The sequence below is a fragment of the Bradyrhizobium sp. CCBAU 53415 genome (assembly GCF_028128735.1).
Lineage (GTDB): Bacteria > Pseudomonadota > Alphaproteobacteria > Rhizobiales > Xanthobacteraceae > Bradyrhizobium.
In genome coordinates, this window is sequence record NZ_LBJF01000002.1 from 226,227 (window position 1) to 443,860 (window position 217,634).

At 62.1% G+C, this 217,634-nt stretch carries 192 protein-coding genes, 1 tRNA gene, 3 pseudogenes and 1 riboswitch (1 of these 197 only partly in view); of the genes and pseudogenes, 91 read left to right on the forward strand and 105 right to left on the reverse strand.

All coding sequences use genetic code 11. The annotated features are described in order from the left end of the window. From XH87_RS07385 to XH87_RS07410, 6 genes are all read right to left on the reverse strand, one after another. Positions 1-216: the 5' portion of a cytochrome c biogenesis CcdA family protein gene (locus XH87_RS07385; protein ID WP_271586737.1), read on the reverse strand. It extends 483 nt beyond the left edge of the window; only the first 216 of its 699 coding nucleotides appear in the window; the start codon lies at positions 214-216; the stop codon falls past the left edge of the window. Between the two features lie 365 nt (positions 217-581). Beyond that, positions 582-1,193 (reverse strand): sigma-70 family RNA polymerase sigma factor, encoded by a 612-nt coding sequence (locus XH87_RS07390; protein ID WP_027574699.1) that lies wholly within the window; start codon positions 1,191-1,193, stop codon positions 582-584. A gap of 423 nt (positions 1,194-1,616) precedes the next feature. Then, positions 1,617-2,354 carry a response regulator gene (locus XH87_RS07395; protein WP_035703534.1) on the reverse strand — a complete coding sequence of 246 codons (738 nt, stop codon included), beginning with the start codon at positions 2,352-2,354 and terminating at the stop codon, positions 1,617-1,619. A 10-nt stretch (positions 2,355-2,364) separates the two neighbouring features. Further along, on the reverse strand, positions 2,365-4,110 hold the full coding sequence (locus XH87_RS07400; protein ID WP_271586738.1) for an ATP-binding response regulator: 1,746 nt from the start codon (positions 4,108-4,110) through the stop codon (positions 2,365-2,367). Beyond that, on the reverse strand, positions 4,080-6,158 hold the full coding sequence (locus tag XH87_RS07405; protein WP_271586739.1) for a sensor histidine kinase: 2,079 nt from the start codon (positions 6,156-6,158) through the stop codon (positions 4,080-4,082). Before XH87_RS07405 ends, XH87_RS07400 begins: the two co-directional genes overlap by 31 nt. A gap of 6 nt (positions 6,159-6,164) precedes the next feature. Beyond that, positions 6,165-7,160 carry a TRAP transporter substrate-binding protein gene (locus tag XH87_RS07410; protein ID WP_271586740.1) on the reverse strand — a complete coding sequence of 332 codons (996 nt, stop codon included), beginning with the start codon at positions 7,158-7,160 and terminating at the stop codon, positions 6,165-6,167. A gap of 279 nt (positions 7,161-7,439) precedes the next feature. On the opposite strand from XH87_RS07410, the gene ugpB reads away from it, so the two are divergent. After that, positions 7,440-8,780: a sn-glycerol-3-phosphate ABC transporter substrate-binding protein UgpB gene (ugpB, locus tag XH87_RS07415; protein WP_271586888.1), complete on the forward strand. Its 1,341-nt coding sequence runs from the start codon at positions 7,440-7,442 to the stop codon at positions 8,778-8,780. Between the two features lie 68 nt (positions 8,781-8,848). Beyond that, the gene (locus XH87_RS07420) at positions 8,849-9,796 is read left to right on the forward strand and encodes an aminoglycoside phosphotransferase family protein (protein ID WP_271586741.1); all 948 of its coding nucleotides are present in this window, start codon (positions 8,849-8,851) and stop codon (positions 9,794-9,796) included. Between the two features lie 85 nt (positions 9,797-9,881). Here XH87_RS07420 and XH87_RS07425 read toward each other — a convergent pair whose 3' ends face one another. The 3 genes from XH87_RS07425 to XH87_RS07435 are packed head-to-tail and all read right to left on the reverse strand — an operon-like array spanning position 9,882 to position 11,476. Continuing rightward, entirely contained in the window at positions 9,882-10,325 is a 444-nt protein-coding gene (locus XH87_RS07425) for a hypothetical protein (protein WP_271586742.1), read from the reverse strand. Between the two features lie 20 nt (positions 10,326-10,345). Then, positions 10,346-10,828, reverse strand: coding sequence for a hypothetical protein (locus XH87_RS07430; RefSeq protein ID WP_271586743.1), 483 nt, complete (start codon positions 10,826-10,828; stop codon positions 10,346-10,348). Between the two features lie 12 nt (positions 10,829-10,840). Next, the gene (locus tag XH87_RS07435; protein WP_271586744.1) at positions 10,841-11,476 is read right to left on the reverse strand and encodes a hypothetical protein; all 636 of its coding nucleotides are present in this window, start codon (positions 11,474-11,476) and stop codon (positions 10,841-10,843) included. Between the two features lie 242 nt (positions 11,477-11,718). On the opposite strand from XH87_RS07435, the gene XH87_RS07440 reads away from it, so the two are divergent. The 9 genes from XH87_RS07440 (at position 11,719) to XH87_RS07480 (ending at position 21,785) form a co-directional block, all read left to right on the forward strand. Beyond that, entirely contained in the window at positions 11,719-13,113 is a 1,395-nt protein-coding gene (locus tag XH87_RS07440; protein WP_271586745.1) for a caspase family protein, read from the forward strand. 216 nt (positions 13,114-13,329) lie between these two features. After that, complete coding sequence (locus XH87_RS07445; protein WP_271586746.1) at positions 13,330-14,952, forward strand: ABC transporter substrate-binding protein; 1,623 nt, start codon at positions 13,330-13,332, stop codon at positions 14,950-14,952. Positions 14,953-15,063: 111 nt separating this feature from the next. Further along, entirely contained in the window at positions 15,064-16,077 is a 1,014-nt protein-coding gene (locus XH87_RS07450; protein ID WP_035703503.1) for an ABC transporter permease, read from the forward strand. Positions 16,078-16,080: 3 nt separating this feature from the next. Then, positions 16,081-16,980, forward strand: a complete 900-nt coding sequence (locus XH87_RS07455; protein ID WP_271586747.1) for an ABC transporter permease — start codon at positions 16,081-16,083, stop codon at positions 16,978-16,980. Between the two features lie 274 nt (positions 16,981-17,254). Continuing rightward, the gene (locus XH87_RS07460) at positions 17,255-19,024 is read left to right on the forward strand and encodes a dipeptide ABC transporter ATP-binding protein (protein ID WP_271586748.1); all 1,770 of its coding nucleotides are present in this window, start codon (positions 17,255-17,257) and stop codon (positions 19,022-19,024) included. 27 nt (positions 19,025-19,051) lie between these two features. Beyond that, on the forward strand, positions 19,052-19,231 hold the full coding sequence (locus XH87_RS07465) for a DUF4089 domain-containing protein (protein ID WP_035703495.1): 180 nt from the start codon (positions 19,052-19,054) through the stop codon (positions 19,229-19,231). 7 nt (positions 19,232-19,238) lie between these two features. After that, positions 19,239-20,636 carry an AtzE family amidohydrolase gene (locus tag XH87_RS07470; RefSeq protein WP_271586749.1) on the forward strand — a complete coding sequence of 466 codons (1,398 nt, stop codon included), beginning with the start codon at positions 19,239-19,241 and terminating at the stop codon, positions 20,634-20,636. A gap of 34 nt (positions 20,637-20,670) precedes the next feature. After that, positions 20,671-21,066: an oxalurate catabolism protein HpxZ gene (gene hpxZ, locus XH87_RS07475; RefSeq protein ID WP_035703492.1), complete on the forward strand. Its 396-nt coding sequence runs from the start codon at positions 20,671-20,673 to the stop codon at positions 21,064-21,066. Then, the gene (locus XH87_RS07480; RefSeq protein WP_271586750.1) at positions 21,063-21,785 is read left to right on the forward strand and encodes a GntR family transcriptional regulator; all 723 of its coding nucleotides are present in this window, start codon (positions 21,063-21,065) and stop codon (positions 21,783-21,785) included. The genes hpxZ and XH87_RS07480 overlap by 4 nt, the downstream gene beginning before the upstream one ends. 144 nt (positions 21,786-21,929) lie before the next feature. Here the strand turns inward: XH87_RS07480 and atzF are convergent, their stop codons facing one another. Both atzF and XH87_RS07490 read right to left on the reverse strand, forming a co-directional pair. Beyond that, on the reverse strand, positions 21,930-23,735 hold the full coding sequence (gene atzF / locus XH87_RS07485; RefSeq protein ID WP_271586751.1) for an allophanate hydrolase: 1,806 nt from the start codon (positions 23,733-23,735) through the stop codon (positions 21,930-21,932). 191 nt (positions 23,736-23,926) lie between these two features. Next, positions 23,927-24,421 carry a MarR family winged helix-turn-helix transcriptional regulator gene (locus tag XH87_RS07490; protein WP_271586752.1) on the reverse strand — a complete coding sequence of 165 codons (495 nt, stop codon included), beginning with the start codon at positions 24,419-24,421 and terminating at the stop codon, positions 23,927-23,929. Between the two features lie 150 nt (positions 24,422-24,571). Here XH87_RS07490 and XH87_RS07495 point away from each other — a divergent pair, with 150 nt between their 5' ends. Beyond that, on the forward strand, positions 24,572-26,428 hold the full coding sequence (locus XH87_RS07495; protein WP_271586753.1) for a feruloyl-CoA synthase: 1,857 nt from the start codon (positions 24,572-24,574) through the stop codon (positions 26,426-26,428). Positions 26,429-26,790: 362 nt separating this feature from the next. Here the strand turns inward: XH87_RS07495 and XH87_RS07500 are convergent, their stop codons facing one another. Further along, on the reverse strand, positions 26,791-27,297 hold the full coding sequence (locus XH87_RS07500) for a MarR family winged helix-turn-helix transcriptional regulator (protein WP_271586754.1): 507 nt from the start codon (positions 27,295-27,297) through the stop codon (positions 26,791-26,793). An 83-nt stretch (positions 27,298-27,380) separates the two neighbouring features. On the opposite strand from XH87_RS07500, the gene XH87_RS07505 reads away from it, so the two are divergent. From XH87_RS07505 to XH87_RS07515, 3 genes are all read left to right on the forward strand, one after another. Further along, complete coding sequence (locus tag XH87_RS07505) at positions 27,381-28,589, forward strand: cytochrome P450 (RefSeq protein WP_271586755.1); 1,209 nt, start codon at positions 27,381-27,383, stop codon at positions 28,587-28,589. A gap of 12 nt (positions 28,590-28,601) precedes the next feature. Further along, positions 28,602-28,925, forward strand: coding sequence for a 2Fe-2S iron-sulfur cluster-binding protein (locus tag XH87_RS07510; protein ID WP_271586756.1), 324 nt, complete (start codon positions 28,602-28,604; stop codon positions 28,923-28,925). Positions 28,926-29,017: 92 nt separating this feature from the next. Beyond that, positions 29,018-30,229, forward strand: coding sequence for an ABC transporter substrate-binding protein (locus tag XH87_RS07515; protein ID WP_271586757.1), 1,212 nt, complete (start codon positions 29,018-29,020; stop codon positions 30,227-30,229). A 209-nt stretch (positions 30,230-30,438) separates the two neighbouring features. On the opposite strand, the gene XH87_RS07520 is transcribed toward XH87_RS07515, so the two are convergent. Continuing rightward, positions 30,439-31,701, reverse strand: coding sequence for an NAD(P)/FAD-dependent oxidoreductase (locus tag XH87_RS07520; RefSeq protein WP_158668765.1), 1,263 nt, complete (start codon positions 31,699-31,701; stop codon positions 30,439-30,441). A 319-nt stretch (positions 31,702-32,020) separates the two neighbouring features. Here XH87_RS07520 and XH87_RS07525 point away from each other — a divergent pair, with 319 nt between their 5' ends. After that, on the forward strand, positions 32,021-33,193 hold the full coding sequence (locus XH87_RS07525; protein ID WP_035703477.1) for an ABC transporter substrate-binding protein: 1,173 nt from the start codon (positions 32,021-32,023) through the stop codon (positions 33,191-33,193). A gap of 149 nt (positions 33,194-33,342) precedes the next feature. On the opposite strand, the gene XH87_RS07530 is transcribed toward XH87_RS07525, so the two are convergent. The 9 genes from XH87_RS07530 to XH87_RS07570 all read right to left on the reverse strand — a co-directional run bounded on the left by XH87_RS07530 (position 33,343) and on the right by XH87_RS07570 (position 42,280). Beyond that, positions 33,343-35,214 carry a bifunctional sugar phosphate isomerase/epimerase/4-hydroxyphenylpyruvate dioxygenase family protein gene (locus XH87_RS07530; RefSeq protein WP_271586758.1) on the reverse strand — a complete coding sequence of 624 codons (1,872 nt, stop codon included), beginning with the start codon at positions 35,212-35,214 and terminating at the stop codon, positions 33,343-33,345. Next, positions 35,211-35,948 (reverse strand): ABC transporter ATP-binding protein, encoded by a 738-nt coding sequence (locus XH87_RS07535; RefSeq protein ID WP_271586759.1) that lies wholly within the window; start codon positions 35,946-35,948, stop codon positions 35,211-35,213. The genes XH87_RS07530 and XH87_RS07535 overlap by 4 nt, the downstream gene beginning before the upstream one ends. Positions 35,949-35,958: 10 nt before the next feature. Continuing rightward, the gene (locus XH87_RS07540; RefSeq protein ID WP_271586760.1) at positions 35,959-36,702 is read right to left on the reverse strand and encodes an ABC transporter ATP-binding protein; all 744 of its coding nucleotides are present in this window, start codon (positions 36,700-36,702) and stop codon (positions 35,959-35,961) included. Beyond that, positions 36,699-37,697, reverse strand: coding sequence for a branched-chain amino acid ABC transporter permease (locus XH87_RS07545; RefSeq protein ID WP_271586761.1), 999 nt, complete (start codon positions 37,695-37,697; stop codon positions 36,699-36,701). Before XH87_RS07545 ends, XH87_RS07540 begins: the two co-directional genes overlap by 4 nt. Next, entirely contained in the window at positions 37,694-38,569 is an 876-nt protein-coding gene (locus XH87_RS07550; RefSeq protein ID WP_271586762.1) for a branched-chain amino acid ABC transporter permease, read from the reverse strand. Before XH87_RS07550 ends, XH87_RS07545 begins: the two co-directional genes overlap by 4 nt. Positions 38,570-38,653: 84 nt before the next feature. Further along, entirely contained in the window at positions 38,654-39,784 is a 1,131-nt protein-coding gene (locus XH87_RS07555) for an ABC transporter substrate-binding protein (protein ID WP_271586763.1), read from the reverse strand. 56 nt (positions 39,785-39,840) lie between these two features. Further along, entirely contained in the window at positions 39,841-40,719 is an 879-nt protein-coding gene (locus tag XH87_RS07560) for a shikimate dehydrogenase (RefSeq protein ID WP_271586764.1), read from the reverse strand. Between the two features lie 132 nt (positions 40,720-40,851). After that, on the reverse strand, positions 40,852-41,790 hold the full coding sequence (locus tag XH87_RS07565; protein ID WP_271586765.1) for a LysR family transcriptional regulator: 939 nt from the start codon (positions 41,788-41,790) through the stop codon (positions 40,852-40,854). Positions 41,791-42,103: 313 nt separating this feature from the next. Next, positions 42,104-42,280 carry a hypothetical protein gene (locus XH87_RS07570; RefSeq protein WP_035703460.1) on the reverse strand — a complete coding sequence of 59 codons (177 nt, stop codon included), beginning with the start codon at positions 42,278-42,280 and terminating at the stop codon, positions 42,104-42,106. 167 nt (positions 42,281-42,447) lie between these two features. Between XH87_RS07570 and XH87_RS07575 the strand changes: the two genes are divergently transcribed. The 7 genes from XH87_RS07575 to XH87_RS07605 all read left to right on the forward strand — a co-directional run bounded on the left by XH87_RS07575 (position 42,448) and on the right by XH87_RS07605 (position 47,881). Continuing rightward, positions 42,448-43,176 (forward strand): helix-turn-helix transcriptional regulator, encoded by a 729-nt coding sequence (locus XH87_RS07575; protein WP_158668758.1) that lies wholly within the window; start codon positions 42,448-42,450, stop codon positions 43,174-43,176. An 82-nt stretch (positions 43,177-43,258) separates the two neighbouring features. Continuing rightward, on the forward strand, positions 43,259-43,915 hold the full coding sequence (locus XH87_RS07580; protein ID WP_271586766.1) for an acyl-homoserine-lactone synthase: 657 nt from the start codon (positions 43,259-43,261) through the stop codon (positions 43,913-43,915). A gap of 1 nt (position 43,916) precedes the next feature. After that, positions 43,917-44,135, forward strand: a complete 219-nt coding sequence (locus XH87_RS07585) for a hypothetical protein (RefSeq protein ID WP_035703453.1) — start codon at positions 43,917-43,919, stop codon at positions 44,133-44,135. Positions 44,136-44,556: 421 nt separating this feature from the next. Then, positions 44,557-45,474 carry a branched-chain amino acid ABC transporter permease gene (locus XH87_RS07590; RefSeq protein WP_035703451.1) on the forward strand — a complete coding sequence of 306 codons (918 nt, stop codon included), beginning with the start codon at positions 44,557-44,559 and terminating at the stop codon, positions 45,472-45,474. After that, entirely contained in the window at positions 45,471-46,415 is a 945-nt protein-coding gene (locus tag XH87_RS07595; RefSeq protein WP_271586767.1) for a branched-chain amino acid ABC transporter permease, read from the forward strand. Before XH87_RS07590 ends, XH87_RS07595 begins: the two co-directional genes overlap by 4 nt. Further along, positions 46,408-47,175, forward strand: a complete 768-nt coding sequence (locus tag XH87_RS07600; RefSeq protein ID WP_271586768.1) for an ABC transporter ATP-binding protein — start codon at positions 46,408-46,410, stop codon at positions 47,173-47,175. The genes XH87_RS07595 and XH87_RS07600 overlap by 8 nt, the downstream gene beginning before the upstream one ends. Continuing rightward, positions 47,168-47,881: an ABC transporter ATP-binding protein gene (locus tag XH87_RS07605; RefSeq protein WP_035703446.1), complete on the forward strand. Its 714-nt coding sequence runs from the start codon at positions 47,168-47,170 to the stop codon at positions 47,879-47,881. The genes XH87_RS07600 and XH87_RS07605 overlap by 8 nt, the downstream gene beginning before the upstream one ends. Positions 47,882-47,889: 8 nt before the next feature. Here XH87_RS07605 and XH87_RS07610 read toward each other — a convergent pair whose 3' ends face one another. The 3 genes from XH87_RS07610 to XH87_RS07620 all read right to left on the reverse strand — a co-directional run bounded on the left by XH87_RS07610 (position 47,890) and on the right by XH87_RS07620 (position 51,750). Continuing rightward, a complete protein-coding gene (locus tag XH87_RS07610) occupies positions 47,890-48,270 on the reverse strand; it encodes a hypothetical protein (protein WP_442868241.1) in 381 nt (126 codons plus the stop codon). Positions 48,271-48,840: 570 nt separating this feature from the next. Beyond that, positions 48,841-50,277, reverse strand: coding sequence for a glutamine synthetase family protein (locus XH87_RS07615; RefSeq protein WP_271586769.1), 1,437 nt, complete (start codon positions 50,275-50,277; stop codon positions 48,841-48,843). 114 nt (positions 50,278-50,391) lie between these two features. Beyond that, positions 50,392-51,750: an aromatic ring-hydroxylating dioxygenase subunit alpha gene (locus XH87_RS07620; RefSeq protein WP_035703440.1), complete on the reverse strand. Its 1,359-nt coding sequence runs from the start codon at positions 51,748-51,750 to the stop codon at positions 50,392-50,394. A gap of 111 nt (positions 51,751-51,861) precedes the next feature. Here XH87_RS07620 and XH87_RS07625 point away from each other — a divergent pair, with 111 nt between their 5' ends. Together XH87_RS07625 and XH87_RS07630 are read left to right on the forward strand one after the other, a co-directional pair. Next, a complete protein-coding gene (locus tag XH87_RS07625; protein WP_271586770.1) occupies positions 51,862-52,650 on the forward strand; it encodes an IclR family transcriptional regulator domain-containing protein in 789 nt (262 codons plus the stop codon). Positions 52,651-52,717: 67 nt separating this feature from the next. Next, a complete protein-coding gene (locus XH87_RS07630) occupies positions 52,718-53,050 on the forward strand; it encodes a PRC-barrel domain-containing protein (protein ID WP_035703433.1) in 333 nt (110 codons plus the stop codon). A gap of 90 nt (positions 53,051-53,140) precedes the next feature. Here XH87_RS07630 and XH87_RS07635 read toward each other — a convergent pair whose 3' ends face one another. From XH87_RS07635 to XH87_RS07655, 5 genes are all read right to left on the reverse strand, one after another. Next, on the reverse strand, positions 53,141-53,575 hold the full coding sequence (locus tag XH87_RS07635; protein WP_271586771.1) for a VOC family protein: 435 nt from the start codon (positions 53,573-53,575) through the stop codon (positions 53,141-53,143). Positions 53,576-53,705: 130 nt separating this feature from the next. Further along, the gene (locus tag XH87_RS07640; protein WP_271586772.1) at positions 53,706-54,533 is read right to left on the reverse strand and encodes a helix-turn-helix domain-containing protein; all 828 of its coding nucleotides are present in this window, start codon (positions 54,531-54,533) and stop codon (positions 53,706-53,708) included. Between the two features lie 61 nt (positions 54,534-54,594). Then, positions 54,595-55,290 (reverse strand): transglutaminase-like domain-containing protein, encoded by a 696-nt coding sequence (locus XH87_RS07645; RefSeq protein ID WP_271586773.1) that lies wholly within the window; start codon positions 55,288-55,290, stop codon positions 54,595-54,597. Between the two features lie 106 nt (positions 55,291-55,396). Next, on the reverse strand, positions 55,397-55,792 hold the full coding sequence (locus XH87_RS07650; RefSeq protein WP_271586774.1) for a group II truncated hemoglobin: 396 nt from the start codon (positions 55,790-55,792) through the stop codon (positions 55,397-55,399). A 13-nt stretch (positions 55,793-55,805) separates the two neighbouring features. Then, entirely contained in the window at positions 55,806-56,714 is a 909-nt protein-coding gene (locus XH87_RS07655; protein WP_271586775.1) for a helix-turn-helix transcriptional regulator, read from the reverse strand. 136 nt (positions 56,715-56,850) lie between these two features. Between XH87_RS07655 and XH87_RS07660 the strand changes: the two genes are divergently transcribed. From XH87_RS07660 to boxB, 4 genes are all read left to right on the forward strand, one after another. Next, positions 56,851-58,392 carry a benzoate-CoA ligase family protein gene (locus XH87_RS07660; protein ID WP_271586776.1) on the forward strand — a complete coding sequence of 514 codons (1,542 nt, stop codon included), beginning with the start codon at positions 56,851-56,853 and terminating at the stop codon, positions 58,390-58,392. Positions 58,393-58,639: 247 nt separating this feature from the next. Continuing rightward, a complete protein-coding gene (locus XH87_RS07665) occupies positions 58,640-59,458 on the forward strand; it encodes an alpha/beta fold hydrolase (RefSeq protein ID WP_271586777.1) in 819 nt (272 codons plus the stop codon). 185 nt (positions 59,459-59,643) lie between these two features. Next, positions 59,644-61,332: a 2,3-epoxybenzoyl-CoA dihydrolase gene (gene boxC, locus XH87_RS07670; protein WP_271586778.1), complete on the forward strand. Its 1,689-nt coding sequence runs from the start codon at positions 59,644-59,646 to the stop codon at positions 61,330-61,332. 100 nt (positions 61,333-61,432) lie between these two features. After that, complete coding sequence (gene boxB / locus XH87_RS07675) at positions 61,433-62,884, forward strand: benzoyl-CoA 2,3-epoxidase subunit BoxB (protein WP_158668523.1); 1,452 nt, start codon at positions 61,433-61,435, stop codon at positions 62,882-62,884. 159 nt (positions 62,885-63,043) lie between these two features. Here boxB and XH87_RS07680 read toward each other — a convergent pair whose 3' ends face one another. Continuing rightward, positions 63,044-63,844: an SDR family oxidoreductase gene (locus XH87_RS07680; RefSeq protein ID WP_271586779.1), complete on the reverse strand. Its 801-nt coding sequence runs from the start codon at positions 63,842-63,844 to the stop codon at positions 63,044-63,046. A gap of 250 nt (positions 63,845-64,094) precedes the next feature. Then, positions 64,095-65,153: a polysaccharide deacetylase family protein gene (locus XH87_RS07685; protein ID WP_158668521.1), complete on the reverse strand. Its 1,059-nt coding sequence runs from the start codon at positions 65,151-65,153 to the stop codon at positions 64,095-64,097. A 165-nt stretch (positions 65,154-65,318) separates the two neighbouring features. Here XH87_RS07685 and XH87_RS07690 point away from each other — a divergent pair, with 165 nt between their 5' ends. The 10 genes from XH87_RS07690 (at position 65,319) to phoB (ending at position 75,307) form a co-directional block, all read left to right on the forward strand. Further along, positions 65,319-66,713 carry an OmpA family protein gene (locus XH87_RS07690; RefSeq protein ID WP_271586780.1) on the forward strand — a complete coding sequence of 465 codons (1,395 nt, stop codon included), beginning with the start codon at positions 65,319-65,321 and terminating at the stop codon, positions 66,711-66,713. A 2-nt stretch (positions 66,714-66,715) separates the two neighbouring features. After that, the gene (locus XH87_RS07695; RefSeq protein WP_271586781.1) at positions 66,716-67,018 is read left to right on the forward strand and encodes a hypothetical protein; all 303 of its coding nucleotides are present in this window, start codon (positions 66,716-66,718) and stop codon (positions 67,016-67,018) included. 451 nt (positions 67,019-67,469) lie between these two features. Beyond that, positions 67,470-68,525: a lysylphosphatidylglycerol synthase domain-containing protein gene (locus XH87_RS07700; protein WP_035703380.1), complete on the forward strand. Its 1,056-nt coding sequence runs from the start codon at positions 67,470-67,472 to the stop codon at positions 68,523-68,525. Between the two features lie 24 nt (positions 68,526-68,549). Further along, a complete protein-coding gene (locus tag XH87_RS07705; protein WP_271586782.1) occupies positions 68,550-69,848 on the forward strand; it encodes an ATP-binding protein in 1,299 nt (432 codons plus the stop codon). Positions 69,849-69,992: 144 nt separating this feature from the next. After that, positions 69,993-71,006 carry a phosphate ABC transporter substrate-binding protein PstS gene (pstS, locus tag XH87_RS07710; protein ID WP_271586783.1) on the forward strand — a complete coding sequence of 338 codons (1,014 nt, stop codon included), beginning with the start codon at positions 69,993-69,995 and terminating at the stop codon, positions 71,004-71,006. A gap of 185 nt (positions 71,007-71,191) precedes the next feature. Then, on the forward strand, positions 71,192-72,181 hold the full coding sequence (pstC, locus tag XH87_RS07715) for a phosphate ABC transporter permease subunit PstC (protein ID WP_271586890.1): 990 nt from the start codon (positions 71,192-71,194) through the stop codon (positions 72,179-72,181). A 4-nt stretch (positions 72,182-72,185) separates the two neighbouring features. Continuing rightward, positions 72,186-73,031, forward strand: coding sequence for a phosphate ABC transporter permease PstA (gene pstA / locus XH87_RS07720; protein ID WP_158668516.1), 846 nt, complete (start codon positions 72,186-72,188; stop codon positions 73,029-73,031). Then, positions 73,028-73,849, forward strand: a complete 822-nt coding sequence (gene pstB, locus XH87_RS07725) for a phosphate ABC transporter ATP-binding protein PstB (protein ID WP_158668515.1) — start codon at positions 73,028-73,030, stop codon at positions 73,847-73,849. Before pstA ends, pstB begins: the two co-directional genes overlap by 4 nt. Before the next feature lie 11 nt (positions 73,850-73,860). Then, positions 73,861-74,577 carry a phosphate signaling complex protein PhoU gene (phoU, locus tag XH87_RS07730; protein ID WP_158668514.1) on the forward strand — a complete coding sequence of 239 codons (717 nt, stop codon included), beginning with the start codon at positions 73,861-73,863 and terminating at the stop codon, positions 74,575-74,577. 22 nt (positions 74,578-74,599) lie between these two features. After that, positions 74,600-75,307, forward strand: coding sequence for a phosphate regulon transcriptional regulator PhoB (phoB, locus tag XH87_RS07735; RefSeq protein ID WP_035703370.1), 708 nt, complete (start codon positions 74,600-74,602; stop codon positions 75,305-75,307). A 344-nt stretch (positions 75,308-75,651) separates the two neighbouring features. On the opposite strand, the gene XH87_RS07740 is transcribed toward phoB, so the two are convergent. Then, on the reverse strand, positions 75,652-76,164 hold the full coding sequence (locus tag XH87_RS07740; protein WP_024337097.1) for a GcrA family cell cycle regulator: 513 nt from the start codon (positions 76,162-76,164) through the stop codon (positions 75,652-75,654). A gap of 456 nt (positions 76,165-76,620) precedes the next feature. Between XH87_RS07740 and XH87_RS07745 the strand changes: the two genes are divergently transcribed. From XH87_RS07745 to XH87_RS07755, 3 genes are all read left to right on the forward strand, one after another. Then, positions 76,621-77,829, forward strand: coding sequence for an aspartate aminotransferase family protein (locus XH87_RS07745; protein ID WP_271586784.1), 1,209 nt, complete (start codon positions 76,621-76,623; stop codon positions 77,827-77,829). Continuing rightward, on the forward strand, positions 77,829-78,764 hold the full coding sequence (gene argF / locus XH87_RS07750; protein WP_035703367.1) for an ornithine carbamoyltransferase: 936 nt from the start codon (positions 77,829-77,831) through the stop codon (positions 78,762-78,764). The genes XH87_RS07745 and argF overlap by 1 nt, the downstream gene beginning before the upstream one ends. 299 nt (positions 78,765-79,063) lie before the next feature. Beyond that, positions 79,064-80,107 carry an Hsp33 family molecular chaperone gene (locus XH87_RS07755; protein WP_271586785.1) on the forward strand — a complete coding sequence of 348 codons (1,044 nt, stop codon included), beginning with the start codon at positions 79,064-79,066 and terminating at the stop codon, positions 80,105-80,107. A gap of 165 nt (positions 80,108-80,272) precedes the next feature. On the opposite strand, the gene apaG is transcribed toward XH87_RS07755, so the two are convergent. After that, a complete protein-coding gene (apaG, locus tag XH87_RS07760) occupies positions 80,273-80,665 on the reverse strand; it encodes a Co2+/Mg2+ efflux protein ApaG (RefSeq protein ID WP_035703363.1) in 393 nt (130 codons plus the stop codon). A 196-nt stretch (positions 80,666-80,861) separates the two neighbouring features. On the opposite strand from apaG, the gene XH87_RS07765 reads away from it, so the two are divergent. From XH87_RS07765 to XH87_RS07775, 3 genes are read left to right on the forward strand one after another with little or no spacing between them, the layout of a single operon-like run. Continuing rightward, positions 80,862-82,118 (forward strand): OpgC domain-containing protein, encoded by a 1,257-nt coding sequence (locus XH87_RS07765; RefSeq protein WP_271586786.1) that lies wholly within the window; start codon positions 80,862-80,864, stop codon positions 82,116-82,118. Beyond that, entirely contained in the window at positions 82,118-82,897 is a 780-nt protein-coding gene (locus tag XH87_RS07770) for an SGNH/GDSL hydrolase family protein (RefSeq protein ID WP_158668509.1), read from the forward strand. Before XH87_RS07765 ends, XH87_RS07770 begins: the two co-directional genes overlap by 1 nt. A 12-nt stretch (positions 82,898-82,909) precedes the next feature. Beyond that, positions 82,910-83,902, forward strand: a complete 993-nt coding sequence (locus tag XH87_RS07775) for an SGNH/GDSL hydrolase family protein (RefSeq protein WP_271586787.1) — start codon at positions 82,910-82,912, stop codon at positions 83,900-83,902. 180 nt (positions 83,903-84,082) lie between these two features. Here the strand turns inward: XH87_RS07775 and XH87_RS07780 are convergent, their stop codons facing one another. Continuing rightward, a complete protein-coding gene (locus XH87_RS07780) occupies positions 84,083-85,270 on the reverse strand; it encodes an O-succinylhomoserine sulfhydrylase (RefSeq protein WP_035703355.1) in 1,188 nt (395 codons plus the stop codon). A gap of 73 nt (positions 85,271-85,343) precedes the next feature. Next, a riboswitch (SAM riboswitch) is annotated at positions 85,344-85,423 on the reverse strand. Positions 85,424-85,503: 80 nt separating this feature from the next. On the opposite strand from XH87_RS07780, the gene XH87_RS07785 reads away from it, so the two are divergent. The 4 genes from XH87_RS07785 to XH87_RS07800 all read left to right on the forward strand — a co-directional run bounded on the left by XH87_RS07785 (position 85,504) and on the right by XH87_RS07800 (position 89,998). Next, positions 85,504-86,640 carry a 2'-deoxycytidine 5'-triphosphate deaminase gene (locus tag XH87_RS07785; protein WP_442868242.1) on the forward strand — a complete coding sequence of 379 codons (1,137 nt, stop codon included), beginning with the start codon at positions 85,504-85,506 and terminating at the stop codon, positions 86,638-86,640. Positions 86,641-86,810: 170 nt separating this feature from the next. Then, the gene (locus XH87_RS07790; protein WP_271586789.1) at positions 86,811-87,227 is read left to right on the forward strand and encodes a PAS domain S-box protein; all 417 of its coding nucleotides are present in this window, start codon (positions 86,811-86,813) and stop codon (positions 87,225-87,227) included. A gap of 104 nt (positions 87,228-87,331) precedes the next feature. Then, a complete protein-coding gene (locus tag XH87_RS07795; protein ID WP_271586790.1) occupies positions 87,332-88,384 on the forward strand; it encodes a hypothetical protein in 1,053 nt (350 codons plus the stop codon). Positions 88,385-88,552: 168 nt separating this feature from the next. Continuing rightward, a complete protein-coding gene (locus XH87_RS07800) occupies positions 88,553-89,998 on the forward strand; it encodes an MATE family efflux transporter (protein ID WP_271586791.1) in 1,446 nt (481 codons plus the stop codon). Here the strand turns inward: XH87_RS07800 and XH87_RS07805 are convergent. The 5 genes from XH87_RS07805 to XH87_RS07825 form a co-directional block, all read right to left on the reverse strand. Then, positions 89,995-90,471: a hypothetical protein gene (locus tag XH87_RS07805; RefSeq protein ID WP_271586792.1), complete on the reverse strand. Its 477-nt coding sequence runs from the start codon at positions 90,469-90,471 to the stop codon at positions 89,995-89,997. The two genes, XH87_RS07800 and XH87_RS07805, sit on opposite strands and share 4 nt — an antisense overlap. 113 nt (positions 90,472-90,584) lie before the next feature. Beyond that, positions 90,585-90,986, reverse strand: a complete 402-nt coding sequence (locus XH87_RS07810; RefSeq protein ID WP_271586793.1) for an SRPBCC family protein — start codon at positions 90,984-90,986, stop codon at positions 90,585-90,587. A gap of 132 nt (positions 90,987-91,118) precedes the next feature. Further along, on the reverse strand, positions 91,119-91,478 hold the full coding sequence (locus XH87_RS07815; RefSeq protein ID WP_063203758.1) for a VOC family protein: 360 nt from the start codon (positions 91,476-91,478) through the stop codon (positions 91,119-91,121). 55 nt (positions 91,479-91,533) lie between these two features. Further along, a complete protein-coding gene (locus XH87_RS07820; protein ID WP_271586794.1) occupies positions 91,534-92,373 on the reverse strand; it encodes a helix-turn-helix transcriptional regulator in 840 nt (279 codons plus the stop codon). A 10-nt stretch (positions 92,374-92,383) separates the two neighbouring features. After that, positions 92,384-92,962, reverse strand: coding sequence for a methylated-DNA--[protein]-cysteine S-methyltransferase (locus XH87_RS07825; protein ID WP_271586795.1), 579 nt, complete (start codon positions 92,960-92,962; stop codon positions 92,384-92,386). 344 nt (positions 92,963-93,306) lie between these two features. Between XH87_RS07825 and XH87_RS07830 the strand changes: the two genes are divergently transcribed. Together XH87_RS07830 and XH87_RS07835 are read left to right on the forward strand one after the other, a co-directional pair. Continuing rightward, the gene (locus XH87_RS07830) at positions 93,307-94,425 is read left to right on the forward strand and encodes a site-specific integrase (protein WP_271586796.1); all 1,119 of its coding nucleotides are present in this window, start codon (positions 93,307-93,309) and stop codon (positions 94,423-94,425) included. Positions 94,426-94,559: 134 nt separating this feature from the next. Then, positions 94,560-94,991 carry a hypothetical protein gene (locus XH87_RS07835; RefSeq protein ID WP_271586797.1) on the forward strand — a complete coding sequence of 144 codons (432 nt, stop codon included), beginning with the start codon at positions 94,560-94,562 and terminating at the stop codon, positions 94,989-94,991. 217 nt (positions 94,992-95,208) lie between these two features. On the opposite strand, the gene XH87_RS07840 is transcribed toward XH87_RS07835, so the two are convergent. Next, positions 95,209-96,846 (reverse strand): S53 family peptidase, encoded by a 1,638-nt coding sequence (locus XH87_RS07840; protein ID WP_271586798.1) that lies wholly within the window; start codon positions 96,844-96,846, stop codon positions 95,209-95,211. A gap of 1,189 nt (positions 96,847-98,035) precedes the next feature. Between XH87_RS07840 and XH87_RS07845 the strand changes: the two genes are divergently transcribed. The 5 genes and pseudogenes from XH87_RS07845 (at position 98,036) to XH87_RS07865 (ending at position 107,130) form a co-directional block, all read left to right on the forward strand. Next, the gene (locus XH87_RS07845; protein ID WP_271586799.1) at positions 98,036-99,241 is read left to right on the forward strand and encodes a hypothetical protein; all 1,206 of its coding nucleotides are present in this window, start codon (positions 98,036-98,038) and stop codon (positions 99,239-99,241) included. A 25-nt stretch (positions 99,242-99,266) separates the two neighbouring features. Continuing rightward, positions 99,267-101,351, forward strand: coding sequence for an ATP-binding protein (locus tag XH87_RS07850; protein WP_271586800.1), 2,085 nt, complete (start codon positions 99,267-99,269; stop codon positions 101,349-101,351). Positions 101,352-101,864: 513 nt separating this feature from the next. Beyond that, the gene (locus tag XH87_RS07855; RefSeq protein WP_271586801.1) at positions 101,865-102,722 is read left to right on the forward strand and encodes a replication-relaxation family protein; all 858 of its coding nucleotides are present in this window, start codon (positions 101,865-101,867) and stop codon (positions 102,720-102,722) included. A 349-nt stretch (positions 102,723-103,071) separates the two neighbouring features. Further along, positions 103,072-103,704 (forward strand): annotated as a pseudogene (locus XH87_RS07860) (LabA-like NYN domain-containing protein). Between the two features lie 2,496 nt (positions 103,705-106,200). Beyond that, positions 106,201-107,130: a response regulator receiver protein gene (locus XH87_RS07865; RefSeq protein WP_271586802.1), complete on the forward strand. Its 930-nt coding sequence runs from the start codon at positions 106,201-106,203 to the stop codon at positions 107,128-107,130. 591 nt (positions 107,131-107,721) lie between these two features. On the opposite strand, the gene XH87_RS07875 is transcribed toward XH87_RS07865, so the two are convergent. The 6 genes from XH87_RS07875 to XH87_RS07900 form a co-directional block, all read right to left on the reverse strand. Continuing rightward, positions 107,722-108,513 (reverse strand): hypothetical protein, encoded by a 792-nt coding sequence (locus XH87_RS07875; RefSeq protein WP_271586804.1) that lies wholly within the window; start codon positions 108,511-108,513, stop codon positions 107,722-107,724. A 5-nt stretch (positions 108,514-108,518) separates the two neighbouring features. Continuing rightward, a complete protein-coding gene (locus XH87_RS07880; RefSeq protein WP_271586805.1) occupies positions 108,519-109,607 on the reverse strand; it encodes an ABC transporter substrate-binding protein in 1,089 nt (362 codons plus the stop codon). Positions 109,608-109,871: 264 nt separating this feature from the next. Continuing rightward, positions 109,872-111,512, reverse strand: coding sequence for an esterase/lipase family protein (locus XH87_RS07885; protein ID WP_271586806.1), 1,641 nt, complete (start codon positions 111,510-111,512; stop codon positions 109,872-109,874). A 338-nt stretch (positions 111,513-111,850) separates the two neighbouring features. Further along, a complete protein-coding gene (locus XH87_RS07890; RefSeq protein WP_271586807.1) occupies positions 111,851-112,030 on the reverse strand; it encodes a hypothetical protein in 180 nt (59 codons plus the stop codon). Positions 112,031-112,544: 514 nt separating this feature from the next. Then, positions 112,545-115,031 carry a hypothetical protein gene (locus XH87_RS07895; RefSeq protein ID WP_271586808.1) on the reverse strand — a complete coding sequence of 829 codons (2,487 nt, stop codon included), beginning with the start codon at positions 115,029-115,031 and terminating at the stop codon, positions 112,545-112,547. Between the two features lie 257 nt (positions 115,032-115,288). Continuing rightward, complete coding sequence (locus XH87_RS07900; protein WP_271586809.1) at positions 115,289-116,020, reverse strand: helix-turn-helix transcriptional regulator; 732 nt, start codon at positions 116,018-116,020, stop codon at positions 115,289-115,291. A 662-nt stretch (positions 116,021-116,682) separates the two neighbouring features. Between XH87_RS07900 and XH87_RS07905 the strand changes: the two genes are divergently transcribed. Then, positions 116,683-122,532, forward strand: coding sequence for an Ig-like domain-containing protein (locus XH87_RS07905; RefSeq protein WP_271586810.1), 5,850 nt, complete (start codon positions 116,683-116,685; stop codon positions 122,530-122,532). A 698-nt stretch (positions 122,533-123,230) separates the two neighbouring features. Here XH87_RS07905 and XH87_RS07910 read toward each other — a convergent pair. From XH87_RS07910 to XH87_RS07925, 3 genes are all read right to left on the reverse strand, one after another. After that, on the reverse strand, positions 123,231-123,407 hold the full coding sequence (locus tag XH87_RS07910; RefSeq protein ID WP_271586811.1) for a hypothetical protein: 177 nt from the start codon (positions 123,405-123,407) through the stop codon (positions 123,231-123,233). Positions 123,408-123,695: 288 nt separating this feature from the next. Further along, the gene (locus XH87_RS07920; protein ID WP_271586813.1) at positions 123,696-124,007 is read right to left on the reverse strand and encodes a PilZ domain-containing protein; all 312 of its coding nucleotides are present in this window, start codon (positions 124,005-124,007) and stop codon (positions 123,696-123,698) included. Beyond that, positions 123,970-124,344 carry a hypothetical protein gene (locus XH87_RS07925; protein ID WP_271586814.1) on the reverse strand — a complete coding sequence of 125 codons (375 nt, stop codon included), beginning with the start codon at positions 124,342-124,344 and terminating at the stop codon, positions 123,970-123,972. The genes XH87_RS07920 and XH87_RS07925 overlap by 38 nt, the downstream gene beginning before the upstream one ends. Positions 124,345-125,576: 1,232 nt before the next feature. Between XH87_RS07925 and XH87_RS07935 the strand changes: the two genes are divergently transcribed. Continuing rightward, positions 125,577-125,825, forward strand: a complete 249-nt coding sequence (locus tag XH87_RS07935; protein WP_271586891.1) for an H-NS histone family protein — start codon at positions 125,577-125,579, stop codon at positions 125,823-125,825. A gap of 54 nt (positions 125,826-125,879) precedes the next feature. Here the strand turns inward: XH87_RS07935 and XH87_RS07940 are convergent, their stop codons facing one another. From XH87_RS07940 to XH87_RS07950, 3 genes are all read right to left on the reverse strand, one after another. Further along, complete coding sequence (locus tag XH87_RS07940) at positions 125,880-126,392, reverse strand: hypothetical protein (protein ID WP_271586816.1); 513 nt, start codon at positions 126,390-126,392, stop codon at positions 125,880-125,882. Beyond that, positions 126,389-126,865, reverse strand: coding sequence for a helix-turn-helix transcriptional regulator (locus tag XH87_RS07945; RefSeq protein WP_271586817.1), 477 nt, complete (start codon positions 126,863-126,865; stop codon positions 126,389-126,391). Before XH87_RS07945 ends, XH87_RS07940 begins: the two co-directional genes overlap by 4 nt. Before the next feature lie 154 nt (positions 126,866-127,019). Next, on the reverse strand, positions 127,020-128,387 hold the full coding sequence (locus XH87_RS07950; RefSeq protein ID WP_271586818.1) for a hypothetical protein: 1,368 nt from the start codon (positions 128,385-128,387) through the stop codon (positions 127,020-127,022). Between the two features lie 109 nt (positions 128,388-128,496). Between XH87_RS07950 and XH87_RS07955 the strand changes: the two genes are divergently transcribed. Next, positions 128,497-128,739 (forward strand): hypothetical protein, encoded by a 243-nt coding sequence (locus tag XH87_RS07955; protein ID WP_271586819.1) that lies wholly within the window; start codon positions 128,497-128,499, stop codon positions 128,737-128,739. Positions 128,740-128,925: 186 nt separating this feature from the next. Further along, on the forward strand, positions 128,926-130,587 hold the full coding sequence (locus tag XH87_RS07960; RefSeq protein WP_271586820.1) for a recombinase family protein: 1,662 nt from the start codon (positions 128,926-128,928) through the stop codon (positions 130,585-130,587). Positions 130,588-130,917: 330 nt separating this feature from the next. Here XH87_RS07960 and XH87_RS07965 read toward each other — a convergent pair whose 3' ends face one another. The 18 genes and pseudogenes from XH87_RS07965 to murJ all read right to left on the reverse strand — a co-directional run bounded on the left by XH87_RS07965 (position 130,918) and on the right by murJ (position 149,934). Further along, entirely contained in the window at positions 130,918-132,069 is a 1,152-nt protein-coding gene (locus XH87_RS07965) for a Shedu immune nuclease family protein (RefSeq protein ID WP_271586821.1), read from the reverse strand. A gap of 167 nt (positions 132,070-132,236) precedes the next feature. Beyond that, positions 132,237-132,676, reverse strand: a pseudogene (locus tag XH87_RS07970) (M48 family metallopeptidase); the annotation flags it as partial. 304 nt (positions 132,677-132,980) lie between these two features. Next, on the reverse strand, positions 132,981-133,151 hold the full coding sequence (locus tag XH87_RS07975; protein ID WP_271586822.1) for a hypothetical protein: 171 nt from the start codon (positions 133,149-133,151) through the stop codon (positions 132,981-132,983). A 508-nt stretch (positions 133,152-133,659) separates the two neighbouring features. Continuing rightward, a complete protein-coding gene (locus XH87_RS07980) occupies positions 133,660-134,754 on the reverse strand; it encodes an acyltransferase family protein (protein WP_271586823.1) in 1,095 nt (364 codons plus the stop codon). Next, complete coding sequence (locus XH87_RS07985; protein WP_271586824.1) at positions 134,739-135,644, reverse strand: acyltransferase family protein; 906 nt, start codon at positions 135,642-135,644, stop codon at positions 134,739-134,741. The genes XH87_RS07980 and XH87_RS07985 overlap by 16 nt, the downstream gene beginning before the upstream one ends. 96 nt (positions 135,645-135,740) lie before the next feature. Next, a complete protein-coding gene (locus XH87_RS07990; protein ID WP_271586825.1) occupies positions 135,741-137,573 on the reverse strand; it encodes a carbamoyltransferase family protein in 1,833 nt (610 codons plus the stop codon). A gap of 11 nt (positions 137,574-137,584) precedes the next feature. Further along, a complete protein-coding gene (locus tag XH87_RS07995) occupies positions 137,585-137,734 on the reverse strand; it encodes a DUF5989 family protein (protein ID WP_271586826.1) in 150 nt (49 codons plus the stop codon). 21 nt (positions 137,735-137,755) lie between these two features. Then, positions 137,756-138,175, reverse strand: a complete 420-nt coding sequence (locus tag XH87_RS08000; protein WP_271586827.1) for an SxtJ family membrane protein — start codon at positions 138,173-138,175, stop codon at positions 137,756-137,758. Between the two features lie 301 nt (positions 138,176-138,476). Further along, positions 138,477-139,526: a hypothetical protein gene (locus XH87_RS08005; RefSeq protein ID WP_271586828.1), complete on the reverse strand. Its 1,050-nt coding sequence runs from the start codon at positions 139,524-139,526 to the stop codon at positions 138,477-138,479. Between the two features lie 60 nt (positions 139,527-139,586). After that, positions 139,587-140,216 (reverse strand): hypothetical protein, encoded by a 630-nt coding sequence (locus XH87_RS08010; RefSeq protein ID WP_271586829.1) that lies wholly within the window; start codon positions 140,214-140,216, stop codon positions 139,587-139,589. A 209-nt stretch (positions 140,217-140,425) separates the two neighbouring features. Beyond that, on the reverse strand, positions 140,426-141,622 hold the full coding sequence (locus XH87_RS08015) for an NAD-dependent epimerase/dehydratase family protein (RefSeq protein ID WP_271586830.1): 1,197 nt from the start codon (positions 141,620-141,622) through the stop codon (positions 140,426-140,428). Positions 141,623-141,832: 210 nt separating this feature from the next. Continuing rightward, positions 141,833-143,008, reverse strand: coding sequence for a glycosyltransferase (locus XH87_RS08020; RefSeq protein WP_271586831.1), 1,176 nt, complete (start codon positions 143,006-143,008; stop codon positions 141,833-141,835). A 26-nt stretch (positions 143,009-143,034) separates the two neighbouring features. Further along, positions 143,035-143,970 (reverse strand): NAD-dependent epimerase/dehydratase family protein, encoded by a 936-nt coding sequence (locus XH87_RS08025; protein ID WP_271586832.1) that lies wholly within the window; start codon positions 143,968-143,970, stop codon positions 143,035-143,037. A 122-nt stretch (positions 143,971-144,092) separates the two neighbouring features. Next, positions 144,093-145,808: an O-antigen ligase family protein gene (locus XH87_RS08030; protein ID WP_271586833.1), complete on the reverse strand. Its 1,716-nt coding sequence runs from the start codon at positions 145,806-145,808 to the stop codon at positions 144,093-144,095. Continuing rightward, positions 145,805-146,365 carry a hypothetical protein gene (locus XH87_RS08035; protein WP_271586834.1) on the reverse strand — a complete coding sequence of 187 codons (561 nt, stop codon included), beginning with the start codon at positions 146,363-146,365 and terminating at the stop codon, positions 145,805-145,807. The genes XH87_RS08030 and XH87_RS08035 overlap by 4 nt, the downstream gene beginning before the upstream one ends. Beyond that, positions 146,358-147,536 (reverse strand): hypothetical protein, encoded by a 1,179-nt coding sequence (locus tag XH87_RS08040; RefSeq protein ID WP_271586835.1) that lies wholly within the window; start codon positions 147,534-147,536, stop codon positions 146,358-146,360. The genes XH87_RS08035 and XH87_RS08040 overlap by 8 nt, the downstream gene beginning before the upstream one ends. Positions 147,537-147,757: 221 nt before the next feature. Then, positions 147,758-148,459, reverse strand: a complete 702-nt coding sequence (locus XH87_RS08045) for a class I SAM-dependent methyltransferase (RefSeq protein WP_271586836.1) — start codon at positions 148,457-148,459, stop codon at positions 147,758-147,760. Then, positions 148,456-149,934 carry a murein biosynthesis integral membrane protein MurJ gene (murJ, locus tag XH87_RS08050; RefSeq protein ID WP_271586837.1) on the reverse strand — a complete coding sequence of 493 codons (1,479 nt, stop codon included), beginning with the start codon at positions 149,932-149,934 and terminating at the stop codon, positions 148,456-148,458. Before murJ ends, XH87_RS08045 begins: the two co-directional genes overlap by 4 nt. A gap of 548 nt (positions 149,935-150,482) precedes the next feature. Between murJ and XH87_RS08055 the strand changes: the two genes are divergently transcribed. From XH87_RS08055 to XH87_RS08065, 4 genes are all read left to right on the forward strand, one after another. Beyond that, positions 150,483-151,703, forward strand: a complete 1,221-nt coding sequence (locus XH87_RS08055; RefSeq protein ID WP_271586838.1) for a DegT/DnrJ/EryC1/StrS family aminotransferase — start codon at positions 150,483-150,485, stop codon at positions 151,701-151,703. A 6-nt stretch (positions 151,704-151,709) separates the two neighbouring features. After that, complete coding sequence (locus tag XH87_RS36710) at positions 151,710-152,315, forward strand: sugar transferase (RefSeq protein WP_442868243.1); 606 nt, start codon at positions 151,710-151,712, stop codon at positions 152,313-152,315. A gap of 62 nt (positions 152,316-152,377) precedes the next feature. Then, positions 152,378-153,715 (forward strand): O-antigen ligase family protein, encoded by a 1,338-nt coding sequence (locus XH87_RS08060; RefSeq protein WP_271586839.1) that lies wholly within the window; start codon positions 152,378-152,380, stop codon positions 153,713-153,715. A gap of 337 nt (positions 153,716-154,052) precedes the next feature. After that, positions 154,053-156,002 carry an SDR family NAD(P)-dependent oxidoreductase gene (locus XH87_RS08065; protein ID WP_271586840.1) on the forward strand — a complete coding sequence of 650 codons (1,950 nt, stop codon included), beginning with the start codon at positions 154,053-154,055 and terminating at the stop codon, positions 156,000-156,002. Between the two features lie 1,108 nt (positions 156,003-157,110). Here XH87_RS08065 and XH87_RS08070 read toward each other — a convergent pair. From XH87_RS08070 to XH87_RS08095, 6 genes are all read right to left on the reverse strand, one after another. Continuing rightward, positions 157,111-157,926 carry an integrase core domain-containing protein gene (locus XH87_RS08070; RefSeq protein WP_271586841.1) on the reverse strand — a complete coding sequence of 272 codons (816 nt, stop codon included), beginning with the start codon at positions 157,924-157,926 and terminating at the stop codon, positions 157,111-157,113. Between the two features lie 233 nt (positions 157,927-158,159). Further along, positions 158,160-159,107: a plasmid partitioning protein RepB C-terminal domain-containing protein gene (locus XH87_RS08075; protein ID WP_271586842.1), complete on the reverse strand. Its 948-nt coding sequence runs from the start codon at positions 159,105-159,107 to the stop codon at positions 158,160-158,162. Beyond that, positions 159,104-159,961, reverse strand: coding sequence for a ParB/RepB/Spo0J family partition protein (locus tag XH87_RS08080; protein ID WP_271586843.1), 858 nt, complete (start codon positions 159,959-159,961; stop codon positions 159,104-159,106). Before XH87_RS08080 ends, XH87_RS08075 begins: the two co-directional genes overlap by 4 nt. Then, the gene (locus XH87_RS08085) at positions 159,958-161,523 is read right to left on the reverse strand and encodes a recombinase family protein (protein WP_271586844.1); all 1,566 of its coding nucleotides are present in this window, start codon (positions 161,521-161,523) and stop codon (positions 159,958-159,960) included. Before XH87_RS08085 ends, XH87_RS08080 begins: the two co-directional genes overlap by 4 nt. 489 nt (positions 161,524-162,012) lie before the next feature. Then, positions 162,013-162,330 (reverse strand): DUF3768 domain-containing protein, encoded by a 318-nt coding sequence (locus tag XH87_RS08090; RefSeq protein ID WP_271586845.1) that lies wholly within the window; start codon positions 162,328-162,330, stop codon positions 162,013-162,015. 664 nt (positions 162,331-162,994) lie between these two features. Further along, complete coding sequence (locus XH87_RS08095) at positions 162,995-163,381, reverse strand: hypothetical protein (RefSeq protein WP_271586846.1); 387 nt, start codon at positions 163,379-163,381, stop codon at positions 162,995-162,997. Between the two features lie 610 nt (positions 163,382-163,991). Here XH87_RS08095 and XH87_RS08100 point away from each other — a divergent pair. The 11 genes from XH87_RS08100 (at position 163,992) to XH87_RS08150 (ending at position 174,170) form a co-directional block, all read left to right on the forward strand. Beyond that, positions 163,992-164,065: transfer RNA gene (locus tag XH87_RS08100), tRNA-Gly, on the forward strand. 168 nt (positions 164,066-164,233) lie between these two features. Beyond that, entirely contained in the window at positions 164,234-164,815 is a 582-nt protein-coding gene (locus XH87_RS08105) for a helix-turn-helix domain-containing protein (RefSeq protein WP_271586847.1), read from the forward strand. Positions 164,816-164,839: 24 nt separating this feature from the next. After that, positions 164,840-165,304, forward strand: coding sequence for a GNAT family N-acetyltransferase (locus XH87_RS08110; protein ID WP_199763036.1), 465 nt, complete (start codon positions 164,840-164,842; stop codon positions 165,302-165,304). A gap of 136 nt (positions 165,305-165,440) precedes the next feature. Further along, positions 165,441-166,499: a LacI family DNA-binding transcriptional regulator gene (locus XH87_RS08115; RefSeq protein ID WP_271586848.1), complete on the forward strand. Its 1,059-nt coding sequence runs from the start codon at positions 165,441-165,443 to the stop codon at positions 166,497-166,499. 81 nt (positions 166,500-166,580) lie between these two features. Then, positions 166,581-168,038, forward strand: a complete 1,458-nt coding sequence (gene xylB / locus XH87_RS08120) for a xylulokinase (protein WP_271586849.1) — start codon at positions 166,581-166,583, stop codon at positions 168,036-168,038. Beyond that, positions 168,035-169,357: a xylose isomerase gene (gene xylA, locus XH87_RS08125; protein WP_271586850.1), complete on the forward strand. Its 1,323-nt coding sequence runs from the start codon at positions 168,035-168,037 to the stop codon at positions 169,355-169,357. Before xylB ends, xylA begins: the two co-directional genes overlap by 4 nt. A gap of 12 nt (positions 169,358-169,369) precedes the next feature. After that, on the forward strand, positions 169,370-170,128 hold the full coding sequence (locus XH87_RS08130; RefSeq protein WP_271586851.1) for an ATP-binding cassette domain-containing protein: 759 nt from the start codon (positions 169,370-169,372) through the stop codon (positions 170,126-170,128). Next, positions 170,128-171,210, forward strand: a complete 1,083-nt coding sequence (locus tag XH87_RS08135) for an ABC transporter permease (RefSeq protein ID WP_271586852.1) — start codon at positions 170,128-170,130, stop codon at positions 171,208-171,210. Before XH87_RS08130 ends, XH87_RS08135 begins: the two co-directional genes overlap by 1 nt. A gap of 88 nt (positions 171,211-171,298) precedes the next feature. Then, entirely contained in the window at positions 171,299-172,231 is a 933-nt protein-coding gene (locus XH87_RS08140; protein WP_199763183.1) for a sugar-binding protein, read from the forward strand. 106 nt (positions 172,232-172,337) lie between these two features. Further along, positions 172,338-173,315 (forward strand): aldo/keto reductase, encoded by a 978-nt coding sequence (locus XH87_RS08145; RefSeq protein ID WP_271586853.1) that lies wholly within the window; start codon positions 172,338-172,340, stop codon positions 173,313-173,315. 3 nt (positions 173,316-173,318) lie between these two features. Beyond that, positions 173,319-174,170, forward strand: a complete 852-nt coding sequence (locus XH87_RS08150; protein WP_271586854.1) for an amidohydrolase family protein — start codon at positions 173,319-173,321, stop codon at positions 174,168-174,170. A gap of 70 nt (positions 174,171-174,240) precedes the next feature. Here XH87_RS08150 and XH87_RS08155 read toward each other — a convergent pair whose 3' ends face one another. Then, a complete protein-coding gene (locus tag XH87_RS08155) occupies positions 174,241-175,470 on the reverse strand; it encodes an ABC transporter substrate-binding protein (RefSeq protein WP_271586855.1) in 1,230 nt (409 codons plus the stop codon). 116 nt (positions 175,471-175,586) lie between these two features. Next, positions 175,587-176,513 (reverse strand): class I SAM-dependent DNA methyltransferase, encoded by a 927-nt coding sequence (locus XH87_RS08160; protein ID WP_271586856.1) that lies wholly within the window; start codon positions 176,511-176,513, stop codon positions 175,587-175,589. A 62-nt stretch (positions 176,514-176,575) separates the two neighbouring features. On the opposite strand from XH87_RS08160, the gene XH87_RS08165 reads away from it, so the two are divergent. From XH87_RS08165 to XH87_RS08185, 5 genes are all read left to right on the forward strand, one after another. Next, on the forward strand, positions 176,576-177,613 hold the full coding sequence (locus XH87_RS08165) for a ligase-associated DNA damage response exonuclease (protein WP_271586893.1): 1,038 nt from the start codon (positions 176,576-176,578) through the stop codon (positions 177,611-177,613). Next, a complete protein-coding gene (locus XH87_RS08170) occupies positions 177,610-179,487 on the forward strand; it encodes a cisplatin damage response ATP-dependent DNA ligase (RefSeq protein WP_271586857.1) in 1,878 nt (625 codons plus the stop codon). Before XH87_RS08165 ends, XH87_RS08170 begins: the two co-directional genes overlap by 4 nt. 160 nt (positions 179,488-179,647) lie before the next feature. Next, entirely contained in the window at positions 179,648-179,953 is a 306-nt protein-coding gene (locus XH87_RS08175; protein ID WP_271586858.1) for a DUF6460 domain-containing protein, read from the forward strand. Positions 179,954-179,980: 27 nt separating this feature from the next. After that, positions 179,981-180,715 (forward strand): MBL fold metallo-hydrolase, encoded by a 735-nt coding sequence (locus XH87_RS08180; RefSeq protein ID WP_271586859.1) that lies wholly within the window; start codon positions 179,981-179,983, stop codon positions 180,713-180,715. A gap of 1 nt (position 180,716) precedes the next feature. Continuing rightward, complete coding sequence (locus XH87_RS08185) at positions 180,717-182,042, forward strand: MATE family efflux transporter (RefSeq protein WP_271586860.1); 1,326 nt, start codon at positions 180,717-180,719, stop codon at positions 182,040-182,042. A 125-nt stretch (positions 182,043-182,167) separates the two neighbouring features. On the opposite strand, the gene XH87_RS08190 is transcribed toward XH87_RS08185, so the two are convergent. Together XH87_RS08190 and XH87_RS08195 are read right to left on the reverse strand one after the other, a co-directional pair. Next, positions 182,168-183,265, reverse strand: a complete 1,098-nt coding sequence (locus XH87_RS08190) for a quinone-dependent dihydroorotate dehydrogenase (RefSeq protein WP_271586861.1) — start codon at positions 183,263-183,265, stop codon at positions 182,168-182,170. Further along, positions 183,262-183,606 (reverse strand): DUF952 domain-containing protein, encoded by a 345-nt coding sequence (locus XH87_RS08195; RefSeq protein WP_158670376.1) that lies wholly within the window; start codon positions 183,604-183,606, stop codon positions 183,262-183,264. The genes XH87_RS08190 and XH87_RS08195 overlap by 4 nt, the downstream gene beginning before the upstream one ends. 294 nt (positions 183,607-183,900) lie before the next feature. On the opposite strand from XH87_RS08195, the gene XH87_RS08200 reads away from it, so the two are divergent. Both XH87_RS08200 and XH87_RS08205 read left to right on the forward strand, forming a co-directional pair. Next, positions 183,901-184,557 (forward strand): S24 family peptidase, encoded by a 657-nt coding sequence (locus XH87_RS08200; protein ID WP_271586862.1) that lies wholly within the window; start codon positions 183,901-183,903, stop codon positions 184,555-184,557. Positions 184,558-184,694: 137 nt separating this feature from the next. Then, a complete protein-coding gene (locus XH87_RS08205; protein ID WP_271586863.1) occupies positions 184,695-185,447 on the forward strand; it encodes a carbonic anhydrase in 753 nt (250 codons plus the stop codon). Between the two features lie 189 nt (positions 185,448-185,636). Here the strand turns inward: XH87_RS08205 and XH87_RS08210 are convergent, their stop codons facing one another. The 5 genes from XH87_RS08210 to XH87_RS08230 all read right to left on the reverse strand — a co-directional run bounded on the left by XH87_RS08210 (position 185,637) and on the right by XH87_RS08230 (position 190,026). Then, positions 185,637-187,277, reverse strand: coding sequence for a lysine--tRNA ligase (locus XH87_RS08210; protein WP_271586864.1), 1,641 nt, complete (start codon positions 187,275-187,277; stop codon positions 185,637-185,639). A gap of 153 nt (positions 187,278-187,430) precedes the next feature. Continuing rightward, positions 187,431-188,366, reverse strand: coding sequence for a transporter substrate-binding domain-containing protein (locus XH87_RS08215; RefSeq protein ID WP_035708977.1), 936 nt, complete (start codon positions 188,364-188,366; stop codon positions 187,431-187,433). Between the two features lie 217 nt (positions 188,367-188,583). Then, positions 188,584-189,174 (reverse strand): SCO family protein, encoded by a 591-nt coding sequence (locus XH87_RS08220; RefSeq protein WP_035708976.1) that lies wholly within the window; start codon positions 189,172-189,174, stop codon positions 188,584-188,586. A 24-nt stretch (positions 189,175-189,198) separates the two neighbouring features. Then, positions 189,199-189,393 (reverse strand): hypothetical protein, encoded by a 195-nt coding sequence (locus tag XH87_RS08225; RefSeq protein ID WP_035708974.1) that lies wholly within the window; start codon positions 189,391-189,393, stop codon positions 189,199-189,201. 111 nt (positions 189,394-189,504) lie between these two features. Beyond that, complete coding sequence (locus XH87_RS08230) at positions 189,505-190,026, reverse strand: hypothetical protein (RefSeq protein WP_035708972.1); 522 nt, start codon at positions 190,024-190,026, stop codon at positions 189,505-189,507. 262 nt (positions 190,027-190,288) lie between these two features. Here XH87_RS08230 and XH87_RS08235 point away from each other — a divergent pair, with 262 nt between their 5' ends. The 7 genes from XH87_RS08235 (at position 190,289) to XH87_RS08265 (ending at position 198,076) form a co-directional block, all read left to right on the forward strand. Next, positions 190,289-191,947: an FAD-binding dehydrogenase gene (locus XH87_RS08235; protein WP_271586865.1), complete on the forward strand. Its 1,659-nt coding sequence runs from the start codon at positions 190,289-190,291 to the stop codon at positions 191,945-191,947. Between the two features lie 3 nt (positions 191,948-191,950). Then, a complete protein-coding gene (locus tag XH87_RS08240) occupies positions 191,951-192,868 on the forward strand; it encodes an alpha/beta hydrolase family esterase (protein ID WP_271586866.1) in 918 nt (305 codons plus the stop codon). Between the two features lie 124 nt (positions 192,869-192,992). Then, entirely contained in the window at positions 192,993-193,343 is a 351-nt protein-coding gene (locus tag XH87_RS08245) for a RidA family protein (protein ID WP_027575148.1), read from the forward strand. A 154-nt stretch (positions 193,344-193,497) separates the two neighbouring features. Beyond that, positions 193,498-193,866: a nuclear transport factor 2 family protein gene (locus XH87_RS08250; protein WP_271586867.1), complete on the forward strand. Its 369-nt coding sequence runs from the start codon at positions 193,498-193,500 to the stop codon at positions 193,864-193,866. Between the two features lie 78 nt (positions 193,867-193,944). Beyond that, positions 193,945-196,533, forward strand: a complete 2,589-nt coding sequence (locus XH87_RS08255; RefSeq protein WP_271586868.1) for a ligase-associated DNA damage response DEXH box helicase — start codon at positions 193,945-193,947, stop codon at positions 196,531-196,533. A gap of 104 nt (positions 196,534-196,637) precedes the next feature. Further along, complete coding sequence (gene pdeM, locus XH87_RS08260) at positions 196,638-197,336, forward strand: ligase-associated DNA damage response endonuclease PdeM (protein WP_271586869.1); 699 nt, start codon at positions 196,638-196,640, stop codon at positions 197,334-197,336. Between the two features lie 308 nt (positions 197,337-197,644). Beyond that, the gene (locus tag XH87_RS08265) at positions 197,645-198,076 is read left to right on the forward strand and encodes a hypothetical protein (RefSeq protein WP_035708948.1); all 432 of its coding nucleotides are present in this window, start codon (positions 197,645-197,647) and stop codon (positions 198,074-198,076) included. A 153-nt stretch (positions 198,077-198,229) separates the two neighbouring features. On the opposite strand, the gene XH87_RS08270 is transcribed toward XH87_RS08265, so the two are convergent. Beyond that, a complete protein-coding gene (locus XH87_RS08270) occupies positions 198,230-198,979 on the reverse strand; it encodes a DUF2865 domain-containing protein (RefSeq protein ID WP_035708946.1) in 750 nt (249 codons plus the stop codon). Positions 198,980-199,234: 255 nt separating this feature from the next. Next, entirely contained in the window at positions 199,235-199,798 is a 564-nt protein-coding gene (pyrE, locus tag XH87_RS08275) for an orotate phosphoribosyltransferase (protein ID WP_027575142.1), read from the reverse strand. A 172-nt stretch (positions 199,799-199,970) separates the two neighbouring features. On the opposite strand from pyrE, the gene XH87_RS08280 reads away from it, so the two are divergent. After that, positions 199,971-200,597: a glutathione S-transferase family protein gene (locus XH87_RS08280; protein WP_271586870.1), complete on the forward strand. Its 627-nt coding sequence runs from the start codon at positions 199,971-199,973 to the stop codon at positions 200,595-200,597. Here the strand turns inward: XH87_RS08280 and XH87_RS08285 are convergent. From XH87_RS08285 to rimP, 4 genes and pseudogenes are all read right to left on the reverse strand, one after another. After that, positions 200,545-201,142 (reverse strand): annotated as a pseudogene (locus XH87_RS08285) (translation initiation factor IF-2 associated domain-containing protein); the annotation flags it as partial. The gene XH87_RS08280 and the pseudogene XH87_RS08285 overlap by 53 nt on opposite strands. Positions 201,143-201,212: 70 nt before the next feature. After that, entirely contained in the window at positions 201,213-201,896 is a 684-nt protein-coding gene (locus XH87_RS08290; RefSeq protein ID WP_271586871.1) for an RNA-binding protein, read from the reverse strand. 77 nt (positions 201,897-201,973) lie between these two features. After that, a complete protein-coding gene (nusA, locus tag XH87_RS08295; RefSeq protein WP_271586872.1) occupies positions 201,974-203,584 on the reverse strand; it encodes a transcription termination factor NusA in 1,611 nt (536 codons plus the stop codon). A 2-nt stretch (positions 203,585-203,586) separates the two neighbouring features. Continuing rightward, positions 203,587-204,342, reverse strand: a complete 756-nt coding sequence (gene rimP, locus XH87_RS08300; protein WP_271586873.1) for a ribosome maturation factor RimP — start codon at positions 204,340-204,342, stop codon at positions 203,587-203,589. A gap of 371 nt (positions 204,343-204,713) precedes the next feature. Here rimP and XH87_RS08305 point away from each other — a divergent pair, with 371 nt between their 5' ends. Next, positions 204,714-205,796 (forward strand): DUF2336 domain-containing protein, encoded by a 1,083-nt coding sequence (locus tag XH87_RS08305; RefSeq protein WP_271586874.1) that lies wholly within the window; start codon positions 204,714-204,716, stop codon positions 205,794-205,796. On the opposite strand, the gene XH87_RS08310 is transcribed toward XH87_RS08305, so the two are convergent. From XH87_RS08310 to XH87_RS08370, 13 genes are all read right to left on the reverse strand, one after another. Continuing rightward, positions 205,797-206,510, reverse strand: coding sequence for a tRNA (guanine(46)-N(7))-methyltransferase TrmB (locus XH87_RS08310; RefSeq protein WP_271586875.1), 714 nt, complete (start codon positions 206,508-206,510; stop codon positions 205,797-205,799). Next, a complete protein-coding gene (locus XH87_RS08315) occupies positions 206,507-207,664 on the reverse strand; it encodes a M20 family metallopeptidase (protein WP_271586876.1) in 1,158 nt (385 codons plus the stop codon). The genes XH87_RS08310 and XH87_RS08315 overlap by 4 nt, the downstream gene beginning before the upstream one ends. An 86-nt stretch (positions 207,665-207,750) precedes the next feature. Next, a complete protein-coding gene (locus XH87_RS08320; RefSeq protein ID WP_018319423.1) occupies positions 207,751-208,164 on the reverse strand; it encodes a helix-turn-helix domain-containing protein in 414 nt (137 codons plus the stop codon). 219 nt (positions 208,165-208,383) lie between these two features. Beyond that, entirely contained in the window at positions 208,384-209,997 is a 1,614-nt protein-coding gene (lnt, locus tag XH87_RS08325; RefSeq protein WP_271586877.1) for an apolipoprotein N-acyltransferase, read from the reverse strand. Then, complete coding sequence (locus XH87_RS08330; RefSeq protein ID WP_271586878.1) at positions 209,994-211,112, reverse strand: hemolysin family protein; 1,119 nt, start codon at positions 211,110-211,112, stop codon at positions 209,994-209,996. The genes lnt and XH87_RS08330 overlap by 4 nt, the downstream gene beginning before the upstream one ends. Position 211,113: 1 nt before the next feature. After that, the gene (gene ybeY / locus XH87_RS08335; RefSeq protein ID WP_271586879.1) at positions 211,114-211,623 is read right to left on the reverse strand and encodes an rRNA maturation RNase YbeY; all 510 of its coding nucleotides are present in this window, start codon (positions 211,621-211,623) and stop codon (positions 211,114-211,116) included. Positions 211,624-211,681: 58 nt separating this feature from the next. Further along, positions 211,682-212,677, reverse strand: a complete 996-nt coding sequence (locus XH87_RS08340) for a PhoH family protein (protein WP_035704328.1) — start codon at positions 212,675-212,677, stop codon at positions 211,682-211,684. A 64-nt stretch (positions 212,678-212,741) separates the two neighbouring features. After that, positions 212,742-214,136 (reverse strand): tRNA (N6-isopentenyl adenosine(37)-C2)-methylthiotransferase MiaB, encoded by a 1,395-nt coding sequence (gene miaB, locus XH87_RS08345; RefSeq protein WP_271586880.1) that lies wholly within the window; start codon positions 214,134-214,136, stop codon positions 212,742-212,744. 194 nt (positions 214,137-214,330) lie between these two features. Further along, positions 214,331-215,011 carry an HAD family hydrolase gene (locus tag XH87_RS08350; protein ID WP_271586881.1) on the reverse strand — a complete coding sequence of 227 codons (681 nt, stop codon included), beginning with the start codon at positions 215,009-215,011 and terminating at the stop codon, positions 214,331-214,333. Between the two features lie 53 nt (positions 215,012-215,064). Then, on the reverse strand, positions 215,065-215,520 hold the full coding sequence (locus tag XH87_RS08355; protein ID WP_061879908.1) for a Fur family transcriptional regulator: 456 nt from the start codon (positions 215,518-215,520) through the stop codon (positions 215,065-215,067). 38 nt (positions 215,521-215,558) lie between these two features. Beyond that, entirely contained in the window at positions 215,559-216,044 is a 486-nt protein-coding gene (gene rimI, locus XH87_RS08360; protein ID WP_271586882.1) for a ribosomal protein S18-alanine N-acetyltransferase, read from the reverse strand. Next, a complete protein-coding gene (gene tsaB, locus XH87_RS08365; protein ID WP_271586883.1) occupies positions 216,041-216,736 on the reverse strand; it encodes a tRNA (adenosine(37)-N6)-threonylcarbamoyltransferase complex dimerization subunit type 1 TsaB in 696 nt (231 codons plus the stop codon). The genes rimI and tsaB overlap by 4 nt, the downstream gene beginning before the upstream one ends. A 187-nt stretch (positions 216,737-216,923) precedes the next feature. Further along, complete coding sequence (locus tag XH87_RS08370) at positions 216,924-217,493, reverse strand: NifU family protein (protein ID WP_035704340.1); 570 nt, start codon at positions 217,491-217,493, stop codon at positions 216,924-216,926. Positions 217,494-217,634 lie beyond the last annotated feature (141 nt).

The window sequence follows — 217,634 nt, forward strand, 5'->3', positions numbered from 1 at the left end:
CAGCACGTTCGGGTCGAAATCGAACAGCCGCGTGAGCGCGCCGAGCAGCAGCGCGACTGCGGAGAACGAGACGACGAAGCCGAGTGCGATCATCGCGGGACGCAAATGCCCCGCGCGCCCGATCGAGGCGCCGAGCAGGATCGGCAGCATCGGCAGCGTGCAGGGCGCAGCGATGGTGAGGATGCCGGCGAGGACGGCGAAGATCAGGTCGAGCATGGCGCACTCGTGGATGGAGTCACGAGGGCGGTTCGGAATGGATCGGGCGGTCGTTACGGGGCGTCACGCGTTCGTGACGGGCGATCTACGCGCCATGACGGCACTGCGCTTCCTCCCCGCAAACGGGAGAGGCGGGAGCCCGCGGCGGCCACCTCACTCTCAAACACAAAACGACCCGGAGGGGGGCATCCCGTCCGGGTCGTTGGAGGTCTTGGGAGGTTTAACGAAACCGTATGCGAACCTTGTAGGGGGGAAGTTTTTCCGCCTGATGTTGTCGTTTGTTTCAATTGTGTCGTCGGCGGTAACGCTTCCGTGTCTGGGGACAGGGCATGAGCTGTGGTCCTATCCCATTGAATTTATTTGCCTTAAGCGGCGAAACGGTCGACGCCGGCGCCCTTAAGTAAATCGGCCAATTGCTTGCGGGCGTAGAACATCCGCGTCTTCACGGTGCTCTGGGGGATGCCGATGATCTGGCCGACCTCCTCCACCGATTTCTCGTGGTAGTAGACGAGGTTGATGATCTCCCGATGCGCCGGCGACAGCTTCTGCACGCAGGCGCGCAGGATCGCGCTGGTGTCGCTGCGGTCGAGCGAGGTCTCCGGCGTGTCGCAATCGTCCGGAATCTGGCGCACGTCTTCCTGGTCGATGTCCTCGAAGCGGCGCTGGCGCATCGCGGTCAGCGCCTTGAAGCGGGCGATCGAGAGCAGCCAGGTCGAGACCTGCGAGCGGCCCTGGAATTGCCCGGCGGTCCGCCACACGTCCAGGAACACCTGGCTGACCAGGTCTTCCGCCGTGGTGGCGTCGCGCACGATGCGCAGGATGAAGCGATACACTCGCACATTGTGCCGGCAATAAAGGATGTGCATGGCCGTCCGGTTGCCGTCGGCAATACTTTCGAGGAGCATGTCGTCCGAGGTCGCCTGAGCGGCAATGATGCTCTGGCTGGCTTGGGCGTTGATGGCGATGACATTCCGCATGGACTTGGCTCCCCGTAGCGCCGCAACCGAGCGGCGTTTCCTTAAGCCGAAGTGTTAATGAGCCAACGTTTCGGGACGTCTGCACGAAAAGCGGAAAATGGTTTCGTGCGCCGCCAAATTGTTTCGTCGCAACGGCCGCGACGAAACATTCGCGGCCAAAAGCCGTGGAATTTCAATGCGCGGAAAATACGGGGGGTGGGGGTGGAGGACGGCGATGCGACGGAACGAACCCCGGCGACTTGCGTTCGGTCGCGCTAGAGCGTTTTCGAGCGAGGTGGGCACCGGTTCGCGTCAAGAAAACGCGTCAAGACAAGAGTCTAGAGCCCCGTTCCGATTCCATCGGAACGGAAAAGGCTCTAGACACACAGCTGTCGCCCGGGGCGCGAAGCGCGCCCCCGGGATGACGACGGTGTGCGAGGCTGGCTACGCCTTCTCGCCCGCCGGCGAGAACAGGTAGCCGCCGCCGCGGATGGTGCGGATCACGGCGGGCTTTGCCGGATCGGGCTCGATCTTGCGGCGGATGCGCATGATGCGGAGATCGACGGCGCGGTCGAAGGCTTCGGCGTCGCGCGCGTTGGCCAATTCCAACAGGCGCTCGCGCGACAGCACGCGCTTCGGATTGGCCGCGAACACCTTGAGCAGCCCGAATTCGGAGGCGGTCAGCGGATGCTCGTTGCCCTCGTCGTCGCGCAGGGCCTGGGCTTCGAGATCGAGCCATTTGGTGCCGAAGCGCACCAGCTGGTCCTTGTCCGATTTCGCCGCCGCCGCGTCGGACATTGCTGCCTTGGCGGGCACGCTCCGCCGCAGCACCGAGCGGATGCGCGCCATCAGCTCGCGCAGCTCGCAGGGCTTGGCCACGTAATCGTCGGCGCCGAGCTCGAGCCCGACGACGCGGTCGATCGGGCTCGCGGTCGCCGTCAGCATGATGACCGGCACGTTGATGCGGCTCTTGAGGTCGCGAATGATCGAGAGCCCGTCTTCCTCGGGCATGTTGAGATCGAGCACGACGAGATCGGGCATGCTGCCCTGGATCGCGGCGCGGAGCGACTTTCCGCCGTCGCACAGCGTCACGGTGAAGCCGTGCATCTTGAGGTAATCGCCGACCATCTCCCGGGCCGGGGCCTCGTCGTCGACGATCATGATGTGCTGGCTCTGGGTCATGGTCTTTGCATCATGGCATTTCAGTCGCGGGGAGGGTGATGGTGAAGGTCGATCCCTTGCCGGGGCCGTCGCTCGCGGCGGTTACCGCGCCGCCATGCATGTCGATGATACGCTTGACGATGGAGAGCCCAAGCCCCGTCGAACTTTCGCCGGCGGTCGGCTTGGCCGACAGCCGCTGGAACCGGCCGAACAGGCGGCCGAGATCCTCCGGCGACAGGCCGGCGCCCTCGTCGCTGACGCGGACGGTGGTGTCGCTGCCCTCATGGGTGACGGCCACGTCGATCTTGCCGCCGATCGGAGAGTATTTGATGGCGTTGCTGATGAGGTTGTCGATCGCCTCGCGAATGCGGTCGGTGTCGCACATGGTGACGATGTTGGGCGGCGCGGTGACGCCGATCGTCTGCTGCTTGTTGACCGCAAGCGGCTGGTTGGCCTCGGCAACCTCCTTGACCAGGGCCGCGACGTCGACCGGCTCGCGGCGGATGGTGATGTCGAAGGCATCGGCCATCGCGTCCGAGATCAGGTGGTCGACCATCGTGGTCAGCCGCTTGGTGGCGTCGCGGATGTGATCGACCTGGGCGACCACGCCGCTTTCCGATGCGCCGGTCGAGATCAGCTCCTTCAGCATCTCGGTGCGGCCGAGGATCACACCGAGCGGATTCTTCAGGTCGTGCGCGACGGTGCCCAGAATTTCGTTCTTGAAACCGTTGGCGCGCTGCAGCCGCAGCCATTGCGCCGAAAGCCGGCGGTTGGCCTGCATCAATGCGCGTGTGCGCTGGGCGACGCGGTCCTCGAGCTGGGTGTTGGCGTCCTGGAGCTGCTGGTAGAGGATCACGTTGTCGAAGGCGATCGAGAGGCGGCTGGAGAAGATCTCGACCAACGAACGGTCGGTCTCCGACAGCTCGCGCTCGGCCTGGAGCAGCACCACGACCTCGCGGCCGGATCCGGTGCGCAAGTAGATCACGCTGCGATGGTCGGCGAATTCGTTCTTGCGGCGCTGGAACGCGGCCTCCACCATCTCGCGCAGTTCGGGGTCGAGCGCCCTCGACGAGGTGGTGCCGATGAAGCGGCTGTAGCAGCCGCTGCCGGCGAGCACCGAGAGCTCGGGATCGACCCCGCCATTGTCGCGCAAGACCAGGATGCCGGCGCAATCGACGTTGAGCAGCGAGGCAAGCTGGGTCAGCACGCCTTCGGCGAGCCGCTGCATCGACTTGAAGTCGTACAGCGTCGAGGCGGCATCGATGATGATCTCGAGCCCGCGGCGCGTCTGCACCATGCGTTCGAGCTGCTGATAGGAGCGCAGCGCCGCAGTCAGCGAGGTGAACAGCTTGTCGGCGGTGAGCTCGGTCTTGGCCTTGTAGTCGTTGATGTCGTACTGCACGATCACGCGCCGTTCCGGCGCCTGGCCGGGCTGGCCGGTGCGCAGGATGATGCGCACGGTCTCGTTCCTGATCTCGTTGCGGATGTACTCGACCAGCTCGAGGCCGGCGACGTCGGTCTCCATGATGACGTCGAGCAGCACGGCGGCGATGTCGCCGTGCTCGGCCATCAGCTTGCGGCCTTCCGCCGCGGAATAGGCCGACAGGATCTCCAGGCTCTGGCCGTTCAAGCTGTAATCCGAGAGAGCAAAGCGCGTGCCGTCATGCACGGCCGGATCGTCGTCGATGACGGCGATCTTCCATTTCCGGGCGTTGCTATCCTCCGACGCGGTACCGGTATCGTCGATCAGGTGGAGGACATCGTCCTGTTCGGCCATTGAGAAGATCCGTCACTTTCGGTGCTTTGCGCGCCGCCCTTGGCGACCCGGGGCATGATAATGCGAAAAGTAGTGCCTTGTCCCAGCTTGGATTCCAGCATCATGCGGCCGCCGAGCTGCTGGGTGACGAGGTTATAGACGATATGCAGGCCAAGTCCCGTGCCGCCTTCATTGCGCCGGGTGGTAAAGAAAGGGTCAAAGGCCTGGCGCTGCACGTCGGGGGTCATGCCGGCCCCGTCATCGGTGAAGCTGATCTCGACGTCGTCGGTTCCGCGCGGCCGCGCCGAGATCGTGATCGTGCCGGCGCGCCCGTCGGCGAAGGCGTGGTTGGCGGCGTTGAGGAAGAGGTTGGTCAGGATCTGGCCATAGGAGCCAGGATAGCCGTCGAGCAGCAGCCCCTCGGGCACGTCGACCTCGAGCGTGATCGGCGAACGCTTCAGCACCGGGCGCAGGCTCGCGATGATCTGGTCGGTGGCTTCGCTGAGCGAGAATTGCCGTCGTTCGGCATGCGAGCGGTCGACCGCGACCTGCTTGAACGACTGGATCAGCTCGCCTGCGCGCTGGAGATTGGCGACGAGCTGCTGCGAGGCGTCGCGTGAGGACTGCACGAACTCCTCGAGCTGCGAGCGGCGCAAGCCGCCGTCGCCCTTGAGCTGGGCCTCGAAGATCTCGGTGCGCCGGGCAAGGCTGGAGGCGACCGTCAGGCTGATGCCGATCGGGTTGTTGACCTCGTGCGCGACGCCGGCGACGAGGCCGCCGAGCGCGGCGAGCCTCTCGGCGTCGATCAGATTCTGCTGCGCGGTGTTGAGCTCGAGCAGCGCGCTCTCGGCCTTCTCCTTGGACGCGCGCAGCTCATCCTCGGTCCGGCGCTTGGCGATGGCGTTCTCGCGGAACACCTCCACCGCGCGCGCCATGGCCCCGACCTCGTCGCGCGCACGCGTGCCCTGCACCTCGCGGTCGAGGTCGCCGAGCGTGATCGCGCGCATCGCCGCCATGATCTGCTGCAGCGGCAGGCGGATCGACAGCGCGATCAAGACGCCCGCGGTGAGGATGATGCCGAGGAAGATCACCGCGATCGACAGCACCCGGCGGGAAATATTGGCCAGCGTGCGGTCGAAGGTCTCCTGCGCCTTCTGCTCGCGCTGGCGCATCTTGGTCGAGAGGTCGTCGATGGCGCCGATCGCCTCGGCCTGGCTGGCATCGATGGTGTTGCGGAGCAGCTCGGTACGGCTCGCAAGCTGCTCGGAGAGCTTTGCAAAACCCTCGCGCAGCGCGGCGGTGCGGGCGCCGAGGCGTTGCAACGCCATTTTCTGCAGGTCGTTGTCGGCGAGATCGATCATCACGGGGATGGTCTTCTCGATCGTCTCGGTGTTGCGGCGCGCGTCGTCGGCCGCGCCTGACGACAGCGACAGGTAATAGGAATTGGCCGCCACCAGCATCGCGGTGAAGGCCTCGCGGGACTTGCCGAGCGAGGGCCAGATCAGCGCGTCGCGATGGCCGGTGGCGCCCTCGATGATGGAATAGAGACCGGCCATGTCCTTGGCCGGGCCCTGCACCTGCTCCTCATAGGTCTTGGCGATGGTCGCCTGCACGCTGCGCAGCTCGCCGAAGCCGTTGAGGAAGCGATCGGTGGTGCGCTCCAGCTCCTCGACCGAGCCCGACAGCATCGGGTCCTTGGCGGCACGGTTTGTCAGCGTGCCCAGCACCGCCTCGCGTAGCAAGAGGATCTCGGCGAACAGGTCCGGGCTCGGCTGGTTGATGTAGCGGTGGATCAGGTTCTGCAGGCGCCCGGTCTCGCTTTCGAGCAGCGCCAGGATGCGGTCGGATTCGCGCACCTGGCGCACGTCGTCCCAGGCCGAGCCCAGCACCTGAGCGCCGTTCCAGATCATCGCCACCAGCACCACCACCACGGCGGAGTTCAGCGCGGCGATCGACAGGATGCGCCAGCGGATCGGCACCGCCCGCAGCACGCCAACGACTCGCGCGCGCAGCTGCCCGAGCGGGCCGGGCGGCCTGTCCGCGTGTTCGCTATGTCCAGGCGCAGCCAACAGGCGTCACTCCACCTTGCGAATGCGTTCGATCAGCGCGGCTGCCGCGGGATCGCGTCCGGCCTTGGCGTAGATCGGGGCCATCGCCTCCTCGAACGGCTTGCGATCGATGTCCTTGATGATGGTCACGCCCGCTTCCTGCGCCTTGCGCTGCGACTGCTCCTCGAGGTCGCGCCATTTCTCGCGCATGAATCGGCTGGAGCGCTGCGCGGCTTCCCGGAAGATCGTCTGGTCGTCCGGCGACAGGCTCTGCCAGGCCTTCCGCGAGATCACCAGCACCTCCGGGCTCATCGTGTGTTCGGTGAGCGTGTAGTGGCCGGCATGCTTGTAATGGTCTGTCGTCACGAAGGATGGCCAGTTGTTTTCGGCGCCGTCGATCAGATGGTTCGCAAGCCCGGTGAGCACCTGTCCGTAAGGCAGCTCGACCGGCTCGGCACCGAGCGAGCGCATCATCTGGCTCATCAACTCCGACTGCTGCACCCGGATACGCAACCCCTTGAGGTCTGCAACACTCCTCACCGGGCGGACGCCATTGTAGATCGACCGCGCGCCCGAATCGTAAAAGCAGAGTCCGACGAAGCCGTAGGGCTCGAAACTATTCAGGATCTCGCTGCCGATTGGCCCGTCCAGCACCTTCTGCATGTGCTCGATGGACCGAAACAGGAACGGCATCGCGAGCACGTTCATGGCCGGGACGAAATTGCCGATCAGCGCCACGTTGGTCCGGTTGAGGTCGATCGCGCCAGCCCGGGTCTGCTCGATGGTCTCCTTTTCCTCTCCGAGCTGACGGGAGTGGAACACCTTGATCTCGTGCCGGCCCTTGGTGCGCTCGGCGATCAGTGCGCCCATGTAGCGCAGCGCCTGGACGGTCGGGTAATCCTCGGTCTGGGTATCGGCGGCGCGAAATTCGCGCGCAACGGCGCCCGTCGTCCAGACGGCAAGCAGAAGCACGACGAAAATCACCCCGGTCCGCGAGAGTTCGGCACGGCTCAGCACTGGCACACTCAACCCCTCAGTGGTGGAGTCTAAGGCGGGAAGGAAAAGGTTCAATGCAATCTAAAGCGTTTTCCAGCGAAGTGGATACCGGTTCGCGTGAAGAAAACGCGTCAAATTAAGAATCTGGGGCCCCGTTCCGATCCGAACGGGGCTCCAGCGGATGGTAAAGGCAAGGCCATCCCGCCCGGCTCCGCGGGCCGATTGTGCGGCGCGACTGGGTCTCATTCCCGGTTGAAACCGCAAATGCCGCGCCTTAAGCAGGGCAGCGGCCTCGTCGACCGCGGCATGGAAAGAGCCATCGTGACCTCAGCATTGCGCCTCTTGCAGCTCGCCGCCGCCTTCGCGGCGCTCTCATTGGCCGCCCCTGCGCGTGCCGCCACCGACATCGCGTGGTGGCACGCCATGTCCGGTGAGCTCGGCCGGCAATTGGAAAAGCTCGCCGCCGACTTCAACGCCTCGCAGCCGGATTACCGCATCGTCCCGACCTACAAGGGCAATTACACCGAGACGGTGACGGCAGCGATCTTCGCCTTCCGCTCGCGCAGCCAGCCCGCGATCGTCCAGGTCAACGAGGTCGCCACCGCGACCATGACCGCGGCCAAGGGCGCGATCTATCCGGTGTTCAGCCTGATGCGCGACCAGGGCGAGCCGTTTTCGCTGGGCGACTACCTGCCCGCGGTCTCCGGCTATTACACCGATGCGGCCGGAAACCTGTTGTCGTTCCCGTTCAATTCCTCGACCCCGATCCTCTATTACAACAAGACCATGTTCCGCGAGGCGGGCCTCGATCCGGAGGTGCCGCCGAAGACCTGGCCTGAATTGGCGGCGTCCGCGAAGCGCCTGCGCGACCGTGGCGCGGCCTGCGGCTTCACCACATCCTGGCCGTCCTGGATCCATGTCGAGAATTTCTCCGCCTTCCATAATCTGCCGCTGGCGACGCGCGGCAACGGCTTTGCCGGGCTGGATGCGAAATTGACCATCAACAACCCCGTTCTCGTGCGTCACGTCGCCCAGCTCGCCGAATGGCAGAAGACCAGGGTGTTCGACTATGGCGGACGCGGCCAGGCGGCCGAGCCGCGCTTCCAGAGCGGCGAATGCGGCATTTTCATCGGCTCCTCCGCGACGCGGGCCGACATCAAGGCGAATTCGAAGTTCGAGATCGGCTATGGCATGATGCCCTATTGGCCCGACGTGAAGCCCGCGCCGCAGAACTCGATCATCGGCGGCGCCACGCTATGGGTGCTGCGCGACCGTCCCCGCAAGGAATACAAGGGCGTGGCGCGGTTCTTCGCCTATCTGTCGCAGCCCGGCGTGCAGGCCGCCTGGCACCAGAACACCGGCTATCTGCCGGTCACCCGCGCCGCTTACGAGCTCACGCGCTCGCAGGGCTTCTACGAGCGCAACCCGGGTACGGCGATCTCGTTCGAGGAGATCACGCTGCATCCGCCGACGGAGAACTCCAAGGGGATCCGGCTCGGCTCCTTCGTCCTGATCCGCGGGGCCATCGAGGACGAGCTCGAGCAAGCCTTTGCCGGTCAGAAGAGCGCGCAAGCCGCGCTGGATTCCGCCGTCGAGCGCGGCAACAAGCTGCTGCGCCAGTTCGAGCGCGCCAGCCCGGACAGGTAGCGGGGAGCGGAGCGCGCGTCTCGAAGGATGGCCGCGGGCACACTGGTTTGAATGCGACGAAAGTGACGATGTCGAAGCCACTGCCTCACTTCACCGACGCCGAGAGCTTTCGCGCCTTCCGCTCCGATCCCTCGCGATGGTTGCCCATCGCGCTCGACATCGCGCGCGACCATGGTCTCGATGTCGGCGCACCACATGTCTTTGCGACGGGCACCAATCTCGTGATCGGGCTTGGCGACAGGCTGATCCTGAAGATCTTCCCGCCGCTCCTGCGCGCACAATTCGTCTCGGAGCGCGGCTCGCTGACGCAGCTTGCCGGCCGCTTGCATTTGCCGATCCCCGAGATCGTCGCGGAAGGGGTGCGGGACGGCTGGCCCTATCTCGTCATCACGCGCCTTGCCGGCACGCTCGGCTCGGAGGTCTGGCCGCGCCTGCCGGAAGAGCAGAAGGAGCGCGTGCTGCGCCAGACCGGCGAGACCATCGCGTCGGTGCAGCGCGCGCCGCTCGGTCCGCTCGCAAGCGTCGAGCCGCGCTGGGCCGACTTCATGCGTCGGCAGATGCAGGGCTGCAAGGCCCGGCATACGCGTCTTGGCCTTGCGCCGAAATTCCTGAGAGGCCTCGACGATTTCCTGCGCGATGCCGCAGAGCTCATTCCGATGGATGCGCCGCCGGTGATCCTGATTGGCGAATACATTCCGGAGAACTTCCTGCTCGCCTGCGATGACGGCCAGTGGTCGCTCGCCGGCCTGTTCGACTTCGGCGACGTGCTGGCGGGATGGCGCGATTACGACCTGCTCGGCCCCAGCGCCTTCATGGCGGCGGGCCGGCCGGGCCGGGTGAAGAGCCTGCTCGAAGGCTTTGGCTATGCGAGGGCGGACTTCGCACTCAAGCGTCGGCTGATGGCCCTGATGCTGCTGCACCGTGCCAGCGATCTCAACAGCCACATCTGTATCGAGGGCTGGCAGGAGCAGGCGAGTAATCTGGTCGAATTGCAGGAATTGATTTGGCCGGCGTGATTGCCCCCCGCTCCACGCTTCCCTTGTCATTCCGGGCTCGATGCTGCGGGTCGCCCTCCGAATGACGGCCGTCGCTTATCGCCTGCTAACCTTTAGACTGAATCAGTTGAATCGCTTTGCTCAAGACGCCGGCGATGGCGCTAAAGCCGGTGGTCGTTTTTCCCTCCGCCTTCCACCGCTGGATGATGCCCGCGAACACCGAACGGCATTGCGAGATGGCGGCGAGAGCCCGAGCCTTATTGGTCGCGGCACGCAACTGGGACGCTGCGCTCTGCAGCGCGCTTCGCGCTTCCGGTGGAGCTCTTTCGTCAAGGCTATTGCTCATCTTGTCGAGCACGTTCGCGACGCAGTCGTAAAGCGGCTTGCCTGCATTCGCGCTGCAGGCATTGAGGCCCGTCTGGCCGACCTCGGCGGCTGATCCCGCGTGCGCCGGGCCGATGCTCAATGGAGCTGCGGTGATGAGCAGCAAGGCCATGAGGATCCGCAGGCCCCTCCCGGTCGATCGAATTGATTTTTGTCCCGACATCATGAGGCAATCTCTCTCGGTGCTTACCCTTTGGCCTGGATCAGTCTCACGGCCTTCGCCAGCACGCGCGCGATCGACGAAAGCCCGTGGTCGCCCCATCCAGGCACCATCATGCCGTTCGCGGCCTTAACCTGCCGCAGCGCGCCGGCGATTGCTGCCTGGCATTGCGTGATCGCGGAGAGCGCCTGCGCCTTGCTATTGGCTGCACGGAGCTGACTGGCCGCCGTCAGCAGCGCCCGTTGCGTCTCTCCGACCCTGATCGAATTGACGTCATTGGCCATGCGCTCCAGGACGTCGGCGACGCAATTGTAGAGAGCCTTGCCCTGGCTTGTGTTGCACCCCGAGAGACCGGAATTGGCCGTGTTCGCCGCGGCGATCAGCACGGTGGAAGCAGATGCCTGCCGGTCAGTAGCCAGGGCGCCCAGCATTACCAGCAAGACAAACGCGAGCATGCGCAAGGCGGTGTGCCGGAAGCCTCTGCCGGCGCCGAGAATGAGTGTCGTCATGAAAAGTCCCCCTTATTGCGGTGTGCTTGGTGTCACCGCGTTGCCGACCGTGAATTCGCACGGCACCGTCGTCAGCCTCGGTTCACCCTTAAGCGCGAACAGATGCTCCCACTGTGATCTGCGGCACACCACGCCACTTGGCGCGTCCTCGACGATGACGACCGCATAAAGCCGGTCGCGCTTCTGGAACGCCTTGATGCTGGTGTCTTCAGGAAAGGTCTGGAGCAGCGTCAGGACGCCATGGCCGCTGTCGGAATCGGCGGCGATGCCGGCAATCCCGGAAATTGTGCGCCATTTGCCGCCCTGAATCGTCGCGCCGATGAAGGTGCCCTCGGTCACGGTGTTCTGGAGGATTTTCTGCTTGAGGAATTCCGGGCCGAGTTCGCCACTCTGGCGCAGCCGGTTCTTCAGGCTCGGCGAGTAGAAGATCTTGTCGGTCCCGCCCTGAAATACGATGGTTGTGCCTTCCGGGCCGCCGGCGATCAGGTTCTGGAATTCGCGGCCGCTTAGCACGCCGGCCGAGGCCGGCAGTGTTTGCAGGATGGCCAGAATGATAGCGATGGACATCGTCAGTCGGGGCAGGACGAATTGGATGAGACGGGGAGGCTGGCGGGGCATGGAAGGCGAAAATGATTCGTAAAAATTCAATCCTAGATAGATTTCGATGCGCCGTCGAGGGGAGCTATTTCGGTCGGACGCTACGACGTCGCCGCCTCTCTCCTGTAGGAAGGCCGTGGGGATCAGAAATTGTCGCTACTCGCTCGCCCTGCCTCCCGACAAAGAGTCCGGAAAGAGGAAATGGGCGAAAGTGGCGGCCCTCCACTTGCCTTCATTGACCGGGGAGACAGGTCGCCGGCATTTGCGTATCGTCTGCCGTGGATGATGGCACGATGGTGATGCAAGAAAGTCGTCTTTTGGTGGGGTTGGCGGTCGCGCTTGTGGCGCTGACCACAGGCCTCGCGCAAGCCGCAGCCGAGGCGCGCAAGCCTGTGGCCGATTCGGCGCCGCGGCTGGCGCTTGTGATCGGCAATTCGCATTACACAAAGCTTGGTACGCTCGCCAATCCGGGGCGCGATGCGGAGCTGATCGCGGACAGTCTCCGCCAGACAGGCTTCGAAGTGACCTCAGCGGCCGACCGTGATTTGAAAGGACTGTGGCAGGACGTTGACGAGTTCGCTCAGAAAGTGAAGATGCGCGGACCCGCGACCGTTGCTGTGCTCTATTACGCCGGCCATGGCGTCGAGAGCGACGGTGTCAACTACCTCGTGCCCGTCAACGCCGACATCCGGAAGCGCGCCGATATCGTGCCGCAATCCCTCAGCGTCAAACGCATCGCTGATCGCCTGTCCAGTGCAGGCAATGCGCTCAACATTCTCATCATCGATGCCTGCCGCGACAATCCGTTTCCTCCGGCCGTCGCGCTAGGTGCGGCCGGGCTGGTGCCGATGGGTGCCGTCTACGGCGTCTTTATCGCATCAGCCACCGGATCCGGAAAGCCGGCTCTCGACGGAGAGGATGGCCACAGCCCCTACACCAGGGCGCTCGCGGAGGCGATGATCGTGCCCGGCGAGCGGCTGGAGGACGTGTTCAAGAGCGTTCGCCGCCAGGTGCGGCTCGCCACCGGCGAACAGCAGATCCCCTGGGAATCCACCTCGCTCGAGCTCGACTTCTTTTTCGTGCCGCCACCGCCTCCGCCGAGCCAGGCCGCGCAATTACTCGCGGCGGCGAAGGAGACCGGCAATGTAGCGCTGTACGATCTCCTGATCGACCGTTTTCCTGCGAGCCCCGAAGCTGACGAGGCGCGCGCCGCGGCTGCCGAGCAGAGAAGGGGGGCGGCCAACAGCGGGCCCGGAGCCGCGTCATTGGTCCTCGATCGCGCCCGGCGAACTCGCACGCCCGAAGCCTATGATCTCGTCGCCGCGCTGTTTCCCGACACGCCCGAGGCGGATGAGGCGCAAGCTGCGGCCTCGCGCCTGCGCGAGATCACGGTGCTCGACAGCGCCGGGCCGACCTATGAGGGTCACGAGCTGGTGCTGCTGATCCAGGCACAGCTGGCGCGGCTCGAATGCTTGGGCGGTGAGCAAGCCGGGGTGTTCGATGCCGCCACAATCCAAGGCCTGCGCCGGGCCTCACAGCTCTCCGACGAACACTTCCTCTGGTACCGGCCGACCATGGCGGCGCTGCGTGCTCTCAAGAAGGTGGACAGCCAGGACGGCTGTAGCAGGCGGAGGACGCTTGCAGTGCCGCGCTGCCTGCGCGTGAACAACGAGGACTTCTGTCAGTAGCGCCCGCCTAGTGGGCAGCTGCTCCGTCCAGTCTATTTTATGAGCAAATTACCGCATTTGTATGCAATGCCGTACCCCAAGACTCCGACCATCGATTCGCCCCAAGAAATATCCTGCTGATTATTCAGTGGGTTAGACGGCAAGTAGAGTCCCCCAAGCTCTGGCATAAACCTTGCGAATCCGGCTCCAACCAAAAACTTGTGTTGGAGCGATTTCATGAAGCGCCGCGATTTCCTCAAGTCCGTTTCCGGGTTGGCCGCAGGCGCGGCGCTTCCGGCCATGCCATCATCGATCTCCACCGCCTATGCCGACGCCCGCTCGGAGACGCTGCTGATCGTCTCGGAGGGCGGCCCCAACAATCTCGACATCCACGGCGTCGGCACCAACGTGCCCGGCTATGAGGTGTCCTGGAATTGCTACGACCGCCTGATCAGCCACGAGATGAAGAGCGGTCCCGGCGGCGTGCCCTATTACGACCGCGACAAGTTCAAGGGCGAACTCGCCGAGGAGTTCAAGATCGACGACAAGTCGGTCACCTTCAAGCTGCGCAAGAACGCCAAATTCCACGACGGCGCGCCTGTCACCGCCAAGGACGTCAAGTGGTCGCTCGACCGCGCCGTCAGCGTCGGCGGCTTCCCCACCTTCCAGATGAGTGCGGGCTCGCTCACCAAGCCCGAGCAGTTCGTCGTGATCGACGATCATACGGTGCGCGTCGATTTCCTGAAGAAGGACAGGCTGACGATCCCCGATCTCGCCGTAATCGTGCCCTGCATCGTCAATTCGGAGCTGGTGAAGAAGCATGCCAGCGAGAAGGACCCGTGGGGCCTCGAATACACCAAGCAGCAGACCGCGGGCTCCGGCGCCTACAAGGTGACGAAGTGGACGGCCGGCACCGAAGTCATCATGGAGCGCAACGACGACTGGGTGTGCGGTCCGCTGCCGAAGATCAAGCGCGTGATCTGGCGCATGGTGCCGCAGGCCGGCAACCGACGCGCGCTCCTGGAGCGCGGCGATGCCGACATCTCCTACGAGCTGCCGAACAAGGACTTTCAGGAGATGAAGGCGAACGGCAAGCTCAACGTGGTGTCGCTGCCGTTCTCCAACGGCATTCAGTATATCGGCATGAACGTCACCAAGCCGCCCTTCGATAATCCGAAGGTGCGTCAGGCGGTGGCCTACGCGCTGCCCTATCAGAAGATCATGGATGCGGTGATGTTCGGCCTCGCCAACCCGATGTTCGGGGCACCCAAGGACAAGCCGACCGAGGTCGCCTGGCCGCAGCCGCACAAATACAACACCGACATGGACAAGGCGAAGGCGCTGCTGGCCGAGGCCGGCTACGCAGGCGGCTTCGAGACCACGATCTCGTTCGACCTCAACTTCGCCGGCGTCAATGAGCCGCTCTGCGTGCTGGTGCAGGAGTCTCTCGCTCAGATCGGCATCAAGACCACCATCAACAAGGTGCCGGGCGCCAACTGGCGAACCGAATTGAACAAGAAGGAGATGCCGCTCTTCACCAACGTGTTCTCGGGCTGGCTCGATTACCCCGAATACTTCTTCTACTGGTGCTATCACGGCAACAATTCCGTCTTCAACACCATGAGCTACAAGTCGGCGGAGATGGACAAGCTGATCGACGGCGCGCGCACGGCTGCGGCAGCGGGTGACAAGGCGGCCTACGATGCCGACGTAAAGGGCTTCGTCGATCTCGCCTTCACCGATATCCCGCGCATCCCGCTGTACCAGCCCTTCGTCAATGTCGCGATGCAGAAGAACGTCAGCGGCTACCAGTACTGGTTCCACCGCCGCCTGGATTATCGCGCGATGGCGAAGGGGTGAGAGGAGCGAGTGGGGATTGGCGAATAGCGAATAGGGGAACGTGATGACCGCCAAGTGCGAATATCCATTCGCCACTCGCCATTCGCCATTCGCGCAAGCGGAGCGCGCCCCATGCTGACCATGATCGGCAAGCGGTTGATGTTCGCGATCCCCTCGCTGATCGGCGTCGTCATCGTCACCTTCCTGCTGACGCGCGCGCTGCCCGGCGATCCCGCGGCCTATTTCGCCGGCCCGGCCGCGACGAAAGAAGCCGTCGAGCAGATCCGCAAGAAGCTCGGCCTCGACAAGCCGCTGATCGAGCAGTTCTTCCGCTACACCAACGACCTCGCCCATGGCGATTTCGGCAACTCGCTCACCACGGGCCAGCCGGTCGCGGCCGAGATCCGCAATCGCCTGCCGGCCTCGGCCGAGCTGACCCTGCTCGGCCTCATCGTCTCGGTCGTGATCGCCATTCCGCTCGGTGTGCTCGCTGCGACGCGGCCGGGATCATGGATCGATCATCTCTGCCGAGTGACGACCACGGCCGGCGTGTCGCTGCCGGTGTTCTTCACCGGCCTCGTGCTGGTCTATGTGTTCTATTTCCGCCTCGGCTGGTCGCCCGCGCCGCTCGGCCGTCTCGACGTGTTCTACAGTGCGCCGCCGACGGTGACCGGCTTCTATCTGATCGACACGCTGATCGCGCGCGACTTCGAGGCGTTTCGCTCGGCGCTGAGCCAGCTCATCTTGCCCGCGACCACGCTCGCGATCTTCTCGCTGGCGCCAATCGCGCGCATGACGCGGGCCTCGATGCTGGCGGTGCTCGCGTCCGAGTTCGTCCGCACCGCGCGTGCCAGCGGCCTGTCGCCGGCGACCGTCATCGTCACCTACGCGTTCCGCAACGCGATGCTGCCGGTCATCACCACGCTCAGCATGGTGTTCTCGTTCCTCCTCGGCGCCAACGTGTTGGTCGAGAAAGTGTTCGCCTGGCCCGGCATCGGCTCCTACGCGGTGGAGGCGCTGATCTCGTCGGACTTCGCGCCGGTGCAGGGCTTCGTGCTGACCATGGCGGTGATGTACGTGCTGCTCAATCTGATCATCGACATTCTCTACGGCGTGATTGATCCGCGCGTGCGGCTGGAGGGCTGAACCATGAGCTCCGTTGCGCCTGCCGTTGAGCCGGTCGGTCCCGCGCGAACCTCCGGCCTTGCCGCGATCCTCGAACAGACCCGCTATGTCCTCAGCGAGAACAAGGTCACGGGCTTTGCCTTCGCATTGCTGATCCTGATCCTCGCCGCGGCAATCTTCGGCCCGTATGTCGTTCCCTACGATCCGCTCGCCTCCGACACGGCCGCCGCGTTGAAGCCGCCGTCCGTGGCGCACTGGTTCGGCACCGACCAGCTCGGTCGCGACATCTTCAGCCGCGTCATCGTCGCGACCCGGCTCGACGTCTTCATCGCGGTCGCCTCGGTGGCGCTGGTGTTCCTGATGGGCGGGCTCGCCGGCATCGCCGCGGGTTACTTCGGTGGCTGGACCGACCGCATCGTCGGCCGCATCGCCGACACCATCATGGCGTTCCCGCTGTTCGTGCTGGCGATGGGCATCGTCGCAGCGCTCGGCAACACCGTGCAGAACATCATCCTGGCCACCGCCATCGTGAACTTCCCGCTCTATGCCCGTGTCGCGCGCGCCGAGGCCAATGTCCGCCGCAATGCCGGATTCGTGCAGGCGGCGCGGCTGTCGGGCAACGGCGAATTCCGCATCCTCCTGGTGCACATTCTCCCGAACATCATGCCGATCATGATCGTGCAGATGTCGCTGACCATGGGCTATGCCATCCTCAATGCCGCCGGCCTCTCCTTCATCGGCCTCGGCGTCCGTCCGCCCACCGCCGAATGGGGCATCATGGTCGCGGAGGGCGCGGGCTTCATGGTGTCAGGGGAATGGTGGATCGCGCTGTTCCCTGGCCTCGCGTTGATGATCGCCGTGTTCTGCTTCAATCTCCTCGGCGACGGCCTGCGCGACATCGTCGATCCCCAGCGGAGGACGTGATGGTTGGTTCCACAATCACCGCTGCGCTCCCTCCCCCCTTGCGGGGGAGGGCGGGGGAGAGGGGTAGCCACGAACTCCGACCTCTCCCGGGGCCACCCCTCTCCCCGACCTCGAGAGCGAGCTTCGCTCGCCTCAGACCCCGCAAGGGGGGAGGGAGCAAGAGGCCGGTGCCTTCCTCCCGCTCAAATTTCATGTCGAAATTCATCAATGATTTCAATGTCATTCTACTGTGCATGGGGTTGTTTTCGCACTTTTTGAGTGACCGGGGGCTCGCATGACCGCCCAGCCGCTGCTTGACGTCCAGGACCTCACCGTCGAATTCACCACCCGCCGCGGCATCGTCAAAGCCGTGCAGCACGTCGACATCTCCGTCGCCAAGGGCGAGACGCTCGCCATCGTCGGCGAATCCGGCTCCGGCAAGTCGGTGACCTCCTACGCGGTGATGCGCATCCTCGATCGCGCGGGGCGGATCGCCGAGGGCTCGGTGATGTTCTCCGGCATCGACGTCAAGGCCGCGACCGAAGACCAGATGCGCGACCTGCGCGGCCGCGAAGTCTCGATGATTTTCCAGAACCCGCGCGCGGCGCTGAATCCGATCCGCAAAGTGGGCGACCAGATCGAGGACGTGCTGCGCACCCATTTGCAGCAGGCCCAGGTGGCCGATCACGGCGAGAAGGCGATCGAGGCGCTGGAGCAGGTCAAGATCGCCCGCCCGCGTGAGCGCTACCACGCCTATCCGTTCGAGCTGTCGGGCGGCATGTGCCAGCGCGTCGTCATCGCGCTTGCGCTGGCCTGCAATCCGCAGCTCCTGATCGCGGACGAGCCGACCACCGGCCTCGACGTCACCACGCAGAAGGCGGTGATGGATCTGATCGTCGAGCTGACCAGGCGCCGCGCGATGTCGACCATCCTGATCACGCACGACCTGGGCCTCGCTGCCGCCTATTGCGACCGCGTCGTCGTGATGGAGAAGGGCCGCGTGGTCGAGACCGCGAAAGCCGCCGACATCTTCGCCAATCCGCAGCACCCCTACACCAGGAAGCTGATGCGCGCGACGCCGCGGCTGGGTGTGTCGTTGCGCGATCTGTTGCCGGAGGAGGAGGGCGCCACCGTCATGGCCGGGCTTGACCCGGCCTTCCATCCCGCTTCGCAAGACTCTTCTCCGTCGATGGACCCCCGGGTCAAGCCCGAGGGTGACGAGAGTACAAAGCCCCTTCTCCTCGTCGACAAGCTGGTCAAGGAATATCCCCGTCAGGGCGCGACCGCCGTGCTCGGAAAGCTGTTCGGCCGCAAGCCGCCGGTCGAGCCCGATGTGTTCCGCGCCGTCGACGGCATCAGCTTCTCGATTCGCGCTGGCGAGAGCGTCGGTCTCGTCGGCGAGTCCGGCTGCGGCAAATCGACGACGTCGATGATGGTGATGCGGCTCCTCGACCAGACCTCCGGCCTGATCCAGTTCGACGGCGAGGACATCTCCGGCATCGCACCATCAGCCTTTGCCCGGATGCCGCAGCGCAGCCGGATCCAGATGGTGTTCCAGGACCCCACCGACAGCCTCAATCCGCGCTTCACCGCCGCCCGCGCCATCGCCGATCCCATGATGCAGCTCGGCGACATCAGGGGACGCGACGCGCTCCGCGCCCGCTGCGAGGAGCTGGCGACCATGGTCGGCCTGCCGCACAATCTGCTCGACCGCTTCCCGCACCAGCTCTCCGGCGGCCAGAAGGCCCGCGTCGGCATCGCCCGGGCGATCGCGCTGCATCCCAAGCTCGTCATCCTGGACGAGCCGACCGCGGCGCTGGACGTCTCGGTGCAGGCCGTCGTCCTCAACCTGCTGCAGGATCTCAAGGCGCGGCTAGGTATGAGCTATCTGTTCGTCTCGCATGATTTGAATGTGGTGCGCTTGTTGTGCGATCGTGTCATTGTGATGCGGACGGGGCGGATCGTCGAGGAAGGCTCTTCCGAGCAGGTCCTGGGCGATCCCAAGGACGACTACACCAAGGAGCTGCTGACGGCGATCCCGCATCCGCCGTTGCAGGTGCACTAAGAGTGCATTGATTGTTTGGGACGCGTGATGGCCGAGCCGCTGGACGATTATATCGACGCCGTATCGAAAGCGCTGGCGCTGCCGATCGAGGAGGCCTGGAGGCCTGCGGTGCGCGCCAACCTCGAAGTCTCGCTGCGGCTTGGCCGCATGGTCGACGAATTCGCGCTGCCGGACGAGACCGAGCCGGCGCCGATCTTCACCGCCTGACGCCGCCATGACCAGCAAGCCAGAGATGACGGCCTCCGAGATCGCAAGCGCGGTTGCGGGCGGCAAGATGTCCGCGCTCGATGCGACCGAAGCAGCTCTCGCGCGCATCAGGCAGCACGACACCATTCTGAATTCCTTCACCGACGTCACCGCCGATCGGGCCCGCGCGAAAGCACGCGCGATCGACGCCGATATCGCGGCGGGAAAGAAAGTCGGCCCGCTCGCGGGCGTGCCGTTCGCGGTGAAGAACCTGTTCGATGTCGCAGGCCTTTCGACGCGTGCGGGCTCGAAGATCAACCGCGACCTTGCGCCCGCCAAGCGCGACGCAACCTTGATCGAGCGGATGGAAGCCGCCGGCGCAGTTCTGGTCGGCGCGCTCAACATGGGCGAATACGCCTACGACTTCACCGGCGAGAACGTCCATGACGGCCCCTCGCGCAATCCGCATGACACGACGCGGATGACCGGCGGCTCGTCGGGTGGTTCGGGCAGCGCCGTCGGCGGCGCGCTGGTGCCGATCGCGCTCGGTTCGGACACCAACGGCTCGATCCGCGTGCCGTCCTCTTTCTGCGGCATCTTTGGCCTGAAGCCGACCTATGGCCGGCTGTCGCGCGCGCGCTCGTTCCCGTTCGTCGCGAGCCTCGATCATCTCGGCCCGTTCGCGCGCTCCGTCACCGACCTCGCGCTCGCCTACGACGTGATGCAGGGACCGGATGCCGACGACAGCGCCTGCAGCACCATGCGCGGGCTGGAACCGACGCTGCCGCTGCTCGCCAATCCGGTCTCGGATCTACGCATCGCCGTCGCCGGCGGTCACTTCCAGAAAAACGTGTTCCCCGAAGCGGTCGAAGCCGTCGGCCGCGTCGCCAAGGCGCTTGGCGCAACACAAGTGGTCGACATCCCCGAAGCTTCGCGCGCCCGTGCCGCCGCCTACGTCATCACCACCACCGAAGGCGCTTCGCTGCATCTCGACCGCCTGCGCAAGCGCCCGAACGACTTTGATCCGGCCGTGCGCGACCGGCTGATCGCGGGCGCCATGATGCCGGCGCCGCTGGTCGATCGCGCGCAGAAATTCCGCCGCTGGTATCGCGGGCAGCTTGCCGAGATCTTCAAATCGGTCGACGTGCTGCTGGCGCCGGCGACGCCCTGCACCGCGCCGAAACTCGGCCAGGTGAATTTCAACCTCGACGGCGTCGAGCTTCCGGTCCGCGCCAATATCGGCATCCACACCCAGCCGATCTCTTTCGTCGGCCTGCCGGTCGTTGCGGTGCCGGTGCCGCTCGAGCCGCTGCCGATCGGCGTGCAGATCATCGCGGCGCCCTGGCGCGAGGACATTGCGCTCCGCGTTGCTCACACGCTGGAAAAGATGGGTGTGGCCGCCGCGCCCGCGCCAAGGGGACTGTGAGCGGACTTTGAGCGGACTTTAAGAGGAATTTGAGATGGAGATCGATCTCCCCGAGGTGATCGCGGAAGTCAAAGCCGCGTTCGAGCGCTATGAGCAGGCCCTCGTCGGCAACGACGTCGCCGTGCTCGGCGAGCTCTTTCGCAACGACCCCCGTACGCTGCGCTACGGCATCGGTGAAAACCTCTATGGCTATGAGGCGATCTCCGGCTTCCGCGCCGCCCGCTCGCCGGTCGGGTTGAACCGGCGCACCGCAAAGACGGTGATCACCAGCTATGGCCGCGACACGGCCGTGGCCTCCACCTTGTTCTATCGCGACACGGCGCCCGGCAAGGTCGGCCGGCAGATGCAGACGTGGATTCGCTTCCCGGAGGGCTGGCGCGTCGTCGCAGCTCATGTCAGCATCATCGACGAGCCGAAAGAGACCGTATGACGCTTGACGATCTTCCGCAGGGAACATTGCCGGCCGAGCCGGTGGTGCCGCGCGTCGACCGGGCGCAGCCCAGCGTGCACAAGGTCACGCGCGCCGAGGAGCTGCGGCTTCAACTCGCCGACGAGATCGTGCGCGGCGCCCTGGCCCCGGGTTCGCCGCTGGACGAGACCGACATCGCGCGGCGCTTCAACGTCTCGCGCACGCCGGTGCGCGAGGCGCTGCGCCAGCTGGCCGCAAGCGGGCTCGTCGAAGCGCGTGCCCACCGCGGCGCGGTCGTGGCGCAGCCATCCGTCGAGCGGCTGAAAGGCATGTTCGAGGCGATGGCGGAGCTCGAGGCGCTGTGCGCCGGCCTTGCCGCCGAGCGCATGTCCCCTGCGGAACGCCATGCGCTTGAGGCCGTCCACGAGGAGCTGCGGCTGCTGAGCTACGCCGGCAATCCCGAGCGCTTCCACGAGGTCAACGAGCGCTTCCACAACACGATCTATGCGGGCTCGCAGAACGGCTACATCGCCGAGATCACGCTGGCCACCCGCGTCCGCGTGCAGCCGTTCCGCCGCGCCCAGTTTCGCAATCTCGGCCGCCTCGCCAAGTCGCAGGCCGAGCACGACCGCGTCGTCGTCGCCATCATGCGCGGCGACAAGCAGGGCGCGGCCGCGGCGATGCGCGCGCATATCGAGCTGGTGCGCGGGGAATACGAGATCTACGCGGTGTCGGTGTAGGGTCCGCTCGTGTCCCGGACGCGGTGCAGCGCGTAGCGCTGCTCCGCAGAGCCGGGACCCATCTATCCATTTCGCACAGCGGCTCCATGTGCCCCGGTTCAGCAGCGCACCGCTGCGTGATGCGCTGCGCCCGGGACACGAGACCTACGCCGTCGCGGCTTCCGCCATGAACTTCCGCCATCCCCCATACGCCGTGATATCGCGGGCATCGCCCAACGCCTCCGGCTCGACGAGAAAGCCCTTCACGCTGCGGCCGTCCGCAAGCCGGATCGTGCCGATCGCCATCGGCGCTGGAATGGAATTGACGAACTTGCCGAATGCAGCCGCCGACAGCGACCAGAGCTCCAGCTCGATCGCGGCGCCCTTGCCGGTCTCGACGCGCAGCATGCCCGGCTTCGGCGGCGTGGTCCGAAGCGCATAGAGCTTGTAATCCGGCGCAGTCTTCGTTGCCTCGATCAGCTTTCCGTTCAGCGTCGTCAATTCGCCGTTCAGCGCCATGCCGGAGAGGTGCGCGCCGACCACCGCAATCGGAATCTCGTCGCTGCTGCTTGTGGCAAGCGCTGCGAGCGATGGCTGCGCCACACCCTTCGCGCCGACGGTCAGCTTGGTATCTGCATGGAAGACGCGGCCGATGCTCGCCAGCATTGCATCTCGTCCTGCGGGCGCCAGCAGCGTGATGCCGAACGGAATGCCGTCGCTGCGCATCGATGCCGGCACGGCGAGGCCGCAGAGGTCGAGCAGGTTGACGAAATTGGTGTAGGTGCCGAGGCGGCTGTTGAGCTCGATCGGGTGGGCGAGCACCTGCGCAGTCGTATAGGCCGTCGGCGCCGTCGGCAGCACCAGCGCGTCGATGCCTGCAAGGGTCCGCTCGGCGATCTTGCGCAGCCCTTGCAGGCGATAAAGTGCCGAGAAGGTCTCCGCCGCGGTCAGCCTCGCGCCGGCGACGGTGATCTCGCGCGTCACGGGGTGGATCGCATCGGGCGCGGAGGCGAGCAGGTCCTTGATCACGAGATAGCGCTCGGCGACCCAGGGACCCTCATAGAGCAGCCGCGCCGTCTCGTAGAACGGCTCGAGGTCGAACTCGACCAATGCAGCGCCAAGCGCAGTCCATCGCTTCAGTGCGTCGCCGTAAGCGGCTTCCGCCTTCTTGTCGCCGAAGAAGATCAGCTGCCCATCGCGCGGCACGCCCAGGCGCAGATTTGCGGGCAACGGCGTGATCGCGCCAAGCGGCCGGTCGCGCGAGAATGGATCGGCCTGGTCCGGCCCCGCCATCACCGATAGCGCGAGGGCGGCATCGTCCACGGTCAGCGCGAACACCGAGATGCAGTCGAGCGTGCGGCAGGCCGGCACCAGCCCCGCGGTCGAGATCATGCCGAGGCTCGGCTTCAGCCCGACGATGTTGTTGAGCATCGCCGGCACGCGGCCGGAGCCGGCGGTATCAGTGCCGAGCGACAGCGGCACCAGCCCGGCGCCGACCGCGGCGGCCGAGCCCGAGCTGGAGCCGCCGGGAACGAGATCGTCGCGGATCGAATTCCTGGGAATGCCGTAGGGCGAACGCACACCGACGAGACCGGTTGCGAACTGGTCGAGATTGGTCTTGCCGATGATGATGGCGCCGGCCGCGCGCAGCCGCTCCACCGCGGTCGAGTCGTGCGTCGGCGTGTAGGAGAAAGCCGGGCAGGCCGCCGTGGTCGGAAAGCTCAGCGCGTCGATATTGTCCTTCACCGCGACCGGCACGCCGTAGAGCGGCAGGCTGCCGGCATCTTTCGTCCCAAGCTTCTCGGCCTCCGCGATCGCGTCCTTCTCGTCGCGCAGGCTGATGAACACCGCGGGATCGTTGTGGTCGCGGATGCGTTGATAGGTCCGCGCGACCGTCTGCGCCGGCGTCATCGTGCCCGCGCGATGCGCGGCCACAATCGCGGCGATCGTTTCAGGCTGCTCAGCCCCCATGGCGACAAAACTCCGGCAATCTGGCTTCGCCCGGAGTGAAGCAAGCGATGTGCCATTGTGTACATTATCCGGGCGAAGCCATCGCTCAGGATATTATCGTGCGATCAGTGGCTTGTGGGATATCCTGCCGGGCGCGTGGGCTGTCGCATCAGGGCTTGCGACGTGCATTTGCTCAAGTTGTGGGCAGTCGATCAAGTGAAGCCGGCGAGGATCCGGAGCAGGTGCGCCCGGTTTTCCTTGCCGATTTTCGCCTCGACGTGCCGCTCGTGCTCGGCGGCGAGCCGCTTGAACTTCGCCAGCGCCGCCTCTCCCTGCGCGGTGAGGTGCAAGGCGTGGGAGCGCCGGTCCTCCTTCGACTTGATGCGCTTGACGAGCCTGCGCTGTTCGAGGCTGTCGAGCAGATGCACCAGCCGCGCGCGCTCGATGCCGAGGCGTTTTGCCACCGCCATCTGCGACAGGCCCGGATTGGCGCCGATCACCGTCAGCACCGAATATTGCGTCGGCCGGATGTCGACCTCGCCGAGCGTCTTGACGAAGTCCTGGAAGATCCAGATCTGGAAGCGCCGCACCGCATAGCCGGCGTGGCCGACCAGCGCGTCGAGGCCGATCTCGTCCGCGTCGGTCCGCCGCGCAGTGCCGTTGCCGGCGCGTTTGCGTGGGGCCGTCTGGATTGCGCTGGCTGTCACATCGTGTCTCCCGCCGGGCAACCCTAGCGCCTCGGCAGCGCGAGCGGAAGATTGTTGTTGACGACAACAATTGTTCTGCCCAACATTATGGCCAAAGCGGCCCGGAGCGAGGCTGCGTCCGATCCGGAACGTCGGGCGAGGAGGAAAACCATGACAGCCGCCGCACGCGGTGACGCCACAGGCCTGTTCGCAACGCCAAGGACCGTTGCCGAGCATCGCGCCGACGGCAGCATCTTGCTGCGCTCGCCCGAGCCGCTGGGCGACAGCGCGCGTTGCATCGGCGACTGGCTGGAGCAATGGGCGCGGCAAACGCCCGACACGATCTTCCTCGCCGAGCGTGACAGCGCCGATACGCCCTGGGCCACCATGACCTACGCGGGTGCCCTGCGGCGGGTCCGCGCGGCGGCGTCCTGGATATTGGCGCAAGAGCTCAGCGCCGAGCGCCCCGTCGTGATCCTCTCCGACAACAGCATCGATCACGCGTTGCTCGCACTGGCCGCCCAGCATGTCGGCGTTCCCTCGGCCGCGATCTCGCCGGCCTATTCGCTGATGTCGAAGGATTTCGACAAGCTCAAGAGCATGATCTCGCTGCTTCAGCCGGGCGCGATCTATGTCTCCGCGACAAAGTCGTTTGCCGCGGCGCTGGCTGCGATCAAGCCGCTGCACACAGCGCAGATCATCAGCGGCAATGCCGGCGATGCCGATGCGCTCGCCTTCCGTGATGTCGCGGCAATGCCTGAAACGGGCGATGTCGCAACGGCCTTCGCCGCGGTGAGCCCCGACACGATCGCAAAATTCCTGTTCACCTCGGGCTCGACCGGTACGCCCAAGGCCGTCATCAACACCCAGCGCATGCTGACCTCGAGCCAGCAAGCCAAGGCGCAGACCTGGACCTTCCTGCAGCCGGGGCGCGGCGATCTCGTCATTCTCGATTGGCTGCCCTGGAGCCACACCTTCGGCGCCAACCACAATTTCAACCTCGTGCTGCGCAACGGCGGCTCGCTTTATATCGACGGCGGCAAGCCCGCGCCCGGCCTGTTCGCGACGTCACTGGCGAACCTCAGAAGCGTCATGCCGACGGTCTATTTCAACGTGCCGCGCGGCTTCGACATGCTGATTGCGGCGCTGCGCAGCGACGAGGAACTGTGCCGCCGCTTCTTCAACGAGGTGAAGTTCGCCTTCTACGCCGGCGCCGCGCTGCCGCAGAATCTCTGGGAGGCCCTGGCAGAGCTTTCGACCAAGACCGTGGGTCGCACGCTGCCGCTGGTCTCTGCCTGGGGCTCGACGGAGACTTCCCCGCTCGCCACCGACTGCCATTTCCTCGCAGAACGCTCCGGCAACATTGGCGTGCCGATACCCGGGACCGAACTGAAGCTCGTCACCTCCGGCGACAAGCTTGAGGTGCGGGTGCGTGGCCCCAATGTCACGCCGGGCTATTGGAAGGCGCCGGAACTAACCAGGCAGGCGTTCGACGATGAGGGCTTCTATCTGATAGGCGACGCCGTGAAGCTTGCGGACGGCGCGCGGCCCGAGCGCGGCCTGTTCTTCGACGGCCGCGTCGCGGAAGACTTCAAGCTCAATTCCGGCACCTGGGTCAGCGTCGGCACGCTGCGCGTTGCCGGCATCGCTGCGCTGGCGCCGTTGGCGCAGGACATCGTCGTTGCGGGCCATGGCGGCGATGAGGTGCGCTTCCTCGTGTTCCCGAATATCGCGGCCTGCCGCGCCCATGCCGGGCTGCTGGAGACGGCCGGCGCAAGCGAGGTGCTTGCGCACGACACGGTCAGGGTTGCAATCGCGCAGGGTCTGGCGAGGCTGAAACGGCAGATCGGCAATTCCTCCGGCCACGCCACGCGCGCGCTGCTGCTCGCCGAGCCGCCTTCGGTCGACGGCGGCGAGATCACCGACAAGGGCTACATCAACCAGCGCGCCGTGCTGACGCGCCGCGCCGATGCGGTGGCGCGGCTGAACGACGATGCGTCGCCGGAATGGATCGGCTGCGCCGGCTAGCGCGCCGTTGCCGCGCGTACTGCTCTCGTGCCCCGGACGGAGCGCAGCACGTAAGTGATGCGCTGCTGCGCCGGGGCCCATTTGTCCTCGTCCGCGCGGCTGCTTGGGTTCCGGCTCTGCGCAGCAGCATTCACGCTGCAGCGCGTCCGGGACACACGATCTGATGGCCGAATGCGCCAGCCACCCTGCCGCAACATATTTCCGATTCTTTTGTTGCCTAAGCAACTAATTTGTGCGAACCGTTCCAGGCAGCGATGACGGCGGGGAAACTGCCGCGTCTGATCCTGGAGGAAACGATGCTCGGCCCGAACGGTGCCGTCGGCAAACGCCGGCGCATGCCTGGACGTGACGGAAGGCGGCCGTCAGGTCTCGGGGCTGCCGGTGACCGCGCCGAGGTTTTCGTGCAGCCGGCGCAGCAGATCGATCAGCACCTCGCGCTCGTCCTTGCCGAGGCAGGACAACAGGCGCCGTTCACGTTCGAACGCCGCGACAATCACCTTGTCGTGGATGGCGCGGCCCCTCGCCGTCAGCGAGATCGAATGGGTGCGGCCGTCGTTCGGATCGGTACGGATCGACACCAGCCCGCGCTTCTCCAGCCCCGCCAGTGTCCGGCTCACAGGCCCCTTGTCGAAGCCAATGACGTGGCAGATTCGCGAGGCGGGAATGCCGGGCTCGATCGCCAGCAGCGACATGATTCGCCATTCTGTGACGTTGACGCCGAACTGCTTCTGATAGAACGCGGTCGCGCTGTTCGAAAGCTTGTTGGCGATGAAGGTGATGAACGCCGGGACGTAACGGTCGAGATCGAGCGTCGGTCCCACATCCGTGGGCGCGGGCTTCTGGCGGACTCTGGTCGAAGACGGCGGCATATCGGGTTTCTGACTCGCGGCGGACCCGCCGACCTAAGGGCATGCGCCGTCCTTTCACAAGTTCAAAATCAGGGAGATCTCCCATGAGCGCATCCGGCTCCGCGGGATCGGGTGTCCCGCATCTCGACGTCGACCCTTTCGACATGAAGTTTTTTGCCGACCCTTATCCCACCCATGAGCAGCTGCGGGAAGCTGGCCCCGTGGTCTATCTCGACAAATGGAAGGTCTACGGCGTGGCGCGCTATGCCGAGGTCCATGCCGTCTTGAACGATCCCGCCACCTTCTGCTCCAGCCGTGGCGTCGGCCTATCCGACTTCAGGAAGGAGACGCCATGGCGGCCGCCGAGCCTGATCCTGGAGGCCGATCCGCCCGCGCATACCCGCACCCGCGCCGTGCTGTCGAAGGTGCTGTCGCCGACCGTGATGAAGCAGGTGCGCGACCGCTTTGCCGCCGCGGCGGAAGAGCGGGTGGATGCGCTGCTGGATAAGCGCAGCTTCGATGCGATCGCCGATCTTGCGGAAGCCTATCCGCTTTCGATCTTTCCGGATGCGCTGGGCCTGAAGTCCGAGGGCCGCGAGCATCTGATTCCCTATGCCAGCGTCGTGTTCAACGCGTTCGGTCCGCCCAACCAGTTGCGCCAGGAGGCGATCGAACGCTCGGCACCGCACCAGGCCTATGTTGCCGAGCAGTGCCAGCGCGAGAACCTGGCGCCGGGCGGCTTTGGGGCCTGCATTCATGCGCAGGTCGACGACGGCGCCATCACGGCGACCGAAGCGCCGCTCCTGGTGCGCTCACTGCTGTCGGCCGGCCTTGACACCACCGTCAATGGCATCGGCGCCGCGATCTATTGCCTCGCGCGCTTCCCGGATCAATGGCTGCGCCTGCGCGAGGATCTGACGCTGGCGCGCAACGCGTTCGAGGAGGCCGTGCGCTTCGAAAGCCCGGTGCAGACCTTCTTCCGTACCACGACGCGCGAGGTCGAGCTGTCGGGCGCGCGGATCGGCGAGGGCGAGAAGGTGCTGATGTTCCTCGCCGCCGCCAATCGCGATCCGCGGCGCTGGGACCAGCCCGACAGCTACGACATCACCCGCCGCACCTCCGGCCATGTCGGCTTCGGCTCGGGGATCCACATGTGCGTCGGCCAGCTCGTCGCCCGCCTCGAAGGCGAGGTGATGCTGACGGCGTTGGCACGTCGGATCGCGAAGATCGAGATCACGGGCGAGCCGAAACGCCGCTTCAACAACACGCTGCGCGGGCTCGACAGCCTGCCCGTCACCATCACCCCGGTCTGACGAGGAGTCCTGATGCCCGCCATTACCTTCATTCATCCCGACGGCAAGTCCGAGCGCGTCGAGACCTCAGGCGGCGAGAGCGCCATGCAGGCCGCGACCCGTCACGGCCTCGACGGCATTCTGGCCGAATGCGGCGGCAACGCCATGTGTGCGACCTGCCACGTCTACGTCGATGACAGCTGGCTCGCGCGCCTGCCTGACATGGCGGATGACGAAGACGCGCTGCTCGACGGCACCGCGAGCGAGCGGCTGCCGAACAGCCGGCTGTCCTGCCAGATCAAGATTACGCCCGCACTCGATGGGCTCGTGCTGAGACTGCCCGAGCGGCAGGTCTGATTCTTCAAAAGGTCTGATTCTTCAAAGGGTCTGATTCTTCAAACGCGCCGGCAAGGACCGACGCGGCAATCGACCAAACAGGGGAGGGAATGATGAAACATCTGAAGCGGATGCTGGTGCTGGCCGCGAGCCTGGTAACCGGCGCGGCAAGCGCCGAGATATCGGACAATGTCGTGCGCATAGGCGTGCTCAACGACATCTCGGGCATCTTTCAGGACACCAATGGCATGGGCTCGGTCGAGGCCGCGCGCATGGCGGCGGAAGACTTCAACGGCGGCGGCAAGAACATCAAGGTCGAGATCGTCTATGCCGATCACCAGAACAAGGCGGATGTCGGCAGCGCCATCGCGCGCAAATGGCTCGACGTCGAGGGCGTCGATGCCATCGTCGACGTGCCGAACTCGGCCGTCGGTCTCTCCATCAACACGCTCTTGCGCGACAGCCGCATGACCTTCCTGGCGTCCTCGACCGCGAGCTCGGATCTCACCGGCAAGGCCTGCTCGCCAAACACCATCCAATGGGTCAACGACGCCTGGGCGACCGGCAACACCACTGCGGCCGCGATGATGTCGCGTGGCGGCAAGGACTGGTACTTCCTCACGGTCGATTATGCGCTCGGCAAGGGGATCGAGGCGGAGGCGCAGAAATATATCGAGGGGCATGGCGGAAAGGTGCTTGGCTCGTCCAAGCACCCCCTCGGTACCTCCGATTTCGCGTCGTTCCTGTTGCAGGCGCAGAGCTCGAAAGCGCAGGTGATCGGGCTTGCCAATGCCGGCGGCGACACCATCAACGCGGTGAAGCAGGCCGCCGAGTTCGGCATCCAGCAGAGCGGGCAGAAGCTCGTCGCCTTCCTGCTCTTCATCAACGACGTCCACGGCATGGGCATCAAGGTCGCCCAGGGCCTTCAGCTCATGGAGGCCTTCTACTGGGACATGAACGACGACACTCGCGCATTTGCGAAACGCTTTGCCGCGCGTCCAGGCATGAACGGCAAGATGCCGAGCGGCAACCAGGCCGGCGTCTATGCCTCCACGCTCGCTTATCTCAACGCGGTCGCAGCCACCGGCAGCGACAACGCCAAGGACGCCGTGCCCGAGATGAAGAAGTTCAAGGGCAAGGACAAGCTGTTCGGCGACACCATGATCCGCCAGGACGGCCGCGTCGTGCATCCCATGTACCTGTTCGAGGTGAAGAAGCCGGAGGAATCGAAGTATCCGTACGATTACTACAAGCTGGTGTCGACGATCCCGGCCGACCAGGCGTTCCGCCCGCTGGCGGAGGGCGGGTGCGAGTTGGTGAAGTAGGAAGCTGCGAGTGCGGTTTCCTTCACCCTCCCCTGGAGGGGGAGGGTCGATCGCGCGTAGCGCGAGCGGGGTGGGGTGATCTCTCCACTCGGGCACTGTTGGAGGTGGAGAGACCGTCACCCCACCCCGCCTCACATTTCGCTGCGCTCCATGTGAGCCGACCCTCCCCTCCAGGGGAGGGTAAGAGGGTGGCGCGGCGTCAGCGTCCCCTACACCACCTTGCTCGACCCTTGCGTGATCAGCCGCGCCGCGCGCTGATCTCGCGCGTAGATCCAGAGCCAGCTCAGCGCGACGCTGAGGCGGTGGCGCAGGCCGATCAGGAAGTAGATGTGGGCGATGCCCCAGATCCACCACGCGATGGCGCCGCGCAGCTTGATGCGGCCGAAGTCGATCACGGCAAGCCGCTTGCCGATCTGGGCGAGGCTGCCGGCATGCTTGTAGCGGAACCGGCCCGTCGCGGCGCCGCGCAGGCGGGCTCTTATGGTATCGGCGACATGGCGGCCCTGCTGCTTGGCCGCCGGGGCGATGCCCGGCACCGGCTTGCCGTCCCAGGCGTTGATGCTCACGGTGTCGCCGATCGCAAAAATCTCGGGATGACCGGGAATGGTGAGGTCGGCCTCGACCTGCACGCGACCGGCGCGATCGCTCGGTGCGCCCAGCCATTCGGCCGCGGGCGAGGCGCGGACGCCGGCGGCCCAGATCCGCGTCTTTGCCTCAAGCAGCTTGCCGCCGAACACGACGCCCTCGCGATTGATCTCGGTGACGGCTTGGCCGAGCACAACCTCGACGCCGATCTTTTCCAGCGAGGCTTGTGCATAGGCCGAGAGCTCGTCGGGAAATCCCGCGAGCACGCGCGGACCCGCCTCGATCAGCACGACGCGCGCCTTGTGCGTGTCGATGTTGCGGAAATCGCCGGGCAGGGTGTGATGCGCCATCTCGGCGATGGTGCCGGCGAGCTCGACGCCGGTCGGGCCGGCCCCGACGATGACGAAGGTCAGCCGGGCCGCGCGCCTCTCCGGATCGGTCTCGCGCTCGGCGCGTTCGAACGCCACCAGGATGTGCCGGCGCAGCGTGGTCGCATCCTCCAGGGTCTTCAGGCCGGGCGCGAACTGCTCCCATTCGTCGTGACCGAAGTAGGCGTGCCGCGCACCGGTGGCGAGCACCAGCGTGTCGTAGGGCACCTCGCTGCCGTCGTCGATCAGCACGCAGCGACGCGCGGTGTCGACCCCGCTCACTGTGGCAAACAGCGTCGTCACCTCGCGTCGGTCGCGCATGAGATGACGAATTGGCCAGGCGATCTCGCTGGTGGCCAGCGAGGCGGTCGCGACCTGGTAGAGCAGCGGCTGGAAGAGATGATGATTGCGGCGGTCGATCAGCGTGATCTCGACCGGTGCGCCCGCAAGCCGGTAGGTCGCCTCCAGCCCGCCGAAGCCGGCGCCGACGATGACGACGCGATGGGGAGTTGCGGCCATGATGAACCTCGAATCTCGCTGCCTCTCGCCTTCATTTAAGTGCGGATTGGGCGCCGCGGTCCAATAGCCGTCATCAATTGACGCATAGGCCCGACGTATCGAGACCCGCGAAAAAGCGCCGCAGCCCCCGGATCCGCCCTGGGCTGGCCTCGGTCGAAGTAAGTAGAACTATATTTCTTGCCATCGCCGATTGAGACGAAATATGGTGCAGGGGCGGACGCTGAGCCATTGGCGGCTCGACAGATTTTGCGTTCAATAGAGACAGGCTTGGAGCGGCGATCACCCCGTTTCCGGGACCGATAATGAGGAGGGAGTGGTTATGAGGACGGCATTTTGGCTGGCAGGCGCAGCGGCGCTGGTGCTGGCAAATCAGGCATTCGCCGGCGACACCATCAAGATCGGTTTCGTCTCGACCTTCAGCGGCCCGACCGCCGTGATCGGCAACGACATGCGAAATTCCTTCGAGCTCGCGCTCGATCATCTCGGCCGCAAGATGGGCGGCAAGCCGGTCGAGGTGATCTACGAGGACGACGGCCAGAAGCCCGACGTCGGCAAGCAGAAGACCGAGAAGCTGGTGCAGTCCGACAAGGTCGATTTCATCGTCGGCTATATCTGGTCGAACGTCCTGCTGGCCTCGCTCAAGACCGCGGTGGATTCGAAGACCTTCCTGATCTCGGCCAACGCCGGCCCGTCGCAGCTCGCGGGCGAGCTGTGCTCGCCTTACGTGTTTTCGACCTCCTGGCAGAACGACCAGACCCCGCAGGCGGTCGGCACGTATATGAACCAGAAGGGCGTCAAGTCGGTGTTCCTGATTGGTCCGAACTACGCCGCCGGCAAGGACATGCTGGCCGGCGTCAAGAGCACCTTCAAGGGTCAGGTCGTGGGTGAGGAATACACGGTGTGGCCGAGCCAGCTCGACTTCTCCGCCGAGCTCTCCAAGGCGCGCGCCTCCGGCGCCGCGTCGATCTTCGTGTTCTACCCCGGTGCTGCGGGCGTGCAATTCCTCAATCAATATGCTCAGGCCGGGCTGAAGAGCACGATGCCGCTCTACACCGCCTTCACCATCGATGAGCTGTCGCTGCCGCTCCAGAAGGAGAACGCGCTCGGGGTGCCCGGCGCGCAGCAATGGGTCAACGACCTGCCCAACGAGCAGAACAAGCGCTTCGTCGCCGACTACCGCAAGAAGTATACCGGCCTGCGCCCGACCTTCTACGGCGCGCAGTCCTATGACGCCGCGAACCTGATCAACAGCGCCGTCGTCGCCGTGAAGGGCGACACCTCGAAGAAGGACGAGATGAAGGCCGAGATGGAGAAGGTGAACTTCAAATCGGTGCGCGGCCCGTTCAAGTACGGCAACAACCACATCCCGATCCAGAACTTCTACCTGCAGGACGTGGTCAAGGATTCCGAAGGCCAGCTCGCGCTGAAGACCGTCGCCACCATCGTCGAGAACGACCAGGACCGCTTCCACGACAAGTGCAAGATGAAGTGAGGCTTCCCTTCTCCCTCTCCCCGTTTTCGGGGAGAGGGCCTGGGGTGAGGGGGAGTCCCCCGCGAGGACGGAGTGAGTTGAAGTCCTCGATAGCCTCCTCCGTCATTGCTTCGTCGCTTCGCCCCTCGCAATGACGGGGAGTATGGAACTTACACCCGCGGCATGCTCGCGGGGCGCACTTCGCGGGCTTGCGCCGCGAGCCTGATGCCGGCGTTGGCTGCGCCAAAACCCTGATAATTCCTGCGCTCGACGATCTCGAAGAAGAATCGCTCGTCGAAAATGTGGGTGTAGACCTGGAAGAACTCGCCGTCGCCCTCGCGGTCGTAGAGGATGTGGTTGGCGCGCAGCTGCGCCATCAGCTCGGGGGCGAGGTCGTACTTGGCTTCGATATCGTCGTAGTAGTTCTCGGGGATATCCAGGAAGTCCGCGCCGCGGGCGCGCATCACGACAACGGTCGCAAAGATATCCCGGCACGCGAAGGCGACATGTTGCACGCCCGAACCGAAGAACTCAGAGATGAAACGCGCCGGCAGCGTGCGGTTGGCCGAGGAGCCATTGAGCACGAAGCGCAGGCTCTGGTCGCCGTTGATGATGGCCTGGCTCTGCACGAGTCCTCTGGGGTCGGCAATCTCCATCTGCGGCAGCCGCTTCAGATCGAGAATGCCGGTGTAGAACAGCAGCCAGGACAGCATCTCGTCATAGGGCATCGACTGTGCGATGTGGTCGACCGCGAGCAGGACGTCCTTGTCTGCATTGCTTGCAACCGGCTCGAAATCCGTATCCCAGTTCTTGCCGGCCTGATCCAGGAAATAGAGCAGGCTGCCGCCGACGCCGTGGATCGCGGGAATCTCCAGCTCGCCCGGCCCGACCGGTTGATAGAAGGTGCGCGCCTTCAGCGTCTCGGCGCGCTGCATGGCAAGGCCCGCATTGTCGACGTCGAGCGCAATCGCGCAGACGCCAGGGCCGTGCGTGATGTAGTGCGAATGCGCGAAGCCGTCGGTCTCGCTGTTGATGACGAGCTCGACCCTGCCCTGCGACCAGCGCTCCACCGCTTTGCTGCGGTGCTGGCCGGTCCTGCGGAAGCCGAGCTGCGAAAACAGCCGGGCGAGCTCGGCGGCCTTGGTCTCGTTGACGGCAAACTCGATGAAGCCGGTGCCGCGACTCCCGGCTTTCGGCGCCAGCGGCTCGCCGGCGAATTTCGGCCAGTCCGGTGCGAGCTGGTCCTCCAGCAGGATCAGCGAGCGCAGGCCGTCGATCGCGGTCTGCGCGGTCGAGCCGGCGCGGAACTGGTCGTTGAAGATCTCCAGCGACAGCGGCCCGGCATAGCCGGTTGCCGCGATCGCCGCCATGAACTCGCCGACCGGCAGGTCGCCCTGGCCGGGGAAAGAGCGGAAGTGCCGGCTCCACGACAGAATGTCGAGCTCGAGCTTCGGCGCGTCGGCGAGCTGCACCAGAAAGATCTTGTCGCCGGGGATCGAGGCCATCGCGCGGGTTGGAAAACCGGGCGCCAGCGCATGAAAGCTGTCGAGGATGACGCCGATCGCGAGATGGTCGGCGCGGCGCACGATCTCCCAGGCGCCGCGATAATCGTTGACATGGCGACCCCAGGCCAGCGCTTCGTAGCCGACGCGCAGGCCTCGCGCGGCCGCGCGTTCGCCAAGCTCGCGAAAATCGTCGGCGGCCCGGTCGATACCGCCGAGCGCGGCAGGCGACACGTTGGAGCAGACCAGCAACAGATCGGTGCCGAGCTCCTGCATCAGATCGAACTTGCGCATCGCGCGTGCAAAATTGCGCGAACGCTGCGGTTCCGGCATGCCCTCGAAATCGCGGAAGGGCTGGAACGCGCAGATCTCGAGATCGAGATCGCGGCAGAGCTTTGCGACGTCGCGTGGGCCTGCGCCGAACGACAGCAGATCGTTCTCGAAGATCTCGACCGCGTCGAAGCCGGCGGCCGCAATGGCGCGAAGTTTCTCGTCGAGGGCGCCAGAGAGGGAAACGGTGGCGATCGAGCGCTTGTTCATGCCGTACTCTCCTCCATGACGCCGCCGAGGAAGAGCTGGCCGATGCGGGGATCGTTCAGGATACACTTGGCATCGTCGATCATGCGGGTCTGGCCGAGCTCGAGCACGATGCCGATGTCGGAAATCTCCAGCGCCGAGCGCGCGTTCTGCTCGATCATCAGGATGGTCACGCCGTGGTCGCGCAGGGATCTCAGGATGTCGAAGGTCTGCTGCACCATCAGCGGCGACAGGCCGATCGAGGGCTCGTCGATCAGCACGAGCTTCGGTTCGAGCAGCAGCGAGCGCGCGATCTCGAGCTGCTTCTGCTCGCCACCCGACAGCGTGGAGGCCTGCTGCGCCGACTTGCGGCGCAACGCCGGGAAGAGGTCGAGCGCCGCCTCGATCCGCCTGGGCAGGTCGAGGCCCTTCTCGGCGGCGACGCCGCCCAGCTCGATGTTGTGGCGCACCGACAGCTCGGGGAAGATGTTGCGGCCCTGCGGCACGTAGCAGATACCGGCATTGAGCAGCGCGCGCTGGCTCAAATTGGTAACGTCGCGGCCGGCGAAGCTGATCCTGCCTTCGCGCAGTTTCAGCAGGCCGAAGATTGCCTTGAACACCGTGGACTTGCCGGCGCCGTTGGGACCGATGATGGTGGTGATGGTCGCCTGCGGGACGGCGAAGGTGGTGCCGTTCAGGATCGTCATCTTGCCGTAGCCGCCGACGAGATTGTGAACCGAGAGGATCGGGTCGCTCATCACGCCTCTCCTAATGTCCGAGATAGGCTTCGATCACGGCGGGGTTCTTGCGCACCTCGTCCGGGCGTCCCATCGCCAGCACCTTGCCTTCCGCCATCACCATCACGCGCGAGCACAGCGACATCACGAATTCCATGTTGTGCTCGATCACGACGAAGGTCGCGTTCTTCTCGCGGTTGATGGCAACCAGCCGGTCCTTGAGGTCCGCCAGCATCGACGGGTTGACGCCGCCGGCGGGCTCGTCGAGCAGCACCAGGCGTGGCCCGCCCATGAAGGCCATGGCGGCGTCGAGCAGCTTCTGCTGGCCGTAGGAGAGACCACCGGCAGGCTCGTCGGCGAGATGATCGAGCTTGAAGAAGCCGATCATCCGGTTGGCGGCCCCGGTCAGCCCGGCATCGGAGCGGCCGACAAGGCGGGAGGCCATGCTGCCCTGGTGCTCCTGTCCGGCGAGGATCAGGTTCTCGCGCACCGAGAGCTTCGGGAACACCTGCAAGAGCTGGAAGGTGCGGCTGACTCCGAGCTTGTTGAGCTCGGAGGGGCGCAGGCCGGTGACGACCTGCCCGTCGAGCTTCACTTCGCCGCCTGATGGCGTGAGCTGGCCGAGGATGCAGTTGAACAGGGTCGACTTGCCGCAGCCGTTAGGGCCGATCAGGCCGAGGATCTCGCCCTCGCGCACGTCGAAGCTGACGCCATCGACGGCGCTGATGCCGCCAAAATTCTTCCTGATATTGGTGACTTCGAGGACAGCCGTCATTGCACCGTCTCCAGCCGGGACTTCGCGACGGCGCGCAGCGCGGAAGCCGCCTTCGTGCGCCGCGCCGCCATGGTGCGATCGAGGATTCCCAGAATGCCGGTCGGCGACCAGATCAGCAGCAGCATCACCGCGACCGCGTACAGCATCAGATAGTAGCCTTCGGTGAAGCGCAGCCATTCCGGCAGCAGCACCGCGATCATGGCGCCGAGGAACGGGCCGAAATAGAAGCCGGCACCGCCGACGATCACCATCATCAGCAGGTCGAGCGAGAGCGACAGGTTGAAGGGAACAGGGTCGATATATTGCGTCAGCGGCGCATAGAGCGCGCCAGCGATGCCGCCGAGCGCCGAACCGATCGCGAACGCCATCAGCGTGTAGCGCCTTGTGTCGATGCCGAGCGATTGCGCGCGCAAGGGATTTTCGCGCAACGCCATGAAGGCGCGGCCCCAGGGCGAGCGGATCAGCCACCACACCGCGACCGAGACGATGGCGAGCGAGCCGAGGCAGACATAGTAGAACGGCAGCGGCTTGTTGGTGGCGAAGCCGAAGATGTGCGGACGCGGGATGTTGGAGATGCCGTAGATCCCGCCGGTGAGCCAGCTCTCGTTGCGGAACACCAGGAAGGCGAGGGTGGAGAAGGCGAGCGTGACGAAGGCAAGGTAATGGTGCTGCACGCGCAGCGCGGGATAGCCGAGCACCCAGCCGACGGCGAAGCTCAACACGATTGCGACCATGACCGCCGCCGGCAGCGGCCATCCATGGGTGGTCATGATCGCCGCCGCATAGGCGCCGATGCCGACGAATGCTCCTTGCGCCAGCGAGACCTGGCCGGCATAGCCGAGCGTGAGGTTGAGGCCCATCGCGGCGATGGTCATCACCGCCCATTGGCTGAGGATGAACAGGCCGTAGCGGTTGAAGTTCATGGGAACGACGATCAGCGCGGCGATCACGGCGAGGCCGAGCGCGATCTTCAGGGGTTTGGCGAAGCCGCTCATACGGTGCGCTCCTCGGCGCGGCCGAGCAAGCCCTGCGGCCGGAACAGGATGACGACGATCAGGAAGATCATCGGCACGGCGGCGCGATACTGGGTCGAAATATAGGAAGCCGCGAGATTGTCGAGCACGCCGATCAACAGGCCGCCGGCGATCGCGCCGCGCACCTGGTTGAAGCCGCCGACGATCGCGGCGATGAAGGCGGCCTGGCCCAGCACCTCGCCGGAGGAGAATTTTGCCAGGTAGATCGGCGTGATCAGCAGCGAAGCCAGCGCCACCAGGAAGGCGTTGATCAGGAAGGTCAGCAGGATCATGCGCTCCACCGGCACGCCGATGATGCGCGCCACTGTCGGGTTCTGCGCCGCGGCCTGCATCTGGTGGCCGAGCGAGGTGCGGTTGAGCAGCGTGGTCAGGCCGACCACGCCGAGGATGGCGACGATGAGCACGCCGATGCTTTGCAGCGAGACGGCGTGGCCGAGGATGGAGACATCACCAGTTGGCACGATCGACGGGAAGGGCGAGGCTTCGGCGCTGAAGAACTGCTTGACGGCTTCCTTGATGCCGATCGCGAGCGCCATCGTCGCGATCGCCAGCGGCAGCACGCCATGGCGCATCATCGGGTCGACCAGCAGCAGCTTGAAGGCAAGGCCGAGCAGGATCATCGACAAGAGTATGCCGAGGATGATCGCGAGCCAGAACGGCGCGCCGACATGCATCGCCGCCAGCATCAGGAAGGCCGGCAGCATCACGAACTCGCCTTGCGCGAAATTGATGGTCTGCGAGGTTTGCCACAGCAGCGTGAAGCCGACCGCGACCAGCGCGTAGATCGCGCCCGTGGCAAGTCCCGCGACCAGAAGATCGAATAGGTTGGACATGTTCCCCTCTATCTTCTCCCTATCCCCGCATCCGCCTTCGGGATAGCTTCGGCGAGACAAGTGCGGGGAGAGCCGAAGAGCGCCTCACTTCACCTTCGGCAGCACCTGCTTCACCACCTGCCTGCCTTCGACCACCTCGACCAGGAAGCTCTGGCGGTCGATGTCGCCGGTGTCGCTGAAAGTGACATCCATCAGAATGCCCGGCTCGTCCGCGGCCTTGATGGTGAGCCCGTGCAGCGTGTCGGCGAACTTCTTCGGGTCGACCTTGCCCATCTTTTCCGTGGTGGCCTTCACCATGTAGACGGCGAGATAGCCCTTCAGGCCGTTATGGTCGGGCACGTAGTTGTACTTCCTGGAAAACTTTTCGCGGAAGGCCTTGATCAGATCGACGGGCGCGTCGGTGGTGAGGCCGACATGGCCGCGCGCGCCGTTGGCGGCATCGCCGGCGAGCTCGATCACCTTCTGGCCGATCAGCGTGGTCTCGCCCATCAGCGGCGCGGTGACGCCCTGGCGCTTCAGCTCCTTCAGAATGCGCGCGCTCTCTTCCTCGTTCAGGTAGACGAAGACGGCGTCGGGGTTCGCAGCCTTGATCTTGCCGACGTCGGCGGCGAAATCGGCCTGGCCCGCTTCGGTCGAGAGGTCGGCCACCACCTTGGAGCCGAGCCGGTCGAGCTCCTTGACTATGACGTCGCGCCCGCCGCGGCCGAAATCGTTGTTGACCCAGACCACCGCGACCGTCTTCGCCTTCATCTCGTCGTGGATGTACTTTGCCACCTTCGGCATTGAGGATTGCTGGCCGAACGAGGTGCGGAACAGGAACTTGTTGCCGGCCTGCGTCAGCTCGGCGGCCTCGCCGCCCATGATCTGCGCGATGCCGGCTTCGGCGGCGAGCGGCGCCGTCACCTTCACCGAGCCGGAATAGCCGGGTCCGAGCAGCACGTAGGGCTCGGCGTCCAGCGCTTTCTGCACCTGCGCGCGGGCAACGCCGGGGTTGGACTGCGAGTCGGCGTGGGTGACCTCAAGCTTGCGCCCGAGCACGCCGCCCTTGGCGTTGATCTCCTCGATCGCGAGGTCGATGCCGTTCTTCCAGTTGGTCCCGACCGTGGCGCCGCCGCCCGACAGCTCGGCGACGTCGGCGAGCTTGATCGCCTGGGCAAGGGCGCTCGTAGCGGTCATGGCGGTGAGCAGTGCGCCCACCAATAGCGTTGATTTCATCGTCTTCTCCTCCCGTTTCAGATTTTGCAGGCGGCCTTGTGTCCGGCCGCTTCGTCTCAAGCTGCCTGATGGGCCGCGCTGCGCGCAGCCATCCCGGCATCAAAAGCCTCTCCCATGATCTCGGTCGATGGGGCAAGGCCGGTGAACAACTCGAAGGCGTCGGCAGCCTGGTAGATCGCGAGTTCGCGGCCGGTCATGATTCGGGCGCCTTTCTCTCGCGCCGCGGCAAGCAGCGGCGTGATCAGCGGCGAATAGACGGCGTCGGCGGCCCACAGGTCCGCCCTGAGCAGCGCCGCCGGTACCGGCGTGTCCCGGCTCGGCAGCATGCCGACCGGCGTGCCGTTGACGAGACCGGTGGCGCCATCGAGCGCGTCTTCGACGCTGGCGGCAGCGCGGGCGCCGCCGCGCGGGGCGAGCAGAGCGACCAGCTTTTCGGCGCGCGCCGGCTCGCTGTCGAAAACTCGGATGTCGGCCACGTTCAAGCTCGCCAGCGCAAATGCGATGGCCTTGCCGACGCCACCAGCGCCAATCACCGCGACGGCGTTGCCGGACGGCGCCAGCATTGGCGCCACCGCCCGCGCAAAACCGGTGGTATCGGTGTTGTGACCGATCAGCCGGCCGTCCCTGACGACGACGGTGTTGACCGCGCCCATGCCGGCTGCACCCGGCGCCAGCGCGTCGAGCAGCGGGACCACAGCCTCCTTGTAGGGATAGGTGACGTTGACGCCGGCAAAGCCGAGCCGCCGCACGCCTTCGAGCATCATGCGGAGCCCGGCCGCGTCGGCGCCGGCGACCTCGATGAGCTGGTAATGGCCGCGCAGGCCGAGCGCCTCGGCGGCGCGCTCATGCATGGCGGGGGAGGCGGAATGCGCGATCGGCGCGCCGATCAGGCCGGTGAGAAGCTTCCTGCTGGCGTCGCATCCGCGCTTCGACATGGTTCGTCATCGTCTCGTTGGGAACGTCCGGTCTCGGCTGCTAGCGGGGAAATCCGCGTAATTCCTGCTGTGACGATAGCCTTTCCCTCGCCTAACACAATTACCCATTTAATCGGCAAACCTAACATCATGTTATTTCTTCCGGACCCGTGCCGGAGCGGCCCTGCTGTTGCCGCGGGACGGCTCGACCGCGCGCATCTCGCTGCGCAGGGACTCGATGAAATACTCGGCGTGCAGCGACAGCGGCGTACCGCGCTTGACTGCGATGTAGGTGTCGAACCGCGTCGGCTCGGTGATCTTCAACAGCTCGATCCCGGGATAGCCGCCATGGGCGACCGTGAACTGGTCGATGACGGCGATGCCGAGCCCCGCCTTCACCAGCGCGCAGACCGTGGTGCCGAAGCGCGCGCGGATGGTGATGTCGAAGTCGAGCCGGTTGCGGGCAAAGATCCCGGCCATGATCCGCCCGTAGGGATCGTTGGGATCGATGCCGATCAGGGGATAACGGGTGATCTCGGCGGCCGAGACCTGCTTGCGGCCGGCGAGTTCGTGGCCCGGCGGCACGATGCAATAGAGCTCGCCCGAGGCGAGCGGCATGAAGTCGAGCCCGGAATGCTCCAGCCGGTAGCTCATCGCCACGCACTCGCCGCGGCCGAGCATCAGGTAGTCGATGGCCTCCTCGAGCTTGAGGATGTTGATGTCGATGCCGAGATCGGGATAGCGGCGGCGGACCCGCTCGATCGCGCGCGGCACCATCACCTGCGAGATGCTGGGCACGGAGCCGATGCGCAGCTCCGACAGGCCGCCGCGGCCGATCTTGGAGATGATCTCGGAGAGATCGTCGACCTTCTTGTAGACCCCGTTGATCTGTTCGAAGATGCTCTCGGCTTCCGGCGTCGGGAAGTAGCGGCCGTTCTGGCGCTGAAAGAAGCGGATGCCGAGCGAGCGCTCGGTGTATTTGACGAGGCGGCTGATCCCGGGCGCCGACACGTTGAGCAGCTTCGCAGCAGCGCCGATGGTGCCCGTCACCATCACGGCACGGATCACTTCAACCTGGCGCAGCGTCATCATGGCCTGAGCATCCGAAAGACGATCGTGGCGGTGATCATCTCACGAGAGCCGTGATGTCATCCAGCGGCAAGTGAGCGTTGATGTGGCGGGAGGAGGCCGGTCGCTCTCGTGTCCCGACTCTGCGGCGCATCGTCGAAGAGATGCTGCGCCGCGTCCGGGGCACGAGGGCGCGGCCGGGCGCTTCAATCTGTTCCAGCAGGAGAAGGCGAAGATCTTCCTGGTCAGAGTGTTTCGATTGGATCTGCGCGTTCAAACGGCAGGGCCGCGTCGTCGCGCGATCTGTTGCACCGGCGCCGTCTGTCGCAACTGCGTTCTAGCTCGCCGGACCCTCGGGCAATACGCTCTCGGCCAGTTCCGCACGCTCGCTTTGCAGCACCTCGCGCGCAAACTCGATGATCTTCTGCTTGTTTGCCGTTTCGCGGATGGCGAAAAACACGCGATTCAATTCCAGGCCGAGCACGCTGTTGAGGGCCATGTCCTCGTCTTCCATCGTGGCTTTCCCGCTTCGGACGTCTCAGGTGTATCGCGATGCCAATTCTGCCACAAGTAGCTTGAACCTTCCGAGTGGATGAGCACCGGGAAACTACGGCCGCAGCGAATTGAGGCCGTCCGCAATTACGTGCTATACGGGAGGGGCGAGGGTCAGGAAACGTACCGATGTCCGCCGTAGACTATGGCCGGGAGGCGCTCGACTTCATCGAAGGCCTGCAGGCCTACCGCAAGGTACCGGAAGCCATGAATGCGCTCGAGGTGGCCTTTGGTCGCTTCGGCTTCGAAACCATCATCGTGACGGGATTGCCCAATCCCGACCAGCGGTTTGCCCAGATGGTGCTCGCCAAGCGCTGGCCGGCGGGGTGGTTCAGCCTCTACACCGAGAACAATTACGATCGCGTCGACCCAGTGGTGCGCTTGTGCCGGCAATCGGTCAATCCGTTCGAGTGGTCGGAAGCACCCTATGATGCCGAACTCGAGCCGAACGCAGCCGAAGTGATGAATCGTGCCAGCGAGTTTCGGATGTCGCGCGGCTTCATCGTGCCGATCCACGGGCTGACCGGCTATGAGGCCGCGGTGTCGCTCGGCGGCGTCCATCTCGACCTCAATCCCCGCAGCAAGCCGGCGCTGCACCTGATGGCGATGTATGGCTTCGACCACATCCGACGTCTGCTCGAGCCGGTGCCGCATCCGTCGACGCGCCTCACCCCGCGCGAGCGGGAGGTGATCGCCTGGGCCTCGCAGGGGAAGTCGGCCTGGGAGATCGGCGAGATCCTGCACATCACGCAGCGCACCGCCGAAGAGCATCTTGCAACTGCCGCGCGCAAGCTCGGCGCCGTCAACCGTACGCATGCGGTGGCGCTGGCGATTCGGAACAAGATCATCAATCCCTGAGCGCCGTACTGGGAAATTTCCCAATACCGGATCTGCGCCTTTTCGCAGAGTCTGCCTCCATTGAGGATGAATGGGGGTTTTCATGATTCACGCAATTTCCGCGGTAAATCGTCACCTTTATGAAGACGTGATCGAGCAGCATTTCCGGTTGCGTCACGACATCTTCGTCGAGGAGCGTCACTGGGAACCGCTACGCAGGCCGGATAGCCGCGAGATCGATTCCTATGACGACGAGGACACCGTGTATCTGCTGGCGCTGGAAGGGCGCCGCGTCGTCGGTGGTCACCGGCTCTACCCGACGACCAAGCCTTCGATGATGAGCGAGGTCTTTCCGCATCTGGCGTCGGTGCGCGGATGCCCCGCCGATCCGCTGGTCTGGGAATGGTCGCGCTACTTCATCGTGCGTGACCGCCGCGACGGCGCGCTCAACCTGCAACTCATGGCGGCGGTGCAGGAGTTCTGTCTCAATCAGGGTATCGCGCAGGTCAGCGCGATCATGGAAACCTGGTGGTTGCCGCGCTTCCACGAAGCCGGCTTCGTCGTGACCCCGCTGGGCCTGCCGGCCCTGGTGGAGAACGCATGGACCATGGCGGCGACCATCGACATTCGTCGGCAGACGCTCGATGCCCTGCGTGATCGTATCGGCCTGGCTGCGGTCGTGCGCCAGGACGGTCCGCGTCTGGATGCGGTCGCCCGCGCCAACCTCTGCGGCCTCGCCGCGCAACGAAAGAGCGCCTGAGATGTCGAACATGATGCGGGACAGCCAGATCATGGCGCAAACGAAGGACGAGAATCTCGGCTACATGTCCGACATGGCGCTCGAGCTGGCGCAGATGGCGGACGATTCCGGATTGGCGACGCTCGCCTATCTGTTTCGGATGGCAGCGCTGGAAGCCTCGACGGCCAACAGCATGCTCGCCGATCCGGACGACTATCCCCGGCAGATGACGTCGCACTGAAGCATGATCCGGAAAAGTGCGCAGCAATTGTCCCTCGCGACAAACGCGGAACGCGTTTGCGCGGGGATCATGCTTGAGCGACAATCCAAAGCGCGATGACGATTCATCCTCATCGCATCGCGCTTTAGACTTCCCTGCATTCCGACGAGTTTCGCACCCTCTCTTCGGCCCGCCGGCGAGAGGGTGATCGTTCGGGTGCGGCAGGTTGCCCCACCCTGCACGGCAGCTTTCTTGCAAGGGCGATGTCGATCGCATGCATCGGCATGCAACAAAGTGCATGTTTGGTGTCGAATCGCTCTTGCCTCGGAACGATACTGCCATTACCCATTTTTCCGCCTTGAAGAGGCAGGGGGAGCTCTTTCACTGATGGCGACCGTGTTCGAACATCGGCGCGACACTGCGTGCGCCTGAAAGAGTCTTGATGCTGCTCGTCGTCGAACAGTTCCTGAACGGATTGCAGTTCGGTCTGCTGCTGTTTCTGCTCGCGGCCGGACTGACGCTGGTGTTCGGGATCATGGATCTCGTCAACCTTGCGCACGGCTCGCTCTACATGATGGGCGCCTATTTCGCCGCGACCTTCGCGGCCTGGACCGGCAGCTTCCTGCTCGGCGCGCTGATGGCGCTAGGGGCCACACTCGTGCTCGGCGTCGTGCTGGAGGTGACGGCGTTGCGGCACCTCTATGGCCGCGACCATCTCGACCATGTGCTCGCGACCTTCGGCCTGATCCTGTTCTTCAACGAAGCCGTGCGGCTGATCTGGGGGCCGGCCGGGCTTGCGCTGCCGCTGCCGGCCTGGCTCACCGTGCCGGTGCCGATCCTGCCCGGCATTCACTATCCCGCCTATCGCCTCGCCATCATCGTCGTGGCGCTGCTGGTCGCGCTCCTGCTCTATCTCGGCGTGATGCGCACCCGCATCGGCATGCTGATCCGGGCCGGCGCCTCCAACCGCGAGATGATCGGTGCGCTCGGCATCAACATCAAGCTGCTCTACACGCTGGTGTTCGGCCTGGGGGCGGCGCTCGCAGGCCTTGCCGGCCTGATGCAGGCGCCGATCCTCACCGTGCAGATCGGCATGGGCGAGAACATCCTGATCCTCGCCTTCGTCATCATCGTGATCGGCGGTATCGGCTCGATCCGCGGCGCATTCCTCGCCGCGATCTTCGTCGGCATGATCGACACGCTCGGCCGCGCCTTCCTGCCGAACCTGCTGCGGCAGGTGCTGAGCGGCGCCGCCGCCTCCACCGCCGCGCCGGCACTGTCGTCCATGCTGATCTACCTCCTGATGGCGATCGTGCTGGTGGTGCGGCCGGAGGGGCTGTTTCCGGCCAATCGTCGATGAAGGCTTTCACGGTGAGCAAGGCCGTCACGGTCCTTTTGCTGGCGGGCCTCGTGCTGCTGCCGCTCTATTCGCAGCTCTCCGGCGACATCTTCATCCTGACGCTGTTCACCCGCATCATCATCCTGGCGCTGGCGGCTGCGAGCCTCAACCTCATCATGGGTTTCGGCGGCATGATGAGCTTCGGCCATGCCGCCTATCTCGGCATCGGCGGCTACGCCGTCGGCATGCTCGCGCAGGAGGGCGTAGGTTCCGGCTTCATCCAGTTTCCGGTCGCGCTGGCGGCCTCCGCGATCTTCGCGCTCGTGATCGGTGCGCTCTCGCTTCGCACCCGCGGCGTTTATTTCATCATGATCACGCTCGCCTTCGCCCAGATGGCCTATTACGTCGCCTCGGGGCTGGCGCGTTACGGCGGCGACGACGGCCTGACCATCTACAAGCGCAGCGACTTCTCCGGCCTAATCGATCTCGGCAATCGCGTGGAGTTCTACTATCTCTGCCTCGCCTGCCTGTTCGGGGGCATCTTCCTGATCTGGCGCATCGTCAATTCGCGCTTCGGCCTCGTCGTGCAGGGCCTGCGTTCCAACGAGCAGCGCATGCAGGCGATCGGCTTCCCTGCCAAGCGCTACCAGCTGGTCTGCTTCGTCATATCGGGCACCATGTGCGGCCTTGCCGGCGCGCTGCTCGCCAACAACACCGATTTCGTCAGCCCGGCCGTGATGTACTGGACGCGTTCCGGCGACCTCATGGTGATGGTGATCCTCGGGGGCATGGGCACGCTGATCGGCCCGGTCATGGGCGCCGTGGTGTTCCTGCTGCTTGAAGAGTTCCTGTCGCAGATCACCGAATACTGGGCGCTGATCATGGGCCCGCTGTTGCTGCTGATCGTGCTGTTCGGCCGCGGCGGCATCATGGGCATGCTCGGGAGGGCTGGCCGTGGTTGAACCCCTGCTTCGTGTCAAAAAGCTGGTGCGCCGCTTCGGCGGCATCATTGCGACCGATAATGTCTCGCTCGACGTCGCGGCCAGCGAGCTGCACGCCATCATCGGCCCGAACGGCGCCGGCAAGACGACGCTGATCAGCCAGCTCACCGGGCATCTTTCCCCGCATTCCGGCAGCGTCTTGCTCGGTGGCCGCGACATCACCTATCTGCCGGCCTATCGCCGCTGTGCGCTCGGGCTCGCCCGTTCGTTCCAGATCACCTCGCTGCTGCTCGACTTCACCGCCGCCGACAACGTCGCGCTGGCGGCGCAGGCCCATGCCGGCACGTCGTTCCGCTTCTTCGCCAATGCGCGCAAGGAGAGAGGCCTGCGTGATGTCGCCCACGCCGCGCTCGACCGCGTCGGCCTCGGTCATCGCGCCGACGTCGTGGTGAACAGGCTCAGCCATGGCGAGCGTCGCGAGCTCGAGCTGGCGGTTGCGCTCGCGAGCAGGCCGAAATTGCTGCTGCTGGACGAGCCGATGGCCGGCCTCGGCGTCACCGAATCCCAGCGCATGGTGAAGCTGCTCCAGGAGCTGCGCAAGGAAGTGTCGATCGTGCTGGTCGAGCACGACATGCCGGCGGTGTTCGCGCTCGCCGACCGCATCTCGGTGCTGGTCTATGGCCGCGTCATCGCCTCCGGCGATCCGGCCGCGATCCGGCAGAACGAGGACGTCAAGCGGGCCTATCTCGGCGATCAGCATGTGGTGACGCATCATGGCTGACACGCTGCTCGACGTCGACGGCATCGAGACCTGCTACGGCCTGTCCCAGGTGCTGTTCGGCCTGTCGCTGTCGATCAAGCCGGGCGAGATGGTCTCGCTGATGGGCCGCAACGGCATGGGCAAGACCACCACCATCCGCTCCATCATGGGTCTGACGCCGGCACGCGCAGGCAGCATTCGCTTCGCCGGCGCCGAGGCGCGACAGCTTCCGTCCTACAGAATTGCAAAGCTCGGCGTCGGTCTCGTCCCCGAGGGCCGCCAGATCTTCCCGAACCTCACCGTGCGCGAAAACCTGGTTGCGGCCGCCGCCGACCGCTTCGGCAGCAGCAATCCCTGGACGCTCGCGGCAATCTACGTGCTGTTTCCGCGGCTCGCCGAGCGCGCGTCCAATATGGGCAATCAGCTCTCCGGCGGCGAGCAGCAGATGCTCGCCATCGGCCGCGCGTTGATGACCAACCCGAAGCTCCTGATCCTGGATGAAGCGACCGAGGGCCTCGCGCCGCTGATCCGCGAAGAGATCTGGAACTGCCTGTCGCTGCTCAAGAGCCGGGGACAGTCGATCCTGGTCGTCGACAAGAACGTCGACCATCTCGCCCGCATCTGCGACCGCCACTACATCATCGAGCGCGGCAAGACGGTGTGGAGCGGCACCTCCGACGAACTGATGGCCGGGCCCGATCTGCAGCATCGGTATCTGGGAATTTGAGCCCGCTCTCACCAATAAATTCCGTGCCGATGCAGCTCGCGGATCACCCGTGCCTCGGTGGATGGCTGCCGGCGCTTCGGCTTGGCGGCTTCGGTCGTGGTCGCCCCCGGCGAAGCGGCGGACCGGGCGGTCGTTGTGGCGGCCGGAGCTGCCGTGGCCGGCGCCGTCGAGGTCGCTGGCACGCTCGTCGCTGTTGACGTTGGCGCGGTCGTCGCCGTCTGCACATTCGTCGGCTGCGATGCCGGAGCCGTTGTGGCGGGCTGCTCGGCCTGCTGGCTGGCACTGCTGGCCGCAAGGCTCAAGCTCCGCGATCCTCCGGCATGGACTTGCGTCCCGAGCAGCGACATCGCGGCGATCAGGATCAGCTTGCGCATGACAATCCCCGTCATCTGGTCAATCCATCTTACCCAATTCGCGTGCCTCAGCGGCTAGCGCGCGAGGCGGTGGACACCGATCTCGATCAGAGTGGTCCGGCAGGACAGGCGATAGATCAGGCTGAAAAATTGACCCCACATGACCGAACTCCGCTGTTGATCATTGGCCGTGGTTGTAGACCGCGTGCCTTTCCGGCGTTTTTCGCGGCACGAGGAAAATGGCTTCGTCCCGGGATGGCACGATGTCGTCGGAACATTCCGGAAGAAGTCGCCTCACGGGAGCGTGAAGCCGTGCATCGCTGGCCCGGATTCCGATAGAGGCCGGTAGTTCTCCCGAGATGAAGCGCGTGCGGCGCAGCGGTATCGTGCGGCGTCCTCAGACTTGGTTATCGAATGAGTCCCGATCGCGAAGACGATCCGCCGATCCTCATCTGCTCGAAATGCAGGCGGCCCATGAAGTTCCTGGCGACACTGCCGGGAATAGTCACCTTGCCCCCGGAGCACGCCTATAATTGCGTTCCGTGCCGTCGCGTCGACACGATACGGCTGAAGTAAGTCACCGGTGCCGGAGTGGGCCGGACCTGCTCAAAACACCTCGAAATACTCGCGATGCTCCCAATCGGTCACCTCGGACAGGAAGCGGTCGATCTCGGCGTTCTTGATGTGGGTGTAGTAGTCGACGAATTCGGCCCCGAGCTTCTCGCGGAAGAACGGGTCGTCCTTCAGCGCGGCGACCGCATCGCGCAATGATTTCGGCAATGGCGGCGCCTTGGTCTCGTAGGGCGTGTCCGCCGAGGCACCGGGATCGAGCTTGCGGTCGATGCCGTCGAGGCCTGAGAGAATCTGCGAGGCCATGTAGAGATAGGGATTGGCGGCGGGCTCGCCGATGCGGTTCTCCAGGCGCGTGGCGGCATCATTGGCGCCACCAAGCACACGGATCATCACGCCGCGATTGTCGCGGCCCCAGATCGCGCGGTCCGGCGCCAGCGAATAGGAGCGGTAGCGCTTGTAGCCGTTGATGGTCGGGGTGCTGAACACGGTCGATGCGCGGGCGTGATCGAGCAGGCCGGCGAGATAGGCCTTGCCGAAGGTGCTGAGCGGCTCACCGCCGTCCTTCGTCATGAACAGGTTGTCGCCGCTCGCGCGCGAGACGATCGACTGATGCAGATGCCAGCCGCTGGCGAACACGTTCGGCAGTTTCGGCCGGCACATGAAGGTGGCGTGATAGCCGTGGCGTTGCGCGATCTGCTTCACCGCGGAGCGGAACAGCACCATGTTGTCGGCGGGCTCGAGCCCCTTCCGCGGCGCAAAAGTGAATTCGCATTGGCTCGGACCGAACTCGACCTCGACCGAGCGCAAGGGCAGTCCGAGCGCGACGATGTCGCGGCGGAGAATCTCCAGCATCGGCTCCATCTGATCGAAGCGCTGCTCGGTGAGATATTGATAGCCGTGGCTGAGCAGGCTCACCGACGGCGGCGTGCCGGGCTGGCCGGCATCCTCCGCGCGCATATGCGGATCGTCGAGCCTGAAGATGTGGAATTCGACCTCGAGGCCGGCGACGAAATCGTGGCCGCGGCCCGCGAGCTCGTCGAGCACCTTGCGGTAGAGCGAGCGCGTTGCGAACGGCACCGGGCGGCCGTCGTTGAAATAGAGGTCGCACAGCACCCAGCCCGTCGCCGGCGCCCACGGCAAGACGCGAAACGTTGCGGGATCTGCGACCATCAGCACGTCGGCCGCGCCCTCCATCTCCTTCATGCCGAAGCCGCCACCCGCAGTGAACACCGGAAACACCGTGCGGTGCGAGGTGTCCTTGGCGAGCATGGTGGTGGTGATGGAGCAGCCGCTCTCCAGCGAGGCGATCGCCTCGGAGGCGATGATGGTCTTGCCGCGCAGGATGCCGTGCTGGTCGGGGAAGGCGAGGCGGATGACTTCGAGATTCTTCTCCTCGACGAGGCGGCGCATGCGCGCCGCCGCGTCCTTCTGCTCATCCGACCACAGCGCATGACGCGCGACGAAAGTCACTCGACTACTCCCCGATAGCTGTCGTTCCGGGATGGTCCGAAGGACCAGACCCGGAACCTCGAGATTCCGGGCTCGATGCTATCGCATCGCCCCGGAATGACGATGCCCCAAAAATCACTCCGCCGCCGTCAGCCGATGCACCTTGCCTTCAATTTCCTTCGGCACCGGTGCCGTCCACGGCGCGCCGCGGCGGCGCTTGACGTCGACTTCCATCCAGTAGGTCTCCCAGCCCCGGGTCGGCCCGATGCCGTCCATTGTCGCCGGGCCCTGGATGCTGCGTGCGTTGGCCTCGTCCAGGAACAGCATCGGCTTCGCGCCGCCGGAGACCTTCTCGATCTCCTGCCGCAGCAGGCGGCGGTATTGCACGATCGCCTTGTCGGATTGTCCGAGATGCTCCCTGGTGCGATCCTGGATCGGGCCCATCGATTCCACCGCCCATTGGTCGTGGACGTTGATGTCGTTGCCCATGCCGGTATAGGTCGCGGTCTGCTGTTCGTGCGGATCGAAACCGTAATCGTTGCTGCTGTTCTTGCGCGACTTGTAGTCGGGCAGTTCATAGAGCTCGAGCCGCTGGTCGCGCATCCTCTGCTTGTCGACCGGGTTCGTGTAGCTGGTGAAGATCGCGTACCAATAGCAGTTCTCGTCGTCGACCGGCACGTGCCACTGCGTGATCGTCATCTCCGTGCTCATGGGAATGACGAAGCCGTGCGGGAACAGCTGGTTGGTGACGCGCACATGGGTGCGCTCCTCGTCGATCTCGCGCAGCGCGATCAGCCTGAGGCCATATTCGGTGTGCTCGACATTGATGATCGGCCGGTCGTATTCGCGCAGGATTTTTGTCATCGGCAGATCAGAGCCTGCCGAGGCGCCGCGGAACTGCTTGCCGTAGGCGGTGGAGGTGTCCTCGTCCTCGAAGAAGCGATGCAGATAGGAGGCGTGCGCGGGATCGATGCCGACCTCGAGCGCCTGCAGCCAGTTACAGGCCATGTGGCCCTTGAAAGCGAAGGTGTGGGAGCCGGGCGCGACAAAACAATCGATCTCCGGGAAGGCCGGCGGCTCACCTTCGCCGAGATAGGCCCAGAGGATGCCGCTCCTTTCCACGACGGGATAGGAGCGCTGGCGGATGTTCTGACAGAGCTTTGAATCCTTCGGCTCGGCCGGGGTCTCGATACACTGGCCGGCGGCGTCGAACAGCCAGCCGTGGAAGGCGCAGCGCAGGCCGCCATGTTCGAGCCGTCCGAAGGCGAGGTCGGCGCCGCGATGGGCGCAGTGGCGATCGATCAGGCCGTAGCGGCCGCTCTCGTCGCGAAACAGCACCAGGTTCTCGCCCAGCAGTTTGACAGGACGGATCGGCCGCGCGCCCTCCAGCTCGTCGACCAGCGCTGCCGGCTGCCAGTAGCTCCGCATCAGCTTGCCGCAGGGGTCCTTGGGCCCGGTGCGGGTGATCAGGTCGTTCTGCTCCTGGCTCATCATGGCGCGTGCATCCTTGTGGAGTAGCGTTTGTTCGCCTATTGAACGAATGGGCGAATTATGACATGTCTTGAAGCGGCAGCAAGCACTATTTTGCAGGATCGTCCCACACCCATGCCCAAGCTGAGGCGAAACGAAAGCGAGGAGCGTGCGACGGACTTTGTCGAGAGCCTCGATCGCGGTCTGCGCCTGATTCAGTGCTTCGGCACGACGGCCGGGCCGATGACGTTGAGCGATCTCGCCCGAGCTGCGGAGCTTCCGCGCGCCACCGCGCGGCGCATGCTGTTCACGCTCCAGCGCGGCGGCTTCGTCTCCGGTGACGGAAAGCTGTTCTCGCTGACGCCGCATGTGCTGACGTTGGCAGCGTCCTACCTGCGCTCGAACCAGCTCGTAGCGGTACTCCAACCCGTGCTCGATCGCATCGCGACCGCCGCACAGGAGATCTCCTCGCTTGCCGTGCTCGACGGCGCTGACGTCGTGTTCATCGCCCGCGGCGGTCCGACGCGAGTCTTCTCGGGTGGTGGCTTGGAGATCGGCTATCGCCTGCCGGCGTTCTGCACCTCCGTCGGCCGGGCCCTGCTCGGCCAGTTCGACGATGCCGATCTCGCCGCGCGGCTGGAGACGATGCCGCGCGAGGCGCTGACGCCGCAGACCGTGACTGATCCGAAGGCGTTGCTCGCGCGCATCGCAGCCGACCGTACGCAGGGCTATTCGCTGGTCGATCGCGAGGCCGAACCGCATTTCCGCTCGATCTCGGTCCCGGTGCGCCGTTACGACAATGTGATCGTCGCCGCCATCAACATGGGTGCCCATGTCGATCGCGTCCCGGAACAGGAATTGATCGATCGTTTTCTGCCGCTGCTGCAGGAGGGGGCGACGTCGCTGCGGTCGCAACTCCTGTAGCTGCATTCCCGTTGTCTCGAAGCCGGTGCTATAATGGTTCCAAGCATGAGAGAACAGGGAGGACGCCATGCACCATACCATGGTTCCCAGTGATCGCGTGGAGCGTGTCGCCGTCTATGGACGCGACGGGACGAGGCTCGGCACGATCGAGCGGCTAATGCTCGACAAGCTGAGTGGAATGGTTGCCTATGCGGTGATCAAGACCGGTGGACTGCTTGGCACCCATCATCACTACCCTCTCCAGTGGAGCGCGCTGAAATACGACCCAAGCCGCGAGGCGTTCCAGATCGAGTTGACGCTGGACGAACTCAGCAGCGGCCCGTGCGAGTTCGATGGCGATGCGTTCGACTGGGGCGACCGTTCGCGGTCCTACCCGCATCCGCATTACTGGTCGATCTAGCGGGTAAGCCGGCCTGGCAGCCCGCATTCTCGGCATGGGCTGGCGGGGCTCGAACTGCGGCCGTCGACCGCGTCTGACGTGATCGTCCGGTTATCCGGCGAGCGGCTCTTCGCCCACTTTGGGCCAATAGGTGCCAAAGCTCCAGAGGTTGCCCTCCGGATCGCGCGCGGCGAAATCGCGGCTGCCATAATCGGTTGTGTAGGGCTCCATTTCGATCTTCGCACCAGCGGCTTTCACCTTCTCGTAGAGCGCGTCGGGATCATCAACAGCCAGATACACGGCATCTGTCCGCCGGCCGCTGATGTCCCCAACCCGCTTGGCGTGGGCGTCGTCGCGATGCGCCCCCAGCATGAGAATCGACGATCCGAACGCCAGCTCGGCGTGAATGACCGTGCCTTCCCTGCGGTACACCACGCGTTCGGCGAAGCCGAGAACGTTCTTCAGCCAGGCGATCATCGCCTCCGCATCCTTGCAGCGCATGGTATGGTAGAGGCGCGGTGCTTCGTAGCCGTTCGGCTGGTTCATGAAACTCTCCAAGTCCGGTGCAAGTTCGGCGCAAGTCCTTGCAAGCTTGTTGCGAGCCGACCCTAGTTCGGATCATGGCGGCAGGCTTGAACAAATGGGACTTGAGCGTTGCCTCGCGCCGTCCTGGCGGCTAGCCGCCGCCGTCCCGCATCAGGCGTGGATCGACGACATCGAGCCGCGCGGCCCATCCGGTCGGCGTCTCGCCGCTGAATATCCGGAAATCGCGAGCAAGATGCGCCTGGTCCGCATAGCCGGCGTCTGCTGCAATTGTGGCCCAGCCGCCTGCGCCGTTCGTCCGGGCCAGCGCACAGGCCCGATGAAAGCGCAGCATCCGGGCCAGCGTCTTTGGCGGAACGCCGATCTCGTTGTGGAAGCGACGCGTGAGATGCTTGCGGCTCCAGCCGATGTCGGAGGCGATGTCGGCGATCTTGATCGCGCCTGCGCGTCCCCAGAGCGCCTCCAGGGCGAAAGCTACCGCTGGCGAAGGCTCGTGCACGGCGCGGCGAAGCACGAAGTCTTCCACGATCTCGAATCGCCGCAGCCAGCCGACTGCCTCGGCCACCCTGGCGCGGAGGTTCTCACCATCCCGTCCGAGAATGTCGTCAAGGCCGACCATGCGGGCGGTCAAATCGGGCACGGCTCCTCCGAAGAAGCGATACGCCCCGAGCGGCGTGAAATCGACCTGAACGCATTCGGCGCGGCCGTCGGATTCGATCAGGACAGGCCCGGGAAAGAGACCCGCCGCGAAACTCGGCCGCGCGTCGGCAGCATCTGGTTGCTGCCCGAGCGCAATGCGGAAGGGCGTTCCCAAGTTCACCAGCAGAGGAAGCGCAAGCGGAGCGGCGTGGCGGAAGGCGGCCAGGCCGAGGCCGCGCTCGCGGTAGAACGAGATGCTGGAAACCAGCCGCGCAAGCCGTGGTGAGGCAGATCGACGGATGACATCGGCAGTTGCGTCCATCGCGCGTCTCGCTCGTTCGCGCCCAGCATAGCGTCGCGATGGCGCCCGTCCAAGTCTATCGCTACGGGACCGTGCTCTGCCGCGCTTCCGCCTCACGCTCCATGTCGCGGCCCGACAGATCCTCTCCCTGCATGTTGGCGTAGTCACGCGCCATCTCGCGCATCAGGAACTTTGCCGGGACGTCGTGATAGGTGCCGCGGTCGTTGACGTATTGCATGTAGGCGCGGCCTTCGCCGTCGAAGGGGTGCAGCAGCGCATCGGTTTGGCCATCGAAATCGAGCGGGACCACGCCGACCTTGGCGCAGAGCGTGTCGTTGAACGTCGGCGTCGCCTTGCGCCAGGCGCCGTCGACATGCACCTCGGTAAAACCGTGCCAGGTGAAGATGTCGGTGCCCATGCTCGCGCGCAGTTTCTCCGTGGTGAGATGGTTCTTCACGTCGGCAAAGCCGACACGGGCGGGAATGCCGTGGACGCGGCAGGCGGCTGCATAGAGAGCAGCCTTGCCGACGCAATAACCTTGTCCGGCGGCGAGCACGCTCGAGGCACGAAAGGTCTCGGCCACGCGCATGCTGACGTAGGGGTTGTAACGGATCCCGTCGCGCACCGCCTTGTAGAGGACGCGGGCCTTCTCGCGCGCGCTCGCATCCGCGCGCACCGCGTCTTTCGCGAATTGTTGCACCGTGGGATGATCGCTGTCGATGTACTCACCGGGATCGGTGTAGAGACGGCGGATGGTATCGGGGAGGGTGTCGGTCATATCGAGAGCTTAGCAGGCGATTTGTCCGGAGTTCAATTCAAGCAATGCATGGCGCATTGCGCGAGAGCATGGGTGCGTCCTCAATTTGCGTCGAGGCGCTGCCGTATCAGGGCCGGTTGCGCATCCAGTCGGCGAGGCCCGACATCGCGCGATCGAGATCCTGGCGCGCGGCGATATCACTCACCGCCTCTTCCAGCGCCCCACGCATGCAGAGCATCCACGCATCGCGCTCGGCATCGCCGATGGCAAAGCCGATGTGCCGCTGCCGTAATCGCGGATGGCCTTTCTCGGGGGAATAGAGCTTCGGGCCGCCCGTCCATTCGGTGAGATAGCGCTTCAAGACGTCCCGGATCGGACCGAGGTCGTCCGCATGCATCGCCCGGATGACTTTCGCTTCCGGTAGCACGTCCATGCGCTCGTAGAAGCGGTCGACGAGGGCGTCGATCGCTGCGCTGCCGCCGATCCGATCGAACAGGGAGGTGGTCGCGTCGATATCGGTCATGCGAGGACGGAGCTCAAAGCGCGACGCTGCGCAGGCCGAAGCTGCGGGCGTCGTTCTGCAGCACCGGCCGCACCGCATCGATCAGCCGTGCGGCAGCTGCATCGACCGACAGCCCAGCCGTATCCACCACGGCCGTTGCGCGCGAATACAGCGACTCGCGGCTGAGCAGGATGTTGCGCAACTCCGCCATTGCGGAGCGATCGTCGGCCATCGGGCGCAGGTCGCCCTGGCGGCGGACGCGCGCCATGTGCTCCTCGGGCTCGGCCTTCAGCCAGATCGTGTAGAACGAGGTCAGGACCTGGTCGAAGGTCAGCGGTTCGGAGACGATGCCGCCGCCGGTTGCCAGCACCATCAACTCGTTGCGCGCGAGCAGCTGTTGCAGCGCCGCCTGCTCCATGCGGCGAAAGCCTTCCTGGCCGTACAGCGCGATGATCTCGGCGACCGAGAGGCCGTTCTGCTGCTCGACCTCCTTGTTGAGCTCGACGAAGCTCCAGCCGATCTTCTTCGCCAGGATCTTGCCGAGCGTGGACTTGCCGGCGCCGCGCAGGCCGATCAGCGCGATGCCGCAGAATGGCGCGCGCCGGGCTGCGGAGGCGCTGCCTCCGGCGAGCAGATCCTTGGCCTGCGCAATCTGGGCCGGCGTCGCCTTGCGCAAGAGGTCGCGAAACATCTGCCAGTCCGGCGTCGGATCGGTCGAGGGGAGCAGATCTTCGAGGTGCGCGCCCATCGCATCCGAGACGCGGCGCAGCAGCACGATGGAGACGTTGCCCTTGCCGCTTTCGAGCTGCGCGATGTAGCGCTCCGAGATCCCTGACACCTTGGCGAGCACCTTGCGCGACATGCCGCGCAGCGCGCGCATGGTGCGCACGCGTTGGCCGAGCTGTTCGAGGAAACGGGATTCGGCGTCGGGACTGTCGGTCATGAGCCTTCTTTAGCGGATGCCTCTTGAAGGAGGTCCTGCGGCGCGTTTTAATGAAACATAGTGCCTGCTGGCATTGACAGCAAGCTGCCGCGGTGTCTTTCTATGAATTATAATTCTAAATTCGGGGGAGAAGTCCGTGAGCGAGGGATCCTACAACGCGGTGAACTGGCTGCTCGACCGTAATGTCGAGGAAGGCCGCGGCAACAAGCTCGCCTTCGACGACACCGTCTCGCGGCTCACCTATGGCGAGCTCCAGCGAGATACCCGGCGCGCCGCCAATATGCTGCGCCGGCTTGGCGTCCGCCGCGAGGAGCGCGTGGCGATGATCATGCTGGACACCGTCGATTTCCCGATCGTGTTCCTGGGCGCGATCCGCGCCGGCGTCGTGCCGGTGCCGCTCAACACGCTGCTGACCGCGGACCAATACGCTTACATTCTCGCCGACTGCCGCGCGCGCGTGCTGTTCGTCTCCGAAGCGCTCTATCCCGTCATCAAGGACGTCGTCGGCCGCATGCCGGATCTCGAGCATGTCGTGGTCTCCGGCGCCAAGCAGAACGGCCACAAGCAGCTCGCCGAGGAGCTCTCAGGCGAGAGCGACCAGTTCACCACCGCCGCGACGCATCCGGACGAGCCGGCGTTCTGGCTGTACTCGTCTGGCTCGACCGGCATGCCCAAGGGCGTGCGCCATCTGCATTCGAACTTGCAGGCGACGGCGGACACCTATGCGAAGCAGGTGCTCGGCATTCGCGAGAGCGATGTCTGTCTGTCCGCGGCAAAGCTGTTCTTCGCCTACGGCCTCGGCAATGCGCTGACCTTCCCGATGTCGGTCGGTGCCACCGTGATCCTGAACAGCGAGCGTCCGACGCCGGCGCGCATGTTCGACCTGATGAACCGCTACAATCCCTCGATCTTCTACGGCGTGCCGACGCTGTTCGCGGCGATGCTCAACGACGAGGCGATGAAGAGCGAGCGTGGCGGCGGCGCCTTACGCATCTGCACCTCGGCCGGCGAGGCGCTGCCGGAGTCCGTCGGCAACAGCTGGAGGGCGCGCTTCGGCGTCGACATCCTCGACGGCGTCGGCTCGACCGAGCTCTTGCACATCTTTCTCTCGAACGCGCCCGGCGACATCAAATACGGCTCCTCCGGCAAGCCGGTGCCGGGCTATGCGGTGCGGCTCGTCAACGAGGCGGGCCAGGACGTCGCCGACGGCGAAGTCGGCGAGCTCCTGGTCGATGCGCCCTCCGCGGGCGAGGGCTATTGGAATCAGCGCCACAAGAGCCGCCGCACGTTCGAGGGGCCATGGACCCGCACCGGCGACAAATATGTCCGCGACACCGATGGCCGCTACACCTTCTGCGGCCGCGCCGACGACATGTTCAAGGTCTCCGGCATCTGGGTCTCGCCCTTCGAGGTCGAGAGCGCGCTGATCACGCATCCGGCCGTGCTGGAAGCCGCCGTCGTGCCCGAGGCCGACCCGGAAGGGCTCTTGAAGCCGAAGGCCTTCGTCGTGCTGCGGCCGGGCGCAACGACGACGGATTTGCAGGAGATGCTGAAGGAGCACGTCAAGCAGAAGATCGGCCCCTGGAAATATCCGCGCTGGATCGACGTGGTGGAGTCGCTGCCGAAGACGGCGACGGGAAAGATCCAGCGGTTCAAGCTGCGCGAGGGCGCGAATTGAGCGAGACGGTGCGTCGTATGACTCGCGCTATCGCCGCACACACCGCTGCGCTCCCTCCCCCCTTGCGGGGGAGGGTGGGGGAGAGGGGTAGCCCAGCAATCGGCCTTCATCGTCGCGCGCACGGTGTTCTTCATCACGCTGGGAGTCCCCGTGTGGCACCCCCCTCCCTAGCCCTCCCCCGCAAGGGGGGAGGGAGCGACGGAGTGCGCCGACGCATCTCGTCCTCATTGCGAACAAGAGTGACACCATGACCAATCTCACCCCCACCGGCTTCCTCAGTATCGATGGCGCCAGCCTCGAATACAAATGGCTCGCGCCGCAGGCCGCCGATGCGCCGACCATCGTCATGCTGCATGAAGGCCTCGGCTCGGTCGGACTCTGGAGCGACTTCCCGGAAAAGCTCCAGCAGGCGACCTGCGCCGGCATCTTCGCCTATTCACGCGCGGGCTACGGCCAGTCCAGCCCGGTCGCGCTGCCGCGGCCACTCGACTACATGCAGCGCGAGGCGCTGGACGTGCTGCCGAAGCTGCTCGATGCGATCGGCTTCAAGCGTGGCCTCCTGCTCGGCCATTCCGACGGCGCCTCGATCGCGACCATCTATGCCGGGGCGCATCAGGATCATCGCCTGAACGGTCTCGTGCTGATCGCGCCGCATTTCATCGTCGAGGACATCTCGGTGAAATCGATCGCCGCGATCAAGACGACGTTTGAGACCGCGGACCTCAAGGCAAAACTCGCGCGCTGGCACAGGGACGTCGACAACGCCTTCTATGGCTGGAACGGCGCCTGGCTCGATCCGAGATTCCGCGATTGGGACATCTCGGAGTACCTCGCCTATATCCGCGTGCCCGTCATGGTCCTGCAAGGCGTGGATGACCAATACGGCACCCTGCGTCAGGTCGAGATCGCGCAGGAAGAGTGCTACTGCCCGGTCGATCTGAAGATCATCTCGGGCGCCGGACATTCGCCGCATCGTGAGGCGCCGGCGGCAACGCTCGAGGCGATCGTGCCATTCGCGAAAGCGGCCCTGCGCGACGATCAGGGACTGCAGGGGCGCGCCGCATGATGGCAGCGGGGATGCAGCCTCCGGCCGGCACGGACCGAAGCGCTGGCGTCACGGTGCGGCTTTGAACGGCGACCATGAAACAAAGTGCATGCTCTGGCCATTGGGGGCTAGACACGTTCAAAAAGATGCACTATTGTGCATATAGTGCTACGGCGATAATGCATACTCAAGCTCAGGGGTGACCCATGGCCGGCGAAGATCGGCGCCTCGCAGGCGGCGCGACATTCATCGATTTCCAGACCGAGCCGTCCCGCTACCGGCACTGGAAGCTCACCGTCGATGGCGACGTCGCGACGCTGACCATGGATGTCGACGAGAATGGCGGCCTGTTCGAAGGCTATCTGCTCAAGCTCAATTCCTACGACCTCGGCGTCGACATCGAGCTGGCCGATGCGCTCCAGCGCCTCCGCTTCGAGCATCCCGAGGTGAAAGTCGTGGTGATGCGCTCGGCCAAGAACCGCGTGTTCTGCGCCGGCGCCAATATCCGCATGCTCGCGGGCTCGACCCACGCTCACAAGGTCAATTTCTGCAAATTCACCAACGAGACCCGCAACGGCATGGAAGATTCCTCCGAGAATTCCGGCCAGCGCTTCATCACCGTGGTGAACGGCTCCGCGGCCGGCGGCGGCTATGAGCTGGCGCTTGCGACCGATCACATCATCCTGGCCGATGACGGCTCGTCCGCCGTTGCGCTGCCCGAAGTGCCGCTGCTCGCGGTGCTGCCGGGTACCGGCGGCCTGACGCGCGTCGTCGACAAGCGCAAGGTGCGCCGCGACCATGCCGACTTCTTCTGCACGATCGAGGAAGGTGTGAAGGGCAAGCGCGCGGTGCAGTGGCGTCTCGTCGACGAGATCGCGCCGAATTCGAAGCTGGAAGGCAAGATCGCCGAGCGTGCCAAGGAATTCGCGGCGGCTTCGAAGCGCAACGGCGGTGGCAAGGGCATCGCGCTGACGCCGCTCAAGCGCGTGATCGACGAGACCAGCATCCGCTACGGCTTCGTCACCGTCGACATCGACCGTGCCGCCCGCATCGCCACCATCTCGATCAAGGCGCCGGAGACCGCGCCGCCCGCCGACATCGACGGCATGATGGCGCAGGGCGCTGCGTTTTGGCCGCTCCAGGTCGCGCGCGAGCTCGACGACGCCATCCTGCATCTGCGCATCAACGAGCTCGAGATCGCGATGCTGGTGTTCAAGAGCCACGGCGACCGCGCCCACGTGCTCGCCTGCGATGCTTTCCTCGAAGCCAACAAGGCGCACTGGCTGGTCAACGAGATCAGGCACTACTGGAAGCGCGTGCTCAAGCGTATCGACGTCACCTCGCGCACGCTGGTGACGCTGGTCGAGCCCGGCTCCTGCTTTGCCGGCACGCTGGCCGAGCTCGTGTTCGCCGCCGACCGCTCCTACATGCTGATCGGCACGCGTCAGGGCGACAACCGCCCGCCGCCGTCGATCGAGCTGTCCGGCATGAATTTCGGCCCCTATCCGATGAGCCATGGCCTGACGCGACTGCAATCGCGCTTCCAGGCCGATCCGTCCGACGTGGAGCGCGCGGAAGCCACGCTCGGCACCGCGCTCGATGCGGAGCAGGCCGAAGAGCTCGGTCTCGTCACCTTCGCGCTCGACGACATCGACTGGGACGACGAGGTGCGCGTGTTCCTCGAGGAGCGTGCCAGCTTCTCGCCGGACAGCCTCACCGGCATGGAAGCCAGCCTGCGCTTCGTCGGCCCCGAGACGATGGAATCGAAAATTTTCGCGCGCCTCACCGCCTGGCAGAACTGGATCTTCCAGCGTCCGAACGCGGTCGGCGAGGAAGGCGCGCTGCGCCGCTACGGCAGCGGCCAGAAGCCGAAATTCGATATGACCAGAGTCTAGCGAGTAGGGAGTGACGAATAGCGAATAAGGATTTCCATTCGCTACTCGCCATTAGCTATTCGCTCCTTACAACGAGTCAGTCCCCCACGGGAGGTCCACCATGAACATGAACATCATGAACGTCGACTACTCGACCAAGATTCCGAACAACGTCAACCTCGCCGAGGACCGCCAGGTGCTGAAGGCGCTGGAAGGCTGGCATCCCGGCTATATGGACTGGTGGAGCGACATGGGGCCGGAAGGCTTCCAGGAATCGCTGGTCTATTTGCGCACCGCCTACTCGGTCGATCCGCGCGGCTGGGCCAAGTTCGATTACGTGCGCATGCCCGAATATCGCTGGGGCATCTTGCTGGCGCCGCAGGAGGAGAACCGCGTCGTGCCGTTCGGTGAGCACTACGGCGAGCCGGCCTGGCAGGAAGTCCCGGGCGAGCACCGCGCCATGCTGCGCCGCCTGATCGTGATCCAGGGCGATACCGAGCCCGCGTCAGTCGAGCAGCAGCGCCATCTCGGCAAGACCGCGCCCTCGCTCTACGACATGCGCAACCTGTTCCAGGTCAATGTCGAGGAAGGCCGTCACCTCTGGGCGATGGTCTACCTGCTGCAGAAATATTTCGGCCGCGACGGCCGCGAGGAAGCCGACGATCTCTTGCGCCGCCGCTCCGGCGATGCCGACGCGCCGCGCATGCTGGGCGCCTTCAACGAGGCGACGCCGGACTGGCTGTCCTTCTTCATGTTCACCTATTTCACCGACCGCGACGGCAAGATGCAGCTGCACTCACTGGCGCAGTCCGGCTTCGATCCACTGTCGCGCACCTGCCGCTTCATGCTGACGGAAGAAGCGCACCACATGTTCGTCGGCGAGACCGGCATCACCCGCGTCGTGCAGCGCACCTGCGATGCGATGCGCGCGGCCGGCATCACCGATCCCACCGACATCGCGAAAGTCCGCGCGTTGGGGGTGATCGACCTGCCGACCATCCAGAAGAAGTTGAACCTGCACTACACGCTGTCGCTCGATCTGTTCGGCTCGGAGGTCTCGACCAACGCGGCCAACGCCTTCAACGCCGGCATCAAGGGCCGTTATCACGAGACCCAGATCGAGGACGATCACCAGCTCAAGAATTCCACCTATCCGGTGCTCAAGCTGATCAACGGCGAGGTCAAGCTGGTCGACGAGCCGGCGCTGACCGCGCTCAACATGCGCCTGCGCGACGATTACAGCCAGGACTGCGTCAAGGGCATGCTGCGCTGGAACAAGGTGATCTCGACCGCCGGCTACGATTTCCAGCTCAAGCTGCCCAACGTCGCCTTCCACCGCCACATCGGTGAGTTCAAGGACGTCCATGCCACGCCGGACGGCCTCCTGATCGACGATGCCACCTGGGCCAAGCGCAAGGACGAGTGGCTGCCCTCGACTGCGGACGGCGACTTCATCACCTCGCTGATGCAGCCCGTCACCGAAATCGGCCAGTTCGCCTCCTGGATCTCGCCGCCCAAGGTCGGCATCGACAACAAGCCGGGCGACTTCGAATACGTGAAGATCGAGTCGTAAGCGCCGGAAGCAGATGCTCTTGCCACACTGAAAGCTGTCATCACCCGCGAAAGCGGGTGATCCAGTATTCCAGAGGCCGTTGCGTCTAAACCGAGAAGCCGCGGCGTACTGGATGCCCCGGTCAAGCCGGGGCATGACAGCGGAGTTTGAAACGGGGATCTACCCCGCGATCTCCAACCCCGCATTTGCATACACCACGCCGCCATCGACGGCGATGGTGTTGCCGACCACGTAATCGCCCGCACGCGAGGCGAGATAGATCGCCACCCCTGCCATGTCCTCGTCGGTCCCGATCCGCCGCGCGGGGATGCGCTTTGCGACCTCGTCCGAATGGTCGCGCGCGGCGCGGTTCATGTCGGACTTGAACGCGCCCGGCGCGATCGCGGTGACGTTGATGTTGTCCTTGATCAGTTTCGTCGCCATGCGCCGCGTCAGATGGATCACCGCGGCCTTGCTGGCAGCGTAGGAATAAGTCTCGCTCGGATTGACGAAGATGCCGTCGACCGAGGCGATGTTGATCACCTTCGCCGGACCTTCGGCGCTCGCGGCCGCGCGCAGCGGCTTCGCCAGAGCCTTGGTCAGGAAGAACAGCGACTTCACGTTGAGATCCATCACCTTGTCCCAGCCGCTTTCGGGGAATTCGTCGAACTCCGCGCCCCAGGCCGCGCCCGCATTGTTGACGAGGATGTCGAGCTTCGGCTCCAGCTTGATGATCTCGCCAGCCAGCCTGTCGCAACCTTCGACGGTGGAGATATCGATCGGCAGCGCGATGCATTCGCCGTCATATTGCGCGGTGAGCTCCTTGGCGGTCGCCTCGCACGGTCCGGCCTTGCGCGCGGTGATGTAGACCTTTGCGGCGCCGGCGCTGAGAAATCCCGCCGCGATCATCTTGCCGATGCCGCGCGAGCCGCCAGTCACCAGCGCGATGCGGCCTTTGAGCGAGAACAGATCCTTGAACATGGTGCCTCCCTTGGTTGGCGCTGTTTTGGGCGGGGAGGAGAGGGGAGTCAAGGAAGGCGCTGCGATGACAGGGGTGAGGCGCAGTAGCGACCCAACCAGCTCGGTGTCGTCCCGGACAAGCGAAGCGCAGATCCATAACCCCAGGGAGCAGTTCGGCGACGACTCGTTCGGTACCTCTACCAACCGCAACCGATAAATTTCGCGGTATGGGTTCCCGCGTACGCGGGGACGACGGCGGAGATTGGAGCTGCTACGCCGCCGCGATCCGACGAAAACCGTTCCACATCGCGGTCGCGGCGCCCGAGGTCAGCACCGGCAGGATGCGCGCGTCCTGGTAATTGCCATTGAGCGAAACGCGGGGCAGCGCGGTCATGTGGCTGGCATTCTCCGCGAACAGCATGCCGGGCCGCGTCGTCACCGCGGTCTTGAAGCCGGCGGATGCGGCGAGGGCGAATTCGCGCATCCCCGCGGCGTCGCGATCGCCATAGGGATAGGCGAGATGCAACACGGGGTGCTCAAGCACCTGCTCGATCCGCGCGCGGCTCACGGCCATCTCCTGCGCGGCGATGTCTTCCGCCTGCTTGGCGAGGTTGCCATGGCTGACGCTATGCGCGCCGATCGTGACCAGCGGATCGGCGGCAAATGTCCTCACCTCGGCCCAGGACAGGCACAGGCTGCGGCACAGCGCTTCCATGTCGACGTCGTACCTCGTGCACAGCGCCCCGATCTCGCGCGCAAGATCGTGCTCGCCCGGCAGCGCGCGCAGCCAGTCGTGCAGGCGATCGAATGCCGCCTGCTTGGCGGCAGGCGTCGTCGCATCGATCCGCAGCGCGGAATTGCCGATTCTGACGTCGATCTGCTCGGCTCTGGCGATCACGGCCTCCAGCGCCACCCACCACAATCGTCCGGTGCCTTCGGCAAAATCGCTCGCGACATAGACCGTCAGCGGCGCGTCAAATTCGCGCAGCACCGGCAGCGCATAGTCGAGATTGTCGCGGTAGCCATCGTCGAGGGTGAAGGCGGCGAAGCGGCGGTCGAAGCGGCCCTGCAGGAGCCGCTCATGCAGCTCGTCCATGGTGACGATGTCGATGTCGCGCGAGCGCAAATGGAACAGCGTCGCGCGCAGGAATTCGGGAGTGACTTCGAGATGCCGGTTCGGCTGGAACGCGGCCTCGCGGGCCGGGCGTACATGGTGCAGCATGAAAATGGCGCCGACGCCCGACAAGAGCGGGCGCAAGAGGTGGTGTGCGCCGCTGAAATAGAGTGCTCCCAGCCCGGCGCGGATGACGTTGTTACGCAGTTGTTTCATGACCGGCTGGGGGACTCTGGCATTCCGCCCTTCAACTTACGGAGGAACCCTTGAAGAAAAAGTTATTCCGATTGTCCAGGCAGGGCCTTCGGAACGGCGCCATTTCCGGTTTGACAGCCTGCCAAGGGTTTGTTTTGTCTCCGTTTCCAGAGTTCGGGTCGTCGAATGAAGAAGCTTTTCAGGTGGGCCAGCAAATGGTGGCCGGGGCTGATCCCCCTGGCCATCATGTGGGGATTTGCGGCTTGGAATAATACCTTACCGGTGGAGGCCGATCTGTCGGCCCGCAGCTCGGCTGCGCTGAAAGATACCGTGCTGGACAAGACCCGGATCGCGGTCGATGGCCGCGACGTCAGCCTGGCCGCGGACGCCTTCTCCGAGGCGGGTCGCCGCGACGCCGTTATGGCGGTCGAAACCGTCCCCGGCGTGCGGCTGGTCGACGACCGAACCCGCCTTGTTCCTGAGGCCAAACCCTTCGTCTGGAACGCCGAGCGCGACGTGGTGCGGGTGACGCTGTCAGGATCCGCACCCTTGCCGTCGATGAAGTCCCGGCTGACCGAGGCAGCCCGCAAGGAGGTCGGCGGCGCCGAGGTGGCCGACCAGATGAGCCTGGCGCGCGGCGCGCCAGCTCGGTTCGAGGCAGCGGCGATGCTGTTGCTGGATCAGATCGGCAAGCTCAAGGACGGCAAGATCACGATAACGGACACCAGGGTCAACCTGTCAGGCATGGCGCGCGAACTCGGCGGCCGTGAGGCGATTGCGGCCGCGCTGAAGAACCTGCCCGAGGGCTTTTCGGTCGCCGCCAACGAGATCAAGGCGCCGCCCTATATCTTCCAGGCCTACAAGGATCCGGTGGCCGCGACGGTGACGCTGACCGGCTATGTTCCCGACGCCAATGTCCACGCCGCGATCGCCACCAGCGCCTCGCGAAAGTTCTTCACCGAAAAGGTCGTCGACAATCTCAAGGCCAGTGTCGGCGCACCCGGCTCCTTCAACACGGCGGTCGTTGCAGCGCTCGGCGCGCTGTCGCGGCTGTCGACCGGTACGCTCGTCGTCTCCGACCGCGAGGTGAAGCTGTCGGGCGATGCGCTCTACGAGGGGGCTGCCAACGACATCCGCGCAGGCCTCGGCAAAGACTTCCCGAAAAGCTGGCAGTACAAGCCGGAGATCACGGTGAGGCCCGCGGCAGGCCCGGTCGATGGCACTGTGTGCCAGCAATTGTTCTCGGAGCTCCTGACCAAGGGCAAGATCCGCTTCGCAACCAGGCGCGCGGACATCGATCCTGACTCGGCAGGCATCCTCGATCGTCTCATCGAGACGGCGCTGCGCTGCCCTACCACCAATATCGAGGTCGTCGGCCATACCGACGCCGACGGCGAGGACTCCTTCAACCAGGCTCTCTCGGAAAAGCGCGCACAGGCGGTGATCGACTATCTGGTCAAGGCCGGCCTGCCCGCCAGCCGCTTTACCGCGGTCGGCCATGGCAGCACCCAGCCCGTCGCCGGCAACGATACCGATGAAGGCAAGGCGCAGAACCGCCGTATCGAATTCCTGGTGAGGTGACGATGCCCTATCTCGTCTCGTTCCATCTGGGCTGGTTGATCGGCTCGCTGCTGCTGGGCTTTTGCATGGGCTGGATCTCGGTGGTTCAGCGCGGCAACGGCACCTCCAAGGTGACCGCGCGCTGGCTCGCGGCGCTTGCCGCGGGCCTGGTCGCAGCTTCGTTCGCCCATGTGGTCCCCGGCCGTTTCGGCTATTGGCTCGACCTCGGCCTGATCATGTTCGCCTGCTATCTCGTCGGTTGCACCATCGGCGCCTGGCTGCGCGACCGGGTCGTCTCGCGCAGCGTGCCGACAGCCGCCCCGTGATGTTGCCATGCACCCTCTCTTGAGAGACGGGTGCCCGTCCGCAACGGCCTTTCGGCGCATCAGACGCCCGTGACCGGCCGCTTCGGCTCCCCTCTTTCAACAGGCGGGCCTGCCCCATAGATTGACGTCGGCTTAAGTCGCGACAGAACATTGCGCCGTTGTAATCATCAAAACTTCATGGCGTCCGCGCAGGATTGCCAAGGAGATTCGCGTCGAGCTTGCCGCCGAAGGCGCCAAATCGTGCATCAGGAGCCGTGACCCTGCCTAAAATATTGAAGGCACGTGTTTTTGTTCGAATTGGCGAATTCCACTTTGCCGGAAAACGCGCTAGTGGAGGGGGAGGGGCATGCGCGATGCCGGAGCCGGCGGCGAGGGGTCGTTGAGTGCCTGTGCGTCGTCCGCCTGTCCGCTGGCCACCCTGGCCGCCGAAGCGTTGTTGTTCGAGGTCTAGATGCTGGAAGCCATACGCAGGGCGACGTCGTTTCTGCGCCAGAAGCAAATCCTGCATAAGCTTGGAGTTGTGATCAGCATCGCGGTCATCGGCATCGCTTGCTATGTGCTCTACCACATGCTGCGCGGCATCGATTTCAACGAGGTCCTCGAAGCGATCAAGAGCACCGAGCCGTCCCAGATTGCGATGGCGGCGCTGTTCGTCGCGGCGGGCTATTTCACCCTGACCTTCTACGACCTCTTCGCCACGCGCGCGATCGGCCATTCCCATGTACCCTATCGCATCAACGCGCTCGCGGCCTTCACCAGCTATTCGATCGGCCACAATGTCGGCGCCAGTGTCTTCACCGGCGGCGCGGTGCGCTACCGCATCTATTCGGCCTATGGGCTCAATGCGATCGATGTCGCAAAAATCTGCTTCCTCGCCGGCCTGACCTTCTGGCTGGGCAATGCCGCCGTGCTCGGCCTCGGCATCTCCTATCATCCGGAGGCCGCGGCCTCGATCGACCAGCTTCCGCCCTGGCTGAACCGGGTGCTGGCACTGATGATCATCGTGGCGCTGGTCGGCTACGTGGTCTGGGTCTGGACCCATCCGCGGGTGGTCGGCCGCGGCCCCTGGACCGTGGTGCTGCCGGGCGGCCCGCTGACCCTGCTCCAGATCGCGATCGGCATCATCGATCTCGGCTTCTGCGCGCTGGCGATGTATGTCCTGGTCCCGGACGAGCCCAATCTCGGCTTCGTCGTGGTCGCGGTGATCTTCGTCTCGGCCACCCTGCTCGGCTTCGCCAGCCATTCGCCCGGGGGACTCGGCGTGTTCGACGCCGCCATGCTGGTCGGCCTCTGGCAGATGGACCGGGAGGAGCTTCTGGGCGGCATGCTCCTGTTCCGGGTGCTCTATTATCTGTCTCCCTTCGTCCTATCTGTAATCTTGCTGACGTTTCGCGAAGTTATCATCGGTGCGCGATCGAAGCGCTTGCAACAGGCGGCGCTCAAGCTGGACCCCGGCCCGGCGCATGAAGCCGCCTATGTGAGAGAGCGCAGCGACAGCGGAGCCTAAGTCCCCCAGGAGAAGCCCGCCCCGATGGCGATCGATGCCCCATCTTCTCCCCCCGCCCAGCCCTGGTCCGACCGGCTGCGGCACTCGACCATCATCCTGATCGCCGCGGCGCTGGCGCTGTCTATCGTGGTCTCGCTCGGCGAATTGTCGGCGCTGCCCGCCGCGATCGTGTTCTTCTGCATCGCGGCGGCGGCCTTGATCCCCTGGCGGCTGCATGATCCCGCCGCCTCGCGCGACGATGTCAGGCGTATCAACCCGGTCGAGAGCGCGGCGGTGGCCGCGGTCGTCGCCGGCATGCCGGATCCCGCGGTACTGCTCGACCGCGCCGGCCGCGTCATCCATCTCAATGCCGCCGCCGCCCAGCTGGCGCCGGCGCTGCGCAGGAACGAGCTCGCCCAGTTCGCGCTGCGCTCGCCGGAGATCATCACGGCGCTGCGCGAGGCGATCGCGACCACCGAGCCGCGACGCGCGACCTATCTCGACCATGTTCCGGTCGATCGCTGGATGGAGCTCATGATCACGCCGGTGCCGGTGCCGACCAGCTTCGGCGGCGCCGACAAATGCATGCTGATGACCTTCCACGACCAGACGCCGCTGCGCCGGGTCGAGGAGATGCGCGCCGACTTCGTCGCCAATGCCAGCCACGAGCTGCGCACGCCGCTGGCCGCGCTGTCGGGCTTCATCGACACGCTCCAGGGCCAGGCCAAGGACGATCCCAAGGCGCGCGAGCGCTTCCTCGGCATCATGCACAACCAGGCCACCCGCATGGCACGCCTGATCGACGATCTCCTGTCACTGTCGCGGGTCGAGCTGTCGGCCCATGTCCGGCCCGACACCCTGGTCGACCTCGTGCCGATCATCCGCCAGGTCGCCGACGGTCTCGAGCCGCTGGCGCGCGAGCGTCAGGTCGAGGTGGAGATCCATCTGCCGGAACCGCCGGTGATGATCGCAGGGGACCGCGAGGAGCTGCTCCGCCTGTTCGAGAACCTGATCGAGAACGCGCTCAAATACGGCGCCTCGGGCGGACGCGTCATCGTGTCACTGAGCTCGGCCGCCGCCTCTGATGGAGCTCAGGAAATCCGAGTCATGGTCCGCGATTTCGGCCCCGGCATCGCGCCGGAGCATCTGCCCCGGCTGACCGAGCGGTTCTATCGCGTGGACGTCGGCGACAGCCGCTCGCAGGGCGGTACCGGGCTCGGATTATCGCTGGTGAAACATATTCTTAACCGTCATCGTGGCCGGCTTCTGATCGAAAGCGTGCCCAGGCAGGGCGCCACTTTCACGGCCTGTTTTCCTCAGGTGAAGCCTCTGGCGCAGGGTTAAAAATCAAGCAATTTCAATTGCTTGATTGTGTCATCCAGCTGTCACGAAACCTTCGTAAAAGCTCAGTCGACCGCTCCTAAACGGACGGCGCGGGGAGCGCGATCGGGCGCGGTTGGCGCTTCGCTCCCCAGTATGGAGACCAGCATGAATTTCCTCAAAACCATGGTCGCTGCCGGCTTGGTCGCCGCATCGACGACGGTAGCCTTTGCGGCCGACATCACCGGTGCCGGCGCGACGTTCCCGTTCCCGATCTATTCGAAGTGGGCTGACGCCTACAAAAAGGAGACCGGCAACGGTCTGAACTATCAGTCGATCGGCTCCGGCGGCGGCATCAAGCAGATCCAGGCCAAGACCGTGACCTTCGGCGCCAGCGACGCGCCGCTCAAGGCCGAGCAGCTCGAGAAGGATGGTCTCGTCCAGTGGCCGATGGTGATGGGTGCGATCGTCCCGGTCGTCAACATCGAGGGCGTGAAGCCCGGCGAGATGGTGTTCGACGGCGAGACGCTGGCCAACGTCTATCTCGGCAAGATCACCAAGTGGGATGATCCGGCCATCAAGAAGCTCAATCCGAACGTGAAGCTGCCGTCGGAGGCGATCACCGTGGTCCGCCGTTCGGACGGTTCGGGCACCACCTTCAACTTCACCAACTACCTCTCCAAGGTCAGCGCGGACTGGAAGAGCAAGGTCGGCGAGGGCACCGCGGTCGAGTGGCCGGTCGGCGTCGGCGCCAAGGGCAACGAAGGCGTGTCGGGCAATATCAGCCAGACCAAGAACTCGATCGGCTACGTCGAGTACGCCTATGCCAAGCAGAACAAGCTGACCTACACCAAGATGGTCAACAAGGCCGGCAAGACGGTTGAGCCGACGATGGAGTCGTTCCAGTCGGCCGCATCCAATGCCGACTGGGCTCATGCGCCCGGCTACTATGTCATCCTGACCGACCAGCCCGGCGACAAGTCTTGGCCGATCACCGCCTCGACCTTCATCCTGATGCACAAGGAGCCGGTCGACAAGGCCGCCGCCAAGGAAGCCCTCAAGTTCTTCGCCTGGGCCTTCAAGAACGGCGACAAGATGGCTGAGGAGCTCGACTACATCCCGATGCCGGACAACGTGGTCAAGCTGATCGAGAAGACCTGGTCGGCCGACATCAAGAGCTGAGCTTTCGCGATTGCTCGCGCCCCGTCGTTCCGGGGCGCGAGCGCCGCGAGCGACCCGGAATCTCGTCATTCCGGGTCTGGTCCTTCGGACCATCCCGGAATGACGCCGGATAGATCGTCGACAAGACCGCCTTTGTTGGCGGCACGCAGATGGCGTAAGTAAAACAGGGGATCGACGTGGCTGAGATGGCTGTCGAGAGCAATGTGATTGATGCTGCCGGTCCATATGACCGCGCCAAGGCCTTGAGCGCGTTCAAGCTCGGCGACGTCACCTTCTATTGGATCACGCGGTTGTCCGCGATCTCGGTGCTGCTCATTCTCGGCGGCATCATCATCTCGCTGATCGTCGGGGCGTTCCCGGCGATCAAGGAATATGGCCTCTCCTTCCTGTGGACGCAGCGCTGGGCGCCGTCGGCCGATCCGCCCGTGCTCGGCGCGCTCGGGCCGATGTACGGCACGCTCGTCACCTCCTTCATCGCGATGCTGATCGCCATTCCCGTCGGTCTCGGCATTGCGATCTTCCTCACCGAGCTTTGTCCGCAATGGCTGCGCCGCCCGATCGGCATGGCGATCGAGCTGCTCGCCGGCATTCCCTCGATTATCTACGGCATGTGGGGCTTTTTCGTGCTCGGGCCGTTCCTGGCCAACACCTTCCAGCCCTTCATGATCAGGGTGTTCGACGGCGTTCCTGTGCTGGGTGCGATCTTCGCCGGTCCCCCGTCCTATCTCAGCCTGTTCAACGCCTCGCTGATCCTCGCCATCATGGTGCTGCCCTTCATCACCTCGATCTCGGTCGACGTGTTCAAGACGGTGCCGCCGGTGCTGAAGGAAGCCGCCTACGGCGTCGGTTGTACCACGTGGGAAGTCGTGCGCAGCGTGGTGATCCCCTACACCCGCGTCGGCATCATCGGCGGTGTCATGCTGGCGCTGGGTCGCGCGCTCGGCGAGACGATGGCCGTGACCTTCATCATCGGCAATTCGTTCCGCATCTCCTCGTCGATCTTCGCCCCGGGCACCACGATCTCAGCGGCGATCGCATCCGAGTTCGCCGAGAGCGACGGCCTGCACCAGTCCGGCCTGATCCTGCTCGGTCTGCTGCTGTTCGTGCTGACGTTCTTCGTGCTCGCGGCCGCGCGGCTGATGCTGATGCGCCTGGAAACCAAGGCCGGAAAGTGAAGCCATGAACCCGATCTATTCGCGCCGCCGCCGCTGGGACATCGTCATACGCGGCCTCTGCATCGCAGCCGCCGCCTTCGGCGTCACCTGGCTCGCGCTGATCCTGATCACGCTGCTCTACAACGGTCTGGCCGGGCTCAACCTTCAGGTCTTCACCGCAGACACGCCGCCGCCCGGATCGAGCGAGGGCGGCCTGCGCAACGCCATCGTCGGCTCGCTGATCATGACCGTGATCGGTGTCGGCATCGGCGCGCCGCTCGGCATGTTCGCCGGTACCTATCTCGCCGAATACGGCCGCAACGACAAGCTGACCTCGGTGATCCGTTTCATCAACGACATCCTCTTGTCGGCGCCCTCGATCATCATCGGCCTGTTCATCTATGGTGCGGTCGTGGTGCCGATGCGAGGCTTCTCGGCAATCGCCGGCGCGCTGGCGCTCGCCGTGATCGTGATCCCCGTCGTGGTGCGCACCACGGAGGACATGCTGCTGCTGGTGCCGAACCCGCTGCGTGAAGCCGCCAGCGCACTCGGTCTGCCGCGTTCGCTGGTGATCAAGCGCATCGCCTACCGTGCGGCGCGCTCCGGCCTCATCACCGGCGTGCTGCTCGCCACCGCCCGCGTCGCCGGCGAGACCGCGCCGCTGCTGTTCACCGCGCTGTCCAACCAGTTCTTCAGCCTGAGCCTGGACAAGACGATGGCCAACTTGCCGGTGACCATCAACAACTTCGTGCAGAGCCCCTACGCCTACTGGAAGCAACTCGCCTGGAGCGGGGCGCTGCTGATCACCCTGACTGTGCTTGCCCTGAACATTGGCGCCCGCATCCTTGGTGCCGAGAGGACCGCAAAATGAGTGAAATGTCTATTTCCGTAAGCGCGCCGACCGTTCATCCCGGCTCGCAGCCGCTGCCCGAGGCGCCTGCCAAGGTCACCGCGCGCAACCTCAATTTCTACTACGGTGAGCACCATGCGCTGAAGAACATCAATCTGGCGCTGGGTACCAATCGCGTCACGGCCTTTATCGGCCCGTCCGGCTGCGGCAAGTCGACCCTGCTGCGCATCTTCAACCGGATGTACGACCTCTATCCGGGCCAGCGCGCCACCGGCCAGCTGTTGCTCGACCAGACCAACATTCTCGACCCCAAGCTCGACCTCAATCTGCTGCGCGCCCGGGTCGGCATGGTGTTCCAGAAGCCGACGCCGTTCCCGATGACGATCTACGAGAACATCGCCTTCGGCATCCGCCTCTACGAGAAGATCTCGAAGTCCGAGATGGACGATCGCGTCGAGAAGGCGCTGCGCGGCGGCGCGCTGTGGAACGAGGTCAAGGACAAGCTCAACGCCTCCGGCCTGTCGCTCTCGGGCGGCCAGCAGCAGCGCCTGTGCATCGCCCGCACCGTCGCGGTGCGCCCCGAGGTGATCCTGTTCGACGAGCCCTGCTCGGCGCTCGATCCGATCTCGACCGCCAAGGTCGAGGAGCTGATCCAGGAACTGTCCGAGAACTACACGATCGCGATCGTCACCCACAACATGCAGCAGGCCGCGCGCGTCTCCGACAAGACCGCCTTCATGTATCTTGGCGAGCTGATCGAGTTCGACGACACCAGCAAGATCTTCACGTCGCCGACCGACCGGCGAACGCAGGATTACATCACCGGCCGGTTCGGCTGAGGAGACGGGACATGGGTACTGAACATACCGCAAAGGCTTTTGACACCGACCTCCAGGAGCTCACCCGCCTGGTCGCCGAAATGGGCGGGATCGCCGAGCGCATGATCGTCGATTCCGTCGACGCGCTGATCCGCCGCGACGTCGCGCTCGGCCAGCGCGTCGTCGCCACCGACGCCGATCTCGACATGCTGCAGAAGCGCATCGAGGAGCGCGCGGTGCTCACCATCGCCCGCCGCCAGCCGATGGCGGTCGACCTGCGCGAGATCGTCGGCGCCATGCGCGTTGCGACCGATCTCGAGCGCATCGGCGACCTCGCCAAGAACATGGGCAAGCGCGTCGCCGCGCTGGAGACCGACTTCCATCCGCTCAAGCTGTTCCGCGGCCTGGAGCACATGACCGATCTCGTGCAGCAGCAGGTCAAGTCGGTGCTGGACGCCTATGCCGCTCACGACCTGCCGGCGGCGATGGCGGTGTGGAAGGGCGACGAGGAAGTCGACGCGATCTGCACCTCGCTGTTCCGCGAGCTCCTCACCTACATGATGGAGGATCCGCGCAACATCTCGTTCTGCATCCACCTGATGTTCTGTGCCAAGAACATCGAGCGGATCGGCGACCATGCCACCAACATCGCCGAGACCGTGTTCTACATGATCGAGGGCCAGGCCATCACCGACAAGCGGCCGAAGGGCGACATGACCACGTTCGCCACGACGATACCGAATACCTGAAGACTTAAGGAGCGACGGTACCATGGGCGCACGCATTATGGTGGTTGAGGACGAGGAAGCTCTCACCGAGCTTCTCCGTTACAACCTCGAAGGCGACGGCTATGACGTCGAGACGGTGATGCGCGGCGATGACGCCGACACCCGCCTCAAGGAGCACATTCCCGATCTGATCGTGCTCGACTGGATGCTGCCGGGCCTGTCAGGCATCGAGCTGTGCCGGCGGCTGCGCACCCGCTCCGAGACCAAGCAGCTGCCGATCATCATGCTCACCGCCCGCGGCGAGGAGAGCGAGCGGGTGCGGGGACTTGCGACCGGCGCCGACGACTATATCGTCAAGCCATTCTCGGTGCCGGAACTGCTGGCGCGCGTGAAGGGTCTGCTCAGGCGCGCGAGCCCCGAGCGGCTCGCCACGGTGCTCGCCTATGGCGACATCGAGCTCGACCGTGACAAGCGCCGCGTCGCGCGTTCGGGCCGGCCGATCGACCTCGGCCCGACCGAATATCGCCTGCTGGAGTTCTTCCTGGAGCATCCCGGCCGGGTGTTCTCGCGCGAGCAACTGCTCGACAGCGTCTGGGGCCGCGACATCTACATCGATGAACGCACCGTCGACGTTCATATCGGTCGTCTCCGCAAGCTGCTCAATCTCGGCCGCGAGCAGGACCCGATCCGCACCGTCCGCGGCGCCGGTTATGCGCTCGACGATCGCTTTGCGAAGGCGGAGCAGACCTAAAGCATGATCCGGAAAAGTGCGCAGCGGTTTTCCGAAAAGATCATGCTTAAACGACGACCTACAGCGCGATGACGATTCATCCTGATCGCATCGCGCTTTAGTCTAAGGTTTGCAGACTTTGGTTTGGCGTAGTGCAATCACACTCTCAGTGTCGTCCCTGCGAACGCAGAGACCCATAACCACAGGAAGTGGTTTGGCGAAGACTCGGAGTGATCATCCCGTGCAATGACAGCGCCCCGGGATTATGGGTCCCTGCGCCCCGTGCGCAATTGCGCACCAGGCAGGGACGACATCCGATGTGTTGAGCCGTTTTCGCGCGCCGGCTGACGAGGCGCGCTGATAACCTACCGCGTTCCCGGCTTGGCCGGTGCGCGCCGGCGATCTGCCGCCGGCTGATAGGCCACGCGCGAATGCTGGGCGCAGTAGGGCAGGCCGGACAGCGCCTTGCCGCCGCAGAAGAAGAAATCCGGGCTCGAGGGATCGCCGACCGGCCAGTGGCAGGTCGCCTCGTTCAATTCCAGCAGCGACAGTCGCTGGCTCATCGGCACCACGTTGTCGTAGGTGACCGGCTCGGCCTCCACCTCGACCTCGAAGGCCTGCGCCAGCGCGGTGTTGCCGCGCGCAACGGGGCGGGTCACCCGCATCATGTGCTGCGCGGGCCGTGCCTTGCGCGGCCGGGGCGCTGCCGAAGAAGGGCTCTTGGCGCGGCCGGACAGGCCGAGCCGGTGCACTTTGCCGATCACGGCATTGCGGGTCACATTGCCGAGCTCCGCCGCAATCTGGCTGGCCGAAAGTCCGGCCTCCCAGAGCTTTTTCAGCTGCTCGACGCGATCATCGGACCAGGTCAAAACCGTCATTGCACCCTTTCCCTCGCTGCGAGCCTGCCATCCTGGAGCCTTCGCAGCGAATGCCTAAGCCTTGAAAACCCGTGCCGCCAGAATCCCTTAAGGCTCGCCGGGCGCACCAAAGACGCCCGAACGTTTACGCCGGTACATGAGGACTCTTGGGATCAGAACCGCTGCACGAGATATCGTATCTGACAGTCCAAACGCTACAATATGGCGTGACTCCCGCGCAAGAGTCCGCCGGCTCGCTTCCACATGTTCCGTGGTGAAAACCCGCAAAACCGGCACCGCAAGACTACGGATTCAGCGTTTCGCGAGGCTTTCCGGGCGGCATTGACACCCGTCTTGTCAGGCATAAGATAGCGTCACGTGCCGCCCTTAAAAGGCGGCACGTTTCGTTTTCCGGGCCGGGCAATGGTGCGTTGCGCAATGCACGCTTCACGCCGTCCGCAACATTCAAGTGACGTCATGACCAACAGCGCCGCGCCGCATTTGCTCCCCGTTTTCGCCAGGGCCGACCTCGGTTTCGAGCGCGGCGAAGGCTGCTGGCTGGTCGCGACCAATGGGGATCGCTATCTCGATTTCACCTCGGGCGTGGCGGTGAATGCGCTCGGCCATGTTCATCCCGCGCTGGTCAAGGCGCTGCAGGAGCAGGCGACGAAGCTCTGGCACATGTCGAACCTGTTCCAGAGCCCCGACGGCGAGAAGCTCGCAAGCCGCCTCTGCAACGAGAGTTTTGCCGACTTCGTGTTCTTCTGCAATTCCGGCGCCGAGGCGCTGGAAGGCGTGATCAAGCTGGTCCGCCATCATCACTTCTCCAAGGGGCATCCCGAGCGCTATCGCATGATCACCTTCGAGGGCGCCTTCCACGGCCGCACGCTGGCAACGCTCGCCGCTACCGGATCTGCAAAATATCTCGAGGGCTTCGGTCCGCCGATGGACGGCTTCGACCAGGTGCCGCATGGCGACCTGGAAGCTGTGAAGAAGGCGATCGGCCCGCATACCGCCGGCATTCTCATCGAGCCGATCCAGGGCGAGGGCGGTGTTCGTTCTGCGCCTCCCGCCTTCCTCAAGGCACTGCGCGAGCTCTGCAATGAGCGCGGCCTGTTGCTCGCCTTCGACGAGGTGCAGACCGGCATGGGCCGCACCGGCGAACTCTTTGCCTACAAGCGCACCGGCGTCGTGCCCGACGTGATGTCGCTGGCGAAGGCGCTCGGTGGCGGTTTCCCGATCGGCGCGGTGCTCGCCACCGCCGACGCGGCGCGCGGCATGGGGCCGGGCTCGCACGGTTCGACCTTCGGCGGCAATCCGCTCGCGATCTCGGCTGCGAACGCCGTTCTCGACGTCATGCTCAAGCCCGGCTTCTTCGATCACGTTCAGAAGATGTCGCTGCTGCTGAAGCAGAAGCTCGCCTCGGTGATCGACCGTCATCCTGATGTCGTCAGCGAGGTGCGCGGCGAGGGCCTCCTGATCGGCATCAAGGCCGTGGTGCCCGCAGGCGACCTCGTCGCGGCGCTGCGCGCCGAAAAATTGCTCACCGTCGGAGCAGGCGACAATGTCGTGCGCTTCCTGCCACCCTTGATCGTCACTGAAGCGGAGATCGAGGACAGCGTCGGGCGGCTCGAACGCGCCTGCACTGCGATCTCATCCAGCCAGACCAAGCGGGCGGCAAGCTGATGAACAAGACGCCCAACAAGACTCCAAAGCACTTCCTGGATATCAACGAGCTGCCGCTGTCGGAGCTCAAGAGCATGCTCGCCGCCTCGTCCGCCATGAAAGCGAAGCAGAAGGCGCATCAGCCGGTCAGGCCGCTTGAAGGCAAAACGCTGGCGATGATCTTCGAGCGGCCCTCGACGCGGACGCGGGTGTCGTTCGATGTCGCCATGCGCCAGCTCGGCGGCGAGCCCATCATGCTCACCGGCGCCGAGATGCAGCTCGGTCGCGGCGAGACCATCGCCGACACCGCGCGGGTGCTGTCGCGCTATGTCGACGCCATCATGATCCGCATCCTCAATCACGAGGCGCTGCTGGAGCTTGCGGCCTATGCGACCGTGCCCGTGATCAACGGCCTGACGCGGCGGTCGCATCCCTGCCAGGTGATGGCCGATCTCATGACCTACGAGGAGCATCGCGGCCCGATCGAGGGCAAGACTGTGGCCTGGACCGGCGACGACAACAACGTGCTGGCGTCCTGGGCGCACGCCGCCGAGCGCTTCAAGTTCCAGCTCAACGTCGCAACACCTCCGGAGCTCGCGCCGAAAAAGGCGATGCGCGACTGGATCAAGACGACCAATGCGCCGATCGCGCTCGGCACCGATCCGGAAGCCGCCGTGCGCGGCGCCGATTGCGTCGTCACCGACACCTGGGTGTCGATGGGCGACAAGGAGGGCGAGCACCGCCACAACGTGCTCAAGCCCTACCAGGTCAACAGCAAGCTGATGTCGCTCGCCAAGCCCGATGCGCTTTTCATGCACTGCCTGCCCGCCCATCGCGGCGAGGAGGTCACGGACGAGGTGATCGACGGCCCGCAATCGGTCGTGTTCGACGAGGCCGAAAACCGTCTGCATGCGCAGAAAGGCATTCTGGCCTGGTGCTTTGACGCGGTGAAGTAATTGCGGTGGTGGGGCCGCCTTGATGGCCCCATTCTCCGCTGTCATCCCGGACAAGCGCCGCGCAGCGGCGCGCCGATCCGGGATCCATAGCCACAGGATTGAGTTTGGCGAAGACTCGGAGTTGTCATCGCCGGTCACAACGTCATCCTGTGGTGGGTCCCGGGTTCGCGCTTCGCGCGCCCCGGGACGACACCGAATTTGAGGCGGCTTGTTACCGTTCAATCCGCATCCGGAACACACCATCTCGGTGATCTCCGTGCCCCTTCCAATCCCCACTCTCCGACCCCAGATAGAGCGCCATGGTTTCCCAATTCCCTGACATGAAGACCGGGTCCGAAGGCCCGGTTCGCGCGCCATCAGCGGTTCCGATCGATGACGCCGTGCTGCCCTACGAGGTCGACGCGCTCGACGTGCGCGGCCGCTTGGTGCGGCTCGGCCCTGCGCTCGACGACATCCTGACCAAGCACGATTATCCAGCGCCGGTCGGCAAGTTGCTCGGCGAGGCCATCGTGCTGGCGACGCTGCTCGGCTCGGCGCTGAAATTCGAAGGCCGCTTCATCCTGCAGGCCCAGACCGACGGCCCGGTGTCGTTCCTGGTCGTCGACTACAAGGCGCCGGACCATCTGCGCGCCTATGCCCGCTACGACGCCTCGCGTCTGGGCACGGCGAAGGATTCCGGCACGCTGCTCGGTCGCGGCCATCTCGCCATGACCATCGACCAGGGCCCCGACATGAGCCGCTATCAGGGTCTGGTCGCGCTCGATGGCGGCAGCCTGGAAGACGCCGCCCACGAATATTTCCTGCGCTCCGAGCAGATTCCGACCAAAGTGCGCCTTGCGGTCGGCGAGGAGTGGCGCTCGAGCGACGGCGGCAAGCATCGCTGGCGCGCCGGCGGCATGCTGATGCAGTTTTTGCCGAAGGCGCCGGAGCGCGCGCGGCAGGCGGACTTGCATCCGGGCGATGCACCCGAAGGCGTCGAGGCGCATAGCGTCGCCGAGGACGACGCCTGGGTCGAGGCGCGCTCGCTGATCGAGACCGTCGAGGACGTCGAGCTGATCGATCCCGAGCTCTCCGGCGAGCGGCTGCTCTACCGCCTGTTCCACGAGCGCGGCGTGCGCGTGTTCAAGCCGCTGTCCCTGCAGGCGCAATGCTCCTGCTCGCGCGATGCGGTCGCGTCCATGCTGAAGAGCTTTTCGCCCGACGACCGCGCTGCCATGGTCAAGGACGACAAGGTCGTCGTCACCTGCGAGTTCTGCAGCTCGGTCTACCAGTTCACGCCGCACGAGGCGGGCGTCGAGGACGTCGCCGGGTCGGCCCTTCCGGCCGGTCAGAACTCGCAATGACGGTGTGGACAGAGCCTGCGCCACACTTCGCGCTCGTGCCCCGGACGCGGCGCAGCGCGCTGCAGGGCCGGGGCCCATGTCGCGGAGCGTACTGGCGCCCTGGGTTCCGGCTCTGCGCGGCAACGCCTTGCGTTGTGGCGCGTCCGGGACACGAGAGTGTCCCCCCTAGTTCAACACCCGCTTATGGTCCGGGCTGTCCAGCGAGAACGTCGGCACGTCGATCTCGAAGCGCTCGCCGCTTTCGCTGACCATCTGGTAGCGGCCGGTCATGAAGCCGGAGGCGGTCGTGAGCGGCACGCCGGAGGTGTATTCGAAGCGCTCGCCGGGAGCCAGGATCGGCTGCTCGCCGACGACGCCCTCGCCCTTCACCTCCTGCTGGCGGCCGGAGGCATCGGTAATGATCCAGTGCCGCGTCTTGAGCTGCACGGTCTCCTCGCCCGAATTGGTGATGACGATGGTGTAGGACCAGAAATAGCGCGAGCGGTCGGCCGACGACTGTTCCGGAACAAAGTTCGGCTCGACGGTCACTTCGATCTGGCGGGTCACGGCGCGGTACATGGTTGCCATAATAGCCAAATCCGTCCCGGGAACCAAACGCTGCAGACGGCTCAGGCGACATCGTCCCGCCAGAATTCGAAGGGAAGGACATCCCAGAGGGAGATTCCCCTATATGATCCGGCCGCTTTGCGAGACGACGGCTGGATCGCTACATTCCTTCAACGTCGCGATTTGCGGAAGGGTTTTTGAGCCCCCGATGACCATTGCCGACCGAGTGACGGGATCGACGATCGCGGGGGCCGCAGAGGCCAGACCCGCAGGGACCAGGCCGCGCACCGCCGTGCCGGCCATCACGCTGCCCGCCATCGGCGAGCGCGAGCTCCGGCTCGATCTGTTCCGCGGGCTCGCGCTGTGGCTGATCTTCATCGACCACCTGCCGCCGAGTCTGTTGACCTGGTTCACGATCCGCAACTACGGCTTCAGCGACGCTACGGAGATATTCATCTTCATCTCCGGCTACACCGCCGCCTTCGTCTATGGACGGGCGATGCTGGAGAGCGGCGTCGTCATCGCCACCGCGCGCATCCTGCGCAGGGTCTGGCAGATCTACGTCGCCCACGTCTTCCTGTTCACGATCTTCCTTGCCGAAATCTCCTACGTGGCGACCAGGTTCGAGAACCCGCTCTACACCGAAGAGATGGGCATCATGGACTTCCTCAAGCAGCCGGACGTCACGATCGTGCAGGCGCTGCTCTTGCGCTTCCGTCCCGTCAACATGGACGTGCTGCCGCTCTACATCGTGCTGATGCTGGCGCTACCCCTGATCCTGTGGTCGATGAAATGGCGACCCGACGTCACCCTCGGCCTTTCGGTCGTACTCTACGCGCTCACCTGGGAGTACGATCTTTATCTATCGGCCTATCCGAACGGCTTCTGGGCCTTCAATCCCTTCGCCTGGCAATTGCTGTTCGTGTTCGGTGCATGGTGTGCGCTCGGAGGTGCGCGCCGCATGTCGCGTATTCTGTCGTCACGCGTCACGATGTGGATGGCGATCGCCTATCTCGCCGCGTCGTTCTACGTGACGCTGACCTGGTATGTGCCGCAGCTGTCCCAGTTCATGCCGAAGCTGATCGAGAAATGGATGTATCCGATCGACAAGACCAATCTCGACGTGCTGCGCTTCACGCATTTCCTGGCGCTGGCCGCGCTCACGGTGCGCTTTCTGCCGCGGGACTGGCCGGGCCTGAAGTCGCCCTGGCTGCGGCCGCTGATCCTGTGCGGCCAGCATTCCCTCGAGATATTCTGTCTCGGCGTCTTCCTTGCTTTCGCCGGCCACTTCATCCTGGCCGAAGTCTCCGGCGGCGCAGCCATGCATGCCTTGATTAGTCTCTCCGGAGTCCTGATCATGTGGGGGGTGGCCTGGGTCATTTCGTGGTACAAGCGCGTGGCTGACAAGAGCGGCGCGAAAACCAAAAACGCCGTCGGCAACGCCGATCTGGCGGGAGGGGGCTGATGAAGGCGAAGGTTCTCCTGAGCCTGATCCTGCTATGCGGTGGCCTCGGCGCGCCTGCGGCGCGTGCGGGCGATGCTGCGCCCGCCGCTTCCCCTGCACCCGCTTCCTGCGAAGTGCCGGCCTATCTGCTGACCAGCGAAAGCCCGCTGCCCAAGGTCGCCGATGCCATCAGGGCCGGCAAACCGCTCGAGATCCTGGTGATCGGCAGCCGCTCGACGACCATTCCAGCTTCGGAGAACAGCTCGTATCCGGCGCGCATGGAGGCGATCCTCAAGGAGAAGCTGCCGCCGTCGGAAGTGGTGCGTGTCTCCGTAGAAATACAGAGCAAGAAAACGGCGGAGGAGACTGCCTCCACTTTCGTTAAACTGATGGAAGCAAAAACGCCTACGTTAGTCGTCTGGCAGACCGGGACCGTGGACGCTATCCGAGCCAGCGATCCCGACGAGTTTCGCAGTGCCGTCACCGAAGGGGTTGCCGCGCTGCAAAATGCGGGGGCTGACGTCGTCTTGATGAATCTGCAGTACAGTCCACGCACCGAAACCATGATCTCGGCGCAGCCTTTCCTCGATAATATGCGGGTGGTGGCGCAGGAGCACGGTATCCCGCTGTTCGATCGTTTCGCGATCATGCGGCAATGGAGTGATCAGGGCCAGTTCGACCTGTTCAGCCCGTCCCGTGGACCCGAACTGGCGAAGCAGGTCCATGATTGCCTTGGCCGGGCGTTGGCACAGTTCGTGTTCGACGCAGCCCGTCTCGAGCCGGCCCAGCAGCAAAATTGAGGTCTAGCGTTAATGAGTTCTCTCCGCCCTTTTTGCCTGACGTCATGGCTGGCCGGGTTCGCAGCGGCAGTGCTGCTGGTGCTGACGCCGGCCGCGCAATCGCATGCGCAGACGCAAGCCGCGCCGGCGACGCCCGCTCCCGCGCAGTCGGCTGATCCCGCCCCCACATCGCCCTCCCAGACCACCGTCGCTGCGACTTCGCCCGAGCCACGTGGCATCGCGGCGCGCGCCCTCGACAAGGTGAAGCAGGCCGCCAAATCCGCCGCCGACATCTTCAACCGTGTGCCCTGCCTGCCGCCGAAGGGCGGCCCGAAGGCGATGGGCTCGCTGCCGCACGTTGCCGGCAAGCTCGTCGCCGGCCGGCCCGTCGTCATCGTCGCGTTCGGCTCGTCGTCGACTCAGGGATTCGGCGCGAGCTCGCCGGAGTTCAATTACCCCAATCGTCTCGCGGCGCAGCTCCGCCGGCACTATCCGACCGCCGACATCAGCGTCATCAATGCCGGCGTCGGCGGCGAGGACGCCCCCGAGATGATGAGGCGCCTCCAGACGCAGGTGATCGACGTGCACCCGGATCTCGTGATCTGGCAGGTCGGCACCAACGCCGTGCTGCGCAATCTCGATCCCGGCGACACCGCCAAGCTGGTGGAGGACGGCATCAGCCGCATCCAGGCTGCGGGCGACGCCGACATCGTGCTGGTCGATCCGCAATATTCGCCGGCCGTCAATCAGCGCGCCGAGAGCGCCGGCAAGATGGTGAAGCTGCTCGGCAAGGTCGCCGAGCTCCGTCACGTCGGAATCTTCCCGCGCTTCGAGGTGATGCGCGACTGGCACGAGAAGCAGGCCATTCCGGTCGAGGGCTTCGTGATCGCCGATGGGCTGCACATGAACGATTGGGGCTACGCCTGCTTCGCTCAGCTGTTGGGTGACGACATCATCCGTTCCGTCGGCCAGATCAAGCTCGGGGTGAACGTGCCCGCGGACGTGAGGACGTACCGGCCGATGTAGATTTACTTCACCTCCCCTGGAGGGGGAGGGTCGATCGCGCGCAGCGCGAGCGGGGTGGGGTGATCTCTCCACTCGGGCACCGTACGAGGTGGAGAGACCGTCACCCCACCCCACCCCGCTTCGCATTTCGCTTCGCTCCATACGAAGCGACCCTCCCCCTCCAGGGGAGGGTAAGAGCGCTCACGCCTTCTCCAGCGCCGCCGTCAGATCCTCGATCAGATCGTCCGCATGCTCGAGCCCGGCGGAGAAGCGGATGAACCCCTCGCTGATGCCGAGCGCGGCACGGTCCTCCGGCTTCAGACGCTGATGCGTCGTCGTCGCCGGATGCGTGACGAGGCTCTTGGCGTCGCCGAGATTGTTCGAGATCTTCGCGAGCTTCAGTTCGTTGAGCACGCGGAACGCCGCCGCTTTGCCGCCCTTGACCTCGAAGCCGACCAGCGTCGAGCCGCCGCGCATCTGCTTTTTCACCAGCGCCGCCTGCGGATGATCGGCGCGGCCTGGAAAAACCAGCCGCGAAATCTTCGGATGGCTCGCCAGCGCGTCGGCGATGCGCGCCGCGTTATCGGTCTGCGCCCGCACGCGCACGCCCAGCGTCTCCAGGCCCTTGAGCAGAACCCAGGCGTTGAACGGCGAGATCGAGGGGCCGGTCTGGCGCATGAAATTATGGATGTGCTCGGCGATGAAGGCTTCCGATGACAGGATGATGCCGCCCAGGCACCGGCCCTGGCCGTCGATATGCTTGGTCGCGGAATAGACGACGACGTCGGCCCCCAGCGCGAGCGGGCTCTGCCAGATCGGCGTGGCGAACACGTTGTCGACGACGAGCCGTGCGCCGCCCTTGTGCGCGATCTCGGCGATGGCAGGAATGTCGAGCACATCCAGCGTCGGGTTGGTCGGGCTCTCCAGGAAGAACGTCTTCGTGTTCGGCTTCAGCGCGCGCTGCCACTGGTCGAGATCGAGCCCGTCGACCAGCGTGGTCTCGATGCCGTAGCGCGGCAACAGGTCCTGCACGACGTAGAGGCACGACCCGAACAGCGCGCGCGAGGCCACGACGTGATCGCCGGCCTTCAGCGGCGCCAGGATCGCGGTCGTCACCGCGGCCATGCCGGTCGCCGCCGAGCGGGCGGCCTCGGCACCCTCGAGCTCGATCATGCGGCGCTCGAACATCGCGATGGTGGGGTTGGAGTAGCGCGAATAGATGAAGCCCGGATCCTCGCCCTTGAACCGCGCCTCGCACTCCTCGGCGCTGTTGTAGACGTAGCCCTGGGTCAGGAACAGCGCCTCCGACGTCTCGCCAAATTGCGAGCGCAGGGTCCCGGAATGGACCAGGCGGGTTTCGGGACGGTAGTTGGCAGGCGACTTCGACATAGGACCCTCCGACATGACCATTCGAGCAGAAATGGTCACAAAAAACCGGCCTGGATAACTCCATTGGCCGGGATCACAGAGGTCCCCGGCCTGTTTAGCGACTTATTTAACGTGGCTGCAAGCCGGCCGGCTCAAATCACCACGGGATAAGTGATGCTCATATTCCGCAATGCCCTTTCCGTCAAGGCGTCCATCGGATAGCCGTAAAAGCTTGGTATTTTCCGCATGTGCGGATGCGTTTGACCCCTGACGAGGGCCCCCGGTTGAGTTTCACGGTCGCCGCCGACGCCAATGGTATCCTGCCCGACCGCATGATCGCGGCGATGGCGGAAGCGGGGCTCATCCTGCCCGAATACGACTTCGTCGAGAGCCAGATCCAGCCGGCGAGCCTCGATCTGCGTCTCGGCGACATCGCCTACCGCGTCCGCGCCAGCTTCCTGCCAGGTCCCGGCGCCACCGTCGCCGAGCGCATTGACGAATTGAAGCTGCACGAGTTCAGCCTCGCCGACGGCGCGGTGCTGGAGACCAACTGCGTCTATATCGTGCCGCTGCTCGAAAGCCTGGCGCTGCCGCCGGAGATCGTCGCGGCCGCCAACCCGAAGAGCTCGACCGGCCGGCTCGACGTCTTCACCCGCGTGATCGCCGACGGCACCCGCCGCTTCGACATGATCGGCGCCGGCTATCATGGCCCGCTCTATGCCGAGATCAGCCCGAAGACGTTTCCGGTGCTGGTGCGCGAGGGCTCGCGCCTCAGCCAGGTGCGCTTCCGCACCGGCGACGCCATCCTCAACGCCGACGAGCTCGACGCGCTGCATGCCGCCGAGCGTCTCGTCGACGTCGACGATGCCGACCTCTCCGGCGGCGTCGCCGTCTCGGTCGATCTATCGGGCGAGAAAGCCAACGGCTTCGTCGGCTACCGCGCCAAGCGCCACACCGGCGTCGTCGACGTCGATCGCCGCTCCGGCTACGCGGTCGAAGACTTCTGGGAGCCGATCTCGGCGCGCCCCGACGGCAGCTTGATCCTCGATCCCGGTGAGTTCTACATTCTCGCCTCCAAGGAAGCCGTGCAGGTGCCGCCCGATTACGCCGCGGAGATGGTGCCGTTCGATCCCCTGGTCGGCGAGTTCCGCGTGCATTATGCCGGATTCTTCGATCCCGGCTTCGGCTATGCCGGCGCCGGCGGGCAGGGTGCGCGCGCCGTGCTCGAGGTGCGCTCGCGCGAGGTGCCGTTCATCCTCGAGCACGGCCAGATCGTCGGCCGTCTCGTCTACGAAAAGATGCTCGCCCGCCCCGACGCGATGTACGGCCAGCGCATCGGCTCCAATTATCAGGCCCAGGGCCTCAAACTATCGAAGCATTTCCGGGTGTAGCCCCCCACCCTACTGTCGTGCCCCGGCTTGACCGGGGCATCCAGTACGCCGCAGCCTCTCGATCCGATCACTGCTGTCTCGGAATACTGGATCGCCCGATCAAGTCGGGCGATGACATCCAATGTGTGGCAGGATGCGTAACCAATCCGGGCTGCTTGCGAGGTGATGACATGACCGATCATTCCCAACTCGACGCAAACATCCTCAACGATGTCGCGGACGCGCTGATCTATTCGGATCGCTCCGGTACGATCACGCGCTGGAATCGTGCGTCGACCGCCTTGTTCGGCTTCTCCGCCGCGGAAGCGCTGGGCCAGAACCTCGACTTGATCATTCCCGAGCATCTCCGCGACGCGCACTGGAAGGGTTTCGAGGCCGCGCTCGCCAGTGGTGCGCTGAAGCTTGCGGGCAAGCCGACGCTGACCCGCGCGCTGCACCAGAGCGGCCGCAAGCTCTACATCGAGATGACCTTCGCGCTGGTGCGGGACGCCGGTGGGGTCGTGGTCGGGTCCGTGGCAATGGCGCGCGATGTCACCGAGCGGGTCGAGCGAGAGCGCGCGGCCAAGGCGCCGCCGCAAACTTCGTGATGCGGAATTGACGATCGCTCGCGCAGAGCGCCCTGCATGGACCTCATGTTGCCTGCCGGCGGGTGCAGTGACACACTCGATCAAACCAACGATCGGGAGTGAACATGGCCGCCGCTCTGGACGCCACGCAGGAAGCCCAATGGAAGCGCTGGCGCGCGGTCGCCGACCTCTATCACGCCTGCTTCACCGGCCTCATCCTCACCGTCGTCACGCGGCGCGGCAGCGCTGATGCCGCCGAGTTCGTCTTCCGCGTGTTTCGCCGTCAGCAGCAGGAGCGCTTCCTGCCGGGCCTCAAGAAGCTCGGGATCGATCATCTGCCGCCGGCGGTCGCCGCCGCGCAATATCACTACCTCTCCAACTGGATCGGCGGCGTGCATGTCGAATACATGTATGAGAGCGACACCAAGGCCTGGATCCGCTATCCGCCGCCGCGCTGGATCTGGAAGGGCACCGCGATCTGCGGCGTGCCGGGCGAAGTCAGCCGCGCGATGCTGCGCGGCTGGCACGCCAACAACGGCGTTGCGCTCGGCGACCTCAGGCTGGGCTTCGTCTGCACCAAGCAGAGCATCGACGGCCAGGACGGGCTCGAAGGCTACTACCACCAGTACGACCACCCGCTCGAGCTGGACCAGCGCCTGGTGTTTTCGCGGCATCTGGAGGCGCCGTTGTTCGATGCGAAGACCGCGCCGGCGCTGCCGGTCGAGAGCTGGCCGAAGCCGCGTCTGGAAAAAGCCTATCGCAACTACGCGATGGAATATGTCCGCACCGCTGCGCCCGTGATGGTGCAACTGTTCGGCCCGGAGGATGCCGGCTATCTCCTGCATCTCACTGGCAAGCTGATCGGCATGCAATATTTCGACGAGGTTGCAGCGGCGCTGGCGATGACCCGCGGCGGTGCGAGCGAGTTCGCATCGTTCCTGAGCGCGTTGCTCGCCGCGCAGGATGATGCGTCCGAGATGACGCGATCAGAAGGCACGTTCGAAATCCGCCAGCGGAGCTGGAAGCTGATGGACGACGTCGCCGACCATCACCGCGCTTGCACGAGGGTGCTGGAGGGACTGGTCGAAGGGCTCGCCGCGGGTTGCGGCCGGCATATCGGCGTGCACATGCGTTCCGCAGCCGGTGGCCGTCCACCACTGGTCTGGACGATCGGGTAAGTTCACCTATTGGAATGCGCTGCCGCAGGGCACGCCTGCATCCGACGCAGGAGGAACCGGCGCGCACCATGCTAACAAAAGCCCCCGCCGCGCCCTGCGCGCGAATAGATTGATTGGCACACCTGTTCATTGCCGCGCCGCAAAAGGTGCTCCTGCCCGGGAGAGGACATGTCCGACATCGCCGAGATCCCGGTCGATGAGCAAGAGCGACCGTTGCGGCCGCCCCCGCGCGCCGTCAAGAGCGCGCTGACCGACGGGCCGATTCTGCGCACGCTGCTGTCCCTCGCCTGGCCGAACGTGATCGGCTTGTCGGCCGGCATCTGCGTGGTGATCGCGGAGACCTCGTATGTCGGCCGGCTCGGTGTCGAGGCGCTGGCGGCGATGGCGCTGGTGTTTCCGACCGTGATCCTGACCATGACGATGTCGGGCGGCGCCATGGGTGGTGCGGTGGCCTCGGCCATCGCACGCGCGCTCGGTGCCGGCGATCGCGAGCGTGCCGGCACGCTCGCGGTGCATGCGATGCTGATCGGCATCAGCTTCGGCCTCGTCTTCATGCTGGGCATGCTGATCTTCGGACCCACGGTACTCGAAATGCTCGGCGGCCGCGGCAATGTGCTGGCGCATGCGATCGCCTACACGCAGGTGTTTTTCGGCGGCGCCGTGCTGCCCTGGTTGCTCAACACCATGGCGGGCGTCCTGCGCGGCACCGGCAACATGAAGCTGCCGTCATTCCTCATCCTCAACTCCGCGGCCTGGCAGATCGTGCTCGGCGGCACGCTGGGCCTCGGGCTCGGCCCCGTTCCGCCGCTGGGCATGCGCGGCGTCGCGGCCGGCGCGCTGATCGCCTACTCCATGAACATCTGCATCATGGGCTGGTACCTGTTCTCCGGCCGCGCGCGGATCGCACCGAAGCTGCGCGGCCTGCGCATCCAGTGGGCGATGTTTTTTGACATCCTCAAGGTCGGCGCCATCGCCTGCTTCTCGCCGCTGCAATCGGTACTGACGATCTCGATCTTCACCCACATGCTGGCGAAGTTCGGGACCGCGATCCTCGCCGGCTACGGCATCGGCGCGCGACTCGAGTTTCTGCTGACCTCGATCGCGTTCTCGTTCGGCATCGCCTGTGTGCCGATGGTCGGGATGGCGATCGGCGCCGGCCGCATCGCGCGCGCCCGGCGCATCGCCTGGACCGCCAGTGCCGCCGCTTTCGTGGCGGTCGGCGCGCCGGCGTGTCTCGTTGCGATCTTCCCCGATCTCTGGGTCAACATCTTCACCGACAGCGTGGCCGTGCGCGCGGCGAGCCATCAATATCTCGCGACAGTCGGGCCGTTCTACGCCTTCTTCGGCCTTGCAACGACGATGTATTTCTCCTCGCAAGGCGCGGCCAAGGTGATCGGGCCGGTGCTGGCGCAGACGGCGCGGCTGGTCTACATCGCCGCTGTCGGCTGGTGGCTGTCGACGCACGAGGCCAGTGCGCAAAGCTTCTTCTGGCTGGCCGCGAGCTCGATGGTCGTGCTCGGCGTGCTGTCGTGCTCCAGCGTGGTGCTGACACGCTGGGGGCCGCGCGGGAGCAAGACTGCGATCAGGCCGGCTCTGTCCGGCGCCACCGACTAGCGATGCTTGTGGCGGCGATGTCTGCTGCCGCCGCCGACATTGGCGAGCCGCATCAGTTGCGGGATCATCGCCATCATCTCGCCGCCACCGGCGCCGCCGATCATGCCCATGATGTCGCCGCCACCGAACCCGGCCGGCATGGTGCCTCCGCCCATCGGCGTGTAGCCGCCGTAATTGGGCGCACCGAATCCGCCGCCAAAACTGCCGCCTGTCACTCCGCCGGGCCCGCCGCCGCCGTTCTCCATCATGCGGCTCATCATCGGACCCATGGTCTGCATCAGCATGGCGAAGCGGCGCTTGCCCATCTTCGCTTTCATCATCTCCAGCATCGGCGCCATCTGGGTCATCATGTCCTCGCCGCCGGCACCCCCGCCGCCGAAGCCTGCAAACTGCGCCTTCGCCGGCGTGCTCGCGAAGGAAAACAGCAGCAGCACGGCGGCTGCCTGGCAGATCACCTTGTCCGCACCTTTCATGGCATGCTCCTCGCGTGCGCTGCGCCGCCGGGAAAGCGGAGCCAACCGGACGCACGCGGGCATGATTGCGGACGGCGAGGGCGGAGCTCTGTGAGAAAACTCACAGAGGGCAGTCAGGCCGCGGCGGCCGGAAAAGCCTTTTGCATGGCGATGACGGCGTCCTTGGTCTGTCCCTGAACGTAAGGCGCAAGCTCGTTCGGCAGCATGTCGATGATCCACACCAGGCGGCTTCTCCGCTCGCCGTCGGCGATCACCTGCACCGAGGCGCTGTAATGCTTCAGCCGCTCGTTGTTGATTGCATAGACGAGGCGCTGCCGCGCATCGTCGCAATCGACCAGCACCTCGCGCGCGACCGAGCCGTTGGCGAAGGTGACGATGCGCGCATCGCCGTCGAGCGTGCAGGCGGTGACGAAGCCCGGCACCAGCCGCTGATGCAGCGCGCCGAAGTCGCGCACCGCATCCCAGACGTCGTGCGCGGAGGCGGGAAGGGGGATGTCGTTGTGGATGGAGGCCATGATTCTTTCTCATCAGATGGAGTCATTCCGGGGCGCGCGAAGCGCGAACTACGGCGCGCCGTTGCGCGCCGGAGAATCTCGAGATTCCGGGTTCGGTCCTTCGGATCACGCCGGAATGACGGTGCAACAAACTCAGCTACAAACCGCCTCGACATTGTTGCCGTCGGGGTCGATCAGGAACGCCGCGTAATAGGTCGGGCTGTAATCCCTGCGCGGCCCGGCACCGCCATTGTCGCGGCCGCCGCTCTTCAGCCCTTCGCTGTGGAACGCCTTGACCGCGTCATGATCTTTGGCGCGAAACGCGATATGCGCGCCATCGGCCTTGCGGCCCTTGTTGAGATGCAGCCACAGCGCCGGCTCGCCTTTCGGCCCGAAGCCGGCATAACCGTCGCCGCTGGAGCAGAGGACATAGCCGAGCGGGGCGAGCACCGCGGTGTAGAAGCGCGTGGCGGCGTCGAGGTCGGCAACGCGCAATCCGATGTGGTCATACATGATCGTCTCCATTGCAAGGCGCGCCGAAACTGGCGCGCGCCGGAAACGACCCTAATCAGTTGAGCGCAAGCCGCTCTTGGAGAATCTTGCGCATCCCCTTCGAGGCCTGGCGGAACCTGGTCGGCGATACCCCGGCGGCGCGATGGAAGGTGCGGACGAAATTGGAGAGATCGCCGAAGCCGACATCATAGGCGATGTCGGTGACCGCGATGTCGTCGTCGGCAAGCTTGCGCGCGGCGTGCCGCAGCCGCGAGCGCACCAGATATTGGTGCGGGGTGACGCCGAGCACGCTCGAGAACAGCCGCAGGAAATGGAACGGGCTGAGGCCCGCCTGCCTTGCTGCCTGTTCGAGATCGACTTCGGCATGCGAGTTGTGGTCGATCCACAGCGCGGCCTCGACGGCGCGACGGCGGTCGCGCGCGGTCGGCGTCGCCGGCCTGCGCGTCTTGCCGGAGACGACGTCGACAAAGCGGCCGGCGAGAATCTGGCCGATCTCGTCGAGGCCAAGGTCGCTGTTGCCATCTGCTGCCGTCTGGGCCAGCTCGCCCAGCACCATCAGCTCGGGCAGCGGCGGCGTCGCGCCGACCTGCCAGACTGCGCGCTGTCCACCGAGAGTCTCGACCAGCTCCTCGCTGAGGAAGAAGCCGAGGCAGACGTCGCCGCTGACATGCTCATGCGTGCAGGTGTATTCCTCACCGGGGGCACCAACCAGCATCGAGCCTGCCACCAGCTCGAAGAAGCCCGCACGGCAATGGCAGCCGAAGCTGCCCGAGCGGACATAGGCGATGGAATGGCCGCCGCGGCATTCGGCAAACGGCGTGTCGTCCGGTCCCGCATCGCAGCGAAATTCGGAGACCGTCATCGATGGCGTCGTCAGCAGCGTGGTCGCATCCATGCCGTCTTATCTAGGTGGACGGTCTCGGCGGAGCAACGGGTAGCAGCACCTCGAACAGCGTCTTGCTGGCGATGGGATGGGCGCCTTCGAGCGCCAGCAGCCGCCGCTTGGAGATCACGCCGCCATAGGGCGAGAGCCGGTCGGTGTAATTGCCGGCCTCCAGCACCCGGTGGCAGGGCACGATCAGCATGAAGGGATTTTTCGCGATCGCCTGCGCCACCGAGTGCACGGCGCCGGACGCGCCCAGTGCCTTGGCGATTTCGTGGTGGGTGCGCGTTTCGCCGCGCGGGATCGTACAGGTGTGCTCGTAGACCCGCCGGTTGAAGCCGGGCACCCCGCCGGCGTCCAGGCTGACGTCGGAGAAATCCGGCTCGGCTCCTTGCAGCAGGCCGACGATCCCCTCGATCGCCAGCTCGGCGTTCTCAGACGGAGGTTGCTCGCGCGCCTCGGGATGGACCTGGAAAATCCGGCGGCGGGTATCGATCTCCCGCGCCTCCGGTAATTGCACGGCGACCACGCCGGTGCTGCTCCAGATGATGGCGCAGCGCCCCAGCGCCGTGTCGAATATCGCGTACGCGCGCCCCACCATGCACACGCCCCACTCAGTGCACGTTTCTCCCCAGACAGACGATCATAACACCGCCACAATCCGGCGCACCTGGAAATCTTGTCAGGACGTTAACAACCGTCGGGCCGGGCGCGCCAAACCGCTTGGCGGGAGGCGCCGTCTCGGCTAATCAGGATGGGCGCGAAGCGCGCATGAGCGGGCGTAGTTCAATGGTAGAACGGCAGCTTCCCAATCTTTTATGAAGCCTCCCCACCGTTCAACATGGCGCCCGTAAATCCCTTGTTTTACAGTGGTTTACGCGATTCGACCCGCGTATACTTCGGCATGGTTATCCGCCTCAATCCACGTGAAAGGCGTGCCAAATCGTGCCAATTTTTAGACTCACAGATCTCGCTGTTCAGTCACTGAAGCCGGGTCTCTACATGGACCGGAAGACGCCAGCCTTTGGCCTGCGCGTTGGCAAACGTCGAAAGACCTGGATCGTGCTGAAAGAGCCGAACCGCACCAAGATCCGGCTCGGTCACTACCCTGATCTGAAGCTCGCAGAGGCGCGCCGTCGCGCCTTTGTCGCGCTCGGCACTCCCGTCGGGGAGAAGGAAATCAGCATCGAATTCGCCCAGGCCAAGCTCGTTTTCGTCGAGGAAAACTACAAAGGCAAAGCGGAGCGCACGAAATCTGAGACGCTTCGCCTCCTCAATCGCCTTCAGTTCAACTGCACACTCGCTGACCTCGACGATGCGGCGATCGAGCGTGAACTCGGAAAGCTCGCCGATGTACCCAGTGAGCAGCTGCACGCTTTCCGCGCACTCCGGACGATGCTCCGGTGGTGCACAAAGCCTCCGCACCGCTACATCAAGCGCAGTCCGCTTGAAGGTTATCCGGCGCCAGGGAAAGACAAGAAGCGCAGCCGCGTCCTAAATGACGACGAACTTCGAAAAATCTGGCAGGCATGCGACGGCTTCTTTGGCGACATGATCCGGCTCATCATCCTGTGGGGATGTCGGAATGGCGAAATAGGACGGCTGCAACGCGCCTGGCGAGAAGGGCGCGTGATCACCATTCCCGGTGAGTTCACCAAGAACGGACGCGCCCACGCCATTCCAATCCTTCCGATGGCGCGAGCGATCCTCGATCGGCAAGAAAAGATGGGCGATAACTGGCGCGACAAAAACACCGACTACTTCTTCCCTGGTCACATCAAGGGTACGCACTTCAATGACGGCTCATGGGGGAAGCTGAAAAAGGAACTCGACAAGCAATCGGGTGTGACTGGATGGCAGATACGAGACCTCCGGCGCACCTTCCGCTCGACACTCGCGCGCTTAGGAGTTTCGCGTGAGATCGCTGAGGTCATGCTCAATCACGTGACCGGTGGTGGCAAGACTGATCTCGACGAAATATACGACAGGTATGACTATCTTCCTGAGAAGCGGGCTGCACTGCAGAAGCTCGAAGCTCATCTTAGAAAGGTAGTGGCTCGCTAGCCTGATATTGCTGCAATGCCCCCTACCGCGCGCATCGTCCCTTTTTGCTTCAGCCCCAAAGCGGTAGGAGGCTAGACACGCGACCACCAGTTGTGCTGAATTTGCCTATTAAAATTTCGAAAAAGGGATTTCCAATGAGTGAAACGATCGTTTTGGATACCACCCACCGCCAGGTTGTACGAGGCATTGTCAAAGATAGCTCGGTCCTTTGCTCCGCCACCAGCGCTCCCGATGTCTACGTTCATGTGATCACCAAGGAAGATACGGCAGAACTTCATCAAGGCGATGGTACCGTCATCCCTAAAATGACACGGACCAGATTTTATGTATTCAGATCCAATACAGGCAATGAACCGTTCTCCGCCACAGTAACCGTAACCGACCTCCCTGCCGCGGCTACGGCGCGTAGCGACGTTCTCATGACCGCGTTTAGTCTGGTGAAACATAAGCCCGACGGCATACGACCAGCTAAGGCAAAAAAGTCTGCAGAAAAGACGAAGAGATCGACCAAATCCACCGTGCGGAAGAAGCCGAAAACTGCGAGGCCAGTTGCTGACACCATCTGAATCGAGCGTCGCGTGCGCCGTCCGACGGTAGCGCGTCGACGCTTCGATACGTTGGTCGTTCCATCAATCGAGGTTTTGCCGTGCGGCGGCGAGACCTGCCGAACCGCGTGCCGTTTCGGAGTCAGTAAGCCAGCGATGCAGGGCTGACGCCTTGCAGGCGCCCTGCATCGCTCTCGAGTTGCGGGCGTGATCTATAACCAGCTTCTCCTCGCACTCCCTATGCTGCGACGGATGCCTGCGCTGGTGCTTGCGTCAGCGCAGCGATCAATTGCTTGACGTCGGGAGCCCCCAATCCGGTGATGCGGTCATAGCCGGCAGTTGCTTTAAACTCGCCATTGCTGCCGGCGGTGACGTCTCGGAAGCACCCGGTGCCGTTCAGTGGGTAGATCAACGGGTTCAAATAAGAAAGCGGAGGCAATCCGGCCTTTTGGCGCGCCTCGTTGATGAGGGCGCAAAAACCAGCCCAAACTGGCGCGGCCCAGCTCGTTCCGCCAATTCCAGTGGGCTGTCCGTGCAGGACCAAAAACGCTCCTTCATTTGGATCGGCGGCGGCACTGACGTCAGGTACCGATCTCTTGCTCCCGATCGGTACGCCTTTGCCTGTCTGCCAGGCAGGTCGGCTGAAGAAGATGCTGTCGCCGCCTCCACTGCCGGCCCAGCCGTCCTCGCGTGCGACGGCCCCGTTCCCGGGCGCAAGCATCAAGCTTGTCCCGCCGACCCCGACGACTGCCGTATCGGAAGCTGCATACTCCGCCTGAAGTGGGCCGTTGGGGGTCTGCCCGTCGCTGTTCGGATTGGATCCGGCATCGCCGCTCGACACGAAGACATTTACGCCCATCGCGGCGAGCCTGAGGAATTTCTGATGCTGAGTTGCCACTTCGCCGTTTGGGCCTCCCATGAAAGTTTCCCCAAGTCCCAGGCTAATCGACAATTGTCGCAGGCTAGGATCGTTCGAAGCGTCTGCGATGATTTGATCGAGCGCCCTGTCGAGCGCCACGAACTGAAGTGACCCGGTCGCGTAGATTTTAATCTTCGCTCCAGGAGCGATCCCGCTGGTCCAGGAGACATCCAGCGTCTCCTCTCCCTCGGGGGCGGGCAGATGGCCAGCGCCCACTTTGATCTTGCCGATCCTTGTCAGATCGACGGCAATCCCGTTCGCTTTCCAAAACTCGGTGATATCGTGATCGTTCGGAAAGGTGTCGATCAATATCGCAATCGTCTGGCCTGCGCCGGTGACGCCCAATGCGTTCGCATTGTACGCATGGAGAATCTCGGCGACGAGATATGGTGGAGAATTGGCAATATTTGGCGAGGGCAGCCCGTGTCGATCCAGAGTGACGCGATTGCCGTGTAGGAGCTTGCGCGCCATGTGCTTGTGAGCATGACGGAATGGTTGCAAGCCGATGATGGCATGAACTGGTGCGCCGACAGATACGGGGAGGCTTGGCGCATTCTGCGCGGCAGTATAGGTGATTCCCTGCTTTGTAACCTTCACCATTTGGACGCCGAGGCTTTGTTCGATCTGGCCCACGGTGGCCTTGGCGTATATTCCGGTATCGCCAGGACTCTCGCCGACAACTGTGAAGCCTTGTTCGGTTAGCCAAGATTTGAGCGCGTCGACGTCGGCTCTTTTTGGACTGTACTTCTGGCTCAATTGGTCCGCGGACAATACCTCACCCTCAGCAATACGCTTCTCCAGATCGTCCCTGTCAGGCATTTCGAGCGAAAAGAGTAATTCCATCGTTTCATTGCGGGTGTCGCTCTTTGCCTGAGCCACCATCAGGCCACTTTTGGTCATTCCGGGTTGGGTGGGCAATTCGGTGACGCTGTCTGTAAATACCTTGCGATCGCTCATAAACATTCTCCCTCAAATACTGTGGTGGAATGATCGTCCGCGACTGGGTTCAAGCCCCTGCGCTGCAACTCGTAGTTTCGCATCTTTCTCGTTTTCGCGTGCGCCCTTTGTGGCTTGGTTCACATCCGCAAAAAATCTCGCGAACTCCAGACAGGCTAGGCGCATTCGATCGTGATAGGGACTTACGACAGGTATGATTACCTACCCGAGAAAGCGCACTGCGCTGCAAAAGCTCGAAGCGCATCCGAAAAAGTTGCTCAAGTCTAGTCAATTTAAGATAGCATTACGTGTCGGCTGACTGACAGCCGTCGCGACGGCTCCAACTAATGGAGCTAAGCGATGACTGGTAAGGAAGTGGTCAACTGGCGTGGACTTAAGGCACTTGGAATTCCCTACAGCCGTACACACTGGTTCAGGCTGTGTTCGAGTGGAGAGGCGCCGCAGTTCTTCAAACTCGGCCGACACAGAAACAGCCCGCCGGTCTGGTGGCTGCATGAAATCATCGAGTGGCTTGAGGCTCGCGCGAGAGCCAAACCTGCCGACGCTCCACGAAAGTAGGAGCGGGGCTGGCCCTCCAAAGCCAGCCCTTCCTCCTTAGAAGCTGATCTGCTCCTTATGCCCCGCCATACGCCCCGCCTTTAAGGTAAGGCGGGGTGAGCGGTTGCCATGCACACCCATGTGCAACTATGCGCAAGCAATGCTGCGAAGTGCTCCGTGCGACTTCTGTTGTGCTGACGCACAACAGCGCGCGAAGCGCACTTCATCGTTCCACCTCTTGTGCGAGATTGATTCCATCTCGGACTTCGTCCGAGCCTCATCAATCTCTTCAGTGAGGAGGATACTACTGATCGAGGCCGTCAATCTAAACGCTACAAAGCGTTTTCTGAGGCCCACGCTCGGCTCTGGATTGGGCGAGCGATTAAGATAGCTCTCTGTTGAACTGAACGGTTTTGCGCCTGCGAATTTCTGCCGGTTTGTGAAATGTCTCCCGCAGTTACCTTCGCGATGTACCAGACAGCATTTCCCCGGTCTTTGCTCACTTGGTAGGGCAACCGGCACGGCGCGCGGCTGGAATGCACGCAAAAAGTGTGGTATTGGAGAGGCATTCCCGGGAGATAGGATAGCAGCCTAGCTCCCCGCGCACCGAGTATCGGCCGAAAGTATGTCGCAGTTGTCGAGTGGGGCTCGCATGCGAATTCTTTTGCTAGCGATTGTCCTTGCGCTAACCGCAACTGGGGCAACCGGTACGGTCGCTCAGACGGGGCGACGTTCGGGGCAACCGATCCCCGCCCAGCAGCAAACTGACAAACCGTATGATCATTTCACTCTGGATTGGATCCTTTGCTTTAGCGACATGGGCGCCGATGTCTCTGCCAGGATCAATGGCTGCGATGTGGCGCTCCTGTCGCCACGTCTCTCAGCCGACGATGTCCAGAAATTGACCGCACGTCGAAATTTCTTACGAATAGAGCGCGAGCTGGAGATAGATAGATATCTCGACCAGAAAGCCAGCGTTGGAGGCAAGTCTGGAGCCTCTTCGGGAGGAAAGGCTGCATCCTCACACAGTAGTTTGCTCGCGGAGCCTCCGAAATTGTCGCTTGAAGAGCCGCTGAACCGGCACTTCTTAATACCGTTTACCTTCGCCGATTACTTACTGTTCGTTTTGGTACTTGTAGCTATCGATAAGCTGCCACAACTTTGGCGGCATCTTAAAAGAGTTGCTAAAGGAAATGCCAGTTCAAGCGCATCGGCGGGTTTCGCGCCAGCGTTAGAAACAACCACATCCACGGTTACAGAACCGCGAACTTCGGAGCCGGTCGCGCAAATTGTCCAGAGAGATCCGAGCTTCAATCGTTCGGCGAGCGCTAAACGAATAGCCGAGGAGCACATCGAGCGCATCCAACAAGCCAAAACGATTCACGTAGCATCACCATCGGGGGGAGGAGGTTCCATGCAACTCAAACTCCGCCGATCGCAACGGACAGGCGGCGTGGTCAGCAGCAAAGTGTTTTTTGCGCTTGATGCTCGCGCCGATCTCTCGCCTGAGGAGAAGGGACTGGTCAGCAAATACGGCTTGGGAAAGCTCGTAGTGTACGACAGCGACGCGCGCAAGAAGCATCAGGAAAGCGCCTATGATCATTTCGACGAGGCCTCTGCGAGCAGCGTTGGGCGAAGCTGGTGGAAAAACGCTCGCGGAATAGCGAGCGCCGCCATGATGGCTCTATCGCTTCGCATCACCGTCGACGGTCTGATGAGCGGACAGCATATTGAATGTAAAGACTTGGACGAACTGCTCGGCGCTGAGGCGGCTATTCTCAATGCTTGCAAAAGTTTGAGAGCCTACCTAGACACCGCGCAGACGTTCGACGGCCGGGAGGAGGTTCTTGAGTTCTAAGCTTCCAGCCTACACGCGACCATCCGTGTTCAGTCCGTTCCTCCGTCGCTTCACGGACGAGCGCGCGCGTGACCTGTCGGAGACGATCGAGCTGTACAACCAAGTGCACGCGGCGCACTTCGGATCAATCTGGGCCGAGGAGGGCTCAATCGCCCGCGTCAATACATACGTTGCACAGCAGGTCGCAGACCTCATTGATCTGCCCTCGTCAACTAAGCTGATGGAGGCATTGGATCGATGCCAAGAAGGGATTCTTGCCTTAGAAACCGCCATATTTTCCTTCCCGGAAATGGATCTGAACGCCGCGACGCTCTCTGTGAAGGAGCACGTAGATTTGCGCCGCTTCCTGCGTGCCAAGCAACATTTTCTCGCCAATGACGAGCGCGTGTGCGATCTGCTCACTACGACCCTGCGCGATGTCTATTGGGGCTTCATTTCGAACTTGCCCGAGTTGTCCGAGAACACGGACGCTGCACCACTCACCGTTCCGCTCGTCTGCCTGTTGCGCAAGCCTGGCGATGTCGTGGACCGTATTGTCGGTACCATCTGCCGAAAGGAAAACGTCGAGGCCGGTCTCTTTACGAAGCTATACGACCGCTTGTATGCGAATTTGTGCGAAGCCTCTGGTAATTCTCCGAACGATGACAAGCCACGAAGACCAATGGTCTACGCGAGCGATTCCAATCTTCCTCCCATAGAGCTAGTCGAGACGTATCTCAAAGGCACTCCCTTCGTCGATCTCTTTCTCTTCCCCGCGCCATTCTCGCTTCCTGAAAAGTCACGCTTCGAACACGCGTGGATCGTGGCTCCGCCAGGCACCGGAAAATCGACACTCCTCCAGTATTTGATCTCGCGAGACCTCGACCGGGTAGCCAGGGATCGAGCGTCTATCGTTGTCATGGAGAGCAACCGCGATCTCATTAAAGCGATCGAGGGCTTGAAGGTATTCGCGCCGGGAGAGCGCCTAGACGGCAAGCTCGTTGTCATTGACGCCGAAGATATCGAGTGGCCGGTCGCGCTCAATCTCTTCGATGTCGGCTTGGATGACGCGCGTTCCTACTCCCCCGCCGAGCACGAAGGATTCCGCAACGCAGTGCTCTCGCTATACGATTATATATTCAGCGCACTATTGTCGGCGGAGATGACGAGCCGTCAGAACACGTTGTTTCATTTCACAATTGAATTGTTGCTTACCCTTCCCTCCGCAACGCTCGACACGCTGATTGGTCTCATGCAACCAGGCGGGCTCGCTCAATTCCAGCAGCATGTCGCGAGCTTGGATGCCGATTCTAGGCGCTTCTTCGAGTTGAAGTTCAACAGCAAGGAGTTCGACCGCACGAAGGAGCAGGTAGTTGACAGGCTATTCGCCGTCAAGCGCATCCGGACCCTTTCGAGAATGTTCGCGGCACCGAGATCGAAGTTCGACTTCTTCACTGAAATGAGTGCTGGGAAAGTCATTCTCATTAATGTTCCGCAAAGCCTGCTTCAAGAAGACGGCGTGGAGATCGTGGGCCGCTTTTTCATCTCCATGATCTTGCTCGCGGCGCATAAGCGTCAGCTTCTTCCAAAGGAGCAGCGCCTTCCCTGTTTCGTCTACGTTGACGAATGCCAGGACTTTATGAAGCGTGATCCAAAGATCCCGGTCATCCTTGATCAGGCGCGTAAGCTCAAAGTGGGCTTGATCCTCGCGCATCAGCGACTGCAACAAATGCAGCCGCAGGTGCTTGACGCACTCTATGGTGCGACCGCAATAAAGTTTGCTTCGAAGATCAGCGACGCAGCTGCTCATGCGCTTGCGCGCGATATGCGAACGACTCCCGAATTCATTCTCAATCAGCCGCAGTACCACTTCGCCGCGTATGTCCGCGGCGTGACGAATGCTGCGCTGTCGATTGGCGTCCCAGCCACAGACCTCTATCGGGAGCCGCGCATGACAGTTGAGGAGCACAAAGCTCTTCGCAAACGCATTCGAGAGCGCTATGCCGTTAGCCCAAACCACGGGGCGGCTGCTCGGACGGATACCCGAGAGCTGGGGACTGCCTCAGAAAATCCGGTTGATGTTGGGCCTGCGCTGCCGCCAGACCTGGGCGGTGATGATTGGCGCTCATAGGGCGCAAAAGGAAGCCCGCCGAAGCGGGCTTGTTTTTAGTTCGGGGCGTCGCTTGCTCTTGAAGGACATGTGCTTGCCCGGTGTCCAGGCTCATTGCAGATCGAGCATTTTGCAACGCGTCGCTCGCGAACGGCTCCGCCAAGAAGTTCGCCGAGTTCAACATCCAGTTCCTCGCGCTTAGCGATGAGTGCTTTAACTCGCGCGATCTTTCCGTCTAGCTCCATGTGCACCACCTCCTCTCGAAAACGTAGATAGCGCCTGCGGCGTCGCTCGTCTGCACCGTTCACCAATGCGCGTTTCAATGCGTGTTCCGTTATGTGCCGGCGCGGGAATGTATGTGCCACAGTGGCGATGTTTCACTTTTTCGTTGAACGCACGGTGCCGACCGTCTGCGGGCGAAGTCGGATCTGCTACATTCCGGCTATGAATACAGTGCTGGCTTCAGCCACGAAGCGCCGGCCGCGCTTCCGCCGCGCCCTAGAACCACTCACATTCCGAATCACGGAGGGTGACGTGTTGATCTTGCGGCAGTTGGCGCGCCATCGCTTCTTGCGCTCCACGCACATTGCGGCGCTCGTCGACCGCTCAGTCGATCGCGCCAACGATCGACTATGTCGCCTATTCCATGCTGGATTTGTCGACCGACCACGCGCGCAGCTCGATTACTATCCTGCCTCAGGCTCCGCACCGATGGTGTACGCGCTCGGCGACCTCGGCGCTGAATTGCTTGCGGAGCGCGGAATCGAGTGCGGACATCTTGAGCTGAGCCGAAGAAATCGGAATGCAGGTCGACCGTTCATCGAGCACCAATTGGAGATCATCGACTTTCGGATCTCGCTCGATCGCGTGGTGCGGCAGCGAGACGATATCTCTGTCATTCATTCAGATGAACTCGTATCTGAATTTCCAAAGCAGACGTGCAGCATGCGCAATCCTTTCACAATGCGAGTCGGAGTGTCGCATAATGGGAGGACGCAGGAGATTGGACTTGTGCCGGACTTGACCTTCGGGATCAGATTTGCGGATAGCTCGCGACGCTGCTTCATGGTGGAAATCGATCGTGGCACGATGCCGATCATGCGAGCGGACCTTATGCAAACGAGTGTCGCCCGCAAAATGCAGGCGTACCTTGCTGCACACTCAGCGAAGAAGCACGAAAGTCAATTTGGCTGGAAAGCATTCCGCGTTCTAATCGTCACGAACGATCGCAGTCGCGCGCGATCAATGAAGGAAGCGCTTCGAAGACTGAGCGAGGCGCGTAGCATCGGACCAACTCTGTTCTTGTTTGCTTTGCGCGACGAGCTGCGCGCCAGTGGTCCGATAGCGTACGACTGGGAGGACGGAGCAGGTCGACGGACCAGATTGGCCTAACGATCGAGAGCGTCTTGCGGTCGCGAAGGGAAGGAAGGTCGATGGGGGTCGGTCCACCTTCTCTGTGGAGGCCGTGTGCTTGTGTGCGCCCTTCTAAGGCGAGAGCAAGCTCACGACTGCACTGCGAAAGAACTGCCGCACACCGCAGAACAGTCGATCGCGCTGAGCAATCTCGCGCGCCGGATCTTGGTCGATGCCCTCAAACGTCCGGCGTTCGCAAAAACTGTTTGAAGGTTAAAGGATTGGGGTATAGCCTTGTGAGATCAAGCCTCGATGAAATGCTTTGGAAGTGCCACCTCGTCGGCGGGTTCGCAGACCGTGGCACTTTGCGCTCCAGAGATCGTCTGTCATGTCATCTGCCAGCAAGATTGCCCTGTTCATTGATGGAGCAAGTCTTTATGCCGCAGCCAAGACCCTCAACTTCGATATCGATTACAAGCGCCTACTGAGCGAATTTCAGAGTCGCGGGACGGTACTTCGGGCGTTCTACTAAACCGCCATCATCGAGGATCAGGAGTACCCCTCGATCCGCCCGCTGGTCGACTGGCTGGATTACAATGGCTACACCGTCGTCACGAAGGCAGCCAAGGAATTCATCGACGCTTCCGGACGCCGCAAACTCAAGGGCAACATGGACATCGAGCTTGCAATCGATGCTATGGAGCTCGCCGAGCATGTCGACCAGATGGTGCTGTTCTCGGGGGATGGCAACTTTCGCCCCTTGGTTGAGGCCGTTCAGCGGCGCGGCGTCCGCGTCACAGTGGTCTCCTCGATCGCCAGCCAGCCGCCGATGATCGCCGACGAGCTGCGCCGCCAAGCCGACGTGTTCACCGATCTTATCGAGCTACAAGCCAAGATTGGTCGCAATCCGTCTGAACGGCCGCCGCCGCGCGAACGCGAGTCGCGTTATCGCTCACACCAGCTCCCAGAGCCTGAGACCACCCGAGGACTTAAGGGAAACGATAGCGTGCTCGAGGACTGACGTCCGAGGCGAGACCGCAAATGCAATCCGGTGCTGGGCTCGGAAACCGGCGTACGTATTCCCGGAGACGAGCGCGACGAAAAGCCCGGCATTTGCGCCGGACTGATCGCCAATATAATTCGGTTCTGAGCAACAGACGAACTAGACAGGAGTAGGTTGCGTGTAGTCCGTTCGGTTTCCGACATTGCAATACGTATCCACGAGTCTCGCATAGCTCTGCTGTCTGCGCCTCTCGACACGAGGACGCGACTGCCGGCAGGTGCACTTTGACGCGCGACAAGGCAGCGGCAAGCAGCATTTGAAACTGATGTGAAGCCGGAACCGAAAGCGGTTCCAGCAGCCACGTGGTGAGCTAAGTGGCCGCCGCCACGCGATAATTTGGTTATGGCCTGTAATCATGATGACTCCATCGCATAATTGAAAAATAAGGTTGGGAAAACATGGGAGGTTGGAATGGAAGCTGCCCGCCGCTTTCGCGCCATGGCGTTGCTGTGCCGACAGACTGCCGCGAGACAACCTGACAGGAGCTGGAAACTGCTCGCAGAGGCAGAGTATTGGGAGCATCTGGCGATGACGGCTTTCGCTCATTGATTTGGTCTAGCGACTTCAGTCTTTCTCTTGTCGTCGAAGCCTTAGTTCAAGTCATTCTCTGGGGCCCATGTGATGTCCAGTACGCGTCAGACTTATACTTGTGCTGTTCTAAGTGAACGGCTCGAAGCCCTTGTGACGGAGTTAAGAGAGGTGGAGATGCTTCGAAGCAAGCTCCGACATGTGGAAGCGAGAGCAGCAGACGACGGTGTGCGAAACCGGGCAGCAAAACGCGGACTCATTAGCGCCGAGCCACCGCTGATCGAAGCGAACTGAGGACAGGTTCAAGTGAACTCCGCGGCGCCTCGGCGCGATGGATTCATTCTACTCGGGTGCGAGCTTGCGATCGTTAGCTCCGCCGAAGCACTCTCCTTCTACGCCTCGCCTTGAGAATACGGCTGGTGCTGGCAATCCTTCTCGCCTGAGCAGCTCGGAGTCGACGCCGAAGTGTCTGCAGCTCTCGAAATAATGCGACCAGTCCCTCGACCCGTTCGTCCAAAATAACCGAATAATTGTAAACCCAGCCTCGATTACTCATTACTGCCCAAACCACGATTGTTGTAAGCAACGGGCGGTCGACAACGGGAAAAATATGCAAACCTGGGTTGGAACATACAATCCATAGATGACGACGAAATAAAAAGGGCGGCCGCGCGTAGGTTCCAGGACCGCCGTCCGAGCGCATCTCTTTCGCTTGTCTTTCGGGTCGGTTTTCATTCCGCAAGTTCGGTCGGTCCGCAAACCTACGGGCCTAGCGTGCGTTCACGCGCGCAGCTATCTCTCACGCCGGCCGTACCCCTTCCCTGACTCGCAGCAGTTACCTAGCAGGGGCGCTTTTATCGCTTGGGCCCCTTCGCGATCCATGTCTCTTAATCGTGCTGAGTGCACCGGCTGTTAAGGTTTGGTTTAGTTACCGGCACGATCATTAGTGACCGCAAGGGGCCCGAGCATGCCATTGCATCACGCGAATACCTTGGAAAGGATCGTGACCGTCGCAGATCAGGGCAGTTGCGAGGTCGCGACGCGGCCCGTCGCGCTCAACCCATTGGATTTCTCCACCTCCAATCGCGACGAGGTCCTGGCGCTGTTAGCGCCAAGCGGTCATCCAAAGCGCACTACTTGGCTCGTTCTGGCCGCCTTGGCGGGGGGCTTCGGATTGGGCTGGGCTGGTGCGTGGTACGGTCCTGCAACTCTCTCGGCTCTCAACCCGACCGCTCAGGTGGAAACAGCTTCGCACCGCAAGCCGGACACAAGGGCGGGCGGTAAGGCCGAAGGCGTCCGAAAGATAGCATCAGCATCAGGCTCGCGAACACCGCCTGCTTTCGCTCAACCCTCCACAGTCGCCGCAATCGTTGCTCCGAAACCTCTGGCCAAAGCGTCGAGTGCGGCGCAATCGGCGGAAGCTTCGAACTCAGCTCCTTCGATTGTTGAGGCGGACTTGTCTGTCACCGGCTCGCTCGCGCCTGCGGGGCCGCTCCTGCCGGCCCCCGAGACACGACCAACGACTATTCCGGGTTGGGCAGTGCTTGACGTTCGCGGCGCAACGGCGGTGCTCGAAGGGCCTGATGGGATTCGAATGGCAGCACGGGGCGATGTGGTCCCTGGCGTCGGGCGAATCGACTCCATCGTGCGTTGGGGCGATCGCTGGATAGTTGCGACAGCGAGTGGGCTGATCTCGGCGCCGTAGACGGAGGTTAGTCATCAAGCCCTCCCAATCATCGATCGCCAAAGCCACGAGTCTACTCCTATTCGATCCATAACGTCGAAACTAGCCGCATTGGAAACTGCTAGCCCCGACTCGCTGGCGGCAGCAAGAATGCACCCGATGGACAGAAGCTGCCGGCCCGGTATACGCTCGCCAACACACTTAGGTTGTATTTGCGATTTTTGCTTCAAAGGGGGGCTTGCATGGGCCTGGCTGAGCCAGAGAGTGGGACGGTACCTCAGCGTCGCGTCGACGTATTTGTACAGCCTGCGAAGGCGTCCGATTCAAAGCCGGAGGGTGTAGACATCCCCGCCGCGCTCTCGAGTATTGCTGAGCTGCTTAAGGCGATCGTGCCCGTCGCCATCCTCATTCTGATCGTCTGGAATTGGGCATTCTTTGCCACATGGCTCAACAGCATCACTCATGGAGAGCTCCCTGGCGGGTGGAAATTTGACCGAGCCGCCGCAGCTGAAAAGCTGGCAGAGCTCGACAAACAGAGAGGACTGCAGGGCCAAGGCTTGCAGGTGCATCGAGAGTTTGATTTCCGCTTCGCGAATGGGGCGCTCGTTCGTGCCGAACGCGTATATCCGGCACTAGCGGGGGCTCGGGTGCTCTGGGTGGACGGCAGACCATCTAACAATCGGCTCGAAGAAGGTATTCTTCGGGACATGGGCATAGACTTACAGATCGCCCTCAACACCGGAGAGGCGATCAATCTGGCTCGGAAGTATGATTTTGATCTTGTTATCAGCAACCTTATCCGGGAGCACGATACGAGCGTTCCGTTAGATCGATGCGGCGCGTTCTATTTTGCCTTCCCGAATGAAGAGCTGAGTCAGAAGTTTGCAAACGATTTAGGTCGGTTCAACGCGCAGACCAAAGAGAGCCCACCAGCCGGCTTCGCAATGGCCGAGAAATTTGCCCAGGAGTTTCCGAACAGGTTCGGCGATACGCAACTCCCCCGCATCATTTTCTACACTGCCTCGAGCGGTGGAATCGCAACAAGCCGGTGCGGACGCATTGTTACCAATCGTCCCGACGTCTTGCTTCAGTCCGTCGTGAGCGCTCTAGAGGAGTTTCGATGGGACCGGTTAGTTTCGCCGAAATCACAGAAGAGCGCTGCTGCACAGTAGCGCGGAACCCTACTCGCAAAGGTGCCTCATGGACGCGATGGGTCTGCAGCAGTCCGCGTCAGCGTGATCTTCATCGGTGCAGCGCAGCCAAACGCTAGACAGCGTAGGCGCATCAGATGCGAGGCAGGGCTATCCTTTGAATTAAATCGGCCCCTTCTTCGAGACGCGGAGGCTCCGGACGTAATACCCTTGGGTCCGAACCTTTGTCCTAATTTCGTCGCTGACGTTCAGAATGCGTTTTCTGCTCTTGCGCCATTTGGTTGATGAGTACGCCGCGGGTATCGAAGACCCTGTACTTAGAACGAGAAAGTCCCGCTTCCCATTACGATAGACATCGAACACTTTTCGCCCCCGCTGATCTTATCGAAGCAAAAAAGGAAATATGTTTTCGTCATTCCGGTCGACCAGCTTACTCGCTCCAACGGCTGTGCGGGTTGTAAATGTGCAACGCTCCGCAAGTTCATGGACCATCGTAATTCCTCTTCGCCTTACGCGATGAACTGCGATCAAGCGATCCTCTACGTGGCGTCCCGAGAGTCTCGTTTCTTGACGGCTCGTTCGAAAATGCTTCCAGCCGGACGCCGAAGTATACTATTTATCCGCCGGGCAGAGCTGGTACTTGTCTTGTTGTTCATGCCGGTCCACGTTCATTCGCGCCATGTATCTGTCTTTGACCTCCTCCGAAGGACAAAGACACGGCGGCTTGCTGCCGTAGTGGATCTTCCAACACTCGCTTGCGGTCGCATCAATGAGCTCCCAAGCAATGACATTTTCTGTCTGCACGAGAACGCCAGGGCCAGGAATTGCTGTCGTCTTTGTCCCATCTACCTTGCACGCAGGAGATAGAAAGACCTGAGCGGGATCTAGCTCGGTCGGGTAAACGCGGATAAATCCCTCGACCGTCGCATAATCCTTTACGATCGCTCGTACCATCGCCTTCGTATAGACCAGCGTGTTGTTCTCACGAGCATCGATAGGACGCACAGCCACACAGGTGAAGCTCTTCTTGAGTACGTATAAAAGCGGGTGGTCTTGAGTTGTTTTGGTAAGCGACACGAAAGGTATCTTGTTCACCGCTGTGATCACCCAATCATCATCGTAGGCAACCGACACGAAAATTCCGAGAACCAGCGCGACTACATATGCGAGCACTATCTCCGCCGTTGCGACTGCTTGCGCTGGTTTACGCTTCTTTGCGCGCCATCGCCGCATCGCGAGCGAGGCAATCCCAAAGGATGCGATGCTGATCGCAATCGAAATAAAGGCGTATGCAAGTTCACCGAACCGCAGATCGACCAAATAACTTGCGAGGCCCAGACCAATAAAGCCTGGCAGGAACGCGGCTACAAACTTGATAGCCTTCTTGGGATCATCGGGAATCATTGCCACTATTTGTTACAGCAGTCGTTGTTGCAAGAGCCGTCCTTGCACTTGCACGCGGAGCCATTGCAGCCATCGTGAACGCCGCCACAGTCGGGACACAGCTGGAATGAACCATTGTCGTTCATGACGTACACGGTGAGCTTAGGCTGACGACATTCGCCGCCGGCCATAAAGTTGATTTGTCCAAGGACGGTTTCGAACGAGTCGGCACGCATGCTCGCAGCAACTCGGTCAGGAGCAGGATCATTCCGCGCCGCACGTGCAAGGATCTGAAAGGCAGCATAGCCATAGTAGGCGTCTGCGCCCTTCACGTCTTTAAGGGAAGGCGGTAGGCCCGGCGGTTTTCTAAGGGAGGGATCGTGCGGCGCGATAGCTGCCACCTTAATTTGGTTTCCGAGACGGCCGAGTCCCATCACATTCGTGCCGCCGACGAGAATGCTGTTTGATGGAAGTTCGTCGAGATGAAGATCACGGGCATCGTGGTCAAACGTGAAGACAATCGCCGGCGAGCCGGCGGCGCCATTCCAATTGTGTAGTGGGAGCTGACTGGCTTGAGCTTCACGGCTAAGTGCATCGGAGTAGAGCCGGCTTTCGAAAATGAAACCTGTCCGGCCACCTTGATTATCTTTCGCATATCGGACGGCGAGCTTAGCTAGTTGCTCGACGCTATCCCCCATGTGAAATGAGTATTGTTGTTGGCGTTCCGAAAAGGGCTTCATGGACAATCCAACGAAGATAGTCGGCGTTTGTTGCTGTTCGCTCACTCTAGAGACGGCCAGCATCACGGGCGGTCTACCTTTCACGATCAAGAAGTTGACATGCTCGGCTTCAATAAGCTGGCGACTGTCTGAAACCGCGACATCTGGCTTATTCTGGTGATCGCGAACAATGACTTCTACCGGCCGGTTGGCTACCTGCCTCTGGTCGTTCTGAGCAGCGGAGACCCCTGCCCGGAACTGCTGGCCTTCATTTCCGCCGTATTGAGAGAAGTCGGCCACTACTCCTATGCGAATTCGATCTTGTGCCGCGGCCGGCAGAAGCGCAGCGAGCGAGGTAAGGACGAGGACGGCAATGAGGGTTTTCAAGCGACCCATGTGATCCTCCTATATGGGTGCGGAATCTGAGGTACTGCCCAGGTCGTCCTGGGCGCGGCAATGAATAGGCGAAGTAAAGAATTCCGGACTCTACCTTCGGTAGCGTTGCCAAACAAGAGGGCGTCAGCCCGGGATGTGAAACAAAGTTATTTTGGGTCGGTACAAACTCCCTCAGCGAGTTCACCTCCGACGCCGTTCGAAGGTTGCTATGCGACATTGCCTAAGCACGGCGAGTTAAGACAGCGCCGTTGTGGCGTGACGCTCCTATGACTGACTCGCTGGGACAGAAATCAACTCCGCTATGCGGCCAATTACCTCATCTTCGCGATAGTACTGACAATGCACAAGCTGCGGGTCAGTTAGCCGAGAGAGGATGTGTCGCTTGATTAGCAAAGCATCTCCCTCGGCGAGCGCAAAGTAAAGCGCCTCTCCCGCCTGAGCTGCGGTACGTGCGGAGAGGTCGCTCATCCTTTTGCTTAGTTCGTCGCTTATTGCCTCGCTACATGCACGCTCATGCTCCGGAAGCAGCCGCGGTGCCAATACCTGCCGACATTGACCGCCAAATGCGGCGTTCCGAACGACGAGCCCCATCACCCGCGCACCCGGACCTTGTAGCAACAATTGGGTCACCCATGCCAAGCCCAATCGTACCGCCTTGCCTGCGATGAGCAGCAATCGCCATAGAATTATTCCGATAAGACAAAGCCCAGCTATCGCAAAAAGTGCGCTTCCTGTGATGTTGGAAATTGTCTTGTTGGCTGATCGAAACGACACAATGAAGTTCGCGAGAGGTGGTCTCCCATTTTCGAAGTGGTGCAGGGCAATGTATGAATCGAAAAGTACAAGCAAGGCGGGTACGGCCGTAGCGACCAGAAGAATAGCGCTGAATATAAATACCAGCTTCTCCGCGAGACTAGCGTTCCTCAGCTGCTCGAACGAAGTCGCAAAGACCGAGGCTTCAAATAGTCGATAGAGCGTGGTTGACTTGAAGTCTGACCATATACCGTCCCAAAACTTGGGACGCTGTGGCTTTACCGCGTACTTGGGGGAGCCCTCCGTGCTGTACAGCTGCTTAAGCGTATCGCCAGGTCGCTGGGCAATTGCGAGCGAGAGCTGCAGCGCTTTCATCGCTTCATCTGCGGCAAATTCGAATGAGTGTGCATGGCCGCTGCCGTACACGGAAGCAACGCGATGCGGTCCCGTCATCCACTCAAAAGACAACAACACTCCAAATCCCGCTGCCATGAGAGCGAACCAAGGGTACCCCTCAGCATTAAACCACGCGGTGAGAGGACTGCCTTCTGAGATGAGAACTGAACTAGGAGATTCACCGTTGTGCAGGGCTGCAGCGATGCTGAACACCAAGCCAGCGCCATACAGGAGCATAGCTCGCATCCTGCGGTTCAACCATGAAGGGAGCCCCGTACAGCGCAGTACGGGCGTTCCGAGAAATATGACCGCACCAAGCTTCTCTGGACCTTCGGCAAGCGAGCGCAGGGCGTGCAGTACAACATTGCCGCCATGCGAATGGGCGACGATATGATATCGGTGGATATCGCTGGTTGTTTCGAGAATTGCGATTTGGTTTGCAAGCGCATCTCCGGCAATGCGCCGCTCGGGCTCAAGATTTCTTCCGGTCCAGGCAAAGATGCCTGTTTGATTGGTGATATGTGCCCAGCATCGAGCTGACGACATCTGCTCCAAGAGACGAGAGTCTAGTTTACGGCAGAAATCGCTGCTCAGTAGCCACCAGGACGCCGGCACGTTCGCAGATGTGCCGTGAATAAGGAGAACGGTCTCGCGCGGAAGTTCTTCAGGAGCGTCAGCGACCTCGACACCCTCTGGAAGGTCGTGGCGCGCCAGTTCCCGCTCCTCTCGCTCCGGTATGGGGTCCTGTCCCTTCATTGCCGGCCCGTCGGATTATTGTGTTCCCCTGTAGCTACGCAGCTTTGATGGATATGTCGCTATTCATGATAAGACCCAATCGCAGATCGCGAATGTGAGCGACTTCACACCAGGCGGAAATGTCTGCTCAGTAGCTGGGGCGGCTACCAACGCGACCGACTAGAAGCGCCGGATTCGGAAGTGACCGGCATTCCACTCGTGCGTTGAACCCGGTTCAGATGCACGAGAGCCTTCCAGCTAGGATTCAGCACAGTTCCGGGCGCAGTAATGACAGAAGGCCCGGCGCCAAAAGCGCCAGGGGCTTGTCCATAACGAGCACGAGGTGGGCAAAACTACAATTAGCGCTGATGACCCAGGCCTACACCCAGTGCGCGAGCCTTCTGCCGCAGCGAGCCTGCGGAGCGCTTCATCAATTTGGAGAGCTTCGCGACCGGCGTCCGCCCTTTTGAATGTGCCTTGAGCAATTTGACGTCATCTTTCGTATACTCTCTGCGCCCGCTTTTTGCCTTCTTAGCCATTCCTGCTCTCCAGACTGTTAGGAGGCGTGTAGTTAGCAGGCTGAAAGGGATGATCAAGGGAACGGGATGTGAACGATAAACAGATGTGGGCCAACAAATCAACATTGCTTACGAGCTGACGCCGCGGACCGTGCTATAATTCTAGCGCATGTTAAAGGAGGGTGAGAGGGAACGTCACAGCTGGCGAAGAATACTAGCCGCGACCTGGGTCATATTGCTTCTGCCCGTTTCTATTTTTTCTGAGTTGTTCTTTCTTGATGGACCTGGCGGTGCGCATTGGGATAGCTCGTTCTCATATCTTGCGAGCGTAGCCTACTGGTGGGCATTTCCTGTGGCTATGATCATCGGCGCTGTATCGGGATTCCGGCGGCCCTTTTCCTCGCGAGCCGTCCTACTGCCGGCAATCATGTTCATGATCTTATTTTTCGTTATAGCATGGGAAGCAGTTCATCCATGTTGCAGGACTGCGACGAAACATTCCACTTCGTATGAAGGGAGGGTATTGGCGGCGATTTCAAATTAGGAACAAGCCATGATCATTGTGAAGTATTCCTTCAGAAGCGGAGATGTTTTGAGCCAGGACAGAGGAATGATAAATTGGCACGCTCTTTCCGTCAGCGAATTGCAGGTGCTCGACGTTATAGAGGATCGCCACGGGATCTTTGGCCCCTTTTTGATATAGGTCTGTTTCCGATCCGTTCGAGACTGCAGCCCACAGGTTTTCGGATCCCGGCAACATCAGAGTATCCCTGCCTGCTCCCCCATCGATCGTTGTCGGCTTGTCCGGGGTTCTGCTTGCTACCCAATGGAATATGTCGTCGCCCGGCCCCCCAAGGACAAACTGGTCCTGTGACGAAATCCAAACGTTGTCGCTCCCAAGCGTCCCTGGCAACGCCCGAAAAGACGTTAGCTTCACACTCCAAAAATCGCCGGTGTCGATTGCATGCGCAATGTTGTAGTCGAGGTGGCTATCGTGGGCGCGATCAGCCAAGTTGATCGTGTCCTGCAGATAGATGAATTTATCATGCGAAATGGCCGTCAGATCAACTCCTGAGTGTGGCGGCGCGAACGGCGCGGAGTCTGGAACGAGTGGACTGTCGATTTGGATATCGAGGCCGCTTCTGCCGTAATAGCGTCCACCGAATATGACGATCGGATCCTCGGGATGGACGAAGTTAACAAGATGCGCATTTTGCGAGTGTAGGTCTGCGCCTGGACTTCCCCATGTGTAGCCGTACATACTGCTTGGGCTTATACCAGCAAGCGGAGTGGCCAAGACATCCTGCACCATTGAGCCACCGAGACTGTGCCCGGTGAATAGAACCCTCTCTATCCCAGCCTCATGAACATATGCCCCCAGACTGTCCAGGAGCGGTAGAAAGGACGAAAAATATACATCTATTGCAGGCCAATGGGATTTGTCACCCCATGAGGAAGGGTCGGTACCGCGAAAGGCAATCACGAGTGTCTTAACACCATCAAGATCTCCTTCTAGAACAAGGGCGTCAGCCTCACCAGGAAGCACTGCAAGTGAACTAATCAACGAAGCGCTGTAGATCCCATTGTCAAACTGATAATCGACGTCTCCCTGACTTCCTTTTGATGGCAGATGTAGTTCAGTCGCCGAGACCGCGTGCCAATTGCGATCTACAGCTGCCGCCGTGGATTTGCCGTACGACTCCACGGCCAGCTTCGCCATCTCGGCAACGAGGTTTCCGGCAGTAAGATTTACAGGTTTGTTGATCAGGGCGTCTGGCTGGAAAAGTTGGGCACGGATTGCGCTACCTGAAGTGTCGGCACCGGTCTGGCTCCAGTCCGTCCAGCCCACTACGAAGTGTCCGTCTTGTAGCGTCGTGATTACGGAGTCCTGTTGAATGTTGGGTGTGGTGCTATTGACTAGGAACTCAGTTCCGGACTTGCTTCCGTCCACGTTGAATGCCTGGGCGCGAATGGCGGTGGAAGAGGTGTCGCCGTCAGTTTGACTGGAGTCAGTCCACGTTACAACGAAGCCTCCATCCTTCAATGCTGCAATCTCAGCGTTGTTTTGCGAACCGGATGTCGTGGTGTTGACCAAAAATTCCGATCCTGACTTGCTTCCGTCCACGTTGAAGACTTGGGCGCGAATTGCAGATGAAGAGGTGTCGCCACCTGTTTGGCTGTAGTCGGTCCACGCGATGACGAACCGTCCGTCAACAAGTGTGGTGATCGTGATCGTCTCCGATCCGCCCCCTCCTGGCCCGGACTGGTCGCCGATAGTCGTGCTATTGACGAGAAATTCGACGCCCGACTTGCTGCCGTCTCCGTTAAACACTTGCGCGCGTACGGCAGTGCCTGACGTATCACCGCCCGTTGCACTCCCGTCGGTCCACGCAACGACAAACTGACCATCATTCAGCGCTGTAATTGCCGGGTTGTACTGAAAGCTCGACGTCGTGGTATTGACCAGGAACTCTGTTCCCGACTTGCTGCCATCGGCGTTGAATATCTGAGCGCGGACCGCCCAGCTCGACGTATCGCCGCCTGTTGCACTCCCGTCAGTCCAGGTAACAACGAAGCGGCCGTCACTCAGCGCGGTGATAGCTTCGTCGAGCTGGTACCCTGTCGTGGTGCTGTTGACCAGAAACTCGCTGCCCGACTTGCTGCCATCAGCGTTGAACACCTGTGCCCTAATTCCTTGGAAAGAAGCGTCACTACCGCTTCCGCTGCCATCGGACCAGGCAACAACGAAGCCGCCATTCTTCAGGGCCGTAACCACAGGATCATACTGGATATCCGCCGTCGTGGTGTTGACCAGGAACTCAGTACCCGACTTGCTGCCGTCTGCATTAAATATCTGTGCGCGGATAGCGTCGCTTGACGTGTCCCCATCGGTTCCGCTTGCATCGGTCCACACCATCACAAAGCGTCCGTCGCTTAGTGCCGTGATGGAAGCATCGAACTGAGAGCCGACCGTGGTGGTGTTCACGAGAAACTCGGAGCCGAACGTTGTCGCATTTGCCATTTCGTCCTCCCAAATCGATCGCTAACAGATAGGCCCACCGCACAATTACTCTATGGGGATCGTCGCCGCGTATATCGCAATCCGCTCGCTACGCGCAGCCATTGCGAGATGCACATGGCCAGTGCCGCGCCCGCCCGGTCTTTCCTCTCCACCATGAAGCAACCCGCAATAGTCGGCTGCCCAAGTGCCCAGCGCGAGATGTTAGTGGCCTCCAAGGTGCGCGCGAGCGGATCAGGGTCTGGTCACGCAGACCAAGGCTATGTCGGTTCGCACATGAACTGAGCCATCAAGGCAACTAATTCTGCTTGGCGATGCGTGGCCGTTTTGGCCAAAATGGTCTTTACTTGAGTGCGAACAGTTTCAGTGGCCAGTTTAAGCTGATCCGCGACGTCATCGATACCGTATCCGGATGCCAATCGAGCTGCCACGCGGCTTTCGGCTTCTGTGAGTTGAAAGGCAGCTCGCAACGTCTCCTCAGGAATTTGCTTGCGCGAACTGAGATCGATCAGAATGACGACGGCACTGCAGTCCGCCAAAGGGCAGCCAGAAAGAGCTGGGATTTGGATCGGGTATGCGAGTAAGGGACGCCGCTCCTGTCGCGGCAGAACCACCGCCGGGGACAATGCAGGTATTGATCGTCTCCAAAGCAATTCATGCAAGGCCCGCTCAAATGCGATCGTTGCCCTTCCATCTTTTGAAGTAAGTCGACGATTTATAACCTGAGGATCGCCGACGAGCATGCGCTCGGCCGAGGGGTTCATTTGGAAGACTTCGCCTTGACGATTGATCAAGAGAGCGGCAGAGCCACTAGCCTCCAAGGCCTGCAGGGTGGCTCCCCCGGCGGCGAGTCCCATTGCCTTAGCTAAAGCGACGGTCGCGGGCAGAGTTTGCGCTAGACGTGTCAGCTTGCCTTTGTCTGCATCCGAAAACGGGCCCTCCTCGATTCTTCGCTGAATGGAGAGGCACCAAATATCATCGCCAAACGCCACCCTGACTCCCGCAAACCATCGCAGGCCGTGTGGGGCGAGGAACTCTTGGTAGTATCGGTGACGCCCGATGTACTCGGGACTAAATAAATCTAGGTCGCAGCATACCCCGCTTCTTAAAAGCTGCGGGATGCCTTTGTTTCGCTCATCATGTTTATGCCAGCCGTCCCGAAAGTATGTGTCTGTTGCTGCTGCCAAGCAGCTTGAACATGGAATCCCGGGCGTTCGTGCGCCGGAGATTGGCAGCAGTAACGCTCCGGTGCTTTCCGTCGCCTTAGCCACAAGGTCCATTGCCCTCGGCCACAGCTCCGGGTTCATTGCTGCCGAAACAAACCCAGCTTCTACCAAATCGAAATCCCAACTAGCCAATGGCTTCCCCCTTAGGAAAAATTGCGGCGCCATCCGAAGGATTTAATTTCATAAAGCCGTTTGGATATTCCCGGTCGGCGAGAACATAAAGCTAATTAAACAAATATTGAAATCTTACCTCATTTGGGGGTTGTGACAAGCGCGATATCCGCTGAACGTTGCGGGTGAATTTCGCCAAACTCCCAACAAGAGACAATTGCAGCGACATTTAATTTTAAGAAGATTCCCATGGCGCTGCGATTTAATAGCTCGCGCCGGATAATGACCCCGTTCACAGATCCACGGAGGAAATCGAGATGGCTACCATCTTCTCGCAGGGTCTTCGAATTGTCGGAACGCTCGAAGATGATTTCCTCCAAGGCTACAATGCGCCAGGGGCACCCGGTGATGACGGAAACAGCCAGCTCCTCACCGGCTTCCCGCAAAACCTCTGGCCGCAATACGGAGTTGACCCTGTAACGGGTGCCGTGAGTTACATCGAACCAGCGCAAGCTGTGGCCGATGGTAACGATTCGCTTCTGGGTGGAGCTGGAAACGACACGCTTTTGGGTGGGAGTGGAAATGACACCCTCATAGGCGGCGCAAGCAGCGCATTCGGAAACAGTGACATACTCTACGGCGGTTCGGGCAATGACGTCCTTCTCGGAGGCAACGGTGCACGGACGACCGACGGCGGAAACGACTTGCTTGTCGGCGGTCCGGGCAATGACGTGCTGTACGCCGCCGATGGCAACGACCAGGTGTACGGGGATAACGCGCCCTCTCAACCAGCAAATCCGAAAGGACCGACAACAGGCCGCGTCGATGTTGATATCGCGCAATATAGAGGCGTCCTCAATCTCACGAACTTTACGAGCAGCTATGCGATAACTGCCGATACTTCCACGGCAGGTCGTTTCATCGTACAGGGCGGGCCTGACGGAACGGATTCTGTGACAGGCATCGAACTCCTCGAAATGAAGGCTTTCGATGGAACGAATGCTCCGAGTTTTTCACAGCCGTTCTCGGCTAATGCCCCTCAGCCAAATTCGCAGGACTATTTCGGGCTCCCGCAGGCGGCAATCCAGATCACAATTCATCGGCAGCCATACGGCTATGGTTGGCTCGAAGCCAAGGTTGTCGGAGCCTCTCAGCCCTATTTTACATCGTCGATACATACAGCTCCAACGAACTTGCCGGTGGGTGCCAATGCTGCAAGCACGATAAATCAAAGCGCAGGCGGATTCGAATGGGACGATCTGACGCCGATTCCAATTGGGACCTACAACCTGGTCATCAAGACCGACGCTGGAGACACGAAAGGCGCGAGTCCTTCATTGCTGGCCGGCGGAGCTGGAGGAGTTGTCGGCGCAGTGGATTTGGAGCTGGAGCCTATCCAGCAATCCGGCGGCCCCTTGCGGACTTCAATCGCCATTCATCGTGGGAACTATACCTTTCAATCGCAGGGCTGCTTCCTTCTGCCCTATCAATCTGCGGCATACCAAGGCCAAACAATCGTAGATTTGCTGAATCCAATTTGGCTTGATCGCCCGCTCGACGCCTCTTCAATTCAAACGAGCCCAACCTATGCGGCGCCTATAGCGGCGAGCGCGGGTCTTTCATCTGTTGGATTCGGTGTAAATCCGGGGACGCACTTTATCCCGGAGTTTCTGCCTACCATCAACTCGACGCCGGGGAACACCACCGGAAGTGCCAACCTGGCTCTTTCGGCGAACTGGACCTCGCCCATCAAAGTAACGATCGTGGACGACGGGACCATCACTCAACCGCTTATTACGGCCGGCAGCGTTCAGGTTGCCAACAATCAATATCAAGTCAAATTTCATATTAGCCACGCGGTGTCGAAAACACTCCAAATCGATTTCACCAAAGGTGATGGAACGACGGGGAGTGCCACCATCAAGGCCGGCGACACGGACAGCACGTTCGTAGGCACTGGCATAGCTGTCGGACACTCCGTGGATCTAACTGTAAAGGCGGTAACTCCGCCAGGGCATGCTTACGCGCAGCCACACAAACTGTTGCAGCTCCTGGGGCTGGAGACGGTTGGCGATGCCGCTCAGCAGGCTCAAGGTTTGGATCCGGCCGGTACAGCGAAACCACTGCATTTCGAAACCGCAAATGCCACGGCGATGTCCGACGTCCAAACGACGCCGAACGGCGCTGGAGGCAACGACTGGACGGTTACCGCCGCGTCAGCGTTGCCATCGATCGGGCCAGGCAATGGACAAGACACTCTTAACTTGCTCCAGGTCGACGCGGCCGGATTTGGCACGGTCAATCTTCCGAGCGGATTTTCCGCGCTCACTTTGAGTGGAACGAGCTCCGCTACCTTGATAGGCAACGGGGCAGGAAACTACATCTCTGGAGGCGCTGGCAATGACGTGATCGTCAGTAATGGTGCTGGTAGCGTTCTTTTGGGAGGAGGCGGGATCGATATCTTCGAGGGCGCGCTTGCAAATCTGGACAATGTTTTTGTTGCTGATTACAGCCCCGGCGATTCAATTTTGGTTCTTGGAGCCAGCTTTGGCTTGAGTGCGATTACGGTCGCCGAAGGATCGACGATATTGGCAATCGACGTCAACCAAGATGGTAATGTCGATAGCACCCTAACGTTAAGTGCATCATATGCCGATCTGTTGGCTCAGGGCCTGCAACTGACCACGCAGCAGACCGCAAACGGTACATTGTTGGCCTTTGCTCAGCCTGGCGCAGAGGCGCCTGTCGCCAACGCTGACACGGCTTCAGCGGCTGAGGCGGGAGGGAGCAGCAACGGATCGATTGGCGTCGATCCAACCGGCAACGTACTCAGCAACGACACCGGTACCGCGCTGACAGTCACCGCAATTGTTGCTGGCATGAGCGCCGGATCCGATAATGTCGGCTCGGCCGTTGCGGGGCAGCATGGCGTGCTGACGCTCAATGCTGACGGCAGTTATCAGTACGTAGTGAACCAGAGCGATGCTCAGGTCGAGGCGCTGCGCACGGCAAATGACACGCTGACCGACACCTTTACCTACAGCCTCGAGAACGGCGGCGGATTGTCTTCATCGAGCACCCTCGCCGTGACCATTCACGGGGCCAATGATGCGCCGATCGCAACCAGTCCGAGCGCTCAAAGTGCCAGTGTCGGTGCCGCCTATTCGACAGCGCTCGCCAGCACCTTTATCGACAAAGATGTTGGCGATAACCTGACGTTCACTGCGACCGACGGTAACGGCAATCCGCTGCCCGGGTGGCTGCTTTTCGATGGCGCAACGGGCGTCTTATCCGGCACGCCAACGGCTGCAGATGTCGGCAGTGTCACGATCAAGGTCACTGCAACCGATATGGCAGGTCTGCCGGCTACTGAGAGCTTCATCCTATCGGTTTCGGCCGGCAACCAGCCGCCGGTGGTCGTGTCCGACAGCTTCTCGACGGGCGAGAAGTCGGCATTGAGCGGCGTCTCAGTGCTGACCAATGATAGCGATCCGAATGGAGACTTGCTGACGGTCTCCGAGGTCAACGGGTCGGCCCTCAATGTCGGGTCGCAGCTCACATTGCCGTCCGGCGCGCATCTCACCGTGTCTGATCACGGAAGCATCATTTACGATCCCAATGGGGCGTTCAACGCCCTCAATGACGGACAGGTTGGCACCGACAGTTTTAGCTACACGGTGTCGGACGGCGAGGGCGGCAGCGCTACGGCAATCGCCACAATCGCCATCAGCGGCGTCACTGACGCACCGGTTAACCAGCTACCTTTGGCTGTCAATGATTCGCTAAGCGTCAATGAGAACGGTCCGGCTGAAAGCGGAAACCTCCTGGCGAACGATAGTGATCCGGACGGAGATCCCCTGACGGTATCCGAGGTTAACGGCTCTCCCGCCAATATCGGGTCGCCGGTGACATTGCCCTCCGGCGCCAAACTGACCGTATCCGCCGACGGTAACGTTGCTTACGATCCAAACGGTGCGTTCGCGGGCCTGCAAACCGGTCAGATCGCAACGGACAGCTTCACCTATGCGATTAGCGACGGAAAGGGAGGAGCCAGTTCGGCGACGGCAACCATAACGATCGCCGGAGAGTCCAGCGTCGCGGTCACTGACGCCGTTCAAGCCATTCTTTCAGGCAACAGCGGAATCGCGGTCAACTCGGCCAGTTACACCGGCGCTACCGCCGCATTCGCGAGCCTTCCGAGCGTCAACCTCGGTAGCGTTGGTAGCGAATCGCTGACGCTAGGCCCCAGCCTCCTGCTTAGTAGTGGCAATGCGTCGATCGGATCGACCAACACCAGCGGTAGCTTCACCGGCAACAACGGCATGCCAGGCTATGCGCCCCTCGAAGGCGTGCTTACGGCGGCCGGCTTCTCGGCGCTTACGCACGATGCCGCCGTGCTCACCATTACCTTTACCGTGACCGACCCCACTGCGACGACAGTCAGTCTCGACGCTCTCTTCGGGTCCGAGGAATTCCCGGAGTACATCAATAGCTACGTTGACATAGCCGGCGTGTTCGTCGACGGCCAGGACTACGCATTTTTCGATGTCAACCAACCTTCCACGCCGCTGAGCGTACTGTCGCAGAACGTCTCAGGCGGCTACTTCCTCAATAACAGCACGGCGACCGCTGCGGGGGTACCTCCTACGCCCTTAGCCACCGAATATGACGGCGTATCGCACAAACTCACGATATCCGGATCGCTTGACCCAACCAAGACGGAACACACCCTCACCATCGCCGTGGCGGACACCGGCGACTTTGTCTTGGACAGCGGCATATTCATCAGCAACCTAAAGGCCGGTACGGGTGGAGTCGGCATCAATCTCAGCCCGATTGCCGCCGACGATGCGCTTTCCGTGAATGCGATGGGGCCGGCGGTAATCGGTGCCCCCCTTTCTAATGACTCGGATCCCAACAATGACGCTCTTACGATTACCTCCATCGCTGGGCTGGCCGTAGCGATTGGTGGAACGGTTGACTTGGCATCGGGCGCCAAGGTGACTCTGAATGCCGACGGCACGATTGCCTACGATCCTAAAGGAGCGTTCCCGGATATTCCGTCCGGTCAAACTGGCGCGGACCAGTTCTCCTACACGATCTCTGACGGAAAAGGCGGAACGGCTTCCGCCAATGTCGTCGTCACGATCGCCGGATCCAGCATCAATCAGCCACCGACGGTTCATGACGACGCATTTTCGACCGACGAGCATACCGTGCTTGTTTGCGAGAACGTGCTGGCCAACGACAGCGATCCGGACAACGATACGCTTGCTGTCGCCGCAGTGAACGGCGATGCCTCTTCCGTCGGACACCAAATCGAGCTCGCCTCCGGTGCCCTTCTGACGCTCAGCGCGGACGGGACTTTTTCATACGATCCGGATGCCGCGTTCGAGAGCTTGGCGGCAGGCCAGACGACGACCGACAGCTTCACCTACACCGCATTTGATGGCCAGGGGCATAGCGCCGATGCCACGGCCACGATCACGCTGACCGGCGTTAATGATGCGCCAATCATCACTTCAGGCGGCGGAGGAAACAACGCCAAATACATCATCAATGAGCATACAGAATTCGTGACGAAGCTGCTCGCCTCTGATCCAGACAGTGGCGACAGCTTCACCTGGTCGATCGTTAGTAGTCCAAAGAAGTCGGCATTCACGATCGACGCTGACACCGGAGCCCTTTCGCTTACGTCCCCGGCGGATTGCGACAAGACCTACACGGTGACGGTAAGAGCCACTGATGAATCTGGCGCTTCCGACACGCAAGCGATCACCGTTAAGGTGGCGGACGGGCACAAGATGACTGGTTCGTCGGCGGCTGATACCTTCGTGTTTCTGCCGGGCTTCGAACGGGAAACCGTCAAGCACTTCGACGTTGCGCATGACGTTCTGCAAATTGACCAACGTCTTGTCGGCGATCAATCAGTTGCCGACTTCCTGGCGAGCGGGAGTGTGATCCAGCATGGCAACGACACGTGGATCACCTTCGATGAGGGGAAGCCCTGCTACGATAGCCATGATAACCATCACAGTTACCGGGATTACGATCACCATTATGGTCACGATGATCACTACGGCAACTATGATCACGGCGTCGAGCGGATTGTCCTCGATCATACGCTCGCGGCGGCCCTGACTATCAATGACTTCAGGTTCATCTGACTGGAGAGCACGAAATCCTGCGCCGATGGTGACGTTAATCGGATGCCGACGGCGCTTTGTCGGACACCTTGTCATCGTCTTCGGTCCTGCGTCGGAAAGTTGGCACCTCCACTTTGCGAGTGAAGACACCAGCACCGCCGTCACGCCCCCGAGTGCCTTCGGGGGCTCTAACGCCCGCAACCGGCTTGAACGGGTTTTTACTTGGATCGAGCAATGTCGTCTGGTAACGACGTGGTACGACAAACTAGCCGCGCAACGAAACCGCTCTTGCCACGATCGCAATTTACCCGCCGCTGAGCTTAGGGAAAAAATGCACCGCAGTTCAGCAAAGCCGTGGACGGCAAAGGTCCTCACTGCGCCTTCGTATTGAGCTGAATGCAGCCAGGCAGGTCCCGCGAAACGGTTCGTGTGGTTCGTGCCGCCTACCGCCGATGCGGCACTTGGAATGGGAATGCCGGCCCCGGCTACTTACCCCATCCTGCGGCTCGGGCCGTTTTTGAAGTTGCTCAGCGTCGTTCAACTCGGACCACAACCATGCTTAGAGGCATTGCTATCGCGCTATTTGGAACGGCATCTTCTCTCAGCTTGATGGAGCGCTCTTCAGCGGACGCAATACTGACGGCTCCTTCTGAGAGACACCGCCAGGCCCTGCGATCGAGGCCGCGCCGTTGGCTGATTTCGATCGCGCGGCGGCGAGGCTACTTTGACGGTTGTTTGCCGGTCAGCTCGCGAGCAGCCAAATTAAGCTCTAGCTCATTGAACTGCTCGAGTAGCTGCTCGACGATCGCTTCATAGTCAGAGGGGGTCAATGAACGGACCCCGAGCGATGCCAGTTCGTCCTGAAGGATCGTCGCCATTAGGGCTTTAACGCTCATGGGAAATTGTCCAAAAGTGAGCTCGTCACAAAACCGAGTCGCGAGTAGACGCTAAACATCTTGCACGCGCACTCCGTAAAGTTACGGAGGTGCGCCGCGAGGGCGCTCCTTCTTCAGCAACACTCCGATCGTCCGCGCCATCCGTCTCACTGAACCAGCGTGGCGGCCCAGCTCGGCAGCGATTTTGGATGCGCCAAGTCCCTGGCGAGCGAGCCTGGCTAAGCGCCGAACCTCCTGCTCCGTCCACTGCTTTGGCTTTGGTGTTTTCATGCTGGGCGTTCGACAACATCATTGTGAGCTGAGACGTTTCCCTGCGTTCGTCTTGGCCTTTGTCTTTGCGGTGACGAATTGAACTCCGACGTGAGCCCCATCCACCCAGATCAGCTCGCAACGTCGAAATGCCAAGCCAGTGGAGGACAGCACCAGAAAGAATTCCTGTGCTTTTAGCGGGTCTGTTGAGCCCTCGACCTCAAGCTTGGCCCCGGTCGCAGAGGCGTCGATGAGAACGCAGCTTCGTCGCCACGTTCCATCGACACCCATGATGCTTACGATGTGCTTGTGTTCAAAACGAACACGGTGCGCCTTTCGGTTGTTCTCCATGAGCCGCAATCCTCAACTTCAAATCATTCTCTCCAAATAAATGCGCCGTATCCCTTCTCGCCTCAGCAATACGCAGATCAATCATCGCCGCCTCGGCGAGCAAACTCGTTCTGGTCGCTTCATCCAGTTTGGTCTGTTGGATGAGCAGCCGGATGCAGCTATTCGCGAGTTCGAGAATGAAGATTGCCTGACGGACGTCATCCGTTGTTTGGATGTCGAGAGCTTGAACTTGCGACAGCAGAGTAGCGACGCTCGCCAGAAACTCAGGCAGGGTCTGGCGCGAGTGGCTTGTCTTCTTCGCGTGGCGCGGCTGGCAAAATTCAAGCACCGACGACATCGTCGCAGATCTCTATTTGGTTCGGCGGCGGTGCCGAAAGTGATCAAAAGGAGCGATGAAAAATTCAGCTATAGGCAAGTACGAGAACAGGCCGATTCGGACTAAGCCTCGCCACAACAACCAAGCCACGCCGACCATTCATAGAATAAGAGGAACTTACGCCAAAGCGGTTGATAAACCGTTATAAGCTTGCGAGTAGGAGGCATCGTGGTATGTGGTTTGCGTCCTGAGCACTATCGAATTCGGCAAGGCAGAGGCGCCGGCTGCAAGTTAGCAAGTAGCGGACTACTGCCGGAAAAGCGAGAGCAAAGCGGCCGGCTGGGTTGTGGTTTCGAGATGCAAAAACCACCCGTCCGAAGCACCGAAGCAAATCACCTCTTCTTCGTGACCGGCAAGCTCCGGACGTAATACCCTTGGGTCCGAACCTTTGTCCTAATTTCGTCGCTGACGTTCAGAATGCGTTTTCTGCTCTTGCGCCATTTGGTTGATGAGTACGCCGCGGGTATCGAAGACCCTGTACTTAGAACGAGAAAGTCCCGCTTCCCATTACGATAGACATCGAACACTTTTCGCCCCCGCTGATCTTATCGAAGTAAAAAGGAAATATGTTTTCGTCATTCCGGTCGACCAGCTTACTGCTTCGAACGGCAGTGCGGGTTGCAAATGTGCAACGCTCCGCGATTTATGCTTCAGATGCACGAAGCCAACAAAGGCGCCGTCGAATGTCCTGCTGTTGTCCAGTTTTCTTGGAGTGCTTGACTGTCTCGGAGACGGCTTTTCTCTTTGGCCGATAGGCGGCTCCGCCGGTGTTGAATTAGAACCACGCAGCATCAAAGCGTGATTGAGCGCATGGCACGAGTCGTCCAATAGCTGCAGTGGGAGTAGATGACCCCCCCCTGTTGCTCGCGCCATGCGAACAGGAAGAGCGCAGCTGATCAGGGCCGTTAGTTTACACCCGTCTTCAGGAGAGGAGGGGCCTCCCACCTAAATACCTTGCCATGATATTACCCCCGTCCTGCCATCCTCCGAGCTACCTCCCGCATTTAATTGTGGATTGGGCGATTAAGTTTAATTGACGACTTGCCTGCTCAGTAATTTCCGAGTTGTCTGCCCTCGCTTCTCGCAACCATTTGGATCGAGCCATGAACACCGAGTGTCTGAGTTCGCTCTCGCATGATGAGCTCTGGATACTTCACCGACAAGTCACGGCGAGCCTCACGCAGAAGCTCTTGATGCAAAAAGCGCAGCTGGAGGAGCGGCTGCACAAGATTGGACGGGCCAACGAGCCCACACAGCTCGCTCGTAAGCGTCGCCCGTACCCGCCCGTTCGTCCCAAGTATTGCAATCCGAAAAACCCAACGGAGACGTGGTCAGGACGCGGCAGGCTACCACGGTGGCTGCGGCCGCAACTTCGAGGGGGCAGGAAATTGGACGACTTCCTCATTGATCGCGTTTCAGTCAAAAAGCGACAGACAGCGTAAGCGCTGCGTCGCGCTTGGATGGAAGAGATTGCCAGCGCATCCGTTTGTAATTCGTCATCCGCCTCGCTGCTCGAGCGACCGAAAGAACACGAGCGCCAGCGCCGCAGCATCGAACAGGCCCATACGGCGATCCTCGCTCATCCACGGTTTGCGGGGCGGGGGAACGTATTGCTCGAAGGCGGGTATCTGTTTCGCGATCAGCTGGGCCAGGCTATTCTTGTTCGCGCATTCATAGCGCGCGAACGCATCACGGACTTGATCGCGCGAATACGCGAAGCGAGGGACTCCGCACTCTTTCGCAAGTGCCGTAATCGAAGCGTTGAGAGTGCTAATCCAGGGCGCCCGTTCTGTTCCTTGCGTAGACGTGTCCTGGATGACGAGCACGTCGGGAGAGTGCCGATCGAAGAGTTGCGTGATACGAGACAGGCATGTTTCGCGTTTGCCGGCCCCACGGGCCTCGCGTATTCCCCAATCGAATGGCGCATATCCCTCGAAGACAATGAACGCAAAACCGCGCGTGTTGACATAGATTGAGAGAACGAGAGCGTTCGCATGATGCTGGATCATACTCTCTGTTGAATGCGAATCCGTTCAATCCGCGCCAACAGCCGTTCAAGGAAATCAAGCTTCAGTCGTGTCGCTCTGGACGGGTCACCCTGCAGCTCTTCGTACAGTTCGTTAGCACGCGCGCGTATGGACGCGCGCAGCTCCGCCATGAGCCCCGGGAAGAGTTTCAATGCCGGCATATTGAAGATCAGCATGCAAATGAACACGGCATCGAGACTTGGTCGTCGCTTGGATCCTTCGATCCGCGAGACGGCGGTCCTGCTCTTCACGCCGATGAGGAATGCAAGCTCCTGTTGGGTGAATCCCCAGCGACGACGATGCGGACGAACGTATGATTGGTGTCGGTGATGCATAGTTGGTGCAGCCGGCCAGCAAGATGACAGGCACGCACCAATGATCCCGTTGAAAGCGGTCTCGTTCGAGACACGAAAAAGTGCCGACTCGGCACCGAAATACAAAACTGCGTCCCCCATTGTATCTATCGTGGCTTCAGAAAGGATGCCTTGTCCGGCATGAAGATCGGGTGGAGATGGGGACATGGGGACGTGGGAGAGCGCCTCTAGGGAGCTGAATGCCAGCACCCCCCTCGTATATATTTGCAAGACCCGTCAAAGGCCCTTGATGCCCCTAGAAGGCGCCAGAAGTCCCCACGTCCCCATGTCCCTCCTTTGAAGCGGCGTCGATAGTGACGCTCACACCATACCGCTGACATAACATCTCTGTTTTCTCACGCTCAGCCATAGGCACCACGTACACCCCATGGAATTTGTAGGTCAGAAGATTCAGCTTTTTGCGCAAGATGCTTCCAATCCACCGATTTGTAAGTGGTCGCTCATACTCAGCACCGTAGCGGCGGATCATTCCGCTCGTAACCTCAGCCACCGGAACAACGCTTCTAGTGGAAGACAGCATTTGCTCCATGAGGACTTCCAGAACTTGCGCCTCCATGAGGAGGCCTCGCTCAGCAATAATTGAATCCTGAGCGATTTTGGCTGCACCGCGAAGCGTATCCTGGAGCCGTCGATCGTTGACGACGCTCAGGAGCGGCAGCATGATCTGATTGATGCGCGGCTCCAGGGTCGGGTCGACCAGGGACGGGTCAAGCTTGATCTCGTGCCGCCTACGAAAACGGTACAGGAGCAGCTTGTTGCGCAACTCGCGTGCCTCATCCTTGAAAGTTGGCGGGAGGTTGATAGGGATATCATCGCGGAGCCGCCGGGTGCCGGTTTCTTCGGTGATGAAGCGGCTCTCCAGTGCGCGATCCTCATAGCGACCCCGTGTCGCGACAATCTTTGGCCCAAAGACATGGAATGCCCGCGGGTTGAACTCGCGCTGGCGGTTCATGATAGTGCGCAAGACTGGCATGCCGCGGACATTACCGTTGTTCAGGATCTTGACGATCTCGGAGCGCTCGTCGCTAAAGCGGAAATCAGCCTCATCGAAGATCAGCGTTCCGCGGAAGGCGTCGAGCGTATGGAAGATTGGCGAGACCGTAGAAGCGCCGCTCGCGAAGAATGGCTTGTAGCAAAGCGAACCAATCGTGAGGAGCGACCTCGTCTTCCCGGTCCCGAAATCGCCGCGAAGGCGAAGGTATGGCAGGTCATTGAATGCGTCGTATACCCAGCTCAGGAGCACGTAATGACCGGCGACCTGTTCAAACGCCGAGCTAAGATCGGCATAGCGATGGATGAAGTCGATGATCTCGGTGAGGAGCTGTTGCTCGCTTTCATAGGAACGCGGCTCCGATGGGAGCAGGACAACCTCGTTCGTGATCAGATTGTTGTCGGGCGAGAACGGGGCCAACTGGTGCCCGCCTGGCACGTCCACGAGCCTAGCCAAGGTCCAGCGTCCCGCCAGCGACTTCGCAAACAACGTGGTGCGATGCTCTGGCCTATATATCAATTCAACGATGGTGCCGTCTTCGAGCACATCGGAGACTGTCGGTCTGACATGTCGCTGCTCGTTCGTCGGCTTGGGGATGGCGTCATTGTTCATGCATCGAATGGTCGTCGATCGAATCGATTTCGGCGAGGCCAGGATGTGCATCTGGTCCGGCACATTCACGAGCCTTGGACCGAGCGTCCCTCGCACCTAGGCTGAGCGCATGGAAGGCATAACGATACATATTGGCTGGGAATATTTCATCGGGCTCTTGAGCGCCTTGATCGCGATGGCCTGGTACTCCAACGGCCGATTTACGGCGCTCGAAACGTCGATGGATTGGGTCAAGAATATGCTGCTCGATTTGAAGAAGTCGATTGATGACGCAAACGCCAAGGAGCGTAGCGAGTCATCAAAAGACAGAGCCGAGGGGCGTAAGCCGCTTAAGCAACAAACGCTGTGGTAGGCGAGCCTGTGACGGCCCGCATCGAGTCTTGGACCGCGTTCCCTACGCATCAAAGCAAGAAGGCGGAAGTGTGCCGATACGGCCTGTCTTACCGTCTCGCAGCTTCGCTACAACTTGGCACGCTCTGTGGATATCTGATTCGCGCAAAATCGATTCCGATTCTAGAATCGCGAGTCAGCGTCACTTATGCGCTATTTCATCTATTGCCGGAAATCATCGGAAGCCGAAGATCGACAGGTCGCGTCGATCGAGTCCCAGTTGACGACATTGAAGCGAACATTCGGCGACAGACCTGACATCGAAATAGTTGGAGTTTACGAAGAATCGTTCAGCGCCAAGGCTCCTGGTCGCCCAAAATTCGGTGAGATGATCGCCGAGATCGAGAAAGGGGTTGCGTGTGGAATCATCGCATGGGCGCCTGATCGTCTCGCGCGGAATTCGATCGATGGGGGCCGTCTCATCTATATGCTCGATTGTAGGGTGATCCATGACCTAAAATTTGCGACCTACACATTCGAGAACAATTCGCAAGGCAAATTCATGCTGCAGATCATGTTTGGCCAATCGAAATACTATTCGGATGCGCTCTCAGACAACGTCAAACGGGGAAACCGGACGAAAATTGAAAAAGGGTGGCGACCCAATCAGGCGCCGCTTGGATACCTCAATGACCCAGACACAAAGACGATCGTCAAAGACCCGATACGTTTTCCCCTCGTCCGAGCAATGTTTGAGCTGATGCTCACAGGCTCATATACAGCCAAGCAGATAGCAGTCATCGCGCGTGATGAATGGGGCTTTCGTGCGCCGAAAAAGAGACGGACGGGGGGTGCGCCGCTCGCACTTAGCTCGGTCTACCGCCTTCTGACCAACCCATTCTATGCGGGCGTCATCGTCTGGGGCGGGCAGACGTATCCCGGCAAGCACGAACCGATCGTTACGATAGATGAGTTCGAGCGAGCGCGATCGCTGCTGCAGCGGCCGGGTCGTATTCGACCACAAAGGCACGTCTTTCCGTTTACTGGCATGATCCGTTGCGGCTCTTGTGGCTTAGCTGTGACGGCGGAACACAAGTACAAGCCATCTGGACGACATTATATCTACTATCATTGTACGAAGCGGCGCGTGGATTCCCGATGTGACGAGCCGTCCGTAGAAGCTCGAATTCTTGAGCACCAGATAGAGCAATTCGTTCGGTCTCTTGGGATCCATCCCGCGATTGAGGAGTGGGTTCAGGAGGAAATGTCGCGCGACGCGGGCCCATCGCTCGACGAGCAGCAAGCGGTGCGACGGCGATCAGTAGACAGCTCACTCAAGAGCGTTGAAGAGCAGCTTGCAGAGCTGACCAGCCTTCGTATCCGGAACGTCCTGGCCGACCAAGAGTATCTTGAGCAGCGAAGCGAACTTCAAAAGGAGCGCATCAGACTGCGGGAACGGATGGCGTCGGAGGTTCACAGAATGGCGGGGTTCGAACCCGTATCGGAGTGGGTTTCGTTCAGCAACAGAGCCGCGGATTGGTTCTTGACGGGAGACGATCAGTCAAAACGCCTCATTCTTGAAACCGTCGGTTCGAACCCGATCCTCACACAGAAAATACTCAGGATTGAAGCCAAAAAACCGTTCACGTCGGCTCACAAAACACCGAACGCATTCACTCTGCTGGGAGTCCACGAGGACGTTAGAACTTTGCATGCAGAACGTGCCAAGTGGGCACTAGAAGTGTGCCGCGACCTTCAAACCGAAGACGGTCAGCGCATCTTGCACAATATCAAACGTCTTCGGGAGCGCTTTGAGCCGGAGGTGGTGGCGAAGGAGGTTTCTCGATCTCGTCGGGTAAGGGCCGTGTAAGCAGCAGCAATTTATACAACGCAATTAGCCGATGGGTAATCTCCAGCGCCTCCTCAGCAGTAATCTCCTCTCCAGAAGCTTCCTTGTAAATGCGCCGAAACTCTTCCAGTCGTTCGGGTGAGGCCTTGTGACCTGTGGGTGGCATACCCAATCGAATCTACTTGTGCCGCGCACTGGTTCATAGGCGAGGAAAGTTGCCGTTAAGGCAAGAGGCGCCTCGAGAACGTGCGGGTTCGGGAAACGCCTGGTATGTCTGAAATACTTGCGTTGATCTTGGTGACAGTCTCATTGTCACGTAACTTTCGGGAGTGCCGTGGGCGCACTGATTTGCTACGATCTCGAAACGATGAACTTTGCGCGCTCAAGAAGCTCATCGAATGTGATAATTTCTGGAGCGATTGTATTCTTTCGCAAGAGTTCAAATGACGCGAACTTCTCGCGATTTGGCCCCGTATCGGTCATGAACTCAGATAGCTTGCCGATCAACAAGAAGGACTTCGGTCTGTAAGAGTACACGATCTCTCCTGTGGGGTTTCCATTCCCGTCGGTCGGCCTGAACTCCACTGGCAAGTTCTCCAATGTCCGCTGTACCGTTTTCTGCGACTGAGCTATGCCTCCACTGAGCTCTCGCGATACCTGCCAGCAATCTGGACGGTAAGCCTCACGTTCGAGGAGATCAGTATTCGGCTTCTTGATTTCTACAAGGCATAGCGAACTCAATATTCCCGCTGTCTTGAGTAAGGCATCGGCACGCTTTCCAGCTCCGGTGATATCGTGACCGCGCACCACGCTTTCGAGGTCTCGCCCCTCAAGCGGCCGATTGAAAACAAAGTTCAGGCCATATCCAAAGATCCAGGTATTGGCCTCAAAGAAGTGTTGCCACACGGCTTCATCACCCGTCTTGCGAATACCGTGGCTTGTTCGATACCTCGCAATGGCATCAATCCCCGACATCAGCCCCTGGAAGATCTCCAGCTGGTTCTTTCGGTACGCGATATTGATGATGTCGGAGCCTGAAAGCTGGCCATTCCGGACGACCTCGCGGATCAACTCCTGCCCTTCGGGCGTCGCGGCAAGCGTGTGGAATTGCTTTCGAGTATCAGCATCGAGACCTGGTCCGCTCATAAGCTGAATCCGACGCTCATTCACGTCATTCAGATTCAGTCCGGCCAATGATTGCAAGAAGCTTATGAGTCCAACAAAATAGGGAAACGAAAAGGTGATCCCCTCTTCCGTCTCAACATCGCCCTTCCTGGCGTAGTATTTGAAACGCTTAAGTTCGATTTGCTTGATGTGACCGCCATCATCCCCTTTAATGAAAGTGAGACGGGTCTTGATCTTGTTACGAGTCGGCCAGGGATGCTCGAACTCCACGACAGAAGGGACGCCGTGATCGTCACTGGACACGACGGTAAAATACTTGCCTTTGCCGTCGCGAAAAGGGTGCGTGTACAGGCAGTCGAGCCGATGATTGTCGATCATCTCCGCTTCGCTCGTTGTGGGGCTCGACTCGCGCATGAATGCGCAGAGTATATGCCCATGTTGGCGGACTCGCCAGAACCGGGAAGCGAAATTGCAGTGCCTATCTCCAGTAGCTCTGCTAATGCGCTGGATTGGAGCCTATCGGTACCCCTCGCGGTAGGCCTGCTTTACAAAAAAGCGAACAGATGTCCCAGCTTGTTGAGCCGACGAATCCGTGTGTCATAGTCCGGCATAATAGTCTCCAAACAGCGCCAGAACCGTCATGAATGGTTGTTTCGAGAATGTGGCAATCCCCTCGTGCGCATCGCCAATTCAAGCGAATGGTCCCGCGTGCGTCGCAGCTTCCCCACCGCTTTGATTGGTCCACAACGCGAACAGGCAGCCTTTCAATTCCAAGTAAGTCGGCAGTGTGGGATACCCGATCCGAAAAATGCATTTTGGCGTGGTCGCGATACCAGTGGCGCAACGCGCTCCTTATTGCTGCACGGCGGACCAAGAGGCCGAGTTCCGGTACTGATGCGACGAGCGATGAACCTCGTGCGGTTATGCCCGGAATGACCACTGCGTTATCGGGTACCACCTTGAGCCGATAAGGTCGCCCCAAGTGGAGTGCGCCGCTGGGCATCTTGCGAATAGGGAGGAAAAGTTGTGCGATTGGCACCGGAAAAGGCGTCATCGCGCCTAAGTAGATTGGTGCTGGTACCGGTTCTATAGGCGAGCGTTTTCAGGTCTCGCGTAGATGCGCGATCCTACGTAGTGCGACCACAGAACGAAAGCCGCTCTCTTGAATCGAGTAGAGTTAACGTGCGCGCGCCGGCATCTTCGAGCCACGCTCTGTCTAGCCTTCAACAAACTGCCTGCGCTTCCGAGTCATGCGGCCAGCATCAAACCTACGGAGCTGCACGACATGATCACAAGTACTGCATAAACGCGTGCATCGGATCGGTCGTTGGATCGTATTCCGCTTTAGCAATTGCTTCGCTCAGTGCCTGATGTGCCCTTGATTCCGGAGCGAGTTCGCTCTGGGCAAGTTTGCACGCGGAGAGCAACATCTTTTCACGCTCACTTAATTTCGGTTCCACAGTGTCCCTCCTGGTGTGCCACAACAACTGCGCCAACTAATACACGGTAATGTGCGTCACAAAAAAGGTCGCTACGCGGCCAGAAATGTTTCTAATGATATCCATGTCTCCCCGAGGACATATTGCAGGTCGAACCCAGCGCGTTGGAAATAATATGTTGCGGTGTCGTTATCAAACGCTCGTGACTAGTGGTGAAATGGTGAAATCAAGCGAGTTTGCATTGCAATTTGATGTTGTGCCTCATGATCGCAAAAGCTAATTGCGACGTCGCCCGCTGGTCGAATATCTGTAATGAGTTCGCCGGACGCGTCGGCTTCTCGGGCCAGGTTGAACATCGAGGCAAGTACAAGGCTCGCATCGACGTTCGGTAAGCCTCATGCATCGACAAGCGCCGAGGCTAGGAGCCGGTCCGATGCGTTGCGGCGCGGATGCCGATCACAATCCAACGCCAGAATGATCGCCACGCCAAGTTGCCTCCTCGAATCGCGGCCCAGTCCGTCCACGCGATCTAATGGAAGCCGAGGAATACTTCCGCGGCACCATCCGGGCTAACGTGATTATCGTCGGTATAAAGAACCAGCGCATCTTTAGCGCCATAGCACAAGTCACGGTCGCATAGATGCTGCATTGGATCGATCACCTCGACCGCAGAAAAGTCCTTCAACACAGCGTTGAACGCCGGCCGGTATATGCTCTGACGGTCCTCTACATCCCTTCTCGAAATTGCGCAGGGGACACGGACGTGACTGGAGAGACGAACAGGCCGCGAATCTTCGCATGATTTGATGTCAAATCCCAGCTCGGGGGCTTGCAAGACGAGTATTGTTCGGGCGGCCCTCAATGTGCGCAACGTCGCTTCCAGGCCGCTGACTAGAATCTCGATATAACTTCCGCCGGTTCGCCCAGGCCGCGAAATGGCGACGGTCCCGGGCTTCAACCCACCATCCGATCCGTATCCATCGCCGGAAGCATAGAACGCGTAGCGACCAATCAGGATGAGGCGGTTGATTGATCGGCCGTGCCTTATCTTGTCGATGATTGAGGCGAAATCGCAATATCGTTTGATACCATCCTCGTAGCGATCAACCGACAGAAAGGGAGGGCATCCAGCTAGGGAGATCAGAAACGTATTCTTTGGAACAATGCCTGGCCTGATCAGGCCCGAAGCAAACGCAAATGCATGACTATCGCCTATAACTAGATCGATGGGAGCATCATCTTGGATGATTGAAGCGATACAACGATTGTTGGGTGCGTGTGATTGAACAAGTCCATCGCACGTCAGCTTGGCGTCCAACCACTTGGTGTCCAATGTTGCGATAGAAGAGGCTTGATCAGCGCCTTCATTGAAAAAGAGTCCCAGGCCGATAATCGCAATTGACGCCATTGCCATCGAGAGCTCAAGCACCTTCTGATGAGCTTGAAACCCGTTTCGGATGGGCTGTTCGACGAATCTGTAGGTCAGCCAAGCAAGAGGAAAGGACAGGCCGACTGCTGCCGCTATGAACTTGTGGGCCGGATTTCCGGATTCGACGATCCTGACGAAGGATAGCAACGGCCAGTGCCAGAGATAGAGCGGATAGCTAATCAACCCAATGAACACGAGCGGCTGGCGTGAGAGAAGAAGCCGGTTGACGGTAGCAGCGGATAGCTAATCAACCCAATGAACACGAGCGGCTGGCGTGAGAGAAGAAGCCGGTTGACGGTAGCAGCCCCTCCAGACGCGATTAGGAGTGCCGTCCCGACGACGGGGACGATTGCTAACCAACCAGGGTACTCCATCGATCGATGGAAGGTACATACCGCCGCCAGGATAAGAAGGGCACCCACGATAGATGCAGCCGTAGGATTCCTAACTTTCGCAGCAAGCTCAAATCGGGCAACGGCAGCTCCTGCTAATAGCTCCCACAATCGCGTCAAGGGCCAATAGAACGTGAAAACCGGTCGTGATTGGATAAACGCAACATTGAGAGCCAGCGATGAAAGTGCGAGCACTAAGATCACGTGCCCAACACTCCACCTTCGCCGCATCGCAAAAATGATGAAAGCTGGCCAAATAAGATAGAACTGCTCTTCGATTCCGAGAGACCACAAGTGCAGGAGAGGTTTTAAGTCTGCCGCAACATCGAAGTAGTCCGCCTCGCGCGCGAGGACAAAGTTTGAGAGGAATGTCGCTCCGCCAAAGATTTGCTTGCCTAGACCTTTTAGTTCCGTTGGCAACAAGACAAACTGGCCGAGACCGATACAAGCAGAAAGGACGACTATTAATGCAGGAAAAATTCTTCGGATACGTCCCGCGTAAAAACGGCCAACAAAGCCGGGCGCGGACCAGTCAAGAAATATCATACGGGAGATCAAGTACCCCGAGATGACAAAAAAGACATCCACTCCAACAAAGCCGCCGCCGACCCAGCCGGCATGAAACGCCACCACGGCCAATACAGCGACAGCACGCAACCCATCAATATCGGCTCGGTAGGGATGATGATGCATCGGGCTCAATACCGCCACAACCTAATCACTGGCTCTTTGGTGCGGATGCGCTGACGACGAAAATGCGGACCACGCTTGGCTGAGGACGGTCCTGTGTCAATCCGGTTCAAACGCGTTCTTGTAATCCAGCTTCAGCGACTCGGATTGATCCTCCTTCTTCAAGAAACAATTGCCGATGACGAGAACGTCGACGTCGCTGCCCATGAAGCAGCGGAACGCATCTTCCGGCGTACACACAATCGGTTCACCGCGAACATTGAAGCTAGTATTGACGAGGATCGGACAACCTGTCGCCGCCTTGAACGCGGTCAGAAGATCATAGAAGCGAGGATTAGTATCGGCATCGACTGTCTGGATCCGCGCCGAATAATCTACATGAGTCACCGCTGGAACAATTGAGCGAGGAACATTAAGCCGTTCGATACCGAACAGCTTTTCATCGCCAGTGGCGACGGGCCTCCTGCGCTTGGGTAATACGTCGGCTACCAGCTGCATATAGGGACTGTCACTGTCTAAATCGAACCAGTCGGCGACATCGTCTCGCAGCACAGCTGGTGCGAAGGGACGAAAGCTTTCGCGGAATTTGACCCGCAAGTTGAGCGAGCGCTGCATCGACGGTGACCGGGGATCGCCCAAAATAGACCGAGCGCCGAGTGCACGTGGGCCGAATTCCATCCTTCCCTGAAACCAGCCAACCGCTTGCTGCTGGATCAATGCTTCGACGGTGCGTGGGATCAAATCAGCGCTCTCCAGTGTCGCAAAGACCGCGCCGACTTGGCCGAGGCGTTGCTCTATCTGGGTCTGCGAAAATGACGGTCCGAGATAGCCACCGGCCATCGCATCATGAGCCGGCGCTGGACGGGGTTGACCCGCGAACTGATGGTAGGCGGCCAAAGCCGCACCCACAGCACCTCCAGCATCACCGGCCGCGGGCTGGATCCAAATCCTTTCGAAGTGCCGCTCACGCAGAATCTTGCCGTTGGCGACACAGTTTAGGGCGACGCCACCGGCCAGGCAAAGATTCTTGGACTTCCCCTCTTGCGCGAGACCACGAGCAAGGCGCAGCACAATCTCCTCAGTCACCCGTTGTACCGAGGCGGCAAGATCCATGTGCCGTTGCTCTAATGGCTCTGTAGGATCGCGGACTGCGCCGCCGAAGAGAGCATTGAAGCGGTCATTGGTCATTGTGAGACCGGTACAATAGTCGAAATAATTGAGATCAAGACGGAAGCTTCCATCTTCCTTGAGGTCAATGAGATGATCGAGAATTGTCTGCGCATATTTCGGTTCGCCATAGGGCGCCAGCCCCATCACCTTGTACTCTCCGGAATTCACTTTGAAGCCGGTGTAGTAGGTGAATGCCGAATAGAGCAGGCCGATCGAGTGTGGGAAATTGATCTCGCGAGTTAGATCGAGTGTGTGCTCGCGACCATATCCGGCGGATGTTGTTGTCCATTCCCCGACGCCATCTAACGTGAGGATCGCGGCCTCAGAAAATGGCGAGGCAAAAAACGCAGAGGCAGCGTGGCTTTGATGATGGTCGGCGAACAACAACTTGGCTTCCCAATCGACGTTATCATCGATCTCAGCGAGATGATTGCGAAGCACGCTCTTTTGAAACAGCTTTTCCTTCAACCAAACTGGAATTGCTTTTCGAAAAGAGTCAAAACCACGCGGGGCGAAAGCGAGATACGTCTCGAGCAGCCGCTCAAATTTCAAGAATGGCTTTTCGTAGAACACGACATAGTCGAGCTGGCGAGCATCAATCCCAGCCTCGGCTAGGCAATAGCGAGTCGCCGTTACCGGAAAGTTCGGATCATGCTTCTTACGGGTAAATCTCTCCTCTTGAGCTGCAGCAACGATCTTGCCGTCCACGATGAGAGCGGCCGCACTGTCATGGTAGAAGGCCGAGATTCCGAGGATTCGCAATTTCGCGCACCTCAAAAAAGAGTGTAGATGAAGGGCGCCAATGCTGACCCCTTGGTTAGTATGAGCAGTCCGCCCAGCAACAGCATCACCACGAAGATCGGAACCAGCCAGTATTTCCTGCGAAGGCGGATGAAGGCAAACAACTCACGTAAGAAGGACATCGGCGCCTCGAACATCTATGCCTAGAATTGGTGCCGCATCGATTCAGATGGTGGGCGGGGATCGGAACGAGTGGACCAATACGTTTCCGCCGAACTGTCCTGTCGCATGTTGAGAAAGTCCTTGCCGAAAATGCGCATCGTCAACCCGATTGGCATGATCGCGCCGAAGAACAAGATTGCCATGACGACAGGGTTGACCACTCGGTACATGAGCAGCCCGAGCTTTAGCCAAGCGCGATTAACCGACGCCAGTGATTGCGGCCGCCAAAGAGCTACCCCGATTACTATCGCGGCAACAGCGAGCCAGATCGGCGCGTGCGAGGACCGTTTGTAGAAACTGAAACAGCCGATAACCGCGAAGACCAACGCCATCGTGATTCCGAACCTGCGGTCGCTTGGCCCGACGACGACTTCATTCTGTTCGGATTCCAGTAACTGCATCAGCTTCTCACACCCTCAGCGATAGCGGCTTTCGATCACCCCGCGCTCCCAAGTGCCTCTTGAACTAAAGCATGATTGCGGGAGCTGAGCACTTGGCCGCTTGTATAATAAGAGTTGTCCCGGACGTCACCTTTTTTCGGCTACAATCGGGGAGGGAGAAGCAACTGTCGGCAAATGGCGGCAGGCGCTGAGGCTGCCTACTGGGCCGGAATCGAAATCGCCCTCTGCCATTGTTGAGTGGATGAAATCCGATTCCATTCTATGGATGAGGAAAGTTTAGCGAGCATTCCGGCTCGGAAGGCTATTTCGAAAACTCGAGTAATTTCCCGGCAAGGTACGTCCCAATTTTTCGCGCCCCCGTTGGGGTCGCATGCAGTGAGTCATAAAAATCGCCTTTAGCGAACTCCAATTCATTGGCCAGATCGACGAACCGACACTCCTGCGGATGTTTCTCGCATATGGTTTTCGTGGTGCGGTTAATGATGCGAAGGCGTAGCGCCCAATCGCTCAAGTTCAGTATCTGTTTAGAGATAAACGTTGCCTCGCCTCGCGAAACGACGAGTTCTGGGTTGACAGGCTGCGAAACGAAAATCGCAATCTCCCCTCGCTCGCCATGAAGCTTGAGAAGCTTCTCCAGATTTGGCTGATATATGTTCTTAATGTACCGGTCCAGTCCGCCAAGGCGGTCGGCCTCGACTTCCACCTTTGGTTCGCCGTCAGGATCTATTCGGAAATGGCCTACGCCCAGCGACCGCTGGCTCATGAGGAGATTACGGATCTGCCGGTAAGCTCGCGCTAACGCCGATCGGTTGAGAACCTTTTGTATGAATGAGCTGTCCTTCCCCGACCTGTCATAGTTCTGACTGAACTGGCTGAATAACGCGTCGTTTCCTCCGATGAGATGAAGATAGTACTTGGGAGCCAGCTCCGGAATTTGGTGAAGCCATTCGGCTACCGCGATCAGATGACCACTCGAAGTCATCCCATCGACGCCTGCGTTGGCAATATGAATCCGATCAACTGCGCGGATAACATCTTGCCAGGTCTGGCCCTCCGTGATGTACCGTTCGTCGGTCGTAGAACCGCCGACCGTCACGACGTCAATGTCATGAAGCGCCTCCGATACGCCTCTCAATCCATACTTATCGCGGGTATATGTGACCTCGCTCGGTGGGTCGTAAAGCTTCTGAGCGTAAACGTAGGTCCGATCGACAATTGCGGCGTCTGGCGGAACGAAAGAGCGAAACCAATCGCCCATTAGGCACTCTACCGCGACAATCCCCGAGACAATGAGAATCAAATTGATTGCTATGACGTGCGCTTGCTGCCGAAGGTGATCGAGCCGCCCCATCTGTTTAGATGACCTCCATTCGAACCGCCTCAGTCCTTGAGGAATCATGACGTCCAGCGTCTAGTTCGACCTGATCACGTCTACCGACAACACGCCGTGCGAAACAAATTTTTCGGACCGCTCCTCGTATCCGGTTGCCTGTACGGTATCTGTGTCGCGGCGGCACTTGTAGAATGTTCGCCAGCCGGGTGTTGGTTGCTTGGCAATGGGATCATCGTTTGAGGTATCTTTCACGTAGAATGCAATGACGAGGCTTCTTCCTTTGGCCAATCTAAACTCTGGAGAGTCATCGGACACGGCTGACGATCTTTTGGGGATCAAAGTGCTTTGCTTTCCCTCAAACGTTAGCCGGACAGGCGGCTTGTCAAAGGCATATGGGGGCCCTTCGGGTGCCGACTGACCGATAAAGGATTCAGTAATATGCAACCCGCGCACAGGACCTGCGCCAAATTTAACTGCGATGCCCTCGCCAGAGCCTGTAACGGCCGTGGCAGGTATGACGACTCGAAGAGTGCAACCAGGCCATCCCAGATCGTCCTTCGTAGCGCCCGTATCAACCACGGTGAGTCTTTTCCAACTTCCGCTACTGTCTAGCTTCTGCTTGTCGAGGTAGAGCAAGATCCACAAGGTCGTCGAAAATGAAACGACGAGAACGCCCGCTCCCCCCAGGACTCTCAGCCACCATTTCATTGCGTATTCTCGGGAACTGACTGCCTGATCGAACCAACGCCGAGGACCGAGCGCACGCTAGCCCATAGGAGCGCGAAAGCTCGCCGCTGGGGAGCACCCATGCGCTGCGGGAGCGGCGGCTCCGACGACTGAGATCGATGCGAGAGAAACGCCATCCGAAGAAAGCGTCATTCTCGGTCTGTTCAGAACCGCCGACGTTCGTAACTGCGTTACTCGCCCCCCTTCGCGCCGACCGAAAGATCGATATCTTGTCGCCAAACAGAGGTACATGGAATCCGACGACGATCGCATCGATCAGCATAACGCTCGGCGACCTCCACAACTTCGCGAAGCAGACCGCTTTCCAAGCGCGTAGGCTTAAGGCCCAGCTCCACCAAGCTCTTGGCTTCAACGATAAGATCGTTTTCCGGCGCTTCATTTCGAGGATTCGGCAAATTTTGAATCTTTGCGCCGGTTAGCTTTGAAACAATATTCGCCAATTCTCCGACCCGGTGCGTTTCCGTCATTTGATTGAAGATCTGCACACGCGCGCCCCGCTTTGGGGGATTCAGTAGCGCGAGCTCAACACAGCGAACGGTGTCTTGAATATGGATGAATGCTCTTGTTTGGCCGCCCTTGCCGTGCACCGTGAGTGGATATCCAACCGCCGCCTGCATCAGAAAACGATTCAGGACCGTCCCATAGTCGCCGTCATAGTCGAAGCGATTTATCAAACGCGGATCTGAATTGGTTTCTTTCGTGTTCGTGCCCCATACGACGCCTTGATGTAGGTCGGTGACGCGAACGCGGTCATTCTTGTTGTAGTAATAGAATATCAGCTGATCGAGCGTCTTGGTCATGTGGTAAACGCTACCGGGATCCGCAGGGTAAAGAATCTCGCGTGAAACTCTCCTCCCTTCGGCGCTCATCACCTCGATGTTCAGGTAGCCTTCTGGAATTGCGGCTCCCCCACCGTAACCGTACACTCCCATCGTGCCTAAGTGCACAACATGGATATCGCGACCGCTTTCAACAATCGCACAGAGAACGTTGTGGGTCGCTTCAACATTGTTGCTGACGGTATAGCGCTTGTGACGCTCCGACTTCATCGAATACGGAGCTGCTCGTTGCTCTGCGAAGTGAACGATTGCGTCCGGCTGGAAGTCTGCAAACAGCGCCGTAATCCGGTCAAACTCCTTGGCAACATCGAAGTTCAAGAAGCCGATTGTGCGACCCGACACTTCCTTCCAAGCCTCAAGACGGGTTGAGATCGGACTGATCGGCGTAAGCGACGAGACCTCCAACTCAATGTCAGCACATCGCCGGACCAGATTGTCCACAATTACAATTTCATGTCCTTGCGCCGACAAGTGAAGTGCGGTCGGCCAGCCACAAAATCCATCACCCCCAAATACGACGATCTTCATATTACCCCCTAAGATCACTTTCGATTCCAACAACTAGCATCCCGCAAGGCGCCGCACAATCCAGGGGGGCCTTGGAATAAGAATACGACTCGGGACTGTGTCGCGCAGTGTGGTCGCCCCCTTTGCTCGCCCCAAAATGCGGCAGCGCACCATCCTGAGCCATGTCACAAGATCAGCGCGACCCGCGAGCCAACTCAGCCGCGCGCTGGGTCATCCTTTAGCCTGTAGCCGGGTGGGGTTGTAGAAGGCCGGCACGTTGCCAACTATCGCTTTCAGGACCCCGATTGCAAAGGCGATATTCACCAGTACAAACCCAAATATCTGCTGCACTACGGGCCACCTTCTCCTTTTCCGGTAAGCTACCGCCCCTAGCGCTGCCATCCCGTAAAACGCTCCCTGAACACACAACGTCGCCTGATAGAACCAGCCCTGGTCGAGAACGATCAAGTTTGACGTCAGGGCAGCCAATAAGAAGAACGGGGTAAGCCAGCGAAATATCTTGTGCGAATAAAGGGCCCACGTATACACGGGCCGCTTTATGATATTCTCCGCTCCCCATCTGGAAATCGTCCCCGAGAAGTTCTTCGCCACCATCCGCACGCGTGCCTTGAATTCCCCGTCGGCGTTCGGCGGCATCACATCGTATGCAACGTGCCCGTTCAGGTGCGCACAAAAATATCCGGCATTTATCACATCAAGCGGAGTAGTGAAATCCACATCACCGGTCGCAGGAAGGTCCTTGAATAAGGAACGGCGGATGCCCATACAGGGCCCACTTGAGGTCGCGTACAGCCCAAGGAGAGTTTCGCAGGTCCTCAACCACATCTCGAAACGCCAATAGATTCCCGCCGCATCGCTGACCTTATCGTCTCCTTCATTCTCAAACACGATCTCCGCATTGACGCAGCCAATGCCTGGCAGAGCCAGGATGTCCACCATCTTCAATATCGTCTCGGCCGGCACTCGCGTTTCCACGTCGGAAAAGATTACAAATTCATTTTTTGCGTAGCGGATGGCGTAGTTGTGTGCGCCGGCTCGGCCGCGCCGACCTTCGTTCTCTAAAACGCGGACTTGGGGGTGACGCAAGCGTTCGGAAGCCGCGACGGTATCATCCGTCGAGTGATCTGACACGACGATGAGCTCGTTGTCCGGATTTTTCTCCAATGCGTCTCGCGTGCTTTCGATCTTTCTCCTGATGTGGGGCCCTTCATTGTAAGCCGCGACGATCATCGTAAACGACGCCGAGTTCGCGGCGGCGCGCTGCTCTATCCGGCCTTTCAAATCATCGTTGACGGCAACGAGATGCCTGGCGAACCACAAAATTATTGGGTATCCGCTGTAAGAGTACACAGCGCAAATTGCACTCAACCAAAAAAAAAGCAGCATACTCTCGCTCTTTCGAAGACCAGGCGTTAGATTTCTTTGTTGTGGCTCAAGAACCATTTCCAGGTCTCGGCGATTCCCTCGGCAAGGAGCCGAGTTGGTCGATATCCGAGTTCTGTTACTGCTTTCTCGATCGAGGAATGTGTGTGCACCAGCTCGCCAGCTCGGAAAGGCATATACTTGATTTCCGGCATCGGGTTGGGATGAATTGCAACACGGATCAGATCCAGCAACTCATTCACCGAGGTCGCGATACCCGAGCCTAACTGATAGACGCTTCCACTCTTCTCAACAGTCAGCGCAAGTGCAATTGCGGAACAAATATCATCGACGTGAACATAATCACGCGTCTGGGTGCCATCGCCAAACACGGTGATCTCTTTACCCGCCAACACATTCTTGAAAAATTGCGCTACCGCGCTCCCCTTATGATAAGAGCGTGGCCCGTAGACGTTCGAAAAGCGTAGCGCAGTCGCATTCATGCCATATGAAGCAGAGTAGGCCGAAAGATACCCCTCACCAAAAAGCTTACTGGCTCCGTAGGGCGCCGTTGGCTTGGGCACCATCCCCTCATGCACTGGAGGCTGTGCAGCTCCGATTATCGCGCCTCCAGTCGAGGCAAATACTAGACGCTTAATGCCGGCGCGTCGCGCGGCTTCAAGCAAGCAAAACGTCCCCCTTACGTTGACGTCGAAGTTATGAGCCGGATTTTCAATCGAGTCTATGACGCGCGTGTCAGCCGCAAGATGAACAATGCTCGTTACGCCGCTTACGGCCTTCGAAACGCTTTCAGCATCTCGAATATCGCCGTCGATGAATGTTACTCGATAGGGCGCTAAATAGTCCTTTTTCCCAAGCGACTGATTATCCAGTACGACGATGTCCCAATCGGTCGTGCGCCTAAGGTAGTCAATCAGATTGACCCCTACAAAGCCGCAGCCTCCCGTTACCAAGATTTTTCTCATTTCCACTTTCCCCCAAGACCGCGGTAGCACGAGCTGGCGCGGTTCTCTTTAAACCCGTACTGCAGTTTCGTAGGGCCATTCCAAGCTGATCCGAGAATGCCTCTCGCATTTCTCCATCGACGTCAACCGACCGAACTGACCCAGTCAGGATCATCTAGCATGCGCTCTTGCATCGCCAGAAATGTCCAAATCCATATAGCGTGAGGAGCCATCGCGAAGAATTTCGCAGGCTCAAATAGCTCGGTCGTCAAAATCGCGACCGAGAACAAGGAGCCGCCGACAATGAATGCTTTGCGATAACCGTCACCGTTGAGGCAAAGCCCTCTCCACGCGCGATTGAAGATGAATGCGACAAACGAAAGATATAGGACGGCGCCCATGATCCCGAACTCGCCGGCTAGCTCTAGAAAGCCAACATGAGGGGAGTCGAAGGGATATCCAAGTTTCTGATCAAGCGCTTGCTTCCATCCCCCATACCCAAGCCCCCAGAACCAATTCTGCTTCAAAATTGACAGTCCCGCGGACCAAAGCAGATCTCTTTGCCCCGTACACATTATCCCGCAATCGCGTTTCGTTGCCTTCTGCCCCTGTAGTTCGGACTTGAGAGGGCTCTCTAGGCTAGAGCCTGGCGCGACCCCGGCCTTGAGCTGAAATGACTTCCCAATACGGAATTCCTCAATGAATGCACCCGTTAAGCTCGAGCGCGAACCTTCCGGGCGGCTGTCTCCTCCCGTCACGGGGTGAGTTGCACTAGCTTCACTCGCGCCCGCCCTGTTGCCTGCCAGTTCTTTCAGGTCCGGCCGATCCAGCGGCAGGCCCGAGGCGAGCCAAGCCGCAGCCCCACGCTCCTTGATGGGGGGAGCGATCACGATCGTCCAACTGGCCACGGCGAAAACGAACAACGCAAAAACCTTTCCGACTTCCATCACTTGATCATTTGGCGACAGAACGGAACTGTGTCTTTGGGTCCAGGCGGAGCCCATCAAAAGACAAGCCGCGATGCTTAGGGAGACGACAAGTGCAGCGATCCCAGACTTAGCCGCAGTAGCGGAGAGCGCCAACAAAAGGACCGCGAGCAGTAACCAGGCGTACCATGCTCGTAGGCGGTCTTCCTTGAAAACCCGTCCGACCACCAGCGCACTTGTAAGGCTGACCGCCGCCAAGAGAAATTTCGAAGTGGCATTGGGATTTGCATGCAATCCAGCCAGTCGAAGTTTGTCGGGCGGCAATGCTGATTGGTACGGGGTCAACTCTGCCAGAGGAATGTAGACTAGTGCAAAGTCGAAGAGGATCGAGAAAAGAACCGCTGACAACATCGCAGTTGATACGAGAGTCCAACTATAGGACGGGAGCCGCGTCGCGGTGCCAACGGTCATGGTGATTAGAAAGATCGTGACAACAAAACCTGCGTCGAGGAAGTAGAACCGGGACGTGAATGGAATAGCGTTGCGAAACAGGACTAAACAAGTGAACGCACCGAAGAAAATGATAGTGGGCGACGTTCTGATCCGGAGCAGGTCTCGTGGCTGGATGAGTAACAACAGCCTAAAGGCGATGAAGCTCCACGCGACTCCCTGCAGCAAATGGAATTGATCCAGGTTGAGGCTCGCAAACTGCTGAAATGGTGCAATGAAGATACCGAGCGCAAGCCCGTAAGCTGGAGCAAATAGCGCCAGTGCTACGATGAATATGAGACTTGGCCAGATCTCGAGTGCAGGGAATGCCGATGGTATCAAAAGAAGAAATATCATCAAACCTGCGGCGCCCAGAAAGCCTATCGGCGGGCTGTGCCAAGGTCTCGTTTGCGAGAGCGAAGTTTCGGAGCAGACGGCGATCATCGGGAAGCCTCTTTCGACCGCCCGCTCACAAGGCGCTCATGGTAAGGGAGCTTACGAGGGAGGAAGAACCAAAACAGCAGCGCGCCGAGCAATACTAGCGATGCCAAAATGTCGAGCGGCTTGAACCAAGGGTAGGCGGTCAGACTGAGTTCGGCTAGCTTCACCGGCTTTACACCAGCTTCAATTTGGCGCTTAGAACGTACGATATTGTTGAGATTAGTTTCTATCTTTTCAAAGATGGGCCTGGTGTCGATATTTCCCGGCACAAGAACGATTATGACCAAATTCCTGAGATTGCAATCGACGGCGGGGCGGTGCCTCCGGAACGTCGGCATCACGTCCTTAAATGCGACCGCAGCCTCAGCCTGACCATTCTCAAGCATCCAGTCCTCTTCGAGATAACGATCGAAGGAGAAGTCCGCCCTGACGACCACGTACGTGCGCGCAATCAATCCCAGGCCGATCCCCACCATTTGTGTCGCAAGGAGACTGGCAAGGAGAAGGATTGCGATAAGATCGAGGCGATCAAATCTCGACGCTCGACGAATGCTACCCATTCGCATCAACCGTGGTTGTGAGTTTTCCGAATATTCGACAGAGCACGACAAATAGTCCCAGCTGGATTGCCAATGACGGCAGGATGCCTATGACACCGCCGAGAGAACCGCGCCAAATTGCGACGCCAATCAGGACCCCCGCATCATATCCAATTGCGCGCAAGCCAATCCAAACCAAAATTAGCAGGAACGGAGCAACGACTGACCAGATCAGGGGGTGCGAAGTGGTTCGAAGCAAAGCCTCACCAGAAAACAGGCTCGTTGTCTCCCCATAAGTTGCTCCCCCGTGGCTCTTGGCATACAGATATCCGTTGGAACTCGTGCCGCTACGCAATCTTAACTTGCTGAGTGTCTCCTCTACCAAAGAGGGCATGTGCGGGTCCAGACTGTGTGCCCCAGCATACTCCGCCTGAAACAACGGAATGGCAATTCGCTGTCCCAGCTTCCCCGCGATTTGCGCGGACAGTCCTCCCTGAGTCTTCAGGTCAGTGGGACGCTCTTTCGTTTCGAGTCCGAGCTGAAACACCATCGCTAGAACAACCGTCGAAATAGTCACTCCGTAGATTGCAGCCTGTTTCGACCAAACCCCGAAAATCTGTACTTGCCGGATGGCATAATCCAGAGATGGCAAACTGATACCAAAGACGGCAACTGCAAAGAGTACCCCGCGAAATGGCGAGGCGGCCACTATCGGCGCCAGTGCAGCAAGAAATAGGACCCGCCATTTTCGCTCCTCTGCATTGATGGCAAGCTGCAGACAAAGCGGCCACAACAAGTTCCCTAGCGATAACGCCGATGCATACTCTTTGAATATCTCCTCTCGATACATCGGCCAGGGAGAACGCAGCTCGATGAGTAAGTGAAACCATGCTGTTGCCACGATGAGCGGGATGAAGACGGCAAACGCCGCGCCCCCCACTCTACGAAACTTCGGCGCGCCGGGAAATCTTCTATTGGCTGCAAGAAGGAGGAGAATGAGAATTACGCTTGAAATACACCCTATCCATCCGACGCTCTGTGCTGCAGAAGAGCACTGATCAGGCGCTTCAGCCAACTGACGACAAATCACCATCACATCGACATACGATACAATGTCGACACTCGATATCACGAACATCGCGATCAAATTCGACATGAAGATGAGACCGATCGCGCTTATTAGATAGATCATGAGCGCGCCTTCGGATCGGCGTCGGGGAGTAAATTCGACGCGCAATTTTGTCCGATTGCGGACAAAACGGGCTCGCGACCGCCGGCCAGGCAAGCAGTCAATTGCGCGCAATTAGTTCCTGGAGCACTGCAAAGCTCGGAAACTCGTCCCGCATCCTGCCATTCAATCATGCGGCTAGCGTTCCGAACATTTTCCTGACGGCGCTCTCACTGAGCATAGAATTACGGCCTTCGCTTCCTAAGAACCGCCAAGTAATGGCTTCGAAGTGGAGGGCAGCACTTTTCGAGCAAACGGCACGCGGCCCAAGAAAGCGGGGCCAACGCGCGCGCCAACGGCGGCAGAAGCGTCATGGAGTGAGCGTCTACATCCCAGCCGGGGAAGAGTTCACGCAGCTCTTTCAACCCAATCGGCCGTACGTCGGAATTCCGGTGATTGGGGTAACGAAAATCGTACCAAACAATGAGTGCGTCGGGCTTGGCGACCCGGCACATCTCAGCTGCGGCCCTGAGCTTCACTTGGGTATCCATAATTGAGGTGAAAACGGTCAACTGGACGACGATATCGAAACTCTGATCCGCATATGGCATTCGATCTGCCGATCCAACAGAAAAGTGCGCGGTTGGCAGAGATAGCTCGGCCTCGCGAATTAGAGGCTCCATCAAGTCGATGCCATAAAGCGACTCGGGCGCAGCGCCCCATCGGGACCAATCTGCCAAACGAGCGCCACGGCCACACCCGACTTCGAGGATTCGCATATGCGACAAGCTTGCTATGCCGTATTTACGCAACAGCCTCAGCGTTTCCTCTTCGCGACGCTGCAGCATAAGAAGCTCTCCGGGGACAAACGGAGAATATCGATTGATGACGCCGAGTTTGATCCGACGACGATAGACGTCCCTGATACGATCGAGCTCGTTCGTCATGCTTCGCCGACTCCGCTTCTTCTCCTCATAATCTTCTTTGCAGCCACGAAGACAACGCGTTGACAGTCCGGCAACAAGAGCACGACACTGGAAAAATAGACCAAGATGAACAGCGCTGATGCGGTCATCTGTGACCACGGGTAAGCGCTTGCCTGCCCCCAGAGAGCCAGCTTCCCTACTGTTGAACTCAGTAGGGCGCACACCACCCATCGAGTGATTTCGCTGAACTTCGGAAGCGCATTCCATCCAACATCATGAACGAGCAGCGACACCAACATGCCGGCCGCTAAGGTGAAAGCCGCAGAGAGGCAAAGTGGGATTGCAACGAATGCCGTAGGCGCAGTTACTGGCAACAGGAGCAGCAGCGCACCAAGCGTAGCGAGGGACACGCCGACGGTACGGCCGGGTTTTTGGAGCGCATAAAAAAAGCGGAAGAAAACGACGAATACAGCCTCGCTCATTACAGCGGGTGCAAACGCTCGGAGCGCAGCAGCGGTAACGCTGACTGCATCGCCGTCAAAATTCCCATGCCGGAGCAACAGAGTAACAATTAGGTCGGCATTAAGCCAAGTGATCATAGCCGCCGGGAAAAGCAGAACCAGGCCCCATAGAAGGATTTGGCTGCTGAGCCTGCCAATTTGCTCAACTTCGCCGGCCACATGGAGACTTGCGACGATCGGCAAAATAAGTGTGGCTACAGGATTAGCAATGAGCGACAGCGGCACTTCATAGATCCGGAAGGCATAGCCTAGGGCCGCGATGGAGCCCTCGGGATAGTCGGCGGCATATCCCCGAATGATCAAATGAGACACCATCAACAATCCTGAGGTACTTCCGATCCCGAGAGACAGTAGCGGCATACGCGCTAATCGCCATAGGCCCGAGAAGAAGCTCCGACTGAGATCAGGCCACACGGGCGCTAACAGGTTCATTCGCGCAAGCCGCACTGCGAGGATGGGAATTGCCAGGAGGAGACCAGCAACGCTCGCCAAGGGAAGAATACGAGCGCCCATGCCTGGAGCGAAAACTAGAACCAAAATGCAGAAGACTGAGTTATTGATGAGATAGGCACTGGCCGCCAATACGAACTTCCCATGAGCGTTGAGCACTAGCGCGAATAGAGTTGTCAAGGCGGTTGCTGGCAACAACCAAACCAAGCTCGTGCCAAAATGAATGACGTCGGTTGCGACCGCTTCGGATAGCCCGGGCGCGCAAACTTTGACTAGCGTCGGCATCATCGCCCAGACTATGATTGCCAATGCGGTCGCGACCAGCCCTACCAACATCGTCGCAGTTACGACAAATCGTCTCCTGGCGGGCAAACTGTCCGCGCGCTCCGCGCCAAACGTATGAAGTAAGGGAACGATCGTTGCGCCAAGGGATCCCACGAACAGTAAGTCATGGGCCGTTTGCACGATTCCGAAGGAAAGATAGAACGCGTCGATTTCGCCGCTCGCGCCGAAGGCTCCGGCCAAAACTAGTTCCCGGGCGTATCCGGTCGCGGCACCGAGAAGCATAACAAAGAGGAGTAGGATCGATGTTCTCTGAATACGTGGGGGCAAAATAGCATTCCCGACCGATGTGCTGGCTCCGGCTTGTACTTCGAAGCGACGCCGGTTCTCAATCTTTGCAGGCGGACTCGAACTGCGGCCCCTGGTCATCGCGCAGCATGAAATAAGTCAGTGATTGCTTGCGGCAACCGCCCATGGGGAGCTGGTATGGCAGTTTCCGCAAATGTGAACGCCATATGGGGCGCAGCCTCCAGATATGCATTTTGTGCATTACAACTCACCGCTGTCGCGTCGAGCCGACACGCGTATTGCATTGACACTCTTGCGACCTTCTTCTAGGACACTCTAGGGGATAAGCTGAAACTCAACAAGGCTGCGCGCTTAAGTGGTGCTGTTTTGATTTAGTCATTCCTCTCGGGGGTGAGACGCTGGTTTCATAGGGTAGGCGGAGCTGTGACGGAAGGCCGGCTAGCGAATCTAACCGAACCGAGGGCAGGGTCCAGGATTCGCTAATGAATAGTAGAAGGCTGATTGATTCCGCAGAAATCAATGTCGCGGAAGACGAGATTTTGACGCCACGGCATCAAAAGGTACCATTTTCTCTGCCTGACATTGGACAGCAAGAAATCGACGCGGTCGTTGAATGCTTACGTTCCGGGTGGCTTACTACCGGTAGCCGCTGCGTAGCTTTCGAACAAGATTTCACGCGTTTCGTTGGTGGGGATGTCGAGTCTCTGGCCGTATCATCATGCACCGCGGGTTTGGAGATCGCGCTCGCGGCGTTCGGGATAGGCGAAGGAGATGAAGTCATCACAAGCGACTTCACCTTCAGCGCAACCGCCATGAGCATCGTCCATGTCGGCGCGAAACCTGTGCTCGCTGATATCGATCCATCTACCCTCAATATCGACATTGCAAAGATCGAGAGTCTGATAACGCCTCGCACCAAAGCGATTATCCCCGTTCATTACGCGGGCTTGGCCTGCGATATGACGGCGATTGGAGATATCGCGCGGCGCCATGGTTTAAGGGTGATTGAGGATGCGGCGCATGCATTGCCAACAACGTGGAATGGCCGAATTATCGGAAACGCCACTTCCGATGCCAGCGTATTCAGCTTTTACGCGACCAAGACGATTACCACTGGCGAAGGAGGCATGATTACGTTCGCAGATCCCGCAGTCGCCAAACGGGCTCGAACGCTGCGCCTGCATGGCATAGATCGTGACATTTTTGCGCGATATAGCGCGGCTGGTAGCAACTCTTGGGGCTACGAGATTGTCGCCCGAGGCTACAAGTCTAATCTAACCGATATTGCGGCAGCGCTTGGTATTGTTCAGTTGAAACGCGCGTGGGATTTCTACAAACGAAGGTCGGCGCTGGTCGATATCTACGACGCCGCGCTCGCTGAATTGCCCATTGTGCGTCCTCCAAGGGCGCCGTCGGGCGACGTTCACGCGAGCCATCTTTATGCGATACGGCTGAATTCGGATGCCGCGATCAGTCGTGATGCCTTCATAGTGGGCATGGCTGAAGCTGGCGTAAATTGCAGCGTTCACTTCATACCTCTCCACCGGCACTCATACTGGCGCAGTTCGCTTGGGGTCTCAGCCGGCATGTTTCCACATTCTCAGCAAGCATTCGAACAGCTCGTTACCCTACCTCTCTTCAATTCAATGACAGACAGCGTCCAGGCCTACGTGATCGAGGCTGCTCGAAGACTCCTTGCTTAGCTTCATATGTCAAAACGTCTCTTTGATCTAACGGCGACCCTTGTCGGACTGTCAGTCTTGGCGATTCCACTGCTCGTACTGGCGGCCATTATCAAATTCTATTCCCCTGGCCCGTTGTTTTTTCGCCAAGTGCGCGCGGGAAGATACGGTCGCCCTTTTCAGATATTGAAATTTCGAACAATGACTCCTCAGCCCGATGCCGTCCGCGAGCTGACCATTGGCGAGGATCCGCGGATAACCTCAATTGGGCGAATTTTGCGAAAGTCAAAACTGGACGAGCTTCCGCAGCTGATAAACGTCCTACGAGGCGACATGAGCTTGGTCGGACCACGGCCTGAGGTGCCTGAGTTCGTGCAGAAATACTCGCCCGCGGATTTTCGAACTGTCCTTTCAGTACGTCCCGGCTTGACAGATTTTGCCTCTATCCGGTTTCGGAATGAAAGTGAGCTTCTCGCGAAGCAATCTGACCCCGTTACTTACTATGAAAACGTAATCGTACCCGCAAAACTGCGATATTCGCGATTCTATGTCCGGCGCGCGAGTGTCCGGCTGGACCTGTACATCATTATATCGACCATTATAACGATAGGACGTGATTTCGCATCGCGATGAATCTGGCGCCTTCCTTGGAGAACCGACTATTGCTCCAAACTATGTCTCAGGAGTTTGTCGAAGTGGCCCAAAGATTACAGCTGCGGCTGCAGAAGAGTCGTCCAGTCTTCCGCAATGCGGCCGACTTGCTAGCTGTGATGGTAGCAATAGCACTACCGTGGTCCACCACTGCGGTCGGAGTATTGGTCGTTCTTTGGCTTGCAGCCGCCGTTCCTACACTTGATCACTCAAAGTGGTGGAAGAACTCCACATCACTGGTCGGGGGGCTGCCTGTACTGCTGTTTCTTTTTGCAACAGCAGCGATGTTCTGGGCGGACGTCAGTTTTTACGACAGGTTTCACGGTCTTCATCCTTATTTTCGCTTGTTGATGATACCGCCACTGCTAACGCAGTTTAGTACCAGCGAGACTGGTCATCGTGTAGTGATCGGCTTTTTGGCCTCCTGCGCTGTCCTTCTCGCCTTGTCTATCGCGACCGCCATTCATCCGTCGATATGGCGCCCCGAGAACCCCGGCGTTCCTGTGAAGGATCAGATTGTCCAGAGCGCTGAATTTGTAATCTGCGCGTTCTCGCTGCTCTATTTCGCCGTTGTGAAATGGAGGCGTGGGCAATATTGGGCCAGCGGCTTCTCGTTGGTAGGCTCCTTGATTTTCATTGGCGACGTGTTGTTTGTCGCGACGTCGCGCACTGAGCTGGTCGCAATGATAGTTTTGACGCTGTTGCTGTTCGTGAAACTGAAGGGCTGGAAGACACTGCCCATTGCTTTGGCTGTCGTGCTGCTCCTGTCGGCAGCCGTCTGGACATCTTCGAGCTACATTCGAGGTCGCGTTCTCCATGGGGTATGGGAGATCAACCAGTTCGAGCTGTTAGACAAGCCCACATCAATCGGACTGCGGCTGGAATGGTGGAGGAAATCCGTTAGCTTTATCGAGAGGGCGCCTCTCGTAGGGAACGGCACTGGATCCACAGAAAAGCTGTTCAAGGAATCTGCGATTGGCAAGAGTGGAGCTCAGTCTGTGGTCATCAGAAACCCACACAATCAAATACTTGCGATCGCAATCCCACTAGGTCTCGTCGGAGTAGTAATCCTGTTGGGCATTTGGATCACTCACGTCTTACTTTTTTGGCGCGATAGTTTGACTGCGTTTGTTGGCCTCGTTGTGACGGCCCAAACTATAGTTGGATGCGTTTTCAACTCTCACCTCTTCGATTTTACTCCTGGATGGATTTACGTTTGGGGAGTTGGAGTCGTCGGGGGCATGGTCCTTACCGACGAAGCTCGCACAGTTTCTCAAAGAGCTGCCGCGCAGGTCGAGCCGACTTCTGCCGACCATCCCGGCAGACGGGGAGTTCTTGCGAATGGGTTGGAAGCTGAGGGTAATGCGATTTCTAGAGTTTAGAAAATTCAAGGCGCCGATTCAGCCGTTGTCAGTGCGAATGGATGCGGCGCGTTGGACTCAAACATAGATTCGTGAACTGACCTCAACCAATGGGTTTGGTTGAACCACCCACTCCACCGCCGGAGTGTAGAGCCAGACCTGCCGTAGCCAGGAATTCGATTGTGGATCGATGTTTGGGCGAATGAAGCGCTATCGGGAGCCCGCCTGGTAAGATTGCTCAAACTCACCACGTAGTCGCAATGTCAGCACGAACTCTTCTTGCAAGACTCGATGCAGATCGGCAGATGCGTTATCAGTAGCCTTCCCTTGTCCCGAACTTCTTCAATTCATTGATTTTATGATGCAGCTTTCGCAATTGAAGCTTCGCAACTTCCTGATCCTAGCCCACGACGCGCTAGCCACGGCGTTCGCCTTGCTGGCAAGCTTCTACATTCGGTTCGATGGAGCTCAGCTAAGTGCGCGGCTGCCGGAGTTACTGCTGGTCCTGCCTTGGTTCGTGCTATTCAGTGTCCTTGTCAGTGGCTTTTCCAACCTGACAACGGCCAAGTGGCGCTTCGTTTCGTTGCCGGATGCGCTGAATATCCTGCGGGTCGCCGCGATACTGACACTTGCGCTCGTGGTGGTGGACTACGTCAGCTTCTTTCCCAGGACGACCTCACACGACTTCGTCTTCCTCGGTCGCGTTACGATTGTTCTGTTTTTCTGTCTCGAAGTGTTCAGCTTGAGCGCGCTGCGTTTGGCCTATCGCTATTTCCGCTATTCCCGAACGCGCCTGCATGCCAACTCCGACAAGGCTGCGCCTGCACTGCTGGTGGGACGCGCCGCGGATGTGGAAGTGGTGGTACGCGGAATAGAAAATGGTGCCATCAAAAGCCTCTGGCCTGTCGGCGTTCTCTCGCCATCGGCCGCGGATCACGGACAGCTGATCCGTACTATTCCGGTGTTGGGCGGGGTCGAGGACATCGACGCTGCCATTCGCGATCTTGAGCATCGCCGTCGACCTATCAAACGTCTTGTAATGACACCCTCCGCCTTCGAGCCGGAGGCGCATCCGGAAACTCTCATGGTGCGAGCCAAACAGCTTGGCCTGATAGTTGGCCGACTGCATTGGCTGGAGAGCGGCAATGCACCTAGGCTCGCCAATGTCGCTGTTGAGGACCTGTTGCTGCGCCCGAGCGAGAAGATCGATTACGCGCAACTTGAGACGTTGATTAAGGGGAAATCGGTCGTTGTGACAGGAGGCGGCGGCTCTATCGGCGCCGAGATCTGCGATCGCGTCGTAACCTTGGGTTCAGCTCGCCTGCTCGTGGTCGAAAATTCTGAACCGGCGCTTTATGCCGTAACCGAAGCGCTGGCTTCTCGTGATAGCAACTCTGCTATCGAGGGACGGATCGCTGACATTAGAGATCGCGAGCGGATCATGCGGCTGATGAGCCAATTCAAACCCGATATAGTCTTCCATGCCGCAGCGCTCAAGCACGTCCCTATCCTCGAGCGCGATTGGAGCGAGGGAGTCAAAACAAACATCTTCGGCTCGGTGAATGTTGCCGATGCCGCTCTGGCCGCCGGCGCAAGGGCCATGGTTATGATCTCGACCGACAAGGCGATCGAGCCGGTATCGATGCTGGGCTTAACCAAGCGGTTCGCAGAAATGTACTGCCAGGCGCTCGACTACGATTTGGCCGCACAGGCGCATATTACACCGCATATGCGGTTGATCTCGGTACGATTCGGGAACGTGCTCGCGTCGAATGGCTCGGTGGTTCCGAAGTTCAAAGCCCAGATCGAGGCCGGAGGTCCAGTCACCGTTACACATCCTGACATGGTCCGATACTTCATGACGATCCGCGAAGCTTGCGACCTCGTACTCACCGCAGCGGCTCATGCGATCACTCCGGCGCGGCCCGACGTCTCTGTTTACGTGCTGAACATGGGACAGCCGGTCAAGATCGTCGAACTCGCCGAGCGCATGATCCGTTTGTCCGGCCTTCAGCCCGGAGTAGATATCGAAATCGTGTTCAGCGGCATTCGTCCCGGAGAGCGGCTGAATGAAACGCTGTTTGCAAGCCAGGAGCCAGCCATAGAGATTGGTGTTGCTGGAATGATGGCGGCTAAGCCTAACCAACCGCCGATGCCGACGCTAGGCAAATGGCTTGCAGCACTGGAAGAGGCAATCGCCAAAGACGATCCCCTCACAATCCGTTCTGTGCTGCAGGATGCGGTCCCCGAATTTGGCGCGATCGAGCATGTTAAACGTGAGTTGGATATTATTGCCGGCAGGAATTGAGATCTGTTTCTCGATGGCTTGGGCTGGCGAGCTATCGGTATAGCTATTTTACGTGGATGATAGCCTTCAACCTCATCCTGAAGGGATGCTCGACGGTTCATTTGCTCAATAGCGATCTCGAATCATTGAAGTGTCGCCTCAAGGCTCTCAGCCGGGGCGCCAAACGATCCGTCCACTGCCTACGAGCGATCGCAGAAAGGAAACGCTCGCGCTCGGGAGGCGCGCCGCGGTGCCAATTTGAAGCGGCCTGGCGCTCACATCGACGGCGAGCCGATGCTCTTAGGTCGCAAGGCGAGACCAAAAGGTTTAAGGTCCCGGCGGCAGGTCAGCTCAATCACACGAGCTGAATTGGACGCTGGGCTCCAGCCGAAACCCGAAATGCAATCGAGGATCCAAGAGGTCAAGAAGGCGGACATGGTGTCGAGAACCAAGCCCACACCTACACAACCCTATTTGATCCTATGGTTCTGGTTCTGTCTTGCTGGTGTTACTTTTCTTTTGCTCCTGACCGCGATGCGGTAGAGCCGCCGCCCTGGACTAGGTACACCGCGAGCAGCCTAATAGAAAACGGCCTTTGCAGCTTACTTGCTATTTGCCGCAGCCCCTAAATTCTGCCTCTTGGCAGAATCAACAGCACTGGAGGCTCCGGCTGAGGTGTCAAAGCCAACGAAAACGTGAGGATCAAAAAAAACTGCCCGCGCGATAATAATTGCGCCAATTAGAGGCCATAGGAAACTCCCAACTATCAATACGAGCAATCCCGACGCGCCCCTGTTCCCGCCGTCCCTATGGCTGGGTAGGTTTTCGCCAAATGGCTCGAACTGATAAAATCTCATAGAGCTTCACTAGTCTGGGATATTCAACCAAGCTGGTTCAGCCAGCGTTTTGAAGATACAGCAGAGGGCAGGCCGCAATGCACTCCGCACTCGTCATCTCATAAGACAAGTCAAGTGTGGCTGTAAAGCACATGAGCAGATGAGTAGGCACTGAGTCGCCCTCAGACTAGGGCCGCGGCTAACCCGCATAAGCTCATTTAGAGGCCCTCCTTCTCGAGAGCGCAACCTATAATAGCGCGTCGCGATTTCGCGACGTCAAGTTTTGTTGTACATTAATCAAGCGTTGGTAACACTTTTAACTCCTGTTTGGTTCGTTCGATGTATTCCTCTAAGAAGGTAAACGGCGACTTCCCACCGAGCCCTTGATGCGGCCGGAGGTGGTTGTAGTGGCGGACGATGGCATAGAGAATACGACGCCTCTCTTCTCGTGAGCTGAAACGGTGTTTTCGGAGGATTTGCTTGAGTGTCTTGATGACCCGTTCGGCCTTCCCGTTGGTCTGCGGACGATATGGTTGTGTGAAGCCTTGCGGTATGCAGAGCTTCTCGCAGAGCTGTTTGAACGCCCCCTTGAACTCCTTCCCGTTGTCGGAGTACATGCGTTCGACCTTGAACGGCAACATCGTGAGTGCTTCGTCGAGCGCGATGGCAGCGGAGTAGCTTGTCTGGTCAGGCAGGATGTCAGCAAAGAGGGTTCGGGAACAATCGTCGATGAATACGTACAGGTACTCCTTCGGCGTCGTGATCGCTTCTCCGGGGATGAGCGGCATGACCGATGAGTCGGTGTGCACCATCTCTCCAGGGTATTTTTTCACGTACCGGTTTTCTCTGAGAGCTCGTTTAGCTAGTCTCTTGGCGATCTTCTTTTCGATCCGCTCAAGCTTCTTGAACCCGTATTCGATCGTGCGGTACCGCAGATTCTTCGATGAGTAATTCTCGAACACTCCGATCTTCGCTTTGCGGAAGACTTCGTACAGGGTCTTTCGCGACACGCGGTAGTACGCTGCGAGGTCGGTGACTTTGTCTCCGTCCCGCCACCGACGATACGCTTCCCGCCGCTGGTACGGCAGCAATTTGGTATTCTTGTGCATGAAAGGCGTGGTTAACGATTAAGGGTGAACACCAAAATCGTACCGCGCCTTTCGCTTTTCAAAGATCAGAAAGTGTCACTAACCCGTAGTATATGTACAGTTTTGTGTAGCAGAGTGCTAATCTAAATTTCCTACCTCCTCTCCGCCTTTCGGAGCTCACTCAACTTCAAAGAACATCATCTGTTTGTCTAGGATGCTGATACTCTCATTCTCTTGACGCGCCGAAAGCCTATTTACGTCGTATGCACATCTTTGTCAGCGTCCACTTTGCTCCGAGATGGCGCTCTCTTCGGCGACTCAGTCAGGGTTGCCGACAAGATGGACCTAAACTCCTTCACTATCTCCGGATGATTGTCGCCGAGATAACGAGCGATCGTGGGCCTGCGCAGTAGCTCCGAGACGTAACGGGCGCCGATCGCGAGATTTAGCATGTCCCGTCCGTAGGATGCCTCCACCTTGGCAGCCTTCTCCTGCACTTCTTTGAGCTCTCGCTCCATACGGGAAAGGTCCGTTAGCGTCACCACGGCTGGAACGCCGCGCTTCTGAGGTTGCATACGACCCTCATCCGACGTTGCCGTGAGTAGGGCTCTTGCATATGACGACGAGTAGTTCGAAGCGGCGACCATTAATTCGCAGGCTTCGATCTGGCGCGCTTCCCGCATCTTCCGCAGGACGTCGAATGTGACTGGATTAACCGGCTTGTCACTCAACAGATGAACAGCTTGCCTGCAGATCCCTCGCAGCATCCTCCGGCGCCCCTTGATATGCGAAATATTCACATTGAGGGCCCTGGCAATGCTGTCTTCGGACACGCCGCGCTCGATGGCACGCAGGATCATGACTTGCTCCTGCACGACCGAGAGCCGGATAGCCTTCTTGTTGTATGTGTAGGCTTCATCGTCGAGCGCCAGCAGGCATTCGGTTTCGGTCTCGCCTCTGGCCTCCAGAATGTCCCGCTTCAAAGCTCCATCCAACAGCATGTACCGGCCATGCCGGTCCGGCTTGTGAAAGACAACAGGTGGCTCGATGATGCCGATCTCGTCAATTGAGGCAGCAATTACCTTGTATTTGTGCGAGCGCCGGATGCGGTCGGTCACCTGTTTGAGCGGTAGCAGGGATTTGAGCGGCAGAACCACTAGCTCGAGCTCAAACGCCAGTCGAAGAATAGGCCTTTCCGTCATGAGCCACTCGCTGACATCAAGCGCAAAACCGGCAGGGGAATTTTGTCTAGCCCTTCTTCGCGTAGGAGCGACGTAAACATGCGCTCGCTCATCAGCATTTTGAGCCCATTGATCAGTAAGACGAGACGCGCGTGTGTGAGATCGGACTTCTTTGCCACGATCTCCTGGCGCTCGGTCTCCCGCCGAAAGGTGCGAACCAGGGACGCAGCATTGATCGTCTCGTCCGCAAACTGAGCCTTCATGGATTTGCGATGGCGCTGCTCGACGAGCTTACGTAGCTTTGCGATCTGTTTGCTCGTATGCTTCTCGTTCACGAAGGCCTCTAGCAGCGCTCCTTGCAACTTGGGCGTCCTGGCCCTGGCGATCTCGACAGCGAGAGTTGGCGGCACGATGCCTCGTTCAACCGCGCTGATGAGCCTGTCTTCACCATGCTTGCTCAGATAGGCGACAGCCCGCGCGAAGTCCTCCGTGACCCCGAGCTTCAGTGCAATATCCGGTGCCCGGTAGCTCTTGGCGAGCCGGCCGATATCGCGAACGAGTTCGATCGGCGAGTGCCGGCGGCGCGCGATGTTTTCGACCAAGCTCATCAGGATGCACTGCTCGGTCGATGCTTCGACCAAGATCGCAGGAATTCCGACTTGACCCAGGGCCGAAACTGCCTCCATGCGCGTTTGGCCGCATGCCAAATCGTATTCGTTCGCCATTTCCCGCTTGCTTACAGTAATTGGTCGCTTCAGGCCGATCGTCTCAATGCTTTTGACAATCTCCTTCAATCGGGCGCGGCTGCGGTTTCGCGGATTGAGCACCTGAATTGCAGCGATGGGTATGGACTCGATCTTACGATGACGCTTCACGCTGTACTCCCTTCGTCATAACCGGCGCATAGGCAGCAGAACGCATCGAGAGTGTCGTAGCGGCAGGCCTGAGAAAAGACAGGGTTTGAAATGCGCAGCACGCTGCCCTTTGTCTGCGAAAGATCGCGGGTCGACAGCAAGTAGCATGACGCTATCGCGTCATTGGAGGCGTCCATTCGCACAATCAGCGTAAGTTCGGCGTTCGCCCGTCTATCGGCGTAGATCGTCCAGCGCACGCGTTCCGCGCCGCTGGTCACGGCCCGAGCCGAGCCGATCGCGATCCGGCAACCATCATCCAAGCAGAGGATGCCGGTTTTGCCTTCGTGAACGGCCACACCGCCGAGAGCGTTGATCCTGGCCGCAACGTCGTCGGCCATTGTGATCATACGGTTGCGGAACCTGGCGGTCGTCTCGGCGCGGCGTTGATATGCCTTGGGCTGATAGCCGGCCAACGCATAGGCGGCGACGAGGGACCCGAAACGGCGCCTATAGCTTTCGGCCGACAGGATCCCGTCGGCCCCGGCGATGATCGCCGCGGAGAGATGGCCCTTTTCGCGCCCTAAAGCAGCAAGGCGATCGATGGCCTCCTGGTTGCTGCGTTGCTCACGACGGGCGCGCATGATCTCCTGCACGCGATTGAACAGCTCAACTGACACGATGGCAGGAAAGGCATTGTCGTATCTGACCCACATGTCGCGGGGATTCTTGACGCGGCGCTGCTTTAGCTTGAAAGAGGCGCGGTTGAAGATAAGGCTGCCGGTGTAGGTCTCATTGGCAAGAATCGTCCGGATCGTTTCGCGATCCCAGTGCCGGCCGCGTGTGGTGCGGATATGCTCTGCATTTAGCTCCGCTGCAATGTCACCGGGATACTTCCCTTCATACGCGATCGCATTGAACATGCGCCTGACGGTATCAACCTCGGCATCAGGTCCGTGAACGATCCTTATCCGATCGGTCTGAAGGTATTTTTGCTGTCCATATTCGAGCGTCCGCCTGATAGCTCCATTTTCTTCGACGAGCTGCCGCCGGAGCCCGTAGCCCGGCATGCCGCCGCGCGCAAATCCCATCCGCACGATGCGCGACTGGCCAAGAAATACCTTCTTGGAGAGTCCACGGCTGAAATCTGCGGCTGCGGCTCTCTTGTTCACCTTGAGAATGCTGGACGCGAAGCTTCCGTCATTCTCGAACTCTTCGGCGCAATAATGAATGGCAATCCCGGCTCGCTTGCAGATGAACTCGTAGTAGGCGCTTTCATCAACGTCCTGAAAGCGTCCCCAGCGGCTGACATCATAGACGAGAATGCAATCGAAGTCGGCGCGACCACCTTCTACATCGGCAATCAGCGCTTTGAGGCCGTCGCGCCATCCGATGGCAAGGCCGCTGAGCCCCTCGTCCGAATAAGTCCTCACGATCGTCAGATCGCGGCTCTGTGCGTAACCGGCAATGACTTCGGCCTGGTTCTCGGTCGAATATCGCTGATTATCGGTGGACATACGCACATATTGCGCGGCCCGAAGAGACGGCGCGGCGGGTCCGGAGGCAATCGCCCACGCGTCAGGCATGACGAGCCCACCTTGAGACGGTCAGATCAAAGGACCGGCTTGCGCGAGCCAGAATAGCAGGCAAATCCAAGCGGGCCGTTTACGTGATACGGTTGACTTAATGCTCAGATGAATCAAACACCGCTACAGATGTTCGAATACTTTCACCATCCTACACTCGGTGACGCCCACCTCGACAGCTCGCTCCTGTGCCGTAGATGGACAATATCGACGTGGTCGAACCTTCGATGGGCTGAACGCAACGCTAATCGCCTGCCGACTATGCTGCGGCAAGCCGAACGCATTGCTGCTCGCTATTGTTGCCATTTCAAAAAAGCCCTCGCGAGAGCGAGGGCTGGACAAACAGTGTCCAAGTCAATTCCGCCCTGATCGGGCGCCTAACTGCACATGCAATCCGGCAGGCCATCCGATGGTCCCCACAACGGTACTCCTCCTGCTGGAGCATCGATCCGCTGCGTCCAGATGGGAGGCGGTCATTTCTTGCTCTATTCAGTACTCGCTAGCGAGCATCAGCGTGAGCACACGCGTGGTCCGCTCGGGATCGCTCGGATCTTCTGAGCCGCACTTCATATCCTTGTCGTAGTAGTCGATCTTCCAGAAGAACTTCCGCCCGACGAGGTCAAAGCTTCCGAAGTCGTGTTCGCTATACGGATCGTTCTCCTCCGTAAATCCGGAGAAGTCCGCGACCTTACGCAGCGCCTCGGCCTTTAGGCAGTCCGGTAGCTCTGCAACGCCGATCGTCATCATGATCTTGCCGCCGCGGAACGTCTGCCTGAAGGCGTCGTTGAGAATGGCGATCTTATTCATCATCGCGCTCCTCCGCGTCTTCACTCCTGTACGGGGACATGTGGCGGACGCCGCAATGCGGACAATCCTCGTCGCATTGCGCGGTCCATACGTTGCTCCACTCGCGGCCACATTCTGCGCAGTGGTAGTAGTTTCGGACTTGCATCGTCGGCCTCCTAGATCAGGCCGGCGAGCACGAGCACTGACACGAGGGTGTTGCCACCGCACGCCTCGCAGAAACCTTGATCTTGATCGGGCTCCATCTCCGCGGTGTGGTCACATCCCTCCGTCATGCAGATGGCTGGACACATGGTGTCGGCTAGCGCCGGAAGCGAGAAGATGGATCGCATGCCGCCAGACGTGACACGCTTTGCTCGCACGGATCATCGCAACGGCGATGTGACCTTTCACGGTCGCGCATCAATACCTTCATCAATTAGAGCCGAACGTCCGCCACGCCATTTTGGGAAATGTTGGCACGATTGTTTCCTTTCGAGTGGGAACAGAGGACGCGACGTATCTGGCGCGAGAATTCCAAGATCGATTTGTCGAGATTGATTTCTTGCAGTTGCCGAACTATCGGATCTACTTAAAACTCATGATCGACGGGATGCCGTCGCTCCCCTTCAGTGCTATTACGCTCGAACCCGATATCCAGGCTCATGGCCGGACAGATAGGTGCTGATCAGCGAGCCGCAAGCTGGAGCGATCGGTGGTGCATTCGAGACGCCGTATCATAGTAAGCGCTCCAGTTTCCTAGATTGAAGATAGAGCCTGCCAACGCGCCAACAAGCTTGTGCTGCTTTGCTAAGCGCCTCAACACGACGATGTCGTCGATTTGCAAACTGTTCGACCGAGCGACTTTCTTCATTGAGCGGTATTCGTTGACGAATTCCGCCCTCAAGAGCATTCGTCCGAAGACCTTCACGAACGGCATGGATATTGCTGGTTTGCCCTTCGCTGATCCCCGCAATTCATCTAACCAATACAAGCCGCTTTCGATAAGCCTCATACTCAGGACCTCACCGGTTGGCGAATAAAGGCCCGCGCTGTTCGGATCCAGTTCGATCATCTGCACTATCGAGACCTGAACTTTCGAACGACATTTCATAAGCAGTTCTGTGGATGAAGCCGATCCCCACGTCACAGATGTTGGCATCACGGGCAGTGTGTCGGAGACACCAAACCTCTCATCAAAATTCCACGGTCCGAATTTCCGCTCGTTGTGGAGCCGATTGTGGAGATCGTAGAACAGCTCTAGGAACGCACACGGAAAGAGCGTGCGCGCTTCGTAATTTTGAAAGCTTGGCCCAATCACGCCAAACGAAAATGGTCGTCTGAGTGGAATGCCGTGCCGATTTCAGCCCCCATCGCGGACAAAGAGTTTTTAGATCGTTTGGACAGGCGAGAGCACCGCTCGGCTCGGGGGATGCACTTGATGTAGAGATCACCTACAGGCAGCTGTTCGATTCGGTGCTCGGCGTGCATGTGAACGATGCCAACAGCTTCAAAGTTACTCGTGTGATCCGGCCGGTGCCCCGCGAAGTTCAACGACGATTGTGAGATTGCAAAACGCGACGTGATTTGCTCTAACTTCCGGTACGGGCGGTACTATATCGCGTGCCAAAACCGTGCCACGCCGATTTGACTGAGGCGGAAAAAACAAGCAATCTCAAGGGATTGCGGGCGTAGTTCAATGGTAGAACGGCAGCTTCCCAAGCTGCATACGAGGGTTCGATTCCCTTCGCCCGCTCCAAGCCTCCCCGATAGCATTTCCATTTGATCCAGCCGCGAGCCGCACACGCGCTGCCCAATGATTCTAATATATTAGCTCCTCGCTCCCGGCACGCGCGCCTCGCCAGTCTTAAGCTTCTCTCGCCCTGACGGGTGCGGTCCTCCTGTCGGCAATGTTCGGATGAAAGCCATGGACCAGCAGAAACTCGACCGCGCGATCGGTCGTCGCCTGAAGACGCTGCGGACGCAGGCCGGCATGACGTTGAACGAGCTTGCGGCGCGGTCCGGCGTCAGCCGGGCCATGATCGGGCGGGTGGAGCGGGCCCAGAGCAGTGCGACGGCTGCGCTGCTCGGAAGGCTCTGCGCCGCGCTCGACGTGTCGCTGAGCGATGTCGTTGCGCTGGCCGAGAAGCCGCCCGAGCGGCTGGTGCGGCTCGCCGACCAGCCGCACTGGCGCGATCCCGAGAGCGGCTATCGCAGGCGGCACGCCTCGCCGACGGATGCGGCGAGCGGCATCGAGATCATCGTCGTCGACCTGCCGGCCGGCGCGCGGGTGCCGTACAGCCCCTGGGGCCGCAACGCCTTCACCCAGCAGCTCTTGATGCTGGAGGGCGCGATCGTCGTGCATATCGATGCCAAGGCGGTGCGGCTGCGCGAGGGCGATTGTCTGGATTTCGACGTGATGCGCGCAGTGATCTTCGAGAACGAAACGAGGCAGGACGCGCGCTACGTCATCATCACGCGGCGTGGCGCCTCCTATGGGAAGATGTGAGATCATGGAGTGGAGATCCTGACGATGCAGATCCGCACCGGCGACACCTATGATCCCCGCGTGATCGCGCTGCTCGATCATCACGTCACGGCGGCGCGGGCGCAGACCGCGCCGGGCAGCGCGCATGCGCTCGATCTGGCCGGTCTGCGTGCACGCGACGTCGCATTCTGGACCGGCTGGGACGGCGAGACGCTGGTCGCTACCGGCGCGTTGAAGACGCTTTCGACGAGCCACGGCGAGGTGAAGTCGATGCACACGCTTCAGGCCACGCGCCGGCGCGGCTTTGGCGGCCGGATGCTCCGCCACATCATCACCGAGGCCCGCGCGCGAAGCATGAGCCGGCTCAGCCTCGAGACCGGCTCGTGGGATTATTTCAAGCCGGCGCACGCGCTCTACCAGGCGCATGGCTTCGTCGCCTGCGGCCCGTTCGAGGGCTATGTCGAGGACCCCAACAGCCTGTTCCTGACGCTGGACCTCACCACCGGCTGAGCCTGTCGCCTGGCGCGAGGCGCATCCAGCGTCAACCTCTTCGCGCTGTTCCGGGGAGCTGCGGCGGCTGGAAAAACGACCCCGCGCCCCTCAAAATGAGTTGCGTACCTCAAAATACCTCTGCTAGCCTTCAGCCATGGCCGAGACGCTCACTCCGACTGCGCTGACCCTGAAGGATATCGCCCGTGAGGCCGGCGTCAGCCTCGCGACGGTGGACCGCGTCCTGCACAACAGGCCGGGGGTGCGCCCGGACACGGTCCGGCGCGTCAAGGCGGCGATCGAGCGCAACTCGTTCCAGCCGCATGTAGCCGCCGCCGAGCTCGCTCGCGGCCGTGCCCGCCGCTTCGCTTTCGTGATGCCGTCGGGGCCGAACCCGTTCATGCAGCAGATCGAGGCCTATCTCGGCGAAATGTCGGCCTGGCTCTCGGCCCGCCGCCTCAATGTCGAGATGGTCGCAACTGATGTGTTCGACCCCTCCGCGCTCGCGGCGTCGCTGGAGGCGTTGTCGGGAGACTACGACGGCGTTGCCGTGGTGGCGCTGGACCATCCCGGCGTTCGCGCCGCTATCAACGATCTCGTCGATGCCGGCACCAAGGTCGTGACGCTGGTCTCGGACGTGCCGTCCTCGCGCCGGCACCATTATGTCGGGATCGACAACATCGCGGCGGGGCGTACTGCCGGCGCGCTGGTCGGGCGGCTGGTCGGCCAAAGGTCCGGCAAGGTTGCGATCGTCGCGGGATCGCAGGGCCTGCGCGACCATGCCGAGCGCATCTTCGGTTTCAACCAGGTGATAGCGACGGAATTCCCCGACCTCGGCGTTCTGCCGGTGCTGGAAGGGCGCGACGAGGACGATCGTTCGGAGCAACTGCTCGGGCGGCTGCTCGGCAGCCATGCCGACATTGTCGGTCTTTATAACGTCGGTGCCGGCACGCAAGGCGTCGCCAACGCACTGAACGCCAAGGCGTCGGGCGAGGTCGGTCGCGACAAGCAGGTGGTGTTCGTCGGACACGACGTCACGGCGCTGACGCGCCGACTGCTGCTGCAGGGCGTGATGGATGCTGCGATCTCGCAGAACCCCGGACATGAAGCGCGCGCGGCCGTGCGCGTGCTGCTGGCGCTCGCCCGCGGCGAGCCGATCCTGCGCGAGCAAGAGAAGATCAGGATCGACATCGTGATGCGGGACAATCTGCCTTAGCGGCGGGTGGATTTCGAACGGGCTCGTTGCGGGGAAAGCGACGCAAGATCGCGCACTGCAGCAGGTGAAAGGGAGGATGGCGTGTATCTCGGGACCGACATCGGCACATCCGGTGTGAAAGCGGTGCTCGTGAGCGAAGCCGGCGCGGTTGTCGCGACGGCGGCGCGCGAGCTTGCGCTGTCGCACCCAGCGCCGCTGTGGTCCGAGCAGGATCCCGATGCCTGGGTCGATGCGGCCATCGGCGCAATCGACGATCTCGCCGCGCGCCAGCCGCGCGAGATCGCACAGGTTCGTGGCATCGGGCTGTCAGGTCAGATGCATGGCGCGACGCTGCTCGGCGAGGACGGCCGGCCGCTGCGTCCGGCCATCCTCTGGAACGACGGTCGCTCGCAGGCCGAATGCGTTGCGCTGGAGCGGCGCTGTCCTTCGCTGCACACGATCACCGGCAATCTGGCGATGCCCGGCTTCACCGCCCCGAAATTGTTGTGGGTCGCGCGGCACGAACCCGGGATCTTCGACCGCGTGGCAAAGGTGCTGTTGCCGAAGGCCTATGTCCGCTATCGCCTCACCGGCGAGATGGTCGAGGACATGTCGGATGCGGCCGGCACGCTGTGGCTGGATGTCGGCTTGCGTCGCTGGTCGGCTCTGCTGCTGCATGCCACCGGGCTCGATCTGCACCACATGCCGCGCCTGGTCGAGGGCAGCGATGTGAGCGCGGTGCTCGCGCCGGACTACGCGCGGCGCTGGGGCATGGGGAACGATGTCGTGGTCGCGGGCGGTGCCGGCGACAATGCGGCCAGCGCGATGGGGCTCGGCGCCATCGCGCCGGGCGACGCCTTCCTGTCGTTGGGAACGTCGGGTGTCCTGTTCCGCGTCACCGATCGCTTCGCCCCGGCGCCGGCATCAGTCGTGCATGCCTTCTGTCATGCGCTGCCCGGCCTCTGGCACCAGATGGGCGTGATGCTGTCGGCCGCGGCTTCGCTCGCGTGGCTCGCAGGCGTGATGGAGACGCCGGCTACAGCGCTGCTGGCGCCGCTCGGCGAGCGCGTCGACGGACCAAGCCCGATCAGATTCCTGCCCTATCTCGATGGCGAGCGCACGCCGCACAACGATGCTGCTGCCAGCGGCGCTTTCGTCGGCTTGCGCGGTGCGACCGGCCGGAGCCAGATCGTCCAGGCCGTGCTCGAGGGCGTCGCCTTTGCCGCGCGCGACAATCTGGCGGCGCTGGGCGCGGCGAGTGGGCCGATTGCCGAGGTCGATCTCGTCGGCGGCGGCGCGCGCTCGGCGCTGTGGGCGCAGATCTGCGCCGACGTGCTCGGCATTCCCGTCCACCGCGTCGAGGAAGGCGAGGTCGGAGCCGCGCTCGGCGCCGCGCGGCTCGCCCGGCTTGCCGCGACCGGCGAAGATCCCGCGGAGGCCTGCAGCCGTCCGCGGCGGCTCGCGAGCTTTATGCCCCGTGCATCGGTCGCTTCGGCCTATGACGAGGCCTATCGGCGGTGGCGCGCGCTTTATCCAGCATTGAAGGAGTCTCTCAGGTGAACGCGTCAGCCAAATTCTTCGATGCAAGCGCACCTGTCGCCTTTGCCGGCAAGGGTGCGGAAAACGCACCCGCCTTCCGCTGGTACGACAAGGACCGGCTCGTGCACGGCCGCAGGCTCGAGGATCATTTGCGCTTCGCGGTCTGCTATTGGCATTCCTTCTGCTGGCCGGGCGGCGATCCCTTCGGGGGCGAGACGTTCCTGCGGCCCTGGCACCACGGCGCCGACGCGATGGCGATGGCGCGCACCAAGGCCGATGTCGCCTTCGAGCTGTTCCGCCTGCTCGACGTGCCGTTCTTCACCTTCCACGACGTCGACGCGGCGCCAGAAGGCGGCTCGCTTGCGGAGTCCGTTGCCAACCTCAACGCGATCGCCGATCTGTTCGAGCAGAAGATGGCCTCCGCGAAGGTGCGCCTGCTCTGGGGCACCGCCAATCTGTTCGCGCATCGCCGCTACATGGCGGGCGCCGCGACCAATCCTGACCCCGACATCTTCACCTACGCCGCCGGCCAGGTCCGCGCCGCGCTGGAGGTGACGCACCGGCTCGGCGGCCAGAACTACGTGCTGTGGGGCGGCCGCGAGGGCTACGAGACACTGCTCAACACCGATCTCAGGCGCGAGCTCGATCAGCTCGGCCGCTTTGTCTCGCTTGTCGTCGAGCACAAGCACAAGATCGGTTTCAAGGGCCCGATCCTGATCGAGCCGAAGCCGAAGGAGCCGACCAAGCATCAATATGATTTCGACGTCGCCACCTGCTACGGCTTCCTCGCGCGCTATGATCTCCTGAACGACGTCAAGCTGAACATCGAGCAGAATCACGCCATCCTCGCCGGCCACTCCTTCCATCACGAGGTCGCGCTCGCCGAGGCGCTCGGCGTGTTCGGCTCGCTCGACATCAACCGCGGCGACGACCTGCTCGGCTGGGACACCGACCAGTTCGCGATGAATGTGGGCGAGCTCGCGCTGGTGTTTCACGAGATACTGAACCGCGGCGGATTCACCTCGGGCGGGCTCAACTTCGACGCCAAGATCCGCCGTCAGTCGATCGACCCCGACGATCTGATCCATGCCCATGTCGGCTCGATGGATGCCTGCGCACGCGCGTTCCTCGCTGCTGCCGACATGATCGACGCCGCCGTCCTCACTGCGCCGCTTGCGAAGCGTTACGACGGATGGACCGGCGCCGAGGGCCGCGCCATTCTCGGCGGCCAGCGCTCGCTCGCCGATCTCGCCGACCGTGCGATGAGTCCCGGCTTCGACCCGCAGGCGCGCTCGGGTCGGCAGGAATATCTGGAATCGCTCGTCAATCGCTATGTCTGAGGAAGACCGCTGATGGCAAGGACAGACGCAGTACCGGTCCTCGAGCTCGCAGGTATCGGCAAGGAGTTCGGTGCGATCCGCGCACTGCACGATGTCGACATGCAGATCCTGCCCGGCGAGGTGGTCGGTCTGATGGGCGACAACGGCGCGGGCAAGTCGACGCTGGTGAAGATCATCGCCGGCAACTTTCGCCCCAGCCATGGCGAGATCCGCTTTGCCGGCAGCGCGGTCCAGTTCAACCGCCCGGTCGATGCCCGTGCCGTCGGCATCGAGGTGGTCTATCAGGACCTCGCGCTATCAGACAATCTGACGGCAGCCGCCAACGTATTTCTCGGCCGCGAGCTGAAGCGCAAATTCGGACCCATCGCATTGCTCGACCACAAGGCGATGGCGGCGCGCGCCCTGGAGCTGTTCGGCGAGCTGCGCTCGGAGACGCGTCCCGACGATCTCGTCAAGCAGATGTCGGGCGGCCAGCGCCAGGCGGTGGCGATCGCGCGGACGCGGCTTTCCAATGCACGCCTGGTCATGATGGACGAGCCGACCGCCGCGATCTCGGTCCGTCAGGTCGAGCAGGTGCTCGGCCTGATTCACCGGCTGAAGGAGCAGGGCGTCGCCGTCATGCTGATCTCGCACCGCATGCCCGACGTGTTCGCGGTGTGCGATCGCGTCGTCGTTATGCGCCGCGGCGAGAAGCGGGCCGACAAGCCGATCCACCAGACCAGCCCGGAGGAAGTCACCGCTCTCATCACCGGCGCGAAGGAGGCGGCGTGATGGCGATGCCCTTGGAATCCCCGATCACCTTCTCCAATGTCGGCAGGATCAGGTGGTGGCAGCGCGGCATCTTTGCCTCCCAGACCGGCTATGTGCTGCTCGCGCTGGCGGCGCTGCTGGTGATCATGAATTTCGCCAGCCCCTATTTCTTCACCGAAGGCAACATGCAGAACGTGGCGAAGAATTTCTCCTTCATCGCCATTGCGACGCTCGGCGTCACCTTCGTGATCATCACCGGCGGCATCGACCTCTCGGTCGGCTCGATGATGTGCTTCTCCGCCATGATCACCTCGATGGTGATGACCGAACTGTCGGCGCCTGGCTCGGCCGCGGGCTCGCTGTTCGTGCATATGGCGGCCGACGGCAAGACCGTGCTCGCCAATGTGCCCGGGCTGATCCTGCTGGTCTCGATCCTCGCCGGGCTCGGCGTGGCGCTGATCGCGGGTCTCGTCAACGGCTTCTGCATCGCCGCGCTCGGGCTGTCGCCCTTCGTCACCACGCTCGGCATGCTCTCGATCGTGCGCGGGCTCGGCTATGTCGTCTCCAACGGCCGTGGCAGTTTTCCGGGCGGACCGGACGCCGATTATTTCTACGCAGCCACATCGGGCGACGTGCTCGGCGTCCCCGTACCTTTCATCTATCTCGTGATTCTTGCGCTGGCGATGGCGGTGGTGCTGCACCACACATCGTTCGGTCGCCACGTCTTCGCGCTCGGCGGCAACGAGAAGGCGGCCGAGCTGACCGGCATCCCGGTGGTGCGGGTGAAGGTCGAGGTCTACGTGATCTGCGCGCTCGCCGCGGGGCTCCAGGGCATCATCATCTCCGGCTGGCTCGGCTCGGCGCCCGCCAACATGGCCACATCCTACGAGCTCAACGTGATCGCGGCGGCCGTGATCGGCGGCGCCAACCTCGCCGGCGGCATCGGTGGTCCGTTAGGTGCCATCGTCGGCTGCGTGCTGCTGGAAGTGATCCGCAATGGTCTCGTGCTGGCCCAGGTCAGCTCCTATTGGCAGCAGACGCTGGTGGGCGTGATCATCATCCTGGCCGTGCTGGTCGACCGCATCCGCTCGCGGATGACGTGACGTCGCTTCGGGAAGGCAACGAACATGCCGCCTGTCCGCTTCCCGGCGCTTTCGAGAGGATGGGCACCAAACAAGGGTGGAGGAGACAATGAGGAAATTTCTTCTTGCCGGTATCGCCGTTGCGATGATGGCGACGCCGGCATTCGCCGCGAACTACCGCTTCGTCATCGTGCCCAAGGCGATGAACAATCCGTTCTTCGACTTCGCGCGCGACGGCTGCCTGAAGCGCGCCAAGGAGCTCGGCAACATCGAGTGCATCTACAAGGGGCCGGTGGAGCATGAGCCGGCGACGCAGGCCCAGATCATCCAGGACTTCGTCACCCAGAAGGTCGACGGTCTCGCCATCTCGGTCGCCGACGTCGCGGCCATGACCAAGTCGATCGAGGCGGCAACCGCCGCCGGCATCCCGGTCATCACCTTCGATGCCGATGCGCCGGGCTCCAAGCGCATCGCCTATATCGGCACCAACAACAAGGAGTTCGGCCTGGCCCTCGGCAAGCAACTCCTGAAGATGCGGCCCGACGGCGGCAAATACGCCATGGTCTCGGGCGGTCCCGGCGCCAGGAACCTCGCCGAGCGCGTCGATGGCGTGCGCGAGGCACTTAAGGGCTCGAAATGGACCGAGGTTGCTGGCTCGCCGACCTTCTGCAACGACGATCCCGCGCTGGCGGTCCAGCAGATGACGGATATGCGCACCGCAACGCCCGACCTCGCCGCCATCGTTCCGATCGGCGGCTGGCCGATGTTCGCCCCGGAAGGCTTCAAGGCCTTCGCCTCCAGGAACAAGAAGGACATCGATTCCGGCAAGTTCACGCTTGTCGTCGCCGATACGCTGAAGATGCAGCTCGAGCTGCTGCGCGACGGCTATGCCAATGCGCTGGTCGGCCAGCGTCCGTTCGAGATGGGCGAGAAGGCGATGGACACGCTGCTCGCCATCAAGAAGGGCGAGAAGGTGCCGGAGATCGTCTATACCGGGCTCGACCTCGTGACCAAGGACAACGTCGCGCAGATGCTGAAGTAGGAGCGCCGCCAGCCCCGCGCTCCTGCATGCCACTCCCGCTTGCGGTTTCCGCAAGCGGGAGTGATGATTTGGACTGCTGGAACAAGACAGCTGGAAGGCAATGGGAATGAAACGCTCGCGGCTTGGCTCCCTCGACGTGACTTCGATCGGTCTCGGTTCCGCTCCGCTCGGCGGATTGTTCACCCCCGTCAGCGATGCAGATGCGGAGGCGACGATCGCGCGGGCCTGGTCGCTCGGCGTGCGCTTCTTCGATACCGCGCCACTCTATGGCTTCGGCCTCGCGGAGCGACGGTTGGGCGCGTTCCTGCGGCAACAGAAGCGCGAGTCCTATGCCATCTCGACCAAGGTCGGCCGCCTGCTGCGTGTACCGGATGGCGCCGCGGCCGAGGACGAGCACTACAAGGGCACGCCGCGCGAGCGGCCGGTGTTCGACTTCAGCCATGACGGTGTGATGCGGTCGGTCGAGGAGAGCCTCGCCCGCCTCGGGTTCGACCGCGTCGACGTCCTGCTCGTGCATGATCCCGACGACCACTATGACGACGCCGTCGCGGGCGCCTTCCGCGCGCTCCAGCGTCTGCGCAGTGAAGGCACCGTCAAGGCGATCGGCGCCGGCATGAACCAGTCGGAGATGCTGGTTCGCTTCGCCGAGGCCGTGCCGGTCGACTGCTTCCTGCTCGCCGGGCGCTACACGCTGCTCGATCAGGGCGCACTGGATGCGCTGTTTCCGCTCTGTCGGGCGAAGGATATCGGCATCCTGCTCGGCGGCATCTACAACAGCGGCATCCTGGCCAATCCGCGGACTGGCGCGAAGTTCAACTATCAGGACGCCGATCCTGCGCTCGTTGCGCGAGCGCTTGCGCTCGACGAGCTCTGCCGCAGGCACGGCACCGAGCTGAAAGCCGCCGCGCTCCAGTTCTGCATGGCCCATCCGGCGGTGACCGTCACGGTGATGGGTGCGCGCAATGCCGCGGAAGTAGCCGACAACATCGCGATGTCGGAGGCGGCGGTGCCGCCGGCGTTCTGGCAGGAGCTGCGTGCGCGAAAGCTCGTCGATGCACGGGCGCCGCTGCCGGGCGGAGTGTAAGGCGTGATCATCGACGCCCACCAGCATTTCTGGGACCCGGCGCACGCCGACTATCCCTGGATGGAGGCGGACGAGCTTACGCCGATCCGTCGCGCCTTCGGTCCCGCCGATCTCGCGCCATTGCTGAAAGCAAACGGCGTCGACGCGAGCATCGTCGTGCAATGCCGCTCCGCGCTGGAGGAGACCGAGCAGTTCCTGCGCATCGCGCGCGCCAATCCCTTCATCGCCGGCGTGGTCGGCTGGGCCGATCTGACCGATGGTGCACTTGATGAAACGCTCGACCGGCTGCGCGCTTTGCCCGGAGGCAGCAAGCTGGTCGGCATCCGCCACCAGGTTCACGACGAGGCCGACCCCGATTGGCTGCTCCGCGAGGATGTTCAGCGCGGCCTCACGGCTGTGTTCGCCCGCGATCTCGCTTACGATTTCCTCGTCCGCGCCCGCGAGCTGCCATCCGCGATCGCGACGGCGCAGGCCTTTCCGCAGGCGCGCTTCGTGCTCGACCACGCCGCCAAGCCGCCGATCGCAGCCGGCGGGAGCGCCGAATGGGCTGACCGCATCAAAGCGTTGGCGGCCTGCGGCAATGTCTGGTGCAAGATCTCAGGGTTAGCGACCGAGACGGTCTGGAACGACTGGGATGCGGAACGGCTGTTTCCGTTCGTCGAGCACGCCGCGAGATGTTTCGGCGAGGACAGGCTGATCTTCGGCTCCGACTGGCCAGTCTGTCTGCTTGCGGGAAGCTACGGTGAGATCAAGACCGCGCTGGAGGCCTGCCTCGCGAGACTTGGCCCGCGTGTGCGGGACAAGGCTCTCGGTGTGAACGCGGCGCAGGCGTACCAGCTGGCTATCGCCGGTTAGCGCGAAGCGCCGGTGTCCTCCTGCCTCTCCTGGCAGAGCAGGAGAGGCAGCGGCGGGACCCGCTCCAAGCCTACTCCGACATCGGCTTGTCGGAGATGTCCCAGTCCTTGCCGGTGAAGGTGGAGATGAACAGCGTCTTCATCGGCGTGTAGTTATCGGGCGTGTAGCTGTAGGTGACGCCATCGAGGAAATAGGGCGAATGGAAGCCCGCGAGTGTCGATGCCTGCTTCAGCACGTTGGCGCGGGTGAGCTCGTCGCCGCAGCGGCGCAGGATCTCGCCCATGGTCACGGCCTGGCCGTAGCCGGCGAAGGCGATGGTGTTGTCGGGGTCGATCGCCGGCGTGTACTTCTTGCGCAGCTCCTCGAACGCCATCACGTCGGGGTCCTTCTCCCATTTCGGCAGTCCGACTTCCTTGTTGTAGCGGATGGCAACAATGCCGGTGGCGTTATCGAGACCCGCAGCATTGAGGATCGAGCGACCGGTCGAGCCGGCGGAAAGAAGCTGCAGCGGCTTCCAGCCGAGCTCGGCCACTTTACGAATCGACTGCGACGACGCCTTGCCGGTCGAGATGTTGTAGAAGACGTCGGCGCCCGACTTCGAGAGATTGATGAGCTGGGAATCGACCGTCGGATCGGTGAGATCGTAGGTCTGCTCCATGATCACCTGCGCCGTGCCGCCGGCATCGGCCAGCACCTTCTTGAAGGGCCCTAAGAAGTCGCGGCCGAAATCGTCGTTCTGGTAGAGGATGCCGATCTTGGCGTTCGGCTTCACGCTGACGACGTGCCGGGCCAGGATACGCGCCTCGGTCGGATAGAGCGGCAGGCCCGCCATGGTCCATTTGAACTCTTTCGGATTGTTCCACTTCGATGCGCCGGTGTTGAGCAGGAGCTGCGGCACGCCTTTGGAGTTCAGGTATTTGTGCACGGCGGTCTGCGGCGCGGTGCCGAGCGAGCCGTAGAGCGCCAGCACCTCTTCCTGCTCGACCAGCCGTCGCGTGGCCTCGACGCATTTCGGCGCGCTGTAGGCATCGTCCATGGTGAGGAACTTGACCTTGCGGCCGTTGATGCCGCCCTTCTCGTTCAGCATCTGGAAATAGGCTTCGCCGATGCGCCCCAGCACGCCGTAGAGCGAGCCGGGGCCGGAATGCGGCACGGTCTGTCCGATCTTGATCTCGGTGTCGCTGGCGCCCGCGTCGTATTTCTTCTCCGCGGCCCGGACATACGGCGCAGGCAAGGTGGATGCAGCGATGGTGGCGAGCGCGGCGGCGCTGAAATCGCGCCGCGATGGATTCCTGGTCATTATTTGTTTCTCCCTAGTGAGGGCATTGTGCTGGCATCGCAGTGCAGCTCGCAAGTAGGAAGTCGCGGCTTTGCGACGCAATGACGCTCAAATCGCGGGAGTGTCAGCGTGTAGACTCAAGTCTTCTCGGCGACGACGACGAGGCCGCGCACCGGCTCGCTGTTCTCGTTGCGCGGCGAGGCCGACTCCAGTGTCAGCAGCTTGAGGCCCGCCTTGGCGATGGCACCGCGCACATATTCCGCGGCGTGGGCATAGCGTAAGCCGTTGCCGAGCACGATGCCGCTGCCGTCATGCGTCTCCAGCGTGAAGGCGAGCACGCCACCTGATACGAGCACGCGCCTGGCTTCGCTCAGCACCGGTGCGAGATCGGAGAGATAGACGAACGCGTCCGCGGCCACGACGAGATTCGCGCTTGCGTCGGCCTTGCCGCGCAGGCCCTCGATCATGTCGGCGACCTCGAGCTCGGCATAGAGGTTGGTGGCGCGCGCCTCCTTGATCATGCCCGGCGACAGGTCGATGCCGACGAAATGATCGACCTGCTTGGCGAAGGCAGCCGCCGCAAGTCCGGTGCCGCAGCCGAGATCGATGGTGCGCTTGAAGTAAGTCGGCTTCTTCGCGGCGACCCTTGCGGCCAGCACCGCCTTGAAGATCAGCGCGGGCCCGCGGTAGTCGAGATCGTTGACCAGCGCGTGCTCGAAGCGGGGCGCGTATTGATCGAACAGCGCCTGCACATAGGCTTTTGGCATCTCCGCCACCTCCGCGTCGCCGAGCCGCATCAGGTGCAGGCCGGCCCCGTGCTGGTCCTGGGGATCGGATCGGCGCGCTTCCCGAAATGCCGCGATCGCCTTGTCGCGCTCGCCGAGCTGCTGACGGATTTCGCCGAGCGTGAACCAGGCCGAGGTGAAGTTCGGCGCGAGCTCGATCGCCTGGTCCAGGAGGTCCGCGGCGGCGGGCAGATCGCCCTTGAGCTGGAGGTCGCGCGCGAACTCGAAGCGCCGGTCGGCCATGAGATCGCCGGAGGTCTGGAACAGGCGCAGGGGCATCGGGAACCGGGAACGAAGCGGTGATGACTCGAAGACGCGATGACGCAACCTATATAGCAGGCATGCGTCCGCAAGACATCCTGTTGCCAACTGCTGCCGGCCTGTGTTGCAAGCCCGGCGGCTTCCATATCGACCCTGTCCGTGCGGTCGAGCGCGCCGTGATCACCCACGGGCATTCCGACCATGCCCGCGCCGGCCATGGCGCGGTGCTGGCGACGCAGGAAACGCTCGATATCATGCGGCTGCGGTACGGCGAGAATTTTGCCGGATCGACGCAAGCCATCCGCTATGGCGAGGAGATCCGGTTCGGCGACGTCACCGTCAAATTTCACCCGGCCGGCCACGTGCTCGGCTCCGCACAGATCGCCGTGGCCTGCAAGGACACCTGCATCGTCGTCTCCGGCGACTACAAGGATGCGGCCGATCCGACCTGCGCGCCGTTCGAGCTGGTGCCCTGCGACGTCTTCATCACCGAGGCCACCTTTGGACTGCCGGTATTCCGGCATGGTGATGCGAGCGACGAGGTGAAGAAGCTGCTCGCCTCGGTCGCGCTGTTTCCGGAGCGCGCGCATCTGGTCGGCGCCTATTCGCTCGGCAAGGCCCAGCGCGTGATCGCGCTGCTGCGCCAGGCCGGCTATGACGCGCCAATCTACCTGCATGGCGCCCTGGAGAAGATCACGCATTACTACCAGAGCCGCGGAATCACGCTCGGCGAGCTGAGGCCGGTGAAGGGCGTGAAGAAGGCAGCGCTTGCCGGCACCATCACACTGGCGCCGCCCTCGGCGACTTCCGATCTCTGGACGCGGCGTTTTCCCGATCCCGTCACCGCCTTCGCGTCCGGGTGGATGCGCGTGCGCGCCCGGGCGCGGCAGCGCGGTGTCGAGCTGCCGCTGGTGATCTCCGACCACGCCGATTGGGACGGCCTCACCGCCACGGTCGACGCGACCGGCGCGGGCGAGATCTGGGTCACCCATGGCCAGGAAGATGCGCTGGTGCATTGGTGCCGGAGCAAAGGCCTGAAAGCGCGGCCGCTCGATCTCGTCGGCTATGGCGACGAGGAGGAGAGCGAGACGCCGATTCCAGACGAGGCCGAAGCATGAACCGCTTCGCCGAACTCCTCGACCGCCTTGCTTACGAGCCCGGCCGTAACAACAAGCTGCGGCTGATCACCGGCTATTTCCGCGAGGTCGGCGATCCCGACCGCGGTCATGCGCTGGCGGCGCTGACCGGCGCGCTGAGCTTCAAGCACGCCAAGCCCGCGTTGATCCGAAACCTCATCGCGGCGCGCACCGATCCGGTGCTGTTCGGGTTGAGTTACGACTACGTCGGCGACCTCTCGGAGACGGTGGCGCTGATGTGGCCTCGGCGGGTGCCTAATAATGGCGAATCTTTTCCGAGCCACCCCTCTCCCCCGCCCTCCCCCGCAAGGGGGGAGGGAGCACAGCGGAGTGCGCGGCCACCGGAAGCGACAACAAGTCATGGCGATTTCGAAAGTGATGGGCGCATGGCTCTCTCCGTTCCCTCCCCCCTTGCGGGGGAGGGGCAGGGAGGGGAGTACCGCGGGCGAGATGCTGAAGAGTCTCCTCACCCAAGCAGCCACAACAATCCGCCGCCCCCGACGCTCACCGAGGTCGTCACCACGCTGCGCACGCTCGGCAAGACCGAATTGCCAAAGCAGCTCGAGCGCTGGCTCGACGAGCTCGACGAGACCGGCCGCTGGGCGCTGCTGAAGCTCGTCACTGGCGCGCTTCGCATCGGCGTCTCAGCGCGGCTGGCGAAAACCGCGGCTGCGGCGCTCGGCGACAAGGACCCGCATGAGATCGAGTTGATCTGGCCCGGTCTTGCGCCGCCCTATCTCGATTTGTTCGCCTGGCTGGAAGGCCGTGGCGACAAGCCCGTCAATCGCGATCCCGCGCCGTTCCGGCCCGTCATGCTGGCGCATGCGATCGAGGACACGGATTTCGCCACGCTCGATCCCGCCGACTACATTGCCGAATGGAAATGGGACGGCATTCGCGTGCAGGCGGTGGCGGGGCGGGACGGCCGCGGCCACATTGCGGCGCGGCTCTATTCGCGCACCGGCGAGGACATCACGGGGAGCTTTCCCGACCTCGTGCCGTCGCTGCGGCTCACAGGCGCCATCGATGGCGAGCTTCTGATCCTGCGCGGGGGCCGCGTGCAGAGCTTCAACGTCCTGCAACAGCGCCTCAACCGCAAGGTCGTCTCGCCGAAACTGATCAAGGAGTTTCCGATCCACCTGCGCGCCTACGATCTGCTTGGCGACGACGAGAACGATCTGCGCGAGCTTCCCTTCGCGGAGCGGCGCGAACGGCTGGAGACGTTCGTTGCCAAGCTCGGCGATCCCCGCATCGATCTGTCGCCGACCGTGCCCTTCGCGAGTTGGGATGCGCTCACCGCGGCACGCGCCGATCCGGCGAGCGCCGGAGCCGGCGATGACGCAGAGGCCGTCGAAGGCGTGATGCTGAAGCGACGCGATGCACCCTACCTGCCGGGGCGGCCGAAGGGGCAGTGGTGGAAGTGGAAGCGCGATCCGCACATCATCGATGCCGTGTTGATGTATGCGCAGCGGGGCCACGGCAAGCGTTCGTCCTATTATTCCGACTACACCTTCGGCGTCTGGACCGAGGGCGAGACTGGCGACGAGCTGGTGCCGGTCGGCAAGGCCTATTTCGGCTTCACCGACGAGGAGCTGCTGCAGATCGACCGCTTCGTCCGCCGCAACACCACGGAAAAATTTGGTCCCGTTCGCCACGTCGTGCACGAGGGCGACAAGGGGCTGGTGCTGGAGGTCGCGTTCGAGGGGCTGCAGCGTTCGCCGCGACACAAGTCCGGCGTCGCCATGCGCTTTCCCCGCATCAGCCGCCTGCGCTGGGACAAGCCGCCGCGGGAGGCGGATCGGCTGGAGACGCTGGAGAGGATGCTGAAGGCGGAAGCGGCGGAGATTGAGGTGTGAGGCGGTGCGCTCCCCCTCCCGCTTGCGGGAGAGGTTACAGCCAGCCCGAGGCAGGCGCTGCCGGAATTAAACTCCCGTAACCCGATTGACGCCTCGATGCGGGTTCCCCATGTGCCCCGCCGTGCCCTATAATGGGGTCGAATCCCCTGAGGAGTTCGCGATGGTCCAAGAAGTCAGAGATTTGCCGGCCGGCCGCAGCGACGGCCTGCACCGCTTTCTCGGCGGCTCCCCGCTGGCGGTCGCGTTCCGGCTGGTCCTGCTCTCGATCCTGGTCGGCGTCGTGCTGGCCGCGATCGGCTTCGATCCCTGGAATATCATCACCAGCATTCGCCTCTTGTTCCAGCGTCTCTGGGATCTCGGCTTCGATGCCGTGAACTGGCTGTGGCGCTACTTCCTGCTCGGCGCGGTCATCGTGATCCCGATCTGGCTGCTCTCGCGCGTCTTCGGTGCGCCGCGCGGCCGGTGAGGATTTGATTGAGGGAGCGCGCAGCCGATGCAACTGCGTTTCGTCGGCTGCGGTGACGCCTTCGGCTCCGGCGGCAGGCTCAACACCTGCTTCCATGTCTCGGGGCGCGCGGCCAACTTCCTGATCGATTGCGGCGCGTCGACTCTGCCGGCGCTGAAGCGGCTCGAGATCGACCGCAACGAGATCGATCTGATCCTGATCACGCATTTCCATGGCGACCATTTTGCCGGGCTGCCGTTTGTCCTGCTCGACGCGCAATTCTCACGGCGGACGCGGCCACTGACGATCGCGGGCCCGCAGGGCATCGCGGCGCGGCTTGCCCAGGTGATGGAAGCGCTGTTCGAGCATTCCTCGACAACCAACCAACGCTTCGAGCTGAACGTGGTCGAGCTCGCGCCCCAGCAACGCCGAAGCTTCGGCGCGGTGACCGTGACACCCTTTCCAGTCGTGCACGGCGAATCCGGCGGGCCTTTCCTGGCCTATCGCATCGAGGCCGAGGGCCGCACGCTGGCCTACAGCGCCGATACCGAATGGACGGAGACGCTCATTCCGCTGGCGCATGGCGCGGACCTTTTCATTGCCGAAGCCTACATGTACGAGAAGGTGGTCAAGAACCATCTCAGCCTGAAGATCTTGGAACAGCACCTGCCCGCGATCGCCGCCAGGCGGCTCGTCCTCACCCATATGAGCGACGACATGCTGTCGCATCTGAGCGAAGTGCCGCATCTGGCTGCAGAGGACGGCATGGTGCTCGTGTTCTGACATGCACGCACCGGTTCATCCCAGGATCGGCTCCCGCCAGGTGTTCGCCATCGCGGGGCCGGCGATGGTCGCGAACCTGACCACGCCGCTGATCGGCGTGGTCTCGACCACCGCGATCGGCCGGCTCGACGATGCCGCGCTGCTCGGCGGCGTCGCGATGGCCTCCGTCATCTTCGACTGCCTGTTCTGGCTGTTCGGCTTCCTGCGCATGAGCACGCTCGCCTTCACCGCACAGGCGCTGGGCGCCGGCGAGACGCGCGAGCAGACCGCGATCCTGGTGCGCGGCTTCATCGTTGCCGGCCTGATCGGCACCGCGCTGATCGCTCTGCAACTGCCGCTGACTTCGGTGCTGTTCGACCTGATGGGCGGCAGCGAAGGCGTGACGCGCGCGGCGAAAACCTACTTCATGATCCGGATCTGGTCATCGCCATTCGCCTTCGCCAATTACGTGGTGCTCGGCTGGCTGGTCGGACAGGCCCGCGCCAATCCGGCCCTTGCGCTCCAGGTCGTCATCAACCTCATCAACATGGTGGCGACGGTCCTGTTGGTGCTGGTCTACGACATCGGCATTGCCGGCGCGGCGATCGCCGCGCTGCTGTCGGAGACGACCGGCTTCGCGCTCGGCGTCATCGTCTGCCGGCGCCATGCCGCCGGAGGCTTCAGCGTGCCCCGTGCAACGCTGTTCAATCGCGTCAAACTGATGCGTCTGCTGGCGGTGAACTCCGACATCATGATCCGCACGGCGGCGCTGATCGTCGTGTTCCTGTTCTTCACCGCCAAGGGCGCGCGCGCCGGCGACGTCACGCTGGCGGCGAACTCCGTGCTCAACAATTTCCTCCTGGTCAGCGCCTTCTTCCTCGACGGCCTCGCCAACGCAGCCCAGCGGCTCTGCGGCCGAAGCTTTGGCGCGCGCGACGCCAGGGGATTTGCGGATTCGACCAGGCTGGTGCTGCTCTGGGGCCTCGGCTTCGCGCTGGTCGTCGCCGCGCTGTTCGCGCTGCTCGGCCCCAACCTGATCGATGTCATGACGGCCAGTGAGGACGTACGCCGCGCCGCGCGCGACTTCCTGCCGTTCATCGTGCTCGCCCCCATCCCCGGCGTGTTCGCCTTCGGCTTCGACGGCATCTATGTCGGCGCGACCTGGGCGCGCGAGATGCGCAATCTGATGCTGGCCTCGCTGGCAATCTTTTTCGGCATTTGGCTGGGGCTGCAATCGTTCGGCAATGCGGGACTGTGGAGCGCGCTGATCGCGTTCTACGTCGCCCGCGGCGGCTTGCAGGGTGCGCGCTATCCGGCGCTGTATCGGGCGACGTTCTCGAAGCCGTAACTCTCGTGTCCCGGACGCGCTGCAGCGTGAAACGCTGCTGCGCAGAGCCGGGATCCAGCAGGCATAGGCCCCGGATCAGCAGCGCACCGCTACCCGCTGCGCCGCATCCAGGGCACCAGACTGTCTCACATCCCCGGCCAGTCTTCCGCCGTGAGCGTGGCCGCATCAGCGCCGACGATATCGGACAGCGAATCCCGCCCCGTGCGAAGCAGCGTCGAGGTCAGGTCGCGCTTGATCTCGTCGACGAGGCCGAGGCCCTTGTAGACCAGCGACGAATAGAGCTGGATCAGGCTGGCGCCGGCGCGGATTTTCGTCAGCGCGGCGCCGCCCGAGTCCACGCCGCCGACGCCGATCAGCGGAAACGCACCCTCGACGCGCACATAGGTCTCCGCGACCATGCGCGTCGAAAGGCGAAACAGCGGCCGCCCCGACAGGCCGCCTTGCTCCTTCGCCCGTACCTGCTCACGCAACGTGCTCGGCCGCGCGATCGTGGTGTTCGACACGATCATGCCGTCGACCCGGCGCGAGCGAGCGACCTGCACGATGTCGTCGAGCTGGGCAAGGCTCAAATCCGGGGCGATCTTGAGCAGCACCGGCGTGTCGCCCGCCTTCTGGCGCACCCGCTCGCGGGCGTCGATCACATGTGCGAGGAGCTCGTCGAGCAGCGCGCCTTCCTGCAGATTGCGCAGGCCGGGCGTGTTCGGCGAGGAGACGTTGACGGTGAAATAGCTCGCCACCGGCGCAAAGGTCTCGATCAGCTTGACGTAGTCGGCGACGCGGTCCGGGGAATCCTTGTTGGCCCCGACATTGACGCCGACGATACCGCCGTGCTGCGCGCGCGCGGCGAGCCGGCGCAACGCAACGTCCGCGCCGTCATTGTTGAAACCCATGCGGTTGATGATCGCCTCGTCGCGATCGAGCCGGAACAGCCGCGGTCGCGGATTGCCTTCCTGCGGCTTCGGCGTCACCGAGCCGATCTCGACGAAGCCGAAGCCGAGCCGCAGCAGCGCGTCCGGCACCTCGGCGCTCTTGTCGAAGCCCGCGGCCATGCCGATCGGATTGGGAAAGTTCAGTCCGAAGGCGCGCACCGCGAGCTTGGGATCATCGGCGCGCGGCTTGACCGGCGGCAGGAAGCGCAGGCCCTGGATCGCGAGGCGATGCGCGTCTTCGGGATCGAGCCAGCGCAACACCGGCAGCGAAAAGGCGTCGAACGCGCGGATCACGGCAACAACTCCGGAACGTCGTGACCGCCGTCGGAACGGATGTTGAGGTTCATCACTGCGATCACCGCGCCGAGATCGAGCTCGCCGTAGAGATGCGGGAACAACTCGTCATTGCGCGAGCGCTCCCAGCGCAGCTCACTGCCCAGCACGTCACCGTCGACCTCGACCAGGAACAGCGCACGCTGCCCGAAATAGTGCTTGCGCAGGGTCTCGGGGACCTGGGCAGCGGTCGAGAAATGGATGAATCCATCGCGCGCATCATCCGCGCTGCCCCGGTAGGCACCCTGCCGTTCCGCCTCGCGCCAGGCCGAGGCCGGACAGATTTTGTAGATCTTGACCACCGCTTCCGCAGCCTTGTTTGTTCTTTGAATTATTTGGGTTTTTTCGTCTCTCGCGGGTCCGCAAAACCCGGGGGCGACCGTAAAGGCCGTCCCTTCCGAACTCAAGACCTAGAGCCTTTTCCGTTCCAATGAAATCGGAACGGGGCTTTCGATTGCTGTTTTGACGCGTTTTCTTGACGCGAACCGATACCCACTTCGCCTGAAACCGCTTTCCCCTGCTGCCTCTTGCGCGAAAAACGGAAAACCGGTTGATTTGAGGACAGTTTTCCTGAGTTGCGACGGGCTGGACCTTCCATGGTCAGACAGGCCAAAGCGCAGAGGATGCTGACCCACGACCAGATCTGGGCCGCGCTGGATCGGCTGGCGGCGCGCGCCGGATTGTCACCGTCCGGCCTTGCCAAGCGCGCCGGGCTCGACCCCACCACTTTCAACAGGTCCAAGCGCGTCACCGCCGACGGCCGCGAGCGCTGGCCCTCGACCGAATCGATCGCCAAGGCGCTGGCCGCGGCCGACACCTCGATCGACAGCTTTGCGAAGTTGATTGACGACGACGGCGTGCGCGACGGCCGTTCGGTGCCGCTGCTCGGCTTCGCGCAGGCCGGGACGAGCGGCGCTTTCGACGAGGCCGGCCTTCCATCCGGCAGGGGCTGGACCGAAATCGCGCTTCCCACCACGGAGGACCGCCACACGTTTGCGCTGGAGATTTCCGGCGATGCGCTTGCGCCTGTCTATCGCGACGGCGACATCGTCCTGGTCTCACCCGGCGCGCCGATCCGCAAAGGCGATCGCGTGGTGGTGAGGAGCAAGGCGGGTGAGGTGACGGTCGCGACGCTGAAGCGCCGCTCCGCAAAGACGCTGGAGCTTCAGCCGCTCGATGGGGCAGAGGCCGAATGCACGATGGCGGCGGGTGATGTGGTGTGGATCGCGCGGATCCTGTGGGCAAGCCAGTGATCGGTTGCCACCGGTGTTGCGATCGGCCGATGACATCGGCCGGGCCACGCCTTGTCTGCCGCGACCTTGCGACTCACCGTCCCTCTTACATAGGTTGCGTACCTGCTGCCGACCAAATTCATCGCAGGGGGAATATGATGGATCGCCGTCACGCATTGAAGGCCTTGGCGGGTCTCGCGCTTTGTCCGCTATGCAAGCCGGGCTTCGCGGCCGAAGGCACCCATTGGAGCTATGAGGGCGCCGGCGGCCCGGCCAAATGGGGCGACCTCGACGCGGCCAACAAGGCCTGCGCGGTCGGCCTGCAGCAATCGCCGATCGACATCGAGGCGACGATCAGGTCGCAATTGCCGGTTCTGAAGCTGAACTGGGGCAAGAGCGCCGACACCATCGTCAACAACGGGCACACGATCCAGCTCAACTTCGCCGAAGGCAGCACGCTCGCGCTCGGCGACGTCAGGTACAAGCTGCTCCAGGTGCACTTTCACCGGCCGAGCGAGCACATGATCGGCGGCAAGAATTTTCCGATGGAGGCGCATTTCGTCCATCGCAACGATGCCGGCGGTCTGGCCGTGGTCGGTGTGCTGATGGCCGAAGGCAGGCCGAATGCGGCCTTCGGCAAGATCGTCAAGTCCATGCCGGCGGCGGAAGGGCCCGCGGTGAAAGCCGATGCCGGCATCGATCCTCACGTCCTGCTGCCGCAAAAGCTCAGCTATTTCCGCTATCCCGGCTCGCTGACGACTCCGCCCTGTTCGGAAGTGGTCGAATGGCTGCTGCTGACCGATCCGATCCAGGTCGCCAGCGCCGACGTTGCCGCCTTCGCAAAGCTCTATCCGATGAACGCGCGCCCGGTGCAGAAGGACAACCGGCGCTACGTGCTGCGGTCGACCTGAGACGGCGTCTCCGATCAACACTGTCGTCCCGGCGAACGCCGGGACCCATACCGCGTGATCTGTCGGAGAGTGGCGGTCTTCGGACCGACGCAAGCGCAATTACGAATCTTCGCCTAACTTCTCCCTGGGGTTGGGTCCCGGCGTTCGCCGGGACGACAGCGGAGTGTAGAGCGAAGAGCAACGCGTTTCTCACGCGCTCCTTGCCAGCGCGCCGTCGATCATGTTCACCGCATTCTGCACGCCGTACACGGCGACGAAGGAGCCGAAGCGCGGACCCTTCTCCTGGCCGAGCAGCACCTGGTAGAGCATGTTGAACCAGTCGAGCGTGACGCCGGGCCGGCCGTCCTTGCCCTTCTTGACCTGGTCGAGGAACGGCTCGCGGCGGCCGACCTCGTAGACGACGTTCTGGATGTCCTCGGCCGAAGCGTCCGGCGCCAACTGCGACAGCGCATCGCGCAGATCCTGAAGCGCGGCGCGCTCGCTGTCTGTCGGCACCCGGAACTGCTTCGTGGGCGCGACGAAATCGCGATAATAGTTGATGGCGTAGCCGACCATCGCGTCCAGCTTCGGATGCGTCTGCGGCGTCACGCCGGGGCGATAGCGGCCGATGAAGCCCCACAGCGTCTCGGCATTCTCCGCGTTCGACGACGACACCAGGGTCAGCAGCAGCTGGAACGTGACGGGCATGTCGCCCTTCGGCGGCTTGCCGTTGTGGATGTGCCAGACCGGATTGCCGAGCTGCTGCTTGCCGTCCTGCTTGGCAAAGCCGTCGATGAACTGCTGGTAGTCGTCGACATTGCGCGGGATGACATCGAAATACAGCCGCTTGGCCGCCTTCGGCTCGCGGTACATGAACAGCGACAGCGATTCCGGCGAGGCATAGCGCAGCCATTCGTCGATGGTGAGGCCGTTGCCCTTCGACTTCGAGATCTTCTGGCCCTTCTCGTCGAGGAAGAGCTCGTAGTTGAAGCCTTCGGGCGGCGTGGCGCCGAGCGCCTTTGCTATGGCGCCGGACAGCTTCACGGAATCGATCAGGTCCTTGCCGGCCATCTCGTAGTCGACGCCGAGCGCGACCCAGCGCATCGCCCAGTCGGCCTTCCACTGGCACTTGACGTTGCCGCCGGTGACGGGCGTTTCGACCTCCTGGTTCGTGTCAGGATCGACATAGGTCACCGTGCCGGCCGCGACGTCGCGGCGGATCATCGGCACCTGCAGCACGACACCGGTGGTCTTGCTGATCGGCAGGAACGGCGAATAGGTCGCGCGGCGATCGGGACCCAGCGTCGGCAGGATGATCGCCATGACCTTGTCGTAGGCGGCGAGCATCTTGAGCAGCGTCGCGTCGAAGCGGCCCGACGTGTAGTAATCGGTCGAGCTCGCGAATTCGTAATCGAAGCCGAAATGATCGAGAAAGGCGCGAAGCCGCGCATTGTTGTGCGCGCCGAAGCTGTCATGCGTGCCGAAGGGATCAGGCACGCGCGTCAGTGGCTTGCCGAGATTGGCTTCCAGCGGCGCCCTGTTCTGCACGTTGTCAGGCACCTTGCGCAGACCGTCCATGTCGTCGGAGAAGGCGAGCAGACGTGTCTTGATCTTGTCCTCGGTCAGCACGCGGAAGGCATGCCGCACCATCGAGGTGCGCGCGACCTCGCCGAACGTGCCGATATGCGGCAAGCCGGATGGCCCGTAGCCGGTCTCGAACAGCACCTCGTCCTTCGGGCTTTTCTTCAGCCGCGCGACAATGGCCTTCGCCTGCTCGAACGGCCAGGCGTTGGATTGTTCGGCGAGCGCACGCAGGTCGCTCGGGCTCATGCTGGGATCGATAACGGACATCAAGAAGGGCCTCCGGGCCGCGGAAAATAGCGATTTTCGGGCAGAATGCAAAAATGGTCTTGATCGTCGTTCCGGGGCGCGCGAAGCGCGAACCCGGAATCCCGAGATTCCGGGTTCGATGCTGGCGCATCGCCCCGGAATGACGATCGTTGTTTAGAACGGGCTCACCGAGAAATACCGCAGCCACAGATCGGTATAGCGGCCTTTTTCCCAGACGCGGAACATCGCCCAGTTCAGGGCCTGTCGCAGCACGTCGTTGCCCTTGCGCACGGCGATCCCGATGCCTTCGCCGAAGAAACGGCTCTCGACGAAGGGACCGCCGGAGAAGGCGCAGCAATCGCCGGAATCGGTGCCGTTGATCCAGAACGCCAGCGAGATGGCGTCGCCGAAGATGAAGTCGACCTCACCACTGCGCAAAGCGGCGCGCATCGCATCGTCACTGGGATAGGCATGCAGCTCGGCGTCGGTGAACATCGCCTTGAGATAGGCCTCATGCGCCGAGCCGGCGATGACGCCGACCTTCTTGCCCTCGAGATATTCGGGCCGGATCTCCGGCATCACCGCGTCCTTGCGCGAGACGAAGCGGGCCGGCACCCGGTAATAGGGATCGGTGAAGTCGACGCGTGAGCGAAGCTGCGGGCTCGCCGCCATCGAGGCGATGATGGCATCGCCCCGGTTGGAGGTGAGCGCGTCGACCAGCGTCTCGAAGCGGCGCATCTGCACGGTGCAGGTGACCTTGATTTCCTCGCAAAGCGCGCGGGCCAGATCGACGTTGAAGCCGGCCGGATTGCCGTCCGCGCCGGTGAAATTGAACGGCGGATAGTCAGTCTCGGTCAGGAAGCGGATCACGGTCAGGCGCGACAGGTCCGGCCGTTCCGGTCGGCGGCGCGGGTCCCAGAAGCCGGGCACGGCCTGCGGGGCCGCCTGGGGTGCGGCTTGCGGTGTGACCTGAGGTGCCGCCGGCGGCCGCCTGGCGGGCGCCTGGGCCTCGGCGCCGGTCAGTCCCGCGAGCAGGCACGCGCCGACGGCCAGCCCCGTCAGCAAGCTACGGGCAGATTTGGACGATTTCGCCTGGTGCGATGGAGCCATCGGCCGGAAATGAACGAATTTCGTTGGGATCGGAGGGCCTTATAGACCATCCCAGCGGGAACGCGAGCGCCGATTGCGGGCTGGGTAAAGGTCTCTCAGACGTCATGCCCGGGCTTGTCCCGGGCATCCACGAACTTCCTCGCCCGCCCAAGAACTTGGATGGCCGGGACGAGTCCGGCCATGACGGATGTGGAGGCACCGCGCCCGGACATAAGGCTCAAAGATACTTCTTCAAATCAGCCGCCGCCTCTTCCGGCGTCCGCTTCAAATTGAACGGCGAGACGAACCTCCCGTCGCGGTCCATCAGGTAGATCAGCGCGGTGTGGTCCATGGTGTAGTCGCCGTCCTTGGTCGGGACCTTCTTGGCATAGACCCGGTAGGAGGTGATGACCTTGGCGGTCTCGGCGGGATCGCCGGACAGGCCTTCGAGGTGCGGATCGAAGCTCGACAGATAGTCCTTCATCGTTGCCGGCGTATCGCGCTCGGGATCGACCGAGATGAAGACGGCATTGACCTTGTCGGCGTCCTTGCCCAGTGCGCGCAGCACTTCCGAGAGCTCGAACAGCGAGGTCGGGCAGACGTCGGGGCAATGGGTGTAGCCGAAGAAGATCAGGGTGGGCTTGCCCTTGAGGCTCTTGTCCGTGACGGCCTTGCCGTTCTGGTCGGTCAGCTGGAACGGGCCGCCGATCGCGGCCGGCTGCGCCACCTTGCTGAGCCCGCCCATGGCCCAGAACATGATCAGGAGCCCGACAATGAGGCTTGCGGCGAAGGCGGTCGCGATCACCAGCGGACGGGTGGCGGGTCTCATGGGCGTAAAACTTCCTGTCGCAGGTCAGAAGCAGGCGGCAAAGCCGGTCCTGATCATTTCGAAGAACACCTGGCTGCCATAGTGGAACCAGAGCGCCAGCGCGCCGATCACGACGAGGCCGCCGATTGCCGCGCCGGCCCACAGCAGCACGGACGGCATTCGGCCGGCAGTGGGCGAATTGTCCGATAGCCGATGCGCTGGATGTAGTGGTTGAGCCATGACAACGATCGGGGCGAAGGCCCCGGTTCCCAGGCTGTCAGATAGGCTTTGCGCCGCCTGCGGGCAAGACGCCGCCTGCGGGGTAAAAGGATTCCGTCAGGCCGCGACCTATCAGTGAAGGAGCTGGCCCCGAGCGGTTTCGAGTTTCTCCGCTTGCGGGAGCGACCGGCGCGACGGCTTGGCCGTCGAGGCCTGTGCGTCCAGGTAGCAGGGCTTGTACATGGCCTCGAGCTGCTTGCCCCTCAGGAAGAGCATCCGCGGGGTAAGCCCGCCCCGCTGGCCGATCCAGCGCTTCACCCGCGAGGGATACATCGCATAGAGCATCTGGGTAGCTTCAGGATTGGTGACGGCGCGGCCGTTGGAGCCGAAATCCCAGGCGGCGTGGAAGCCGAGCGTCGCATGCGAGGTCACGCAGATCCGGTCGTGCGGGATGGCGCCGAGGACGATGGTGCAGGCGGAGGCGCAGAGGCCGTCGATGATGACGGTCTCGCCCGATTGCCTGAGATCCTGGTATTTGTCGACGTAGGTTCCAATCCGGCCGCCGCGGTCATCCGCGATCCGAACCACCGCGTGAGAAGCCCCCACGCCCGCGATCAGGAGAACCGCCGCAAGCAACCCCGTCAGAAACTTCATTGTCCCCCGCCCCAGCGAATTCGAATCTGCGTGTCAGGTGGTGATGCACAGCTAGCGTCTGTCGTAACCAAGGTTTTGTCTAGGCAGGCGGGCTCGATCAAAACAAATTCAAATCCAGTGTTGCGTCCGCGCTGCACTCGGCCGGTCTCTATCCCAAGCGGAACAAGTTAATGAGGTCTTACGCGCCACACCCTTGATCTCAGTTGCAACCGCTGGCTTCAATCCGGGGAACTACAGGGGGAACTCATGGAGGGGCAGGCGCATGGCTGAGGAAGCGGACGTCATCGTCGTCGGCGCGGGACTGTCGGGTCTCGTGGCCGCAACCGAGATCGCCGACGCGGGCAAGCGCGTGATCGTTGTGGACCAGGAAGGAGAGCAGTCGCTCGGTGGCCAGGCGTTCTGGTCGTTCGGCGGACTGTTCCTGGTCGATTCGCCGGAGCAGCGCCGGCTCGGCATCAAGGACTCCTACGAGCTCGCAATGCAGGACTGGCTCGGCACCGCCGGCTTCGACCGCGACGAGGATTATTGGCCGCGGCAATGGGCCGAGGCTTATGTCGCCTTTGCGGCCGGCGAGAAGCGCGACTGGCTGCGCGCGATGGGGCATCGCATCTTCCCCGTGGTCGGCTGGGCCGAGCGCGGCGGCTACGACGCGATGGGCCACGGCAATTCGGTGCCGCGCTTTCACGTGACCTGGGGCACCGGTCCCGGCATCGTCGAACCGTTCGAGCGCCGCGCGCGCGAGGCGCTGAAGAGTGGCCGGCTGAGCTTCAGGTTCCGCCATCGCGTCGATGCGTTCTCGATCACCAACGGCACCGTGGATGGCGTCAGCGGCGCCGTCCTTGCGCCCGACACTGTCGGGCGCGGCAGGAGCTCCTCCCGCGACGCCGTCGGCGAGTTTGCGCTGAAGGCGCAGGCCGTGATCGTCGCCTCCGGCGGCATCGGCGGCAATCACGAGCTGGTGCGGCAGAACTGGCCGAAGCGGCTCGGCGAGCCGCCGAAATTCATGATTTCCGGCGTGCCCGAGCATGTCGATGGCCGCATGATCGGCATCACGGAGAAGACCGGCGCGCGGCTGATCAACCGTGACCGGATGTGGCATTATGTCGAGGGCATCCAGAACTGGTCACCGATCTGGCCGCGCCACGGCATCCGCATCCTGCCCGGCCCGTCCTCGATGTGGTTCGACGCCACGGGCACGCGGCTGCCTGCGCCGCTGTTCCCGGGCTCCGACACGCTCGGCCAGCTCAAATACATCATGTCCACGGGGTATGATTATTCCTGGTTCATCCTGACCCAGAGCATCATCAAGAAGGAGTTTGCGCTGTCGGGCTCGGAGCAGAACCCCGACCTGACCGGCAAGAGCTGGCGCATGACCTTGCGCCGCGCCACCAACAAGGGCGCGCCGGCGCCGGTGGAGGCGTTCAAGAGCCATGGTGTAGACTTCATCGTCCGCGACAGGCTCGATGAGCTCGTTGCGGCCATGAACAAGCTCGCCGGCAGCGATCTCCTGAGGCTCGAGCACATCAGGATGCAAATCGAGGCGCGCGACCGCGAGATCGCCAATCCTTACGTCAAGGACGCGCAGGTCATGAACATCCACAATGCGCGGCGCTACATCGGCGACAAGTTGATCCGCACCGCCTCGCCGCACCGGATTCTGGATCCGGCGCACGGACCGCTGATCGCGGTGAAGCTCAACATCCTCACCCGCAAGACGCTGGGTGGCTTCGAGACCGATCTCGATTCCCGCGTGTTCGGGGAAGAGGGCCGCGTCATTCCCGGCCTCTACGCCGTCGGCGAGGCTGCCGGCTTCGGCGGTGGCGGCATGCATGGCTATCGCTCGCTGGAGGGGACTTTTCTTGGCGGCTGCCTGTTCTCGGGCCGCAATGCGGGCCGTGCCGCCGCCAAGGCGGTGGGTTAGATCATGCTGCGATGGATGCGCATCGCGGCGCTGGCCGCTTCATTGGCGGCAGCTTCAGCTGCGTCCGCCGTTACGATCGACGTCAACGGCGTGAAGCGCTCCTACACCGCGCAACTGCCGGCCAAGAGGCCTGCACCGCTCGTGATCGTGCTGCATGGCAAGACCCAGCGTGGCGCCGACATGATCACGCGGACGGCGTGGCCCCAGGTTGCAAAGCGCGAGGGCCTGGCCGTGGTCTTTCCGGACGGGCTCAACAATGCATGGGCGGACGCGCGAACGAAGGCGGGACCGGCCCTGCGCGGACCGCCGGCGGGTACCGATGACGTCGGCTTCATCGCAAGGCTCGTCGAGAAGCTGGTGGCCGACGGCACGGCCGATGCAAGGCGCGTCTTCGTCGCGGGCATCTCCAATGGCGGCGCCATGGCGATGACCATGGCCTGCGCACGCGCCGATTTGTTTGCGGCGGCTGCGAGCGTGATCATGAATCTCACCGAGGAGGCCGCCGTCACGTGCCATCCATCACGGCCGGTCCCGATGCTGCTCATGAACGGCACCGCCGACCTGCTGGTCCCCTACGGCGGTGGACGCGGAGCGAGCTATTTTGCCGCAGACGGATTCTGGTCGACGGACGAGACGCTGGCGTTCTGGCGCAGTCTCAATGGCTGCGAGACCGATGACGCTGAGGTGACTGATTTGCCGGACAGGGCGCCCGCAGACCATTCCACGGTCACGCGGATCTCCTCACGCTGCCCCCGGGGACACGACGTGGTGCTCTATCGGGTCAATCATGGCGGCCATCGCGTGCCCGGATTCTCTCCGGATGCCCGCTTCCCGAAGGTCGCCGCCGGCCTGCTGGGGCCGCAGAACGCCGACATCGACGGTGCCGAGACGATCTGGACGTTCTTCAGCCGGTTTCCGTAAAGCGACGCATGCATCGCGGTGACGCATCCGCCGCATGCGTGCCGGGCAACACATGCGTGCCTGGGGTGGCAGAGCGCGAGGTGCTGGGCTAGACAGGGCCGCCATTCCAGTGAGGAGATCCCCAATGAGCATTCAGCGTTTTGAAACCGGTCCGCGCATGAGCCAGGTCGTCGTGCACGGCAACACCGTCTATCTCGCCGGCGTCGTCGCGAACAAGGCGGCCGGCGAAAGCGTGACGAAGCAGACCCAGGACATCCTGGCGACCATCGACGGCCACCTCGCCAAGGCCGGTACCGACAAGTCGAAGCTGCTCTCCGCAACGATCTACATCACTGACATGAAGACCTTCGGCGAGATGAACGCAGTGTGGGACGCCTGGGTGTCGCCCGGCAACACGCCGGCGCGCGCAACCGTCGAAGCCAAGCTGGCCGCCCCGCAATACACTGTCGAGATCATGGTCACGGCGGCCAAGTAATTTTCGCGGAATTGGGATGCGACGGAAGCGCGACGAGATCATCGTCGCGCTTCGTTTTTTGCACACACCGATGACCTCCAAGGTAATCGATCCGCGCGCGTGATCCATCGATAGTGACGGTCAGCCGAATACGGCACCATCGAAGGAGAGCACCATGACCGATCCCGTCACCATCGCCCGCGGCTATATCGAGCTCTGGAACGAGCGCACGGCCGGCCGACGCCGCGAACTGCTCAGCGAAAACTGGACGACGGACGCGAGCTATGTCGATCCGCTAATGAGGGGAGACGGCCGCGACGGCATCGAAGCGCTGATCGCAGGCGTGCAGCAGCGCTTTCCCGATTTCAAATTCAAGCTGATCGGCGAGCCCAACGGCTACGGTGATCACATCCGCTTTTCGTGGGGACTTGGTCCCGATGGCGCCGCGGACAGCCCGATCAAAGGCACTGATTTTGCGGTGCTGAGGGAGGGGCGCATCAGCAGCGTAACCGGATTTCTGGACCAGGTGCCGACCGGGGCGTAAGACCGCTGGCCCTCCTCGTTCAGGCGGGGAGGGTAGCACCCCTCGACGAATCCACTCCTGCGGCTTACCTGTCATGCCGTGCCGCCCCGTATCCTCCAAACATCGGCCGAGCCGGCCGCGCTGCTGCCGGATCGCTTCCAGTCGTGGTTCGCAGCCCGCGGCTGGTCGCCGCGCGCGCATCAGCTGGCGCTGCTGGAGAAGGCGCGCGAGGACCGCTCGGCCCTGCTGATCGCGCCGACCGGCGCCGGCAAGACGCTCGCAGGGTTTCTGCCGACGCTGGTGGAGCTGTCGGCGCAGTCGGTCAAACGAGACGCGGGTGCGAAGGGAAACCTCGTTTCCACCGGCCGCAGCGTGCAACGCGCCGGCGGCCTGCACACCCTCTACATCTCGCCGCTCAAGGCGCTCGCCGTCGACATCGCGCGCAATCTGGAGCGGCCGATCGCCGAGATGACGCTGCCGATCAAGGTCGAGACCCGCACCGGCGACACGCCGGTGTCGCGGCGGCAGCGGCAGCGGCGCTATCCGCCGGACGTGTTGCTGACGACGCCCGAGCAGCTTGCGCTGCTGCTGTCCTCCGACGACGCACCGTTCCTGTTTTCCTCCCTGAAGCGCATCGTGCTCGACGAGCTGCATGCACTGGTGACGTCCAAGCGCGGCGATCTGCTCTCGCTCGGGCTCGCGCGGCTGTGGCGTCTCGCGCCGCAGCTGCGCGCGATCGGCCTGTCGGCGACCGTGGCCGAGCCGGATCAGCTTGCGCGCTTCCTGGTGCCGCAGCCCGAGGGCAAGGAGGTCGCCGCCGACGTCGTCGTCGCCGGCGGTGCCGCGCCGCCCGTGGTCGAGATGCTCGATACGCGCGAGCGGCTGCCCTGGGCCGGCCACAGCGCGCGCCACGCGCTCCCCGAAATCTACGAACTGATCAAGGCGAACAAGACCACGCTGGTCTTCGTCAACACCCGCAGCCAAGCCGAGATGCTGTTCCAGAATCTCTGGAGCATGAACGACGACGGCCTTGCCATCGCGCTGCATCACGGCTCGCTCGACGTCGCCCAGCGCCGCAAGGTCGAGGACGCCATGTCGGCGGGCAGACTGCGCGGCGTGGTCTGCACCTCCTCGCTCGACCTCGGGGTCGACTGGGGCGACGTCGATCTCGTCGTCAATATCGGTGCACCCAAGGGCTCCTCGCGCCTGATGCAGCGGATCGGCCGCGCCAACCACCGCCTCGACGAGGCCTCGCGCGCGGTGCTGGTGCCGGCCAACCGCTTTGAAGTCCTGGAATGCCGCGCGGCGATCGACGCGATTGCCGAGAACGCGCAGGATACGCCGCCCTTGCGCATTGGCGCGCTCGACGTGCTGGCCCAGCATGTGCTCGGCTGTGCCTGCGGCAAGCCTTTCCTGAGTGATGAGCTCTACGGCGAGGTCCGCACCGCAGCGCCCTACGCCGATCTGTCGCGGCAGGATTTCGATGATGTCGTCGAGTTCGTCGCCTCCGGCGGCTATGCGCTGAAGACCTACGAGCGCTTCGCCCGCATCAAGCAGGACAAGGAAGGCCGCTGGCGCGTCGCCAATCCAAAGGTGCGGCAGAGCTACCGGATGAATGTCGGCACCATCGTCGAGGACGACATGCTGAAAGTGCGGCTGGTGCGCTCGCGCGGCGGCGGGCAGGGAAGAACGGGCGGCTCGACCGGCGTGATCGCCCGCGGCGGCAGGCTGCTCGGCGAGATCGAGGAAGCCTTCATCGAGGGCCTCAGCCCCGGCGATACCTTCGTGTTCTCAGGCGAGGTGGTGCGCTACGAGGCCCTGGTCGAGGACCAGGTCTATGTCTCGCGCGCGCATGACAAGGACCCGAAGGTGCCGTCCTACATGGGCGGCAAGTTCCCGCTCTCGACCTATCTGGCCGAACGCGTGCGCCGCCTGCTCGCTGATGGGCGCATGTGGAATGGCTTGCCGGAGCAGGTGCGCGACTGGCTGTCGCTGCAAAAGGACGTCTCGCGCGTGCCGGCGGTGCGCGAGCTCCTGGTCGAGAGCTTTCCGCGCGCCAACAAGCATTATCTGGTCTGCTATCCCTTCGAGGGGCGTTTGGCGCACCAGACGCTCGGCATGCTGTTGACGCGCCGGCTGGAGCGCGCCCGCGCGCGGCCGCTCGGCTTCGTCGCCAACGAATACGCGGTGGCGATCTGGGCGCTCGGAGACATGTCGTTCATGATCCGGGAGGGCAGCATCGACCTCAACGCGCTGTTCGACGCTGATATGCTCGGCGACGACCTCGAGGCCTGGCTCGCCGAATCCGCGCTGATGAAGCGCACCTTCCGCAACTGTGCGATCATCTCCGGCCTGATCGCCCGCCGTCATACCGGCGAGGAGAAAAGCCGCCGCCAGGTGCTGTTCTCGACCGATCTCGTCTACGACGTGCTGCGCAAGCACCAGGCCGATCACGTGCTGCTGCGCGCCGCGCGTGCCGATGCCGCCACCGGCCTGCTCGACCTGCGCCGCCTCGGCGACATGCTCGCCCGCATCCACGGCCGCATCACGCATCGGGAACTCGACCGCGTCTCTCCGCTGGCGGTCCCCGTGATGCTGGAAATCGGCCGCGAGTCGGTCTATGGCGAAGCTGCAGACGAACTGTTGGCCGAAGCCGCCGACGAACTCGTCAAAGAGGCGATGTCTTAGACGGCAAGAATGTATTTTCGGGGCGCAACTCTACCCACATCGTCATGCCCGGGCCTTCGCCGCGCCGAAGCGGCTTCGGCCGCGCCGGCGGGACAGGCCCGGCCATGACCGAGCAAGTGGCAATCTCGATTTCCTCAACGCGTGCTTTGGACGTTGCAGGCATCTCGCTCCGGGTCGACCTCTCCGGCGCATTGTTCTGGGAAGAGCAGCGCCTGCTCGTCGTCTCCGATCTGCATCTGGAAAAGGGCTCCAGCTTCGCCACCCGCGGCGTGCTGCTGCCGCCTTACGACACGCTGGCCACGCTGAGCCGTCTCGCCGCCGTCACCGCCCGCCATGATCCCCGAATCGTCATCGCGCTCGGCGACAGTTTTCACGATCGCACCGCGCATGAGCGCCTGTCGGCGCAGGACCGCGACGCGGTCGCCGCGCTCCAGAGCGGCCGCGACTGGATCTGGATCTCGGGCAATCACGATCCCATGCTGCCGCGCGATCTCGGCGGCACCGTCGCGGACGAAGTCGTGATCGGCCCGATCACCTTCCGTCACGAGCCGACCGGTGCAAGCGGCGAGATCGCCGGCCATCTGCATCCGAAGGCGCGCGTCTCCGCGCGCGGACGCTCGATGGAGCGCCGCTGCTTCGCCTCCGACGGCGCACGGGTGGTGATGCCGGCCTTCGGCGCCTATGCCGGCGGCCTCAGTATCCGCGATGCTGCCTTCGCCAAGATCTTTCCGAAGAACGGCTTCGTCGCTCATCTGCTCGGTGACCGCCGCGTCCACGCCATTGCGGCCTCGCGCTGCTATTGAGACGCCGGCCGAAACTAGGACAGCACTCCATTCAGTAGTTTTCCGGAATCGCCCAAGCCTGTCGCCGGTTCTAACCTCACGCTCGCCGGGGCTGGATTTCTCATCCCGAACAAGATTGTAACCGGCAAGGGGTCGCTGCGAGGCGGCCCCTTTCGATTCCGGCAATCCACAGCGGGCCTTGGCCGGACGGGGATCCTTGATCGCCTCAGAACAAATTAAGAACAATTTAGCAAGTCTTTGATATATCATTGTGATTCGGCGCATCGCCGACACAATATCTAGCGGCTGTCAGACTTTGCGAGGACTAGATGTCCACCATCGCCTTCGATCAATTTGCCCTTACCCGGATCGCCGATTTCGCGCGATCGCTGTCGCGGCTGCATCAGGCCGCGCGCCGTTATGCCGTCGACGACGACCAGTTCGATCGCGAGTTCAACGCGGTATGCCAGTCGATCTGGGGCTACACCATCGACGACGTCAGCGACGATCTGTTCTCGACGGAGGACCATCTGTTTCTCGACACGCTGGACGAGGCGCATGCGCGCATCTTCGCGGCCGAGCAGGGTTATGACCTCGTCGACGAAGCGGGCATGCTGACCGATTGGTGGGGCTTTTGCTGGATGATCTTGGCCGAGAAGCGTGGCCTCTTGACGCCGGAAAACCGCGCCGCTGCGCGCGCGGCGATCGAGGAGAAATATCTGGCCGCGCCGAACGTGATCGGGGTGATCATCGGCAGGTGATCGCGTGCCCCGGACAAAGCGCAGCGCTCCCGGCGATGCGAAGCATCGTCCGGTGCGATGCGCTGCAGAGCCGGGGCCCATCTCGCGGCATTCTAAGGGTCCCGGCTCAGCGTCGCATCGCTTTCGCGCTGCGCCGCCGTCCGGGACACGAGATCAATCCAGCCCCGCCCGCTTCGCCGGCTTCGCGGCCGTCTTCGGCACCGTCACATCGGGCAGCGCCTCGCGCACGATCTCTGCGGCCGGCGCATCTGCCGACATCGTCTCTGCCCGCACCGGCGCCACCTTCATTTCGCCGAGGCGTGCGCGGACCTGCGCGGTGAGGCCGGGATAGGAGGCGACCGGGGTGAAATCCGCGGCCTGGTCGTTGCCGACGCGGATACCGGTATAGGCGACGAGGCCGTCGGTGGTGGCGATCACGTCGCCGGCCTTCAGTGAAGAGTCCAGCGCGAGATCGACCGGGGCGAGGCCGACCGGCTCGCGGCCGTTACAGGTGCAGTCGGCGCGCAGCGCCTTGCGATAGGCGAACGCGTTCTCGCTGTCGGCATAGCGCTCGCCGGTCTGCGAATAGGCGCCGTCGATGCTGGACCCAAAATAGACCTTTGTCGCGGTGGCGGGACAGAACGCCTGACACATCTGCGCCGGTGACACGGTGCCTCGCATCAGCGGAAAATACTTGCCATCGCAGCTGCGCACGCAGAAGGCCGGGCCCGAGCCGGCTGCGGCCGAGCGTGTCGGCGGTACATATTGCGGGTTTGCCGGATTCTGCTGGCCCGTGAAGGGATCGGAGGAGGTTGCCGGCTGTGGCCGTTGCATTCCGCCGAACAGGAAGTCGAACAGGCCCTCGGCCGAAACCGGGGTCGAGGCCGCGAGCACGGGAACCGCAACCATGACAGCTACGAGCATCGCACGCCGCAGCCGCCGCGTATGGGATAACTCTGTACGCAAGGCTCACTCCACCCGACGCTACTGAACCGGCCGGGACCGTTCGAGGTCTCAGCACACGATTCACCTTAGTTCGCGATGGTAAATGAGCAGTTTCGTGGAGGCGGTTTCAAGACGAGGCGGTGATCTCTTTAAGGCCGGGCCCAGCTTTCACGGACGGCGTTGCTTCCGGGGCACGCTCAGGCATGTCGACCGAGAATGTCTCGTTTCGTTCTCCTACGCCTTCAGGAATTCCGACGCCTTGTACAGCGAGCGGAACGGCAGGCCGGCCGCACCGAACGTGTCGGTGGCGCCCTCCTCGCGGTCGACCATGGTCAGCACCAGCACCACATTGGCGCCGGTCTCTCGCACCGATTCCACCGCCTTCATCGCCGAACCGCCTGTGGTGGTGACGTCCTCGACGATCACGACGCGCTTGCCTGCCAGCGTCTCGCCCTTGGGCAGGCCCTCGATCGCAAGCTTGGCGCCATGCTCTTTCGGCTTCTTGCGCACGAAGAAGGCCGCGATCGGATGGCCCTTGATCCAGGAGATCTGCGCCAGCGCGCCGGCCAGCGGCACCGCGCCCATCTCGAGTCCGCCGATGAAATCGAGCTGGTCGTCCTTCAGCGCCTCATAGGTCAGCTCGGCGAGCAGGGTCGCGCCTTCAGGGTCGAGCATGGTCGGTTTGAGGTTGAAGTAGAAATCGCTCTTGCGGCCCGACGCGAGTGTCACCTCGCCGCGGCCGAATGAGCGCCGGCGGATGATTTCGAACAAGCGGGCGCGGGAGGCTGATTTCGACACGGCGGTCCCTCGAACAGCGTTTTTGGTGGAGGCGGAATTTATCCGGCACAGTCGCGACATTCCAGAGGCGGCGTCTCCCGTCAACAGGGATCGGCCATCCCGAACCGCCGGTTGTGAGGGCGCAACCTTCTGGAGTAGTTGAGGGGCAAGCCTCTTGGGGAAGGAAACGGGAATGACCATCGAGCTCTACACCTGGAACACGCCGAACGGCCGCAAGATCTCGGTCGCGCTGGAGGAGATGGGGCTGTCCTACAGGGTGATCCCGGTGAACATCACCAAGGGCGAGCAGATGGCGCCGGAGTTCCTCAAGCTCTCTCCCAACAACAAGATCCCGGCGATCGTCGATCCCGAGGGACCCGACGGCAAGCCCGTCAGCATCTTCGAATCGGGCGCGATCCTGCTTTATCTCGGCGAAAAGACCGGCAAATTCCTGCCGAAATCGCTTGGCGAGCGGATCCCCGTCTACGAATGGCTGATGTGGCAGATGGGCGGCTTCGGCCCGATGCCGGGCCAGGTGCACCATTTCATCGCGCTGGAGAATGAGCTGGATCGCGCCTACGGCCTGAAGCGCTTCATGGCGGAGACGCGCCGGCTCTACGGCGTGCTGGACCAGTGGCTCGAGGGGCGCGACTTCGTCGCCGGCGGGCTCTCGATTGCCGATTTTGCCATCCTGGGCTGGGCCTGGCGCCATCCTCGCCACAAGGTCGATCTGGCCGACTTCCCCAACGTCAGGCGCTGGTACGAGGCGCTGATGGCCCGCCCGGCGGTGAAGCGCGGCATGGATGCGAAGCTGGATTGATGGCGCTCTTACCCTCCCCTGGAGNCTCCAAAACGCTTCTTGGCCTCGGTCTCGGCCTTCCGCTTGGCCTCGTCCTCATGGCGATGGCGTTCGTCCTCCGCCTTGCGGCGGGCCTCGGCTGCTTCGCGCTCCGCGCGTTCGGCGGCTTCGCGGACGGCACGGCGCTGGGCCTCTTCCTCGGCCTGGCGGCGCTCCTCGACCTCGCGCAGCTTGGCATCGGCCAGCGCGCTGGCGCGGGCCGAACGCTCATCCTCGGTCAGGGTGCGCAGCACCACGCCGGAACCGGCATTGCGAGGCGCGGCGGGCGGCGCCGGGCGCGACGGCGCGGCGGGTGCGGCCGGCGCCGGCTTTGCAGTGACCTCAGGCGCGTGCGGCTCGGGGCCATCGCCAATGCGGCGCTTGCCGCGCTTCTCGACCACGACCTGCTTGCTGCGGCCATGGCTGAAGCTCTGGCGCACGGTGCCCGTTTCGACGCGCGGCTTGAGCGATAGCGTCTTGCTCGGAACGCTCAGCTTCTTGTCGCCAGGGGTCTTGGTATCAACCATTCAGCAGTCCTAATCCTGATTTATCAGTGTTGTGCGTTGCCGCACCGTCCAATTGGGTCGTCGTTGTCTCTCAGAAATCCTGGCCGGGCTTTTCGGCAGTCTTGTCATCGTCCGCCATCCGGTATCGGACCAGCATCTGGCTACGTGACAGGAATGACTTGCTCGCCGGGCCCGCGAGCAGGGCAGCATGTATCACATTTGACCGGGTCAGTGCCAAATCCAATTCTACCGATTTCAGTGCGGTAACGACGGGAATCTGCGGTTGGGCACCGCGATTTCCAGCATTTTGACGCGCCAGCATGTCCAATTTGCGGATTCCGTCCGCGGCCCCGTCGCTGGCATGGATCAGGACCTCGACCGTTCCTTCCCGAAGGGCGCTCTCGACCTTGCCGAAGCCGGCCACGACCTGCCCCGCCTTGGCGGCGATCCCAAGGGCTTCCGTCACGCTCCGGACCAGGAGTGCCTCGATGTCGGTGGGAAGCGTCTGGGGGGCGCGCAAATCGCGCTTGAAGGCCTTATTGAATTGGTGACGCCGCACGGCTTCCGCAACCACCTTGCGTGAGGCTGTGATCCACATGCCGCGTCCGGGCAGCTTGCGCTTGAGATCGGGAACCACGTCGCCCTGCGGCGACACGACGAAGCGGATCAGCTCGTCGATCGGCCGGACCTCGCGACTGACCGCGCACATGCGCATGGTCGCGGACTTTTCGGTCCGCGGCCCATGGTCGAGTTCGCTGTCAGTGCTGGCGAGCATCCGGGCGACATCCTCCTACGCCTTCCAAGTCGCGTGTTCTCTAAGCAAAACCGGTCTCCACTTTCGTTCAACACGCCTTACGCCGGCTGGTCTTCGGTCGCCGGAGCCTCTTCAGCAGGCTTGGCGAGATCGGCTTCGGTGATCCAGCCGGCCTTGACGCGGGCCTGCATGATCATCGCTTCGGCGTCGTCACGGGAGATGTCGATGCCGTCGAGCGCGCCGGCGTGCTTGGTCTGCTCGCCGCCTTCCTTGCGCTCGGTCCAGCCGACCAGGTCGTCGGTGGCGCAGCCTGCGAGGTCGTCGACCGTCTTGATGTCGTTCTCGCCGAACTGCACCAGCATCTTCGAGGTCACGCCGGGCACGTCCTTGAGCGCGTCCTCGACGCCAAGTTCCTTGCGCCTGGCCTCGAGCTCGGCTTCCTGCTGCTCCAGATATTCGCGGGCGCGGTTCTGGAGCTCTTGCGCGGTCTCCTCGTCAAAACCCTCGATGCTGGCGAGTTCCTTGAGGTCCACCATCGCGAGTTCCTCGACCGAGGTGAAGCCTTCTGACGCCAGCAGCTGGCCGACCACTTCGTCGACGTTGAGCGATTCCATGAAGACGCGGGTGGAATTCTCGAAGTCGGCCTGGCGGCGCTCCGATTCCTCCTGCTCGGTCAGGATGTCGATGTCCCAGCCGGTGAGCTGCGAGGCCAGACGCACGTTCTGGCCGCGGCGGCCGATCGCCAGCGAGAGCTGGTTGTTGGTGTCGGGAACGACGACCTCGATGCGCTCACGGTCCTCGTCGATGACGACCTTGGAGACTTCGGCTGGCGCCAGCGCGTTGACCACGAAGGTCGCGATGTCGGGCGACCAGGGAATGATGTCGATCTTCTCGCCCTGCAGTTCGTTCACCACCGCCTGCACGCGCGAGCCGCGCATGCCGACGCAGGCGCCGACCGGATCCACCGAGGAATCGCGGGAAATCACGCCGATTTTCGCGCGCGAGCCGGGATCGCGGGCCACCGCCTTGATCTCGACGATGCCGTCATAGATCTCCGGCACTTCCTGCGCGAACAGCTTCGCCATGAACTGCGGGTGAGTGCGGGAGAGGAAGATCTGCGGGCCTCTCGTCTCGCGGCGGACGTCGAAGATGTAGGCGCGGACGCGGTCGCCGTTGCGGAACACTTCGCGCGGCAGCATCTCGTCGCGGCGGATGATGGCCTCGCCACGGCCGAGATCGACGATCACGCTGCCATATTCGACGCGCTTGACGACGCCGTTGACGATGTCGCCGATGCGGTCCTTGAATTCCTGGTACTGCCGGTCGCGCTCGGCCTCGCGCACCTTCTGCACGATCACCTGCTTGGCCGATTGCGCGGCGATGCGACCATATTCCAGCGGCGGCAGGGTGTCGGCGATGGTGTCGCCGACCTGGGCACCGGGATTGGCGCGCTGCGCGTCGACCAGCGAGATCTGGTTGGAATGATTCTCGACCTTGTCGACCACCAGCATGTGGCGCGACAGCCGCAGCTCGCCCTTCTTCGGGTCGATCTCGGCATGAACGTCAGTTTCACTGCCGTAACGGGCCCGTGCCGCCTTGGCGATGGCGTCTTCCATCGCCGCGATGACGATGCCGCGGTCGATCGATTTCTCGCGTGCGACGGCATCGGCGATCTGAAGCAATTCAAGTCGGTTGGCGCTGACTGCCATGGCTAGTCTCCTTGGTCAGGCTCGGTCTCGCCGCGCCGCGCGCGTTCGGCGGCCAGGCGATGTTGCTTGGTGTTCTTCGGGGCCGGCTTCTTCTTCGACCTGGTGTTCCTGGTGGTTTTCTCGCTGATTTTCGCGTGCGGCGCCTGCGGCGGTTCGAGACCGAGATTGCGGCGCATCTCGCGCGCCTCGGCCTTGCCGCGGCGCATCGATTCGGCAATCAGCTCGTCGGTCAGCACCAGCCGGGCCTCGCCGATATCCTCCATGGTCAGGAGCACGTCGGCATCGTCGCCCGCCTTGACGTCGTCGCGATGCAGATGCACGCGGTCGCCTTCGACGGCACCGAGCGCGCCGCGGAAACGCTTCCGCCCCTCATGCGCGACCGCCATCTCGACCTTCACCAGATGCCCAAAATAGCGCTCGAAATCGGAGCGCCGCACCAGCGGACGGTCGATCCCCGGCGAGGAGATCTCCAGCCGGTAGGCGCGATCGATGGGATCGGCGACGTCGAGCACGGGCGACAATGCCCGCGAGATCGCTTCGCAATCCTCGATCTGCATCGAGCCGTCCGGTCGCTCGGCCATGATCTGCACGGTGCAGCCGGCTTCCCCGGAAATGCGGATCCGCACCAGGCGATAGCCCATGCCCTGGAGCACGGGAGCCGCGACCGCCGACACCCGTGCCGCGACGCCCGGCTCGACCACGAGCCGCGGCTCGGCCAGCAATTCGGCATCCGTGGAACCAGGGTTCGGTTCGGTCATGTCCAGGGTCAGGGCGCTCGTTGGTTAAGGCTTGGGTTAAGGCTTGGTTACGACTTCAAAGCCCGTTTCGGAACTCTCCCGACAGCGCGTCGGGCCGCATCTCCCACCAAGCCGCGTTCAGGTAATAAAAAAGAGCGGGTCCTTTCGGGCCCACTCTCACTACGCGGATCGTATGAGAAGATGAATTGGCGCTGATATAGCGCTTTCCGGCCGCCCGGACAAGGCCCATTGCGGCGGGAACGGGGGCTTTTTGCGCCGATCCGCGAACCCTGCGCAACGCTTCTTTCATCAAGCAGGCCTAAATTCCCCGATCGTGGGGCGGCTTGAACCAAGGGCGCACCCGCGGCGTGCCCCGTTCGAGTTGCGTTTCCATGACCGTTGCCACGTCGCTCATTCCTGGATTGGACGATATCGTCAAACGCGGCGATCCGCGGCGACGCGGAGAGATCGCGCGTGCCATCGCCCAGTTGTTCTTCCAGGATGCGGAGAAGCTCCGCCCCGAGTTGATCGATCTCTTCGACAATCTCCTGATCGACCTCGTCCCGCATGCCGAGCTGGCCTCGCGCGTCGATCTGGCCGAGCGTTTCTCGCGCCTGAACAACGCGCCGCCGCACCTGGTCAATCAGCTCGCGCGCGAGAACGAGATCATGGTGGCCGGCCCCGTGCTGCGCCGCTCGCCAGTGCTCGACGATGCGGCTCTTGTCGAGATCGCGCGCTTGAAAGGCCAGGGCCATCTCCTGGCGATGACGGAGCGCCCCGCGCTGTCTCCCGTCGTCACCGACGTGCTGGTCGAGCGCGGCGATCGCGACGTGGTGCGCCGCGCCGCGGGCAATGCCGGTGCGGCGTTCTCACCAGGCAGCTATTCCGAGATGATCAAGCGCGCGGCGCAGGACGGCGTGCTGACGCTCAAGATCGGCCAGCGCAATGACCTTTCCGGCGAGCACCTGAGACAGCTTCTCGACGGGACGCTCGACGTCATCCGCCGCCGACTCTCCAGCGTGGTCAATCCCACGCGCCAAGTCGAGATCAAGCGCGCGATGGCGGCGATCGAGGAGGCCGCGCTGCCGCCGGGGCCGCGACGCGATTTTTCGGGCGCGCAGCGCACGGTGCTCGCGCTGCATCGCGAGGGCCATCTCGGCGAGAGCGCGCTGCTCGGTTTCGCCAAGGCGCACAAATACGAGGAATCGATCGCCTCGCTGTCGGCGATGTCCGGCGTTCGCCTCTCGATCCTCGATCGCCTGATCGCGGGCGACCGCTACGATCCACTTCTGATCTTGGGCCGCGTGCTCAATCTCGGCTGGCCCACGGTGCGCGCGCTCATCCTGCTCTGGTACGGCCCGCAACGCACGCCGACCGATGCCGACATCGAGGTCGCGCGCGCAAACTTCACGCGCCTGATGCCCGCGACCGCCGAACGCGTCGTGAATTTCTGGCGCAACCGGCGGACGATCTGACTAACCGACCCGCCTGAACCTCAAATAGGCCGCCCTGCGTCCTTCCCGTGCGGCCTTTCGGCCGTAGCGTGTCATGGTGTAGCCCGGCCATGGCTGGCGGAAATCATCGGCGCGCTCGGCAAGCCAGACGAAGTCCTGCGAGCGTGCAAGATGCGACAGCGTCCAGGCGCAGTAGTCGTCGATGTCGCAGACGAAGCGGAATTCGCCGCCGCTCCGGAGCACGCGCGCCATTGCGGCGATCGTCCGGTCCTGGACGAAACGCCGCTTCCAGTGCCGTCGCTTCGGCCAGGGATCGGGGTGGATCAGGTCGATCCCCGACAGCGAATCCTTCGGAAGCCAGGCCAGCAGTTCGGCAGCATCGCCGGCGAAAAGGCGGATGTTGCCGATGTTGGCGGCCTCGATCTGCGCGAGGATTTTCGCCATGCCGTTGACATAGGGCTCGCAGCCGATGAAGCCGGTCGCGGGGAAGTTCTTCGCCTCCGCCGCAAGATGCTCGCCGCCGCCGAAGCCGATCTCGAGCCTGACATCTTCGGCTGCGGGGGCGAAGATCGCGCGAGCATCCGCCGGCGTCTCGCGGTCGATGTCGAGCGCAAGATGCGGCAGCAGATGATCGATCAGCTCGGCCTGGTGCTGCCTGAGCTTGTGGCCCTTGCGGCGTCCGAAGAAGGCGCGCTCGCTGTCCTCGCGATCGGGGTCTGACTTGCGTTCGCTCATCGCAGCGTCTGATAGAGGCGATGGAGCAGCCGCGCGCGCGGCGCGAGCGACGAGACATAGAGCTGCTCATAATGGGTGTGCGCGCCCTTGCCGTCGACCCCGAGCCCGTCCAGCGTCGCGGTGTGCGCGGCGGTGAAATTGCCGTCCGAGCCGCCGCCCGTATGCGTGTCGATCAGCTCGAAGCCGATCTCCGCGGCGAGTGTCTTCGCATGCTCGTACAGCGAGGCGCCGGCATTGCTCTTCTCGTAAGGCGGACGATTGAGCTCGCCGGTGACCGTGACGGTGACGCCGTCCGTCTTCGAAGTCAGGGCGAGAATCCTGCCGACGAACTCGTCTGCGTCCTCGAAGCTCAGCACGCGCAGGTCGACTTCGGCATAGGCCTCCTCCGGAGTGACGTTGGGACGCGTGCCCCCGCGCACCACGCCGACATTGACGGTGACGCCGCGCGTCAGATCGTTCATCCCTTCCAGTGCCAGGATGACGTTGCCGAGCTCGCGGACGGCGCTGCGGCCGTCTTCGGGCCGGGAGCCGGCATGCGCGGGCACGCCCTTGATGAACACCTGGAAGCGTCCGACGCCCTTGCGTCCGGTGACGATCTTGCCGCCGTCACGCGCCGGCTCCGTCACCAGCACATATTTGGCCTTGCGTCCCTCCCGCTCGATCAGCGCGCGGGAGGTGGGGCTGCCGATCTCCTCGTCGGAGGTGAACAGGTGCGTGATGCCGAGCGGCGAGCGATCGGCCGTTGCACAAAGCGCGCGAAAGGCGTGATGGGCGATGTAGGCGCCGCCCTTCATGTCGTAGATGCCGGGACCGAACGCAACGTCGCCTTCGACCCTGAACGGCAGTCGCTCGATGAATCCGATCGGATGAACGGTATCGAGGTGGCTCAGCACCAGGATGCCTGGCCGGTCCTGACCCCAATTCGTGCGCGCCATGAGATGATCGCCGCAGCCGTCCACGCCGGCGATGCGCTCGAGCGTGACAGGCAGATCGCGGTATTGCTCAGCGACCAATGAGACCAGCTTGTTGACCTGTTGAGGCGCTTCCGTCGGGGTCTCGATCTCCACCCAGCGGCGGATGCCATCGAGGATAGTTTGAGAATCGAACCAATTGGATCCGGTCATGGACGCATCTGTGCCTATGTATTGCATCATCGAAGCGGACGCGCATCGAGGCGCGGTCATAAATGACGACATAGGCCAGATTTGCTGCAGTCTCAAATCGCCATGGAGATGGCGCTTCAGCGCTTGTCCGGGCCTTCGCGAGCCGCAATCTGCTCGACGAGATCGACGATCGAACGGCGCATCTTCGAATCGGTGATTCGCGTGAACGCCTTGGTCAAGGCGAGCCCTTCGGAGGTCGCGAGAAAGTCCGAGACGTAGGAAGGCGAAGCGCCTTCGCTGAAGCCATCCGGACCCGGCACGCCGCTCGGGCCACCCTCGAACAGGAATGACACCGGTACCTGGAGAATCTCGGCGATCTGCTGGATGCGGCTCGCGCCGACTCGGTTGGTGCCTTTCTCGTATTTCTGGATCTGCTGGAAAGTCAGGCCCAAAGCTTCACCGAGTTTCTCCTGGCTCATGCCCAACATGATGCGGCGCATGCGCACGCGACTGCCGACATATTTGTCAACAGGGTTGGGCGCTTTCGACATTTCCTCAGCCCTCCAAACATCACCTTCGGAGCAGTCATCAAGCATGCCCTGGGTGCAACATCGTCAAAATCAAACCCTGTTATTGGGAAACATTGCGGAGAAATTTAGCAATGCACCGCTGTCTTTCGCAGCCGGTGCAGAATGGGGAGCCCGCGTGCAGTCTGTCAACCGTGGGACGACGGTTGTCAAAGGATTCCGGCCGCTTCGCCGGCGGCGCGATCAGGGCTGACGCTTGGCGACGCGTCGGCGGAGCGCCAGGAGCACGGCCACCGCGACGAGCATGGCTGCGGGCACATCACCCACCCGTGCATAGACGGTCGGTGGGATCGCGGCCGGGAGGTTTGCATCCAAAATGCCTTCGATGCCGAGACCGAGGCTCGCGACCGTGCGTCCGACCGGATCGATTACTGCGGAGATGCCGGTATTGGCGGAGCGGACCAGCGGCAATCCGAGTTCGATCGCGCGCATCCGCGACTGCTCCAGATGCTGATAGGGGCCGGTCGAGATGCCGAACCAGCCGTCGTTGGTGAGGTTCACGATCCAGCCCGGGCGTTCGTTGCGTCCAGCCACTTCGCCGGGAAAGATGGCTTCGTAACAGATCAGCGGCAGCGCAGGCGGTGCGCTGGCGACCGGCAACGTGTGCCGCACGGTGCCGGGAATGAAGCCGCCGCGCACACGCGTCAGTTGCTCGAAGCCGAGTTTCTCCATCAACGCCTGGTAGGGAAGAAATTCTCCGAACGGCACCAGATGCAGCTTGTCGTAGACTGCGAGCACGCTGCCGTCGTGATCGATCACGTAGATCGAATTGTAAGCGCGCGTGATCGGCGTGCCGCGCGGCAGGTCGGGCGCGCGGACCGACCCCGTGATCAGCACGGTGCCCTTCGGCAGGAGGTCGGCAATTTGCGCCATCGCGTCGGCTTCGCGGGTCAGGAAGAACGGAAAGGCGGATTCCGGCCAGATCAGGATGGTGGCATCGCGCACGCCGGTCGATTGCGGGCCGGAGGCGCGGTCCGACAGCGCGAGGTACTTCTTCATCACTTCCGCCTTGGCGGCGTAGTTGAACTTCGCGTCCTGCTGCAGGTTCGGCTGCATCAAGCGCAGCTTGGCGCCGGCGACCATCGTGGTCGGATGCAGCGAGAGGCGGATTGCGCCGAAGATGCTCATGACGGCCAGGACTGCGACGGCAGCCGCCGGCACGCGCCATGGCAAGCGGCGATCGGGCGTGCGGTCGATCAGCGTCGCCGGGCCTGCGAAGATCGCAACGGCCAGGAACGTCATGCCCCACAGGCCGATCAGCGACGCCGTCTGCGCCAGCGGCAGCGGCTCGGACAGCGCGTAGCCGAACGCGTTCCAGGGAAAGCCGGTCAGCGCGTGACCGCGCAGCCATTCGCTGACGGTCAGGCTTGCAGCCAGCGCAAGCACGCGCGTGGCGTTCCTGGTCCAGAGCAGGCGCGCCAGCGCAAAGCCGATCGCCGTGAAGATGGACAGATAGGCCGGCAGGCCCAGCACGGCGAACGGCGTCAGCCAGGCGAACACGTCGGCATCGACGAAGAAGGCGTAGCCGATCCAGTAGAGGCCGGGCACGAAATAGCCGAGCCCGAACCAGTAGCCGGTCAATGCGGCGGCGGGGATGCCGCCATATCGGCCGGCCCCGGCGCCGTCGATCAGCCAGACCAGCACCGGGAAGGTGACGAACAGCACCGGGAAGAGGTTGAACGGCGCCAGCGCCAGCACCGACAGTGCCCCAGCCATCATGGCGATGACAGCGCGCTTCCATCCCCAGGCGAGGATGATGGCAAGCGCAATCTGCCGGAGCCGCTGGAATGGACTCACTGCGGGCCGGTCCCGTCGCTCGGTGGCTGCGTGGGCGTGTCGCCGGCCGGTGGCTGACCACCGTCCGGCGCGGCCTCGCGGCGCCGGCTCTCGCGCTGGGTGCGAGGCGCGGGACGTTCCTTCCGCGTCGAGATGCGCAGCCGCTTGACACGGCGCGGATCGGCATCGAGCACCTCGACCTCGTAGGTGCCGGGGCCCGAGATCACTTCGCCCCGCACCGGCAGGCGTCCGACGAAGCTGACCAGATAGCCGCCCAGCGTCTCCACGTCCTCGCCGGCTTCGCCGGTGACGAAATCCTCGCCGATCACCGAGCGGACGTCGTCGAGGCTGGCGCGAGCGTCGGCGATGAAGGCGTTGTCGGGCAGGCGCACGATCGAGGGTGGCTCGTCGCTGTCGTGCTCGTCGTCGATCTCGCCGACGATCTGCTCGACGATGTCCTCGAGCGAAACCAGCCCGTCGCTGCCGCCATATTCGTCGACCACCAGCGCGAGGTGAATGCGCGTGGCCTGCATCTGCGCGAGCAGGTCGATCGCCCGCATCGACGGCGGCACGTAGAGCAGCTTGCGGATGATGCGCGCTTCCTCGAGCGGCAGCGCGAGATCGACGGCGCGCAGGTCGAGCCCGGCCGGCAGCGGCTTCTTGCGCTTGGTCTTGGTGGCTTCCGACACGCGGGCACGCGCGGTCATGAAGGCGAGCAGGTCGCGGATGTGGACGATGCCGACGGGATCGTCGAGCGTCTCGTTGTAGACCACGAGGCGCGAATGGCCGGCGCTCTCGAAGCGGTCCATCAATTCGCCGAGCGGGATGTCCCGCTTCACCGCGACGACGTCGGCGCGGTGCACCATCACGTCGGCGATGCGGCGCTCGTGCAGGCCGAGGATGTTGCGCAGCATGGTGCGCTCGACCGCGGAGAAGCCGGTGTCGTCGGGCGTCGTCGCATTGAGCACGACCTGGAGGTCGTCGCGAACCGATCCCGCCTTCCAGCCGAACAGGGTGCGGATGGCGCGCAGCAGCCAGCCTTCCGCGGTCGGGCGCAGCACTTCGCCTGGCGTCACCACGGCCGGCAGATTGGCCGTGTTGCGGGGATTGTCGTGGATCGGATCGGAATCCGGCATCTCAATGCGTCCCCGGACGGTCGGCATAGGGATCGGGGATGCCGAGATGAGCCAGGATCTCGCGTTCGAGCGCTTCCATCTCCTCGGCGTCGCCTTCGTTCTCGTGGTCGTAGCCGATCAGATGCAGGAAGCCGTGTACGGCGAGATGGCTCAAATGATGGTCGAACGGCTTTTGCTCCTCGTCCGCCTCGCGCCGCATGGTCTCGTAGGCGATCGCGATGTCGCCGAGCATGCGCGGCGCATCGCCTTCCTTCCACGCGCCCTCCGGCTGGAGCGCGGGGAACGACAGCACGTTGGTCGGCTTGTCGATGCCGCGCCAGTTGCTGTTGAGGGTGCGGATGCCGGCGTCATCGGTCAGCATCACAGCCACTTCCGCATCGGCAACGTCCTCGTCGACGTTGTCAGCGGCGGCCGCCACCGCGCGCTGGATCACGGCTTCGGAATCAGGCTCGCGCTGCCAGCAATCGGCGACGACGATGACCTCGGTCATGGGAAGGTTGGGATGGGACATTGTGTTGTCTGGGACGAAAGGCGCCGTGTCCGCGCCTCCGGGGTCCGGTGTTGCCTCGTCAGGATTGACCAGTGGCGGGCCGCTGCGGCGAACCTTCGTAGGCGGCAACGATCCGCGCCACGAGTTCGTGGCGGATCACGTCCTCGGCCTTGAAATGAACCTGGGCAATTCCCTCGACGCCGTTCAAGAGGCGGGTCGCCTCGGCCAGACCCGAGGTCTGGCCGTTCGGCAGGTCGATCTGCGAGGGATCGCCCGTCACGATCATGCGGCTGTTCTCGCCGAGACGTGTCAGGAACATCTTCATCTGCATCGACGTGGTGTTCTGGGCCTCGTCCAGGATGATGGCGGCGTTGGTGAGCGTGCGGCCGCGCATGAAGGCGAGCGGCGCGATCTCGATCTCGCCGGTCTGGAGCGCCCGCTCGACGATACGCGCATCCATGAGGTCGTAGAGCGCATCATAGATCGGCCGAAGATAGGGGTCGACCTTCTCGCGGAGATCACCGGGCAGGAAACCGAGCCGCTCGCCGGCTTCCACCGCCGGACGCGACAGGATGATGCGATCGACCTCCTTGCGCTCGAACAGCTGCGCGGCATGGGCGACGGCGAGCCAGGTCTTGCCGGTGCCGGCGGGACCGATGCCGAACACCAGCTCGTGCCGCTTCAGCGCGCGGATGTAGGAGTCCTGTGCGGCCGTGCGCGCGCGCACCGGGCGCTTGCGCAGGTTGATGCTGTCGAAGGTCGATTTGGCCGATTTCGCGTCGAATTCGAACAGTGAGCCCTGGGCGATCACGGCGCGGATTGCGCCTTCGACCTCGCCCTGATCGAGATCCTGCCCCTTCACGGCTTGCGCGTAGAGCATCTCCAGCACGCGGCGTGCGGCATCGCAGCCGTCGCGGGTGCCGCCGATGGTGATGTGGTTGCCCTTGGAATCGACGACGACGCCGAGCCGCCGCTCGATCTGCGCCAGATGCTGGCCGTAGGGGCCGACCAGCGCGGAGGCGGCGCGGTTGTCGTCGAAGTCGATGACGACCTGGGTCTCGGGCGGAACTTGCATGTCGCGATCAAATTTGCGGCTGGGAGCGAACGAAGACGAATCCGATGCGCTTTTGGGCAAGGGTTCAGGCTCCAGTGGCTTGCGATAAAGCGGGTTCGCGCGCCGTGCGCGGCGTCACGAGCTCGCCGAGAAAACTGTAGCGCTCGAGGCTGTCGATCCGGACCGGCAGGACTTGTCCGATGATGTCGGGCGAGGCCATCACATGGGCGGGCTGGAGGTAGGCGGTGCGGCCCACGATCTGGCCCTCCTTGCGGGCCCGACGCTCGAACAGCACGTCGACCGTTGAGCCAATCGCGGCCTTGTTGAAGGCCGATTGCTGGCTGTCGATCAGTTCCTGGAGCCGCTCCAATCGCTGGTCCATCTCGGCGGGGGACACCGTCTCCTGCATGTCCGCGGCCGGCGTTCCCGGCCGGGCGGAGTATTTGAACGAATAGGCCGCAGCGTAGCTGATTTGCGTGACAAGCGCGAGGGTGGCGAGAAAATCTTGCTCGCTCTCGCCCGGGAAGCCGACGATGAAATCTGATGAAAAAGCAATGTCTTGGCGCGCGGTACGGAAACGGTCGATGACTCGCCGGTAATCATCGGCGGTATGTTTCCGGTTCATGGCCGCCAGAATGCGGTCCGAGCCCGATTGCACCGGCAGGTGCACGAACGGCATCAGGGCACCGAGATCGCGATGGGCTGCAATCAGGCTGTCGTCGACGTCGCGGGGATGGCTGGTCGAATAGCGCAGCCGCGCAACGCCGGGAATCGTCGCCAGATGTTCGAGCAATTTGCCGAGCGGCCAGTTTTTTCCGTCAGGCCCCTCGCCGTGATAGGCGTTCACGTTCTGCCCGATCAGCGTGAGCTCGCGCACGCCGTTATCGGCGAGCCGCTTCACGTCCTCCACGATCTTCGCCACGGGGCGCGAGACTTCGGCGCCGCGCGTGTACGGCACGACGCAGAAGGTGCAGAACTTGTCGCAGCCTTCCTGCACGGTGACGAAAGCGGAAATGCCGCGCGCGCGGATCGCATCGGGCTTGGGCTGGGCCAGGAAGCCGAACTTGTCTTGAGCGGGAAATTCCGTTTCGATCGCGCGGCCTTCGTCGCCGGCGCGCTTCAGCAGCGCCGGCAGATGATGATAACTCTGCGGTCCGACCACGACGTCGACCACCGGCGCCCGGCGCACGATCTCCTCGCCCTCGGCCTGCGCCACGCAGCCTGCAACCGCGATTTGCATCGCCCGGCCTCCCCGCGCGGCCTCGTCCTTGGCGACACGCAGGCGGCCAAGCTCGGAATAGACCTTCTCCGAGGCCTTCTCGCGGATGTGGCAGGTGTTGAGGATGACGAGGTCGGCGTCATCAGCGCTGGCCGTCTCCACGAATCCCTCCGGAGCCAGCGTGTCCACCATGCGCTGGGCATCGTAGACGTTCATCTGGCAGCCATATGATTTGATGTGCAGCTTGCGCGGCGGCGTCATGGAACCCGAAAATGGAGGTGGAGGACGGCCCTCAGATATAGGCTGGAGGGGCGAAAATCCAGCGAATGGGGGCCATTTTCGGCCGTCATTCCGGGGCGCGCACCAGCGCGAACCCGGAATCTCGAGCTGAGTCGTCTAGATTCCGGGTTCACGCGCGTTGCGCGTGCCCCGGAATAACTGCGAGGGGGCAATAATCAGCCCGCCAGGACGTCCGTCTCGACCCTCCGGACCAGCTCCGGCAGCTGATGCATGTCGGCAAAGGTCAGGTTGGCGCCGGCCTTATGCAGGGTCTCGGCATGGCCGTCCCCGCAATGGCTGCCTCCGTAAAAGCCGAACACCGTCATGCCGGCGGCGCGGGCGCCGGCAATGCCGGCCAGGCTGTCCTCGATCACGACGCAGCGCTCGGGCGGGACGCCCATTTCCTTCGCCGCGAACAGGAACAGGTCCGGCGCCGGCTTGCCGTTCTTCACCTGCGAGGCCGAGAAGATGTTCGGTGCCAGGCGCTCGTAGAGCCCGGTACTCCCGAGGCTCACACGCATGCGCTGATGCGAGCCGCTCGAGGCGACGCAGACGGCTTGCGTGACGACATCAAGCACATCATGGATGCCGCGGATCGCCTCGAGGTCGGCCTCGAACGATCGGAACAGCTCGTCCTGGAGATCGCCGTGATAGGTCTCGGGCAGCTTGCGGCCGAGCTCGGTCTCGATCTCGAGATTGGCCTGCCGCGTCGAGCGGCCAAGGAAGCGCTCGAACACCTGATCCGACGTGATCGGATAGCCGTGGCGCGTCAGCACATCCGCATGCGCGCGACACGAGATCACCTCGCTGTCCACGAGCACGCCGTCGCAATCGAAGATGATGAGATCGATGGGCACTAAGGCATGACCCGGAAAAGTGTGACGCGGTTTTCCGACCAGGTCATGCCCGATCAATTGGTCGGCTTGTCGTCGTCGAGCGGGACGCAATAGAGCTCGAGCCGGTGATCGACCAGACGGTAGCCGAGCTTGCGGGCGATCTCGGCCTGGAGCTTCTCGATCTCCTCGGAGGTGAACTCGATCACCTTGCCGTCGCGCAGATTGATGAGGTGGTCGTGATGGCTGTCGCGCATCTGCTCGTAGCGCGCGCGGCCCTCGCGGAAATCGTGGCGCTCGATGATGCCGGCATCCTCGAACAGTTTCACGGTGCGATAGACGGTCGAGATCGAGATCTTGTCGTCGACCGCGACGCAGCGCCGGTACAGTTCCTCGACGTCGGGATGATCGATCGCTTCCGCGAGCACGCGGGCGATGACGCGGCGCTGCTCGGTCATCCGCATGCCCGTGGCGGCGCAGCGCGCCTCGATATCGGACGCCTTGGATGCAGAAGAGGGTTTCAGTGTGGTCATAGCGTTGTCTGCCTGGCGGGCGCCTTCTGCCACCGATGTTACGACAAGTCACGTCGCATCAGAAGGGCGTTCAATTGTTCCCCATTGGGCTGCTTATAGTAGCGATCGCGGCGCCCGACCACCATGAATCCGCATCGGTCGTAGAGCCGCCGCGCCGGCTGGTTGTTTTCCTCGACTTCGAGAAATATTGTGCGCACGCCGCGCCCGGCGAGGTGGCCGAGATGGGTCATCAGCAGCGTGCGGGAGAGGCCGCGGCCGCGATAAGCTCCGTCCACCGCAATCGAGAGAATTTCCGCTTCGTCCGCGCCGATCCGCGACACCGCAAAGCCGATCGTCTTGCGGCCGAGACGCAAGCGATGCACCAGCGTGTTGCGCTCGCTGATCATGCTCTCGAACTCGCCTTCGCCCCAGCCGCGCGCGAAGGATGCGCCGTGCAGCTGCGCGAGCCGCGCGGCATCGCGCAAGGTCGCGGGCTCGACGACGGGGCTGCCGCCGTGCCACCACTCCGACAGCCATCCCATCATGAGGTTGCGGCTTGCGCTGCGAGCGGCCTCTGCGCCGCCGGCTTGGCGTCTGGCGCCTTCAGATAGAACGGCCGCGCCGGCGCGGCGTCGGGATTGGCCGCCGCACCCAGCCAGGCGATCCAGCCGATATCGGGCGCGGGCTGCGCGTCGACCGCAACAGGCTGCGGTCCATCCTTCGGCCAGCGCTCGGCGAGGATGTTCGCCGCATTGCCCACCAGATGCGGCGCGCCGAACTGGGAAGCCGCGATCGCCTCGCCGATGGGGGCGACCTTCGGCCGCACCAGCTGGCTGCCGTCGCCGGCGACGATCTGGAAATAGACGTGATCGTGCCGCGCGTCGATCGCCGAGAGCACGGGCGCCGATCTGCTCTGGCCCACGACGGCGGCGGCATAGGCCGACAAGGTGGTCAGGCCGACGGCCGGCCGCGCGGCCGCGAGCGCAAGGCCGCGCGCCGCCGAAATGCCGACGCGCAGGCCAGTGAAGCTTCCGGGACCGACGGTGACGGCGATGCGGTCGAGCGCGGTGAAGGCGAGATCGGCCGATTGCATCACCCGCGCGATCAGCGGCATCAAGGCTTCGGCATGACCGCGCTTCATCGGCAGCGATTCCTGTGCGCGCAGCTCGGCCGTTTCGGTATCGAGCACGGCTGCCGCGCAGGCGTCGAGCGCAGTATCGATGGCGAGGATCAGCATGAAAAAGCGAATGGCGAGTGGCGAATGGCGAACAGTCTAGCGAAGTAAGCGCCTATCCGCCATTCATCACGCACGATTTGCAGGCCCCCGACAACCGTCATTCCGGGGCGGTCCGTAGCACCGAACCCGGAATCTCGAGATTCCGGGTCTGGTGCCAACGCACCATCCCGGAATGACAACTTCGTCGTCACATCGGCCGGACTTCGACCACGTCGGGCACGAAGTGCTTCAAGAGGTTCTGGATGCCGTGCTGCAGCGTCGCGGTCGATGACGGGCAGCCGGAGCAGGCGCCCTTCATGTTGAGATAGACGATGCCGTCCTTGAAGCCGCGGAAGGTGATGTCGCCGCCGTCATTGGCGACGGCCGGCCGCACCCGGGTCTCGATCAGGTCCTTGATCATGTCGACCGTCTCGGCATCGGCCTCGTCGAAGAACTCGTCCCCGTCGTCGAGATCGGTGTCGCTTTGCGCCGTGCCGTCGGCGAGCAGCGGCGCGCCCGACATGTAGTGCTCCATGATGGCGCCGAGGATCGCGGGCTTGAGCTGCTGCCATTCACCGCCGGCCTTGGTCACGGTGATGAAGTCCGATCCGTAGAACACGCCGGTGACGCCGGGCACGTCGAACAGCTTTTCGGCGAGCGGCGAACGCGTGGCCGATTCGCGGCTCGCAAATTCCATCGGGCTGCCGTCGACCACGACGCGGCCGGGAATGAACTTCAGCGTGGCGGGATTGGGGGTGGCTTCGGTTTGAATGAACATGGTTCTCTCCAGACGTCGCCGGTTCAAGGCCGGCGCGTGCCTATCCACTAGCAGATGGCGACGGGGAACGCACGGTCAAGGGGTGCCGGGATATTAGTCCATAAAAATCAAATGGTTGGGCTCGACTTACCCTCCCCTGGA

Bases quoted from the DNA above. Each gene is read 5' to 3' on its own strand.
- XH87_RS07765 (WP_271586786.1), top strand. From the start codon at position 80,862: ATGACCATTGCCGACCGAGTGACGGGATCGACGATCGCGGGGGCCGCA.
- XH87_RS07865 (WP_271586802.1), top strand. From the start codon at position 106,201: ATGGGCCTGGCTGAGCCAGAGAGTGGGACGGTACCTCAGCGTCGCGTC.
- XH87_RS07770 (WP_158668509.1), top strand. From the start codon at position 82,118: ATGAAGGCGAAGGTTCTCCTGAGCCTGATCCTGCTATGCGGTGGCCTC.
- argF (WP_035703367.1), top strand. From the start codon at position 77,829: ATGAACAAGACGCCCAACAAGACTCCAAAGCACTTCCTGGATATCAAC.
- XH87_RS08220 (WP_035708976.1), bottom strand. From the start codon at position 189,174: ATGAGACCCGCCACCCGTCCGCTGGTGATCGCGACCGCCTTCGCCGCA.
- XH87_RS07700 (WP_035703380.1), top strand. From the start codon at position 67,470: ATGCTGGAAGCCATACGCAGGGCGACGTCGTTTCTGCGCCAGAAGCAA.
- XH87_RS08185 (WP_271586860.1), top strand. From the start codon at position 180,717: ATGCACGCACCGGTTCATCCCAGGATCGGCTCCCGCCAGGTGTTCGCC.
- XH87_RS07940 (WP_271586816.1), bottom strand. From the start codon at position 126,392: ATGATCCAGCATCATGCGAACGCTCTCGTTCTCTCAATCTATGTCAAC.
- XH87_RS07825 (WP_271586795.1), bottom strand. From the start codon at position 92,962: ATGGTGGGGCGCGCGTACGCGATATTCGACACGGCGCTGGGGCGCTGC.
- XH87_RS07805 (WP_271586792.1), bottom strand. From the start codon at position 90,471: ATGAAAGGTGCGGACAAGGTGATCTGCCAGGCAGCCGCCGTGCTGCTG.
- XH87_RS08290 (WP_271586871.1), bottom strand. From the start codon at position 201,896: ATGCTCGCCAGCACTGACAGCGAACTCGACCATGGGCCGCGGACCGAA.
- XH87_RS07910 (WP_271586811.1), bottom strand. From the start codon at position 123,407: ATGAGCGTTAAAGCCCTAATGGCGACGATCCTTCAGGACGAACTGGCA.
- XH87_RS07655 (WP_271586775.1), bottom strand. From the start codon at position 56,714: ATGACCGACAGTCCCGACGCCGAATCCCGTTTCCTCGAACAGCTCGGC.
- XH87_RS07455 (WP_271586747.1), top strand. From the start codon at position 16,081: ATGAGCTCCGTTGCGCCTGCCGTTGAGCCGGTCGGTCCCGCGCGAACC.
- XH87_RS08370 (WP_035704340.1), bottom strand. From the start codon at position 217,493: ATGTTCATTCAAACCGAAGCCACCCCCAATCCCGCCACGCTGAAGTTC.
- XH87_RS08170 (WP_271586857.1), top strand. From the start codon at position 177,610: ATGAACCGCTTCGCCGAACTCCTCGACCGCCTTGCTTACGAGCCCGGC.
- XH87_RS08115 (WP_271586848.1), top strand. From the start codon at position 165,441: ATGGCCGAGACGCTCACTCCGACTGCGCTGACCCTGAAGGATATCGCC.
- XH87_RS08280 (WP_271586870.1), top strand. From the start codon at position 199,971: ATGACCATCGAGCTCTACACCTGGAACACGCCGAACGGCCGCAAGATC.
- XH87_RS07575 (WP_158668758.1), top strand. From the start codon at position 42,448: ATGTCCGCCGTAGACTATGGCCGGGAGGCGCTCGACTTCATCGAAGGC.
- XH87_RS08250 (WP_271586867.1), top strand. From the start codon at position 193,498: ATGACCGATCCCGTCACCATCGCCCGCGGCTATATCGAGCTCTGGAAC.
- XH87_RS08245 (WP_027575148.1), top strand. From the start codon at position 192,993: ATGAGCATTCAGCGTTTTGAAACCGGTCCGCGCATGAGCCAGGTCGTC.
- XH87_RS07420 (WP_271586741.1), top strand. From the start codon at position 8,849: ATGTCGAAGCCACTGCCTCACTTCACCGACGCCGAGAGCTTTCGCGCC.
- XH87_RS07815 (WP_063203758.1), bottom strand. From the start codon at position 91,478: ATGTATGACCACATCGGATTGCGCGTTGCCGACCTCGACGCCGCCACG.
- XH87_RS07800 (WP_271586791.1), top strand. From the start codon at position 88,553: ATGTCCGACATCGCCGAGATCCCGGTCGATGAGCAAGAGCGACCGTTG.
- XH87_RS07450 (WP_035703503.1), top strand. From the start codon at position 15,064: ATGCTGACCATGATCGGCAAGCGGTTGATGTTCGCGATCCCCTCGCTG.
- miaB (WP_271586880.1), bottom strand. From the start codon at position 214,136: ATGACGCCGCCGCGCAAGCTGCACATCAAATCATATGGCTGCCAGATG.
- XH87_RS07965 (WP_271586821.1), bottom strand. From the start codon at position 132,069: ATGATCGACAATCATCGGCTCGACTGCCTGTACACGCACCCTTTTCGC.
- XH87_RS07425 (WP_271586742.1), bottom strand. From the start codon at position 10,325: ATGATGTCGGGACAAAAATCAATTCGATCGACCGGGAGGGGCCTGCGG.
- XH87_RS08310 (WP_271586875.1), bottom strand. From the start codon at position 206,510: ATGAGCGAACGCAAGTCAGACCCCGATCGCGAGGACAGCGAGCGCGCC.
- XH87_RS07780 (WP_035703355.1), bottom strand. From the start codon at position 85,270: ATGTCGAAGTCGCCTGCCAACTACCGTCCCGAAACCCGCCTGGTCCAT.
- XH87_RS07395 (WP_035703534.1), bottom strand. From the start codon at position 2,354: ATGACCCAGAGCCAGCACATCATGATCGTCGACGACGAGGCCCCGGCC.
- XH87_RS07690 (WP_271586780.1), top strand. From the start codon at position 65,319: ATGAAGAAGCTTTTCAGGTGGGCCAGCAAATGGTGGCCGGGGCTGATC.
- XH87_RS08340 (WP_035704328.1), bottom strand. From the start codon at position 212,677: ATGCAAGTTCCGCCCGAGACCCAGGTCGTCATCGACTTCGACGACAAC.
- XH87_RS07510 (WP_271586756.1), top strand. From the start codon at position 28,602: ATGCCCGCCATTACCTTCATTCATCCCGACGGCAAGTCCGAGCGCGTC.
- XH87_RS08035 (WP_271586834.1), bottom strand. From the start codon at position 146,365: ATGGGTAGCATTCGTCGAGCGTCGAGATTTGATCGCCTCGATCTTATC.
- XH87_RS07955 (WP_271586819.1), top strand. From the start codon at position 128,497: ATGGAAGGCATAACGATACATATTGGCTGGGAATATTTCATCGGGCTC.
- XH87_RS07895 (WP_271586808.1), bottom strand. From the start codon at position 115,031: ATGGCAAATGCGACAACGTTCGGCTCCGAGTTTCTCGTGAACACCACC.
- XH87_RS08110 (WP_199763036.1), top strand. From the start codon at position 164,840: ATGCAGATCCGCACCGGCGACACCTATGATCCCCGCGTGATCGCGCTG.
- XH87_RS07950 (WP_271586818.1), bottom strand. From the start codon at position 128,387: ATGAACAATGACGCCATCCCCAAGCCGACGAACGAGCAGCGACATGTC.
- XH87_RS08000 (WP_271586827.1), bottom strand. From the start codon at position 138,175: ATGCAGTTACTGGAATCCGAACAGAATGAAGTCGTCGTCGGGCCAAGC.
- XH87_RS07515 (WP_271586757.1), top strand. From the start codon at position 29,018: ATGAAACATCTGAAGCGGATGCTGGTGCTGGCCGCGAGCCTGGTAACC.
- XH87_RS07605 (WP_035703446.1), top strand. From the start codon at position 47,168: ATGGCTGACACGCTGCTCGACGTCGACGGCATCGAGACCTGCTACGGC.
- XH87_RS08065 (WP_271586840.1), top strand. From the start codon at position 154,053: ATGATGCAGCTTTCGCAATTGAAGCTTCGCAACTTCCTGATCCTAGCC.
- XH87_RS08235 (WP_271586865.1), top strand. From the start codon at position 190,289: ATGGCTGAGGAAGCGGACGTCATCGTCGTCGGCGCGGGACTGTCGGGT.
- XH87_RS08135 (WP_271586852.1), top strand. From the start codon at position 170,128: ATGGCGATGCCCTTGGAATCCCCGATCACCTTCTCCAATGTCGGCAGG.
- pstS (WP_271586783.1), top strand. From the start codon at position 69,993: ATGAATTTCCTCAAAACCATGGTCGCTGCCGGCTTGGTCGCCGCATCG.
- XH87_RS07505 (WP_271586755.1), top strand. From the start codon at position 27,381: ATGAGCGCATCCGGCTCCGCGGGATCGGGTGTCCCGCATCTCGACGTC.
- XH87_RS08095 (WP_271586846.1), bottom strand. From the start codon at position 163,381: ATGATCGAACTGGATCCGAACAGCGCGGGCCTTTATTCGCCAACCGGT.
- XH87_RS08145 (WP_271586853.1), top strand. From the start codon at position 172,338: ATGAAACGCTCGCGGCTTGGCTCCCTCGACGTGACTTCGATCGGTCTC.
- XH87_RS07810 (WP_271586793.1), bottom strand. From the start codon at position 90,986: ATGGCCTCCATCCACAACGACATCCCCCTTCCCGCCTCCGCGCACGAC.
- XH87_RS07680 (WP_271586779.1), bottom strand. From the start codon at position 63,844: ATGTTCAAGGATCTGTTCTCGCTCAAAGGCCGCATCGCGCTGGTGACT.
- XH87_RS08055 (WP_271586838.1), top strand. From the start codon at position 150,483: ATGAATAGTAGAAGGCTGATTGATTCCGCAGAAATCAATGTCGCGGAA.
- pstC (WP_271586890.1), top strand. From the start codon at position 71,192: ATGGCTGTCGAGAGCAATGTGATTGATGCTGCCGGTCCATATGACCGC.
- XH87_RS07480 (WP_271586750.1), top strand. From the start codon at position 21,063: ATGACGCTTGACGATCTTCCGCAGGGAACATTGCCGGCCGAGCCGGTG.
- rimP (WP_271586873.1), bottom strand. From the start codon at position 204,342: ATGACCGAACCGAACCCTGGTTCCACGGATGCCGAATTGCTGGCCGAG.
- XH87_RS07840 (WP_271586798.1), bottom strand. From the start codon at position 96,846: ATGAGCGATCGCAAGGTATTTACAGACAGCGTCACCGAATTGCCCACC.
- XH87_RS07960 (WP_271586820.1), top strand. From the start codon at position 128,926: ATGCGCTATTTCATCTATTGCCGGAAATCATCGGAAGCCGAAGATCGA.
- XH87_RS07460 (WP_271586748.1), top strand. From the start codon at position 17,255: ATGACCGCCCAGCCGCTGCTTGACGTCCAGGACCTCACCGTCGAATTC.
- XH87_RS07520 (WP_158668765.1), bottom strand. From the start codon at position 31,701: ATGGCCGCAACTCCCCATCGCGTCGTCATCGTCGGCGCCGGCTTCGGC.
- XH87_RS07705 (WP_271586782.1), top strand. From the start codon at position 68,550: ATGGCGATCGATGCCCCATCTTCTCCCCCCGCCCAGCCCTGGTCCGAC.
- XH87_RS07880 (WP_271586805.1), bottom strand. From the start codon at position 109,607: ATGGGTCGCTTGAAAACCCTCATTGCCGTCCTCGTCCTTACCTCGCTC.
- XH87_RS07440 (WP_271586745.1), top strand. From the start codon at position 11,719: ATGGTGATGCAAGAAAGTCGTCTTTTGGTGGGGTTGGCGGTCGCGCTT.
- XH87_RS36710 (WP_442868243.1), top strand. From the start codon at position 151,710: ATGTCAAAACGTCTCTTTGATCTAACGGCGACCCTTGTCGGACTGTCA.
- XH87_RS07925 (WP_271586814.1), bottom strand. From the start codon at position 124,344: ATGTCGTCGGTGCTTGAATTTTGCCAGCCGCGCCACGCGAAGAAGACA.
- XH87_RS07635 (WP_271586771.1), bottom strand. From the start codon at position 53,575: ATGAACCAGCCGAACGGCTACGAAGCACCGCGCCTCTACCATACCATG.
- XH87_RS07540 (WP_271586760.1), bottom strand. From the start codon at position 36,702: ATGACGGCTGTCCTCGAAGTCACCAATATCAGGAAGAATTTTGGCGGC.
- XH87_RS07595 (WP_271586767.1), top strand. From the start codon at position 45,471: ATGAAGGCTTTCACGGTGAGCAAGGCCGTCACGGTCCTTTTGCTGGCG.
- rimI (WP_271586882.1), bottom strand. From the start codon at position 216,044: ATGATGGGATGGCTGTCGGAGTGGTGGCACGGCGGCAGCCCCGTCGTC.
- XH87_RS07755 (WP_271586785.1), top strand. From the start codon at position 79,064: ATGGTTTCCCAATTCCCTGACATGAAGACCGGGTCCGAAGGCCCGGTT.
- ugpB (WP_271586888.1), top strand. From the start codon at position 7,440: ATGGAAAGAGCCATCGTGACCTCAGCATTGCGCCTCTTGCAGCTCGCC.
- atzF (WP_271586751.1), bottom strand. From the start codon at position 23,735: ATGGGGGCTGAGCAGCCTGAAACGATCGCCGCGATTGTGGCCGCGCAT.
- XH87_RS08075 (WP_271586842.1), bottom strand. From the start codon at position 159,107: ATGACGGAAAGGCCTATTCTTCGACTGGCGTTTGAGCTCGAGCTAGTG.
- XH87_RS08105 (WP_271586847.1), top strand. From the start codon at position 164,234: ATGGACCAGCAGAAACTCGACCGCGCGATCGGTCGTCGCCTGAAGACG.
- XH87_RS07745 (WP_271586784.1), top strand. From the start codon at position 76,621: ATGACCAACAGCGCCGCGCCGCATTTGCTCCCCGTTTTCGCCAGGGCC.
- XH87_RS07570 (WP_035703460.1), bottom strand. From the start codon at position 42,280: ATGGAAGACGAGGACATGGCCCTCAACAGCGTGCTCGGCCTGGAATTG.
- XH87_RS07625 (WP_271586770.1), top strand. From the start codon at position 51,862: ATGCCCAAGCTGAGGCGAAACGAAAGCGAGGAGCGTGCGACGGACTTT.
- XH87_RS08315 (WP_271586876.1), bottom strand. From the start codon at position 207,664: ATGATGCAATACATAGGCACAGATGCGTCCATGACCGGATCCAATTGG.
- boxB (WP_158668523.1), top strand. From the start codon at position 61,433: ATGAACATGAACATCATGAACGTCGACTACTCGACCAAGATTCCGAAC.
- XH87_RS07610 (WP_442868241.1), bottom strand. From the start codon at position 48,270: ATGACGGGGATTGTCATGCGCAAGCTGATCCTGATCGCCGCGATGTCG.
- XH87_RS07890 (WP_271586807.1), bottom strand. From the start codon at position 112,030: ATGGCTAAGAAGGCAAAAAGCGGGCGCAGAGAGTATACGAAAGATGAC.
- XH87_RS08265 (WP_035708948.1), top strand. From the start codon at position 197,645: ATGTCCACCATCGCCTTCGATCAATTTGCCCTTACCCGGATCGCCGAT.
- XH87_RS07695 (WP_271586781.1), top strand. From the start codon at position 66,716: ATGCCCTATCTCGTCTCGTTCCATCTGGGCTGGTTGATCGGCTCGCTG.
- XH87_RS08225 (WP_035708974.1), bottom strand. From the start codon at position 189,393: ATGGCTCAACCACTACATCCAGCGCATCGGCTATCGGACAATTCGCCC.
- XH87_RS08305 (WP_271586874.1), top strand. From the start codon at position 204,714: ATGACCGTTGCCACGTCGCTCATTCCTGGATTGGACGATATCGTCAAA.
- XH87_RS08025 (WP_271586832.1), bottom strand. From the start codon at position 143,970: ATGAGAAAAATCTTGGTAACGGGAGGCTGCGGCTTTGTAGGGGTCAAT.
- XH87_RS07535 (WP_271586759.1), bottom strand. From the start codon at position 35,948: ATGAGCGACCCGATCCTCTCGGTTCACAATCTCGTCGGCGGCTACGGC.
- pstA (WP_158668516.1), top strand. From the start codon at position 72,186: ATGAACCCGATCTATTCGCGCCGCCGCCGCTGGGACATCGTCATACGC.
- XH87_RS08130 (WP_271586851.1), top strand. From the start codon at position 169,370: ATGGCAAGGACAGACGCAGTACCGGTCCTCGAGCTCGCAGGTATCGGC.
- XH87_RS07555 (WP_271586763.1), bottom strand. From the start codon at position 39,784: ATGAAATCAACGCTATTGGTGGGCGCACTGCTCACCGCCATGACCGCT.
- XH87_RS07530 (WP_271586758.1), bottom strand. From the start codon at position 35,214: ATGAACAAGCGCTCGATCGCCACCGTTTCCCTCTCTGGCGCCCTCGAC.
- XH87_RS07820 (WP_271586794.1), bottom strand. From the start codon at position 92,373: ATGGATGCGACCACGCTGCTGACGACGCCATCGATGACGGTCTCCGAA.
- XH87_RS07905 (WP_271586810.1), top strand. From the start codon at position 116,683: ATGGCTACCATCTTCTCGCAGGGTCTTCGAATTGTCGGAACGCTCGAA.
- XH87_RS08230 (WP_035708972.1), bottom strand. From the start codon at position 190,026: ATGAAGTTTCTGACGGGGTTGCTTGCGGCGGTTCTCCTGATCGCGGGC.
- XH87_RS08270 (WP_035708946.1), bottom strand. From the start codon at position 198,979: ATGCTCGTAGCTGTCATGGTTGCGGTTCCCGTGCTCGCGGCCTCGACC.
- pstB (WP_158668515.1), top strand. From the start codon at position 73,028: ATGAGTGAAATGTCTATTTCCGTAAGCGCGCCGACCGTTCATCCCGGC.
- XH87_RS08010 (WP_271586829.1), bottom strand. From the start codon at position 140,216: ATGAAATGGTGGCTGAGAGTCCTGGGGGGAGCGGGCGTTCTCGTCGTT.
- XH87_RS07665 (WP_271586777.1), top strand. From the start codon at position 58,640: ATGACCAATCTCACCCCCACCGGCTTCCTCAGTATCGATGGCGCCAGC.
- phoB (WP_035703370.1), top strand. From the start codon at position 74,600: ATGGGCGCACGCATTATGGTGGTTGAGGACGAGGAAGCTCTCACCGAG.
- XH87_RS08020 (WP_271586831.1), bottom strand. From the start codon at position 143,008: ATGCTGCTTTTTTTTTGGTTGAGTGCAATTTGCGCTGTGTACTCTTAC.
- XH87_RS07390 (WP_027574699.1), bottom strand. From the start codon at position 1,193: ATGCGGAATGTCATCGCCATCAACGCCCAAGCCAGCCAGAGCATCATT.
- XH87_RS07945 (WP_271586817.1), bottom strand. From the start codon at position 126,865: ATGGGGGACGCAGTTTTGTATTTCGGTGCCGAGTCGGCACTTTTTCGT.
- XH87_RS08005 (WP_271586828.1), bottom strand. From the start codon at position 139,526: ATGGGGCGGCTCGATCACCTTCGGCAGCAAGCGCACGTCATAGCAATC.
- XH87_RS08045 (WP_271586836.1), bottom strand. From the start codon at position 148,459: ATGACGAACGAGCTCGATCGTATCAGGGACGTCTATCGTCGTCGGATC.
- XH87_RS07630 (WP_035703433.1), top strand. From the start codon at position 52,718: ATGCACCATACCATGGTTCCCAGTGATCGCGTGGAGCGTGTCGCCGTC.
- XH87_RS08355 (WP_061879908.1), bottom strand. From the start codon at position 215,520: ATGACCACACTGAAACCCTCTTCTGCATCCAAGGCGTCCGATATCGAG.
- XH87_RS07740 (WP_024337097.1), bottom strand. From the start codon at position 76,164: ATGACGGTTTTGACCTGGTCCGATGATCGCGTCGAGCAGCTGAAAAAG.
- XH87_RS07795 (WP_271586790.1), top strand. From the start codon at position 87,332: ATGGCCGCCGCTCTGGACGCCACGCAGGAAGCCCAATGGAAGCGCTGG.
- XH87_RS08240 (WP_271586866.1), top strand. From the start codon at position 191,951: ATGCTGCGATGGATGCGCATCGCGGCGCTGGCCGCTTCATTGGCGGCA.
- XH87_RS08330 (WP_271586878.1), bottom strand. From the start codon at position 211,112: ATGCCGGATTCCGATCCGATCCACGACAATCCCCGCAACACGGCCAAT.
- XH87_RS08030 (WP_271586833.1), bottom strand. From the start codon at position 145,808: ATGATCGCCGTCTGCTCCGAAACTTCGCTCTCGCAAACGAGACCTTGG.
- pdeM (WP_271586869.1), top strand. From the start codon at position 196,638: ATGACCGAGCAAGTGGCAATCTCGATTTCCTCAACGCGTGCTTTGGAC.
- XH87_RS08160 (WP_271586856.1), bottom strand. From the start codon at position 176,513: ATGCCCCTGCGCCTGTTCCAGACCTCCGGCGATCTCATGGCCGACCGG.
- XH87_RS07835 (WP_271586797.1), top strand. From the start codon at position 94,560: ATGAGTGAAACGATCGTTTTGGATACCACCCACCGCCAGGTTGTACGA.
- XH87_RS07785 (WP_442868242.1), top strand. From the start codon at position 85,504: ATGCGTTTGACCCCTGACGAGGGCCCCCGGTTGAGTTTCACGGTCGCC.
- XH87_RS08180 (WP_271586859.1), top strand. From the start codon at position 179,981: ATGCAACTGCGTTTCGTCGGCTGCGGTGACGCCTTCGGCTCCGGCGGC.
- XH87_RS07645 (WP_271586773.1), bottom strand. From the start codon at position 55,290: ATGACCGACACCCTCCCCGATACCATCCGCCGTCTCTACACCGATCCC.
- phoU (WP_158668514.1), top strand. From the start codon at position 73,861: ATGGGTACTGAACATACCGCAAAGGCTTTTGACACCGACCTCCAGGAG.
- XH87_RS07650 (WP_271586774.1), bottom strand. From the start codon at position 55,792: ATGACCGATATCGACGCGACCACCTCCCTGTTCGATCGGATCGGCGGC.
- XH87_RS07935 (WP_271586891.1), top strand. From the start codon at position 125,577: ATGCAAAAAGCGCAGCTGGAGGAGCGGCTGCACAAGATTGGACGGGCC.
- XH87_RS07590 (WP_035703451.1), top strand. From the start codon at position 44,557: ATGCTGCTCGTCGTCGAACAGTTCCTGAACGGATTGCAGTTCGGTCTG.
- XH87_RS07500 (WP_271586754.1), bottom strand. From the start codon at position 27,297: ATGCCGCCGTCTTCGACCAGAGTCCGCCAGAAGCCCGCGCCCACGGAT.
- XH87_RS07465 (WP_035703495.1), top strand. From the start codon at position 19,052: ATGGCCGAGCCGCTGGACGATTATATCGACGCCGTATCGAAAGCGCTG.
- XH87_RS07470 (WP_271586749.1), top strand. From the start codon at position 19,239: ATGACCAGCAAGCCAGAGATGACGGCCTCCGAGATCGCAAGCGCGGTT.
- XH87_RS07580 (WP_271586766.1), top strand. From the start codon at position 43,259: ATGATTCACGCAATTTCCGCGGTAAATCGTCACCTTTATGAAGACGTG.
- XH87_RS08210 (WP_271586864.1), bottom strand. From the start codon at position 187,277: ATGTCCGTTATCGATCCCAGCATGAGCCCGAGCGACCTGCGTGCGCTC.
- XH87_RS07885 (WP_271586806.1), bottom strand. From the start codon at position 111,512: ATGAAGGGACAGGACCCCATACCGGAGCGAGAGGAGCGGGAACTGGCG.
- XH87_RS08205 (WP_271586863.1), top strand. From the start codon at position 184,695: ATGGATCGCCGTCACGCATTGAAGGCCTTGGCGGGTCTCGCGCTTTGT.
- XH87_RS07560 (WP_271586764.1), bottom strand. From the start codon at position 40,719: ATGTCGAAGCGCGGATGCGACGCCAGCAGGAAGCTTCTCACCGGCCTG.
- XH87_RS08085 (WP_271586844.1), bottom strand. From the start codon at position 161,523: ATGCCTGACGCGTGGGCGATTGCCTCCGGACCCGCCGCGCCGTCTCTT.
- XH87_RS07920 (WP_271586813.1), bottom strand. From the start codon at position 124,007: ATGGAGAACAACCGAAAGGCGCACCGTGTTCGTTTTGAACACAAGCAC.
- XH87_RS07495 (WP_271586753.1), top strand. From the start codon at position 24,572: ATGACAGCCGCCGCACGCGGTGACGCCACAGGCCTGTTCGCAACGCCA.
- XH87_RS07550 (WP_271586762.1), bottom strand. From the start codon at position 38,569: ATGTCCAACCTATTCGATCTTCTGGTCGCGGGACTTGCCACGGGCGCG.
- XH87_RS08155 (WP_271586855.1), bottom strand. From the start codon at position 175,470: ATGACCAGGAATCCATCGCGGCGCGATTTCAGCGCCGCCGCGCTCGCC.
- XH87_RS07790 (WP_271586789.1), top strand. From the start codon at position 86,811: ATGACCGATCATTCCCAACTCGACGCAAACATCCTCAACGATGTCGCG.
- apaG (WP_035703363.1), bottom strand. From the start codon at position 80,665: ATGTACCGCGCCGTGACCCGCCAGATCGAAGTGACCGTCGAGCCGAAC.
- nusA (WP_271586872.1), bottom strand. From the start codon at position 203,584: ATGGCAGTCAGCGCCAACCGACTTGAATTGCTTCAGATCGCCGATGCC.
- XH87_RS08215 (WP_035708977.1), bottom strand. From the start codon at position 188,366: ATGGCTCCATCGCACCAGGCGAAATCGTCCAAATCTGCCCGTAGCTTG.
- XH87_RS08165 (WP_271586893.1), top strand. From the start codon at position 176,576: ATGCGTCCGCAAGACATCCTGTTGCCAACTGCTGCCGGCCTGTGTTGC.
- XH87_RS07620 (WP_035703440.1), bottom strand. From the start codon at position 51,750: ATGATGAGCCAGGAGCAGAACGACCTGATCACCCGCACCGGGCCCAAG.
- XH87_RS07545 (WP_271586761.1), bottom strand. From the start codon at position 37,697: ATGAGCGGCTTCGCCAAACCCCTGAAGATCGCGCTCGGCCTCGCCGTG.
- XH87_RS08070 (WP_271586841.1), bottom strand. From the start codon at position 157,926: ATGCACAAGAATACCAAATTGCTGCCGTACCAGCGGCGGGAAGCGTAT.
- XH87_RS07585 (WP_035703453.1), top strand. From the start codon at position 43,917: ATGTCGAACATGATGCGGGACAGCCAGATCATGGCGCAAACGAAGGAC.
- ybeY (WP_271586879.1), bottom strand. From the start codon at position 211,623: ATGTCCCATCCCAACCTTCCCATGACCGAGGTCATCGTCGTCGCCGAT.
- XH87_RS07445 (WP_271586746.1), top strand. From the start codon at position 13,330: ATGAAGCGCCGCGATTTCCTCAAGTCCGTTTCCGGGTTGGCCGCAGGC.
- XH87_RS08015 (WP_271586830.1), bottom strand. From the start codon at position 141,622: ATGAAGATCGTCGTATTTGGGGGTGATGGATTTTGTGGCTGGCCGACC.
- XH87_RS08090 (WP_271586845.1), bottom strand. From the start codon at position 162,330: ATGAATAAGATCGCCATTCTCAACGACGCCTTCAGGCAGACGTTCCGC.
- XH87_RS07875 (WP_271586804.1), bottom strand. From the start codon at position 108,513: ATGATTCCCGATGATCCCAAGAAGGCTATCAAGTTTGTAGCCGCGTTC.
- XH87_RS08140 (WP_199763183.1), top strand. From the start codon at position 171,299: ATGAGGAAATTTCTTCTTGCCGGTATCGCCGTTGCGATGATGGCGACG.
- XH87_RS08320 (WP_018319423.1), bottom strand. From the start codon at position 208,164: ATGTCGAAAGCGCCCAACCCTGTTGACAAATATGTCGGCAGTCGCGTG.
- XH87_RS08040 (WP_271586835.1), bottom strand. From the start codon at position 147,536: ATGATCTATCTAATAAGCGCGATCGGTCTCATCTTCATGTCGAATTTG.
- XH87_RS07400 (WP_271586738.1), bottom strand. From the start codon at position 4,110: ATGGCCGAACAGGACGATGTCCTCCACCTGATCGACGATACCGGTACC.
- XH87_RS07775 (WP_271586787.1), top strand. From the start codon at position 82,910: ATGAGTTCTCTCCGCCCTTTTTGCCTGACGTCATGGCTGGCCGGGTTC.
- XH87_RS08200 (WP_271586862.1), top strand. From the start codon at position 183,901: ATGGTCAGACAGGCCAAAGCGCAGAGGATGCTGACCCACGACCAGATC.
- tsaB (WP_271586883.1), bottom strand. From the start codon at position 216,736: ATGCTGATCCTCGCCATCGATACTGCGCTCGACGCCTGCGCGGCAGCC.
- XH87_RS07985 (WP_271586824.1), bottom strand. From the start codon at position 135,644: ATGCATCATCATCCCTACCGAGCCGATATTGATGGGTTGCGTGCTGTC.
- XH87_RS07995 (WP_271586826.1), bottom strand. From the start codon at position 137,734: ATGTCCTTCTTACGTGAGTTGTTTGCCTTCATCCGCCTTCGCAGGAAA.
- XH87_RS07525 (WP_035703477.1), top strand. From the start codon at position 32,021: ATGAGGACGGCATTTTGGCTGGCAGGCGCAGCGGCGCTGGTGCTGGCA.
- XH87_RS07430 (WP_271586743.1), bottom strand. From the start codon at position 10,828: ATGACGACACTCATTCTCGGCGCCGGCAGAGGCTTCCGGCACACCGCC.
- boxC (WP_271586778.1), top strand. From the start codon at position 59,644: ATGGCCGGCGAAGATCGGCGCCTCGCAGGCGGCGCGACATTCATCGAT.
- XH87_RS07845 (WP_271586799.1), top strand. From the start codon at position 98,036: ATGCGAATTCTTTTGCTAGCGATTGTCCTTGCGCTAACCGCAACTGGG.
- hpxZ (WP_035703492.1), top strand. From the start codon at position 20,671: ATGGAGATCGATCTCCCCGAGGTGATCGCGGAAGTCAAAGCCGCGTTC.
- XH87_RS07565 (WP_271586765.1), bottom strand. From the start codon at position 41,790: ATGATGACGCTGCGCCAGGTTGAAGTGATCCGTGCCGTGATGGTGACG.
- XH87_RS07640 (WP_271586772.1), bottom strand. From the start codon at position 54,533: ATGGACGCAACTGCCGATGTCATCCGTCGATCTGCCTCACCACGGCTT.
- XH87_RS08175 (WP_271586858.1), top strand. From the start codon at position 179,648: ATGGTCCAAGAAGTCAGAGATTTGCCGGCCGGCCGCAGCGACGGCCTG.
- XH87_RS07685 (WP_158668521.1), bottom strand. From the start codon at position 65,153: ATGAAACAACTGCGTAACAACGTCATCCGCGCCGGGCTGGGAGCACTC.